Source organism: Edaphobacter flagellatus (assembly GCF_025264665.1).
In the GTDB taxonomy this organism is placed as follows: Bacteria; Acidobacteriota; Terriglobia; order Terriglobales; family Acidobacteriaceae; genus Edaphobacter; species Edaphobacter flagellatus.
In genome coordinates, this window is sequence record NZ_CP073697.1 from 3,382,844 (window position 1) to 3,612,897 (window position 230,054).

Sequence of the window (230,054 nt, forward strand, 5' to 3'; positions counted from 1 at the left end):
CTGCGGCATCGAGGTTGGATGGGTCTTTGTCGGTAAGTCCCTGAAACGCCCGGTGCGCGATGAAATATTCGTGCTTCATCACGGCGATCTCCGCGTCGGAGATCGACTCGTTATCTACGGTGCAGGTGTGGGATTGGGGAGAAGGAACACTCTGCGCGGCAGCAAATCCAGAGATCAGAAAGAGGAGGAAAGCAGTCTTCATGGTCATTATCAGTCTGCAATCGTAGCCTGCCAAAGCCAGGATGAGCTATAGATATTTCTCCAGGCGTCTCTTCATAAGCTTCACGGCTTCGCGGTTTTGGTCGATAAGCACGAAGGTGCGTTTGTGCCTGGCGGCGGCTACACCCGTGGTGCCGCTGCCTGCGAAGAAATCCAGTACGGTGTCGCCGGGATTGGAGTGCACCTTGACGATGCGTTCCAGGATGCCGAGGGGTTTCTGTGTGGCGTAGCCGGTCTTCTCCTTGCCGGTGGGGGAGACGATGGTGTGCCACCAGACGTCGGTGGGTGTTTTGCCGCGGGCGGCCTTCTCCTCGCCGACCAGAGTTGGGGCCATATAGGGGATGCGGTCACACTCGTCGAGATTGAAGGTGTAGCGCTTCGGGTCTTTCGTGTACCAGAGGATGTTGTCGTGCTTTGCTGGCCAGCGGCGTTTTGCGCGCGCGCCATAGTCGTAGGCCCAGATGATTTCGTTCTGAAAGCACTCGCGGCCAAAAATCTCGTCGAGCATCACCTTGCAGTAGTGCACCTCGCGATAGTCGATGTGGAAGAAGAGCGAGCCGGTCGCGGTAAGGATGCGGTGGGCTTCTTCCATGCGCGGGCGCAGGAAGCCGGTGAAGTCGTCGAAGCTGTCGCTGTAACCTGCTCCTGCCCGTTTACCGGCGACAAGCTCGGTACGGTAACGCCGCCCACCGAAGCCGACACGGTCGCCTGCCTCGTCGCGTACGGTCTTCATCTGGGGACGCATCTGCCGCTTGCCTGTGTTGAAGGGAGGGTCGACGTAGATCAGCTCAGCCGATTCGTCTGGCAGAGTTCGCAAAAGCTTCAGGTTGTCGGCGAGAAGAATCCGGTTGCTGTCCTGGTTCATTCCGGTACAGTCCATTCCTTTTTGTTTCCTTCTAACACGAACGCAGTGTTTGACGGGGACGACTATCCGTGTATTGTTTTCTGCGGATAGATTTTTTTCGAAGTGGCAGCCAATAAGCTTATCTACGCCATGCTCTCAGATAAAGGCCGCGTCCGTCGGGCCAACGAGGACGCCTGCGCGGCTTCGCCTGTGTCTGGCGCCTTTGTTGTATGCGATGGCATGGGCGGAGCGGCAGGAGGCGAGATCGCCAGCCACCTGGCAGTCGAGACTTTTCTTGCGCATCTTGCTCCCAACGGAACGCCGCATACGCGTGTGCAGTCGCGCCTGAATTCGGCGGTTCAGGCGGCAAACGACGCAATCTACCGGCAGGCTCGGCATTCGCCGCATCTTTCCGGCATGGGGACGACGCTGGTCGGTCTACTGCATGCTCCGATTGTCGGAAAGGAAGAGCCAGAGGGCACGAAGCGCACGCCTCGCAATCATACGAATGCTCGTGCTACAGACCCGCCGACGATGTGGCTGGTGCATGTGGGAGACAGCCGATGTTATCTACGGCGTCGCGGGCAGCTTAAGCTGCTGACACGCGATCACTCCCTGGTCGAGGAGCAGGTACGAGCCGGACAGATCACGCCGGAACAGGCGGCGGAGTCACCGATGCGCAACCTCATTACGCGCGCTGTGGGTTCGCAGGTCACGGTTGAACCGGAGATTCACGGCTATCGTCCCCATGCCGGCGATCTGTATCTGCTGACCTCTGACGGGCTGACGCGGGAGCTGGAAGACGCCAGTATTGCGGAAGTTCTTGCAGGCATTCCAGAGAACCCGAAGAAGACCGATCTGCATGCAGCATGCAAGGCCCTGGTTGAAATGGCCAATAAGCATGGCGGTGAGGACAACATCACGGTCATGCTGGTCGCGGTGCATCCGGAGTAGCGGCCAGCCCGGTCGCGGCTGACTGGGGATAGCTGCTACACTCGGCTGCGCATGGAAGATACCGCAAAGTCGACGATCAAGACGATCGCAGTGCTTGGCGCAGGAACGATGGGTAACGGCATTGCCCATGTTGGAGCGCGTTCGGGATTCAACGTGATGTTGTGCGACCTGCAACAGGATTTTCTCGATCGCGGTCTCGCGACGATTGAAAAGAATCTGGCTCGCGAGGTTGCCAAGGACAAGCTGACGAAAACGCAGGCGGAGGAAGCGCGAGGGCGTATTACGCCTACGCTCGACCGCGAGTCGCTGGCAGGCTGCGATTTTGCCATTGAGGCCGCGACGGAGAGGTTTGAGATCAAGTCAGCCCTTTTCCGCGATCTGGACCGTATTATGCGGCCGGAGGTGATTCTGGCCTCGAACACCAGCTCCATCTCGATTACGAAGCTGGCTGCGCAGACGAAACGGCCTGTGCAGGTGATCGGCATGCATTTCTTCAACCCCGTGCCGGTGATGCAGTTGGTTGAGGTGATTCGTGGCCTTGCGACATCGCAAGCGACCTTCGATACGGTGCAGGCGTTGGCGGTGGCATTCGGCAAGACTCCAGTTGAGGTGAATGACGCTGCGGGCTTTGTCTCGAACCGCGTGCTGATGCCGTTGATCAACGAAGCGGTCTTTGCCGTAATGGAAGGCGTCGCTACCCCGGAAGCGGTGGACAAGGTCTTCCAGCTCGGCATGGCGCATCCGATGGGGCCGCTGACGCTAGCCGACTTCATCGGACTGGATGTCTGCCTGGACATCATGCGCGTGCTGGAAGAGGGGATTGGAGACCCGAAGTATCGTCCCTGTCCACTGCTGGTCCGCATGGTCGATGCCGGATGGCTGGGGCGCAAATCCGGCCGCGGGTTCTACACCTACAACTGAATACAAGCGGGTTTGCCGTCCGGTTATTTCGGTAATCGCGGCGCAAGCTTCATGTAAACTGACCGTCAGTTCGATGGGGATCCTATTATGCTGACCACCATCAAAACGCTTCTGGAGCAGATGCGGATCACTGATGCGGAGATCAGACAGCGCAAGGATCTGCTTTTTTTTACCTCGCATGACGCTGAGGTTTTGACTAAGTTTGCACCGATCATTGCGGAGAATATCGACACACTAGTCGAAGAGTTCTATCGGATCCAACTCGGCATTCCAGAGATTGCCCTGTTGATTGGGGATGCAGATACATTGACCCGGCTGCAGCGCGCTCAGCATAAGTACATAGTTGATCTGTTCTCTGGTGTGTACGACCTGGAATATGTCAACAATCGTCTGCGCGTTGGCCTGGTCCACAAACGCATCGGCGTCGAGCCCAAGTTGTATCTGTCGGCGACGAAACTGCTAAAAGAGCTGTTGTTCGACCTCATCGGCAAACATAACTCTGTTCCTGAAACCACGCAATCGATCTGCTCAGCACTGGATAAGCTACTGTATTTTGATGTGACTCTGATCGTCGAAACCTACATTCGCAGCCTGCTCACGGAAATCGAGATCGCGAAGGGAAAATCGGAACAATACGCACGCAATTTGGAAGAGCGTACGCGCCAGTTTGAGGAATTGGCACGAGTCGATCCGTTAACCGGCCTACTCAATCGCCGGTCGCTACCCGACATTCTCTCCCGTGAGCTTGTTGCCGCGCAACGCCGGTTGGAGATGATTTCGCTGGTCTACATCGATATTGACTACTTCAAACAAATTAACGACGAGAGCGGTCACAAACGCGGTGACGAGGTGCTACAGGTCTTCGCCGAGGTTATCCGCGCCACCGCACGCGCTACCGATATCTGCTTCCGCATGGGTGGGGATGAGTTCTGTATTCTTATGCCGAATTGTAATGCGCGTAACGCAGAGACAATCTTCTGCACGCGCTTTCGAGAGCATCTGAACGAACGTCTGCCGAGCGTCGGAGCAAGTATCGGAGTGCACTCGACGGGTCCGGATAGCTATGTCACAGCAGCAACGCTAATCGAACATGCCGACGAGGCGATGCTTGCGGTGAAGCGAACCCGCAATGAGCCAAACGGCAAAGCGCAGCGTATGCAAGACAGCGCCGAGATCGCGTAAGAACCGCACGGAATAGAAACTCTGTAGAACCGGTAGGGCAACAACCGCTACACTTGAACGTCTGGCGCATCTCATAGTCGTATAGACCGCGACAGCAGGAGAATTCATGGCGAAAGAGCTTTACTTTGAGGATTTCTACGTAGGCCAGAAGATGAACTCGGTTGGCAGTGCGAAGGTGACAGCGGAGGAGATCAAAGAATTCGGCCAGAAGTATGATCCGCAGCCTTTCCATCTGGACGAGGCGGCGGGCGAGGGGTCGTTCTTCAAGGGACTCGCTGCGTCGGGCTGGCTGACGGCAGCGATTGTGATGCGTCTGCGTGTGCAGTCCGTCCCCGTGGCCGGCGGCATGATTGGCGCCGGTGTGGAAGAGATGCGCTGGACGCAGCCGGTCCGTCCGGGCGATACGATACGCACCGAGATCGAGGTCGTCGGCGTTCGCCACTCCAACACGAGACCCGATTATGGTGTCGTCCGTACGCGCACACTGGCCTACAACCAGCGGAATGAGATCGTCCTGCGTTCTACGGTCAACTTTCTTGCGCCTCTGCGGCATCCTGTTGCCAAGTGACTGCCCTGTGACCGCCAAATGACTCAGGGCGAACGGGAGTTCCTTAAGACGCAGATCGACGAAGTCGTGCTTCTGGAGACGACGAGCGGGCGGCGCATGCTCGCTCAGATCCTCATCGTCTTCGACGAGGGCGACACGCCGGACCTGTTCTGTCTTGAGGTGGAGGCGACGCAAAGCGGATACGTCCAGAAGGGAACGACGGGGCACTCGATCCTGCTGTCGGAGATCGCGAGCGTTCATCGGCCGCGCACGGTGGGAGAATCAAGCTAGTTACGTTGCCCGAAAACCCACAGGCTAAGAGCGTATCGTAGACCCATGCGGATGACAGTGCTCGCCTCGGGCTCCAAAGGCAATAGTGCGGTCATCTCTTCGGCGCGGACACGTGTGCTGGTGGATGCTGGTCTCTCGTGCCGTGAGCTATGTAAGCGCATGGCGGTTGCCGGTGAAGACCCTACAGCGCTCGATGCCATCCTCATCACCCACGAGCATCAGGACCATGTTGCCGGGTTAGGCGTGCTGGCCCGCAAGCTGGGCATCCCCGTCTACTTTACGGAGTCCACACATCGTGCATGGCTACGGATGGTGACGCCACGGAGGACGCTTTCGTATGCCGAATGGCTCGACCAGATGCAGCGAGAGAGAGAAGAGCGAGCGAACGCTGCTGCCACCGCGGCGGTTGCTACGCACACTGCTGAACCGGGCATCTGTGACAGCATGTCGGCAGCTGTCGAGGCAGCTTCAGAGACAGAGACTCTGGAAGACCCGGATGAGGCGGAGAGCCAGCAGCAGTCACGCGCGAAGCCCGATCCTGCCTTTCTGCCCTCCGTGGAATACTTCCACTCCGGTCGGCAGTTTTCGATAGGCGATATCGAGATCACACCGTTTACGATTCCGCACGATGCAGCCGATCCCTGCGGTTTTGTCTTTGCCGCCGAGGGTGTGCGCATGGCGCTGGCTACCGATCTTGGCTATATGCCGCCGAACGTCAAGGCAGCACTGCGGCGGATCGATGTGCTGCTGCTGGAGTCGAATCACGACCTGGAGATGCTGAAGGATGGGCCGTATCCGTGGTCGGTCAAGCAGCGCGTGCTCTCGCGCGTCGGCCATCTTTCCAATATGGCGACGGCGGAGTTTCTGGAGCAGGACTATGACGGCACCGCCAGCTTTATCGTGCTGGGGCACCTGTCGGAGTCGAACAACGCTCCGGAGTTGGCGCGCCTTGCGGCCGAGCAGGCACTTGCCGGGAGGCCAACACTGCTCGGTAATCGGATTCTGCTGGCCGAACAGGCAGCGCCGATGGAGCCGATCTGCCTGTAAAGCATTGATTTAGCTGTTGCACTGATTTTGTTGCGATTTCCAGGCAGTTACCGAGTCAGGTCCTTTTAAGCGAATCTTTTGATTCGTTTGGGGTATCCAACAAGGTAGAATGAAGTCTTACAGGACAATGAAAAAAGCAGCTTCAGGAAATAGCATCAGCCGCCGTGAGCGTTATGCCACCTGCACCGATCAGGTGGTGGGAGATATTCTCTCCGGCTGGCGCTATGACATCTCGGGCCTCTCGCCGGCAATGCGCACGGATTATGAGCAGCACTTCTCGGAGTGCGGCTACTGCCGCCGCCGTCAGCGGATCGCCCGCACGATCGATGTGCTGCTGATCTCGGTCAGTACGCTTTCTATTGCTGCTTTCATGCTGGCAGCCGTTATTATCCACAGGCTCGAAGCGATTACGCATATCGGCAAGGTGTACCTGCACGTCAGTCAGGCTCATGCAGTTGCCATCTCGCTGGAGGCGGTTGCCGTGGCTGGCATTATCCTTTCGACGCTTCTCTGGGTCCTGGTTGCGATTGCGACTCCGCTTCCGGGCTTCCTGGGACAGATTGTCCAGCAGCGTATTCCTGCCGACCTTCGTGAGCGTTTCTCGAAGGCTGCGTGATTCCTTCGGCCTTCTGATCTAAATTCAATTCTTGCAGTGATAACCACATAGGCGTTCGTGTGCGCGCCGCGAGTTTGATAGCGTAGAAGACGTCTATGTCATCCTCCCCACAACCTGAAGGCGAGATTCTGCCGCCGTCGATGGAGACGGATCGCAGGCAGGAGACATTTACGCCTCCGCCATCGCGCCAGACACGCAGTATTCTCTCTGCTCCGGGAACGTACGCACTTGTCGGCATCAACAGCGCCGTTTTCATCTGGATGGTGCTGCACGGCGTTTCCCCTGCGTCGCCGACTCCGGCGGAGTTGATTCACTTTGGCGGCAATGTGCCGGTGCTGGTGTTACATGGTCAGTGGTACCGGCTGCTGACGGCCACCTTCGTGCACGTCGGCCTGATCCATCTGCTGACGAATATGTGGTGCCTGTGGAATCTAGGCCTGTTGGGCGAGCCTCTGCTGGGGCCCTGGGGAATGGTTGCGGTCTACATGCTCACCGGCATCGCGGGCAACCTGCTCAGCCTGGGCGTCAACGTCGTGTTGCACGACTTCGTCTCCGTCGGCGCAGGAGCGTCCGGTGCCGTCTTTGGCATCGCAGGCATTCTCATCGTGCTGCTGTCGAACCATAAGCTGCCTATCCCGGTCTTCGAGCTGCAGCGGCTGCGTAAGTCGGTCATCCAGTTTGCAGGATTGAACCTCATCATCGGTTTGGCGACGATCGCTCTACCGCTGATTCGCATCGACAACTCGGCCCATGTGGGCGGCTTTCTCTTCGGCCTGGCTCTGGGAGTTCCTTTGGTGCCGCGCATGACGAGTGGGCGAGCACGCTATCTGCAACGGCAGAAGATCACCTTTGCCGGTGCGGCGTTCTTTCTTGCTTTGTTTGGCTACTGGATCGCTAATCTACGATAGGCGGAATCCATGAACGTAAAAACGCGGACCCGCATTGGGTCCGCGTTTTATTTGGAAATTTCCTTTAGCTCAACGTTGTCTGAGCAAACTTTCTGACCATGGCCAGCAGCAGGCGCCGGTCACTCTCGCCCAGATGAGAGGAGTAGCGCTGCACCTGCGTCAGGAAGCGGATCTCGTCCTCGCCCAGGTGCAGGGATGACATCTCCTTGCTGACGACCTCTTCAGCGAAGAACTCCGACAGCTGCAGGTCGAGCGCGCGGGCGATCTTCTGCAACGTTTCGAGCGAGGGAACGGTGTGGCCGTTCTCGACGCGCGAGAGATAGCAGCGCAGCAGCCCGGTGCGCTTCTCGATATCGCCCTGTGACATGCCTTTTTGAAGACGATAATCCCGGATCGTCGCGCCAATATTCATCGCAATAGAAAGAGCCTCGGGGGACTCGTGATCAAGTTCGGCAGTAAGTGTTTGCATGTCGGCCATTAGCCACAAAGTAAACAGCTACGGCGTACTGGTCAATCCCTAACATCGTAAATATCTGATACTTCCGTACCAGCCGAGGTTCACCCTGAGCAGGATGAACCTCAAAACCTGAAGCCTTACTTGAACCCCAGGGCAAAGAGGAACCAATTACTGCAACAAACAATGGATGCATTATCGGACGTTGACGATCCGAGCACAGGCTCGTTTAGTTCATGTACATGCCGCCATTGACGTCCAGCGTGTGGCCGGTGATGTAACTGGCCTCGTCGGAGGCGAGGAAGGCGACGGCGTGCGCAATGTCTGTGTCGTTGCCGACACGGCCCAGAGGAATGTGTTGTGTCATGGCGTTCTTCTGGTCGTCGGTGAGGACGGCGGTCATGGCCGTTTCGATGTAGCCCGGAGCGACTGCGTTGACGGTGATGGTGCGGCTGGCCAACTCGCGCGCCAGCGACTTGGTCAGCCCGATCAGCCCGGCTTTCGACGCGGCATAGTTGGCCTGTCCGGCCTGGCCCATCTCGCCGACGACGGAGGTGATGTTGATGATGCGCCCCCAGCGGTTTTTGACCATCTGCATCATCAGGGCCTGCGTCAGCAGGAAGGCTCCGGTGAGGTTGGTGGTGAGGACGTCGTCCCAGTCGGCGCGCTTCATGCGCATGGCGAGAATGTCGCGGGTGATGCCGGCGTTGTTGACGAGGATCTCGACCTTGCCGAAGTGGGCGAGGACGGCCTTGGCGCCCTCTTTGATCGACTCTTCGCTGGCAACGTCCAGTGCGAAGGCTTTCGCGGTTCCGCCTGCAGCGACGATCTCTGCCTCAACGGCAGCCAGTTTTTCCACATTCCGTGCTGCGAGTGCAACGTGCGCTCCGCGGCGGGCCAGCTCCAGCGCGACGGCGCGTCCGATACCCTGCGAAGCTCCTGTTACCAATGCGATACGACCGTTGAGAGTGCTCATGAACCTCCGATGAAACAACACTCCGCATTATACGAAGCGCGATGACGTATTCTGAGGTTCACCATGTCAGGCGAACCGAAGAATCTTCCTCCTCAAGGCACTCCAGTTGCCAGCGAAACCGATGTTTATGCCATCCACGGGGCCGATCCCGAGGTGCTTGCCTATGCAATGGCGAAGTATTCGCGGTCGGCGCTGAGCATGAAGGAGTCGCTAGCCGAGATCAGCTCGCAGCGTGCAGAGCAGTTTCTGAACACCTTCTACTTTCAGTATGGCCATCGCTCCATTGCCGACCTGGCGCATATTCCGTTTGCGATCGAGCGGCTGAGTCTGCTGGCTGCCATCGAGCTGGTTGACGAGCAGCGTTGGGACGGGCAGGAGCGCTCGACGCGCTATCAGGACTTTCGCCGCTCGGGCTGGTTTACTCCTGACCTGGGAGCGGTGACGCAGGAGTACACAAAAGCTGTTGAGGCGCTATTCGCTGCCTATCAGCGTTTGAGTGCGGAGATGCTCGAAGCACTCAAGCGGGCGATTCCGCGGCCAGAGGAGATGAAAGAGGATTCGTACACGCGCACGCTGAAGGCGCGTGCCTTCGATGTGGCGCGCTACCTGCTGCCGCTGGCGACGAATACCTCGCTTGGCCAGATCGTCAATGCACGCACGCTGGAGACGCAGGTCTCGCGTCTGCTGACGAGCGAGTTTGCCGAAGTTCGCGCGATTGCCGAAAAGCTGCGCAAGGCCGCGACGGAGCCTGCCTGGAGCGTCCACCAGATGGATGCGAAGGTGCTGTGCGAGGAGATTGGTTCCGTTGATGGAGGCTGTGCTGCGCGTGCTACCGAGCTTTTGCTGCGTCCCGTCCCCACGGCACCGACGCTGGTGAAATATGCCGCGCCGAACGCTTACCTTGCGGAGAGCCGCAAGGAACTGACAGCCGCGGCCGCCGAGCTGATGAAGGGGCAGGCGATTGATCCTGCTCCCGTGGTCGATCTGCTGGACGATACGGAACCACTCGAAGTGGAGCTGGTGACGTCTCTGCTCTATCCGCATTGCTATTATTCGTATCGCCAGCTTCGCAACAACGTGGCGTCGCTTACGGCCGCGCGACGTGATGCGCTGATCGCTCTGGGGACGAAGCATCGTGGACGGCATGATGAATTGCTCAGGAGCTTCTCGGCAGGTCAGGGCTTCCGCTTCGACATTCTGATGGATATCGGTGGCTTCCGCGACATGCACCGGCATCGCCGCTGCATTCAGCTGCTGCAGGGCTATACGGATTTGCACGGCTACGAAGAACCTGTTTGTCCGGGACAGCCGACTCTGGCCGAGGCCGGGTTGGAGGCGGAGTATAAGGCGGCGATGGACGCAGCGTATGCGGCATATCGCTCTTTGCGTGATTCAGGTGTGCCTGAGGCTGCACAGTCGGCGCAGTATGTGTTGCCGTTGGGGACGCGCTGCCGGTCGATGTTCAAGATGGACTTCGCGGAGGCGTTTTATATCGCGGAGCTGCGCTCGGGTGTTGCGGGGCACTTCAGCTATCGCCGCGTGGCGTGGGAGATGTACAAGGCAGTGGCTGAGCGGCATCCGGCGCTGGCGAAGCACTTCAGGATTGAGGATGTGAATGAGCCGATTGATCTGCTGCGTCGATAAACGATTGTAGAGACAAAGACAGGGCAGATTCGAATCTGCCCTGTCTTTTTTGCAATGCGTCGTTTTGCAGTTTTATCGGGACAGCATCTTCCGGCGCAGGCTTCCCGCCAGTCCGACAGCTCCTGTAGCGAAGAGCAGGAGTGTGCTGGGCTCGGGGGTTGCTCCGCCGATCTGGTTGAAGGTGATGGCTTCTTCGAGCGAGAAGTAGTCCGTACCGCCCGCGGCGATCGGATTCTTGAAGTTCACGGTTCCCGTGGAGAAGTCTGACGAGATACCGCTGAAGTAGGCATTGGGGCCGCCGTAGCCGGTGGTGTCGGGGTTGCCGGCATTTTCAACAGCGCCGAAAGCATCGATTCCGTCGCCATCGAATTCGAAGACAGGGTTGCCGGGCGAGCTGAGAGCGATGCTGCTGAGTGGCGCGCCGGAGTTGTTAATGATGCCGACCAGAACGTCATCCGACCCATCATAGGTCGAAGAGGAGCTGGCTCCGGCGGAGGAGGTAACAGAGCCTCCAGGACCGATGGTGAGGACGATGTTGCAGTCAGTGGCAACGCCGAGTGCAGGGCAAAGCGGAGCTGCCAGAGCAGCCGGAGCAGCGATTCCCAGCGCCAGGGCTGAGAGCATACCTAGTATTTTCATAAATGCAGTTCTCCCGGATTTCGCTTAAGTGAAATTGGGCCCAGTGTTATCGAGATAAGGCACTTGAATGGCCACTGCGAAGTTGAGGATTAGAAGAGGAACTACGGCTGCCGCCACAGACCCGGTGCATTTTTTTGCATGACATGGGGGAAAGCTGAGAGAAATATTTCCTCTTTCGTTACGGGGTGGACCGGAAGAGTTCATGGTGTATTCGCTTTTTCTTTGCCAAAACGATTTTCAATGCTAGAATCCGCTTTGACGTTACCCAGGAGAACTGACACGTGGCAGATGACCGCACTAAAGCAATAGAGACAGCGCTTTCGCAACTGGAGAAGCAGTTTGGCAAGGGCTCCATCATGAGGCTTGGAGCGAAGGAGGCGATTGTCCCGATCTCGGTCATCTCGACGGGTTCAATCTCGTTCGACGCGGCGCTTGGCGTTGGCGGCGTTCCTCGCGGACGTATTGTGGAGATTTTCGGGCCTGAGTCGTCGGGTAAGACGACGATCACGCTGCAGATCGTTGCTGAAGCGCAGAAGGCCGGAGGTTTGGCGGCGTTTGTGGACGCTGAGCATGCTCTCGATCCCGCGTATGCGAAGAAGCTGGGTGTCGATACGGACAATCTGTTGGTGTCGCAGCCGGATTACGGCGAGCAGGCGCTGGAAATCGTTGAGGCGCTGGTGCGGTCAGGCGCGATCGATGTGTTGGTGGTTGACTCGGTTGCTGCTCTGGTTCCCAAGGCAGAACTCGACGGCGAGATGGGCGATTCGCACATGGGTCTGCAGGCGAGGCTGATGAGCCAGGCGCTGCGCAAGCTGACGGGAACGGTTTCGAAGTCGCGCACCTGCCTGATCTTTATCAACCAGATTCGTGACAAGATCGGCGTGATGTTCGGCAATCCGGAGACGACGACCGGAGGCCGTGCGCTGAAGTTCTACTCCTCGGTTCGTATCGACATTCGCCGCATTGGCGCAGTGAAGGAAGGCGATGTTGTCACCGGTTCGCGGACTAAGGTGAAGGTGGTGAAGAACAAGGTTGCGGCTCCGTTCCGCGATGCCGAGTTCGACATTCTTTACGGCGAGGGTATTTCCCGCGAGGGCGATGTGCTGGATCTGGCGGTGCTGCATAACGTCGTCGAGAAGAGCGGTGCGTGGTACAGCTATGCAGGTGAGCGCATCGGTCAGGGACGCGAGAATGTTCGCACGTTCCTGAAAGAGAACAAGGATGTCTTCGCACGTGTAGATGCAGAGGTTCGTAAGAAGCTCGGCATCGGACCTGCGGATGGAACGCCTGAGGTTCCGGCAGTTCCGGCTAACGGAGCAGCGGCGGCGACGGAGGCCGTGAAGTCGCGGAGGTCAGCGCAGTAGCCCCTCCCCCCTCGGGTTTTTGATAATGCATTTATTTTCAACGGTTTATGCGATTTGCACAGCCTAAAATATTCATTTGATGTGGGTTAGCTATCAAAATATTGATTTATAAAGAGTTAGCCCCGGTCCTTTTGGGCCGGGGCTTTTTATTTGCTGATTTAAGTGTAGCGAAGTGAGGGAAACTAATCGGCAGATTTTTGTGGGTTTATTTGCTTTGGAATGAGGGAGTTGAGATTTTGGGGGCTTGACAGAGTTTTCGCTCCAGCTGGCTGGGGGTCGTTTCGCCTTCGGCTCCACTCCGGCCTTCGGCAGAGCGGTGGCCGCTTCGCGGCGGCTGGACTTAGAGGGCAAAGCCTGAAGGCTTGGCGTACCTAGAGGCGCTTCGTGGCGTGGATGCGAAGACGCCCTGGATTGAAGGCCTGGAAGCGGTTCGCGCGGTTGCGCGAATGGCGCATAGCATATATGTCGCGATGAAGCTGCGCCATGAGTGGGGCTCCGGTTTAGTGGCTGGGGACTCAGCGGCGGCGGGAGGGTTTGTGCGATCCCACCTTCGCTCGCTGCGCGAGCGAAGGTGGGGCACCCGCTTTAGTTTCGCTTCGGATGATGGAGGGTCGTTGCGTCTGCGGCTTTACTCCAGCCTCTCAACCCAATGAGCAAGTTCGTCAGGGGATCCCGAGGTTTCGGCGGAGCGGTGGCTGCTTCGGGGTGGTTTGTTTTCGGCAGGGCTAAAGCGGTGCAAGAACGGAGCTGTTTGTGGCTGGATTCGGTGACCCTTCGACTTTGCTCAGGGCGGCTCTGAAGCGGTGTGCTCTTGGTGTGCTCTTAACGAGGCGGTTCGTGGTTTTCGGCAGTCTTTGTTTGCCAGCGCATGTTGGCATGCGTTCGGCTTTGTTTCAGGAACGGCCCTCAGAAGTGAGGGGGAATGGGTGTTTGGGCGAAAAATATCCCCGGGCTCTTTGGGAGTCCCGGGGGCGTCCGAGAGATATTGCTATTTGGTCTGGTAAGACCTTGTTTTCAGGCTCTTGGCGGCCAATCTCGAAAAATGGTTTAGAAGACAGAGGCTGTCTGGTTGATGCCTCCGGTGGATGGGGTAAAGATTTCTGAGAGAGGGGCGTCGGAGTTCATGCTGACGGGCGCTCCGGGGCCGTGGTCTTTGAATCCGGCGGGTCCGCCTGGGCCTCCGGGACCGAATCCACCGGCTTCTCCGGGTGCCCAGCGGCGGCGAGCAGGGCGCTCGGCCTGAAGCTTGGCCCACTGATCGGCGGAAAGGACGCCGCGAATGCTGAGGAGCATGCGGGCGTGGGCCTTCTCAAGCTCGGCGCGAGCGGATGCAACCTGATCGATCTGGGCGAGGACCTTGTTGGTGTCGGGCGGATTGGCGGCGAGCATCGGCTCGAGAAGGCTCTCCTGCCGCTCGACGTTGGACTTCAGATCGATGAGCTGGGTGCGGGTCTGCTGGAAGATGTCGTCCATGCGCTTCTGCTGATCGGCAGTGATGGAGAGCTTCTGGACGAGGTCGGGATTCTTCCACCACATGCCTGGGGGGCCCATGGCAAAGTCGGGGCGATGACGAGGACCGCTGCTCGGGTCCTGGAACTGGGAGCCTCCGCGAACGAACTTCTGCGAGGGCGCCTGTTGTGCCAAGGCCGAGGAACCGCACAGGATGGCGATGGAGAGCGTGGCGAAGAGACGGATACGTGTCATGTCAATTCTTCCTTTGAACGTTGCTGGATTGGCTGGCAGTTGTGTTGGCCAGAGGCTGCATAGGCGTGGGGACGGAGGAGTCGAGGGTCTGGTTGATGTCCTCAAGCAGAGCTTCATCGGACTGCGCGGTTGATTGAGCCGCAGGGGTGACGACGGCTGTCCGCGGCGATGCGGTGGTGGTCAGGCGGTGCTGAAGGTGAAGCGGCAGAGCGATGGCGAGGACGGCAGCGGCAGCGACTGCTCCCCAGAGCGCGGGGCGGAATTGCTGGATAAGACGCGAGCCGTAGGACGCGGGGGCCGCGCTGCGATGGACGGCGATGGCCTGATTTTGCCAGGCGTGGTTGGCCCAGGCGTGCGCGGTGGAGCGGAAGAGCAGGAGCGACTGGCTGAGCGTGTTGAGCTCGCCGGCGCAGATGGCGCATTGTGCGACGTGCTCGCGGGAGCGCTCGATATCGGGTGAGGCCAGCAGATAGGCGTCGGACTCGCGGCTGGCGATGAGGAGGTCGCAGAGTTGTTCGTGGTTGAGATGGGTTGTCATATGGACTCCGAGGAAGAGGCAGCGTGACGCGCGCGAATGGTGGCGAGCGCGCGATAAAGATGGCTTTTTACGGTGCTGAGAGGAAGACCGGTCGCGGCGGCGATCTCAGGCAGCTCCATCTCCTCGACGAAGCGGAGGAGGAAGACGGAGCGTTGACGGGCGGAGAGATTGTCGACGGAGTCCCAGATGAGGGAGATCTGCTCGCTGGCGATGAGGCGCGAGTCGGGTGGTGAGTCGAGATTGGGCAGAAATGGAGCGATCTCGGAGGCCTCGACGGCGGTGGCGGAGACGCGTCGCCAGAAGCGGAAGCGTCCCGTACGAGTGTGGTCGCGGAGGAGGTTGAGGGCGATGCGGGTGAGCCAGGTGGAGACGGAACATTCGCCGCGGAAGGCGAAGCGTGTGGTCCAGGCGCGGAGGAAGGTCTCCTGGGTGAGGGTGTGGGCGATGTCAGCATCGCGGAGCGAGGAGAAGAGGAAGCGGAAGATGCGTTTCTGGTGAGTGGAGACGACCTGGTCGATATCGTCGAAGGGAGTCGCAGCGGGTGCCGGAGCTGCTTGCACGTCAGGGATGATGTTCGAGGCGATGGCGTCGATGGACATGCGGTTCCTTACGGCTGAGATCCTTGCCGGTATGTGCCGGCTATCAGGAAAGACGGGGTTAGCGTGCTTTAGGACTACGGACGGGCGATATTTTGCACGGAAAGGGTTATGCTGCTGGGGGATGCATACGGTCAAGGCAATATATCCGGGAACGTTTGATCCGCTGACGAATGGTCATCTGGACCTGATTGCACGCGGATCGAAGATTGTGGACGAGCTGGTGGTGGCGATTCTGCGCAACAGTGAGAAGGGAACTCCTTTGTTTACTGTGCCGGAGCGCGTGGAGATGATTACCGAGGCGACGCAGGGCTTCGGCAACGTGTCGGTGGCGACCTTCGATGGGCTTCTGGTGGATTTTGCGCGTCAGCTGGGAGCAAAGGCCGTGCTGCGAGGGATTCGCGCGATCTCGGACTATGAGTACGAGTTTCAGATGGCGATGATGAATCGCAAGCTGGACCCGGAGCTGGAGACGCTATTCATGATGCCGGCGGAGAAGTACTCGTATGTGAGCTCGCGGCTGATCAAGGGCGTGTTTCAGCTGGGTGGGGATGTTTCGACACTGGTGCCTCCGCTGGTGGTGGAGCGGCTGAAGGTGAAGGTGCCGAGCCGGGTTGCGCGATAAGGCTGGTGGAGTCGGGATGATGGGGTTCTCGTGCGGCGATCGGGTTTTGCGTGAAGGAAGATTGCTGCTGGGAGTCGTTCTTGCTGGCGCGTTGTGTGGACAGATGTTGGCACAGGTGGGTGCTTCTGTTGAGAGCGAGAGAGCGCGTGTGCAGCAGGACATGGAGAACTGCCGCGTGCATAAAGTGGCAGGTTTACCGGGCAGCGGCGGGTTTGCGAGCGACTTTATCGAGACGATTGCGAGCGATCCTGACCCGGCGGCGAATGATGCAGATGTGTACTGGGCGCTGACGGCAGATCTGAGCGAGGCGGTTCCGCCGTGGCAGCGGGCGCTGTACATCTCGAAGACAGCGGACGGCGGCGCGACGTGGAGTGCGGTGGCGCGGGTGGGGCCGCAGTACTTCAACGAGAAGATCGGCGAGGGGCTGAGGAATGGATTTATAGCGTCGCCGGGCGGTACGTATTTTGTGATTACGACGCAGCGAGGCGCGTTTCAGGTGAGTCCGCAGGCGGGGAATGTGAATGCTGCGGTGGTGCGGCCGATCAAGGGGCCGCTGGTTCCGGATACGCCGCCGAAGATTCCGATTCCGGCGAAGGCGGGCGAGCCGGTGCGGGCGAACGTGGTCGATATGACGGCGGATGGAAAGCGGTTGTTTATCGGGTATGGATATTTCGATCGGAATCCTCGGCTGTTCCGCTATCGCAGGGACACGGATGGCAGATGGGTGGAGGATGGGGAGGTCGAGAGGCTGCCGACGGAGATGGATTTGTTGTCGGTGGGGTTCGATGAGCCGAAGAATGTGCGTCCGGGATTTATGTATGTGGGGACGGGGGACCAGGCGTACACGCTGAACCTGCGCTCGATGGACTGGAGCCGTGTGGATGGAGTGGGGCCGGACTCGGCGATTCATGGAATGAGTGTTGTCGGTGGGCTGCACATTGCGGCGTGCTGGGGCGTGTATAACCCGGCGGGGCCGGGAATTGTGCGGCGGGTGACGAAGGCGACGTTTTTGCTGCATCCGACTTCGGATGAGGCGGGGCCGAATCTGCGGGCGTACAGCGTTGAGGTGGATGAGGAGCGTCCGACGCACGAGGTGGTGACGTCGATCACGGGCGTGTATACGAGCGAGGACAGCGGCCAGACGTGGAGGCGGTTGAATGAGCTTCCGCTGGGTGAGTATCGTACCGCGCACTTCAATGCGGATGGGACGGTGCTGGTCTCGGGGATGCCGGGAACGTTTCTGGTGAATCCGTTCTCGGAGGCTTGCAGGCCACGGTTGAAGCGGCGGAAGTAGCTTCGTGCGGTTGTGTATCAGGATTAAAAAACGCAGGTCCTTTGGCTCGCTGCGCTTGCTCAGGATGACACTTTTTAGAGAGTGGATTAGAGAAGCGAAAATGTACGACGTTCACGTGTATGGATGGCCAGGATGCAAAATGCTGGGGTTCCTCGACTCGCCTACGGCTCGCTCGGAATGACACATTACACTCGCTCGGAATGACGCATTCAAAATGACGCATTCCATCTGCTGATGACACATTTTTCTGTTACGGAAGCGCGAAGGCTACGTACAGGCCTCCGGTGGGGCCGCGTGGGTTCATGCTGGTGCCTCCGGCGGCGATGACGAGGTACTGGCGTCCGTTGACCATGTAGGTGGCGGGTGTGGCGTTGCCTGCGAAGGGGAGGATGGATTCCCAGAGCAGCTTGCCCGAGGTTTTGTCGAAGGCGCGAATCTTGTGGTCGAAGTTGGTGGCGGCGATGAAGAGGAGGCCACCGGCGGTGACGATGGGGCCCCCGTAGTTTTCGCTGCCGGTGTCGGGCATGCCCTGAGCGACGAGCTCGGGGTACTGGCCCAGAGGGAGACGCCAGAGATATTTGCCGGTGGCGAGGTCGAGTGCGTTGAGGGTTCCCCAGGGTGTGGCGGTGGCTGGATAGCCGTCGAGGTCGTTGAAGCGGCGGTAGCCGGTCATGACGTACTGCTGGGCAGTAGGGGTTGATGCGGAAGAGGCTGCCGCCTGTTCTTCGCGAGCAGGCTCCGGAGGATCGTTGGGTGTGGCGAGATAACTGAGCAGGTCGCTTAGCGATTTGCCGCGGATGGGCAGGGCAGGCATGCGGCCTTTGCCGGTGTGGATGGTCGTGGCGATCTGTTCGCTGGTGAGGCGTTGGGTGACGCCGAGGAGTGAGGGGAACTCCGGGGGCGCTCCCTGGCGGTGGTCGCCGTGGCAGACGGAGCACTGGGCGAGATAGGTGTTGCGGCCGGGAGTGGAGGAAGAGGCGCTGGAAACGGCCAGCGCTCCGATAGAGGCGTAGTTGTTGGCGTTGAGGTAGAGGATGCCGGTTGTGGGGTCGAAGGCCGAGCCTCCCCATTCGGCGCCGCCCTCGAAGCTGGGAGTGACGATGGTGTCTTTGCCGACGGAGAGAGGGATGTAGGGGCCTTCGCTGCGAATCTCGCGGAGGCGGTTGACGGCCCACTGGTGCGCGGCGGGGGTGCGGTTGGTGAGGTTGGCTTCGGTGACGGCCTGCGGTGCGAAGGGCTCGGGCGCGAGCGGGTAGGGCTGGGTGCGGGCGGCTGTTTCTCCGGGGACGTTGCTGGCGGGATAGGGGCGCTCTTCAATGGGGAAGAGCGGCTTGCCGGTGGTGCGGTCGAAGACGAAGAGGATGCCCTGCTTGGTGGTTTGCGCGATGGCGGGGATGGTTTTGCCGTCGCGGTGGATGTCGCCGAGGGTGGGCGCGGCAGGGAAATCGCGGTCCCAGATGTCGTGATGGATGCCCTGAAAGTGCCAGAGGAGCTTGCCGGTGGCGGCATCGAGGGCGAGGAGCGTGTTGGCGTAGAGGTCGTCGCCGAGGCGGGAGCTGCCGTAGAAGTCGGGCACGGCGGAGCCGGTGGGGACGTAGACGATGCCGCGTGCGGCGTCGACGGCCATGCCTGCCCAGTTGTTGGCGGAGCCTGCGGTCTGCCACGCGTCGGCGGGCCAGGTCTGGTAGCCGGGTTCGCCGGGGTGCGGGATGGTGTGGAAGGACCAGCGGAGGTTGCCGGTGCGGACGTCGTAGGCGCGGATGTCGCCGGGAGGTGCCGGGGGTGTTTCGGGGGTGCGGCTGCCGATGATGATGAGGTCTTTATAGACGACGCCGGGAGTGCTAAGGGAGATGGATAGGCCCGCAGGGTCGCGGCCTAACTGTTCGCGGAGGTTAATGCGGCCGGGGTTAGCCTTGTCGTTACCGAAGGCGGGGACGGGCTTGCCGGTGGCGGGATCGAGGGCGTAGAGGAAGTTGGCGATTCCAGCGAAGAGACGTTTTTGCTTCCCGTCGCTCCACCAGGTGAGACCGCGGCTGGGGCCGTTGCCGGGAATGCCGGCATCGAATTTCCAGAGGAGCTTTCCAGAGGCGGCGTCGAGAGCGAATATCTTTTGCGATGAGGTGACGCCGTAGAGGGTGCCGTCGACGATGACGGGCGTGGTCTCGAGGCCTTCGTTTTCGCCGGTGTCGAAGCGCCAGGCTTCTTTGAGACGAGAGACGTTGGTGCGGTCGATCTGCCTGAGCGGAGAGTAGTGGGTGTTGCCGGGTGTGGCTCCCATCGAGGGCCAGTTGGCCTGGGTGGTGTTTTGTGCGAGCAAGGGGAGGCAGAGGGAGAGTGTGGCAGCGCGCAGGATTTTTGTGGAATGGCTCACGCGCGGAATGATAACGGATAGAGCGGTGGGCTGAGGGAGGAGGTCTCTCCTGAGGAGAGGTGATTTCCCAACTCTTCCATTCCTTGACTAAGATGGGTGCTCGCAATTCCACAACAGAAATCAGGAGTGAAGCGTATCCCCATGGCTACGACGGAAATCGCTAAGGAAACGGGTGTGTCCAAGGCCCTTGCTAATCCCGGCCCGCTTGGATTGGCTGGCTTCGGCATTACGACGATCGTGCTGAGCTCGATCAATGCAGGTTTGCTGCCTCACGAAGCTGTCCCGGTCGTTGTGCCGCTTGCTTTTGCGTATGGCGGCGTGGCGCAGATTATTGCGGGGATTCTGGAGTTTCGGACGGGCAACACGTTTGGGATGGTGGCCTTTACTTCGTATGGCCTCTTCTGGTGGTGGTTTGCCTTTCTGCAGTGGACGATCGGTGCAGGCTGGCTGAAGGCTCCGCCGGCGTCGGCAGTTGCGGTTACGTTGCTGGCCTGGGGCGTCTTCACGTTTCTGCTGTGGGTGGTAACCTTCCGCTCGAACCGTGCGGTCTGGAGCATCTTCCTGCTGCTTTGGATTACGTTTTTCTTTCTGGGGTTTGGAGATTTTGGCTGCACGATCGGTGGTGTTCGTTGTGGCGCGATTGGCGGCTGGCTGGGATTGCTGACGGGGGTCGATGCGCTGCTGGTGGCTTTCGTCGAGGTGCTGAATGCGACGTGGGGCCGAACGGTGATTCCTCTGGGGAAGCCTATTCTTGGTTAGATTTTGATCAGGTTTAAAGACGAAAGCCACTCTTGCGGGAGTGGCTTTCGTCTTGGGTGCTGGTTCGCTTACTCGTGGCGATGCTGTTTGAGCAGAGTGTCGAACTCGCTGCGAGGCATTTTGAGCTTGTCGGGGTGGGCGTCGATCCATTTCGTGAAGGCGTCGTATTTGGTGGCGGTCCAGCCGCCTTCGAACTCGCCCTTGTTTTTTCCGGCGGCATTGAGCTCGAAGTTGAAGGCGTCCTGGAGATTGGTGAACTCGGCGGAGGCGATGGCCTGCTCGGCGAGGATGGCGGGGATGAAGAGGACGCCGTCGCGTTTGGCGAGGACGAGGTCGCCGGGCAAGACAATGGCGTGGCCGATGCGGATGGGCGTGTTGATGCCGGTGAGGGTCATCCCGATGAGGAAGGAGGGATCGTAGCCGCGGTAGACGCCGTTGAGGTTGGCGATTTCGCGATTTTCTTCGGCGTCGCGGATGCCGGCGTCGAAGACGAAGCCGGAGTGGGTGTGGGCGGCGATGCCTGAACCGAGGTTGGAGCCGATGAGAGTGCCTTCGAAGACTTTGCCGTTGCCGTCGGCGACGTAGACATCGCCCATCTGGAGATCGTTGATGGGCCAGCTGTTGTTTTCGCTCTGGCGGCCCTCGGCCTTCCCTTCGGCGGCGATGGCGTGAGTCATGTCGGGGCGCGAGGGCATGTACTGGGCGGTGAGGGCGCGTCCGGCGAAGGGCTTGTCGGGATGGAGGGATTGCCAGTTGCCTTCGAACTGGTTGTTGTATTTGTGCTCGCGGAGAAAGTCCCAGACGTCTTCGATGGAGACGTCGAGGGCGCGGGTGAGGAGGCTATCGGGGAGCTTGGGCCGACCGTCGGGGAAGCGCTCGCCGTGCCAATCGGAGGTATAGAAGAGGATCTGCTCGCGGGTGGTTTTGATCTGGGCGGGGGCAATGCCTGCACTGAGGAGGAGCAGGGCGAGGATGGCCAGGGAATGGATATGTCTTGTCATTGGAAATAAGGGAGTTGTGGCGCTCTAAGCAAAGTGCAGGTCCTTCGACTGACCCCTGCGGGGCTTCGCTAAGGATGCCAAATTATAGAAGGCTTGAAAGGTATGGCGACAGTGCTTTCGCTTGGTGGACAAATCTGCCACACTAGATACATGAGCACAGCAACGGCAACCAAGGTATTTGCGGACCGGATTGGCCGCATTGAAGTTTCGGCGACGATGGCGATTACGGCGGCGGCGCTGAAGCTGAAGTCCGAGGGCGTAAACCTGGCGGACTTTGGAGCGGGCGAACCCCACTTTTCGACCCCGCGGCACATTAAAGATGCTGCGATTGAGGCGATTGAGAAGAACTTTACGCGTTATACGAATGTTGCCGGTATTCCCGAGGTGCGGAAGGCGATTGTGGATCGTCATGCGGCGGACTTCGGTTCGCAGTATGCGCCGGATGAGTGCGTGTTTACGACGGGCGGCAAGCTGGCTCTGTTCAATGCGATCCAGGTGCTGGTGGACCATGGCGACGAGGTGATTCTGCCGGTGCCGTACTGGGTGTCGTTCAAGGACATCATTCAGTATGCGGGCGGGGTGCCGGTGTTCGTGGAGACGGACGAGGCGGAGAACTTCCGTGTGACGGCGAAGATGATTGAAGCCGCGATTACGCCGAAGACGAAGGCGATTGTTCTGAATACGCCATCGAATCCTTCAGGCGCGGTGGTTTCGCCAGAGGACCTGGAGGCGATCGTCCGCCTGGCACACAAGCGCGACATCTTTGTGCTGCTGGATGAGTGTTACGTGTACCTGAACTTCACGGGCAACATCGTGAGCGGCGGAAGCTTCCTGGATTGCAAGGAGCATGTTGTGGTGTTGGGTTCGCTGTCGAAGACGTATGCGATGACGGGCTGGCGCGCAGGTTATGCGTTGGGACCGAAGGCGATTATTGCGGCGATGAGCAAGCTGCAGTCGCAATCGACATCGAACACGGCGAGCATGGTACAGCGGGCTTCGATTGCTGCGGTAAGCGGATCGCAGCAGTGCGTTGCGGAGATGCGCGCGGATTACATCAAGCTGCGCGACCAGGTGCTGGAAGGCTTCAAGACGATTCCGGGGCTGACGTGCACGGTACCTGAGGGTGCGTTCTACGTGTATCCGAACGTGAAGAACTTTATCGGCAAAGGCGGCGTGAAGTCGGCAACGGACCTTGCAGCGAAGCTGCTGAGCGAAGCGCATGTGGTTGTGGTTCCGGGCGAGGCGTTTGGCACGACGGAGCACATACGGTTGTCGTATGCGGTCTCCCACGATGTGGTGGATGAGGGCGTGAAGAGGATGCGAGAGTACTTTGCATCGCTTGGCTAGAGAGTAAAAAGCGAGAGCCGCATCGGGGAGCCGATGCGGTTTTCCTTTGGGATGGAGTTTTCGATGAGTAATGCTGGCAACGCAGGTGGAGTGCCGCGTTTTGCGCCGGTGATTCTTGCCGGTGGAAGCGGGACGCGATTCTGGCCAAGAAGCAGACGATCTAAGGCGAAGCAGGTGCTGGCTCTCGACGGCGAGCGGACGATGATTCAGCAGACAGTGGACCGGCTGCTGGGTGTAGCGAATGCAGGCGACATCTGGGTGATTACAAATGAACTGCTTCACGATGAGATTGAACGGCAGTTGCCGGATCTGAAGCCGACAAAGATTCTGAGTGAGCCTGCTGCGCGGAATACGGCTCCGGCGTGTGCGCTGGCTGCGTTTCTACTGGAGAAGACGGACCCGGATGCGGTGATCGGCATCTTTCCTTCGGATCATGTGGTGGGGAGCACCGAGCGTTTTGCCGAGGTCGTGCGAGCCGGAGTGAAGCTGGCGGCGAGCGGCGAGAAGATTGTTGTGCTCGGGGTTCCTGCGACGAAGGCGGAGACGGGTTACGGATATATCGAGCGCGGTGTGGAGTCTGAGGAGGCGGCGGCCGTAGCGGGCATGGAGGTGCGGCGCGTGAAGAGGTTCACGGAGAAGCCGCACAAGGCGCTGGCCGAGGCGTTTGTGGCTTCGGGGAACTATGCATGGAACAGCGGTATGTTTCTGTGGAGTGCAAGGACGCTGGCGGGAGCGATCCGCGAGCATTCGCCTGCGATGGCTCCATTGATGGAGAAGATCGCGGCTGCGTATGGGACGCCGGAGTTTGAGAAGGTATTTGCGGAGGTGTATCCGCAGTGCGAGAACATCTCGATCGACTATGCGGTGCTGGAGCCCAGGTCGGCGAAGGGCGAGGAGGCTTCGGGAATTTATTGCCTGCCCGCGGACTTCTGCTGGAACGACCTGGGGTGCTGGTCGGCGCTGCATGAGCATGTGGGAAACTGCGCTCCTGAGGATCTGGCGAAAAAGAATGTCTTCGACAAGACGAACCAGCCCTGCGTGGACATCGACTCGAAGGGCAACTATGTGTATGCGCCGGGCAAGGCGGTGGCGCTGGTGGGCGTGAGCGATCTGGTGGTGGTGGAGACGGATGATGCGTTGCTGATTACGACGCGGGAACGCTCGCAGGATGTGGGCAAGGTGGTTGCGGAGTTGAAGCAGGCCGGGCACGAGAACCTGGTGTAGAAGTTGAAGGTTGTGGGCTGTTTCAGGTTGAAAGCAGATTCCTCCACTCCGCTTTGCTGCGGTCGGAATGACATTTATTGAGTTGGGGTAGTTATGGCAGAGACGAAGAGTGTGGTGAAGTTTGGCACGGATGGCTGGCGCGGTGTGATCGCCGACGATTTTACGTATGCGAATGTTCGCGTTGCGGTTTCGGCCATTGCGAATTATGTGCTGGCGCATGAGGATGCGAAGGCGGGTGTCTGCATTGGGTGGGATACGCGTTTTGGTTCGCACTCGTTTGCTCGTGTGACGGCGCAGGTGCTGTCGGAGGCGGGGATTTCTGTGCAGCTTGCCAGTGGTATTACGCCGACACCGGCGCTCTCGTATGCGGTGCGTACGAGGAAGGCTGCGGGCGGAGTGATGATTACGTCGAGCCATAATCCTGCCGAGTGGAATGGGGTGAAGTACAAGGCGAGCTATGGCGGGTCGGGCAAGCCTTCGATCATGAGCGCGATTGAGAGCTATCTTGAAAAGCCGCTGGCCAAGGCGGCGACGGCTGCTTCCATTGTCGAAGTGGATTTTATGCCAGAATACGTTGCTGCGATTGCGAAGTTCGTCGATCTGGATGCAGTCAAGGCTTCGGGATTCAAGTTTCTGCTGGATGTGATGTATGGCGCGGGCCGCGGTGTGGTGGCGGACATCTTCGCGCAGAAAGAGATTCCGTTTACGGAGATTCGCAACGAAGTGAATCCGGCGTTTCCGGGGATCAATCCGGAGCCGATTCTGCCGAATATTGCGGAGACGCAGGTAGCTGTTGTCGGCGAGCGCTGCGATGCGGGGCTGATTACGGACGGGGATGCGGATCGCATTGGCGCTGTGGATGAGTACGGCAATGTGGTGGACGCGCACAAGATTCTGAGTCTGCTGGCATGGTGGCTGCTGGAGAGGAAGAAGTGGCCGGGCGAGCTGACGCGCGCTTTCAATACGACGAAGATGATGGATCGTATTGCGGCGAAGTATGGCCGCAAGCTGAACGAGCACGGTATCGGCTTCAAGTATGTTGCGGACCTGATGCTGGAGAAGGAGATCCTAATCGGCGGCGAGGAGTCGGGTGGCATCGGGATTAGCAAGCATCTGCCGGAGCGCGATGGGATGCTGAACAGCCTGCTGATTGCGAATGTGATGGCGGATGAGGGCAAGACGCTGGGCGAGCTGGTGGCGGCGCTGCAGGAAGAATTTGGCGAACACGAGTATGGCCGCGTGGATATGCATATCTCGGAGGAGCTAAAGCAGTCGGCGATTGCGCGTGCGAAGGCAGGAGTCGAGGAGTTTGCAGGAATGAAGGTGCTGCGGGTGGAGACGATGGACGGTATCAAGTTCTTTCTCGATAACCCGGAAGCGAAGACGAAGAAGAATGCTGCTGAGACGTGGCTGCTGCTGCGGGCCTCGGGGACCGAGCCGCTGTTACGGGTGTACTGCGAGAGCTGCTCGAAGGAGTCGGTGGAGAAGGTACTGAAGGCGGCGACGGATTTTGTGAACAAGGGGAAGGCTTGAGCGAGAAGGTTCGGGTGGTGGAGACGCAGGGGCTGCTGTTCGATATGGACGGCGTGCTGATCAGCTCAATCGGTTCGGTACGGAGGAGCTGGCGGAAGTGGGCGAAGATGTATGGCGTTCCGGATGCGGAGAACTACGAGGTTCCGCATGGGATGCGCGCGATTGAGATTGTGAAGAGCCTGCGGCCGGATATTGACGCGGAGGAAGGGCTGCGTGTCATTGAGCAGATCGAGATCGATGACACGGAGGATCTGAAGGTGCTGCCCGGAGTGAAGGCACTGCTGGAGAGTCTTCCGATGGACAGATGGGCGATTGTGACTTCGGCGACGAAGAGGCTGACCATCGAGCGGCTGAAGGTGGCGGGGCTCCCGCTGCCGGAGAAATTGATTACGGCGGATATGGTGGAGCGGGGCAAGCCTGATCCTGAACCATACAGACGTGGGGCGGCGTTGCTGGGATTGAGCAATGCGGAGTGTGTCGTAGTGGAGGATGCTCCGTCGGGCGTTGGCGCGGGGAAGGCGGCGGGATCACGTGTGCTGGGGGTTGTAGGTACGCACTCGTTGGAGGAGTTGCATCAGGCTGACTGGGTGGTGGGGTCGCTTGATGGGGTGAGTGTGACAGCTGTGGATGGTGGGTTGGAGTTACGGTTTACTGCTCTGCGGTGAGTTAGCTTCCAGCCCGCGATCGTGGCGGGGATGAAAATGCGGAGGTTCCTAGGCTCCGCTGCGCTCGCTCGGAATGACATTTCTTTTGTGGAAAGTTGATTTGCTAGCGTGGCTGGTTGAGCAGGATGGATTCGACGAGCTTGAGGTCTTCTTCAGTATCGACGCCGATGGTGTCGTGGTCGGTGGGTTCGACGTAGACGGTGATGTTGTTTTCGAGGAAGCGGAGCTGTTCGAGGCGCTCGGTGTGTTCGAGCGTGCTGTGCGGAAGCGTAGGGAAGCGCTGGAGGGCAGCTTTTTTGTAGGCGTAGAGGCCGATGTGTTTCCAGTACTGTGCCGGGCCGCCGTCGCGGTTGTAGGGGATGGTGGAGCGGGAAAAGTAGAGGGCTCGGCCGTCTGCGGCGGTGACTACCTTTACGGCGTTAGGGTTGTGGATGTTCACCTGCGTGCAGGCAACTTTGAGGGTGGAGACTTCGACGGCGGTGTTTGCAAACGGACGAAGAAGCGCTGTGAGATGCTCGGGCTTTAGGAGAGGCTCATCGCCCTGGATGTTGACGTAGATGTCGGCGTCGATGAGCTGAGAGACGGCGTGGACGCGATCGGTTCCGCTGGCTAGGTCGGATGAGGTGAGCTGGACGGGCCAGTGGTTGGCCTGGCAGACCTCGGCGATTTCCTGGGAGTCGGTGGCGATGATGAGGGAGTCAAGCTGTGGGCAGGCTCGTGCGGCCTCGTAGACCCAGGCGAGCATGGGGCGTCCGGCGATGTTGCGGAGGACCTTGCGGGGCAGACGGGTGGAGGCGAGTCGTGCAGGGATGACGCCGAGGGTGGTTGGCCGTTGCGTTTGGATGGCTTGCTGCTCCTAAAGGAAGTTCGGAAGAAGTTGGTCTGCCGGGCTTTGCCGGGTACGTGGAATCAAGTATGATTAGAGATAGCCGTGCTTGAGTGGTTCTCTTTCCGATTGAGCCACAAGATCTTTCTGATCAGGCATGGTCCTCACACATCGGCGGTGTAGCTCAGATGGTTAGAGCGACGGACTCATAACCCGTAGGTCGGCAGTTCGATTCTGCCCGCCGCCACCAAAATGTTGTAGTTTCTGCCTGTATCGCAAGTCTTCCTACGAAGAGTATCATTTTGCCAGCGGTGTTCGTCTAACCGCTATTGGGCATGCCGTGGGGTGTGTCTGGGAGAGTTTTGTTTCTATGCCGAAGATTACCAAGATTCTGCTTCTCGCGGTTTCCGTTGTTCTGGTTCTGGCTGTGTTCCTTGGGGTGAACTCCAGCGGGGTAAGCGCTGCCAGTGAGCCTCAGGAGGGTGCGTACCGGCAGATCAATGTGTATAGCGAGGTGCTGCGGCATATTCAGACGGACTACGTGGAAGAGCCGAATATCAATCTGGTGACGAATGGCGCGTTGCGCGGTCTGCTGGAGTCGCTCGATGCCGATTCGAGCTACCTGACACCGGAAGACTATAAGGCTTATAAGGCCGATAAGGGTGGCAAGGCGCAGGTGGGGCTGAACGTTTCGAAGCGCTTTGGCTATGCGACGGTGGTTTCGGTGGTTCCGGGAAGCCCGGCAGATAAAGCGAATCTGAATGATGGCGACATCATTGAGGCGATCGGTACGCAGGATACGCGGGACATGTCGCTGGCAGTGATTCGGTTGATGCTCGAGGGCGATGCGGGCAGCGAGCTTTCGGTTTCGGTGGTGCGTCCGCGCAAGGCGGCTCCGGAGAAAGTGACGATGACGCGTGTGCTGCCGATGCCGCAGCCGGTTGGCGAGACGATGTACGAGAACTCGTCGATCCTGTATCTGAAGCCGGGTGTGCTGGATCATGACCACGTACAGCAGGTAGAGGCCAAGCTGAAGGCAATGCCGAAGGCGGGCAATAAAAAGATTCTGCTGGACCTTCGCGATGTTGCTGCAGGCGACATGCAGGAGGCGATGCGGCTGGCGAACATGCTGTTGAAGTCGGGAACAATTGCAACGCTGGAGGGCCAGAAGGTCGCCAAGCAGACGTTTGCTGCTGATCCTTCAAAGGCAATCAATACAACCTCGCCTGTGGTTGTACTGGTGAATCGCGGAACGGCAGGGCCGGGCGAAATTGTTGCTGCTGCACTGCTGGATAACAAGCGCGCGGACCTGGTGGGTGAGAAGACCTTTGGCGAAGGATCGCAGCAGAAGACCTTCGAGTTGGCCGATGGCGCGGCGCTGATCCTGTCGGTGGCAAAGTATGAGTCGCCCTCGGGCAAGAAGCTTGAGGATGAAGGTGTGACGCCGGGAGTTCTGGTGGCTTCGAATATCGATGACGGTAGCGCGGATGACGAAGCCGGGGACGACACGATGTCGACGAAAGAACATGAAGCGGCTGCAACTCCCAAGAAACCGGCTGTTGCTGTCGATGACCAGCTCACGAAGGCTCTCGACCTGTTGAAGAGCAAGGCCGCTTAGGTTTCCGGTTCAACCTGCTGTTTTGCACTGCCTTTTTCTCTGCCCGGTCATGCTAAGGTGAAGGGCAGTGCCGAGCCTTTTCAGACGCGAAGACGACTCCCCGATGGTTGAAGACGAGCCGAAATGGCAACGCCTAGTACGGCGTATCATCGAGGGCCCGGAGTATCCCAGCAGACGCATTGCGCGCAAGTTTACGTTCTACTCGCTGCTTGTATTGTCGGCGGTGTTTGGCGCGATGTGTGGGCTGATGCTGGTGTATTCGATCGACCTGCCACAGATCGATGACCTGACGCGCTACAGGCCGAATACGACGACCGAGCTGCTGGATGTGCATGGGAGGGTTTTCGGCTCATTTGCGCTGGAGCGCAGAGTGGTTGTGCCCTATTCGGATTTTCCTCCGGTGCTGAAGCAGGCGATTGTATCGATCGAAGACAAGAGCTTCGACAGCAACTGGGGCGTGAATCTGTTTCGCGCGATCGGAGCAGCGTATCGCGACCTGCATGACAAGGCGCGGACGCAGGGTTCGTCGACGATTACGATGCAGCTGGCGCGCAATCTTTTTCTTTCGAACGAAAAGACCTTTGGGCGCAAGTTTCAGGAGGTCATCCTCTCCATGCAGATTGAGAGGCGGTTTACAAAGGACCAGATCTTCGAGCTGTATGCAAATCAGATTTATCTGGGGCGTGGAACATATGGATTCGAGGCTGGGGCGGAGTACTACTTCAGCAAGCATGTGAAGGACCTGACGCTGCCCGAAGCTGCGCTGCTGGCGGGATTGCCGAAGGGGCCGGAGTATTATTCGCCGGTGCGTCATCCTGATCGTGCGTTAAAGCGCAGGAATCTTGTGCTGAATGAGATGATGCAGGACCGCAAGATTACGCGTGCGCAGGCAGACGCGGCGAAGGGCGCTCCTTTGGGGCTGCATATTGTGCCTCCGGCAAACAGTGAGGCACCGTACTTTGTTGAAGAGGTGCGACGGCAGCTTGAGAAGCAGTATGGCGTGGAGGAGGTCCACGGAGCGGGATTGAAGGTGTATACGACGCTCGACCTGGATCTGCAGCGTGTAGCGAACAAGGCGGTGCTGGACGGTGCGGCTGCATATGAGCGCCGTCATGGATGGAAGGCGCGTCTGCAGAATATTGTTCTTGCCGGGCAGGACGTCGATAGTTACACGCATCCGGATTGGGTGCAGCCGGTTGTGCCGGGCGCGTATGTTCATGGTGTTGTCACTGCTGTCGAAGCGAAGAAGGTTTCCGTGACGCTGGGCTCGCAGCAGGTGGTGCTGAGCCCCGATGACTGGAAGTGGACGCAGAATACGGATGGCGACAGCTTTCTTCGCAACGGCGATGTGGTGTATGTGAAGATTCGCGAGAAGGCCGTGGATGGAACGTGGAAGGCTTCGCTGGAGCAGGACTCCGGGGCGCAGGCTTCGCTGATGGCCGTCGATAATGCGAGTGGCGAGGTGTTGGCGATGGTCGGCGGGCGCGATTTTGCGCTGTCGCAGTTCAACCGCGCGACGCAGGCACAACGGCAGGTAGGCTCGTCGTTCAAGCCGTATGTGTACACGACGGCGGTTGAGGATGGAGCGAAGCCTTCAGACATCATCGTGGATGGGCCGACGACGTTTCCTACGCCGAATGGTCCGTACACGCCACATAACTACGAGGGCGATTACAGGGGTGCGATGACGTTGCTGTATGCCTTTGCCGATTCGAGGAATATTCCGGCATTGAAGCTAGCGGCGCATGAGGGGATTCGCAAGGTGATCGACACGGCGCACCGGTTTGGGATTACGAGCAACATTCCTCCGTTCCTGCCGGTGGCGATTGGTTCAGCCGACATCACGTTGTACGAGCAGGTGGGTGCATATAGTGTGTTTCCGAACGACGGCATACGGATTGAGCCTCACTATATTCGCAAGGTGGCACAGGCCGATGGGTTGCCCCTGGATGAAACGCCTCCTGATGTGCGCGAGGTGATTTCGGTGGATACGGCTCGCACGATGATGGAGCTGCTGCAGGCCGTTGTGCGGATGGGAACCGCGGCAAGAGCATCTGAGCTGAAGCATCCGCTGGGCGGCAAGACTGGCACGACGAACGATTATACGGATGCGTGGTTTATCGGCTTCTCGCCATCGGTGACCTGCGGGACGTGGATCGGTTATGACGATCGTGAGTCGCTGGGTGAGAAGGAGACGGGAGCGCGCGCGGCGCTGCCGATATGGATGGATTTTATGCGCGCGGCGATTGCGAATAAGCCGGATGAGACGTTCCCCACGGCGAATGCCCCGAAGAAACAGCTTGATGTGCCGGTGTCGAAGGCGGCAGCGCAGGTGGCTAAGCCAGAGTCGAAGGATGACGATGACGACGATTCGAATGCGCCGGACACTGCACCGAAGCCTGCGGTTCCGTCAACGACTCCAAAGGCTACAGCGCCTGTAACACCAGATGCGAAAAAGACTATTCCGCTTCCGGCTGCGACTAAGCCGGTGTCTCCTTCGAAGCCAGCAAGCGACACAAACTGAAGTAGCGCAGAGCGCGACGAACGTCCCGACCAATCTGTTCGCGGAGCGCCTCGGGTGAGGGCCAGCGGATTTCATCGCGGAGGCGGTGGAGAAAAGCGAGTGAGATCGGCGTGTCCTGGTGAAGGTCGATGGGATGGAAGTTGAGCAGGTAGGATTCGATGGTGAAGGAATCTTCGCCGAAGGTGGGGCGATTGCCGACGTTGGTGACGGCCTCGAAGGTTTCGCCGGCAACCGTTAGCGTCGTGATGTAGACGCCGATGGCGGGAATCAGCTCGGAGTATGGTGCGAGGTTGATGGTGGGTACGGTGTAGCGTGTGCCATAACCGCGGCCAGAGGCTGGTGTGCTGTCGATGGTGAACGGGCGTCCGAGCAGTGCGCGGGCGCGGCTGATGTTGCCTTGCGCGATGAGTTGGCGGATAGCACTGGATGAGACGGCGAGGCCATGCGTGGCGCGGGGTGTGTAGACCGAGACGCGGAAGCCGAGCTCGCGGCCGAGGGCTTCAAGTGAATCGATGCCGGCCTGGGCCTGATAGCCGAAGCGGAAGTTCTCACCCTCGTGCAGCTCGGTGATGTGAAGTTTGTCGTGGAGTACTTGAGCTGCGAAGTCATGCGCGGACATCTGCGAGAGCGTCGGAGTGAAGGGAAGGACGAGCGTGGCGTCGATTCCTGTTGCGGCCAGAAGAGAGAGCTTTTGCTCGAGCGGAGTGATGAGAGGACGCGTCGTTTGAGGGCGGAGGATGCGCGCTGGATGCGGATCAAACGTGATGGCGAGCGACTGCGCCTTCAGCGCCTGAGCGCGCTGGATGACTTCGCCGATGACCCATTGATGGCCACGATGCACTCCGTCGAAGTTGCCAATTGTGGCTACGGTGGGGGCGAAGTTGGAGGGAATCTCGGAGAGTGAGCGGTAGATCTTCATGCGTGTCTGGGGTGCGTTGGCGATTAGCTCCATCAGGCGATATCGAAGGTTAGCTGCAGGCCGTCGTAGGCGAGGCGCACATTGGGCGGAAGCTCGGCTTCGGTTGCTGCGTGGTCGAGGTCGTGGCTGATGTGGGTGAAGAAGGCGCGTTTAGGTTTTAGCTGTTCGACGTAGGCGAGCGAGCGTTCAAGGTGTGAATGGCTGGGATGCGGCTGGCGGCGCAGGGCATCGAGGATGAGGATATCCAGATCCTGAAGCAGTGAAATGCTTTCGGGCGGGATGTCGCTCATGTCGGTGAGGTAGGCAGCAGAGCCGAAGCGGTAGCCGGTAATGGTCTGCCGCCCGTGCGTAACAGGAATGCGCTGGATGCAGGCACCGAAGAGATCGAAGCCCGCTCCGGGAGCTGATTCGTCGATTGGATGGATTTCGACGCGCGCACTGGTGGGATAACGGTTGTCGGTGCGAAAGGTGTAGTCGAAGATCCGCTTGATGGTAGTGGCAGTCTCCTGATCGGCGTAGAGCGGCAGGCTGTTTTTCAGCTGAAAGCTGAGGGGACGAAGATCGTCGAAGCCTAGGATGTGGTCGGCGTGTCCGTGGGTGTAGAGCACGGCGTCGATATGGCGGATGTTCTCGCGGATGGCCTGCGCGTGGAAATCAGGGCCGGTGTCGACCAGGACGATGTGGTTGTTATAAGCAAGGCGCAGCGATGGACGCGTGCGGCGGTTGCGCGAGTCACCGTTGGCTGCCATGGAGGAGGCGCAGACCGCACAGTCGCAACTCAGCGTAGGCACTCCCATGGAGGTGCCGGTGCCGAGGAATGTGAGCGTTGCCTCCATTCGTTAGCGAATCACCCTTAGCGAACGATGCTGGGCTTACCCGGAACTCCGGGAGCGCCTGGGACGCCGGATTGCTTGGTTGCAGCCGAACGCGCGAGAGCCTGCGTGATCTCAAGGAAGCCCATGCGCAGCTCGAAGAGTGCGCTTTCGAGCAACTTCTGCTCAGATGCGGTGAGATTGCCCTTGGTCTTTTCAGCAAGGATGGCGAGCATGTCGATACTCTGGCGTGCTCCGATAATGTCAACCTGAGGCTGCTGGCCTTCAGGGGTGGCCCCGCCGAGCTGGACGATGCCTGTCATGTAAAACGACTGCACGATGGCCTCGAAGGTCATGGCCGGAGGATGGTCGGCACCGGGGTTGGCAGCGCGGATTGCGGTATCGAGGCGCTCTGCGGTGGCTTCATAGGCAGCGCGGACGTGCTCGATCTGTTCTTCGGTTGGGCCGGGATATGCTTCGGGTGCCTCGGGCTCTGCTTCCTGTAGCGGTGCAGGCGGAGGAACCTCAACGGGGCCCGTGGTGGCCTGTGGTGCAGGTGCAGCCTCGCGTTCGTCACGTTCCGGCGATGGATCGGCATCAGGGCGGGCTTCGCCATCGAGGGTGAACTTGCGGCGGTCGGTGATGACGAAGGGCTTGTTCTGTTCGGACATTGTTTGGACTCTTTCTCAGTAGTTCAGATGCTTAACGCGCAAGTTGGATCTCTGCCAGAGGAGGAATGGAGACAGGTTGAGCCGTACCGCCGGGATATTGCAGAGGCTCGTGGCGATCGAGTGCTTCGCGACGGGCGTAACCGAGGGCAAGATGAATTGGCTGGCCCTGGTTATCTTCGAGTGTGACGATGCTGGTGAGCTCACCGACGGGCTTGCCTGCGGATTCAAGTGTTGTACCGCGGGCAGGGACGGTGCCGGAGAGGCGAAAGGCCGTGAAGGTGCGATGCACGTTGCCTCGCGAGCGGATGCGCTCGACGATCTCCTGGCCGAGGTAGCAGCCTTTGGCAAAGTGTAGAGCGCGAGCCTGGTTGGTTTCCTGCGGTAGATCCCGGTCGCGTATATCGGCGCCGTAGAGAGGTGTGCCTTCGAGGATGCGCAGGGCTTCGAAGGCAGCAGGCTCGCATGGGAGTGAGCCTGCTGCTTTGAGTGCGGTAAAGAGAGCCTCGGCATCCGCTGGCGTCGAGGCCCAAAGTTCAAAGCGAGGGATTGCGGGGCTGTAGGCGTGAATGGCTGTCAGCTTTATCGAGTTCCAGAGCATCTCCGAGGATTCGAGCTGGTTGAGATGATCGACGGCAAGGCCAAGCTGCGCAAGTGTCGAGGCTGCCTGAGGGCCGACGATGGTGATTCCGTGCCAGTCCGAGGTGACGTCAGCAAGCTCGACGTCGTCCATGATGATGTAGTGGTCGAGATACGGGATAAGGGCGGGAATCTGCTGCTTTGCGGTCTCAAGAAAAAGAGCTTCAGAGGAAGCGAAGATGGGAGCGGCGAAGACGTAGCCGTCGCCCTGAATGCGCCCTTGCGCGTTGAGAAAGAAGTTATATCCGCCCTGTCCTAGAGCCAACCCCTGTATGGAGTTGGTTGCCATGCCGTTGAGCCAGCGGACGCGGTCGGAGCCGGTGATGCGTATCCAGCCAGTTTGATTCAGTGCGGCGATTCCGGCCCCTTCGAGGAGGGGCTTCATCTGAAGGTACGGAATCGGGAGCTGGGCTTCGGTAGCGGGAGTCGTATTGGAGGCAGCGGCGGTGGTCATAGGCGTCTTCGCACGCGACGGCGCAGAGAAACTCTGCGTACACTTGATTATAGCGGTGGATAGAGAGGTTAGGTTTGGCAGGTAGGGTTGAGGGTTGTGCAGGCGGAGTTTTGCGGTGGGAATGGCGTGGATTTTTGCTGACGGGTTGTCTGCTGGCAGGGACTGCGGTTTGCTCTGCGCAGGCAACTGCTCCGGAGAAAGATAAGGCGAAGCCGCAAGCTCCGATGACCAAGGAGCAGGCGAAGGAGCTGTTTCGCTCTGTCGATGAGATTCTGAACTTTGTCAGTTCAGATACGAAGCTGCCGATCGAGCATAGCGTAAAGCGCAAGCTGATCTCGCGCGATGAGGTGACGAAGTATCTGCGCCAGAAGTTCGATGAGGATGAGAGCGCGAAGAGGATGGAGCGCGCAGAGCTTGTCCTGAAAAAGTTTGGATTGCTGGACCGGGACTTTCATCTTCGCCCGTTCATGCTGTCGCTGCTGACAGAGCAGATTGCAGGTTTCTATGACAACAAGACAAAGACGGTGAATCTGCTGGACTGGATTGAGCCGGATGAGCAGAAATCTGTGCTGGCACATGAACTGACCCATGCGTTGCAGGATCAGAAGGTGAATCTGATGAAGTGGTCAGACGTGAGCCTGAACGACACCTCGCGTGATGTAAAGGACGACAACCGACATCTGCAGGTGGATGAGGCAGAGACGGCAAGAGAGGCCGTGGCCGAAGGCCAGGCGATGGCAGTGTTTGTCGACTACACGCTGAAGCCGACAGGGCGGACGCTGGCCGATACGCCGCCGGAGCTGATTGCGAAGCTGAAGGACAGCACGGCAGACACGAGCGGTTCGCCTGTCATGGCGCGAGCCCCTCTGCTGTTGCAGGAGTCGTTGCTGTTTCCATATAGCGACGGGCTGTCCTTTGAGCAGGCCGTTCTGGTGAAGGGAGGCAAGGAGGCTGCGTTTAGTGGGGTGCTGGCCAATCCGCCTTCGTCGAGCTTTGAGATTCTGCATCCGGATGCATACATGACTCACACGCCAGTGCCTGTGTTGCGCCTGCCGGACATTCATCCGCTGATCGATGCCGAGTATGAGCCGTACGATCTGGGCGTGATGGGCGAGTTGGACGTGCGTATTCTGGCAGAGTTGTTCGGTGGCCGCGAGATTGCTGATGGAGTCGCTCCAGACTGGAACGGCGGTATCTACTATGCCGCGAAGCGCAAGTCGGCGACAGCCACGGAGAAGGAGTCTACGGCATCGCTGGGGCTGCTGTATTACTCGCGCTGGAAGAATGCGGATTCAGCTAGTACGTTCAGGCGGATTTATGCAGCGCAGATTCCCCGGAAATATTCGAGGGTGAGTGAGCGAAAGCAGGATGAGGTGGGGGACGACGAGCAGGTCTTTTCGACAAGCGAAGGGGATGTGCTGATCTCGATCTCGGGGACCGGCGTGTTTGTCAGTGAAGGGTTCGATCTTTCGTTGGCTCGCAAGCTAAGAACCAGCATCGAGAGCGTTCAAGCTGAAGGGCCGTTACGGATGGCGGAGGCTGGACATGAGCCGTCCATGTCGCTCGCCAGGTTTATGCAGTCGTTTGGTATGACGAAGGCGGCCATGGCCGGACGGTATACTTCTGAAGGACGTTCCATCAGGTAGCTTCGGCGCGGAGCCGTAGCAGGAGACATATTTTGAAGGCAGAGATTGGAATTATCGGGGGCAGCGGCCTGTACGCGATGCCCGGGCTGACGAACGTCAGCGAAGAGAAGATTACAACACCATTTGGCGACCCTTCCGATGCTTTGGTGCTGGGCGAGTTGGAAGGACGCAAGGTCGCGTTTCTGGCGCGGCATGGTCGTGGTCATCGCCTGCTGCCGTCCGAGCTGAACTTTCGCGCGAACATCTATGCCATGAAGATGCTTGGCGTGGAGCGGATTCTCTCGGTCTCGGCTGTGGGATCTCTGAAGGAAGAGCACAAGCCGACGGACTTTGTAATGCCTGACCAGTTCATTGATCGCACCTTTGCGCGCAATGCGACTTTTTTCGGCGATGGTATTGTTGCTCACGTCGGTTTTGGCGACCCGGTATGCGCTACGGTTGCGGCAGCCTTCCAGAAGGCGTGCGATGCCGAAGGCGTGGTCGGTAAGAGCGGTGGAACCTACGTCTGCATGGAAGGGCCACAGTTTTCGACGCGTGCTGAATCGAACCTCTACAGAAGCTGGGGCGCCGATGTAATCGGCATGACCAATCTGCAGGAAGCGAAGCTGGCTCGCGAGGCGGAGATCTGCTATGCCACGATGGCGATGGTGACGGACTACGACTGCTGGCGCGAAGGACATGACGATGTGACGGTCGACCAGATCGTTGCCGTGATGCATCAGAACTCCGCGAATGCTGCGAAGGTGGTTCGCGCGGCGGTTGCGGCGATGCCGAAAGAGAGGACATGCGCCTGCGGTGATGCGCTGAAGTATGCGGTATTGACGGACCGCAAGGCGATTCCTGCAGCGACGCGACAGAAGCTCTCACTGTTGCTCGACAAATATCTTTCGTAAAAATACGCGTACGTTCACTTTGAGGAAGAGGTTTCATGGCGATTCTCGTTGTCGGTTCGGTGGCCTTTGACAGTATTCAAACGCCTAGTGGTTCAGTTGATCACTGCCTCGGAGGCGCGGCCACGCACTTTGCACTGGCGGCGAGTTACTTTACCGATGTGCGCGTGATTGCTGTAGTTGGTAAAGACTTTACCGCTGAGCATGAGAGTGTGTTCAAGAAGCGTTCGATCGATACGACCGGTATTGAGCATGCAGATGGGCTGAGCTTCCACTGGACAGGTTCGTATGTGAACAATCTGAATGAGGCGCAGACGCTGGGGACTGATCTGAACGTTTTTCAGACCTTTGAGCCGAAGATTCCTGAGTCGTACAAAGACAGCGAATATCTTTTTCTTGCCAATATCGATCCTGTGCTGCAGGCGCGTGTACGTAGCCAGATGCCGAAGGTTCGTATGGTGTGCGGCGATACGATGAATTACTGGATCGCCGATCATGCAGAAAACCTGGCGAAGGTGTTGCGCGATCTGGATGTGCTTCTGATTAACGATGGCGAGGTTCGCATGCTGGCCAAGGAGAAGAATCTGGTGCTGGCTGCTAATAAGGTTCTCGAGATGGGGCCAAAGACGCTGGTGGTGAAGCATGGCGAGTATGGCGCGACGGCCTTCTTCAGCAAGAGATCGTTCGGCGGAAGCGTACAAGCGACTCATCCCTTCCGTGCCCCAGCGCTGCCACTGGCTGAGGTTGTCGATCCCACAGGTGCGGGTGATTCTTTTGCTGGTGGATTTTATGGTTACTTAGCTTCACAGCCTGAGTTGACGCCAACGGTCTTTCGCAAGGCGATGTTCTACGGCGGTGTGATGGGATCGTTTGCCGTGGAGCGCTTCGGAACCGAGCGCCTGCAGGCTGTCACTCACGAAGAGATTGAAGAACGGTTCAAGCTGTTCCAGGAGATATCGCACCTTGAATACACGGGCGCGTAGACGGCAAGTCCGCGGCGCGGAGCCTGCGGGTGAATCGCCGCAGCTTGCACCACTGGATGTAGCTGTACGCCCGGCTCGCCGTGAAGAGGTGATGCCGATAGCGCTGGCTGCTGTGGCTTTATCGTTTGTTGCGCTGGTTGTATGCGTGTCTCGTGGCTATCTGCTGCTCTACGGAGATGCGGTAGCGCATCTTGGGATAGCGCGGCGCATTCTTGATACACGCAATCCGGGGCTGATTCAGTTGGGGGGAGTGTGGCTGCCGCTCCCTCACCTGCTAATGATGCCGTTTGTCCAGAGGATGGACTGGTGGCAGAACGGGCTGGCTGGAGCATGGCCTTCGCTGCTTTGCTATGTCCTGAGTGCCGTAGGCTTTTATAGATTGGCCCGGCGGATGGTTGCTCCGCCATGGGCTCTGGTGGCGACGGCGTTTTATGGCCTGAATCCGAATCTGTTGTATCTGTCGACGACAGCAATGACGGAGCCGCTGTTCCTGGCCATTCTGATATGGGCCACGTTGCTGACGATGGAGTGCCTGGCGGATATCCGCAACGAGCGAATCGCTCCTGCGCAGCGCAAGCTGATTGGGTTGGGTCTGCTGGTGCTGGCGGCAGTGCTTACGCGCTATGACGGATGGATCTTCGGCGGGGCGGTGTGGTGTGTGGTGGCGTGGCATGTGCTGCGGTCGTCATCTCGGCGCCATTGGACTAGAGTAAGTTTTGCAATTTTCACAGTGCTTGCGGTGGCGGGACCAGTGCTGTGGCTGGCCTATAACCAACATTTCTTTCACGACCCGCTTGATTTCATTCGTGGCCCGTATTCCGCCGCCGCGATTGAGAAGCGGACGACGCCTCCGGGATCGCATCACTATCCGGGGTGGCACAATCCGATATGGTCCGCAGTCTTGTACCTTCGCACGTCCCAGTTGGATGCATCGGCGTGGGAGACAGGATTTGCCATTACGGCGGCGGCATTGGCTGGCATGGTGCTTGTGATCAGGCGCAGGCTGGAGCTCGCATCGCTGCTGCTGTGGGTGCCTCTACCGTTCTACATCTATTCGATTGCGTTTGGCTCGGTTCCCATTTTCATTCCGCCACTGATTCCGCACTCGTATTACAACTCGCGGTACGGGATGGAGATGTTGCCGGCGTTTGCCGTTTTTTCTACCGTTGCGATAGCCGTGTTGCAGCGATGGCTGGTGGAGCGGCAACCTTTGGCAGCGCGACTGATGCAGCCCCTTATTCTGCTTTTGGTTGCGGTGAATGCGATTGTGATGATGTATCGCACTCCGCTGGTTTTGAAAGAGGCGATGGTGAATTCAACGACTCGGGTGGCCTTTGAAGAGGCAATAGCGCGTGAGCTGAAATCATTTCCTGCGGGCGCACCGATTCTGATGTACAACTCTGACCATGTTGGTGCGCTGCAACGGGCTGGAATCCCTCTGCGCCAGACGCTGAGCGAAAGCGATTACGACAGCTGGAAGGCCGCGCTGGCCGCTCCTGCCGAACACGCAGCCTATATCGTTGCTATTGCAGGAGACCCGGTTGAAGCTGCCGTCAGGGAGCATCCGCAGGGGCTTACCGAAATGGTAGTTCTCTGTACGACAGGCCAATCCTGCGCGCGGGTCTATAAGTCGGACCGATTTTGATTCCACCCGCGTAAATCTTACTCAGAACAGGGTTTGCGAGGTGTAGACTCGGGCCAGACTTATGTACGTCCCTCAATTTCATTTCAGTCAGATTGACCAGGAGTTGCTCTCAAGAGGGACAGTGACACGTCTGCTCACTGCCAGCCTGTTAGGCGGGGTGATTGGCGTAGAGCGGGAGTGGCGCCACAAACCATCAGGCCTGCGTACTAACATGCTGCTCTGTGTGGGGTGTGCATTTTTTACGATGCTCTCGGCAGTGCTGGCTGGCGATACGAATCCGGACAAGGGACGCGTTGCGTCGAATATTGTGCAGGGAATCGGTTTTCTCGGTGCGGGCATTATTTTGCACACCCGTGCCCGGGTGGTTGGGCTGACGAGCGCAGCGACTGTTTTTGTGGTTGCTTCCATCGGGATGGCCTGCGGGGCCGGACTCTATATCGAAGCAGTACTGGCAACAGTGATCACCCTGATTTCGCTTGCTGCCGTGGGGTATCTCGAGTCCGTTTCCAATTGGAAACACTATTCGATGTTGTATGAGGTCCGTGGCGAGAGTACGGAGAAAATGTATGTTGGCGTGCTAAGCGTCCTCGACCGGCTGGGGATTCATCTGAATATTCTCGAGCGCGACGATGTTGCTGGATTCGAGCGTATGACCTTTGCTGTGTCAACCAATGCAAGGCGTCATGCGGAGTTGTTGAAGCAGCTGCGCGAGAACGACGCGAACTATCAGGTTGTCGCTTTCCGCGATGTTGAGGAAGAATAAGAACGATGATTCCTTTTGTAAAAGCGCACGCCTGTGGGAACGATTTCCTGATTCTTGAAGAAGAGGTTGCCAAAAGACAACACGCCATGGTGGCGCGGCGTCTATGCAGCCGTAACACCAGCATTGGTGCAGACGGAATTGAATTTCTGGAGAGGAAGCCAAACGGCGAGCTTTTCCTGCGATTGTTTAACGCGGATGGAAGTGAAGCAGAGCTCTCTGGTAACGGGACGCGATGCGTTGCAGCGTGGCTGGCAAGCTCCGAAGGAAGAGATCGTGTCATCTTTGGAACCCACGGTGGGCCGCGTATCTGCCGCGTAATCGATAATGCAGACCCGGTTTACCTGATCGAGAGCGAGATGGGTGTTCCGCGTGTGATGCCACGGACGATCGAGCTGCCGGGAGTTGGTAGTGTTGTTGGAGCGATGGTGAATGTGGGGAATCCGCATTTCGTTCTCTTTACTGAGAGTGAAGACTTTGGCGCCCATGGTCTTACCTGGCAGGCGCTGGGCGCGCAGATCAGCACAAGTCCATTGTTTCCGCACGGAACGAATGTAGAGTTTGTCAAAATTCTTTCGAATGACGAGATCGCTTTTCGTATCTATGAACGAGGCTGCGGTCCGACGACATCTTCAGGAACCGGAACCTGTGCCTCTTCTGCTGCAGCTATGGCGTTGCGTGGTATAGGACGTGAACTGACGGCTGTAGCGGAAGGGGGACCACAGAAAACAGTATGGCCCTCCAACGAAGCGGCGATGCGGCTTACGGGGCCGGCAGAGATCATCTGTCGTGGTGAGGCACTGGGCCTGTGACTGCAACTGCGCGTCGCTTTGCAAAGCCGGCAGCGTTGTGTCCTGGCGCTACGCTGGCCGTGATCTCTCCGGCGAGTGCGCCTAAACCTGAATTGGTCGAGCGCGGTATGGCGGAGTTGGAAGCGCTGGGATATCGCATCAAGCTGGGAAGGCATGCGCTTGCCAGCGGTCCTTTGTATTACGCAGGGTCGGTGAAAAATCGGCTGGAAGATCTACACGCTGCTTTTGCAGATACAGAGGTCGACGGCATCATCTGCACGCGTGGTGGTTGGGGGTCGGCGGAACTTCTACCGCATCTTGATGCGGAGTTGATCCGCGCAAATCCTAAGGCATTTATTGGATATAGCGATCACACATCGCTGCATACGTGGTTTCAGAACGTCGCCGGACTCAGTAGTTTTTACGCGCCAATGGTGGCGGCGGACTTTGCTCGCGAAAATGGCGTTGATATGGTGAGCTGGAGTCATACCTTCTCGGGCGATAGCGAGTGGAGTGTGGGGGCTATGGACGGTCTGCGTGTGATCCAGCCAGGTGTGGCTGCTGGAGAGCTGCTGGGGGGATGCATTTCGATTCTGGCTGCGTCGCTGGGGACACCTTACGCGCCGCAACTTGATGGTAGCGTGCTGTTTCTCGAAGACATAGGAACCAAGCCGTATCAGTGGGATCGGTTGCTGTTGCATCTTCGATATGCCGGGAAGCTGGATGGTGTTCGCGGTATTGTCTTTGGAGATATGGAGCAATGCGTCGGTGAGGAAGAGCAGCTTCTGCTGGAGCGAGCCATCCGACATGGCCTGCGCGGTTTTGAGGGGCCTGTGGCTATTGGATTGCGTTGCGGCCATGTGCATGGGCCAAACCGGTCGCTCCCCCTGGGGGTTCCGGTGGCTCTCGACCTGAGCGATACGGAAAATCCGCAAATGCAATTTCTGGAGCCAGCTGTTTCAGGTAATCTTTCCTAGTCACCAATGCAAAAGCATATTTATTTAATAGGAATCTGCGGCACAGCAATGGCCTCGCTTGCAGGAATGCTGAAACAGCAAGGGCATGAGGTTACCGGCTCGGATGCAGCAGCGTATCCGCCGATGAGCGATCTTCTTCGCGAGATAGGGATTACAGTCCATGAGCCCTACGCAGAGCGGAACCTCGAACGACGGCCGGATCTTGTCGTTGTGGGCAATGCCATTTCGCGAGGCAATGTCGAGTTGGAGCGCGTGCTCGATGAGCGGATTCCCTTTTGCTCGATGGCAGATATCCTGCATCAGGAGTTCCTGAGCAACCGCGAACCACTTGTCGTTGCCGGTACGCATGGTAAGACGACGACGACGAGCATGCTTGCGTGGATCTACGAGACGGCCTCTGCGCGCGAATCGCGATTCGCACCCTCGTTTCTGATTGGTGGTGTGGCTGAAAATTTTGGAACTAGCTTCATGGTTCGCCCTACCGTGCCTTTTGTCCTTGAGGGCGATGAATACGACACGGCATTCTTCGATAAAGGGCCAAAGTTTCTGCACTACTTTCCTGTAGCTGCGATCCTCACTCATGTTGAGTTCGATCATGCTGATATTTATATCGATCTCCATGCAGTGAAGATAGCCTTCAAACGCTTCGTTAATCTCATTCCCAGGCGTGGCAGGCTTGTTGCTTTTGACGGCAGCGCGAACGTGGGGGAGTGTATTGCGAATGCATTTTGCGCTGTCGAGCGATATGGCTTTAAGGATGATTCTCATTGGAGAATGACCGACCTTCGACACGAAGGAACCTTGACGCACTGGACCTTATGGCGAGGTGGCGAGAAGTTTGCCGAAATCAGTCTACCGATGGCAGGCGAGCATAACGCGCTGAATGCAACTGCAGCTGCAGCACTTGCGTTCGGCCAGGGAGTTCCATCCGAAGCGATAGTTGAGGCATTACGAACCTTCCGGAGCGTAAAGCGGCGACTTGAGGTGAAGGCGGTTGCCGAGGGTGTAACGATCATTGACGATTTCGCGCATCATCCCACCGCGATTCGCGAGACGTTGCGAGCACTGCGCGAAAGTTATCCTGGGCAACGGCTGGTTGCTGTGCTAGAGCCGCGGTCGAATACGCTGCGCAGGAACGTGTTTGAGCGCGAGCTTGTAGAGAGCCTTGCGTTAGCTGATCAGGTCGTCATGGCCGGTGTCTTCAAATCCGAGAGTATTCCGGTTGCCGAGCGTCTTGTGCCCGAACATGTCGTCGATGCCTTGAATGAGCGTGGAATACCGGCGGCGCTCTGCCAGGATGCGGATGCAATTGTGTCCATGCTTGCGCCTGAGGTGAAAAGCGGAGATGTCGTTGCCATCCTCTCGAATGGCGGTTTCGGCAATATTTACCAGAAGCTGCCACAGGCCATAACGGAGTCGGCGATCGCGGCGCGTCTTTCTGCGCGGTTGTCCTGAGAGTTTTGCATGTTTGCCACGTTGAAATTGCTGCTGGTCTATCTGACGTTTGGTCCCGCTGCGGGGATCATCGGTATTCCTTACTCCATGTTGGTGGGGAATGTGAACCTGCTGTACAAGGTGGCGATGTGGATCGCGAATGCGGGCGTCCGCGCGGCAGGGATCAGGATCGACCTCTCTGGTTTGAGCAATGTGCCTCAGGGAAAATCCTGCATCTTCATGTGCAATCATGTCTCGAACCTTGATCCTCCGGTTCTGCTTCCATTGCTTCCGGGAAGATGTTCGGTGCTGTTGAAGAAAGATCTGATGAGCATTCCGATTCTGGGGCGTGCGATGAGGATGGGCCAGTTTGTTCCGGTGGAGCGTGGTGGCAAGCGTGATGCTGCTCAGGCAAGTGTGATCGCAGCGGGAGAGGCTCTGCGAAGCGGGCTCAATATTCTGGTTTTCCCCGAAGGGACACGGTCTCGTGATGGGCGGCTTTCGACCTTCAAGAAAGGTCCATTCTTTCTCGCGATGGAGACGCAGGCATCGGTTGTCCCAATTGCTCTCTCCGGAACAGAGATGATGATGAGCAAGGGAAGCTGGGCAATTACCGCAGGTGCTGCTCGCATTCAGATTCTGCCTGCGATTGAGCCATCACAATTCCAGACGCGCGAAGACCTGCTGCGCGCCGTGCGTGATGCGATTGCAGCGGCCTTGCCCGAAGAGATGAAGCCTTTGGAGTAGGAGTATCTATTTGACGATGGCGTTATAGCCGTCGGCGAGCAGGCGCTGGCGCATGGCATCGGCATCCTTACGAGTGGGCAGAGGTCCGATTTGCACGTGCAGCAGCTTGTCCTGAGGCTCATGCCGAACCGAGACGTTGTACCCGCGTCGCTTGAGAGCGTTTAGCAGAGTATCGGCGTCCTCCTGGTGAGAGACCGCAGCGATTTGGACAAGGGCCGGAGCTCCAGCTGGTCCACTTGCAGCACTGTGTGAAGCAGGTGCGGGCGCAGGAACTGGTGCAGCTGCCTTGCTGGGAGCCGGAGCCGGTGGAGGCGCTACAGGCTTTGTTGAGGCAGATTTTTTAGTGGGTGCTGGCGGCGGCGCAGAGACAACCGCAACTTGTTCTGGCTGGGACGTTGTCTGTGAGATCGTCGTATCCGGAACATCATCAGCGCTGGTTGTGGCCGTTTCTGCTGGAGCCACGCCAGGCGACGGTTTTGCGGCTCCCGTCGTTTTGATGGAGGATGCCTCAACCGCGTCTGTTGTCGTAGAACCAACCGCGACAGTCGATTTCTTGCCGATACTGTAGCCGAAGCCGAAGAAGACGGCGCAGACCAGTGCGAGAAGGAAAAAGATCCCAAGAATCGTCGTAGCTCCGAGAGATATCTCGCGGTCTCTCGGCTCCTGGTCAAGCTCTTCGTCGTCGATATAACGTGTCTTCACGGATTCGTTTTCGTCTCTGTCGCTGATTGCGTGCTAAGACTCTTGTTTAGCAAGTTCATCAGCTCCAAGGGAAGCGGAAAAACGATGGTCGTATTCTTCTCGACACCTATCTCGGTCAATGTTTGCAGGTATCGCAGTTGTAACGCCATGGGCTGAGTCGCGAGCAAAGCTGCCGCATCGACAAGCTTTTGCGCGGCATTGTATTCGCCTTCAGCATGGATAATCTTCGAGCGCCGCTCGCGCTCGGCTTCAGCTTGTTTAGCCATTGCGCGGAGCATGGTTTCGGGAAGGTCGACCTGTTTAACTTCAACGGAGACGACCTTGACGCCGAAGGGTGCAGTGTGCCCGTCGATGATGGTCTGGATGCGTTGGTTGAGGCGGTCGCGGTGTGCGAGAAGCTCGTCCAGGTCGACTTCTCCCAGGACCGAGCGAAGTGTGGTTTGTGAGAACTGCGAGGTCTGATAAATGTAGTTGGCGACCTCGATAACTGCTTTTGTTGGATCGATTACGCGGAGTGTGATGACAGCGTTGACTTTGAGGGTGACGTTATCGCGGGTGATGATGTCCTGCGGTGGAACTTCCATGGCTTCCTGCCGCAGCGAGACGCGGACCATTTGGTCGAGCGGGCGGAAGACGAGTGCGATGCCTGGACCTTTAGCTCGTTCGCGAACGCGACCGAGGCGGAAGATGACGCCACGTTCATATTCCTTGAGTATTTTGATGGAACTGATGATGTAGAGAAAAAGGATGACGACAAAGACCAAAACTGGATTGGCGACCACAGGAAGAACCTCTCGAGGGGAGTAGCGGCTCGATGCGATTGTACGCGCTTTCATGGCAACGTATGGCGTCGCGTGTTTGACGGCTCTGGTTGATCGCTCTACTGTCTGTAGGTACTGGGTTCTCGCTTCTTGTCTCCACTTCAATTGACTGTCAGAGAGGTGTATCGATGGCCGGAGTTGAACAGGTTCGTCTGCGGCAGGCCAAGCAGGGAAGCAAAGCGTGGAAGCATTGGGGGCCTTATCTCAGCGAGCGGCAGTGGGGAACCGTGCGCGAAGACTATTCTCCGAACGGTGACGCCTGGAACTACTTCACGCATGACCAGGCGCGCTCCAAAGCCTACAAATGGGGAGAGGATGGCATCGCCGGCATCTCGGACGATCATCAACACCTGTGCTTTGCTCTGGCGATGTGGAATGGCGTAGATCCGATCCTGAAGGAACGGTTGTTCGGCCTGACGAACTCTGAGGGCAATCACGGCGAGGACGTGAAAGAGTATTACTTCTACCTCGATTCCACTCCAACGCACTCCTACATGAAGTATCTCTACAAGTATCCGCAGGCCGCGTTTCCTTATGACGAGTTAGTGGAGGCAAATGCGAACCGGACCAAGTTCGAGCATGAATACGAGCTGATCGATACAGGCGTATTCGATAAAGACAAGTACTTCGACGTGTTTGTCGAGTATGCGAAGGCGGATGCTGACGACATGCTGGTTCGAATCACGGTTGCGAACCGTGGAGCAGAGGATGCTTCGATCCATCTGCTGCCTTCGCTTTGGTTCCGCAATACATGGTGGCAGAGCAAGAGCGAGAAGAAGCCAGAGGTTCGCGCCGGTGGTTCAAACTCAATCATTGCGACGCACGAGAGACTTGGCAGCTACTCTTTTTACGCGCCGGATGCGCAGGAAATTTTATTTACCAATAACGAGTCGAACGAGAAGCGGTTGAGTGGTACGGAAAATTCTGTGCCGTTCGTCAAGGATGCGTTTCATGAATATGTGATCCACGGTAACAAGAACGCTATAAATCCAGCGCAGACAGGGACGAAGGCTGCAGCGCACTACGTGTTGAAGGTAAAGGCGCAGGGTGAAGCGGTGATCCGGTTGCGGTTGACCAGCGATACGAAACTTGCGGGCATTGGCTCTGTTGCGGAGTTCGATCGGATCTTTGCGGAACGCATTCAGGAAGCGGATGAATTTTATAGAGCTGTTTGTCCGGCGCGATGCAAGCCGGAAGACCAGAACATTATCCGGCAGGCGCTTGCTGGCATGTTGTGGAGCAAGCAGTTCTACTATTTCGATCTCGACCTTTGGCTAAGAGAGCACGGTTACAATCCGACCGGCGCGGGCCGGAAGCAGACGATGCGGAATGCGCCGTGGTTCCACATGCTGAATGCAGACGTGATCTCGATGCCCGACAAGTGGGAGTATCCGTGGTATGCCGCGTGGGACCTGGCGTTTCATACGGTTGCGCTGGCGATGGTGGATATCGAGTGTGCCAAGCAACAGCTGGAGCTAATGATCAGCGAGACGTATCTGCATCCGAACGGGCAGCTTCCGGCGTATGAGTGGAATTTCGGCGATGTGAATCCTCCGGTTCACGCGTGGGCTGTGCTGTATGTCTACATGACGGAGAAGAGTCTGTATGGTGCTGGCGATCTCGACTTCCTCAGAAGCTGTTCTCGCAAGTTGTTGTTGAACTTTACGTGGTGGGTGAATCGTAAAGATCGTTCCGGCCGCAACATTTTTGAGGGCGGCTTTCTTGGACTGGACAACATTGGCGTCTTCGATCGCAGCGCTCCGCTGCCAGATGGTGGATATCTGGAGCAGGCGGACGGAACGGCGTGGATGGCGATGTTTGCGCAGAGCATGTTGAGCATCTCGCTGGAGCTCGCAATCCATGATGAGAGTTACGAAGATGTTGCGGTGAAGTTTCTCGAACACTTTCTGTGGATCGCTGGAGCGATGGATCCGCAGGGCGATAGCGATCACGAGTTGTGGGACGAGCAGGACGGGTTTTTCTACGACGTGTTGTACGCGCCGGATGGGAGCGGCCGCAGGCTGCGGTTGAAGTCGATGGTCGGGCTGCTGCCGTTGGCGGCTGTGTCGATTATTCCTCCGGAGCTGGCGAAGAAGTATCCGCGGCTTCGCGAGCGGGCACGAAACTTCTTCGAGCGCAGGCCGGAGCTGGCGGCGAACCTGCACGATCCGGATGTTCCCGGAGAGCAGGGACGTTATATGCTTTCGGTTCTCAACCGGGACAACCTGAAGCGTGTTCTGTCGCGGATGCTGGATGAGACGCAGTTCCTGAGCGAGTACGGAATCCGCTCGATCTCGCGCGAGCATTTAGGAAATCCGTATGTCTTCGATCTGGATGGAACGAAATACACGGTGCAATATGAGCCAGCGGAGTCGACGACCGGTTTGTTTGGCGGCAACTCGAACTGGCGCGGCCCGATATGGATGCCGGTGAATGCGTTGCTGGTAAAGTCGCTTCTGCAGCTTTATCAGTACTACGGAGACTCCTTCAAGATGGAGTGTCCGGTTGGTTCAGGCGTTGAGATGAACCTGTTTGAGATTGCACAGGAGATCGGCAATCGGCTGGCAAAGATCTTTCGCGTCGGCAAGGACGGGCAGAGGCCGGTGTATGGAGAGACGGAGAAGTTTCAGACCGATCCGCATTGGAAGGACCTAATTCTGTTTTATGAGTACTTCCACGGCGATAACGGCGCCGGAATCGGTGCGAGCCATCAGACGGGATGGACGGGAGTGATTGCCCGGTTTATCCATCTGTTCGACACGGTGAGTGCAGCCGACGTGCTGGACGAAGGCAACAGCTCGTTACTGGCATCGAGGCTGGAACCTGCACGCGAAGTAATTGAATGATCTGGATGCTGCCCCTACCCCCCGGGGGGTAGGATGTAAGCCATTTATTTTCAGGCCTATGCATGTTTTCAACAGCTCAAAATATTGAATTCAGGCGAGTTAACCCTAAAAATATTGATTCTAAAAGAGAAAGGCCCTGCTTCTTGCAGCAGGGCCTTTCTTGAAGTCTTTATTTAGTTTAACAAGCCGAGATCAACTAATCGGCACTTTTTATGAAGTTTATTTCCTTTGAAATGTGTGAGTTGTGATTTGGGTGGGCTTGACAGATTTTCTTGGGGCTCGCAGGCACAACCGCAGAGCTGATTTTCTATATGTCGATTCCAATGAAGCATCTGGTTCAGTGGGTTTAAAGACTTAGTTGGCGGGCCGGTCTTTCCGTGTGACGGTCATTGGAGCTCTTTCTTTCATAAGATCTGTTTCTTCAGGCTCCATGGTTCGTATAGGCAAACCCGCAGATTCTTCGACTGCATTGCGCAAACGTGCGTTAAACGCCGCACAGGATGATACTTCTGTCCAGAAGCGAACGCGTACTCAGAACCGGGGATCCGTGCCCGGTTTCCGGACGCCGATACCAAGGCGCAACTGAAATTCAAATACGCCTGTAGAATAGTGCGAAACGCAGCAATTTCAGGGTGGTCGAGACCGTATTTGTAACGGTAAGTGGTGAATTTCGCCTTTAGTATCGGGCCAACTTTTGGGGAGATTCGGGATGACGACGGGAAGTTTTGATGGTCTGAGGGTTTTGTCGCTTGAGTCGAGGCGCTCAAACGAAATGGCGAAGCTGATTCGCACGTATGGGGGTGAGCCTTTTGTTGTGCCTGCAATGCGTGAGGTGCCGCTGGAGTCGAACCGGCAGGCGATGGAGTTTGTGGATGCGCTGATTGCGGGGAAGTTTGACCTGGTGGTGTTTCTGACGGGGGTCGGTGTCCGGGCGCTGGTGGAGATTGCGGATAAGGCCGGACGGCGTGAGGAATCGGTAGGTGCGCTGAAGAAGGTAAAGGTTGCGGCGCGTGGGCCGAAGCCGGTGGCGGCGCTGAAGGAACTGAGTGTGCCGGTGGCTGTGGTGGCTCCCGAGCCGAATACGTGGCGCGAGATGGTGGATGCGCTGGATGCGGGGTTTGGCGATTCGCTGGCAGGTTTTCACGTGGCCGTGCAGGAGTATGGCGTACCGAATCCAGAACTGCTGGAGGCTTTGACGCGGCGATGTCTTGAGGTTGTGCGAGTCCCTGTCTATCGCTGGGCGATGCCAGAGGACGTGCAGCCGCTGCGCGAGGCGGTGCTGGGTGTGATGGGCGGCAACGTCGATGTGGTGTTGTTTACAGCGGCGGCGCAGGTGATTCATCTGTTTCAGGTGGCTGCGGAGATGGGGTCGGTCGATGAGTTGCGAGCGGGGCTACGGTCGCTGGTGGTGGTTTCGATTGGCCCGACGACGACGGAGGAGCTGACGCAGCACGGTGTGACGCCGGACTTCGAGCCGTCGCATCCGAAGATGGGTTTTCTGGTGAATGAGGCAGCGCAGAAGGCTCCTGCGCTGGTTGCCGAGAAGCGGAGTGGAGCAGCAAGAAGCATGAGTGCGAGGCAGGCGGGACTGAGAGAGATGGTGCAGCCCGCCAAGAAGGAGGCACCAGCGATGGCAAGTGCGAATACGGCAATTGCTCCAATCGATTTTTTGCACGAGATTACGAGCCGCATTGCGGCGGCGGACTCGTTTCATGCGGTGCTTGGGCGGATTGTGGACTTTGTTTCGACGGTGGTTCCGTGCGACTCGTGCTTTGTTTATGTGCTGGAGGGCGACAAGCTGGTATTGCGCGCATCGAAGAATCCGCACGCCGATGTGGTCGATCATCTGGGCATCAAGTTGGGGCAGGGCATTACGGGATGGGTGGCGGAACATCGTGAGCCGGTGGCGCTGGCATCGAATGCGTCGGACGATCCGCGATTCAAGCTGTTCAAGAACCTGCCGGAGGATCGCTTTGAGGCGTTGCTTTCGACGCCGATTATGTGTGCGGGCAGAGTGGTTGGAGTTATCAACCTGCAGCATCGTCACTCCTACCAGCACACGCTGCAGGAGGTACGGCTGCTTTCGACGGTGTGCTACCTGGTGGGCGCGGAGGTGGAGCGTGCGCGGCTGGAGAGCGAGAATGCTCAACTGGCTGGCAGGCTGGAGGCGCGAAAGGCTGTCGAGCGTGCGAAAGGCATTCTGCAACGCGATATGAAGGTGGGTGAAGAAGAGGCGTATCGCATGATGCAGCGGGAGAGCCGCCAGAGGCGGAAGTCGATGCTGGAGATTGCTGAGGCGATTCTGCTGGGCGAAGAGATTCGCAAAGGGCAGGTTGCTGCGGCGAGTGAGCAGAAGGCCGCGCCTGCTTCGGAGGCATGAGCGCGATCGAAAATGTTGTGGGATTGATCGCTACGGTCCGGTTGTTGTGTTTAATGGCTACGTGCTGAAAACTGTTTTCTCTTACTTTGCAAAGAATGGCTCCGGTGTTCGTGCAAGTGTGGCCTGGGCTTTATTGGTTGTCGCTTCGCTTGCCAGTGGTGCGCAGGAGCAACGGCCTGACCTTGTACTGCGTGGCGCGATCACAGAGGCGAATCGCGAGACATATGTTGAGGTGCCGTTTACGGTGCCCGACGGCGTGGTGCGCGTGAGTGTCGAGTTTTCATACACAGAGCATGAGCATCAGACGACGGTGGACCTGGGGCTCTTCGATGGTGAAAGGTTCAGAGGCTGGAGTGGAGGCAACAAGAACGCTTTCACGATATCGGAGACGGATGCGACACCTTCGTATCTGCCGGGGCCGGTAAGGCCGGGTGTGTGGAAGCTGATTCTGGGGGTTCCGAGTGTGGGGAAGGGTGTGCGCTCGGAGTATGTGTCGAAGGTTTTCTTTGGGCGGGCGGGGCAGGTGGCTGGGGTCTCGACGTTTGAGTCTGCTCCGGTGCGCGAGGGAGCGGGATGGTATCGCGGCGACCTGCACATGCATGATGCGCACAGCGATGGATCGTGTATGAGCCAGGCGGGGAAGAAGGTTCCTTGTCCGCTTTACAAGACGGTTGAGGCGGCGGTCGCGCGTGGGCTGGACTTTATTGCGATTACGGACCACAACACGATCTCGCACTTTGATGCGGAGCGTGAGCTGGCTCCTTACTTTGACAAGCTGCTGTTTATTTCGGGACGCGAGATCACGACGTTTCAGGGGCATGCGAATGTCTACGGCACGACGGAGTTTATTGATTTTCGGCTGACGAGCAAGTATGTGCCGACGTTTTCGAGTCTGCTCGATCAGGTGGAGAAAAAGAATGCATTGATTTCGATCAATCATCCGGGGCTGCCGACGGGCAGTGAGTGCATGGGGTGCGGATGGTCGGTGAAGGATACGGATTTCAGCCGTGTGCATGTGATTGAGGCCATCAATGGCGACAATGCCGATGGGCCATTGGCAGGAGTTTCATTCTGGCAGAAGCGCTTGAATGAAGGGCATCGCGTGACGGCGATTGGGGGAAGCGACAATCATAATGCGACGTATCCGCCGGATCATGAGGCAGCGATCGGTAGGCCGACGACGGTGGTCTATGCCGAGAATCTTTCAGAGAAGGCAATATTGGATGGGATTCGCGCAGGGCACGTGTTTGTGGATGCGCAGGGATCGCGTGATCGGGCCATTACGTTTACTGCGGAGACTGGTGGAAAGACAGCCATGATGGGGGATGCGTTAAACGCTCCGGCAGGGGCGCATATCCATCTTGTGTTGACTGCGGAGCATCTTGACGGCGCGCATGTGGAACTGGTGCGTGATGGCGAGCTGACGGCATTTGGCGGTAGGCCTGTGCTGGATGGAGAGCAGGCGATGCGGGAGGCGGAGGTCGTCTCGGATGGTAAACGTCACTGGCTGCGGGTGAATGTGCGAGCGCAGGATGGCGGTCTGCTGATCCTTGGGAATGCTGTCTATGTGAACTTCTAAGGAATGGATCTGCATCGTTTGAGGCAGCCGGATTCGAACCAGCCCCAGCAGGACGATTAGTTTAGCTCGCGTTTAGAAGGCATGGGACAAACTTTGCCCTTTGTTGGCCGGGCAGAGTTATTTTTACAAATTTATGTAACCTGTGTAACTTGTTTATTGCGGTTACATCAAATATCCAGAGCGTCATCAACGAGGCTTCTACCGTCCTACAAAGGAGTGTTTATGAACAGGAGAGTATTTGTTGCGTCTGGAATTGGCTCGATAGCTGCGATGACCCATCAGGCTCACGCAAAACCAGCAATCAAGGAGGCGCTACGGCCGATACCGGAGGTTTCGGTGCATAGAATTTCAGCAGACGGAGTAGACATCTTTTATCGAGAAGCAGGTCCAGTCGATGCACCCGTCCTGCTATTACTGCATGGCTTCCCAACCTCATCCTTTCAGTACCGTGAACTGATGCCGTTGCTGGCCGACCGCTATCGCGTCATTGCTCCCGATCTTCCGGGCTTTGGCTTCACGGAGATACCAGCCGAAAGAAATTACAAATACTCTTTCGAAGCAATCGCGCATACGATTCAAGCATTCACAGAAGCGCTCCATTTGGATCAATATGCTCTGTATATATTCGACTATGGCGCTCCAACCGGACTTCGCATGGCCCTGCAACATCCGGAACGAATCACGGCCATCGTGACTCAGAATGGAAACGCGTATGAGCAGGGCTTAGGGGCTGCGTGGGCTCCGATTCGTACATATTGGGCCGAACCGACGCAGGCAAACAGAGATGCGCTTCGGCCATTCTTATCTCCGGACAGTCTCAAGGCTCAGTATCTTGACGGGGTTCCGCATCCGGAGCAGGTCAAGCCGGAAGGTTACACGCTGGATGCAGCCTTGATTGCGCGCCCCGGAAATCTCGATATCCAGCTGGATTTGTTTCTCGATTATGCCAACAACGTGAAGCTCTATCCTGAGTTTCAGCGCTACTTTCGAACGACGAAACCTCCGATACTAGCCGTTTGGGGAAAGAATGACCCATTCTTTATCCCCGCAGGCGCAGAGGCTTACAAGATCGATACTCCCAACGCTTCAGTTCAGTTCGTCGATACAGGCCATTTTGCCCTTGAAACACACGTACGTGAAATCGCCGCTGCAACCAGGGCCTTTCTCGCTTCTCACAAGACGCGATAGCCAACACACTCAAGCCAGTACTTACAGCTCTCAAAAGTATGCCGGACAATCGGCACTTTTGAGAGCGCATCAGTGGCCGCGCTGTGTCGGAAGTTTTCCACTACACCAATCGAGCTTCGAGATCCCGTATCCCGTTACGAGCCTGTCGCCTTTCGCGCACGGTAGGCCTGAACCTTTTGCCGATTGCCGCATGTGGACATACTGCACCACCGTCGCCGGTGTGCTTTGGTGATATCCAGAAACCAGAGAATGCAACTCTCATCTTCGCACTGTCGCACCAGATCGAAGTCTGTATCAACCAGCAGATGAGCGGCCGACTCTGCAACCTGAGCCAGAAGCTCTATCTCATCTCTCGCGATGATGTTGGTGTGAAAAGCAAGTGGCTGCCCTCTCTGTTGCACCAGAGCTACATGATGGTGCAGTTGGCTGAGGAAGCGATTCAGCACTTCGATGCGAATCGGTTTTCGCTGTTTCCGATCTTTGATCGCGGTCCTGACTGCTTCCCGCAACTCCCGCGCTGCCGCGAGCAATCTCCCGGCCTTCAACGGACGCTCTGTTCGGGAGGCAAAGCCTGCCTGATGCAACCATGCCAGGACATCCTCATCGTTCTGGAAGCGATCTGTTTCAACCCCGTCCTCGATAACCACGGTATTCAGGAAGTCGAGTGCCGGATGATCGGCAATCATGAAATAACTCTGCATTGGGCCTTCTATAGGTAACCTCTAATAGAGTTTTATCAGGGTTACACGAAGGATATAGGGTTACCTTGTCTGATTTCGATGGGCTAAGTGATGAAGATGAAGATAATTGGTCGGGGCGATTGGATTCGAACCAACGACCCCCTGCTCCCGAAGCAGGTGCGCTACCAGGCTGCGCTACGCCCCGACTCTATGTGATTGATGCGGAAAGGGGAAGCGACCGTGTGGCTCAGGGTGCGCAGTATGAGATTCGGGTCTCACACGGGCTCTCCTGCTGGAGCGCTGTTTCCGACTGGTTTAGTTTAGCAGATAAAGTTGCTGGCCGGTGGGATGGGTTCTATACTTTTAGGAGTATGGTTTTTGCCGCTCAGCGCATGTGTTGTTGTTGCCGGATGCTCCCGTGTCCGTGTGTGCGCTGTTGCTGTTAGTTGAGCCGGCTGCCATCTCTTCCTTCTCCATTACTTTCAAATCCATATTTTGAAGTCTGCGTTGGATCGCAGGTCTTCGTGAGGTCGAACTCCATGACTCCCGCCGTTGCCGTCGAATCGGAGACTCTTCTACAGCCAGAGAGGCTGAACCATCTGCAGGCCCTTGAGGCCGAGAGCATTGCGATTTTGCGTGAGGCGGTTGCCGAGTTTGCGCGGCCGGTGATGCTGTATTCGATCGGCAAGGACTCGAGCGTGATGCTGCGGTTGGCGCAGAAGGCGTTCTATCCCGGCAAGATTCCGTTCCCTCTGCTGCATGTGGATACGAGCTATAAGTTTCCTGAGATGATCTCGTTTCGCGATGCGTATGCGAAGGAGATCGGCGCAGAGCTGATTGTGCATCGCAACGAGGAGGCGATTGCGGCAGGTGCAAATCCGTACACGCTAGGGACGCAGAACTGCTGCGGACTGCTGAAGACGCGCAGTCTGCTGGATGGGCTTGCCGAGGGTGGATTCGATGCAGCGTTTGGCGGAGCCCGGCGCGATGAGGAGAAGAGCCGCGCGAAGGAGCGCGTGTACAGCTTCCGCGATGGGGCTGGGCAATGGGACCCGAAGAACCAGCGTCCTGAGCTGTGGAGCATGTACAACTCGCGGTTGAGGAAGGGCGAGAGCATACGGGTGTTTCCGCTGTCGAACTGGACGGAGCTGGATATCTGGCTCTATCTGTATGCCGAAAAGATCCCGATTGTGCCGCTGTATTTTGCGAAGGAGCGTCCGCTTATTGTGCGTGGAGGACAGAGGACGCTGTACTACGACGGCATGAAGCTGCTGCCGGGCGAAGAGGTGCGGATGGAGAAAGTGCGGATGCGTTCGCTGGGCTGCCTGCCGTGTACGGGCGCGATTGAGAGCGAGGCAGACACGTTGCCGAAGATTATCGAGGAGCTTCTGACGTTTCGCAGGAGCGAGCGCGAGAACCGGGCCATCGATCATGACGAAGAAGGATCGATGGAAGTGAAGAAGCGGGAGGGCTACTTCTAAATGGCTACGGATGTTCTGACGCCTGATCGTGGATTTGAAGAGTTTCTGGATGCGCATCTGGGCCAGGAACTGCTGCGGTTTACTACGGCTGGAAGCGTGGACGACGGCAAGAGCACGCTGATTGGACGTTTGCTGCATGACACCAAGAGTGTGTACGAGGACCAGCTTGCTGCGGTGAAGAAGAGCCGCGTGAACCGCGCTGCGAATGGCCATGTCGATTTCTCGCTGCTTACCGATGGATTGAAGGCGGAGCGTGAGCAGGGAATCACGATCGATGTAGCGTATCGCTATTTTTCGACTTCGCGGCGCAAGTTCATCATTGCCGATACACCTGGCCACGAGCAGTACACGCGCAATATGGCGACGGGTGCTTCGACTGCCGATGTGGCCGTGGTGCTGATCGACGCGAAGGCCTATCTGCGCGAGGGCAAGCTTTTGCCACAGTCGCGCAGGCATACGTACATCGCGTCGTTGCTGGGGATTCCGCATGTTGTTGCTGCGGTCAACAAGATGGATCTTGTGGACTACTCGCAGGAGACGTTTGCGGCGATCCGCAGTGAGTTTGTCGCGTTTGCCGCGAAGCTGGGATTGAAGAGCGTGACTGCGATTCCGTTAAGCGCACTGGAGGGAGACAACGTTGTTGCGCCCAGCGCACGAATGACCTGGTACGACGGCCCGACGTTGCTTGAGTTTCTTGAGACGGTGCCGCTGCGCGTGGAGGAATCGTGTGGGCCGTTGCGTTTCCCCGTGCAGTTGGTGCTGCGTCCGGATGCAAGCTTTCGCGGGTTTGCGGGACAGGTTGCACGCGGAGTTTTGCGTGCCGGTGAGCGGGTGAAGGCGCTGCCCTCGGGCCGCGAGACAACGGTCAAGCGAATTGTTACGTGGGATGGCGATCTGCAATCGGCAGCGTATCCGCAAAGTGTAACGGTCGAGCTTGAGGACGAGATCGATCTGAGCCGTGGTGAGATGCTGATTGCTGCCGACAGCCGTGATGCAGATGCGCCCCATGCTTCACGACATCTGAAGGCAATGGTGGTGTGGATGCATGAGGAGCCGCTTGTCGTTGGGCGGACATACATCGCCAAGCAGACGACGCGTACGGTGCGCGCGACGGTAAAGTCGATTCGCTATCGCGTCGATGTCGGCACGCTGGACCACCATGCAGCGCAACAGCTTGCGATGAACGAGATCGCCGAGATGGAGCTGGATACGAATCTGCCGCTGTTTTTCGATGCGTATGCGGAGAGCAGGACGACGGGCTCGCTGATTCTGATCGACGGCGTTACAAATGCGACGGTTGGCGCAGCAATGATCGTCGATGCAGCGTCTGGCGCTGCTGACGGTGATTTGCGAACTGCCCTGATCGTCGTACCTGGACGCGCAGAGCTTGCTGAGCAGTTGCGTGAAGCATTGGAGATCCGACTGCAGCGGGTTGTGGTGATCGACGACGCACTGATCCCAGACGATGCGCTGGTGCCGGTCGTGCGCGCGCTTCAGTTGGCAGGGGTGACGGCGATCACGGCACGTACGCTTCCTGCGGAGGCGCTGGCGACTCTGGTCCGCTCGGTCGAAGGCTTTGCCGATGGAAATGTTGTGCTTGGCGAAGGGTTGAGCGAGGACGAGGTTCTCAGGCAGGTGGGGGTGAAGCAATGAGCGTGGTGGATACGACCATCGATTATGAAGCTTTGACGGCCGAGGAGCTTGTTGCCGATATCGTGCGTGAGGCTACGCCCGGGTCTGTGTGCGTGACTTCGAGTTTTCAGACAGAGGACATGGTCGTACTGCATATGCTCCGCCGCCATCTACCGGATGTGCCGGTCATCTTTCTGGAGACGGGATACCACTTTCCTGAGGTGATTGCGTATCGCGATCGCATGGCTGCCGCGTGGGGACTGAATCTGGTGAATGCTCTGCCGACGACGACAGTGAAAGAGTTTGAGGGACAGTTCGGCATTCTGCACATCGTGCAGCCGACGGCTTGCTGCCAGGCACGCAAGGTGGAGCCGCTGATGCGTTCGCTGGAGCCGTACGATTTGTGGTTTACAGGGCTGCGGCGCGAGCAGTCGCCGACACGCGCCGGCTTGAAGAAGGTTGAGGGGCACAAGACTCCCACGGGCAAGCAGATGAAGAAGATCAGTGTGCTGGCAGACTGGGACTGGGCGCGCGTGAAGGCATATGCCGAGCGTGAAGGCATTCCTGAGCTTGAGCTGTATGCGCGTGGTTACACGAGCGTCGGGTGCGAGCCGTGCACGTCGATTCCCGAGGCTGGAGCGGATGCGCGCAGTGGACGCTGGGGCGGCAAGAAGCTCGAGTGCGGCATTCATACCTTTTCAGAGAAAAATTAGTCTAAAAAGCAGAGCATTTGGCAGGCAATCTACGCAGGGACTAAGCTCATCACATGATGGAGCAACGCCGCATCGTCGAGCTATGGGAGCGTGGAGAAGCGCGCGTGCTGGTGACGGTGGTGCGCGTTGAGGGCTCCAGCTATCGCCGTCCTGGAGCCAGGCTGCTGTTGGGCGATGCAGGTGAATATGCCGGGACGATCAGCGGAGGTTGCCTTGAAGCTGAGGTGACGCGCAAGGCCGCATGGAAGGTTCGGGATGGCGCGGTTGTCGAACGCTACTCAACGATGTTCGACGACACGGCTGAAGTTCCTTATGGATTAGGGTGCGGCGGTGTTGTGGATTTACTGCTCGAGCCTGTACAAACGGCTGAGTGCGCAGCTCTGCTTCATGCGCAACAACGAGCGCTGCACGCTGATGAGCGTTCTACGGTAGTGACCTGGCTTCCGGGCGAGTCAAAGACGCTTCGCCGAGTCGTGTTGAACGCGGCAGGAGAGATTGTTTTTGCGAGCGCTGATCTGAATGAGAAGAAGCTTGCATGCGCACGGGGTCTTTTGCCAGGCAGTGAATATGAAGGCCGGTTCGTCGAGGAGATTCGCGGGCCACAACGGTTGTTTGTGTTCGGGGCAGGCGATGATGCAAAGCCACTCGTTTCGATGGCTGCGATGATGGGCTGGAGCGTGACAGCCGCCGATGGCCGTCAGCATCTCGCTCGCAGAGAGCGTTTTGTAGAGGCAGCGCGCGTCGTGCAGATCGATCCAAATGACATATCGGTATTGCAGATTTGCGCGGAAGATGCGGTGGTGGTGATGACGCATAGCTATGAACAGGATCGTGCTCTGCTGCGAGACCTGTTGCCGTTGGCTCCGCGCTACCTGGGTTTGCTTGGAGCAAGGCATCGCAGTTCGTTGCTGGTGAGTGAGGCTGCTGTGTTGGCTGGGCTTACGGTGCAGGACTGTTGCGAAAGGATATGGGCTCCTGTCGGGCTGGATCTTGGCGGCGATGGTCCTGAAGCCGTTGCACTGGCTGTAGTGGCTGAGGTGCAAGCCGTATGTATGGGCAAGCTTGGTGCATCGCAGCGCTTATCGGTTGAGGACGTGATGAGACATGTGCGCGAGGGCGGAGTCTCGCGCTATTTGCAGACGCATTGTCCGGCGGATCTGGTGCAGTGAGGATCGCGGCGGTTGTGTTAGCGGCGGGTGCATCGCGTCGATTAGGCGAACTGAAACAGCTTGTGCGGTTGAACGGAGAAACTCTGCTGGATCGCGTTGTGCGTATCTGCGGAGAGGCCGGGTGTGCTCCGATTGTGGTTGTGCTGGGAGCTTCTGCCGATGTCGTGCGGGAGCAATGTGCATTGCAGGGCGCAACCGCTGTTGTGAACTGCAACTGGACTGAAGGTATGGGCTCGTCAGTGCGCGCTGGTGTTGAAGCGTTGTCGAGCGATGTTGCTGGATGCGTGATTGTGACCTGCGATATGGCTCAGGTGACTGCTGCGCATTTGCAGGAGCTGTTGCGTACAGGTGAGTTATCCGCGTCGGAGTACGCGGGTCGCCGTGGAGTGCCTGCCTATTTTCCAGCAGCGATGTTTTCGGAGCTGATGCAGCTGCATGGCGATGCAGGAGCGCGAACCTTGCTGAAGGATGCCCGGGCCGTGCTTCTTCCAGATGGTGAGATCGATGTGGATACTCCCGATGATCTGCGTCGTGTCCGCGAGTTGTTTTCCTAGCGGCTTTGGTGCTTGCTGGAAGTCTTCTTGTGGGCAGTTTTCTTTCCTTTGTGCGCTGTCTTTTTCTTCTTGTGCGATGTAGTTGAGACAGGGCCAGGATTCATGACCGTGATGAGCTTCGTGCCGATCGGCGAGCCGAGGCCAGTGCAGGCGTCCCAGCCCGGGCCGGCGCTGAAGGCTCCGTTGTTGGTTGTAAGAATGTCGCGGAATGCAGATTTCGCCTTGGCTGAATAGATTGCTGGATTGATAAAGCCTGCTGAGACTGCATTCTGCTGATTCGCCAACGCGATCAAGCCAGCCCATAGCGGCGCGACGGCGCTGGTTCCTCCGATCACGAGGTTCTGGCCGTCGACGCGAACGTTGTAGCCGGTTGCGGGATCGGCATCGCCGGCAACGTCGGGAACACCGCGTCCGCCTGTGCTGGTGGTTGGCTTCGGAACGTTGGCGTTTGTCTGCCATGTGGGAAGAGGGAAGATGTCGGAGACACCGCCGCCGGTCGCTCCTCCCTGCGGTTGATCGTTCCATACCGTTTCGGAGGTGATAGTCGAACCGGAGCTTTGCAGGTTGGTGCCGCCGCAGGCCAGCACGTGCGGGCTGGAGGCTGGAAAATCGACGTGGTTTTTCCCATCGGTCACACCATCGGAAGAGCCATTATCGCCTGCTGCCACCGTGATCGTGATGCCAAGCGCTGCTGCAGACTGGCATGCAGAGTCGAACGCTGACATCGCCTGTGCGGTCCAGTTCGCCTCGGCAGATCCCCAGGAGATGGAGATGACACTGGGCTTATAGGTCGTGTCGTGGATGGCTTGTGCGAGAGCATCGATGAAGCCCTGATCGGTGTTGGGGGCGAAGTAGACGACTATGCGCGCTCGCACTGCGATAGCAGCGGCAACCTCAATGTCGAGCATGACCTCACCGTCGGCGCTGTTCGCGTTGGAGGGCGAGTTCTTCGCGCCGGAGACGGAGACGGCGATGACTTTTGGTGTCGTCTGTCCGAGCGATTTGAAGTAGGCAGTGAGGTCGGTCTGGCGGAATCCGCCGCCTAACTCGATGATGCCGATGGTCTGGTTGGCAGCGGTAGCTCCAGATGGAAAGTTATAGAGCTGCGCGATCTGAACAGGAGTGTAGGAGGGGCCTCCTGCTGCATGAGGCCGCGCAAAGCCCGAGCCTTGCGCGAGCCCGGCAATATCGGATGATTTCTGTCCGGCGATACGAAACTTTGGCGAGGCCTGCGGTCGGTTATCCAGGCCAAGAACGGCAACGACGTATCCTTCGAGTTGTTCGGGAAGATGAATGCATCCTTCGCGTACCCGATAGGTGATGCCTTCGAGATGCCTGTGCTCGAGGGAGACGCCGAAGGCGCGCTGCATCCTGGCGATGGTCCCACTCAGCTTAATGGTTCTTCTGCCAGGAGCGGGAGTGCCAGGCTGGATTTTGAGGCCAAACTCTTTCGCGAAGGTGCGGACAAGCTTGACGGCCACCGGATCTGCAGCGTGGTTGGCGCGGAACTGCGCTCGCGTCAGCCTGAGCTTGCCTGTCGTATGTGCGATGCTGAGAGGCTTTTTGCGGCGCACAATGACCGATACCGTAATGCGCGACGAAGACGGAGCAGGCTTTTCGTGGATTGCCAGAGCGAGAGGCGCCTTTTCGCTGCCGGGCAGAATGATGCGTGGCTGCTCCATCATGGGCTTCAGGATTGCGGAATTTTTTCTGGCCGGCATAAAGACCTCTTTCATCAGGGGAGTCTTTGAAAAAAGGCTGACCGGAACCCAAATTGGATTCGCGGAACACAATCATAAGCCACTACGATCACAGGAGCGAAAATATGGTTGGATTGCGCTGTCATGTCGTATGCCGGATGTCGTATCCTTTCACTTTCAGGATTGGAAATTATTTTTTGAATGGAAAATACCTCGGGACAAATCGTCAGGACCGTAGACGCTCATCATCATCTCTGGCGTTATACAGCAGCAGAGTACGGCTGGATCGACGACTCGATGCGTATTTTGCAGAGAGATTTTCTTGCTGACGATCTGGTTGCCGAGATGAAAGCCGCTGACATCGACGGCGCAGTGGCGGTCCAGGCGAGGCAGACGGTGGACGAGACGCGCTGGCTGCTCGAGCAGGCAGCGAACTGCGATGCGATCTGTGGTGTTGTGGGCTGGGCTCCGCTCGCGGAGAAGAATCTTGTTGCCGTGCTCGATGCGTTCGCGGACAAGCCGAAGTTGCGTGGGCTGCGCCATATCGTGCAGGGGGAGCCGGACGAGAACTTCATTCTGCGACCGGACTTCAATGATGGAGTAAAGCGGTTGCGCCAGTATGGGCTGGTCTATGATGTGCTGATCTATGAACGCCAGTTGCCGCAGGCGATCGAGTTTGTCGATCGTCATCCTGAGCAGGCATTTGTGTTGGATCACATTGCCAAGCCGCGGATACGTGAGGGCATTGTCGAGCCGTGGGCCGAGCGGATGCGGGAGATGGGCAGGCGCGAGCATGTCTGGTGCAAGGTTTCCGGGCTGGTGACGGAGGCGGATTGGTCGGCATGGACACTGCATTCGCTCAGGCCGTATCTCGATGTTGTGGTTGAGGCTTTTGGTCCGCAGAGACTAATGGCTGGCTCCGACTGGCCAGTATGCCTCGTGGCATCGGGGTATAAGAGATGGTTTGATGTTCTGAAAGAATATTTCGCGGAGTACAGCGTGGCAGAGCGGGAGGCGATCTTCGGAGGAACGGCGAAGAGCGTCTACGGTCTTCGATGAAGCGATGATGTAGCAGGGCATGTAAGATTTCGAGCAACGTCTTTCGAGACGCGCCGATGAGAACCCAGTCCGTACCCAGGAGAAACAATGCAGATCTCAACGCCAGTCAGTTCGAAGAGCACCGCCGAGGTGAAGGGCGGCAAACATCCTGTGTTCCCTGTAGGGCACATGGTGCCGTTTGTGCTGGTGACGGCGTTGTTCTTCCTGTGGGGCATGTCGAATAATCTGACGGACATTCTGGTGCAGCAGTTCCGCAAGTCGCTGGAGTTGTCGCAGTTTTCGGCGCAGCTGGTGCAGACGGCGAACTTTTTCGGCTACTTCTGTATGGCGATTCCTGCCGGTCTGCTGATGCGGCGCTGGGGTTACAAGGCCGGCATGGTGACGGGACTATTGCTCTTCGGATCGGGCATGCTGCTCTTTCTGCCGGCGGCGTTGCGCGATGCGTATGGAATTTTTCTGGTCGCACTATTCACGGTGGGCTGCGGCGCGTCGATTCTGGAGACGGCAGCGAATCCGTTTATTGCACAGTTTGGCGATCCGGTGACGTCGGAGCAGCGGCTGAACTTCTCGCAGGCTTTCAACCCTCCGGGAACGGTGACGGGTGTACTGATCGGGACGTACTTCATCTTTTCGGGTCACGAGCCGGGCGCTGCAGAGATCGAGCAGATGAAGCAGCTTGGGACGTACAAAGCGTATCTGCATAGCGAAGTGATGCGCGTCGTTCCGACGTATATGGTTTTCGGCGCGGTGGTGTTGTTCTTTGCGCTGCTGCTGATGCGGACAAAGTTTCCCGTGATCCAGGTGGAGCATGAGGGGGCGGGTGAGGATCATGGAAACTTCGGCGATCTGCTGCGCATGCCTTCGATCTGGATTGCGGTGGCGGCGAATTTCTGCAACGTGGGTGCGCAGATTTCGTCGTGGAGCAGTTTGATTCCTTACATGAAGCAGTACACGCCGGTGAGCGAGCGGACCGCGGCGCACTATCTGACGGCGGTGCTGGTGGTGATGCTGTTCGGACGGTTTATTTCGACTCCGCTGATGCGCTATATCCGGCCGAGTCTAATGCTGGGAGTGTATGGCGTTCTCAACACAATCATGATGCTGGTCGTGGTGACGAAGCCGGGCATGGTTGGAGCCTGGGCGATTGTGGTGAGCGGATTTTTTATCTCGATCATGTTTCCGACGATCTTTGCGCTTGGCCTGAAGGGGCTGGGGTGCAATACAAAGCTGGGTGGTTCGCTGCTGGTGATGGCGATTGTCGGCGGCGCGATCTTTCCTCCGATTCAGGGACTGATTGCGCGGCAGACGGGAAGCCTGGCGCTTGGATATGTCGTTCCGGCGATCGGTTTTGCCGGGGTTGCAATTTATGGGTTCTATCAGTCGACCCAGAGGACCCTGCTGTCTGGCCCGGCGTACTGAGTCTCTCCGCCTTTACGGGACGAAGCGGAGGTAGACGAGGTAACAGAGGACGGCTCCCACGGCGGCGAGGATGAGGCCGGAGGTTCTTCGTTTGTAGACGAAGAAGAGAAGCAGGAGTCCGGTGAGGGAGACGAGGGTGAGAAGGATGGCGGAGGCGTCAATAAGGCCGGACCAGACTTTGCCGGCGTCGCGTCCTTTGTGCAGATCGTTGATGACGGCGACGAAGCCGTTGCGGACTTCGATGATGTCGTAACGGTTGGTGTCGCGGTCGATGAGAGCGTCGGCGGAGTAGCCGGGGGCTTTGAAGGAGATGGAGATCTGGTTGTCGTCGACGCGGAAGTCGGAGACGGCGCCGTGGAGTTTGGCGGCGGAGCGGAGCTGTTCGACGATGGCGAGCTTGTCGGGGTCGGCGTTGTTGGGTTTGCGGAGCCAGTCGTGGGGCATCTGGCCGGTGGAGCGCGTGGTCTTTTCGGCGTTGCCGAACCACTCGGTGTGGTTGAGGGTGAGTCCGGTGAAGGCGAAGAAGAGGATGATGGCAAAGGAGACCATCGAGAGATAGATATGCAGCCAGCGGGCTACGACGGCCGTCTTGCGACGCAGATGGGCGCGGAAGGTGGGGACGGGCTTTTTCTCGACGGTCTGGGTTTGCGTTGGCATGGTTTAGAAATGCAGTCCTTCACTTCACTCGGGTTGACACTTTATGGATAGCTTCTGGAAATCTTCTCCGTTGGGTCAAGGGTTGCGGTTGTTCGAGCATCGCGAAATGCAGTGGCTCCTCGGCTTCGCTCGGAATGACACCTCAATGGCGGTTGACTCTGCTCGCGCTCCTTGTTGATTGCTAGTTGTGTCTACCGTAGTCGAGGGCGGCGCTGGAGACTTCGGTGTTGCCAGCGGGAGTGAATTTTGCGGCGGTCTTGCCGTCGAAGTTGATCTCCTGCTTGATGAGGCCGTAGGTTCCGTGTTCGCGGGCGGCTTCGATGAAGACGGTGTATTTGCCGGGTTTGACGGTCTTGCCGCTGTTGTCCTTGCCGTCCCAGCGTAGCGTGTATTTGCCCGGTGAGCGGGTGGCGGAGGAGATGGTGGTGGAGAGGTCGGTGCCTTCGGCGAGGTTGCGGACCTGGTCGGCACGGTACCAGGACTTGAGGTCGGGCAGCCAGCGCGGCTTGTGGAACCAGAGAGCGAGAGTGCGGATGGGGTAGTGGTCGGCGTCTTCGACCCAGACGGCGACGTAGGGGCGCCGGTAGCGAGGGTCGTCGATGCGCGCGAGCTCGAAGTCGATGAGCAGGTCCATCGGTGCGGCGGGGGGCTTGGCGTAGGCAGCGGATTGGATGCGGGGCAGCTCACGCGAGGACCAGTTGCGGCTGGCGATGGTGCGTCCGTCGCTGAGGACAAGCATGTAGTCGACATTGTGGAGCGAGGCGGCGAGGCGGCTGCTCTCTTCGGGAGTCATGACGGAGAAGGCTGTGGCGAGCGCGCCTGCGGTGGCGGGATCGGCGGCGATGACGGTAGAGGAGATGACGGATTCGGCAGGCTGCGCGGTGCGCGGGTCGATGATGTGCGAGTAGTGCGTGCCGTGGATGTCAAAGCCGCGGCGGTAGTCGCCGCTGGTGGCGATGGTGCGGTTGGAGAGGCGCAGGAGGTCGATGGGGGGATCGTTTTCGGCGGCGGCACGCGGGTTGGCGATGGCAACCCGCTCGGTGATGGCCCCGCGAAGGACGATGTCGCCGCCGATGTTGATGAGGACGCCAGTGGCTCCTGCGGCGAGTGCGGCGTTGGCAGCGCGGCCGGAGATGTAGCTTTTGACGAAGGAGTTGAGCGCGAGCGGCGCATCGTCGAGATGCGTTGCCGTGTGATGGACGGGGTCGAGGGACCAGTGCGGGTGCTGCATGGTGTCGACGGCGCGGTCGAGCTCGGCCTGGGTGGGCGTGCGATTTTCGACAGCGGCGAGCTTCCAGGCGCGGGTGGCGGCTTCGGCGGAGGCGTCGAGTGCGCCGGAGGTCTGCTGACGCCAGTGATCGAAGAGCGCGAGGACATCGTAGAGCTCGGAGGAGACATGGACGGGCGTGTTGTGGGTGCGGCTCCAGCGGGAGAACTCGCTGCTGGAGGACCAGCTGCTGAGGATGCGGTTGTCGCGGTCGATTTCGTGGAGGACGGCGGCCTCGGCTTTGGCGGCCTGTGCGGGAGTGGAGGTCTTGAGCTTAAGCTCCATTGAGGTGCCGAGGATGTTTTCGTGATGGAAGACGCGGACCTGCGAGGGCGACTGTGCGGAGGCAGAGAGTGCCAGCGAAAGAGCAAATGTGAGCGCTATCGAGGGCAAATGCGCGGCGGTGAGCTTCAGATTGTTCATTTAAGGGCGCGGTCCTTGTGGGGTTGTGTTGCCTTCGGGGCGGCGTGGCTGCTGCGGCGGCAGAGAAGCGAAGTAGACGGTGAGCTCGTCTTCGGTGAGGAAGCCGTCGTGGTTGGTGTCGATGGCGTCGAACTGCTGCTGCATGCGGTCAGGGGCCTCGGGTTTGGCGATCTTGGCGTCCTTGTTGGTGTCCCACTCGTCGAGCATGTGTTTGGCCCGGTCAGAGGGCGTCATCTGTCGTGGACGGATTTCTTCGGGCGAAAGTTCACCGTCGCCGTTTTTATCGAGAGCTTTTAATGCAGCTGGAGCGTTGGCGATCTCGTCGGAGGTGAGGATGCCGTCGTGGTTGGCGTCGATGGCGTTGAGGACAGGGTCGTTGCGGGTGGCGTCGCCGGTGTGCTGGACGCGTCCGCTGGGGCCGGTCTGCGAGGCAGCGGAAGCGCGGATTTCTTCGGGAGTGAGCTTGCCATCGTGGTTGGTGTCGATGCGTGCGAAGAGACCCTGGAGACGCTGAGGGAGCTCGTCCTGGGTGAGAACGCCGTCGCCGTTGCGGTCGAAGGCCATGAGACGCTGGACCGTCTCGTCGGGCTTGTTGGAGGTGGGATCGTTCTGGCTGGCGAGGTACTCGAGGGAGTCGAGCTGGCCGTCACCGTTTTTATCGAGAGTTTTTAGTGCGGCGGGGGCGTTGGCGATCTCGTCGGCGGAGAGTTTGCCGTCGTGGTTGGTGTCGATGGCGAGGACGACGGGACGCGGAGGAGGAGTGCCCTGCGCGAGGGCGTAGGGTGCGAGGAACAGAGAGAGGAGCAAGGGTTTGCGGTACATGGTCCTGGCCTGCACTGAAATAGGGACTGAATAAGTCCTCTTTCTTTATAGGACAGATTTGGTCGTATATCAAGTGGGCTCTGGTGGCTTGTACACGAAATGCGGAGGTTCCTCGGCTCTGTGCTTCGCACTTCGCTCGGAATGACACGATTGACCGAAGGACGGCTCTACTCTATTTGGTTGCTGTCAGGCGGAAGACTCTTGAGGCGTGCGAATCGAGGGTGAAGTTGATCTCGTCAGGCGATGTGGGGACGCCCTGGTTGGTGACGAGGTCGGTGAGCTTGGGTGGGTGGGTGGCGAAGTTGGTGTCGCGAAGGGCGTCCAGCTCGCGCCAGTCGAATTTGATGGCGGCAGATTCAGAGCCGAGGTTGAAGAGGGCGAGGGTGAAGGAGCCGTCGCGGTTTTTGGTGAACCAGGCCTGCTGCTGCTTGTTGCGGAGCTGCTGGATGTCGAGCGGAGAGGCGGGGACTCCGGCCTGGTTGATGGCGATGAGATTTTTGTTGGTGATGATGGCGAGGTCGGCTGGGTCCATGTGGGTGAGGTCGGTGCCGAGGTAGAGCGGAGCGCAGGAGATGGACCAGAGCGTGAACATGGTCTGGCGCTCGGCGGGAGTGATCCCGTCTTTGTCTCCGTTGCCGATCTCGAGGGAGTCGAGGTCATTCCAGCCGCCGGGTTTCGCGTAGGTGATCCAGGGGCGGAGGTCGGCGAAACGCTCGGAGACTTTGGACCAGATGGTGAGGTTGCCCTTGATGGCTGGATCGGTGGAGCGGCCGCAGGGGTAGCACTCGACGTCGTTTTCGATGCGCCAGCCGTTGGAGGTGGCCTGCCAGAGTGGGGCCTGGTCGATGGACATCCAGTTGGAGAGCTCAAGCCAGATGGGGCGGTGGGTGGCGAGGATGGCGGCGTGCCAGACGCGGAGCTCTTCACGGTTGTCGGCGGGAAGGTTGCCGCCGCCGGGGCCGACGAAGTCGAGCTTGATGAAGTCGACCTTCCAGCGGGCGAACTGGCGAAGCATGGAGAAGATGTAAGCGCGGGCGGCGGGTTTGGTGAAGTCGATCTTGTAGGCACCCTTGTGGGTGCTGCCGGGGAGCGTCGTGATGGTGATGTCTTTGATGTGTGCGGTGGTGCCTTCGATGACGGGGTTGGCGTCGTAGAGCTTGGGGTCGATGCCGGGGTTCATGTAGACGCCGAAGAGCAGACCTTTGCTGTGGAGGTACTGGCCGAAGCCGTCCATGCCCGAGGGGAACTTGGTGAGGTTGGTCTTGGGGACGCCGTGCTCATCCCAGCCGTCTGTCCATCCTGCGTCGAGGTTGATGTAGCGGTAGCCGTAGTCTGGGAGTTTAGCGGCGAAGAGTGCGTCGACCTGGGCCTTGACGGTTTCTTCGGAGACTTTACTGCGCAGGAAGGACCAGCTGCTCCAGCCCATGTAGGGGCGCTCGGCGAGCTTGGGCTGCGATTTGGTTTGCGCGGAAGCAGAGAGAGACGCAAGGAGGACGACGGCCAGGAGGGAACGCATGCGTGGAATGATAGCGGCTTTTGGATATGAAAGAGAAGATGGATGGGTAAAAATGTTTTGGGGTGATGGCTTCAGGGGGCTGAAGCCGTGCCTTTAAGTAAAGCGTTTCGCGCCTTTGTGCGAACGATTCCGCCCATGCGATGAAACTGCATGAATGGGGCACTGCAGCTTGCGACGATTTAACCGCAGGTCCTTCGACTTCTCTTCGAGGTGACATGATGTGGCTGGGATGCGAAATGCGGGGGTTCCTCGACTTCGCGACTGCGTCGCTCGGAATGACACGGTGGGGGATTAGCGATACGAGCTAGAAGTGGCGGAGCTGGGTGTCGTGCGTGGGCTGCGGCCTGTAGCCGGGTTCCTGCGGTATGCCGTCGGCGTCGGCGTTGCGCTCGAGGGATCGGCTGACGATCTCGCGTGAGCCCAGGCCTACGGCGAGTGCGAGCGTGAGGACGATGCCTCCGAAGAGGATGCCGAAGGCGAGGTCGACGACAGTGCCACCGATTTCGAGATGGTCGAGGACCATGGCTGTGGTGAGGACGAGGACGAGCCACTTGACGCCGAGCGAAAGGAAGCGCGCGTACTGGAGGCGTGCATTGACGGCTTCGATGAGCACTGTCCGCGCGAGGAAGCGGGCGATGAGCGTTCCGACGATGAAGAGAAGGATGGCGCCGACGGAGTGGGTGAGGTAGGGGACGAGGAAGAAGGAGACCTGCGAGTTGCCAGCGTAGGCGGCGTCGAAGGCGGAGATGCCGATGAGGCAGCCAAGAATGACGGAGCCCCAGAAGGTTGCGCGTGTAAGCAGCAGCGTGGGACTGTGTGAGGGAGCCCACTCCATTGGAATGATGGAGCCGCGGGTGAGGCGGTCGTCGAAGCGGAGCAGTGTGAGGACGCGGCGGAGCAGTGTGGCGAGGATGGCTCCGATGACGGTGAGGATGATAACGGCCAGCAGGAGCGCGAGGATGCCAGGGAGGAAGTTGGCCAGCGTGACAAGGGCCCTGTGGGCGGATTGGCTCAGAGCGAGTTCGACTTGTTGCCACATGGGCGAACCTCCTTATAGTTGGATGCCAGTTAGCGAGTCAGCAAGCTAGCGAGTTAGCGAATCTACAAATTCATGAATCCTATGGGTTGAAGCGGTCGGGCCAGCGCCAGCGGGAGACGAGATAGGGTTTGTCGGTCTCGAAGGCCATGGCTACGTCTTCGATGTGGCGTTCCGGCGGAGTGCCGCCGTGAACGAGGATGAGGTGCGAGGCGACCCAAGCGAGATAAAGCGGTGTGAGTGCGCCGAGCAGGTGATTGCGATTGATGGTGCGCAGACGGTAAGCAAGGATGAAGTCGTAGACGATGCGTGCCCAGAGGTTGTCGGGCATGCGGAAGGAGTCCTGCGGCATGAGCGAGAGGTGCTTGAGGCCGAGGAGAGAGTGCGGCGGCAGGACGAGTCCCCAAATCTCCTGCAGGTTGGAGTAGGCGAGATGGAAGGACTCGAGCATGGGGGTGACGTCGAGTGGCTCGGGCTGCTCGGACGTGGCCGTGATGGCGCGTGGGGGGATGGTGGCGCGTACGCGCTGCCAGAAGACGGCTTTGGAATCGATGTCGGAGAAGAGAGAGCCGGCAATCTGATTGACGAGGGAGTTGAGGTCTGTCGTGGCGGGTGCGGGCGTGCTACGAGTGGGGATGTCTGTTTCAGACATCGTGTAGCCGGCGACGGCGGCTTCGGAGGCGGGCCAGATGATGGCGTCTTCCTGACTGGCGGCTGTGTAACGCTGCGCTACGGTGGCGAGGCGCTCGAGCATGCGCAGTGAAAGTCCGAGGTCGAGAGCCAGAGGGAAGCGCGGGCGTGCACAGAAAAGTGCGCGGCTGACGGGATAAAAAAGTGCGGAGTTGAGCAGAGCTTCGCGTGCGCCGGGATGGTAGTGCGCGACGATGAGATCGTTGCCGGAGGCGAGTGTGGCGGAGGCCATGTTGCGGATCGCGTTTGCCGGCATAGTGTGCGATTCGGCGCCGAGCATGAGGCATGCGGTCGCATGGTGCTCCTCGGCAAGCTTGTAGGTGTTGAAGTAATCGGCTGCGGTGAGGAGCCAGCTGGTGGCCGACGGTGCGGGAGGAGTGTAGGGCAGCAGCTTGAGCTTGTCGAAGGAGAGACTGCCGGTGATGTTCGGCGCTATATCGGGAACAGCGACTGGAAGCGAGAGGCCGGGGAAGGCGAGAGCAAGGTTGGCGAGCGCAGGCTCGATGGCTTCGGGGGTGATGGCCGTGAGGTGAATGAGCAGTCCAAGGTCGGCCTGTGAGGGGAGATCGGCGACGGCTGCGGAGATGTTTGTGGGAGTGGTGGCCATGATGTTCGAAGGCTCTTATCGACTAGTGTAGGACGTCTGAAATGGTGATGTGTATGCCTGATGAGGTAAGAAAAGCAAGATTACCCCGCGGCGTTGCACCTGGGTCGGAGTGGCAAGATTTGACGGAGGCATTATGAGGCTGCTCCTGGTGTTGGCTGCAGCTCGAGCCAGAAGAAAGAATACGGAGCGAGGGTGAGGGGGTAGGGCTGATCGGTGATGACAGGGAAGGAGACGTAGCCGAGCATCTCGACGGGTGTCATGCCGGTGAATTCGCTGAGATCGAGTGAGACGGGTTGTGCGAAGCGCGAGAGATTCGCGACGCAGAGAACGGTTTCGGTACCGGGCGATGACATGTTGCGTTTCGGCGCGGCTTCGGTCTCCTGGCGCGAGCGGGTTGTGGGATCGTAATGCCGCAGATAGGCAAGGACCTTGCGGTTAGCGGGGTTGAGGAACTCGAGCGTGCCGCGACCGAAGACCTGGAAGAGCTTGCGCAGGGCGATCATGTTGCGCGTCCAGTGCAGGAGCGAAGATTGGTCGGCGAGCTCAGCTTCGACATTGACGGCCTGATAGCCGTAGACGGGGTCCATGATGACGGGGAAGCTGAGACGCGCTGGGTTAGCGGTGGAGAAGCCGGCGTTGCGGTCGGAGTTCCACTGCATGGGGGTGCGGACGGCGTTACGGTCGCCGAGGTAGATGTTGTCGCCCATGCCGATCTCGTCGCCGTAGTAGAGGATGGGCGTGCCGGGAAAGCTGAGCAGGATGGAGTTGAGCAACTGGATGCGTTGGCGATTGTTGTCGAGCAGCGGAGCAAGGCGACGGCGGATGCCGGAGTTGACGCGCATGCGCGGGTCGGCCGAGTAGGCGAAGTACATGTAGTCGCGCTCATCGGAGGTGACCATCTCGAGGGTGAGCTCGTCGTGATTACGGAGGAAGAGTCCCCACTGACAACCGTCGGGAATCGGTGGCGTCTGCGCCATGATGTCGGTGATAGGCAGACGGTCTTCCTGACGGAGCGCCATATAGATGCGCGGCATCAGGGGGAAGTGAAAGGCCATGTGGCATTCGTCGCCGTTGCCGAAGTAGGGGCGGACGTCCTGCGGCCATTGGTTGGCTTCGGCGAGCGTGAATCGATTGGTGTACTCGTCATCGATGGCAGAGCGGAGGCGGCGGATGATGGCGTGGGTTTCTGGGAGAGACTCGCACATGGTGCCGTCGCGCTCGACGAGATAGGGGATTGCGTCGAGACGGAGTCCGTCGACGCCGAGGTCGAGCCAGAAGCGCATGGCTTTGAGGACTTCGTCCATAACGGCGGGGTTGTCGAAGTTGAGGTCGGGCTGGCATGGCTTTGAGGACTTCGTCCATAACGGCGGGGTTGTCGAAGTTGAGGTCGGGCTGGTGCGAGAAGAAGCGATGCCAGTAGTAGGCCTTGGCAGTCTCGTCCCATGTCCAGTTGGACTTCTCGGTGTCGGAGAAGATGATGGGCACGCCTTTGTAGAGCTGATCGGTGTGGGACCAGACGTAGAAGTTGCGTTCGGGTGAGCCTTCGGGAGCGTGCCGTGCGGCTTTGAACCAGGGGTGCTGGTCGGAGGTGTGGTTAATGACGAGCTCGATGAGCACCTGCATGTTGCGCTTGTGTGCTTCGGAGAGAAAGCGCTTGAAGTCGTCGATGGCGCCGTAGCTGGGATTAACACTGGTGTAGTCGGCGATGTCGTAGCCGTCGTCGCGCAGTGGCGAAGGGAAGAAGGGGAGGAGCCAGAGACAGGTGACTCCGAGATCCTGCAGGTAATCGAGGCGCGAGATAAGGCCAGGGAAGTCGCCAATGCCGTCACCATTGGAGTCCTGGAAGGTGCGGACGTGCAGTTCGTAAAGGATTGCGTCTTTGTACCAGAGTGGATCGGTGGCGCTGCCGGCTTTCTTCACGGTGGTGTCGTCGCTTTCTTTCTTCGTCATCTATGGAGATGCATGCTGTGAGAGCACGGTTGTAGCGCGCTCATTTCTAAGGTGATAGATGCGAGGTACAACCTGTGGACACGGACGAGGACTCTAACAAAGAAAAGGTACTTCAAAGAACAAATAAACCAAGACATTTGCTGTGCGGCTACGCACCTTAACCTGCGCATTTTTTCAAACAGGGTTTCTCATGTTGCGTGTTCCGACTTCGACCTACAGACTTCAACTTCACAAAGAATTTACTTTTGACGATGCTGCGGCAGTGGCGGACTACCTGTGTGCGCTGGGCGTATCGCACATCTACTGCTCGCCGTATCTGCAGGCTGCACCGGGCAGTATGCATGGATACGACGTCGTGTCGCATCAACGGGTTAATCAGGAGCTGGGTGGGCAGGAGGGGCATGATCGTTTTTCAGCGAGACTGAAGGAACTCGGCATGGGCCAGGTACTGGATGTTGTGCCGAACCACATGTCCTTGGGGAAGGAGAACCGTTACTGGTGGGATGTGCTGGAGAACGGTACGTCAAGCCGGTATGCCTCGTTCTTCGATATCGACTGGCAGCCTGCAGAGGAGCGGCTTCGCGACAAGATTTTGGTGCCGGTGCTCGACGATCAGTATGGACGCGTGCTGCATCGCGGAGGGATTCGCGTTGTGCGTGCGGGCAATAAATTTCATGTCGAGGCTGCGGGGCAGGCATTGCCGGTTTCTCCGCAGACATTGCCGTCCATTTTGGGGCGCGCGGCGGAGATTGCACGATCGAAGACGCTGAGCTTTCTTGCGGGTTCATTCGGAAGGCTTCCCACCCCACAGTATGAGGACAGGCGCAAGGTGCTGGCGCTGCACAATGACAAAGTGGTGTTGTATACGCTGCTGGAGCGGTTGTGCTCGGAGGAGCAAGGTGTATGCGATGGGATTGAGCGTTCTGTTGAAGAGTTAAATGGAAATGAAGATGCGCTCGATGATTTTCTGAATCAGCAGAACTACAGGTTGGCATATTGGAAGACGGCGGGACAGCAGTTGGGGTATCGGCGGTTTTTCGATGTGAACTCGCTAGTCGGATTGCGTGTAGAGCGCGAGCATGTGTTTGAAGAGACACATGCGTTGGTGCTGGATTGGCTGAAGCGTGGCGTGTTGGATGGCGTGCGTGTCGATCATCCAGATGGCTTACGCGATCCGCTGGAGTATTTGACACGTTTGCGTGAGCGCGCGCCGGATGCATGGATCATTGGCGAGAAGATTCTTGAGCCGGGTGAGTATCTGCGCGAGAACTGGCCGATTCAGGGGACGACGGGTTATGACTTCATGCATGTTGCCGGTGGTGTGCTGGTTTCGTCGCAGGGGCTGCAAGAGTTGACGAGTGTGTACCTGAACTTCATCGGTAAGGATGCAGCGGCTGTGCTTGCGGATTACACGACGATGGCGCACGACAAGAAGATCAATGTGTCGCAGGAGGCGCTGGGCAGCGACGTCAATCGGCTGACGACGATGTTTGTGGAGATATGCGAATCGAATCGCGATCGCCGCGATTACACGCAGACTGAGATACGTCGTGCGATTCGCGAGCTGGCGGCATGTCTTGATATCTATCGCACGTATGTTGTTCCTGAGCGTGGCGAGATTACGGATGAAGATCGCGCGCATATTGCGCAGGCAACGGTGTGTGCGAAGGCGCGGCGCCCGGATATCGATGGAGATCTGTTCGACTTTCTGCGCGATGTGTTGACGACAATTGCGACGGGAAGGCGTGAGAGCGAATTTGTGCAGCGCTTCCAGCAGTTTACTGGGCCGGTGATGGCGAAGGGTGTCGAGGATACGGCGTACTACTGCTACAACCGGCTTTCAGGGATGAATGAGGTTGGCGGCAACCCCAGCGGTAATGGGGTGAGTGTCGCGGAGTTTCATGCTTATCACGAGAAGATGCAGGCGACGCATCCGCTGACGATGACTGCGCTTGCGACGCATGACACGAAGCGCAGTGGCGATGTGCGAGCGCGGCTTGCAGTGCTGTCGGAGGTGCCATCGCGATTTGCTTCGTCGATTCAGCGGTGGTCGCGGATGAATGCGCCGTTCCGACGACGTGCGGTGGGAGGGCCGATGCCGGATGCGAATACGGAGTATCTCTACTACCAGACGCTGATCGGAGCGTGGCCGATTACGGCGGAGCGCATGCAGGCGTATATGCTGAAGGCCGCTCGCGAGGCTAAGTTGCATACGACCTGGATTGCGAACAATAAAGAATTTGAAGATGCGTTACTTGAGTTTGTGGCGCACACGATGGAGCATGCTCCGTTTCTGAAGGATGTGGAGCAGTTTGTGGAGCGGGTGAAGTTTGCGGGCAGGGTGAACTCGCTGGCGCAGACGCTGATGAAGCATACAGCACCAGGGGTTCCTGATCTTTATCAGGGGACGGAGTTGTGGGACCTGAGCCTGGTCGATCCGGATAATCGCAGGCCAGTGGACTATGAGCGGCGTCGTGCGGTGTTCGACGAGATGCGGAACATGATGGGGGAGAACGTTGCCGCGCGCATCATGGAGCGTATGGATGATGGAATGCCGAAGATGTGGGTAATTCATCAGGGTCTGCAATTGCGGCGCGAGCGCAAGGAGTCGTTTGGTGCAGATGCTGCATATACACCACTGGTCGTGAATGGAGCGAAGTCGGATCACGTGATTGCGTACCTGCGTGGCGCATCGGTGGCAACGATCGTTCCGCGGCTGACCATGAAGGTGATGGATGCATGGCGCGATACGGCAGTTGTGCTTCCTGAAGGGACATGGACGAACCGGCTGACGGGAGCGGCAATGAATGGTGGCGCGGTGCCGATGCGGGTGCTTCTGCGCGATTTTCCGGTTGCTCTGCTGGTGCGCGAGGACGGCTTGAATGCATGAGTTTCGAGTGTGGGCTCCTGTGGCACAGAGGCCCAGGGTAAAGCTTGGCGAAGCGGATTACGAGATGGCGCGCACAGATGATCGCGGATGGTGGAGTGTGCGTGTTGAGCAAGCAGGCCCGGGTACGGACTACGCCTTTCTTGTGGACGATGATCCAAAGCCCTATCCCGATCCGCGCGCGATGTGGATGCCGCATGGCGTGCACGGGGCGTCGCGTGTTTACGACAATGCGGCCTTCGTGTGGAGCGATACGGGCTGGAGTGCGCCACCGCTGGCTAGCGGTGTGATCTATGAATTGCATGTCGGAACGTTTACTCCTGAAGGGACGTTCGATGCAGCGATCGCAAAGCTCGAGTATCTGGCGAAGCTGGGCATCACGCATGTTGAACTGATGCCGGTGGCGGAGTTTCCCGGTGATTTCGGTTGGGGATATGACGGCGTTGCGTTGTTTGCAGTGCGCGATGCCTATGGCGGCCCGGATGGATTAAAGCGTTTTGTGAATGCGTGTCATGCGCATGGCTTAGCGGTTCTGCTGGACGTTGTGTACAACCACTTCGGACCGGTGGGGAATTATACGGGGCGGTTTGGTCCGTATATGACGAACCGGCATACGACTCCCTGGGGTGAGGCGGTGAACCTGGAGTTTGAGGAGAGTGATGAAGTACGGAGGTTTTTCTGCGACAACGCGCTGATGTGGATGCGCGACTTTCACATCGATGGGCTGCGGTTGGATGCGGTGCATGAGTATGTGGATCGGTCGGCAATCCACTTCATGGAGCAACTTGCGACGGAGGTAGACGATCTGTCTGCGTTGCTAAGGAGGCGTCTGGAGCTGGTTGCAGAGAGCGATTTGAACGATCCGCGCGTGGTGAGGTCGCGTGAGGCGAACGGGTATGGCATGGATGCGCAGTGGAACGATGACTTCCACCATGCATTGTTTGCGCTGCTTCACACGGGCGATACAGGGAAGGGGTACTACGCTGACTTTGGCTCAATGCAGGACTTGGCTAAGGCGCTAACGCAGGTCTTTGTCTATGACGGTCGGTATTCGAAGTACAGACGCAAGGTTCACGGGCGGTCCGTCGAAGGGCTGTCGATGCACCGGTTTGTCGGGTTCATCCAGAACCATGACCAGGTGGGAAATCGTGCGACGGGCGACAGGCTGGAACATATTGTTGGGTTGGAGCGAGCGAAGGTTGCGCTTGGAGTGGTGATAATGGCGCCGTTCGTCCCCATGATCTTTCAAGGGGAGGAGTTTGCGGCGTCCTCCCCGTTTCAGTACTTCGCGCATCATGAGGACGAGGCGATGGCGCGCGCCGTTTCAGAGGGGAGGAAGCGGGAGTTTGCAGCTTTTGGATGGGCACCTGAGCTGATTCCTGATCCGGAGAGCAGGGAGACATTTTTGCGTTCGAAGCTGAACTGGGCAGAGACCGATAAAGGCAGCCATGCGGAGATGCTGGATTGGTGCCGTAAGTTGATCGCGTTCCGGCGCCAGTCAGCCGCGTTGAATGAGGGCGCTTCGGGGCAAATACAAGTGAGATTCGATGAGGCGCAGCAGTGGCTTGTGATGGAGCGCGGAGACGTCAGCGTGATGGTGAATCTAGGACAAATGCCTGTAGAGCTATCCTGCCGCCGAGAGGACCGAATGGTGCTTCATTCAGGAGACGGGGTTGCGATGCAGGATGAGATGGTTCTTCTGCCCCCATCGCGGCTGGCTATTCTTTCACGCCAGACGTTTTAGGTGAGAGGTATTTGCCGGGTAAACTGAAGAAACTCCGTTAAAGCAGGAAACTTTTGGAACGCCCAGCCGTCTGTTCTCGTATCGAACCTCAGCAGGCGAGCGGTAGACAGCATGCGTCCTGAGCTTCGAGCGGTTAGCTGATTCGAGCAAAAGGATTATCAGATGGTTTGGACGGGATCAACTTTACGCGTGGCCGCACTGGTTGTCGCGCTTTTTCCGACAGGGATTATCGGGATGGAACCTGTCGCTTTCGCACAGGCTTCTGCAGCGTCGCCTGCCACGCGACAGATCGGCACAGTAAAAGCACTATCGGGTAATACGCTGACCCTGGCTGCGGATGGTGGAGCGCAGGTGTCGGTAACGGTTGCCGATGGAGCGAAGATTCTGCAGCTGGCTCCGGGCAGCACGGATTTGAAAGCGGCGCAGCAGATCACGCTTGGTGATATCACCGTGGGTGATCGTGTACTGGTGACAGGCAAGGGCGCAGACGATGGCTCGTTTGCTGCGGCGCGCGTGATTCTAATGAAGTCGGCGGATATTGCGCAGAAGAACGAGCAGGAAAAAGCGGACTGGCAACGCCGCGGATCGGGCGGCCTGGTCAGTGCTGTCAGCGGATCGACGATCACAGTGACGTCAGGATCGAAAAAGATTTCAGTCGAGACGAGCGGGACGACAAAGTTTCGGCGTTATGCTGCTGACTCGGTGAAGTTCGAAGATGCGAAGCCGGGGACGTTGGCGCAGATTCAGGCAGGCGATCAGCTTCGGGTTCGTGGCGATAAATCCGATGATGGAACGACGATCCAGGCGGAGGAGATTGTCAGTGGATCGTTCAAGAATCTTTCTGGAACTCTGGCGACCGTCAATGCTGCGTCTGGAACACTGACGTTGAAGGATCTTGCAACGAAGAAGATGGTGACGGTGAACGTTACCTCAAACTCCGATCTTCGCAAGCTTCCTCCCGAGATGGCGGCCCGCTTTGCTGCGCGCGAGCGTGGAGGAGCGGCGGCGGGTGCAAATGCGGTGGGAGGAGCCAAGCCGCAGGGCGGTGGAGCTGCCGCACCAGGTGGCGCTGCGAGCGCGGGTTCTTCCGCTGGTCGTGGACCTGGAGGCCCTGCTGGACCCGGTGGGCCTGGAGGCGCAGGGCGTGGCGGCGATCTTTCGCAGATGTTGTCGCGTCTGCCAACGGAGACGATCGGCGATCTGAAGGTTGGGGAAGCGGTGATGGTTGTCGCTTCCGATTCGGGTGGTTCTGCGTTGACAGCGGTCACGATGCTGTCGGGAGTTGAACCGATTTTGGCTGCGGCGCCAAGCGGCGCTCCGGCAATGACGCTCTCGCCGTGGAATATGGGCGGCGGCGGTGGCGCGGATGCTGGTGGACCACAGTAAAGAGCGCGTAAGGAACGAACGCGTAAGAACGCAGAACAATCAGGTTTCCTCATTGAAGGAGAAGTAATGGCATTACGTGGAGTGATCAAGCTCTTTGTGTATCTTTTCGTCGCTTTGGCGCCGGTTGCCGCGATTGCGCAACAGCCGGCCGGTGGTTCGGTGCATGGCACTATTGTTGATCCAGACAGCGCGTTGATTCCCGGTGCGACGGTGACGCTGACTCCTGCGAAGGGTAAGCCGGTGATCGTGCAATCAAAGAGCGATGGAACCTATACCGCGCAGGGTTTGGCTGCAGGCACGTATTCGATGACGGTGACAATGAATGGCTTTGCTGCTTTTGTGCGCGAAGGCGTTCGCGTTGCAGCGGGCCAATCGGTGGCGGTCGATGTCAAGATGGCGCTCCAAACCGATACGCAACAGATCCAGGTCACGGCGCAGAGTGCGCAGGTCAGCGTGGATTCGGACAGCAACGCCAGCTCGACAGTGATTAAGGGTAAGGACCTGGACGCGTTGTCGGACGATCCAGATGAGTTGTCATCAGAACTTTCAGCGCTTGCGGGCCCTGCTGCAGGACCGAATGGCGGCCAGATTTATGTCGATGGATTCACCGGCGGCCAGCTTCCTCCGAAGTCGTCGATCCGCGAGATTCGTATCAATCAGAATCCCTTCTCTGCGCAGTACGACAAGCTGGGATTTGGCCGCGTTGAAGTATTCACCAAGCCGGGAACGGACAAGTACCACGGCTTTTACAGCATTCAAGGTGGAGACAAGTCGTTCAACACATCGAACCCGTTTCTTGGCGCTTCGAACAATCAGCCGGACTATCACACAATCTTTATGATTGGCAGCATCAGCGGGCCGATCAATCGCTTTTCATCGTTTACGGTGGGCGGATCGCATCGCACCATCCAAGACAACAGCATCGTGAATCCGGGCGGATTCTATGCAGACCCAGCAAATCCCACCGTACCATGCAATCCGGGTACTACAGGAACGCAGAATTGCCAATATTCCACGTCTGTCCCTGAGTCGATCCGTGCAGTAGCTCACCCGCAGACACGCAGCGATATCTCGCCGCGAATTGATCTTGCATTAGGAGAGAAGAACACGCTGACGGTTCGTTATCAGTATGAGGTCAATGGTCAGCAAAATGCTGGCATAGGAAATACAACACTGGCGACTGCGGGCTATAACGCGGAGTCAAATGAAAACACGATTCAGATCAGCGATACGCAGATCGTCAATCCGCACGTCATCAACGAGACGCGGTTCGAGTATCAGCGCTCTTATGCTACGCAGGATCCGCTCAGCACGGCTCCGACGCTCTCTGTGCAGGGTATCTTTACGGCTGGCGGATCGAGCCAGGGCACACAACGCAGTACCCAGAACCATATCGAGGTGCAGAACTACACTTCGGTAGCGCTGGAGAAGCACTTTATGCGACTCGGCGGACGCTTGCGTACGACGAGTGAGGATCTAACCTCGACGCAGGGACAGAACGGAACGTTTACTTATTCGTTCTTGCTCGATCCGTGCACCGATCCCAAGCAAACCAATAAGCCAAGCGCCTGTGCAGGTGTGACGACGAAGTGCACGGTGCTGAGCATCTCTTCGTATCAGTGCGGTACGCCGGGTCAGTACGCCGTTACGAAGATCAATCAGGAGACGGTGCATAGTCGTCTGACGGATGTGGGTTTGTACGCCGAAGATGACTGGAAGCCAAAGCCAAACCTGACGCTGAGCGCCGGAATTCGTTACGAGGCGCAGAACGTTATCAACAGTAATCACGACTTTGCGCCGCGTATCTCGTTCGCGTGGGGCATTCCGCGTAAGGGAGGCAAGTCTCCAGTTACGGTTGTTCGCGGTGGTTACGGAATTTTTTATGATCGGTTCAACCTCACCAACTATCTGAATACGTTGCAGCTGAATGGCACCACGTGGCAGAAGCAGACGTTTATCAATCCAGGGGTGGCATGCACACCGGATCATCCAGAAAAGTGCGGAACATCGGCAGCGAGCCGAGCAACTCTGTATACGTTGGGGAACGGAATACGCAGCTCGTATACGATGCAGGCTGCGGTTGGGCTTGATCAACAGCTTGGCCGTTATGCGACGATGTCGGTCAACTACCTGAATGCGCGCGGCGCTCATGAGTTTCTGACCAGGAACTTCTATGACCCGACGACTCCCACAGTTACTCCAACGACGCCATACCGCTATCAGTATCAATCTGCAGGTGTCTTTCGACAGAACCAGTTGATGTTCAATGGCAATGCTCGTCTGCCGAAGGTGACACTGTTTGGCTTCTATGCGATCAGCTTTGCCGATGCTAATACGTCTGGTGCCGGATTCATTCCGACGAGCAACACGAATACGAAGGTTGACTATGGCCGCGCGACGTTTGCCTTCCGCCAGTTTGGCGTCTTCGGCGGCAGCCTGAACTTCCCCTATAAGATCACGGCAAGTCCGTTTATGATCGCCCAGGCCGGTACGCCGTACAACGTTATTACGGGTACCGACCCACTGGGATCTTCGGTCTACAACACGCGGCCTTACTTTGTGAACGGCGACAGTGGCAATTGCAGGAATGTAAACGACTTCAGCCTGACCCAGACGGGTAACCTGACACCAGTTCCCATCAACTACTGCACAGGTCCGGCGAACGTTACGTTCAACCTGCGTCTTGCTAAAGCCTTTGGATTTGGTCCGAAGACTGGGGCGGCTGCTGCAAGTGGCGGGCAGGGCCAAGGGCAGAACCGTCGTGGCGGTGGTGGCGACCGTGGACGCGGTCCTGGCGGCCCCGGCGGCGGTCCGATGGGCATGGGCGGCACCAGCTCAGGACATAAGTACACCTTTACGCTGGGGGCGCAGGCCTTCAACCTGTTCAATATGGTTCCGTATGGCACACCGACCAGCAGCTTGAGCTCGCCAAGGTTTGGTCAGTTCACGACGCTTGCGACGGGGCCGTTCAGCTCGCAGACGGCAGTGCGGCGCATCATGCTGCAGGCTTCCTTCAACTTCTAATCCGAAAAAGAAGAAAGGGCGCAACGGAATCTTCCGTTGCGCCCTTTCTTTTGTTTGTCGTGTTATTCCGCAGGCTTTTTCTCTACGGGAATCTTCTCTGGAGTGGTCAGCGGCTTGGTGATCTCATCGAGATAAGCCGGAGCCCCCTCAATACGCTCAAGGACTGGGTAGCGTTCGCCGTCATGATAGTTGATGTCGGCAGTCGAGACGAAGGTGTCGGACTGCAGGATGAGGTGGATGGGCTCGGTATTGCCCTTGGATTCGCGGATCGCCGCTTTCAGGGCTTCGGCTGAGAAGATGTTCCCGTTGATGGCGAGAATCTTGGCCGTTGGAGCGATGTTTGCCTTGTCCGCTGGGCTTCCCCAGCGGACGTCGGAGATCACGCCATCGCTGCCGACCCGAAGGCCGATGGAGTACCAGGTGTTGATCGCTCCGCCGCGACGGCCTCCAGCCATCGCCATCGTGCGTTCGGATGCGTTGGGCTTGTCGGTGTAGACGAGCTTGTAACCGCCGCGCTCAATGCCGGCGAGATCGGCATGTGGGTTCGGGTTGTCGATGCGCTCGTGGATGAAAGTGGCCCAGTCGTACTGGAGGACCTGATTGAGGTCGGCGATCAATTCGTCGCGGTTATAGGTGACGATGAGCGGGCCGGTGTTTCCGCCCTTAGCAAGGAAAATGTGCTGAAAATCGGTGAGGGACTTTTTGTTGTCGGTTTTCTGACGGATGAGCGTGTCGGCGTCGAGCCAGAAGAGTTCACCCTCCTGGTAGTAGTCCTGCCCTCGGCGCCAGTTTGACCAGACCGCATTATTTGCCCGCAGGATGCTGGCGGCGATGGCGGTGTCTTCCGTGGAGCGCCACTCGCGGCCGGGCTTGTAGTCGAGGTTGGCGGCCGACATGGCGAGCATGTCGCGGTACTGCGCCTGCGATTTGAGGCCCGAGCGTGCGGCGAGCACGTTGCCCATGTACTGCGTCATGCCTTCGTAGACCCAGAGCAGCGAGCCCTGCTGCATCTTGGCGAAGTCGTCCTGATAGAGGTTGTAGGGGCGGCGATACTTGCCGTTCCAGGAGTGGGTGAACTCATGCGAGAGGAGATCTGCCTCGGCGAGTTGATGTGGCTCATCGGTGAACCCCTTTTCGCCGACACCGTTATCGGAGGACTGGCCGTGCTCCAAACCCTCGCCGCCTGCGACATCCGAAAGAGTGAGCAGGAAGTGGTAGACATTGTAGTGACGGGAGTTATAGGCGGCGCCGCTCTCGCGGACGAGGTTATTCAGTTCAGCGAGCAGAGCGGGGCGCAGCTTCGAATCTTCGGCTGAGTCGGAGACGACGTCGATGTAGTGTTTCGGCGTGACCTCGGGAGCGAGCGTGAACTCGTGGAAATACTGACCGGTGATGACGGGAGAGTCTTCAAGCTGCTCAACAGTGGTGGCGGCGTAGTGGGTGGTTCCACCGGCAGGATGTTGCGGATCGTATCCATCGGTGGGCGTAAGCGCAGTGCCGATACCCCAGCCTTTGGGAACGGTGACGGAGGGCTGGATGGCAATGTCTTTGACTGGTGTGTTGGCCGGATACAGAAGCAGCTTCTCCCACTCGAGCACGGCGAGCTTCTGGCTGACGCGGGCCGTTACGATGCAATCGAGATGCGCGTGAAGGGTTGTTACGCCTGCGGGAACGGTGACGTGGTACTGGTAGAGATCTTCATCGTCGCGACGCCATGGGAGCGGCTTGCCATTGACGGTAAAGACGACGCCTGTAATGTCGCTGACCGGGCCTGTGGGGCGGTGATTGCCGGGAATCCACTTCGGGGTGGTGAGAGAGACGGCGCCGGCCGTTACCGGGATATCGATTTCAGCATGGTAGATTTTTCGCGGCGCGTCAGAGAGGTCGGCCGTGATCTGGATAGGAGCTTTCTGGGCAAAGGCAGAAGCGGCGAGCAGGGGTAGCGCAAGGGCAGTTGTACGGATTCGCATAAGTGGGTTTGTTCCTCTGTCTTATAGCGGCAGACGCTTGTGAGATGGAAGAGATGAAGAAGAGAGAGGAGGGCTTGGCAACCCTCCTCAGGTAGGTTAGGACTTGAGAGCCGATTCGATGGCTGAGACGACGGCGGGGTCGTCGGGCGTTATCTCAGGGGAGAAGCGGCCAACAACGTTTCCATTGCGGTCGACGAGAAACTTCTCGAAGTTCCACAGGATGCCCGGTTCCGGATTGGTTGAACTGTTGTGCTTGCTGGCGAGGAAACCATTGAGCTTCTGACGGAAGCCCTCGCGGGAATCTCCTGTCGCCTGCGGCCTGGCGGCAATCAGTGCCTTGTACAGCGGGTGAGTCTCCGCACCGGTAACGGCGATCTTGGAGAACATAGGGAAATTGACCGAGTAATTGGTCGTACAGAAGGTGTGGATCTCTTTGTCGGTGCCAGGCTCCTGAGCTCCGAAGTCATTGGCAGGGAAGCCGCAAACGACCAGGCCGGCGTCCTTGAAGCGTGTATGGAGTGCCTCAAGGGCAGTGTATTGCGGGGTAAGGCCGCATTGTGAAGCTACGTTAACGAGCAGAAGAACCTTACCGTGATATTCGCCGAGTGTGGCGGGTTCTCCGGTAATCCGTTGGAGGGGAACATTGTGGATATCAGCCATAGGGCTCCAGTGTAGCTCCGTTTGAAGCGAAATTGATGCGGCCGGAGTTGACGGAGGCAGTAGTATCGAATACGGCCATGACTTTTTTTGATGTACTTTTTGGACGCCCCCTTGCGACCAGTGATGAACGTGCCGAGCAGATCGGCATAGCGGCAGGAATACCGATCTTCGGGCTGGATGCCCTGACCAGCGCAGCCTACGGGCCCGAGGCAGCGATGACGCTGCTGATCCCCATGGGTCTGGCTGGAGTGGATCATATTGTTCCTGTCATTTCGGCGATCCTGATTCTGCTGGTGATCGTCTACTTCAGCTACCGGCAGACAATTGAGGCGTATCCGAGCGGCGGTGGATCGTACACGGTGGCGACCGAGAATCTTGGCGAGTTCCCTGGTCTGCTGGCTGCTGCCGCGCTGATGATCGACTACATCCTGACGGCTGCGGTGGGTATTTCGGCTGGGGTTACGGCGCTGACTTCTGCGGTGCCGAGCCTACAGCGTCATACGCTGGCAATCTGTTTAGTCATCCTGGTGATTCTGGCCATCGTGAATCTGCGTGGTGTGAAAGATACAGGCGCGGCGTTTATTCTGCCGACATTTTTCTTTGTAGGCACGCTGCTTACTCTGGTCTTCGTCGGTGCATATAAAGCCTATGTATCGGGATGGCACCCTGTTCCAGTTGTAGCTCCGCCACCTCCAGCGGTAGCGACGATGAAATATCTGAGCCTGTGGCTGCTGCTGAAGACGTTCTCCAGTGGCTGTGCGGCGATGACCGGCGTTGAAGCGGTATCGAATGGCGTGATGGCCTTCAAGGAGCCGCGAGCCAAGAATGCTCAGCGGACGCTCACCGTGATCGTCGCAACACTGATTGTGCTGCTGTTTGGCATCGCGTGGCTCTCGAAGACGTATGGCGTTACGGCGATGGATCCTGAGGCGCATCAATATCAGAGCGTGCTGAGCATCCTTACGACGACCATCTTTGGCCGCGGCTGGTTCTATTACCTGACCATGGGCAGTGTTTTGATGGCGTTGTCACTGAGCGCGAACACAGCCTTTGCGGACTTTCCTCGACTGGCACGTGCGATCTCACTGCACGATTATCTGCCGCATGTCTTTACGCTGCGTGGCCGCAGATTGCTTTATACGCATGGCGTCTATGCGCTAACCGGATTCACAGCGGTGATCCTGATCCTGTTTGGTGGTGTGACGGACCGCCTGATTCCGCTGTATGCAATTGGCGCGTTCCTGGCCTTTACGCTGTCGCAGGCCGGCATGGTCGTACACTGGCTGAAGATGGAAGACCATCCTGGCCGGATGTGGCACATGTTCGTCAACGGCTTCGGTGCCGTAGCCACAGGCATCACGCTGCTGGTGGTTCTGGTCGCGAAGTTCATGGCAGGCGCCTGGGTGACTGCGCTGCTGGTGCCTGTGCTGATCGGCATCATGATGGGGATCAAACGGCACTACACGCGCGTGAAGCGTGAGATGAAGGACATGACTCCTCTGAGCCTCGCTAATTTGCAGGAGCCGCTGGTGGTTATCCCGATGGCACGTTGGGATCGCATTGGAGAGAAGGCCTTGCGATTTGGCCTGGTGCTGTCGAAGGAGCTGAAGGTCGTTCACGTGCACTCCGACGACGAACCCGTCGGGCTGGAAGAGGATTGGGAGGAGAAAGTTCTTGCCCCGATCCGGAAAGAGGGGATCCCGGAGCCGGAGCTGGTGACGATCCCCTCGAACTACCGGTTCATCATCAATCCGCTGATGGACTACATTCTGGAGCTGGAAGCTTCCAATCCCGGCAGAAAGGTTACTGTTCTGCTGCCGGAGCTCGTGGTTCGGCACTGGTGGGAGAATGCGCTGCATAACCAGCGCGTACAGCTGTTGAAGCTGTTGTTGCTGCTCAAGGGAAATCAGCGGATCGTTGTGGTCAATATTCCCTGGTATCTGTAGAGAAAGAAGGACGGTCTCTCAGACGGAGACCGTTGTCTTCTTGTATGTCGGCGAAAGTGCGCGCAGATGCGCGACCGCTGCTGGAAGAATTTTCAATACTTCGTCGATCTCCGCTGCTGTTGTGAGCTTCGATAGTGAGAAGCGGAGCGTCGCGCGCGCACGTGTTGCGCTGAGGCCCATGGCTGTGAGAACGTGTGAAGGCTCGGAGGCTCCTGATTGGCAGGCGCTTCCTCCGCTGACCGACAGGCCCTTCAGGTCCAGTGCGATCAACAGCGCTTCCGCTTCGACGTGATCGAAGTAGATGCTTGTCGTGTTGGCGACACGAGGCGCTCCTGCACTGTTGACGCCAGTCTCATCGATCTGCGAGAGAATGCCTTGTTCCAGACGGTCACGAAGCGCTGCAAGCTTTGCCGGGCCATCTGTCTTCAGCCATTCGGTGCATAGCTCAGCTGCCTTGCCGAGTCCGACGATGCCGGGAACGTTTTCTGTGCCAGCGCGACGCTGGCGCTCGTGCGATCCTCCGTGAAACATCGGTGAGAGCCGGACGTTGCGCCGCACGTAGAGAATGCCAGTTCCCTTTGGAGCGAAGATCTTGTGTCCGGAGAGGGTGAGCATATCGGCGTGCTTCAGGATGCCATGGGGGCTAACATCGAGTGGAAGCTTACCGCCTGCCTGTACGGCGTCGGTGTGGAAGAGGGCGTCCCCAGCGTGTGCTATGGCAGCGAGCGCGTCGATAGGCTGAATGGCGCCGGTCTCGTTGTTGGCATACATGATGCTTACGAGACGCGTGTTGGGTTTGAGCGCTGCCAACAGGGTCTCCGGCTCGACGATGCCTTGCGCGTTGACAGGGACGTAGGTGACCTCGACGCCGCGAGACTCGAGCGAATGGGCGGCATGCAGGATGGCGTGATGCTCGATCGTAGAGGTGATCATGTGATCGCCTGGAGCAAGTACGCCGAACAGGGCCAGATTGTCGCTCTCGGTGCCGCCCGAGGTGAAGACAACCTCTGCAGCGCGGCAGTGCAGCATACGGGCGATGGATTCGCGCGCGTGGTCGACTGCGGCGCGAGCCTGCTGACCCTGCTGATGGATGGAACTGGCATTGCCGTAGTGCTCAAGATAGAACGGCCGCATCGCCTCGAAGACCTCGGGAAGAAGAGGCGTCGTGGCGTTGTTATCGAGATAAATGCGCTGCATACAGCTATTTTACGTCGGAAGCCGAAGATAGCGGGATTTGGGACGAATAGCAGAGCAGCCGATAGCGGGAATCTGATAGCCTGAGCGCGGTTTCGCGGCTTGGCCGCATATTCGCGAACGGAGACAGACAATGATCAAGCAGATGGTAGTTGCAATGGCGCTCGCAACCTGTTGCTTTACGACAGCACATGGGCAGGGTGGAGCAACGGCTCCTAAGATTGCTCCCGGAACGGTGATTGAGCCGTCGAAGTCTTTCGATGCGGCCCTAACCGCCTTTGAAGGACAGTTCATCGGCCTCGCGAAGGCGATGCCTGCGGAGAAGTACGGCTTCGCTCCGAGTGCAGCCATCTTTGCATCAACGCAGAAGACGGACTATCTTTCGCCAAACAATCAGGGAGTACGCAGCTTCGGCCAGATGGTAGCTCATGTTGCGCAGGCGAACTATTTCTACGCCGGTACGTTGAGCGGTTTGAAGCCCGATGTTGATGTGAAAGCAATCGGAGACTTGAAGGAAAAGGACCAGATCATTGCGGCGCTGGAAAAGTCATTCGCATTCGCGCATCAGGCTGTCGGAACCTTGACGGCGCAAAATGCCTTTGAGAGCGTGCGCGGTGTTCAAACGCGAGCCAGCCTGTCAGGAGGCATGATTGCGCATGGCTTCGATCACTACGGCCAGCTTGCCGAGTACCTGCGTATGAACGGCGTGATTCCTCCGGCAAGCGAGAAAAAGTAGTCGAAGGTAGAAGAAGTTTGTGCAGAGGGCAGCCGTAAATGGCTGCCCTCCTGCTTACCGGATGAGATCGTCGAACGAGAGGTCCTCGTCCGTCTTAGCCGTAAATGGCTGCCCTCCTGCTTACCGGATGAGATCGTCGAACGAGAGGTCCTCGTCCGTCTTTTCCTTCGAAGCGCCGCGAAGGACGAAGGTGATAGACATGCCCACATTGTCGTTGGAACGGCGCAAGCTGCGACTGTAATAACTAGACAGCGTGATATGGCGGTTCAGGGGAATATCGAGCGAGTTGATGAAACCATTGTCCTCCGTGACGTTGTAGCCGATGACAACGGTTGGACGCCCTTTGCGGTACGCGCTGTAGATCTTCTGGTCGCCGATGGGGAGTTGTTCGTAGGCATCTGCTTCAAAGACCGCGCGATGGAAGAGATTGGCTGCGATTCCAAACTGAAAATGCGCCAGCGGACCGAGCGAGGTGTAGGACTTCCTGATCTGCGTATTGACCAGGGTCGCTGAGTCTCCGCCGCCAATCTCGAGAATAGGAGTGAAGTAACGAAAGCTGTGCGAGAACTGGTTGCTGATATCGAAGGTGACACGCCCAGTCGTGAGTCCATAGGCCTCATCACCGGTAGGAGCGGTAAAAGCAATCGTATTCTCATAAGAGAACAGCCTGGGCTCAAGCTGCGTATGGAGCGCAAAGATAGCGTCGCCAAGCTCGCCGCGCTGGTTCACAAGCTTCGCATTAGGACGCGGCTTGGTCGCGCGGCTGTCTGCCAGTCGGTACATGTAGATTGGGATGCTGGCGTCGATCGAGAAGGTGTCGTTGAAGGTATAGCTGGCGGCAGGAATCGCCAGGGTTGACCATCCGGTCAAAGAATCGTGAAAACTGGAAAAGCTAATGCCCGCATTCCATCCTCGCTGCGGCGCATCCAGGTCAGGAGATTCCGTCGTCTGAGCAGGAACAAGTAGCGCTGAGGAAGAAGCCGTGGCGGTTTCGGCCGCAATAGAAGGGCTGTCCGCAGCCTGAGCCAGCGCGGCGGAGGAAGCGAGCAGAAGGATGGATATCCCGCAGTACAGACTGCGGGGAAAAGAAGTTGCCAAGAAAACATTCCTGATAAAGCGCTTTAGCTGAGGATTGCATCTTTCTGCATGGTTTGCCAAGAGTGTCTCTGGACAAACCTGCTGGTTGAAATCCTCAAAATACTGTCTGCTTAGCGGTTATCGATAGGAACGTAGGCAGAAGGATAGGCGGGGCCAACATAGTCTGCACGAGGACGGATAAGGCGATTGTCGTCGTGCTGCTCGATCACATGGGCGGCCCAGCCTGCAATGCGGCTGACAGCAAAGATCGGAGTGAAGAGGTCGATATCGATGCCGAGCAGGGTATATGTCGAAGCAGAATAGAAGTCGACGTTAGCATTCAGTTTCTTCTCCTGCTTCACAAAGAGCTCGATCTTACGCGACATGTCGAACCACTTCATGTTGCCTGCGGCCTTGCTCAGTTCCTCCGACATACGGCGCAGATGTGTCGCGCGGGGGTCTTCGGTGTGATAGACGCGGTGGCCGAAGCCAGAGATCTTCTTCTTCTCCGCGAACATCTGGCGCACATACTCTGTGGGGTCGGCGCCGGCTTTGTCGATGGCATAGAGCAGGCGCATGGTCGCCTCGTTCGCACCACCATGCAGAGGTCCCTTCAGGGCGCCGATTGCACCTGTGATTGCCGAGTGAATATCGGCCAGGGTTGCGGCGATGACGCGGGCGGCGAAGGTGCTGGCGTTCAGCTCGTGGTCGGCATGCAGAATCAACGCGATATCGAAGGTGCGAACGGCGGTCGCCGAGGGCTTTTCGCCATTGAGCATCCACAGGAAGTTGGCGGCATGGGAGAGCGATGGGTCGGCATCGACCACCGGCTTGCCTTTACGAATGCGGTCAAAGATGGCCACGATCATGGCGATCTGCGCGGTCAGACGATAGGATTTGCGAACATTCGCATCGTGCGAGTTGTCCTTCTCATCGGCGTCGTAGAGGCTCAGCATCGAGACTGCAGTGCGCAGAATCTCCATAGGAGAGCCGCTTGTAGGTACGCTGTGGAGAAGTTCGATGATCTTGGGATCAAGCTTGCGGGCGTCGGCCAGCTTCTTCGTGAAGTCTGCAAGCTCAGCCTTGTTGGGCAGTTTGCCGAACCACAGCAGATAGGTGGTCTCTTCGAAGGTGGAGTGCTGGGCCAGCTCGTGAATGTCGATGCCGCGGTAGGAGAGGACTCCTGCATCGCCGTCGATCCAGCAGATCGATGAGGTCGTGGCTACAATGCCTTCCAATCCTTTTGATGCGACAGCGGTTGCCATAATTGAGCTTCTCCAGACTGAACTTAAAGTACATTCGGTTATAGCGCAGCGGAGAAAGGATTGTCACGGTTTTACGGGCGAATATCGGTTTGTGCGTGCGAAGGTTGCAGTCACGTAAAACGCGGTGAACGCAGAGGTGAAAAGGGAGTCAGATCGATCTCCGTGCGCTCACCCGCCAGCAACTGGCCCATCGCATGTGCCGTTGCCGGGGCCAGCAGAATCCCATTGCGGTAGTGCCCTGTAGCAACAAACTGATTCTCCGCAATCTGGCCCAGCAAAGGGAGGGAGTCGGCAGTTGCTGGACGCAGCCCGGCCCAGGTCTCCAGTGCAGGCGCATCGGCTAGTGCGGGCAGCAGCTCCACTGCCTGCGAACGAAGCCTGGCAATGTCAACGGGATGTACCGTCTTATCGAAGCCGGCATTTTCTACGGTTGCTCCGATAATGGCGCGAGTTTCCTCTGCTTCGGCCGTCCGCGGAACTATATAGATATCCGGCGTCCGTATGACGAGATGAAGCGGGAGAGAGGGCGGCAGTGCAACAGCCAGCATCTGGCCCTTCCGCGGTGTGACACGTAGATGAGCAGGAATCGTTGGCGTAAAGCTCCACGCCCCGGTGCAGTCGACGAAACGGGCAGGGGTGAGCACCTCGCCCTTGGCGTGGACCTCGACGCTCTTTGGCCCAGACCGTGCAAGCCGGATCGGCGTACTGCTGCGCAGGTCGATCGAGGTGGCACGTACGGCTGCAAGCAATGCTGCGGCAAGCTCGCGAGGAGCCAGGCTGTTTTCATGAAGAAGCAGGAAGTGGCGTCCGGACGTGCGAAGCCCCGGCATCAGCAGCGCGAGCGTGTCGGTGCCAAGCAGCGCCTCTTTAGGAATACGGTGATGCTGCGGGTTGATGGCCTGCAGCGTGGTGCAGGTATGAAACGGTACCGGGATACCGCCCAGCTCAAAGATACGATCGAGAAATGCCGGATAGAGCGACACGCTGAGCCGCGATAGTTTAAGCAGCGTCTGTGGATTCTCCGGGTCATTTGACGCCAGCATACCGGCGGCGGCGGTCGATGCTTCGGCGAGTGGCTCTGCCTGATCGAAGACCGCAACGCGAGCTCCGCGCCGGTGAAGCTCAAGAGCCAAGGACAGGCCGATGAGTCCGGCTCCCGCGATGCAGACATCAGGTTGAGGCATATATTCCAGTCTAGCCGCTCGAGAAGATATAGTCTGAGAGGCAGCATTTTGCACCCGATGGATTTGAGGCTGAATCGAATAGCCGTTCGTCCAAACTGAGCATCCCCTGAGGAGAAAGCGATGAGTGAAGAAGGATACGTAGAAGAGCGGTCAATCTCCGGAGCGCTGCTGGCGGCGATAGCTGTTTCTCTGCTGGCCGCACTGGGCGGATTGGTATGGTGCTACTCCCTGCAGAAGGACCTGGGCGTCGCACAGAAGAACCTGGCGGCGGAGACAGAGAAGAATGCTGAACTGTCTCAGAAGCTGGATGCGACCAACGCGCGCCTGCGGGCTACCAGCGAGACCCTGGGCCAGAGCGTTGGTATGACGCAGAAGCAGATTGAGCTGAAGACGCAGAGCATCATTGCACAGCAGAAGATAGCCGATGCCCGGCTTGCTGAAGCGCAGGCTGCGACACAGAAGCAGCTGGGCGCAGTCTCCAGCGAGGTATCGACCGTCAAGACGGATGTCGGCGGCGTGAAGACCGATGTTGCGGCGACGAAGACAGACCTGGAGGCGACGAAGACCCAGTTGACCCGCGTTATGGGCGATGCTGGAGTGATGAGCGGCCTGATCGCCAAGAATCACGACGAGCTGGAGATCCTGAAGCATAAGGGTGACAGGAACTATTACGAGTTCAGCCTGCAGAAGGGAGCTCAGCCGACGCTGCTTTCCACGATCAAGCTGCAGTTGAAGAAGGCCGACCAGAAGCACTCCCGATACACGCTTAACGTAAGCGCAGACGACAAGACGATCGAGAAGAAGGACAAGGGACTCGACGAGCCAGTGCAGTTCTACACCGGCAAAGACCCCGTGTTGTATGAGCTGGTAGTGAACTCGATTGAGAAGAACAAGGTGTCGGGCTATCTTTCGACGCCGAAGAACAAGCCTGTTGCCCAATAGCTGAAAGTTGCACCAACGCAGAACGGGGGACGCTTTGGCGTCCCCCGTTCTTGCTTTGCCTGTGGTTGTTTACTTCTTCTTGGCTGCCTTCTTAGCTGCTTTCTTCGCGGGCTTTTTTGCTGCCTTCTTGGTTGCCATTTGCCTATTCTCCCTAGTGATTAGACATCGACTACACAACAACGCTGCATTGCAGCTAACGAAGGTATAGATTTACGAAAATTTACTGTCAAGAAAAATCGGATGCTTTGCGAAATTTTTTTTGAGCGGATGAAGCTGGGAACAGGAAGCGTTACTCACACTTTTGCGTCATACGAAGTGCGCGCTCCTCTGCAACACGTATGCGATGCAACTTATACTGGCGCGTCTGGTCTTTGATGCACGAAGGAGAATTTCAATGAACGATGTCGTGATTGTGTCGGCGGTGCGAACACCAGTAGGCAAATTTCAAGGTGCTCTCTCTGATCTTTCCGCGATAGAGCTGGGAGCAATCGCAGTGCGCGAGTCAGTGCGAAAAGCCTCTGCCGATGCGGGTTTTAGCGCTTCTGTCGATGAGTGCATCATGGGCTGCGTTCTTCCTGCGGGTCTCGGTCAGAACCCTGCGCGACAGGCTGCGCTGCGTGGCGGACTCAGCGATACCGTCTCTGCGCTGACGATCAACATGGTGTGCGGAAGCGGTCTGCGTGCTATCGCTCTTGCGGCGCAAAACATTATGACGGGTGATGCCGAGGTTGTCGTCGCCGGCGGTATGGAGTCGATGTCGAACGCTCCGTACCTTCTGCCGGCAGCGCGCAAGGGAATGCGCATGGGCGACTCCGCCGCGGTCGATTCAATGGTCCGCGACGGTCTGTGGTGCGCCTGCGAGAACTATCACATGGGCATCACCGGCGAGAACGTCGCGGAGAAGCACAGCATCACGCGCGAAGAACAGGATCGCTACGCGCTCGAATCACACCGCCGTGCTGCGGCCGCCTGGCGCGAAGGCCGCTTCGACGCCGAGGTCATTCCGGTTGAAGTTGCAGGCAAGAAGGGCGCTGTCACCGTGGTGAAGCGTGATGAAAGCGTGCGCGAGGATGCAACACTTGAAGCATTAGCTGCTTTGAAGCCCGCTTTCAAAAAGGATGGGACGGTCACCGCCGGCAATGCTCCTGGAGTGAACGATGCAGCCGCAGCAGTGGTTGTGATGTCGGCAACGAAGGCTAAAGCACTGGGGCTGAAGCCATTGGTGACGATCAAGGCACACGCCACCAGCGGTGTCGCGCCGAAGTGGGTGATGCTGGCTCCCGTAACCGGAGTCCAGAACGTGCTGAGGAAGGCGGGATGGGACCGCGACGAAGTCGATCTGTATGAACTGAATGAGGCCTTCAGCGTGCAGGCTCTGGGGGTAACGAAAGAGCTTGGCTTGTCGCTCGACAACGTGAATGTGAACGGCGGAGCTGTGGCGATCGGACATCCGATCGGAGCCAGCGGAGCCCGTGTGCTGGTGACGCTGGTTCACGAGATGATCCGGCGGGATGTGAAGAAGGGCGTCGCAGCGCTTTGCTTGGGAGGCGGAAATTCGGTTGCTTTAGCGGTAGAACGGTGAATGTATGCGCCAAAAAATACTTCTGCGTTTTGGACTCACTGTGTCGATGTTATTCCTCGCTGAGAAGCGAGGACAAGGGCAAGTGTTGCCACCAAACACCGGAGACACGTGCAGCAACGTAACAATGCTTGATTCGAGGCCTTTCTCAGTGCTTTCGACAAGTGTTAAGTCGGAGATACGTAAAGCCCTGGCACCCGATATTCTGGCTTTTGCCAAAGCTACCGGCATCTCTAGGGAAGACGGGTTCGATCTAGACAAGGTCAGACTGGATGCACTTCAGATACCGGTAAACAACAAGAAGAACAAGCTCTACATTGTTCACTGGGGCGATATGCTGTTTGGAGTCAACGGTGCAATCTGGATCGTTGAGGTGAATTCCCATAAGGGCCGAAACCTAATAGCGCCGGATGAAGGTAGGAACCGTGGAAGATCCTTCTCCGGCTGGGGCATGCAGACTCTCTCCAGCGAAAATGGGTCTTACCCCGAGCTTATGTTCGCATCAAAGGGATACTACGCGGGCGGTGGGGCGAAGGCCGATGCGCAATGTGTGCGGAAGGTAGGGGCGTTCTACAAAATTAATACATGCCCAGCAGGTTGCGACGACAATCTGAATAGCAGGTAATCGACTTGCAAATTAGTTAGCACTCAATGATGTTCAGCGCGAGTCCGGCGAGCGACGTCTCCTTGTAGCGGGACTGCATATCGAGTCCAGTCTGGTACATCGTTGCGATTACCTGGTCGAGCGACAGCTTGTGGCCTAGCGTCTCGTGCATGGCCATGCGGGTAGCGTTGATGGCTTTTACGGCTCCCATGCCATTGCGTTCGATGCAGGGTATCTGGACAAGCCCGCCGATGGGGTCGCAGGTCATGCCGAGGTTGTGTTCCATGGCGATCTCGGCGGCGTGTTCAACCTGATCGTTTGTTCCTCCCAAGGCTGCGACCAGTCCACCTGCGGCCATCGAACAGGCGACGCCGACCTCGCCCTGGCAGCCGACCTCAGCGCCGGAGATCGAGGCGTTCTCCTTATAGAGGATGCCGATGGCGGCTGCAGTGAGGAAGTAGCGGACGATGCCTTCTTCGTTGGCTCCGTCGATAAAGCGCATGTAGTAGTGGCCGATGGCGGGGATGACGCCTGCGGCTCCGTTTGTTGGCGCGGTGACGACGCGGCCTCCGGCGGCATTTTCTTCGTTGACGGCCATTGCATAGACGGTGACCCAATCCATCGGCGCAAGTGGATCTTTGGAGCCTTCCGTCTCGAGCCGTCGAGCCAGTCGCGGAGCACGGCGACGGACGTTAAGACCTCCGGGAAGAATGCCTTCGGTGGCGAGACCGCGTTCGGTGCACTGCTGCATCGTTCGCCAGATGGTAAGGATGCTGGCTTTGACCTTGGCTTCCGAGGTTGTCACCAATATGCTGTTTGCCGGTTGCGGCCGGTTGATGGTGATGTCGGAAAGTAGTGCGACTTCATTGGCTAGCAGCAGTTCGGCAATCGAGAGGTTGTGCTGCTTTGCAGTTGCCAGCAGGTTAACAGCGCTGCGGAACGGATACGGGACTTGCCGGGTTGTGGATGCGGCCGAGTTTTGCTGTGCTTCGAATTCGGCGGCGGAGAGGATGAAACCTCCTCCGATGGAGTAGAAGACATCCTGTGCGAGCAATGCTCCGGCGCTGTCGAAGGCCGAGAAGCGCATTCCGTTCGGATGTGTCGGCTTATCCGCATCGGGATACATCTGGTCGCGGTGGAAGATCAGGTGCTCAGCTTCGGTAAAGGGAATCGCCTCAAGGTCGAGGAGGTAGAGCGTTCCAGTGTCGCGAATGGCGGCGAGCTCAGCCTCGATGATGGCTGGATCGACCGTGTCGGGCGCTTCGCCATTGAGGCCGAGAAGGATGGCGCGGTCGGTTCCGTGTCCGTGTCCTGTAAGGGCGAGCGAGCCGTAGAGATCGACGGTGACGCGGGCGACGTCGGTGAGTTGGCTCTTGGCGTCGAGTGACTGGACAAAGCGGAGTGCCGCGCGCATCGGGCCGACGGTGTGAGAACTTGAGGGGCCGATGCCGATCTTGAAGAGCTCGAAGAGACTGGTATTCACGGTGACTATTGTAGGCGTGAAGGATGAAGAGCGGCGTGCTGCTGTCCAGCCTTTGGGAGAGTTCTGCGACCTTTGTGCAGGCTGAGGATGCGGAGCCGGATGCTATACTCGGCGAACATTCATCGCTTGAATATTTACTGCCTCAAGGACACATCAGGCTTACGATGCTTTTCAAGGCCCGCAGTGCAGCTGTCTATGGAATCGATGCTCACCTGATCGATGTTGAGATCGACTTCTCCCAGATCAAACTCGACAAAGAGATTTTCAGCACGGTCGGCCTGCCGGATGCAGCGGTGCGTGAGAGCCGCGACCGTGTGCGGTCGGCAATCAAGAACTCCGGCTTCGAGATTCCTCCGACGCGGATCACGATCAATCTGGCACCTGCTGATCTGAAGAAGGAGGGTTCGGGCTTCGACCTTCCGATTGCCATCGGAATCCTGGGAGCTTATGGCGCGCTGGCGATCAGCGATCTAAGCGACTTCCTGCTGGTAGGCGAACTTGGGCTCGATGGAACGGTTCGCGCCGTTCCGGGAATGTTGCCGATTGCGGTGGCGGCGCGCGCAAACGGGATCAGAAACCTGATCGTTCCAGCCAGCAACGCGCGTGAGGCTGCCGTGGTTGAAGGCGTGAATGTCTATGCGGTGAAGACGCTGCTCGAGGTGCGTGAGCTGCTGAACGCCTCGGCGAACGGAGCAGCTGGCGTGTCTCCGCTGCAGATGCAGGCGAGCGCGCTGCTGGAAGAGACACAGCATTTTCCTTTCGACTTCAAGGACGTTCGCGGACAGCATGTTGCCAAGCGCGCGCTTGAGGTGGCGGCTGCAGGCGGACATAACATCCTGATGATCGGGCCTCCAGGCTCGGGTAAGACGATGCTGGCGAAGCGACTGCCTTCGATTCTGGCTCCTCTGAAGTTTGAGGAGGCGCTGGAGACGACGAAGATTCATTCGGTCGCAGGCGTTCTGGACGGCGAGCAGGGGTTGGTTGCGCATCGGCCGTTTCGGTCACCGCACCATACGATCTCGGATGCGGGGTTGATTGGCGGAGGAATGGTTCCGCGGCCGGGCGAGGTTTCGCTGGCGCATAACGGGTTGCTCTTCCTGGATGAGTTGCCGGAGTTTCCTCGCAATGTACTCGAGGTGCTGCGGCAGCCGCTCGAAGATGGTACGGTGACGATCTCGCGGGCGGCGATGAGTTTGAGCTTTCCGGCTCGGTTTATGCTCGCGGCGGCGATGAATCCGTGTCCCTGCGGTTATTTCAACGACAGGCGTCGAGAGTGCATGTGTACGCCGCCGATGATCCAGCGGTATGTTTCGAAGGTTTCGGGGCCTCTGCTGGACAGGATCGACATCCATATAGAGGTTCCGGCGGTCGAGTACAAGGAGCTTCGCGGTGGTGCAGCGGCTGAGGGCTCGACGGAGATTCGCGAGCGGGTTCTGGCGGCTCGGCAGCGGCAGCATGATCGGTTTGGCGAAGTCGAGTTGAAGAACGGCGCAGGCAAGTCGAAGGTGCGGCGCGTCTTTTCGAACGCGCAGATGACGACGCAGCAGATCCGTACGTTCTGTGTGCTGGAGCCGGAGGCCGAGCGGATGCTGGAGCGGGCGATGCAGCAGCAGGGGCTCAGCGCTCGTGCGCATGACCGGATCTTGAAGGTGGCGCGGACGGTTGCCGATCTGGATGGCGCCGGGAATGTGGGGACGAAACATATCGCCGAGGCGATCCAATATCGCACACTGGACAGGGGCTACTGGTCGTAAACGAACACGTACCCCCTCCCCCCGGGGATATTTTATAAACCACCTGTTTTCAGTTATTTATTCGATTTGCACAAGATAAAATATTGAAAACAGATGGCTTAATACCAAAAATATTGATTCTAAAAGGGAAGGCCCTGCTGTAGAGGCAGGGCCTTTCTGGCTTGACTATGGTTTAAGTATAGCGAATGCGTGGGGAGGAATCGGCACTTTTTTTGAGCTCTATTTCCTTTCTATTCTGTGAGTTGAGAAAACAGGGGGCTTGACAGAAAAAGAGCCGCCGACGGTGCCTGAGGGTGCGAAAGAGATTCTGTTTCTGGAAGATTTGTTTATCTACACTTTCAAAAATAAATATTGACCTGAAGGCTAGAACGATTTACTTTTTTTGAGGTCGAGGATGCTGGCGCGGCTCTGAGAGGAGCCAGCCGAATCCAGGAGGCATCCGACACCGCTTGCTCGAAGATTCAGGCTCGAGTGTAGTTTCTCTGCTTGCTTTGCTCCTACCTTCGACGCTGTTGGATGGCGATTACAGGGCAGACAGGGGTTGGTGTAACGCGTTGCTCATGAAGGGGCTGACGCGGGTAGCTGGTCTACGCTTATAAAACGGCGGATCGTTTTTGGATTGATAGAGTTAGCAGTTTTTAGCAGAAGAAAAGCTGAACCCTTTTTGTGGTGTTCAGCGTCTAAAAAGATGTGGTGGGAGCCGAGATGGACTTGTGGCCCTGCCAAGGTAGCAGGTAGTTGAAACAGATTGCGAGCATGGGTCCTAAGAAGCAGGATCGGCTTGCGACAAAGATTGAAGACAAGGAGAAGATGATGCGCTCAGACCTTATTTTTGGAGCCCTCACTCACGTAAAGAACCGCTACGAGCTCTGTCAGCTGGCGTCGAAGGCGACCCGCAAGCTGCACCGGCCGAACACCCGCCTGCAGGACACGACCAACGAGGTGCTGGACCGCTTCAAGGATGCGGTTCCTGTTGCTTCGGCGTTCGAGGCGCCGGTAGAGAAGGTTCACGTTCAGGAACGCCGCGCGGCTTAACGCGCGGCAGTTCTTCCCCCACTGACCCCAACCCCTAATCCGCACGACCCCAAATCCCCCGAAAACTGAATACTCCCGCAGGACACTCCGCAAGACCCCTCCGTCAGGCAGATCCCGCCGAAGGTTTCAAAACATCCCCCCTATTGATCGCAAGGTAAACCATGACAATTTCAGAGTTGAAGGAACACAATATCGCCGAGCTGGGCAAGCTGGCCCGCGGGCTGGACATTCAAGGCACGAGCGGCCTTCGTAAACAGGACCTGATCTTCAAGATTCTGCAGGCGCAGAGCGAGAAGGAAGGCCACATCTTCGCCGAGGGCGTGCTGGAGATTCTGCCTGACGGCTATGGCTTCCTCCGTTCTCCGGACTACAACTACCTGCCTGGTCCCGATGACATTTATGTTTCGCCGTCGCAGATCCGCAAGTTCGACCTGAAGACGGGCGACACGATCTCGGGCAACGTCCGTCCTCCGCATGAGGGCGAGAAGTACTTTGCACTGGTGAAGATTGAGGCGATCAACTTTGAGTCGCCGGAAGAGACGCGCAACAAGATTCTGTTCGACAATCTCACCCCGCTTTATCCGCAGGAGCGGCTGAAGATGGAGACGGTGCGGGACAACATCTCGGGCCGCGTGATGGACCTGCTGACGCCGATGGGCAAGGGACAGCGTGGTCTGATCGTCGCTCCTCCGCGCACCGGTAAGACGATGCTGCTGCAGTCGATTGCGAACTCGATTACAGCGAACCACCCGGAGGTGGCGCTGATCGTTCTGCTGATCGACGAGCGTCCGGAAGAAGTGACGGATATGCAGCGTTCGGTTAAGGGCGAAGTGATTTCGTCGACATTCGATGAGCCGGCGGCGCGTCACGTCCAGGTGGCCGAGATGGTGATCGAGAAGGCGAAGCGCCTGGTGGAGCACAAGCGCGACGTGGTGATCCTGCTGGATTCGATTACGCGTCTGGCGCGTGCCTATAACACGATCGTTCCTCCGAGCGGCAAGGTTCTGTCGGGCGGTGTGGATTCGAATGCGCTGCAGAGACCGAAGCGGTTCTTTGGCGCGGCCCGCAATATCGAAGAGGGCGGTTCGCTGACGATCATCGCTACGGCGCTGGTCGACACGGGTTCGAGGATGGACGAAGTGATCTTCGAAGAGTTCAAGGGCACGGGTAATTCGGAAGTGATCCTTGACCGCAAGCTGGTCGACAAGCGTGTGTTCCCGGCGATCGACATTCAGCGCTCGGGTACGCGTAAGGAAGAGCTGCTGATTCCGAAGGAAGATTTGCAGAGGATCTGGGTGCTGCGTAAGGTGCTGAACCCGCTGAGCCCGGTCGAAGCGATGGAGCTTCTGACGGACAAGCTGGCGAAGACGCGGAACAATTCTGAGTTCCTGCACAATATGAGCTCGATCTAAGCGAGCCTGACGGTTAATCACCGGGTCCGGGTGGTGCTGGTCCGGTGATGCGAGGGCGCAATCCTGAGGGATTGCGCCCTTTGTTTTCAAGGTGGTTCGGGCGGACGGTCCCGTTTTGGGAAGAAAATTGAGCAAGGAAGCGGGGATGGCCTATATGGGGTATCGCTCTCTGCTGTCGCGGCGATGTTCAATGAGATACTCTCCCGAAAACGGCGGGAGTGTGCATTGGATCTATTTTCGCGGAGCTTGTCCTGATGCATGGTTCATACAACTACTATCTGGTAGGACTGTCCCTGCTGGTTGCCATGTTCGCGTCGTACACGGCGCTGGATCTGGCAGGGCGGATTCGATCGATCCACGGTGCGGCGTCACGGAAGCGATTGATGTGGCTTCTGGGGGGCGCGGTCTCGATGGGTCTGGGCATCTGGTCGATGCACTTTATCGGGATGCTTGCGTTCCGGATGCCGATCACGCTGGGCTACGACCCGTGGATCACCTTCTATTCACTGCTGATCGCGATTGCGATCTCGGGCTTTGCTCTGTACGTCGTCACGCGCGACGATTTGAGCCGTGAACGGTTGGTTGCAGGCGGCGTGCTGATGGGCCTGGGTGTTGCGGCGATGCACTATACGGGCATGGCGGCGCTGAAGATGCAACCGGAGATTGTCTATACGCCGGGGTTGTTCTGGACGTCGATTGCGATTGCGGTGGTAGCGTCGTGGGTGGCGCTGTGGATCTCGTTTACGCTGCGTGACGGCAAACAGCACAATGTGCTGCTGAAGCGGTCTGGAGCAGGCCTGGTGATGGGGCTGGCAATCGCCGGGATGCATTACACGGGCATGAGCGCGGCGATGTTTCAGCATGGGGCGATGTGCGGAGCCGCGATGCAGGGCGTCAATACGACGTGGCTGGTGGTTACGGTGACGGGGGCGACGCTGGGTGTGCTGTCGGTCACGTTGATCTATTCGATGCTGGATGCGCGGTACGATCTGCAGACGTTTCGTCTGGAGGCTTCGCTGGAGGAGGCGAGGCTGCATGCTTCGCTGGCGGATGCGAACGAGAGGCTGCTGGTGATGGCGACGGAGGACATGCTGACGGGGCTACCGAACAGGAGCTCGTTGCTGGAGCGACTTGCAGGTGCGATTGTCGATGCGCAGCGCAGCGGGAGACGGTTTGCGCTGATGTTCATGGATCTGGATGGATTCAAGACGGTGAACGATTCGCTGGGACATACGGCCGGAGATCGATTGTTGAAGGCGTTCTCGCGGCAGCTGGTGAGCGCGGTGCGGTATGAAGATACGGTGGCTCGGCTGAGCGGCGATGAGTTTGTGGTGCTGCTGGAACGGTTTCACATACAGCAGGATGTGACGGCGGTTGCTGAAGGGATTCTGGACAGGATGCAGCAGGAGTTTGTGATCGAGGGGACTCCGCTGCGTGTGACGGCTTCGATTGGGATTGCGATCTATCCGCAGGACGGCGAGACGGTCGAAGAGCTGCTGAAGAATGCCGATACGGCGATGTATGAGGCGAAGCATCATGGAAGGAATACGTACCGCTTCTTCCATGCAGGCATGAGCGAGGCGGCGGCGAGGACGCTGGCGATCCATCGTGGGCTGGCGGAAGCGCTGGAGAAGAACTATCTTGAGCTGCACTTCCAGCCGAAGTTCCGTGGGCCGAACAGAGAGATGGTCGGCGCGGAGGCGCTGCTGCGCTGGCAGCATCCGGAGCTGGGAGATATTCCTCCGCTGGAGTTCATTCCGGTGGCGGAGCGGACCGGGCAGATTGTGCCGATGGGGAACTGGGTGGTCCGCGAAGTGTGCCGGCACATCAAAGGATGGAAGCAGGCGCGGCTGCCGCTGGTGAAGATTGCGATCAATCTATCGCAGGAGCAACTGCGCAGGCCGGACTATGTCGAGCGTGTGCTGGAGATGACGCGTTCGGAGGGCGTGGAGCCGGAGTGGATCATGTTCGAGATTACGGAGACGGTGGCTATGCGCAATCCGGAGCTGACGACGAACATGATTGCGAGGTTCCAGCAGTCGGGGTTCGATATTGCTGTGGACGATTTTGGGACGGGGTACTCCAGCCTGGCTTACCTGCAGCAGTTTCGCGTGAAGCAGCTGAAGATCGACCGCTTCTTTACGGAAGGTCTGGATAAGCATGGCCAGGAGGGCGTGGCGATGGTGTCCGCTATTATTGCGCTCGCTCATGCTCTGGATATGGTGGTGGTGGCCGAAGGCGTGGAGACGCAGACACAGCTATCGCACCTGAAGCATTTGAAGTGCGATGAGGTGCAGGGCTTTCTGCTTGCTCCGCCGTTGAGAGCGGAGGAGTTTGAAGCCGTGATGCGGAGTCAGTCGGAAGATGGTGAGAGACGGAATGATGCTACGGCATGGAAGAGCGCAGGCATGCGCCACTCGACAGCGCTGTGGCGTCTCTCAACGGGAGAGCGGACCTAAGACATAAAAAACTGCGCGACTCAGTCGTCGAGTCGCGCAGTTTGAGGGATATGGGAAGACTTAGCGGTAGCCGCCGGACGCCACGAGTGTTTCTCCCGTGAGCCAGCCCGAATCATCGGAAGCCAGGAAGACTGCGAGAGGTGTGATATCGCTGACCTGGCCGATGCGGCCGAGTGGCGTCTGCGCCACAATGTTCTTCTCAAAATCAGTGCCAAGGATTCCCATGGCCTGAACACCTTCGGTTTCAACCGCACCCGGGTTGATGGCATTGACCCGAATCTTCTGTGGGCCAAGTTCCTTGGAGAGAACCCGTGTGATGGAATCGACCGCTGCCTTGGTGCCGGTGTAGATGGCACTTGTCGGCAGGTTGATGGAGGTTACGGCCGAACTGATGTTGATGATGTTTCCGCCTTCCGGTCCGAAGTATTTGACCGATTCGCGTATGGCGGAGAGAAGGCCGAGAACGTTTGTATTGAACTGACGATGGAACTGCTCGTCGGTGAACTGGCCGATGGGAGCAAATTCATAGACACCAGCATTGTTGACGAGGATGTCGAGCTTCCCAAAGGCTTTCTTCGTTTCTGCGAAGATGCGCTGGATGTCGGAAGCCTGGGCGACATCTCCCTGCACGGCGATGGCCTTGCCGCCAATTTGGGTGATCTCGGCGACGACCTTGTCGGCACCCTCTTTGCTGGAGGCGTAATTGACGACGACAGAGGCGCCTTCCTTCGCCAAACCCTTCGCGATATCCGCTCCTATGCCCTTGGAGGCTCCCGTGACGATAGCGACTTTTCCTGCAAGCTTGCTCATGTTTCTTCCCTCATTTCTCATTGCCATAATTCGACAAACGTCTAATTGATGAGGGCATGGAGAAAAAGGATTCAACAGATGTCGGAATTATGCAGCTTCTTTTTAGGGGGCGATCTGGAAAGACGGAATCCGTGAATCCTGCACGTGGACGGGATAATCTGATGTGTACAACATCCGAGTGAGTGGAGTTTTCTCGCTCGTTCCTTTTTGTTCGCCAACCTGACGCTACAAAACCGAAAGCTAAATTTATGAAATCTCCCCACCGCAGCCGTGCGTGGATTATCTTTCTGCTCGGTCTGCTGAGTGTCGTCACTCCATTTGCGATCGATATGTATCTTCCGGCGTTCTCGCGGGTTGCGAGCGAGCTGGGGACGACGACCTCGGTCATCGCACTGTCTTTGTCGAGCTACTTTATCGGATTTGCTTTGGGGCAGATTCTGTATGGGCCGTTGCTGGATCGGTTTGGCAGGAAACGGCCGCTCTATGTGGGCCTGGCGCTTTATATCGTTGCTTCGGCCGGATGTGCGATGGCGGGGAGTGTGCATGCGCTGATCGTGCTGCGCTTTGTGCAGGCGATTGGAGGATGCGCGGCGCAGGTGGCGGCGCTGGCGATGGTGCGCGACTTCTTTCATGCGAAGGAGAGCGCGCGGATTTTCTCGCTGCTGTTTCTCATTATCGGAGTTTCTCCGCTGCTGGCACCGACGATCGGAAGCGCATTGGTTTCTGCCGTTGGATGGAGATGGATATTCGCAATTCTTGGCGCGTATGCGCTGGTGACGCTTGCGCTGATCTTTGCGTTGCTGCCTGAAGGACATACGCCGGATGCTTCGATCTCACTGAAGCCGAAGCCGATTCTTGAGGTGTTCTGGTTCATCCTGAAGGAGCCGCAGTTCTGCACGTATGCGCTTGCGGGGGCATTTTCGTTTGCGGGGCTGTTTGCCTTTGTTTCCGGCTCGCCGATTTTGTTTATGGATGGCTACCACCTGAGCACGAAGGCCTTTGGGCTGGTGTTTGCCGTGCTGGTGATGGGGTTTATAGGCGGCAACCAGGTAAATGTGTTTCTGCTCAAAAGCTTCAGCAGCCAGCAGATCTTTTTCTACGCGTTGCTGTTTCAGGTAGCTGTGGGAGCTGTCCTGTTTGCGGGAACGTATGCGCATCTGTTCGGTCTGCCGGGCATGATGGTGCTGTTCTTCTTCTTCCTGCTGTCGATCGGGCTGACGTATCCGAATGCGGCTGCGCTTGGGATGGCGCCGTTCTCGCGCGATGCGGGCAGTGCTTCGGCCCTGCTTGGATTTCTACAGGCGGGGACGGGGTCGCTGATCTCGACGGGGATAGGCGTGTTGGGGGCTTCGTGGATTGTGACGCTGCTCTCGTCAAGTGCGCTGGCGGCGTTGCTGATTCTTCTGGTGGGAAGGACCAGAATCGTGGAGATTGCAGAGGCGGAGAGCGTGACGGTGGCGCATTGAGCCTGCTCAGCAGGCTTCGATGCGTTTGAGTGCGCGGTAGACCTCTTCGATCTGCGCGGCCTGATGTTCGCTGGCTTCGCGCATGGAGACGACCATGCTGGCGACTTCGTTGATGGAGCCTGCGAGCTCGCTCATGGTGTTGCCAGCAGTACGGGCAAGCACAGAGCCGTTTTGGATCTCCTGCCCTGCGTTGTCGATCAGGCCCTTGATATCGCTGGCAGAATTGGCGCTGCGCTGCGCGAGTGTGCGTACTTCGTCGGCGACCACGGCGAAGCCGCGTCCATGAACGCCGACGCGTGCGGCTTCGATGGCTGCGTTCAGTGCGAGGAGATTGGTGCGTGAGGCGATGTCGTCGATGACGAGTACGATGTCGGCGATCTGACGCGACATGCTGGAGATGGTATCCATCGTGGTGACGACATCGGTGACGGCGGTCGCACTCCGTGTGGCGGCCTGCGATGCCGTGGTGGAGCGCGCGTTGGCCTGACGGGCACGCTCGGCGTGTTCGAGGACACTCTCGGAGAGCTGGCGGGCGGCAGCCTGCAGGCTTTGCGTGGCTTCGACGCGTTCGGTGATATCCATTGCGTATTTGATGATGCGGAAGGGCCGCCCGGAAGAGTCAAGGATGGGGTTATAGGTGGCTTGAATCCAGACGGAGCGGCCGTTTTTGCCGAGGCGCTTGTACTGACCGAAGTCGTATTCTCCGCTGCGAAGCTTCTCCCAGAAGTGACGGTATTCAGCACTGGAGCGATGCGCGGGATCGACGAAGATACTGTGGTGCTGGCCTTTGATTTCGGCGAGAGAGTAGCCGAGGGCGTGGAGAAAGTTTTCGTTGGCATCGATGATGTGGCCATCCAGGTCGAACTCGATGACGGCCTGTGCTTTATGGAGCGCGCTGATCTGCGAGTGAATGTAGGCGACGTGCTGGCGTTCGTCTGTGACGTCGACAGCGAACTTGATGACTTTTTGCGGGCGCCCCATTGTGTCGAGGACGGGAGTGTAGGTGGCCTGAATCCAGGCGGTTCGTCCGTTTTTGCCGATGCGCTTGTACTGGCCGGCGTTATGTTCGCCGCGGCGGAGTTTTTCCCAGAAGCGACGGTATTCGTCGCTTGCGCGCTGGGCAGGGTCGATGAAGATGTTGTGATGCTGGCCTTTGATTTCGGCGAGCGAATAGCCAAGCGTGTTCAGGAAGTTCTGATTGGCGTGGAGGATCGTTCCATCGAGAGAAAACTCGGCTATGGCCTGCGTCTTGTCGAGAGCCGAGTAGATGCTGTTGAGCTCGGACAGTTGCTGGTCGAGGACGCTGGTTTGTGTTGTGGGACGTTGACGGAGTGCGAAGGCCATAATCTCTCCCTGCGAAATGTGACAGGAAGGTTATCGGCGTTTGTTCCGGAGCGATGAAGGGATGGAATGGATTCTTCGCAGAATGAGAAAGCTTTAATCCCAGGTCGGGAAGGCCGGAGTACCTCCGAGTGGTCGTTCGCGTAAACCTATCGCGCGAGGTAAGTCTCGATGACCTTGAGGAACTGCGCAAGCCACGCGGGATGTGCCGGCCACGCCGGGCCGGTGACGAGGTTGCCATCGGTGATGGCCTCGGTGACGGCGAGTGGGACGAAGGTGGCTCCAGCTAATTCGACCTCGGGTGCGCAGGCGGGGTAGGCGTTGACGCGCTTGCCTGCGATGACGCGAGCAGCGGCGAGCAGTTGCGGTCCGTGGCAGAGCGCGGCGATCGGTTTGTTCGAGCTGTCGAAGAAGCGGATGATCTCGAGCACACGCGGATTGAGACGGAGATATTCGGGAGCGCGGCCACCGGGAATGACAAGAGCATCGTAGTCCTCGGGCCTGATGTCATCGAAGGCAGCGTTGAGGGTGAAGTTGTGCCCGGGCTTTTCGGAGTAGGTCTGATCGCCTTCGAAGTCGTGAATGGCGGTGCGCACATGGTCGCCTGACTTCTTGTTGGGGCATACGGCATGGACGATATGGCCCACCATCTGGAGCGCCTGAAAAGGGACCATGATCTCGTAGTCTTCGACGTAGTCTCCGGCGAGGAGAAGAATCTTTGCGGGCTTCATGGATGCGCCTTTCGTTTTGGGCTTAGTAGCCGTTGGCGATGAGGTACCGCTCGGTAAGCTCGAAGGTATCGGACTTTCCGTTTTGCCGTTCGGCGTATTTGCTGAGGACGTCGACCTCGATGTTGAGTGCATCGCCAGGCGAGAGTGTGCGCAGGCTGGTCGCTGCGTAGGTGTGCGGAATGATGGCGATCTCGACCTCGTTGCCGCGAATGGCTGCAACGGTAAGCGAGATGCCTTCGACGGTGATGGAGCCCTTTTCGACGACGTAGCGGGTGAGCGCGTCGGGGATGAGGAAGCGCAGGCGGTAGTCGGTGGTCTCGGTATCGGCGGTAAGCGGTGTCAGCGAGACGAGCGTTGCCGTGGCGTCGACGTGGCCCTGGACGACGTGGCCACCGAGCGGAGACCCGGCGGGCGTGGGTAGCTCGAGGTTGACGACGGTGTCGGCCTTGAGGCGCGCGAGCGTGGTGCGGGAGATGGTCTCGACGGCGAGGTCGGCGGAGAAGCGTGGCGGGAAGGCGTGCGGCTCGATGTCGAGTGCGGTGAGACAGACTCCGCTGACGGCGACGGAGTCGCCTGTATTGAGGCGGCTGACGAGTCCGCCCGGAGCTCCGATAGTAATGCGAGTGACGCCAGCATGCGGCGTGACGCAGAGGACGGTGCCGGTGGTTTCAATCAGGCCGGTGAACATAGATACAGGGTACTAGGGAATGGGGAGGCGATGGAACGGCTATTCCGCGGGCCAGGGGTTGTGGATGTAGCCGGTGATGCAGGTATCGGGCCCGTATGTTGTTGTTGAGGAACGCAGGAGCGACTGCTCGAAGATGGATACGGCTTCGATGCCGTTGGCGAAGGGAAGTGCCTGCTCGCCGAGAGTTTCGGTGGAGTGGAAGAGGATGGCTTTGTCGACAAGGTTCTGATCGAGAAAGGCTCCGTTGAGGTCGGAGCCTGCTTCGAGAAGAACACTGAGGATTTTGCGCTTGGTGAGCAGAGCCAGTGCCGCGGGTAAAGAGAGGCGGCCTGCGTGTTCCGGAATCACGGCGACTTCGACGCCTTCAGCCGTTAGGGCCTCGCGATGATAGGCGGGCGCGTCGGAGCTGGTGAGGACGAGCAGATCCTTGTTGGCTGATCGGACGAGCTGCGAGTTGCGCGGAATGCGCAGGTGCGTGTCGAGCACGACGCGAAGCAGCGGGCGGCGGCGCGGATGTCCGCTGCGATCGGTGAGCAGGGGATTGTCGGCGAGCACGGTGCCGATGCCGGTGAGGATTGCGTCGGAGGCATGACGGAGGCGCTGTACCTCGGCTCGCGCGGCGGGGCCGGTGATCCAGTGAGGCTGATCGGGGAGTCGCGATGCGGAAGGCGGCGCGAGCTTGTTGTCGGCGGAGAGCGCGGCTTTGAGGGTCACGAAGGGCGTGTGCGTACGGATGAAGTGGGCGAAGGCTTCGTTGATGTCACGCGCCTGCTGCTGGAGAACGCCGATGGCGACGTCGATGTTGGCATCGCGCAGTTTTTGAATGCCGCGTCCGGAGACGAGAGGATTGGGGTCGGTCGTGGCTACGACGCAGCGTGCGATGCCTGCGGCAATAAGCGCGTCGGCGCAAGGGCCGGTACGTCCGTGGTGGCTGCAGGGCTCAAGCGTGACGTAGGCCGTTGCTCCTGCCGAAGAGAGATTTTTCGCTGCGATCTGCTTGAGGGCGACGATTTCGGCATGATCGTAGTTGTCGTAGAGATGCGCGCCTTCGCCGAGCAGTTCTCCATGCCTGACGATGACGCAGCCTACCTGAGGATTGGGGCTGGCGAGGGCAGTCGTCTTTGCGGCGAACTCAAGGGCCCGCCGCATGAAGAACTCGTCCTGCGCGATACCAGTGCTTAAAGAGATAGCGGCCATGCTCTGTTTGAGGATAGCGCGTGGCCGCAGGGAAATGCTTGTTTAGCGATTCACCAAAGGGATTTAGTGATTCGCAGGATTCGTCTTCTGCGCGAGCTTCAGATGCTCCTGCAGGCTCTGCGCTTCGGGAATGAAGGAGACGGCCTTGGAGATCTGCGGATCCCATTCAGCGCGCACCTTCAAGCCTTCCAGCTGGCCGAACTGCGAGGTATACAGCTCGCTCTTGATGCTGGTCTTGATCCAGTCCTGCACGCCTGCGATGTCCTGGTCGGTGTAGTCGATGTTCTGCGATTTCAGGAACGCCTTGAATTCCTGCAATACCGCGTCATCCACCGTGAAGTCCTTGCTGACGGAGCCATGCTGCGCCAGGTAATGCTTGCTGAAGTTGAAGAACGCATACTTGATCACCAGAGAATCCTGGAAGCGGTTCGACTTGAGGTTGTCGATCTTCTCGTCGGGCGTAATACCGCCGCCGCCGTACACCGTGCGTCCGGAGTCTGTCAGCTTTACTTCGAGGTTCGCCTTGTCCTTGGGCTGCGTTGCTGAATCGCGCACGTAGTAGTAGTCGTACAGCGATACGTTGTTGTAGTTGCGCTGGATGAGGCGGCCCGAAGGCGTGTAGTAGTGATACGTGGTCAGGGCGAGACCGGTGTTCTCGGTGATCTGGAAGACGGTCTGCACCAGTCCCTTGCCGAAGGTTGTTTCGCCGACGATCAGTGCGCGATCGTGGTCCTGCAAGGCGCCGGAGACGATCTCGGCGGCGGATGCCGTGTTGCGATTGACCAGCACGACGATCGGATACTTTGTATCGGAGCCATGCGCTGCACGATAGACCTGATCGGGGAAGGCGCGTCCGCGCTGCGAGACGACGATCTGGCCCTTCTGCAGGAACTTGTCGGACATATTGACGGCTTCGTTCAGCAGGCCGCCCGGATTGCCGCGCAGATCGATCACCAGGCCATTGATGTCGCCGAACTTGTCCAGCGCATCGCCTACCTCGCGACTGGTCGTCTCCATGAAGTTGGTGACATGCATGTAGCCGATACCGGGGCGAATCATGAAAGCGAGATCGACGGAGGGACGCGAAACTTCGTCGCGCACGAGGTCGAACTGAAGCGGCTTGTCGGAGCCTTCGCGGCTCATCGTTACCAGCACATGCGTGTTGCGCGGGCCCTTCAGCATGGTGGCTACGGCTGCGGAGTCCATGCCCTCGGTGCTCTTGCCGTCGACCGAGAGAATTACGTCGCCGGGCCGTACGCCAGCCTTGTATGCGGGCGTGCCTTCGAAGGGATAGAGAACAACGATCTTGGTGCCACCTTTGGCCGTCGGGTCCGGCTGCGGCTGGATGGTCATACCGACGCCGTAATAGCGGCCGTGCTGGTCCTCACGCATCTGCGCGTAGGCCTTGGGATCGTAGAAGCTGGAGTGCGGATCGAGGACATGCAGCATGCCGGGAATGGCACCGTCGTAGATGGCCTTGTCGGTCTTGTCGGTCGTCATCTTGTCGGCGTAGTTCTGCTCCACCAGCGAGTAGACGTTGGTGAAATTCCGCAGACTGTCGCGCAGGGTGGACTCATCGGTAGCAGACTGAGCGGCGACGCGCTGATTGATGAACGATCCAGCCACCGCGCAGGTGGCCAGAAATACAGTGACGGAGTACAGTGCACGGCGGGTGCGGGGTGCCATCGATTCGCTTACCTCAAATGAGAGCGGCTGTGCGTAAACCTCACGCCGGACGCTCTTCTAATAACTATAGACGCGTCCCAGATTGGACGGAGTATAGCACTGGCGGGTGAGCCGCCAAGGGTGTCCCGGCCGCCGATTCGCTTACCGGCCTCAGGACGTTTAGAATGTTGGGACGGATACCGTCTGCGTGATGGACGAGTCCAACCAGCAGGCGGATGCGGGTTTAAGCGCCCGTGGCCCCTCTCCAGTTGATACAGGTGACGATGATCTTTCGAATTTCGCAGTTCAGGGCAGTGCGCGGGCTTAGCCTGCTGGCGCTGCCGGTAGCGGTGCTGGCGCAGGCTCCGCGGTACCAGAGCCCGCTGGCGGTTCCCAATGCTCCGCAGCAGCAGGTGACTCTGCCCACCCCGCCAGCCATTACTCCGAATGGGGTTGTGGTGGAAGACGTGATCGTCAGGGTGAATGACCAGATCATCAATCGCAGCGACCTGGAGCGCAGCGAGCAGCAGCTTACGACGGAAAATCAGCAGAATCAGGCTTCTCCGCAGGAAGTTGCCGACCGCCAGAAGAACCTGCTGCGCGACATGATTGACCAGCAGCTGCTGCTGTCGCGCGCCAAGGAGCTCGGCCTGAACGCCGATGCTGAGGTCATCCGCCGCCTCGACGACATCCGCAAGCAGAATCACCTGGATTCGATGGAAGACCTCGAGAAGGCAGCGCGTCAGCAAGGCGTTTCCTTTGAGGACTTTAAGGCGAATATTCGGAATAACATCCTCACCCAGCAGGTCGTGCGCGACGAGGTCGGACGGCACATTCAGCCGACGCAGGGGCAGGAGCAGGCTTACTACAACGCTCATAAGAATGAGTTTGCGCAGCCGGAGCAGGTTCGCCTGAGCGAAATTCTGGTTCCAACGCCCGCCGATGCAACGGATGCCGTAGTCGCTCAGGCTCAGGCCAAGGCAGAGGGCATTGCTGCCAAGATCAAATCGGGCGACGATTTCGCTGCGCTGGCCAAGGCCAACTCGGGCGGTCCCACCGCTTCGCAGGGAGGCGATCTCGGTCTCTTCAAGCGTGGCGCTCTGGCGAAGGTGCTCGAAGATCAGACATTCTCGCTTCCTGCGGGAGGTGTGACTGCTCCCATTCGCACGCGTCAGGGTTTTGTCATTCTGAAGGTGACCGAGCATCAGGAAGCCGGCGTGCCCGCTCTCAAGGACATCGAGCCTCAGATTCAGGAGGCGATCTACATGCAGGCGATGCAGCCTGCCCTGCGTGAGTATCTGACGAAGCTGCGCGAGGATGCGTATATCGATATCAAGCCCGGCTTTGTCGATTCCGGCGCCAGCCCACGGCAGACCAAGCCGGTCTTTAGCGCGTACGCTCCGCCCGTCCCGAAGAAGAAGCAGGCACAGGAGAAGCAGCGCTTCGATCGCGGTGGCCGCTTCTCGACGGTAGCGAAGAACACGCCGGCTGCTCCCGCGCCGAAGGCTGCTTTGCCCGCTGCTTCTGCACCGGCGGCTGGCACAGCGGATGCGGCTACAGCAGGCGCTGCGACCCCAGATGTTGCTGCAGCGGATGTTCCGTCCACTCCACCGGCGGCGACGAAGGTCAGCTCGAAACCATCGAAGCCGAAGAAGATTAAGCGTGAAAAGATTCGTTTCGGCCAGGCGCCGCGGAATGCGTTGCCTCCCGGACCGCAGGAGACGGCTGTAGGCGCAGGTGCGGGTACGGCCTCCTCGACGCAGGCTGCTGTGGGCGATGCTGGTTCTGCGATCGCTCCCGGTACGGCGATTGCGCCGACGGAGTCGACCACACAGGTGCTGACCTCTTCGGCTGACGCCGATCCGCTGGCTCCAAAGCCAACGAATACGGGCAAGACGCGTTACAGCTATCGCGCCAAGACCGAGGCCATCGACAAGGCTGCGCGGAAAGACGCTGTCGTGAAGCAGAAGGCAGCGTTCACGCCGTCTCCGGAGACAACGCAGGAGAAGGCCGATAAGTCTGCTCAGGCGACTCCGCTTGGCCTGAATGGCGATACTGCGACCAAGAAGAAAAAGAAGCGCGCAAAGGGAGAGCCGAAGGAGAGGCTGCAGAACAAGCCGACAGCCCCGACGACGGATGCACCAGCGCCTGATCCGACGGTGAATCCGAATTTGGGCGCAACGCCTGCCGGCATCACTCCAAAGCCGGTTCCTGCTCCTCAGACCACGACACCGCAGCAGAATCCGCCTGCACCGGCGCCGCAGCCAAATAACTAACCCCATTTCACGGTACGAACAAGGAACGCGAGAGCATCGTCTCTCGCGTTCCTGTTTTCGGGAGTTATTCTTGTCCTAATGAAAGACTTCTTCATCGCCGATGCAGCGCGCTTCGACAACTGCATCGTGACCTCCTATTTTGTCCTCTCGTCGTTTCAGATTCGCGAAAAACGTCAGGGCGGTGGCCAGTTTCTGACGGCTACGCTCACGGACAAGACCGGCTCGATGCCCGCCGTGATGTGGGAAGACTTTGCCGACTCCATCGCGCCGTGCACGGAAGGCTGCTACGTCAAGGCACAGGGCCAGATCTCGCGCTATCAAAACAAATTTCAGATGGCATTGCAGCGTATTCGCTTTGCCGCGGAGAGCGAGATCGATCCGGCCGACTATCTGCCGGTCACGCACTTCGATATCGATGCGATGTGGAGCGAGCTGCGCGGCTATGTATCGCGCTTTACGAATCCCGACCTCAAACGTCTCGTCTTCTCTTTTCTCGACGACCCGGAGATCGCTACTGCCTATCGCACGGCGCCCGCGGCCAAGATGCTGCACCATGCCTGGATCGGCGGTTTGCTGGAGCATGTGCTGACGCTTGTACGTGTCTGTTTGGCCAACGCGCCGTTCTATCCCGAGGTCGATCCCGACCTGCTGGTTACGGGAGCGATTCTGCATGACATCGGCAAGATTCGCGAGCTGCACTGGAAGTCCAGCTTCGGCTATACGCTTGAGGGCCAGTTGATCGGCCACATCAGCATCGCGCAAGGCATGCTGCTGGAGAAGGTTCGCCAGCTTGAGCCATTCCCTGAGAAGATTCGTATCCTTGTCGAGCACATGATCCTTTCGCACCACGGCAAATATGAGTTCGGCTCGCCGAAATTGCCGATGACGCCCGAGGCATTGCTGCTGAACACGCTCGACGATCTCGAGGCCAAGATGCAGACATTGCGCAACGCCTTCGCCAACGCGGAGTCGCAGGGCAAAGGCCCCGGTGAGGTCACTGACTGGGTCCGTTCGATGGAGCGAGCGCTCTTCAACTCGCAGGCATGGGTTAAAGAGGAGGCTGGCTCCGCGCCGCCTGCTTCGCAGGCTGAGACCGGTTCTGCCTCGCAGGAGATGCTGCCCATTACCGGCGCGGACTCCATCCCAATCCGCTAAGTTCGATTGCTATACTCCTCGTGCAGTTTTCGAGCTGCGTTCGCGATCTGCTAAATAGAGGAGCCATTGATGCGTATTCGAGCGATTCTGGCGACAACGTTCCTGTTGAGCGCAGCCTTTGCAGAGGCGCAGATTCCATCCTGGATGCCCGACCCCACGCAGCAGCAGACCTATACGCTCCATCGGTCATCGAGCCGTGAGGCTACGGGAGCCAACGCAGACTATCGCACGCTTACTCCCGGGCAGACGCTGTCGATCCTCGATGTCGATGGTCCCGGTTTGATCTCACACATGTGGTTCACGATCAACGCACCGGAGCCGTATCACCTGAAGCGCATCGTAATGCGCATTTACTGGGACGGTGAGGAGTCGCCCAGCGTGGAAGCGCCGATCGGCGACTTCTTCGGCCTGGGCAACGGGATGTACTACGGTTGGCAGTCGGCTGTGCTCAGCGCGGGGTCAGACAGATCGCTCAACTGCTGGTTCCCCATGCCGTACGCGAAACACGCGCGGGTCACCATCACCAACGAAGGCAAGATGTCGGTCAACAGCCTGTACTGGAACATCGATTACCGGCAGGATGCAAAGCCGCTCCCTCCCGGTACGCTGTACTTTCACGCCGACTATCGTCAGGCCTATCCCAACCATGGCTGGGCGAAGGACTGGTACTCCAACGGCGACCCGCAGGTGAACTACCGCCGCAACCTCGATGGCAAAGATAACTACGTCTGGTTTGAGGCTCAAGGTCACGGCCAGTTCGTCGGCGTCACTATGTCCGTCTTTCAGAACCAGGATGGATGGTGGGGCGAAGGCAACGACATGTTCTTCATCGACGATGCCACGACACCAGCCATGGTCGGCACCGGTTCGGAGGACTACTTCCTCGGCGCATGGGATTTCGGTGGCCCGGCACAGTTTCCCCTGCACGGATCGCCCATGGTCGGTGCGGAGGTAGCAGGTTCGCGCTCCAGCGTCTACCGCTTCCATCTCGATTCGCCTATACCCTTCAAGAAATCCATGCGGGCGACGATCGAGCACGGCCACGCTAACTCACGCTCCGACAACTACTCCTCCGTCGCTTACTGGTACCAGGCCGAACCGCATCAGCCCTTTCCGGCGCTGCCGGAGATGAGCGAGCGCATCCCGACGCTGCAGTTCGTCGGCGGCCCCGGGAACTCCAAAGAACCGTATGTGCAGGGAGCGCCCCAGCCCCGCTGAAGCGGCCGCAAGTGCCTTTCGCTCGAAGGCATTAGAATCGTAGTAGACATGTTACGTTTTTCAACTGCAGGTGAGAGCCACGGCGAGAGCCTCGTCGCCCTGGTCAGCGGACTTCCGGCCGGTGTTCCGGTCGATCAGGAGTTCATCAGCCGCGAGCTTTGGCGGCGTCAGAAGGGCTACGGTCGCGGCGGACGCATGCGGATCGAACGCGATGCGGCTCACATCCTCTCCGGTGTGCGCCACGGCAAGACCATCGGCTCTCCCGTCGCGATGACCATCGCCAACAACGACTGGAAAAACTGGACCGAGATTCTGCCGGTTGAAGAAGGCGACCCGGCCAAGCACAAGGCCGTCGCTTCGCCGCGTCCCGGCCATGCCGATCTTGCAGGTGCACTGAAGTTCAACTTCCCCGACGCCCGTTACGTGCTCGAACGCGCCAGCGCGCGCGAATCAACTGCGCGTGTCGCTTCCGGCGCGCTTGCGAAGCTGTTGCTGCGCGCCCTTGGCATCGAAGTGCTCTCGCACGTCATCCGCGTCGGCAAAGCAGAACTCCGGCGCACGGCGAAGTGGGAGGAGATCGTCGCGCTCTCGCAGAAAGACGAAGTTCTGCTGAACTGCGTGGACCCCGAGGATGAGGCGCGTATGAAGGCAGAGGTTGATGCCGTCCTCCGCACCGGTGATACCGTTGGTGGCGTCTTTGAAGTCGTTGTTCACGGCCTGCCTCCCGGCGTTGGCACGCATGTCAACTGGGACGAGCGCCTCGACGGCATTCTTGCTCAAGCCGTGATGAGCTTGCAGGCAGTCAAGGCCGTTGAAATCGGACGCGGCGTTACGGCTGCTGAGTCCGTCGGTTCCGAGGTGCATGATGCCATCGGCTACGAGGGCGCTCAAGAGAACTTCACGAAGTTCTCGCGCGAGCACAACAATGCGGGTGGACTCGAAGGCGGCATCTCCAACGGGGAGGACGTCATCGTGCGTGGTTATCTGAAGCCTATCTCCACACTGCGCCGTCCGCTGGGTTCGGTCAGCTTTGAGACGCGCGAACCGGTCAAGGCGGCCTATGAGCGCTCTGACGTTTGTGTCGTGCCGGCTGCTGGCGTTGCCGCCGAGGCCATGGTGGCGCTTGCTGTGGCGCGTGTGGTGCTCGAAAAATTCGGCGGCGATTCGCTTACTGAGCTGGAGCGCAACTACAAAGGTTATTTAGAGCAGATAAAGGCATTCTGAACGTGGCAAAGACTGAAAACACACCCGAACACAAGGGAACGATCTACGAGATTGTGAAGTATCCTGACCCCGTTCTCGCTAAAAAAGGCGAGCCGGTTACGGTCTTCGACAAAAAGCTGAAGACACTGGTCGACGACATGTTTGCCTCGATGTACGAGGCACAGGGAATCGGCCTGGCCGCGCCGCAGATTGGACTTTCGCAGCGGCTGACCGTCATTGATGTCAGCTTCAAGAAGAACCCGGAAGAAAAGATCGTTCTGATCAATCCTGAAATTATCGAACGCGAGGGCCAGCAGTGCGAAGAAGAGGGTTGCCTCTCTCTTCCCGAGATTCGCGACAAGGTGAAGCGCGCGGCAAAGGTCAAGGTGCGTGCACAGGACGTCAACGGCGAGTGGTTCGAGATCGAGGGCGAGGAGCTGCTAGCCCGCGCTTTCCAGCACGAGATCGACCACCTCGACGGCATCCTCTTCATCGACCGCCTCAGCCGCCTGAAGAAAGACCTCACCGTCCGCAAGATCAAAAAGCTGATCAAGAACGGCGAATGGTAGCCGTTTCATGCAGCAAACCCGCGAACGTTGGACACGATGAAACTCGTCTTCTGCGGCACACCGCAATTCGCTGTCCCCACGCTTGAGGCTGTCATCGCCGCAGGCCATCAGGTTGCGCTCGTCATCACGCAGCCCGATCGCCCTGTAGGGCGCGACCAGCAGGTGCAGGCACCGCCGGTCAAGCAGACTGCGTTGGCTCATCGTATTCCTGTTCTCCAGCCCGAGAAGATCAAGAACAACGCCGAGCTTCGCGCCGAACTGGAGTCCATTGCGCCCGACGCTATCCTCGTTGTTGCTTACGGACGTATCATTCCGCAGTGGATGCTCGATCTGCCGCGCTTCGGCAACATCAATCTGCATGGCTCGCTGCTGCCCAAATATCGCGGAGCCGCTCCTATCCAGTGGGCCGTCGCCAATGGCGAAACCGTCACCGGAGTGACGACCATGCATCTCGACGCCGGGCTCGACACCGGCCCCATGCTGTTGGCGCAGGCTGTCCCTATAGGCGAAGAAGAGACCGCCGTTGAGGTGTATGAGAATCTCGCAGCCGTGGGGGCGCCACTGATGGTGGAAACGCTCCAGCGTCTGGATGCAGGTGAGCTCTTTCCCGAGCCCCAAAACCACGCTCTCGCCACGCACGCGCCGATCCTCACGCGAGACGATGGCCGTATCAATTTCACCCGCACGGCTCACCAGATTTACAACCGCTGGCGCGGCTTCCAACCGTGGCCCGGCGCGCATACGCTTCTACGCGGCAAGAAACTTATCGTGCACCGGCTGCATACCGTACAACATACAGCGCCACTCGAGCCCGGGATGATCCATCTTCACGATGGCCACCTTCTCGTCGGCTGCGGACAGTCGAGCGCGATCGAGCTCGACGAGGTGCAACTGGAAGGGAAGCGGCGCATGTTGGCAGCGGACCTGCTTCGCGGCTTCCAGATCAACTCCGGCGAGCGGCTCGGCGAATAGCGTTACAGCCTTCCCAACAGGAAGATAAACATTGCAACGGCAACAAGTACGCTGGCGATGAGCGTCGTCGTGATGTAGATGGCAGCGCGCCGCTCCTGGCCCGGACGCGGCCGTGTGATTCCCACGCCCCATATAAAGCCTTCACTTACCAGATCGGTCAGCCTCTTCATGGCATCCCTCCGCTATAAAGGATGCCCCCTGCCCCAGCCCGCGATATGCAATTCTTGCGATAAAGCTGTTTGCCTCATCTGCCCGCCGAGAGCATCCTTAAGAGGTGAGGGACGACGGCAGAAACCGAATCTCCGTGCTGCGGGACAGTCATCTGGTTCCACTGCTGCCGTCTGCCCCGCTTATCGGCAAGGAACAACCGTGGCGGGGAGTTCTGCTGGAGCGCCACACGGTCTCCGTCAGCGAGATACCCCAGCATGAGCACCGCGAGTTCTGTCTGCACCTGCAGATCAGCGGTGAGGAGCCTGTGGAGTGGTGGTCGGAGGGCAGACATGGCGTGGAGAGAACAGCGCCTGGCTCCATGATTCTGCTGCCGCCAGGGACCCGCGACCGCATCGTCTGGCATGGAGCCTCAGAGCGCCTCATCCTTTCCTTTCGCTCCAGTGTGCTCGATGAGATGACGGATGCGTCGGAGCTCTTGCCGGCGGAGTTCACCAGCCACTGGTCGCTGCACGATCCTGCATTACAGCGGCTTGTTGCTGAGATGGGACGCGAAGCCGCCGCTGGCTGGCCGCTCGGCGGTCTCTATGCCGACCTGGTGACGATCAGCTTCGCGAGCCATCTGCTGCGCCGCCATGCGGCCGATGCCGTCGATTTAGGAGAAGTCAAAGGCGGCATGCCCGTGCCTCGGCTTCGCCGTGTGATGGAGTACATCACGGAAAATATCGGAGATGACCTGCGCCTGGAAGCGATGGCGCACGAGATAGGCTTGAGTCCTTTTCATTTTGCGCGTGAGTTCCGCGCCGCTACGGGACAGACTCCATATCAGTACCTGCTCGACCAGCGCATCGAGCGCGCCAAAGGCCTGCTGCGTACCGGCACGCTGCCGGTGCAGGAGATCGCCCTGATGACGGGCTTCCGCTCCCCGGTCAACTTCGTCCGCAGCTTCCGCCAGCGCGTCGGGCAACCTCCCGGAGACTGGCGCAAGAGTGCGTAGTCCGCTTAGGCTTGGGCAGAGATATTCTTAAGGTTGAAAGAAATCTATCTTGCCTAAACCTGCCGCCAAAAACTCCGTTCCATCGAAGCCTGTCTCGCCCGCACGCGTCGCCGCATTCGAAATACTGACGCTTGTCGCCGCTGGCAAAGGGAACAGCGACGACCTGCTTCACTCTGCGCATACAGCGAAGCTCTCTCCCGAGGACCGCAACCTTGCGACGACGCTCGTTATGGGTACGCTGCGCTGGCAGATCGCGCTCGACGCCCGCATTCAATCGTTACTGCAGCGGCCCGATCAGCGTCTTGCCGAGCCTGTCGCCATCGCGCTTCGCCTCGGAGCCTTCCAACTGCTTCAACTCGATCGCATCCCGGCGCACGCTGCGCTTAATGAGAGCGTCGAACTGACGCGGCAGAACGGCAACCCGCACGCAGCCGGCATGGTGAACGCCATCCTGCGCAGACTTACGCGCGAAAAGTTCCCAGGCAAGCCACTGCATGAATCGACCGCGACGTTTGCGCAGAGGCTCGCGCATCCGCTGTGGCTTGTTGAGCGTTGGGTTAAAAGCTACGGTCGCGCTGCAGCGATCAAAATCTGCGAGGCCGATCAGGCTGAGCCTGCCGCGCCTGTTCTTTTCGCTGCTGATCCAGATCTGCCGCACACCGACGACGGCTCACGTCTGGTAGCCGAACTGGCTGCTGCTTCGGCTCCACAGGCTACGCGACTTTGGGATGCATGCGCCGCTCCTGGTGGCAAGACTCTCATTCTCGCCCATCGCCTGCCGCATGCAGAGATTTTCGCCACCGATGTCAGCCCACGTCGCCTGACCGCGATGCGAACACGCCTCAACCAAGACCCTTATGCGTCCAAAGTCCGTGTCGAGCAGGCCGATGCTACGGAGCCTCCGCCATCAATCGACAACTTCGATCTCGTCCTCTGCGATGTTCCCTGCAGCGGAACCGGTACACTCGCACGCAATCCCGAGATACGCTTTCGCCTCACGCCCGCCGACCTCTCGCGCCAGCGTACACGCCAGCAGAAGATTCTCCGCGCTGCACTGTCGCGTCTCGCACCTGCAGGCCGCTTGCTCTATTCCACCTGCTCGCTTGAGCCTGAAGAATGTGAACAGGTTGCCGAAGAGGTGATAGCCATCCGCGGTGTACAGGGAAATTTTCGCATCCTGCCGCTTGAGCCTCTACTCATACGACTTCAGAACGACGGCTTATTGCAGCAGGTGCTTCCTATGGCAACACGCGGCAGCTATCTGCGCACCCTGCCGGGCACACACCCTGGAGATGGCTTCTTCGCGGCGCTCTTCGAGCGTGTTTCGTGATGCAACCTAGTGCACCAGAGACAGCCTGACCTGATCTCCACGCGAGACTTTATGTCCCGCCAGTGGACTTTGCGATGCAACGATGCCCGGTCCAAGGGCGACCATCGGCGCAGGAGCAGCCGGTGCAGGCGTTCCGGTTGCTGGAGCGGCCGAAGCTGTCGATGGCGTGACATCTTCGGCGCTCACGATGCGCAACCCTGCTGCTCCTGCACGCGCATAGGCGCCTGAGATGGAAAGGCCGACGAGCGATGGCATCACGAATGAGTCCGATGTGGCGTCCTCAGGCTCGCTCAACAGTACGCTCACGCGCGGCCTGTCGATCCCCTGCGCATTCGGCGGAGGTGTCTGCGCCACGACAATACCCGCAGGGCCGGGAGCAGCGATGTGGCCCACCGTGCCCAGCTCCAGTCCCAATCTGCGCAGATTGATGGCCATCGATCGCTCGCCCTGTCCCGAGAGATCCGGAACCGAGACCTGCTGCGTTCCCAGGCTCTCCGTTACGCGCACCGGCCACTGGCGCCGCACAACTGTGCCCGGCGACGGATACTGCGCCAGCACCTGCCCCGGAGGTGTCGTCGGCGAATAGAATTTATTCTCAAGCTGCAGGCGCAACCCCATCGAGCTGGCCTTGCGGCTTGCCTCCGAGATCGTCATGTGCGACAGGTCCGGCACCTTCACCTCGCGCCCGTGAATTGCCAGACGCATCGCAAGAAACGCCGATATCATCGCCACAACGATCATCGACAGGCCGCCAAGCACCAGGTTGAAGAAGCGCCGGATGGCCCGCCACTTCACAATGCGTATGCGTACCTTCATCGCTCGTTATCCGTCTCCGGCTCCGGGTGAATCAACAAGCGGTCCACCTCTGGCGCCTGCATCTTGAATGCATTTTCCAGCGCCGTAATCACCTCATGTACCTTCGCCATCGGCATGCCATCGGGCATCGTGCAATGACAGCTCACCTTCAGATGCGCACCGATGCGAGTGACAACAACATCGTGAATATCCAGTATCTCAGGAAAGCCCTCGGCCACATCGCGAAGCCGAATCTCAAGCTGGCGGTCCTGCTCCTGCGACTCGAGCTGTTCAATCGTCTCCAGCTCGCTCTCGATGTGCGTTAGAATCGACGCAACCTCCGGGACTTCGCGCCGTATCTCGCTTTCGAGTAGCGTCGCCAGTTCGTGCGCCTGTTTTAGCGGCATCGTCTCTTTCACTTCAAGATGCTGCTCCAGGTGCAGCTCGCCGCCGAACTTCTGCACCGTAACGTCGTGAATCGTGAGATTCATCCGCGAAGCGACAGCGCGGATTCTATCGTGCACGCTCTCCGCTACCGGCGCCATGGGCACGGCGTGAATCACCACATCGGCACCGGGGAGATGTCGGCCGACAATTGCCGTTGCTTCGGAAGAGATCTGCTCCGTGCGCTGAAACGTCAGGTTGCGCGCAAGCCCCAGCGTCAGGTCGGCGAAGTAGCTTGAACCCGACCGCCGCGTGCGCAGGCGATTCACCACCAGCACGCCGTCGATGGACGTCAGATCGCGGATCAACTCACGCCGCGTCGCCTCGCGTGTCTCAGCGGGCGTTGCATCCAGCAGAGCATCGATCGTCTTTCGCCCCAGTCCCCATGTCACCTTCAAAATAATCGCCGCGACGATCAGTGCAGCGATGGGATCGGCAAGCTCCAGCCCCTGTATGTTCCACCGCTTGCCTGCATACGATGCGAACAGGCCGATCAGTACAGCAAGCGACGACCAGATGTCCGTGCTGAAGTGAATTGCATCGGCCTCGAGCGCAAGGCTGGCATGCTCCTGCGCAATCTGGTGCAGCCTGCGCGAGCGCGTAAAATCAACGGCGATCGAAAGCAGCAGCACAACGAAGGGCCATATCGAAAACGAAAGCGCCAGCCGTTCGTGATAGGCGATGCGCTTGATCGCTTCCATGACGATCCACACGCACGAGCCCAGCATCAAGCCGGCTTCTACAAAGGCCGACAGGCTTTCCACCTTGCCATGCCCGTAATTGTGGGTATCGTCCGCAGGCAGGTCAGAGACGTGAATGGAGAACAGCGTAATTCCCGCCGCTACCAGGTCTACCGTCGAGTGCGCTGCCTCCGACAGCATACCTAGCGATCCGGTCAGCACGCCCGTCAGAAACTTCAACAGCGTAATTCCCAGTGCGGCGAGCACAGAAAACCACGCCGCGGAGCGCTTTTCCGTCTGCGTCTCGCGGGTCTTCTCGGGAATCGCCGTATAGCTCATCGAGCCTCAATCCTAAATGCTGGCGAGACTCGGCGCACCATGTTCTGTTTAGGGTTTTGTGGCGCGGTAAAGCCCTGCAGTACCGAAGGTATAGCCCGTCCACGAAGCGTTCCTGAAGCCAGCCGAACGGATCATCTCCAGCATGCGCGGCGGGCGAGGGAAACGCTCCACCGACGCTGGCAGGTATTTGTACGCGGCCGCATCACCGGAGATCATTCCACCAACCACTGGAAGAATCCGCTTGAAGTACAGATTGTAGAGCGCGCCCGTCACGCCCTCCGGCTGGTTGCATTCCAGGATCCCGATCTGCCCGCCCGGCCTAAGCACACGAAACAACTCGGCTAGCCCGTCATCGTAGTTGGCGAGATTACGGAACCCAAACGCCGAGGTCACCAGATCCAACGACGCATCGGCCATTGGCAGATGCATCGCGTCCGCCTCGATAGCCACAATATTGTGCGAAACGAACTTCTGTCTGCCGCGCGCCAGCATCTCAGGTGAAAAATCCACCGCCAGCAGAGGAGCTTCGCCCACGCCCGCTGGACGGTACTTCATCAACGCCAGCGCCATGTCTCCTGTCCCGCAGCACAGGTCCAGCACACTGGCTTCAGGCCGCGCCAGTACATTGCGAAAACTTGCCGCTGCACGCGCCCACCACCTACGATCCAGTCCGACCGACAATAGATGATTCAGCAGATCGTAACGCGGTGCGATGGAGTCAAACATCTGCTGCACATTCGCCGCAGCGCTGGCCTCGCTTGTCGCGCCGGCAGGCCGTGCTCCGGTCGAGACCTCGTGTTCTCTCTGGGCCGTCACTGTCATCACGCTCTCTTCTTCGCCAGTGGCTTCGTGACTGCCGTCTCGTATCGCATCAGCTCCAGCATCCACTCCGCAGCCGCCAGCATCTCCTCGCGTGTCACGTCGCGAACGATGGCAACTTCACCGATCTTTCGTGGCAGAACAAAGCTCAGCGAGCCGCTGCGATTTTTCTTGTCATTCGCTGTCAAGGCGACCAGCTTTTCTGCCGTTGCGCGAAACTCGCTCAGCGGACCATAGCTCAGGATCAACGCAATGATGCGTTCGGCTTCGCGCTCCGTGATCATTCCACGCATCCAGCCGAGCCGCGTCGCGGCAATGCTTCCCCAGCCTACTGCTTCGCCATGCAGCAATTGCTTGTAGCCTGTTGCTGCTTCGATCGCATGCCCAAGCGTGTGGCCGTAGTTCAAGATCATCCGCAGGCCGGACTCTTTCTCATCGTTCGCCACGACATCGGCCTTTACGCGGACGCTCGCCGCTACGACATGCGTCAGCGCCTTCGCATCACCCCGCAGCACGGCATCGGCATTGCGCTCAAGATATGCAAACAGCTTCGCATCGCGAATCACGCCTGCCTTGATTGACTCCTGCAAGCCGGCACGAAGCTCTGCCGCAGGCAGCGTCGCCAGCACGTCCGTGTCGGCAAGCACGGCCAGCGGATGATGAAAGCTGCCGACCAGGTTCTTGCCTGCTGCAAGATTCGTTCCCGTCTTGCCGCCGATTGCGGAATCCACCTGCGCCAGCAGCGTCGTCGGCACCTGCACGTACGGTACGCCGCGCATATAGATCGCTGCCAGGAACCCCGTCATGTCGCCCACCACGCCGCCGCCAAAGGCCACCAGCAGCGCATCGCGGTCCGCGCCTGCTTCGGCAAGCTGCTCAGCGAGCGACTCAATCGTCCGCATGCGCTTGTATCGTTCCCCCGCAGGGATAAACAACACCGTCGGCTGCTCGTTCTTCGCAAACGAAGCGAGCATCCGCTTGCCCCACAGCCCCCAGATCTCCGGCGAGGTCACAATGAAGACCCGGTATGGCTTGCCGCCCTTGATCTTCTTCAACCGTGCTCGAAGCGTCTTCAACAAACCGGACGCAATCATAATCTCGTAGCTGGCGCTGGGTGTCTTGAGAGGAATCACTGGCACAATATCTTCATCCTATCGTTAAGGACCTCGTCGGCTCTTGCGAACGAGTATCCTTAAGGGAGAGGAACGTCCGTGTCGATAGACCCCGCCAGCGATCACCACGTCAGTGATCTTCATGCCCAGCAGGTAGATTTTCTCGTCATCGGTGCCGGAATCGCCGGCCTTAGTGCTGCCATCCGTCTCGCCCGCACCGGCTCCGTGCTCGTCGTCACCAAAGAAAACCTGGCTGAATCCAACACCGCCTACGCCCAGGGAGGCATCGCCGTCGCCATGGGTGGCGACGAAGACGTAAGCCTCCACTACGAAGACACGCTGGCCGCAGGCGATGGCCTGGTCAATCCCGAAGCCGCCCGCGTTCTCGTCGAACAAGGCCCGCAGCGCGTGCAGGAGCTCCTCGACTGGGGCACAGCCTTTGACCGCGAGGATGGCCAGCTTATGCGCACCCGCGAAGGCGCGCATTCGCGCTCACGCATTCTTCACGCCAACGGCGACGCCACCGGACGCGAGATCGCCGTCTCCCTCCTGCGCCACGTCCGCGAGATTCCATCCATCCGCCTGATGGAGTGGACCACCGGCATCGACCTCATCGTCGAAGCAGGCCGCGTCACCGGAGCAACATTACTCGACGGCGAAGGCGGCATCCTCGCTGTGCGCGCCCGCGCCACCCTGCTTGCCAGCGGAGGCGCAGGCCAGGTCTACTCCGACACCACCAATCCGGCCGTCGCCACCGGAGACGGCATCGCCATGGCCTACCGAGCCGGTGCTGCCATCTCCGATATGGAGTTCTACCAGTTCCACCCCACCGCCTTCTCGCAGCCCCAGGCACCCCGCTTTCTGATGAGCGAAGCCCTTCGCGGCGAAGGAGCGTACCTGGTCAACGCACACGGCGAGCGCTTCATGCAGCGCTACCACCCTCTCCTCGAGCTCGCACCGCGCGACGTCGTCGCCCGCGCGATCACGCACGAAAGCATGGACGGCCCCGTCTACCTCGACATGCGCCACGTCAAGAAGGACCTTCACGCGCGCTTCCCTGGCATCTCGCAGTTCCTCGCCAAATATCGGCTCGAGCTCAACCGCGACCTCATCCCCGTCCGCCCCGCCGCGCACTACCTCATGGGAGGCATCCTCACCGACGTCCACGGACGCACCACGCTCCCCGGCCTCTACGCCGCAGGCGAGGCCGCCTGCACCGGCGTCCACGGAGCCAATCGCCTCGCCTCCAACTCGCTGCTCGAAGGCCTCGTCTTCGGGGCGCTCGCAGCCGATGCGATGATCGCCGACTCCTCTCGTCTCCCCTCCATCGAGCGCACGGCCACGACGTCCATACCCGTATCCGAAGGCGCGACCTCCGACGCCAACACCGAGCGCTGGATCGAAGATCTCCGCTCCAACATGTGGAAATATGCGGGCCTGCTCCGCGACGCCAACGGGCTCGAAACCATGCAACGCACTCTCCATGCGCTCGCCGCCACAATGCCCCAGGGACTCACTCGTCGCGCCATCGAAGCCCGCAACCTGCACACCATCGCGTCCATCATCACTGCCAGCGCACTCGCGCGGCACGAGAGCCGCGGCGCGCACTACCGCAACGACTACCCGCAGCACGACACCGTCGCGCGTCACTCCATCATGCGCAACGGCCAGCTCATCTTCACGGAGTCACTCGAACCCAGCTTTGCCTAGATCAGCACCAGCACCAGCGGAAGGATGGCCCCAAGCACCAGCAGCGCAGTGATGAGACTTCTATTGCGGGCGTACTTGTAGGCCATGTAGATTCCTGTTCCAGTCGAGAGCGCCAATCCAATCGACACGATCAGGAAGAAAATCTTCAATGGAAGTGGATGGTGTTGACGCCCTGCAGGACGCGGTGCCTCTCGCTCGTGCTGTTGCTCGCCGCCCTGCGCAGCCGGGCCCTCGGACTTCTTCACATCGGCCTTTGGAGCAGACGGCTTCTTGACCACTACGGGTGTCTGCTTCTTGTGAATCTGCGCCAAAACCATAGCCCATTCCGGCGGTTGATACGAGCTGCCGCGTGTCGTCTCATGCAAGCTGAACGTCTGCAGAGCTCCCGTGAAGGCAAAGAAAAGCAGTGCCGGCGCAGTGAATACACCGATGTAAAGATGCAGCAATCGCAGCGCTTTCAGTGTTGCGTGAGAAGAAGATCGTGTCATGTGTGCTTGTAATTTTCTATAAAGCGCGCCTGAGTCCTTCCTTAAGACAGGCACAATTCAACACATATTCACAACTTGGTCAGAACTAGCCTTTCGTCGCAGGCTGCCGCAGTAAAGACAAGGCCACAGTAATGCCCAACATCGTCACAATCACCGCCAATGAAGTCATCGGAGCAATCGTGTAAAAGTGCGCTGCCAGCATCTTCACCGCCGCGAATCCCAATACCGCTGCCAATCCATAATGCAGGTACTTCAACCGCGTCAGCAGATGCGCCAGCAGGAAATACAGCGACCGTAGCCCCATTACCGCCATGATGTTCGACGTATACGCCAGGAATGGCTGTCGCGTGATCGACAGCACCGCCGGAATCGAATCGATCGCAAAGACCAGGTCCGTTACCTCAATCGCGATCAGCGCCAGCAGCAGCACCGTCATCATCCGTCTGCCGTTCTCTCGCACCACAAAGCGGTCCTGCCGCAGACTCACCGGATGCAGCTCTGAAATCCACTTCAGCCAACGCGGCAGCTCGTCCTTCTTGGCCTCGTCTTCAGGAAGCACCAGCTTGACGGCTGCGATCAACAGCACCACGGCAAAGACGTAGCTCACCCATTCAAACCGCGTCATCAGCTCGATGCCCGCGGCGATAAAGGCGCCTCGCATCACAATCGCACCTACGACACCCCAGAACAGTACCTTCGGCTGGTGCGGCGCATCGATGCGGAACAACTTAAAGAGCAGCAGGAAGACGAAGAGGTTATCGACCGACAGTGCTTCTTCAATAGCATACCCAGCCAGGTACTGCGTCGCGGCGTCTCCGCCCATCGCTCGCAGCACAAACAGGGCAAACACCAGCGCAGCACCCACCCATAGCGCAGTCGCAGCAATTGAGGTGGTTTGAAGGGTCTCCTCAGCCGGACGCCGCGAGCGCTGCCAGCGGACGTAGATGAGTTCCGCCGCCATCAACGTGAAGACGAAGATATGGAACCCAATCCAATAGCTTTGCGGCGTCGATGGCTGCACTATGCGATGTTAACGCACCGCACACAAGGCTGCCATGTATCGGCGGGGCGTCCAATCTTTGGATGGGGGTGCTCTTTGGAAGTCTTATTGAATGGAAGCGGTCATTCCGAGCGAAGGGAGGAACTAGCATTTGCTCGCCGAGCCACAAACCATGACTCGGATGTGACCTCTCGACTCGCGAAATCCATTGCAGCTGGAAACCTGTTACCGCGCACCCAGAACCATCGAGTACACCGCATACACGCCGACCGCCAGCAGACCCCACAGTACCGACGAGAACACCAAACCCCGGACGATCTCTCCTACGGGGTGCTTATCAAAGAAACTCACGGTGCGCGGCGTCCAGGAGTACTCCGGTTTGCTTTCCCGGCTCCGGCTGCGCCAGCTCACCAACATGGATGTCTGCATAACGTCCTTTGCCTCCAGTTATCCACAGCCTAGGCATGGAACTTCCACAGGGCTATCCCCCGAAAGGGGAACGCTGCCGGGCTTTCCCGCCGGGCTGTAGGGTGCTTTATCGGTCACCTCCGGGTATGACTTTAGGTGGGCATCGCATTGTTTTTCCGATGACAGAGGGCAGGGTTAGGCGTACCATCATGGCCGCTACGCTGGTCGTAGCAGGCAATACATTTATGCGTCTATTCGCGAAGATTGAAAGGATGACTCAATGAAACTAGCTCTCCGACTTCTGGCAGTTGCCGCCTCCCTGTCGTTGGCCCACGCCGCTCTGGCACAGGCTCCGGCAGGCTCCACCGGACAATGTAAAGACGGGACCTACACCTCTTCCGCCAGCAAGAGCGGCGCATGCCGTGGCCATCAGGGCGTCAAAGAGTGGTACGCTGCCTCCACGTCATCCAAGTCAGCTGCTCCCGCGGCTGCGCCTGCTGCAGCTCCCGCCGCAGCCAAGACGGCGGCTCCCGCCGCTGCTGCTCCGGCAGCCCCTGCTGCGGCACCCGCTGCTGCTCCTGCCGCAGCAGCAAAAACCGCCAAGGCCTCCACAGCGAACATGGCGCAGGCTCCCGGCGGTGGCCCCGGTATGGTCTGGGTCAACACCTCCTCCAAGGTCTATCACTGCCCCGATTCCAAGTACTACGGCAAGACCAAGGAAGGGAAGTACATGTCCGAGGCTGATGCCAAGGCCATGGGTGCCCACGCCGACCACGGTCACGCTTGCAGCAAATAGCTGTCAAGTCTCGATTCGGTCGAAGTAGTTGATATTACGGGATATATCAACTGCCGATCAGTTATCTGCCTTTTGTTAAACTAGAACAAGAGAAAAGAAAGCCCCCCGAAGCAATTCGGGGGCTTTTCTTTTGCACGCGAACGTGCGGCGCAGGGGGTGTCTCAATAAGTCAAATATTTTGAATACTTTGCGCGAAAACGATGGGGAGGGGTCACCCTGCCAGCGCCTGATCCAGGTCGGCGATGATGTCCTCAACGTCCTCGATGCCGACGGAGATTCGCATCAGCCCGTCCGTGATTCCAAGCTTCGCCCGCCCCTCAGGCCCCACGGCTGCATGGGTCATCGTCGCGGGATGACAGATCAGCGTCTCCACGCCGCCCAGCGACTCGGCCAGGAAACCGAGCTTCAGCCGCTTCGCAAACGCATTGGCCCGCTCGAACGAGCCCAGCTCGATCGAGATCATCGATCCAAAGCCGCTCTGCTGCCGTTTCGCCAGCTCGTGTTGCGGATGATACTTCAGCCCCGGATAGAAGACCTTCTCCACCGCCTTGTGCCCGGCCAGAAATTCCGCCACCGCCTGCCCGTTCGCATCGTGCTGCTTCATCCGGACCGCCAGCGTCTTGACCCCGCGCAGCAGCAGGTAGCTCTCGAACGGCGACAGAATACCGCCCGTGCACTTCTGCACAAACCGGAACCGCTCGGCCTGCTCCGGCTTCGTGCACACCAGCACGCCGCCCAGCCCGTCCGAGTGGCCGTTCAGGAACTTCGTCGTCGAGTGCATCACGATGTCCGCGCCCAGCGGAATCGGCTGCTGCAGATATGGCGACAGAAACGTGTTGTCGACGCTTAGCTCCACGCCTTTTGCATGGCAGATGTCCGCGACCGCGCGAATGTCCGTGATTGCCATCATCGGATTCGTCGGCGTCTCGATGTGGACGAGCTTCGTCTCCGGACGAATCGCCCGCGCGACGTTCTCTGCCACGCTGGAGTCGACATACGTGAAGGTCAGCCCATAATTTGACAGCACCTTGTCGAAGACACGCTGCGTGCCACCGTAGACGTTGTCGGAGCAGATGATGTGGTCGCCCGTCTTCATCATCGTCAGCATCGCCGTAATCGCCGCCATGCCCGAGGCAAAGACGTGCGCGCTGGTTCCGCCTTCGAGCGAGCACAGGCTTTCTTCCAGCGCATCGCGCGTCGGGTTCGTCAGCCGCGCATACTCGTGGCCCTTGTTCTTCCCGATCTCCTCCTGCTGATAGGTCGAGGTCAGAAAGATCGGCACATTCACCGCACCGGTCAGCTCCTCGGGAGCCTGGCCATCATGAATCGCCCGCGTCGCAAATCCTCTTTTTCTTGCTGAATCTTTCATCCCAACAATCCCTTCGATAAATAACGCTCCGCCGAATCCGGAATCACCGTCACAACCCGCTTTCCCGGACCCAGATCAGCCGCGACCTCGACCGCAGCACAGACCATTGCGCCCGCGCTCGATCCGGCAAAAACTCCCGCCTCAGCCGCCAGCCGCTTCACCATCTCGAACGCGGGCGGATCCATCACGCGGATTACCCTGTCGCAGACGCTGGCATCGAACGTCGCCGGAATAAATGAGACGCCGATGCCTTCCACTTTATGCGGCCCTGGATCGCCGCCCTGCAGGATGCTGCCCTGCGGCTCGACGGCGATGCACTGAATCTCCGCACGTCGCTTCTTCAGAAAACGCGCCACGCCAGTGAACGTCCCAGCCGAGCCGACTCCCGAGATCCACGCATCGAGGCGGCCATCCATCTGGTCCCAAATCTCGGCTGCGGTCGTCTCCTCGTGGAAGTCCGGATTTGCAGGATTCTCAAATTGAAGTGCTGCGAAAGAGCCATCGTTCTCGCGCTCGAACTCAAGCGCTCTGCGGATTGCGCCCGACATGCCTTCGGCTTCCGGTGTCCGGATTACGGTTGCGCCAAGGCCGCGCATCAGTTTGCACTTCTCCTCGGCAAACTGCTCCGGCACGTAGAGCACAACTTTGTAGCCGCGATTGACGCCGATCAGCGCCAGCCCGACGCCGGTGTTCCCCGCCGTCGCTTCAACGATCGTCGAGCCAGGCCGCAGCACGCCGCGCCGCTCGGCATCCAGCACGATGCCAAGTGCAGCGCGGTCCTTCACGCTTCCGCCGGGGTTGAGATATTCGAGCTTTGCCCATATCTCGCCGCCGCCCGCTGGCTCAAGAGCCTTCAAACGCAGCATGGGCGTCTGTCCGACCAGATCAAGAACTGTCTCTGCTGTTCGCATTCCTCAGGGCCGCGTTGTCGCGGGGCTTGCTCCTTGCGTAGTCATGGCCGCATCGTTGCTCTTCGCGGCGTTGGCGATCCTGGGATAATAGCCCGTTCGTGTTCGGACCGAGAGCTTGCCCATATTTTTTGCTTTCGCATCGACGTGAATCTGACGATACCCGCCGAGCGTGGGCGACTTGGTTGAGTGATATGCGATGGTGTACTGCGTGCGAATGTCCTGCGCGACCTCGGCGGCGATAGGGTCGACTTCCTTCAGTGAGCGCGGGAAGTAAGCTGCGCCGCCAGTCTGTTCGCTCAAGGTCTCCAGCACGCGGCGGGCATGACGTGCCTCGCGCTTGTCCGTATCCTGCCCGAAGAGCAAACCGATGCAGTAGATCACGGGGCCATCGAGGTCCTGAATCCTGCGGATCGCCTGCTCCAGCGTGGCGGTTGAAGCGTTGTCCTCGCCGTCTGTCACAATCAGGAGTACTTGTTTGGGATGCCTGGCGTTCTTGGATAGGTAATCGGCGGAAGCTACAAGCGTGTCATAGATCGCCGTGCCGCCGCTGGACTTTACGTAGCTCAATCCCTGCCGCAGCTTTTCAACGTCGTTGGTGAAGTCCTGATCGATGTAAGGCTCCCAGGAGAAATCGACGAGGAATGCCTCGTCCTCCTTGTTGGAGAGCTTCACGAGATTCAAAGCCGTTTGCTCGACTGCGGCGCGCTTGTCGTACATCGAGCCGGAACTGTCGATCAGGATGCCGAGCGAGACCGGAAGATCCTCGTGCCGGAACGAGGCGATGGTCTGTGGAACGCCGTCCTCGTAGACGTGAAAGTCGTCTTTATTCAGTGTCAGGATGGACTTGCCGTTCTGGTCGAGTACCGTTGCATTCAGCCGTACCTCGTAGGCGTCTGTGCGCAGCGTGTACTTGCCATGATCGCGCTCGATCACACCGGGGCCTGCTGGAGCCTGCTGGTCCTTATCCCCGCGAGGAGCAGGAGTATCGGGATCGGGTGAGGCTATCGGGTCGCGATCTATCGTCAGCGAAGGCTGCGTCGCCGGGACAGACTGCGGCTGCTGTTGCAGTGTCTGCGGATCGATTGTGCCTGCGTCCAAACGCAGCGCCAGCAATAAGATTGCCGCGGCTGCCAGCGACAGAACTCTACTCCGAAGGTGCATAGTACCCCTGGCGATTGTGCACCGTCAGCGGAGGCAGTCCGGGCGGCGGCACAAGCCGTATCTTCAATTTACGCCAGTTGCCGTCCTTCTTCACTTCCGAGGGCCTGTAACCCAATACGTACTCGTTGCGCAGTTCGGCACTGATGCGCGTGGCTATATCGCCCAGGTCGGCGATGTCGTTTACGCGGAACAGGCGTCCTCCGGTCATCTCGCAGATATCGGTCAGCAGTACAGGGCCCATCTGTTCTTCCTGTGTCGGCGCGTATTGATCGAAGATGCCGATGGAGTAGATCTGCACATCGCTCTCACGCACGGCGCGGCGTAACTCGCCTTCGGTATACCGGCTGCGGTTGTCGCCGCCGTCAGAGATGATGAGCAGCGCCTTTCGCTCGTACTTGGCGTCGCGCAACTTGTTCATTGCCAGGTAGACAGCATCGATCAAGGCGGTGCGATTCTCCGGCTTCAGCATCACCATGCGGGCTTCGATATCGTCCACTTCGGAGGTGTAATCGACGATCACCGCAGGTTTGTCGTTAAAGCCGACAACGAAGAACTCATCGGCCGGATTCGAGGTCCGCAGAAACTCGCTGAGCGCCTTGCGTGCCCGCATGAACTTCGAGCTCATGCTTCCGCTGAGATCGAAGACAATGCCGATCGTCACAGGGGCGTCTTCGGTGGAGAAGCTCTTGATCACCTGGCCGATATTGTTGTCATAGACCTCGAAGTTCTCCTTTTCGAGCCCAGTGACCAGGCGGTTCATCGGGTCGGTGACGGTTGCCGGCACCAACACCAGATTGACGTCAACGCGGATGCGCGAATCGCGCCGGTGCGCGGTTGCCTCTCTGGCAACGTTCGCTGCCCCTTCGATGACAGGCTTGGACTCTTCTGGAGTCTTCGGCGGTGGCGGGGGAGTCGAGGTATGCACCTCGCCCAGAGGATTCTCCTGTGCTGTCGCAGTGGCAGCTGCTCCACCCAGCACAAATGCAATCGCCACCCATACGACGGCCAGCCTGACGGACAGGGCTAATTGTGTTGCCCACCTGCACTTGCTTACGATCTTCGTCTTCTGCATGGCCTGGTCATCTCCGCGACCTGAACTGCATTTGGCCGGTATCTGTGAATCCTTCGGATCACTTACCGGTAGAGCAGACGTGTTGCGAATTCCATCTCCGTCCGCAGACTATACACCCAAATCGGTGTGCCAGCCCCTTCAGCCGTAAGATAGACGGATTTTCCGTGGTCATTGTCATCTTTTTGCAAACATCTTTGTCAAAAAGAGAGGCCATTCGATCCATCGAAGCCGATGCAGCCTGCTCTATAAGACGCCTCTTCGGCTGGATTCGTGGCCTGTAACCGGTTGTACGTCTGCGAACCCTTACAATCGAGTGCATACCCCTTTTTCGTCTGGAGACCTGAGAGAACAGCATGGCCCGTATTTATCCCTTCCGCGCCCTTCGCTACGACCCTGCCCGCGTCCACATGGAAGACGTCGTTACCCAGCCCTACGACAAGATCACCCCGACCATGCAGGACCGGTACTACGCGGCCAGCCCTTACAACCTCGTGCGGGTCATCCTCGGTAAGCACCTGGCCGGCGATACCGAGGAGAACAATGTCTACACGCGCGCCGCCGAGACGCTGAAAGACTGGCGCAAGGAACACATCCTCGTCGAGGAAGCCGAGCCTGCTCTCTACGGCTACTCGCAGACCTACACCGTGCCGCATTCGGACGAAGTGCGTGAGCGCCGGGGCTTTATCGCGCTGGGTCACCTTTACGACTATGCCGACAAGGTCGTCTATCGTCACGAGCAGACGTTCCCCAAGCACAAAAGCGATCGCATGAGCCTGTTCAAAGCGACACGTGCCTACTGCGAGCAGATTTACATGCTCTACTCCGACCCGGCCTTTACCGCCGAGAAGCTCATCTTCGGCACCAAGGGACCGAATGGCTTTGACGACAATCCGGCCGATCTCGCTATCACTGACGAGTATGGTGTTGTTCACAAGGTCTGGAAGCTGACCGATCCGACGTTGATCAACCTGATCGTAACGGCCATGGCCGACAAGAAGCTCATCATCGCCGACGGTCATCATCGTTATGAGACTTCGGTGGCCTATGCGAAGGAACGTTCCGCTCAACTGAAGCTGCCTCTCAACCAGCCTGCCGACGAGGACGAGAAGTTACCCTCGAACCATCTTCCTTCGCCTCCGTTCGCTGAGGCGGCGATGATGATGACCTTCGTCAACATGGATGCGCCTGGCATTACGATTCTGCCGACGCATCGCGTCGTTCATGGCATCGAAAACTTCTCTTCGCCCGACTTCATCACGAAGGCCAGCTACTACTTCGATATCAAGGAGCTGGATTCGCCTGACACTTCGATCCTTGCCGGGATCGACAAAACAGCCTTTATCGCAGTCACCATCGACGGCAGCTATCTGCTTACGGCCAAGCAGGATGTGATTGATGCGGCGCTTCAGGACATCCCAGCACGTCAGCGCAATCTTGAGGTCGTCCAGCTCCATCGCATTGTGTTGGATAAGCTGCTCGGGCTCGATCAGGAGACGATCACCCGGCTGGGTAGCGTCAGCTATATCCGCGAGGCTGCGGAGGCGATTTCGATGGTTACGGAGGGTGACTCGAACATCGCCTTCCTCATCAAGCCTATTACGCTGGAGCAATTGAAGGAGGTTTCCTTCGCCGGTGACGTGATGCCGCAGAAGTCGACCGACTTTTATCCCAAGTTGCTGAGCGGTTTGGCGATCTACGCTCTCGACTAACCGTATCATCGCACCCGGCCATAACGCTTTGGAACGCTGCCTTATGCCGGGTGCGACCCATTTGAGATGCCATTTCGACAATAACCTCTCCAAAATTCCAGCGCCGTCGTTACAATCGAACTCGCACTCCCCAAGAGCCGTGACTGAAACTCACCTTGCCATCCTCAAAGCTGCAACCGTGCTGATTCTGAGCGCAACGGCAGGTATTTCTCAAACGCCAGCTCCCGCAGCAACACCGGTGCAACCCACGCAGCCTGCCCTCCCAAAACCGCTGCCGGGCTTCTATCGCAACCTTATTGTCGTCGATCCCGCTCACGGTGGTCCGGATGCTGGTGCGCGCTTAGCCGACAATGCAGTCGAGAAGAGCGTAACGCTTACCTTCGCGCAACGCCTTCGTCCTGCGCTTCAGGGTCAGGGTTTTACCGTTACCAGTACGCGCGATTCGGACCCGTCCGATCTGCTCTCCACCGATCAACGCGCCGGAGTGGCCAATCATGATCGTCCACTTGTCTGTCTGGTCCTTCATGCGACGTCGACAGGCTCAGGTGTTCATATCGTCTCTTCTGCGCTTGAGCCCGCTGCGGAGTCATCACGCGCCTTGCGCTGGAATGAGGCGCAGAGCGCAACGATTCCTCTCAGTCTCAAACTTGCGAATGAGGTTGGCCTGGCGCTGACGAATGCACACCTGAGCGTCAACCTGCTCCGCGCCTCGGTGCCTCCCATCGACAATCTGATTTGTCCTGCAGTCCTGATCGAGATCGCCCCACTCGCTCCGCAGGGAGGAAGCCGCACGCCCGTGACGGACGCGGCCTATCAGCAGCGTGTCGCAGAGGCTATTGCGCTTGGCCTGGCCAGCTTCCGCACGCACAATGCACCTGCTCCGTCGTCGGTGCCCCCGGCAGCACCACCGCCTCTGCCTCGTGCTGTTCCGCCCGCACCTGCGGCAAAGCCAGCGACGAATCCTGCGGCTGCCAAGCCCTCAGTCCAACCGGCGAAACCTGCTGCTTCGGGAGCGTCGCGATGATCCCGCGTTACCAACGTATTCTGTTCTGGAGCCTCGCGAGCGCGTGCCTGTTGATGTTTGCTTTTCTCCTGCGAGGGTGCCAGCAGGCCCACAAGCGACTGACTGCGCTGAACAACGAGACGCCGATCGCCGCCCCAACTTCAACTTCAACCGAAGACGTCACGCTCTATATAGCGAACGACGATGATGCGACCATTGTGGCCACAAGCGCAAAGACTGCATTGCCGCAGGAGCCGTCGCAACGCGCTCGCGTTCTGCTGGAATATCTGCTGGCGCAGTATGCGATGCCGAAGTCTCCTCATCCCATCCCGAGCGGTTCTTCGATCGACGATGTCTTTTTGTTTGCGGCCCCCGCATCAAAAGGGAAGGGACAGGTTGCAGTCATTAACCTGCACGGCTCGTTCGTGGCCAACCATCCCTCTGGCGTGCTGGTCGAGGAGCTAACCATCGAGTCCATCATTGGCACGCTTCATGCGGCCCTCCCTCAGGTCGCAGAGGTTCGCTTCCTGGTGGACGGCCAGCAGGTGGATACGCTTGCCGGCCATGCTGATCTGGAGCGCTCTTATCCAGCCGTCGATACAACGATGCGTCCTACGGCGCCAAGCGAGGCTGCAACTGAATGAACCGCAACATTCCAACCATAGGCGTCTTTGACTCTGGCTTCGGTGGCTTGACTGTCCTTCGCTCGCTGCTTTCGCTGGTGCCGTCGGCCAACTATGTTTATGTGGGCGATACGGCGCGCCTTCCGTACGGCTCCAAGTCGCGCGAGACCATTGCGCGATACGCGCTTTCGAGCGCGCACTTTCTCGCAGAGAAGGGAGCAGACCTGCTGGTGATTGCCTGCAATACCGCTTCGGCTCTCGCGCTCGACGATATCAAAGCCGATATGCCGATCCCCGTCGTTGGTGTCATCGAGCCAGGCGCTGAAGCAGCGCTCCATACCTCGCAGGGATCAAAGCCCCATGTCCTTGTTCTTGCAACTGCGGCTACCACGCAGTCGGGGGCTTACACGCGTGCCCTCCACGCACTGGGGCTGAGGGCGACGGAGAAGGCATGCCCGCTTCTTGTCCCGTTGGTTGAAGAGGGCTGGTTAGCAGAGCCTGCACAGGCTGCAGTCACACTCGAGGTCTTGCATATCTACCTTCTCGAAGCGCTCGCACAGGCTCCGGACGCTTCGATCCTGCTGCTGGGCTGCACGCACTATCCGCTTTTGAAGCCGCTGATTGAGGCGACACTCCGCAATCTTCACCATCCCATGCGCATCATCGACTCAGCCGAGGCTACTGCCGGGGCCGTAGCCGCATTGCTGCCAAGAGCGACTGCAGCTCCAGACGTGTCGCCAGAATGCCAGTTCTATGCCACCGATTCGGTGGATAAGTTTCAGCGACTTGGCTCGGTCTTTCTGGGACGCCCACTCCATCAGGTTCATCTGCTCGATCTCGGGGGCTAGCCGTTTAGGATCGCTGGCTGACAACAGCAACCTGCAGCTTGTACTCTGTCCCCATGCCTTTCCTGCTCAAGACAGAACCGAACAAGTACTCTTACGACGATTTGCTGCGCGATGGCGAGACCGTGTGGGACGGGATCTCGAACCCGCAGGCATTGATGAGCCTTCGCAACATGAAGAAGGGCGAGAAGCTCGTCATCTATCACTCGAACATCGGCAAGGCTGCTATCGGTACGGCGAAGGTTGTCTCCGTCGATCCCACTGATCCGAAGAACCCCATTGTGCGGATTGCGCCGGTCAAGAAATTGAAACGCGAAAAGCCTCTGGCTGAGATCCGCGATGCCGCGGTCTTCAAGGGCTCCATCATGTTTCGCCAGTTCCGGCTCTCGGTTGTGCCGCTCACAGAGGAGCAGTACGACTGGCTGATTGCGCCCTAGCGATTAGTTCGGGCGATCACGTTGCGGTTTGCTGAAGCGTGCGTCAATCGGCTTGCGTCCAGCAAAGCCCTCTTCGATGCTGTGCCAGAAGGCGATCTCTTTCTCGCCTTGTTTCCAGCAGAGCAACACCGTTTTACCATCGATGATGCAGGGGAAATCCAGAAGACCCTGTTCGAGGTCCTTGACCTGAACGCCGATAGCTTCGATCTCGGCCAGTGCATCTTTCGTATCCTGGAGTGCCTTATCTCGCTCGGCCCGACGGCGAGCAACTCTGGCAACATCCAGGTGCATGCCGCCTGCGAGCGCGATCTGCTGACGCACCTGCTCGAGCTCGACTTCGATCTCGGCACAGATGCGCCCCTGCTTCTGCGCTCGCAGCAGCAAACTTTCCAGCACCGGTAACAGAGACTGGGCCTCGTCGAGAGTGAAGGTCCTGCTCACGCCCCTGTCTCCTTCAAGCTTTGACCTCAAGCATGCGGTCGAGAGCGACCTTGGCCCAGTGCTTTACGTCATCGTCTACCTTTATGCGATTGACGACGTTGCCCTGTACCAGATTCTCCAGCGACCAGGCTAGATGCTGCGGTGAGATACGGTACATCGTCGTGCACAGGCAACCGGAGTCATCGAGTGTGATGATTTTCTTACCCAGCGGAGCGAATCGCTTCGCCATGCGATTGACGAGGTGGATCTCCGTGCCGACGGCAAAGCTCGCGCCTTCGGGAGCCTTCTCAATCACATCGATGATGCGTTCCGTTGATCCGATAGCGTCGGCTTTCTGGCAAACCTCCCAGCGGCATTCGGGATGCACGATGACCTGCATGTCGGGGTAAGTCGCACGAATACGATCGACATGCTCCGGCAGAAAGCGTTGATGCACCGAGCAGTGTCCCTTCCACAGGATGACCTTCGCGGCTTTGAGCCGATCAGGCATTACGCCGCCGTTGATCTGGTAGGGGTCCCATACGACCATCTCGCTCAGGGGAATGCCCATCGCGAAGGCCGTGTTGCGGCCAAGGTGCTGGTCAGGCAGGAAGAGGATCTTCGACTTCCGCGCAAAGGCCCACTCAAACGCGCCACGTGCGTTCGACGAGGTGCAGACCAGGCCGCCGCGCTCGCCACAGAAAGCCTTGATGGCTGCAGCAGAGTTCATGTAAGTCAGCGGCAGGATATCTTCGGTGAGCCCGGCACGCTCCAGCGAGTCCCAGCAGTCCTCGACCTGGCCGATCTCGGCCATGTCAGCCATCGAACAACCGGCGTTGAGATCGGGCAGGATCACCTGCTGGAATGGCTTCGCCAGCACGTCGGCTGTTTCCGCCATGAAGTGCACACCGCAGAAGATCATGTACTTCGCATCTGTCTGCGAGGCGACTTTCGACAATTTGTAGCTGTCGCCGGTGTAGTCGGCAAACCGGATCACCTCGTCGCGCTGGTAGTGGTGCCCCAGCAGGACGACGTCGGTTCCCAGTGTGGCGCGCGCTGCCGCAATGCGGGCGTCCATCGTGTGGTCCGGCTGCGAGAGATAGTGATCGAGGGAACAGGACTCTGTAGCTGCCAATGCCGCGGGCTGTGCCGCGACCTCTTCCAGTAAAACGCTCAAGTTACTCCGCCTTCAGTCTCACCGAAGCGTCGGGGGCCGATCGACTGGCTCCGTCATTTGCCTCTGAGACGGGGATGTTGAAAGCATGCACTGCATGGTTGCAGTGGACTCGCTGTACCGGCTTTGCAGCCATTACCCAGCCCACGGGGATGTTGCAACCTGTTTCTTACCGCTTACTGCACCTGCCAGCGGCCGTCGCCGCTTTACATCATTGGACGCATAGGCAAGGGAAAAGAAGCATCTTTTCCCGCTACGCCGTACACCATTCATCTTACAACAGTGTAAAGGCGGGGGGGTGGACGTTGTTTGCACCTCGCCCGAGGCCGTATCATGGAATCCAAGTATGCCGAGCCTCGGCGATAGCGCCTTTCTATTTATCCTCGCCCTCATCCTCTTCGGTCCGAAGAAGTTGCCCGAACTTGCGCGCCAGTTGGGCAAATTGATGGGTGAGTTCCGCCGTGCTTCCAACGAGTTCCGTATGCAGATGGAAGAAGAACTGCGCGTCTCCGAGCAACAGGAGCAGCAAAAGAAGATCGCCGCGATGGAAGCCGCCGCGCCTGCTGCGCCGGCGCTGGAGTCCAACTCCGAAAATACTATCGCTGCTCCGGCCGAGAACGTTTCAACGGAGACACCGGCAGAAGGTACTTCTCAAGAACCTCTCCCCATAGCCACTTCGGGCGAACTGAATCTGATGCCGCCGTCCACCGGGCTTCCTGTAGCCAGCTCGACATCGGTGTCGCATGCCTTTGACTCGGTTCCTCATGTTGAGGACCCTGAGCTATCCCAGAACCACATCGTGACCGACCGCTCTGAAGGCCACACGCCGGATGCTCCCGATCACACCGCAGACCACACTGTAAGCGAGGCCCAAGTTCATGGCTGATCTGGTCGACCGCGCTCGCGCCGCTGTTACGGACCGCGCCGAGCTGCCAGGCATGAGCCTGATGGAGCATCTTACGGAGCTGCGCACGCGGCTCATCCACTCCGTTGTCTATCTGCTGATAGGCTTTGTCGTTGCCTACATCTTTCATGAACGGCTCTATGGCTTTGTACAAGCTCCGCTTGACCAGCTTCATATTGATCTGAACTTCACACATCCTACAGATGGCCTCAACCTGTATCTCAAAACATCGCTAGTGGCGGGTGCGATTCTTGCGTCACCGTTCATTCTGTACCAGATATGGCTTTTCATTTCGCCCGGAATGTATGCCAACGAAAAGCGCTATGTAGTCCCTTTCATGGGGGCGACGATAGGCCTCTTTTTTGCCGGCGCGTGGTTTGGATACCGCTGGGTGCTTCCTGGCGCGATCAAGGTGCTTGTCCTCGAGTTCGGCAAACGATTTCATCCTATCCTCACCATTGAGGATTACACCGGCTTTTTCATGGCAGTCATCCTCGGCCTCGGTATCTGCTTTGAGCTGCCGATTCTCATCTTTTTTCTTTCACTCTTTGGCCTGGTTGATGCAAAGTTTCTTCTCAAGCATTTCCGCTATGCCGTGCTGATCATCTTCGTTATCGCCGCAGTCATCTGCCCTTCACCTGAGCCTACGGCGATGTGCCTTTTCGCATTGCCTATGCTTGCGTTGTATTTCCTCGGTGTTGGGGTTGCCTTCTTCGTCCATCCAAACCGTCGTAAGCCGAAAGAAGCCAACGTCGCATGAAGCGCCTCCTCCTCCTCTTCATATACATTCTTGCGGTTTCACTCACGGTTACCGCGCAAAAAACCGTATTGCGCGGGGCAGGGAAGTTCAGCGGTCAGGCTGCCTATGATCTGACGAAAGAGTTCCTCGCCGCTGCACCTCATCGCTGGATTGGCTCGCCCGACCACGTTAAGGCAGAGGCTTTTATCAAGTCACACTTTGCCGCCGAAGCCGCAAAAGGCAACTTCGAGACGGACACCTTCACTGCCTCTACTCCTGCTGGACAACTGGCGATGAAAAACTTCATCGTGCGCTATCCAGGCAAGAAGGATGGCGTAATCGTTCTCGCCAGTCACTACGAGACGAACTATCCGCTGCGCGATACTGGTTTTGTCGGAGCCAACGACGGTGCATGCACTTCAGCCTTCCTTGTCGAGCTGGGCAACTATCTGCGCGCGCATCCGCCTGAAGGCTATAGCGTATGGCTCGTGTTCGATGACGGCGAAGAGGCCATCCAGTCCTGGAGCGACCGCGATTCGCTCTACGGTACGCGCCACCTGGCCGCGAAATGGTCGCAGGACAATACTCTCAAGAAGATCAAAGCCTTCATCGTCCTCGACATGATCGGCGACAAGGACCTGAACATCGATCGCGACGCCAACTCCACTGGTTGGCTGCTCGATCTGCTGGCGACCGCGGCGAAGAATACCGGCCACTCCAGCTACGTCTTCAAGAACCAGAACGCGTTGCAGGACGACCATCTTCCGTTCCGGCAGCGCGGAGTTCCAGTGCTCGACATCATCGACATTGAGTACGGCACACCGTCGAGCCAGTATCCCGAGGGCTACCACCATACTCCGCTCGACACACTCGACAAGATCAGCGCGCACTCGCTGCAAGTCGTGGGTGACATGGTCATCGAACTGCTTCACCTGATTGACCAGCACGGCTAAGCAACTCTAAAAACGAGGATATGACGGCGCTCCCAAGCGAAGCGAAGGGGCAGTGTTTCTATTTCGTCCTTCGGCTGCCTTTTCTGCGAATTCGCACTATGCCAGAGTATGCGTAAATGTGATAGCGTTATAAGTCTCATTTATGGTAGGTGCAGAAGGAGACGCTGATGTTTGGGTTGACCGCAGAGCAGGAGCAGCTGCAAAAAGAGGTTCGTGCCTTCGCTGAGCGTGAAGTGGCACCGCATGTTTCAGAGTGGGACGAGAAGAGCGAGTTCCCGCATGCAGTCGTCAAAAAGCTGGGCGAGATGGGCTTGCTTGGCGTGATATTTCCTGAAGAGCTCGGTGGCGCCGGTATGGGCTACGTCGAATATGTGCTTGCTATCGAAGAGCTGTCGCGTGTGGACGGAAGTGTGGGTATTATCGTCGCGGCACACAACTCTCTCTGCACAAACCACATCATGCTTGCAGGCAATGACGAGCAGCGCAGTCGGTGGATTCCTAAGCTTGCCAGTGGCCAGTGGCTTGGCGCGTGGGGACTCACCGAACCCGGCTCAGGCTCTGATGCCGGAGGCGCAAGAACCACTGCGGTCAAGCGTGGTGACAAGTGGGTGATCAATGGCTCGAAAACGTTTATCACCAATGGAAGCTACGCCAACTGCGCTGTTGTTCTTGCTGTGACCGACAAGGAGAAGGGAACCCGCGGCGGGATCTCGGCTTTCGTCGTCGAACGCGGTACGCCGGGTTTTCGTTCCGGTAAGAAAGAGAACAAGCTCGGCCTGCGTGCCAGCGATACAGCAGAATTGATCTTCGAAAACTGCGAAGTGCCGGAAGAGAACCAGATCGGCAAGCCGGGAGATGGGTTTAAAGATGCCATGCGCGTGCTTGATGGTGGGCGCATCTCGATTGCTGCGTTGAGCCTCGGCATGGGCCGCGGTGCGCTGGACTCTGCCATGAAGTATGCGCAGGAGCGTAAACAGTTCGGCAAGGCCATCAGCGAGTTTCAGGCTATCCAGTTCAAGCTGGCCGACATGGCAACCGAACTCGACGCAGCGTGGTTGCTGACCATGCGTGCGGCGCATATGAAGGACAAAGGCCAGAAAGTGACTCTGGAGTCGGCAATGGCCAAGCTCTACGCGAGCGAAGCTGCATGCCGCATCTGCGATGAAGGTGTGCAGATTCACGGTGGCTATGGCTTTATTAAGGACTACCCGGCTGAGAAGTTTTATCGTGACGTCCGTCTCTGTCCCATCGGCGAGGGAACCAGCGAAATTCAGCGTATGGTCATCGCTCGCGAGCTGCTTGGGAAAGCTCCTAGCCGCGGCTGAAAGAAAGGACTACTTCGACACGACTAAACTTCGAAGTTCTCCCACTGCTCACGAACGCGATCGATAAGGTCGTCAAATCCGGCGGACTTGCGGATGGACGCCAGCAGAGGGTCCCAGCGGCTAATCATCGGGTAGTTGATAAAACCCTTCAGGCGAGCTTTTTCAAGCCATTCGACAGCGTGTTGCTCGTCGCCAAGGATGGCATAGCACTGAGCAATATTCCAGGAGTAGTGTGGGTCGCATTCCGCGATCTGGCTTAGCTCCTGCGTCAAAGAGCGATCAAGGCTATCCCGGTCTCCAGTGAGCGCAGCCTGCATGACAATGCCCAACTGCGAGAAGAAGTGGCCGGGGTGCATCTCGTCGATGGCGCGGAATTGTGCGATTGCATCCTCATCACGCCGCAGCAGAGCGAGGATCTGTCCGCGGCACCAGAGAAGCATGGCGTTGGAGGAATCCAGCCGGATAGCGTCGTCAAAGGATGGAAGAGCGTCCGCAAACTCTCCCCCCATGAGCGAGAGCAGGCCGGGGATAAAGCGATAGACTGGCGTGAGCGGGTCTATCTCAAGGATACGTCTTGCCAGAGGCATGGCAGCATGAGCCTTACCGCTGAGTCCGCAGACAGCGGAGTACCAGCTCAATGTGTCGGAGTCATTCGGGTTGGCTGCGATAGCCCGCTTCAGCAAACGCACTGCAAGCTGGCTGTCGCCTTCCTGAACGCTGATCAGGCCAAGAAGACGGTAGGCATGTGCCGATTCAGGATCAAGCTCAAGGGCTTCATTGGCGCATTCTCGTGCTTTGGCAAGATAGGATACATCCGATGAGATGCCCGCGTTGATGTATTGCCAGTAGACTTGCCCCTTGGCTGCAAGAAGAAGCGCATTCTTGCCGACAATCGCTTCGCCGGTTTCGAGATACTCAAGAGCGCGGGTCAACGCGTCGGCGGAGTAGTTGAGGATCTCGTGCTTCGCCATCAGGTAATAACGGTATGCTTCGACGTCTGGGAGCGGTCTTGCAAGCATATGTTTGTCCTCGGCGGGAGTGAGCTTGATCTTGAGCGAAGAGACGATCTGGCGAGAGATATTTTCCTGGATCGTAAAGACATCGTCCATCGTGCCGGTGAACTTTTCAGCCCAAAGAAGAGATTGATTCAGCGGATCGACCAGTTGGGCCGTCACACGTATCTTCGTATCGCCATTGCCAGAATTCTGTCCTAATCGCACCGAGCCTTCGAGCACGTAACGAACATTCAGGTCATTGGCAATCTTCTGCAGAGGTTCTCGCGTTCCTTTGAGCTGCATGGCAGACGCACGGCAGATGATCCTCAGTGAGTGAACACTGGAGAGATCTGTGATGATCTCGTCTGTAAGGCCATCGCAAAAATAATCGGCGTCTTTTTCGTCACCCATGATGGTGAAGGGAAGCACGACGACAGAAGGTGTATCAGCACTTCCGCTGTAGTCCACCATCAGCGTAGGTAGCGTCACGGTATAGTGCGATCCCGATGAGGTGAGTGTGCCGAGTGCTGCAATAAACTCAGCGGCGTCCTGGAAGCGATCCTCAGGAGACTTCATGAGTGCCCTGTCGACTGCTTGCCGCAGACTACCCGGAAGATCGGAGCGGAAGTTACTTATAGGATGGGGTGTCGTCCGAAGGATGCCTTCAAAGACGGTGTATGGATTATCGCCGGGGAAGGGAAGCTTCCCGGTAAGCATCTCGTAGAGGCAGACCCCGGTTGCCCACAGATCGGTGCGTTGATCGATCGTCTTCGAAAGCACCTGCTCTGGAGCCATGTAGTTGATTGTTCCGACAATGATGCCGGTCTCTGTAAGAGAGCGCTGAATATTCGGGCGTCTGGCCAAGCCAAAATCGACGATCTTTACCTCGCCGCTGGGGGAGATGATCAGATTCGATGGCTTGATATCACGATGAATAATGCCCTTGCTGTGCGCATGCTGCAATCCAGAAAGAATCTGCGTTGCGATAATAGACGCAGAGACTGCTTCCAGTGGACCGCGGCGGATTTGATTCGCGAGCGTCTCCCCTTCGTAGTACCCCATGACGAGAATGATCTGGCCGTCCGGCAGTTCCTCAATGTGATGGATACGGCAGATGTTTGGATGATCGAGAACTGAGGCGGCGCGGGCCTCTTCGAGCAGGCTATGCTTCTGCGTGTCGTCGGCAAGAACAGAGGAAGAGAGGCTCTTGAGAGCGACGGTGCGATGCAGCAACATATCTTCTGCTTTGCATACAACACCCATCGCCCCGACACCAAGCTGTTCGAGGACTCTGTAGTGCGAGATGATCTGGCCTTCAACCATAAACCGGAGAGAGTGCTTCGAGTGTACTCTTCGAAGCCGTGTGCGCTTCCATCAACTCTTCGAAGACGGATGCGACTGCATCGATCGTGTGGAATGCGCTTAATGCAACATACTCCTGATGTTCGGCCGTGAGGAGCATCTTGTCGAGCGTTTCGTTGAGTTCCGCAATATGATGCGGATCATTATCGGCGTGCTCCATCAGGCATCGAAATGCGGTTGCCGGAAGGCCGGTGCGTCGTTGGATAGCTTTAAGCTGCGAGGCGATGGGCGGCTTGCCCTCCAGCACAATCAGGTAGCCGAAAACAGCGACAGGATGCATATTCAATGCCCAGAAATACTGGGCTCCCAGCAGAGAGACGACGGAATCAAGGGGCATCGCGATGGCAACGTCTCGCGGTGATATTCCGAGCGTTCCAATGTCATCCAGCAACCATGCGTCATGGTCTTGTTCTTCGATGATGTGTTCTTCGAGGTAGGGAACCAGGACCGCTGCAACGGCATCGTCATCAAGAGAGGCTGCGCGATCACGCGCTACGCGCATCAGCGTAATTCCACCCTGCATCACTCGATGGAGTTGCACCAGAAAAGGAGGCACAAGCTCCGCCAGGTCTGGATGTGTCCAGAACCTATTGCTCGCAGCGTTGAGTCTGGGCTCTGCCAGACGGATTTTGCTCCAGAGAAGTTCGCTGTTTGAGGTGGGCATCATGTACGCAACACGTAGGGGGAGGGCATCCTGCCGGCTCAACGTTTAGAGCCGGCGGAGGGGATTGTCGCAATCGGTACTAGACCGGGAAGTTTGGAGCCTGATCGTCGCCGCCAGCGGCGGGAGATGCAGCCGCAGTAAGCGGTCCCAGCTTAGAGCGCAGCTTGATCAGAGTCTTGACCTCGGTAGGACTCAGTTTGTTGATGGCCTTGTGATTGTGTTTGTCGACGTTATGCGGCAGGATAACGCCGCCTGCGACAAGGCGCTCGATATTTGATTTCTTTGGAGCCGCCTTCTTAGCGGAAGCTTTCTTCGCGACAGTCTTCTTGGCAGGTGACTTTTTTGCGGGCACTTTCTTTGCAGGCACGAGTCGTTCTCCTTGATCGGAACAAGTACCGAACGGCGATTAGGCCGTCGGGAACAGCAATAAAGCCAATGAAAAGCTTGCGCCAATTGTATACGTCAGTTGGTAAAGGATGGTGACCGTGTCCAATAAGTCACAAAGATTGCCACGAAGGGAGATTGTTATCTCTGCCCGGCAAAGATTACTTTGCCGTTTCCAGAATAGTGGAGGAGCGATTCAGCGCATCGGTGAGCGCTCCCAGTTGTGCCTGGGCTCGTAATGCGTCTGGAGCGCTGATCGCTTCATTGACTCCTGGAATGACGACGGCAGCATAACCGGTATACTCGCCCGGGGCATAGATTAGGTGCTTATACCACGGCCGATGCGGCAGCCCTGCTTCACTTAGAAGAGCTGTCTCCGCATCGCGCAACGCCTTATTCATACCGGCTGCATTAGTCGAGGGCGTCGCCTGGCGTGTTCGGACGGTTGTCCCCGCCGCTTCGAATCGCCTTGCAGCGGTAAGTGCTGGTCCGAAGTCCAACGTGAGCTTGGCGGAGTTGGCCTGCTTCTGCGCAGCTTCAAGATAGCCAACGATCTCCTTGCCGTAGACCTGATAGTCATACGGCAGTACATCGGCATCCGCCATATGCAGAATCTCCAGGCCGAAGACACGTGCCTGCTGTTGCTCATACACAAATGTCGGATCGGCAAACTTCACGAACCAGTTGTAGTTATCGAACACCGAGTGATAGACCCCATAGGGTCCTTCCGAACCGATATCAGTCGACGGCACGCCAAGGTGCTGAATAAACGGTGTGTAGTCCGAGCCGGAGCCAAGATTTCCGACACGAACTTCGTTCTCTGTGTCGGCGTTCGCGTGCCCAGCCGCTGCTGCACGGCGATCCACCTCGGCCAGCTGCGTGCTCTTCCATTGATCGTAGACCGTGCCGCCTTTGGGAGAAGGAACCTGCTTTGCGACCTCACGGACGAACTGCTTAAGCGACGGGACGGCAGCAGCTTTAAATTCAGAGCCAGAAACGCCCACATCCGTATTGAAGTAGGCTACTGCGTGCGCAAGTCGCGCTGCATTGTCTTCCGCCCATTCGGTAGAGCCGATCAGCCCTTCTTCTTCCGCGTCCCATGAGCCGATTACAATCGTGCGCTTTGGACGCCAGCCCTGTTTCAGCAGCTCGCCCAGGCCATGCACTGTCTCCAGCATCGCAGCTGTGCCGGAGTTAGGGTCAACGGCTCCGTAGACCCATGCATCGCGATGATTTCCTGCAATCACCCAATCATCCTTCTGCGCCTTGTCGGTTCCGGGTATGACGCCAATAACGTCCCAGATGGTTCGATCGGCGATGTCCTGTTCAAGGTGCATGTGGACCGTCACCTTGCCCGTGTTGCTGCCACCGAGGTGATAGGTGAAGGGGAGCGCTCCTTGCCAGGCGCGGGGAGATTCCGGACCGCCCAGTGCCTTGAGAATCGGCATCGCATCCTTATAGGAGAGCGGGTTCGCCGGGATGTTGGCTTCATTCCCCTTCGGGTCCACACGCTTCGACTGAGCAAGATCTTCGGTCGAGGCGAAGCCTGGCGTCTCGGAATCGCCTGGATAGATGGGGAGAAACTGCACCGAGCCACGCTGCACGGCCGTCTCTGGACGGAAGGGGCCTTTCGGATAAACGTCGCCGCGGAAGTAGCCGTCATCGGCGGGATCCGAGTAGATCAGAACTCCCTTGGCTCCGAACTGCTGCGCGATGTAAACCTTCACGCCGCGAAAGTTCCCGCCATAGCGGACGAGAACAATCTTGTCCTTGACGCTGACACCCAGATCGGCGAGCTTCTTGAAGTCCGCGAGCGTGCCGTAGTTAGCGTAGACCACTTCGGCGGTTACGTCGCCTGAAGGCGAGGACCCGTTGAAGGCAGGCAAGACACGGGGGTCGTCCTGAAAAGGATCGCCGCCGTATTTTTTCGGATCAACGTGCTCTGGTGTCGGCCCCGACATCAGCTTCTTGCCGTTCTCGTCGAAGGCCTCGATCTCAATCTTGATCGGCTTATTGAGCCTTACTTTATACGGGACGATCTTCGTATCGAGACCGGCGGCCTTGAACTTATCGGCGACGTAGACGGCGGTTGCATAATCTTCCGGCGAGCTGGCCCAGTGGGGGGCTGCCGTGAGTGTTTTCAGGTGCTCGCCTGCCAGCTTTGCGTCGGGAACTGCCAGAAAAGCAGCATCCCACTTTGCCTGCTGCGAGAAATCGCGATAGCCGAAGACGTGAGATGTTTGGGCCGAAGCAGAGAGAGTCGCAACGATAAGAGAGCAGGACAGAAAACGGACAGCGCGCAAGAGCAGACCTCTTCAAGGAATGTGGCTAGAGTACAGCATTCTGCGCGCTGGGCACAGAATGCCGTACTCCCTTGAGATGGCCTAAGCGACAGGCTGGCCGCAGAATTTGCAGCGGTGAGCTCCGACGGGAATATCGGAGAGGCACTCCGGGCATGCCTTGGTGGCTGCTGCTTCAGGGCCTTTAAGGCGGGTCAGAAGCTTCTGCACCGGCAGGACGAGGAAGAAGTACACCACGAAGGCGATAAGCAGGAAGTTGATGCAGGCCGTCAGAAAGCTGCCGTATTTGATGGGCGTTGTTCCGACAGTAAAGACAAGAGCAGAGAAGTCGGGTTTGCCTACGACTGCTGCGATGAGCGGCATGATGACGTCATCTACTAACGATTTGGTAATCGCAGAAAAAGCTCCGCCGATAATTACGGCGACTGCCAGATCGATAACGTTTCCCCGAAGTATAAAGTCGCGAAAGCCTTTGAGCATCTGTTGTTATCCCTCCGAGAGGATTTGGAATTGAACGGAGTCTATCATTGGCAGGCAGGTACTTAGGGACAACATTTCGTAACGATGTCTAACTAGTGCGCTGTCAACCACAGCGCGTAAGGGTACAGCAGGAAAAACAGGATCATGCTGATGGCCATCAGATCCATATAAACCAGCAGGACGACGCCGCCGTGATACCAGCTCCAGCGGGTCTTCATGCAGCGAAGATGGTCGATAGTTCCGGCGATGGTCGCCAGCACAGGCAGAACCAGATAGGGATTTGCCCGGTTGTTGGGAAAGTCGGAGAGTCGCATGGCGACTCCCAGACTGAAAAGTACCAACAGGGCTCCCCGCAGAAGAGACCGGTTGCGCGGGTTGAGGATGCGGGGAACCACAATGGACTCCCTAAGCCGTTGTCAGCTCCGGCTTCGCCGTCTCGAACATCTCGCGGATCGACTGCTCATAGGGAGCGCGCAGCACGCCGTGCTCCGTGATGATGGCGGTGATGTATTTGGCTGGCGTGACGTCGAAGGCCGGGTTTTGGATGGCGGCTCCGTTGGGTGTCATCTGCTTGCCGTTCGAGTGCGTGACCTCGGTGGCCGAGCGCTGCTCGATTGGGATCTCATCGCCATGCACCGTGGCGACATCGATGGTGGAGAGAGGAGCGGCAACGTAGAACGGAATGCTATGCTCCTTGGCAAGAACGGCGACGGAGTAGGTGCCGATCTTGTTGGCGGTGTCGCCGTTGGCGGCGATACGGTCGGCGCCGACGATGACGGCCTGGATCTTGCCCTGGCGCATCAGCGAACCGGCCATGTTGTCGCACAGAACGGTGGTGGGAATGTTGTCATGCAGCAGCTCCCATGCAGTAAGACGTGCTCCCTGCAGGTAGGGTCGCGTCTCGTCGGCGTAGACGTCGATCTTGTGGCCACGCTCGACAGCAGCGCGGATGACGCCGAGCGCCGTACCGTAACCGCAGGTGGCGAGAGCGCCGGCGTTGCAGTGGGTGAGGACGGTCCCTTCCTGCGGAAGAAGGGCTGCTCCATGTGCTCCCATTTGCTTGCAGGCGGCGATGTCCTCGTCGTACATCTGCTGCGCTTCCTTAATGAGGGCTGCTTTGATCTCCGGGATGGAAGCTCCTGCCGTGGCGAGCGCGCTGTACTTGTTGCGCATGCGCTCGATGGCCCAGAAGAGGTTGACGGCGGTGGGCCGCGTCTCGGCGAGGGTCTTCGAGATGAGCGCAACCTCTTCGTTGAGGTTGGAGATATCGGTGGCCTTCGACTGGCTGACGCCGAGGGCAACGCCCATCGCTGCCGAGACGCCGATGGCAGGCGCGCCGCGAACGATCATGTCGCGGATGACGGTTGCAACCTGCTGGTAGTCGGTGGCGAGGACGTAGGTTTCCTCTAAGGGAAGCTTGGTTTGATCGAGGAAGTTAACGCCGTTCGGGAGCCATTCTAGGGTGGGAATCATGTCTCTACTAGTTTACCTTTTAGCCGCGTCGAACGCCTCTATAGGCCACGAAAGAGGAATACACGTCTCATGGCTGTTTCAAGGCAATATGCGCGGCGCGGACGTCGTTCGCGGTGAAGAGGGCGTGGAACGGCGCGTGTGGGACTGCGGCTTCGATGTTGGCTCGGCCACCTTGTTCGCGATCGACGAGGCAGAGGACGCCGATGACGTTCATGCCGGATTCCTGCGTGGACTCAATGGCGGTGATTGTTGAGCCGCCTGTGGTGCAGACATCGTCGACGATGACGACGTGCGCGCCGATCTTGTGGAAGCCTTCGAGGCGGCGTCCGGTTCCGTGCATTTTTTCGGCTTTGCGGACGAGGAAGCCGTGAACCAGCTCGTTGTCGTGCGGCGGGCGGTTGTGGTGGTGCTGGTGGAAGTGCCATGCGCTAGCCGAGGCCGTGTTCGAGACGAGCGGGTCGGCTCCCATGGTGAGTCCGCCGACGGCTTCGGCCTGAGGGAAGTGCTCGCGGATGAGATCGTAGAGAAGCAGGCCGGAGAGGCGGCCGCCTTCGGCGTGCAGCGTGGTGGTGCGGCAGTCGATGTAGTAGTCGGACTTCTGGCCGCTGGCGAGAGTGAAGTCGCCGAGGCGGAAGGAGTGGGTCGCGATCAGATTCAACAGGGCGGTACGGTTGTCGGTGGACATGGTCTCGGTCGATTGTAGATGAGGGTACCCCCTCCCCCCTCCTTCTTTGTAAGATACTTAGTTTCAACCGTTTACACGATTTGCACAGGGTAAAATATTCGATTGAAAGGGTTTATGGGTCAAAATATTGATTCTAAAGGGGAAGGCCTCCGGCTTTGGGCAGGAGGCCTTTTTTCTTTGATCTGTTTCTATTGTAGCGAATGACCGATAACTGATCGGCAACTTTGGGCGGGTTTGTTTGATGTCCGTAAGCTATTGATGTGTCGATTGTTATCTCGGTTTTGGTGGCTGGAGTGGGATGGCGTGGGGCTTGACAGGTATTTCACTCAGGGCCGGTCGTGAAGTTCCTGGCCCTGGCTCCGTTTTAGAGATGAAAGACTCGATCCGCACCCCAGACGAGACCAAGCGTGATGACGGCGATGGCGATTTCGCCGATGGCTCCTACGATGAAGGGACGGAGGCCTTGTTTGCTGAGATCGCGGAAGCTGGTACGCAGGCCTACTCCGGCGAAGGTGAGCAGAAAGGCCCAGCGGGAGAGATTGCCGAGTGCGAGAAGGCCAGGCTTTGAGAAGAATCCAACTGTGGCGAGTAAAGAGATCAGCAGAAAGCCGAGGACGAATTTGGGGAACTTGCTCCACAGGAACGCCGCTTTGTTCTGGACTCCTGCAGCCTGTCCTTTGGATGCCCAATAAAGGGCGTAGCCGAGAACGACAAAACCGATGAGGGCGTTGCGGCAGGTTTTGGTGAGGACCGCGACCTTGCCTGCGGCGTCGGAATAGAGTGCGCCTGCGGCGGCGGTTTCTGCCGTGTTATCGACGGCGAGCCCGGTCCAGACACCATACGCATGATCGCTGAGGTGAAGTGCGTGGCCGACGATGGGGAAGATGAAGAGCGAGATGGCACCGAGAGCGAGGATGGCGGCGATGGCGTAAGACGAGTCTTCTTCGTCGGCTTCGATGGCTCCCTGGGTGGCAATGATGGCGGAGACGCCGCAGACGGATGCACCGACCGAGAGTAGTGAGACAAGCTTTGGGGCGAGGTTGAAGCGTTTGCCGAGCCAGGTCATGAAGGTGAGAGCCAGGGCGATCTCGACGAAGACGAGAAGAAGAGAGATGCCGCCGAGTTTGGCGATATCGCCAAGGATGAAGCGGGCACCAAGGAGGACGATTCCGGTTTTGAGCCAGAACTCGTAGGTGGCTACACCGCGGCGAAAGATCTCAGGAACGCCGATGGTATTGGCGATGACGAGGCCGATCAGAATGGCCCATAAAACGTACTCGATATTGGGCAGAATAAGATGATGGGCCTTGCCATAACGGGCGATGAACTGCTCGATAAACTTGCCGCCATATCCGACGACGGCGAGGAGAAGAATCCCGGGAAGCAGGCCAAGGAAGCCAGTCAGACCGGCGGGTGCCGTGGAGAGGTCTTTGGCGAGAGGTGCTGGAGGGACAACGGCGTTGTTGGCTGACATGGTTTCTCCGGTCCCTTTACCAGGGCACAACTTTGAGGATTCCGAAACGAACGAGAAGAGCCAGCGCGAGGGAGAGCAGCACGGCCCAGGTATCTGGGGAAAGTCGGCGAGAGGCTGACATAGGAGTGTGTCCTGTAGATAGAAGCGCACGGAAGATATCCGTGGCGCTGGGTTTAGGTTGGGAACGGGAATTGAGGAGGGGTCAGTAGCGACAACAACAATGGAGAGGTACGGCAAGGAGGGAAGATTGGAGATGGGTGCGCATACCTGCTTAGCTTGTATCACTGGTCTGCGAGCTGGGCAAGGGGTTTGCTGTGACGAAAAATCGCGAGTGGACCCGAAGTTTCCTCGACTCCACTCGACGCGCCTTGCGTGCTCCGTGGCCCTCGGAATGGCACTACATGCAGTTGGGCTTTAGTGCAGGCCGAGGTGAGCCTGCATGCCCTCGAGCGTCTGTCCCTTGGTTTCGGGGTAAAAGATGAGGACGGTGAAGAACTGCACGACCATCATGGCGGCGAAGAAGGCGAAGGGCATCGCCTTGGAGTAGGCGGCTACGTAGGGGAAGATGTTGGCGATGATGCCGTTGGCGATCCAGTGTGAGGAGGAGCCGAGGGACTGTCCTTTGGAGCGGACGTTGGTGGGGAAGACTTCGGAGAGATAGACCCAGATGACGGCTCCCTGCGAGAGGGCGAAGGAGGCGATGAAGAAGACGAGGAAGGGCAGCAGGAGATGGAGGTGCGAGTTGGTGTGGAAGACCCAGGCAACGCCGGAGAGGGCGAGGCAGGTGCCGACGGCTCCGATGAGGAGGAGAGGCTTGCGGCCAATCTTGTCGATGATGGCGATGCCGATGAGGGTGAAGACGAGGTTGGCGAGTCCGACGAAGACGGCCTGCACGTTGCCGGAGACGGAGCTGAAGCCGGCGAAGCCGAAGATGTCGTTGAGGTAGTAAAGGATGGCGTTGATGCCGGAGAGCTGGTTGAAGAGGCCGATGGAGACGGCGAGGAAGATCAGTTTGGCGTAGCGCGACTGGAAGAGCGAATGCTGGGCGGTTCCGCCTTCGGCGCGGATGGAGGCGGCGATGGCGTCGACTTCGGCCTGCGAGTCGGGTGAGCCGAATTCGGCGAGGATGCGGTAGGCCTCGTCGAGGCGGTTTTGCGAGATGAGCCAGCGCGAGGAGTGCGGCACGGTGTAGAGCAGCGCCATGAAGAGCATGGCGGGCAGGACGCCGACGCCGAGCTGGACGCGCCACTCGATCGCGCCGAGCGCGAAGTGCGCGACGACGGCGTTCGACAGGTAGGCGAGCAGGATGCCGATGACGATGTTGATCTGGAAGAGGCCGACAAGGCGTCCGCGCCACTTGGCCGGGGCGAGTTCGGCGATGTAGACGGGGCCGAGGACGGATGAGCCTCCGATGCCGAGTCCGCCGAGGAAGCGGAAGAAGAGGAAGGTCCACCAGGGACCGGCGAAGGCGCAGCCGAGAGAGGAGATGACGTAGAGCACAGCCATGATGCGCAGCGCGGCGCGGCTGCCGATCTTCTGGCCGAGAGGCCCGGCGAAGATGGCCCCGAGGACGGTGCCGTAGAGCGCGATGGCGACGGTGAATCCTTTTTCGCCTTCTGTGAGCGCGTAGTGAAGCTGGAGCGAGTGCGTGACGCCGGAGATGACGGCGGTATCGAAGCCGAAGAGCAGGCCTCCGAGGGCTCCGGTAAGAGCGCTTTTGGCGAGGAGGTAGAAGGAGCGGTTCTGTGAGCTCATGCGTTTGATGGCGAGGGTACATGGTTGTGGGGCGGTTGTCGATTGCCGTGGCGCGGCGGGAACGCCGAGTTTCTTGCGCCACACAGGATCTCAATGTAGTGTCGATGCGAGGGTCGGCTGGATGGCAATCTTTCTATTCTTCGTGATGCTTTGTGTGCTGGTTGCAGGCCTGGTTTTGCTGGTGCGTGGCACGGTCAAGAAAAGTAAATGGGGAATCAATATACAAGCTGTTGCGTGTCCTCGGTGCCATGCTGCGTTGCCGCAGATTCGTAAGCCTACTTCGTTCAAGCAAGCGATGTGGGGAGGCAGCTCATGCCAGAGCTGTGGGGCGGAGCTGGATAAGTGGGGCCGGGAGATCGGCAGAGGGTAACAGGCGGGAAATCCTGCTCGCAGATGCTGCGACTACACTTCCGTGGTCGCTTCAGGCTTTAGTTGAAACGCAGGCTTTGGCGCGGTCGAGGAGCAGGGCTTGTTCACGTGCGTTGCGGGTGAGGGAGGCGGCGCGCTCGAACTCGGCGCGAGCTTCGTCGAATCGGTTGAGCTTGAAGAGGAGGTCGCCGCGGACACTGGGCAGCAGGTGGTAGCCCTTGAGTGAGGGTATTCCTGTCAGGGTGTCGACGATGGCGAGTCCGGCGGCGGGCCCTTCGGCCATCGAGATGGCGACAGCGCGGTTGAGCTCGATGATGGGCGACGGTGCTGTGAAGTTGAGCTGCAGGTAGATCTGGGAGATGCGCGTCCAGTCGGTGTCTTCGGCAGTGGCGGCGCGTGCGTGGCAGGCGGCGATTGCGGCCTGCAGGACGTAGGGACCGGGCTGGGTGTTGGATGATGCGAGGAGATTTTCCGCAGCGGTGAGTGCGGCGAGGCCGCGGCCGATGAGGAGCTGGTCCCAGCGTGTGCGGTCCTGGTTGAGGAGGAGGATGGGCTCGCCGGTGGGGCTGATGCGCGCGTGAAGGCGCGAGGCCTGAATCTCCATGAGAGAGACGAGACCGTGGACTTCGGGTTCGTCGGGGGTGAGCTCGGCAAGGATGCGGCCGAGGCGGAGTGCGTCTTCGCAGAGTGCGGGGCGTGTCCAGTCGTCGCCTGCGGTGGCGGCGTAGCCTTCGTTGAAGACGAGGTAGATGACCTGGAGGACGGAGGCGAGGCGCGCGGTGAACTCGTCGCCGCGAGGGACTTCGAAGGGAATCTTTGCGTCGCTCAAGGTGCGTTTGGCGCGGACGATGCGCTGGGCGACGGTGGGTTCGGAGAGGAGAAAAGCGCGGGCGATCTCGTCGGTAGTGAGGCCGCCGAGAAGGCGCAGCGTGAGGGCGACGCGCGATTCGGCCGAGAGGATGGGGTGGCAGGAGATGAAGATGAGGCGGAGAAGATCGTCGGCGACGGGGGAGTCGATGGCGTCGTTGATGTCGTCGGGGGTGAGCTGTCGGGTTCCGGTGAGCTCGTAGCCGAGCTGCTCGTGTTTACGGTCGAGGAGCTTGTTGCGGCGCAGGTTGTCGATGGCGCGGTGCTTGGCAGTGGCCATGAGCCAGGCGCCGGGGTTGTCGGGAATGCCGGCCTGGGGCCAGCGCTCGAGTGCGACGACGAGGGCGTCCTGGGCGAGATCTTCGGCTAGGCCGACGTCGCGGACGATGCGGGTGAGCGCGGCGATGAGACGCGGGGATTCGATGCGCCAGATGGCGTCGATAGAGCGATGAATCTCCTGCGTCGGTTGGCTGTCGGCGGCTTGCGGCATCACGAATGATGAGAGCATCTTCGGTGGCTGAGGTGCAAGGCGGGCTGTGAATCGGATGCGAATGATTTTTACGAGATTTACAACGGAAGTGTCGATTTCGGGTGTTCTCAAACGACATACTGGTAGGCGCTGGATGCGCCAGAGAGAGAGGATCAAGGATGAAGCTAATGACCTATGTCAATTACTCCGGCAACTGCGCGGAGGCGTTTCGTTATTACGAGAAGCATTTGGGCGGGAAGCTGGTCTTCATGATGACGCATGGCGAGTCGCCGGTTCCGCAGCCGGATCTTGGAACGGACTGGAAGGATGCGGTGCTTCATGCGCGGATCGATATTGGGGGGACTCCGCTGCTGGGTGCGGATATCCCAAAGGCCGAGCCGATGCGGAGTGCTTATCTGACACTGAATGTCGACAGCAATGAGGAGGCGGAGCGTATCTACGCGGCGCTCTCAGAAGGCGGCGAGATTTTTATGCCAATCCAGGAGACGTTCTTTGCCTTCCGGTTTGCGATGGTGCGGGATAAGTTTGGAGCTTCGTGGATGATCCTGCGCGAGCGTCCGCCACAGTAGGTTTTATAGAGTTGATTAAAAAACAAAGGCACGGCTTATACCGTGCCTTTGTTTTTTAGCTGGCCGCGATTATTTGCGGATAGGAAGCAGTGCGCGGACGCGGAGGTTGCGCAACCAGAGGCCAGCCCAGAGGACGATGCCGATGTAGACGGTAACGAGGCTGGTGGAGACGGGTTGGCCTCCACGCAGGCAGATAGCGGTCGCTCCACCGAGATAGCCGGTGAGAAGAACATTGCCGAGGAACGAGGTGGAAGGGAAGAGATAAATCAGGACGCAGAAAATCTCAAGGATGCCGAGAGCGTGTACGTGCTCGGGTGGGAAAAGGGGCGGAGGTGAGCCTGCGGGCGGAACGTAGATGAACTTCATGAGGGCGGTGAAGAGCATGAGGAGTGCGGAGAGCGCGGTGAGAACGTAGCCGGTGTAGAGCGCTCCCTTTGCCGCCGGTGGCTGCGATGGCCCCTTAACGATGGGAAAGAGGCTGCGGAGGTTGGCGTCGCGGAGCCAGATGCCTCCCCAGATGAAGAGAGCGACATAGATGGGAAAAAGGATGTGGGAGAAGAGCGGGTTGCCGACGCGCCAATGAATCGCGATCGCTCCGCCGAGATAGCCGGTGAGGAGCACGGCTCCGAGGACGGTTGTGGCAGGGATAGCATAGAGCGCGATGCAGACGAGAGCGATCACACCGAGTGCGGGTGTGAGCTGCATGGGAAATTGAAGCTGCTTCTGTGCCTCAACGACCTGCGGATTGGTGGTGAACTTGAATCCGGCGTCCATCAGGAAGAAGAGGATGGAGAGCGTGGTGAGGGCGTAGCCGGTGTAGAGGCGGGCTTTCGATGGAGAGCCTGTCTGGATGTCGACCGTCATGTTGTTTTCTCCGTTTTGGAGGATGTGTGATGCAGGGTTTGTGGCGAGGCAGCGAAATGCGGTGGTGTCCTCGACTTCGCTGCGCTCACCCGGAATGACACTTTTGAAGCGGTACAGATGTAGATGAGTGGCTTAGTTTGGCTTGCGTGCGGCGAGTTCGGCGCGGAGGCGCTCTTCACTCTCACGTAACTTGTGTGTGACCTCGTCACCGAAGTCTTCGAGCTCGAAGACCTGGCGGATCTCGATCTCGCTCTCTTCGTTGAACGGGTTAGGGCAGCGCTTAACCCAGGCGATAGCTTCGTCGAGCGACTTGCACTGCCAGATCCAGAAACCGGCGACGAGTTCTTTTGTCTCGGCGAATGGGCCGTCGTGAACGGTGCGCTTGTCGCCGCTGAAGGTGACGCGCGCGCCCTTGGAGCTGGACTGGAGGCCTTCGCCGGAGAGCATGATGCCGGCGGCGGCGAGCTCTTCGTTGAACTTGCCCATGGCTTCGAGGATCTTGGCGTCGGGCGTGCCTCCGGCTTCGGAGGTGGGGGTGGCTTTGATGAGGATGGCGAAACGCATCTTTTGTTGCTCCTTATTTTCTCGGTTGCGGTGAAATGGTATTCGGTTGCAGCGCTCTCAGGAAGCGCGTGAGCCGGGATGGTGAGGCTGCATCTCGGGGAACCTGCCGAGCTCTTTCTGGACGTCGTCGGGAAAATCGGCGAACTCCTGTACCTGACGAACCTCGATGGTGTCGTTGCCGAGGACGGGGCAGCGCTTTGCCCACTCGATGGCTTCTTCGCGCGAGCGTACCTGGATCATCCAGTAGCCGCCAAGAACTTCTTTGGCTTCGATAAAGGGGCCATCGATGACGTGAGGCTTGCCTCCGTCGAAGGTGACGCGCGCGCCCATCGAAGGAGGGTGCAAGCCGTCGAGCGAGAGCAGCACACCGGCCTTCCTGAGGGATTCGTTGTACTTCATCATGGCGGCGACGGCCTCAGCAGAGGGCATCGCGCCGGGTTCGGCGCTCTCGTAGCCTTTGGGGATCATGAGCATCATGAATCGCATGGTGTTTCTCCGTGTGGATAGTGATTAAAGCGTGGCGGTGTCGCAGGCCGGTTGGTCGTAGAGGGTGAGGATCTTGACATCGCCGCCGCCGACGATCTCGAGGAACTCGTGAGCTTCGGCGATGGCCTCGCGCATGGAGTTCAGCTTGAAGATGGCGAAGCCGCCGACGATCTCCCTGGCTTCGGAGAAGGGACCGTCGGTGATGGAGAGCTTGCCGCCTGTGAGATTGACGAGCGCACCCTTGGAGCTGGGCAGACAGCCTTCGGTGGAGATCAGCTTGCCTTCGGCAAACTTTCTCTGGATGAGCTCGCCCATCTTCTGCATCATCTCGGGGGTGGGCGGTGCGCCGGCTTCAGAGGCTGCGGTGTCGGCGGGGCGGGAAATCATGAGGAAGCGCATTGTTTCTCCTTTGGGTGTAAATCGTTGTTCGGGACGATCGTGGCACGAAGACCGGGTTCGTCCGCTCTTACCTATACGTCGAACGGAGTCGGTCGATATCGACACGCCCGTGAAGTTTTTCTGGAAAATTATTTCGAGCGGTGCGATCGCGGTTTGTGAGCCAGCCAGAAGCGCAAGGCCATAGATGACGACAAATGTAGTGAAAGCGGACCAGTTGCTTGAGCGCATGGTGTCCCTCCCGTTGGAGCTTCACTACTATGTCGAACGGGAAGGTGCCGGATCGACACGCTCGGAAGATTTTTATTGCTGAGTGGCTAGACGGTCTGAAGCTTGAGGAGTCTTTCGGCGTCGGCGGCCATGGTCTTCGAGGCGTGCAGGGTGAGGGGCTCGGCGCAGTCGGCGGGGAAGTCGGAGGCTTCGACAACCTGACGGATTTCGGCCTGGGCGTCGACGACGCCGGTGAGGGTGGGGCAGCGGCGAGCCCAGCGAATGGCTTCTTCGAGGGAGGGGACTTCGATGACGATGAAGCCGGCGATCACTTCCTTGAGTTCGGTGAAGGGACCGTCGACGACGGTTTGTTTGCCCTGCGAGGCAACGATGCGTGCGGATTTGGCGGTGGGGCGGAGCCATTCGCCAGCGACGAGGACTCCGGCGTCGCGCATGTCCTGGTAGTAACGGCCGATGGCGGCGAGGAGGTTCTTGTCGGGGAGAGCGCCGGTCTCCATGTTGGCGTCGGATTTGCGGATGATCATGAAGCGCATGGGAACTCCTGGTGGTCGATTGTACTAGCGCGACTCACGAGCATCGAGTCTCTTCCTAAGAAAGTGAGCCATGCTAGCCTTCCAAAGAATGACGACCGAGCAGAAGAAATTTCTTGAAGGTAGATATAGGGAGGCAGTAGCTGAACAACCAGAGTTGAAGCCGCTGAAAGCACTTCTTCTTCGATTTGGTGGAATTTTCCTTGTCGCTCCTCCAAAACCAGATCCTGACATAACCCTATTGCTTGAGTCAGGCTTTCTTATGCATGGGCGGGTAGTAACAAAACCCATGAGATCAAGTATGTGTCACCAAAATGTTGCTGCTGTTTGGAAACGACGTAAGCCACGAATTGTTGGCATTGCGACAGGTTATGCATTGACCGAGGATGGCCTTTGGCGCCAACATTCTTGGGGCATCCTACGCGATGGAATGCTCGAAACGACTTGTGAACGGGAGAAATATTTCGGCGTTCTATTACGTGGTGCCGAAGCAGATCATTTTGCCGAATCTAACCCTTATTGAACTAACGCGCCAGACGCTCTAGATGGCGATAGCCTCCGGTCGCGATGAAGAGTGTCAGGAAGACGGATGCGTTGTAGCTGGCGTGGACGAGGGTTGAGCAGGCTACGGAGCGGGTCTTGATGCGCACGATGGAGAGGACCAGCGAGACGCAGAAGAGGACGAAGAGGGCGACCCAGGCGTGGGCGAGCTGTTCGGCGTGCAGCAGGGCGAACAGGATGCTCGACAGGATGGTCGAGAAGACGATGGCTGCCGTGGTGAGGCCGGTGGTGTTGTGCCAGCGTTCTCGGGCGGCGGGGGTTTTGGGCAGCGAGAGCCAGTCGTAGGCGATGGCGAAGGCGGGGAAGAGGAAGCCGCGGAAGGCGATCTCCTCGAACAGCGGAGCGACCAGGGTGCCGAATGCCGTGACCAGCCAGACGTCGGAGGTATGGCGGAAGAAGTCGTCCATGGGGATCGACTTGGGCACGGGGATGAGCGAGGAGATGGCCTGCACGGCGAAGCCGGTGATGAGGCCTATGGGGATCAACTTCCAGGCGTTGCGGCGGGCGGTGGCGAAGTCCCACTGGATGCCGTCGGCGAAGCTGCGCTGCCAGAGCAGCGGAAAGAAGAAGAAGGAGATGCCGAGCGTAACGAGGTAGGTGATCGCTTGTGAGGCGATGATCAGCTTGGGGTGGAGCGCTGCGTTGGCTGTACGGTGCGGATCGGCTACCGGATGCGACAGGCCAAGCAGCGTAATCTGCGTGAAGACCAGAACAAGAGCCGCCAGGGAGACGAAGAGCACGGCGTGGCCAAGGTGCGGGACGCGCGCGGGGACTCCGGGGCCGGGGGCGACAGAGGGCGGCGGAGCCTCGATGATGATGGCTTCGACTTCCTTGGGCAGAGGCGCAATGGGCCGGACGGCCGGTGCCTGCGGCTGGGAGAAGTCCCGCTTGAGGTCTTCAGGAAGCGGAGGTGTGGAAGGGTGGCTCATGCCTTCTTCTTTGATTTGGCGGTCTTTCCGGCGGTGGATTTTTTCTTCTTTGATGCTGAGTCCGTTGCCTCAGCAAGTTTAACTGTCCGCGGAGTAGGTACGCCGGTTTTCTTCTCAGGAGGAACGAACTTGCCTTTGGCTTTTTTGTCGGGGTCGGTGGCGGCGCTGATGCTGGCTGACTGCGGTCCGACGTGACTGCTTCCGTTGCGGCTGGCGGCGAGCTGCGCCGGGGTGTAGTGGCGGGCGAGGAACTCGGCGGTGTAGGAGCCTTTGACCGTGGCGACCTGTTCCGGCGTGCCGTGGGCGATGATCTGGCCACCGCCTTCGCCGCCTTCGGGGCCGAGGTCGAGGATGTAGTCGGCGTTGCGGATGATGTCGAGGTTGTGCTCGATGATGACGACCGTGTTGCCGAGGTCGGTGAGGCGGTGGAGGACCTCGAGGAGCTTGCGGACGTCGTCGAAGTGGAGGCCGGTGGTGGGCTCGTCGAGGAGGTAGAGGGTGCGGCCGGTCTGGCGCTTGGAGAGCTCGCGGGCGAGCTTCATGCGCTGGGCCTCGCCGCCGGAGAGGGTGGTGGCGGACTGGCCGAGGTGGATGTAGCCGAGGCCGACATCGACGAGGGTCTGGAGCTTCTGGTGGACTGCCGGGATGTCCTTGAGGACAGGCAGCGCGTCTTCGATGGCGAGGTCAAGCAGGTCGGCGATGGAGTAGCCGTTGAACTTTACGGCGAGCGTCTCGTGGTTGTAGCGGCGGCCATTGCAGACCTCGCACAGGACGTAGACGTCGGGCAGGAAGTTCATCTCGATGCGGCGCTGGCCTTCGCCCTGGCAGGCCTCGCAGCGTCCGCCCTGCACGTTGAAGGAGAAGCGGCCGGGTTTGTAGCCGCGCTCGCGCGACTCGGGCAGCATGGCGAAGAGGTCGCGGATGGCGGAGAAGACACCGGTGTACGTCGCGGGGTTCGAGCGAGGGGTACGGCCGATGGGCGACTGGTCGATCTCGATGACCTTGTCGATCTGCGAGATGCCGCGGACTTTGCCGTGCTGGCCGGGCTCTTCGCGCGAGCCGTAGAGCTCTTTAGCGAGGGCACGGTAGAGGATGTCGTTGACGAGGGTGCTCTTTCCACTGCCGCTGACGCCGGTGATGACGGTCATGACGCCGAGGGGGAAGTGGGCGGTGACGTTCTTAAGATTGTGGGCGGTGGCGTTCTCGACGGTGATCCAGTTGCCGGTGAGCGGGCGTGGAGCCTGGCCGGGTGTGGGGCGGGTGACGATGTCGATCTTTCCGGCGAGGTACTGCCCGGTCACGGAGGCCGGGTTGTCCATGATCTGTTGCGGGGTGCCATCGGCGATAAGGTGGCCGCCGTTTTTGCCGGCTCCGGGGCCGAGGTCGAGCACGTAGTCGGCCTTGCGGATGGTGTCTTCATCGTGCTCGACGACGAGGACGGTGTTGCCGAGGTCGCGCAGGTTTTCGAGCGCGGAGATCAGCCGCTGGTTATCGCGCTGGTGCAGGCCAATGCTCGGTTCATCGAGGACGTAGAGAACGCCGCGGAGGCGCGAGCCGATCTGCGTAGCGAGGCGGATGCGCTGGCCTTCGCCTCCGGAGAGCGTGGCGGCGGAGCGATCGAGAGACAGATAGCCGAGGCCGACGGCGTTGAGGAATTCGAGACGCTCGATGACCTCGCGCTGGAGGCGGTCGGCGATCAGGCGCTCACGGCCGGTGAAGTTCATGGTCTTCGCGCTGGTGAGGGCTCTTTCGAGGGACAGCCCGGTGAAGTCGGCGATGCTTTGTCCGTTGACGGTGACGGCGAGGGATTCGGGCCGCAGGCGTTTGCCGTGGCAGCGCGGGCAGGTGGTCGCGGACATGTACTGCATCATGTACTCGCGATAGCCCTCGGACTTGGAGTCTTCGAGGTTGGCACGGAGGTAGGCGAAGATGCCGTGGAAGCCGGTGCGTCCTGCCTCGCCCTTGGGTGGCCCGTAGAGGAAGAGATTTTGCTGCTCGTGCGTGAGTTTTTCGAACGGCTGATTGATGTTGATCTTGTATTTTTCGGCGGCGAGCTTGATGAGGCGCAGGAGGTATTGGGAGGCGGAGCCGGGACCCATCGCGCCATCGAGGAGCGGTTTGGACCAGTCGGTGATGGTTTTCGCGGGGTCGAAGTCGTAGATGGAGCCGAGGCCGTGGCACTCGGGGCAGGCACCGTAGGCGGAGTTGAAGGAGAAGCTACGCGGCTCGAGCTTGGGGACGTTGATGCCGCAGTCGGGGCAGGCCATCGACGAGGAATAGAGGGTCTCTTCCTGGTGGCGGGTGACGGGGTCCTGGATGCCGATGAGGACGAGGCCGTTGGCCATCTGGAGGGCCTTGGCCACGGAGGCCTCGAGGCGGCGGGTATCGTATTTGGGCGCGGCGCCCGCGAGCGCGGCAGAGGTGTTATCCGGCGGCAGCGGCTTGAGGATGATGCGGTCGACGATAGCCTCGATGGTGTGGTTCTTACGCTTTTCGAGGCGCATGCCGTCGGTGATCTCGATCATTTCGCCGTCGACGCGGGCGCGGAAGCCCTGCTGGTCGAGCGCTTCGAGCTCTTCGCGGAACTCGCCTTTGCGGCCGCGGACGATAGGAGCGAAGACGGTGATGCGCTCGCCGGGGGCGAGGGCGACGATGCGTTCGACGATCTGATCTGCCGACTGGCGTGAGATGGGGCGGTGGCAGTTGGGGCAGTGCGGCTGGCCGACGGAGGCATAGAGCAGGCGCAGGTAGTCGTAGATCTCAGTGATGGTGCCGACGGTGGAGCGCGGCGAGCGGGAGGTGGTCTTCTGCTCGATGGAGATGGCGGGGGAGAGGCCGTCGATGGAGTCGACGTCGGGGCGCTCCATCTGGTCGAGGAACTGGCGGGCGTAGGCGGAGAGGGTTTCGACGTAGCGGCGCTGGCCTTCGGCGTAGATGGTGTCGAAGGCGAGGGAGGATTTCCCCGATCCCGAAAGCCCGGTGACGACGGTGAGTGTATTGCGTGGGATGGAGACGGAGACGTTGCGCAGGTTGTGCTGACGTGCTCCCCGCACGGTGATGTGGGTGATGCCTGGCCGGGGGGACCGGGTCTTCGTTTCCGGCGCGGTAACGGGTGAGGTGCTCATAGAGATGTCTGGGCTCCAGATAGCGCCGCGGACGGCTCAGGGGCCAAGTTATTAGGATACGGCATTCGGCGCCGGGACGGAGGAAGGGTGGCGGCGGGCCTGTTCGAGGGGGCGGATACAACCAGAGTGGGACGCTATGTATCTGAAGGTGCAATAGCGAAAACTGCACGGTGCATTGTAATTGGGAGTGAGTTTGTCACAATGGTGTACGGAATAGACGTCCGGAGGGTGGCTGAAATACCTTCGACAGGGCTTCAGGAGCAGTTGTGAACTCGATCGTGTTGGTCTCTGCGGTACTTTCATCGTTGGCTGTTGGCGTACTTGGCGCATACGGGATATGCGTTTCGATGTTCCGGATCTTTCGGATTCATGCGAAGCAGGTTGCTGCGGAGAGACAGGCGAGAGCTGCGATGGCGGCTACGCAGGTGGTCGAAGGCTAATCCGCATAAACCATGCGCTATCAGACGGCTGGTGCCGTATCGATTCTTATTCCAATTAGAAACTGAGTAACGCTGAGCAGCTTTAGTGCTGTTGTTGCTGTTGCTGGCGCAGCTTCATCAGCTCGTCGAAGATCTGCTGTGGCGTTTTTACGCCGTTGGGTGACTGCTGGTTGGAGTCACTACTTGTCGTCGTAGCTGAGGCTGGTGCGCTGTTATCAACCGTCGGAGGCGGGATGGGCGTAGCAACGGCAGGCGGTGCAGGCTGCGACTGCGAGCCAGAAGGCGGTGGTGGCGGCTCCGGCGGGTTGTTGACGATCTGGCGGACAGGCGCATCGTCATCCGAATCGGAGTTTTGGATGGCATTCGGGTTAGGTGGCGTTGGCCCCCCGGTCCTGGTTGTCAGCACCAGCTCTGAGGGACGGCCATCGATGCCCTGCACCAGCAGCATGTTGCTTCCCGTGCCATCGAGCAATGTAGAGAGAACCTGCGACGGCGAGGCCGGTCCATAGTCGCCGAAGACGCGCTCGTCCTGAACACCGCCGGTGATCTTGATTCCGGTTTGTCGGGAGATATCGCGCAGAATCTGGTTCAGGCTGGAGTTGGAGGCCGAAACCGAAATCTGCCCATCGTGATAGGAGATAGTAGCCCGGTGCGCCGGCCCTTGTACGGGTGCGGGAGCCGCAGCCGGAGCAGGTGCTGTATTGTCTGTATCCGAAGTTGGCGCTGTGGGGGGAAGCGTCGCTGGGGTTGCCTGCGGTGGCGGGCTGGCAGGAGAGTTTGCCGGATTTGCCTGCACAGCCGCCGGGGGCAGGCCGGGATAGTTGGTGCGGTTTTGCGCGCAGAGGGGCACCGTTGCCGGGAGCAGCGCAAGCGTGAACAGACGAATTAGCTTTCCAGCAGTCATGCTGTTCGAATTTCGGTAAAGCCCCTGTAGAGATACGACGCCGTGCTGCGGCAAACGTTATCGTCGCTGATAGTGTATTCCTCCCACGTCTGGAATCGCAGCGATGCGGGATGGGTGTACTAGACTTGATTCGATATTTGGCATCTGACAGAGTAGGTCTGTTTTGCCGGGAGAAGGATTCGATGAAACACAGGACGGCGTGTCGCGTGTTGGCAGGAATGCTCTTAGTGGCAGGAGCGACCTTTGCGAGGGTCAACGCAGAGACATGCACGACGCAGTCGGCGATGAGCGCGTCGGACCGGGACGCTCTGGCGACGGCTGCACGCGGCCTGGCGCAGAAGGTGGAGACGAACGACAGCGCGGGATTGCGTGCCGTAACGATTGCTACCTATGCGCGTGACTTTGGAGCGATCCAGAATCTGGTTGCCAGTACATCCGCGAAGGTGAAGGGCGCTACGCCGATGGTGGAGCAGGTCTATCTTCTGGATGCCAGCGACCTGAAGTCAGCCGCGGATGGTTCACCGGGCAACGCGCAGTTTGCCTGCATGCTGAATAACTCGATCGCCGAGGCCGACTTTTCGATTCCCGGCCTGCCTGCGGGTAAGTATGCCTTTGCCATCGTGGAGATGCGCGGCGGCGTTGCTCCGTGGAGGTTGTCTTTCCTCCTGCAGCAGGTGCAGGGACAGTGGCAGATGGCGGGCTTCTATCCGCGTCCGATGACAGCCGCGGGTAAGGATGGATTGTGGTACTGGACGCAGGCGCGCACGATGGTGAAGAACAAGGAGCCGTGGACGGCGTGGCTCTACTATCAGCAGGCCGAGGTGCTGCTGAACCCGGCAAACATGATCCAGAGTACGCATCTGGACAAGCTGCGCAATGAGCAGACAACGGCTGCTCCGCCTACGATTTCGAGTGGTGTGAGTGCCGATACGCCGCTGGTGGTGAAGGGAGTCGATGGCGCGGAGTATCACTTCACCGGTCTTGGCGTGGATGATTCGCTTGCGAAGGAGAAGGTGGATGTTACGGCGAAGCTGAAGGTCGATCAGCTTGGCGACGCAGTTACAGCTCGCAAGCGCAATGCCGATGCTGCGAGCGCGCTGGTGGCCGCATATCCAGAGCTCAGGAAAAATTTTCACGGCGTTTGGATCTTCGCCGAGGTTCCTGGCCAAAACCCCTATGCCACGGAGATGGCTATGAACGAGATTCACTAAGAGGAACGGAATCGTAAACAGGGTTTTCACGTTGCCGGGATTTCGGCAGTGCTATCTTCTTGAAGACGCCTTCATCCGTATGCAGCGGACTGCTCCCGAGCCATGGAGCGAAGAAGGACGACGCAAGTAGAACCGGAAGACAGGGGAACGATGGCAAAGATCAGGAAGACATTGAGTCAGGCAATTGAGGAGAGACGCGCGACACCGAGCTTCGACAGCGCGCCTCTTCCGCCAGAGGACCTGAAGCAGATTCTTGAGGCTGGACTACGTGCGCCCAGTGGGTACAACATGCAGCCGTGGCGTTTTGTGGTGGTGCAGTCGCCGGAGCAGAAGCGGCGTCTGCGTGCAGCAAGCTACAACCAGGCCAAGGTAGAGGAGGCCTCTGCCGTCATTGTTGCCTGTGGCGATGCCGATGGCTGGCGCAAAGATGTTGACCTGATGCTGGAACAGGGACGGAGCGGCGGCATGCCGGAGAGTTACGCAGCACAGGCACGCACCAGCATCTCGAACTTCCTGAGCGGCTTTACGACGGAACAGATGCATGCCTGGCTCAACAAGCACGTTATGATCGCCTTCACCCACATGATGCTGATGGCCGAGGTGATGGGATACGATACGGCTCCAATGGAAGGCTTCGAGCAGGATAAAGTGCACGAGGCATTGCGGTTGCCGATGAGCTACTGGGTGGTGGCGCTGCTGGGGATCGGACATCTGAAGGGGCCGGACAAGTACAACGGCGGACGTTTCGAGATGTCGCACACGGTCTTCGGCGAAGAGTACGGTAAGCCGCTGAAGTGAGCCCGAACCTTGTCTACGGACAGCGATGAGATCAGGCCGCGGCGCGAGTATCCTCGCGCACCAATCGTTGGCGTAGCCGGTGTTGTGCTGTGTGGGGACAGGGTTCTACTGATCCGCCGTGGGCGCGAACCGCTAATCGGGGCATGGTCGTTGCCGGGCGGTGCGCTTGAGCTTGGCGAGACGACAGCCGAGGGAATTTCACGCGAGATATTCGAAGAGACCGGGGTGCAGGTGCGTCCGATAGCCATCATCACAACGCTGGATCGCATCCTGCGCGATGCGGATGGCGCCGTGCAGTTCCACTATGTGCTTGTGGAGTGGTTCTGCGTTGCCGATGATTGCTGCGATCCGATCTGCGGCGATGACGCGGCCGATGCACGTTGGGTTTTGTGCGAGGAGGTTTTTTCTGCGACCTATAAGCTCGACGAGACTACACTGGGCGTGATCGAAGGTGCGCTGAAGATCGCGGAGACGATGCAGAGATGATGAAGATCGCGCTGCGCTTATTTGCGGTAATAGCCGTGCTGCTTCTGGTTGCCGGGTTGATCTTCTACTTCAACCCGCTATGGGTGGTCGATCAGCAGGTGCGTCTGCACTTGTGGCGCGAAGGCGTCAAGAGCGACTATGTCGACGCCGGCGGATATCGGCTGCACTACTTTGAAGCTGGCAAGCCGGATGGAACTCCGCTGCTGCTGGTTCATGGGCTGGGCGCACGCGGCGAAGACTGGCGCGAGATGATTCCTGCGCTGGCTGCACGTGGATTTCACATCTATGCGCCGGATCTTCCCGGCTATGGTCGCTCCTCGAAACCGGCGAATGCGGATTACTCCATTGCGATGGAGGAGGCAGCGGTCGTTTCGTTTATGCAGGCTGTTCATCTTGCCCACGCCGATATCGGCGGATGGTCGATGGGCGGATGGATTGCGATGAAGCTGACATTCGATCATCCGGAGCTGGTCGATCGGCTCGTCGTTTATGACAGCGCTGGCGTCTATTTCCCGGCAACGTTCGGCGCCGATCTCTTTGTGCCGACTGATGCCGATGGCGTCACGAAGCTGATGGCGATCCTCTCTCCGCATCCGCAGCCTATACCAGCCTTCGTGATGCGCGACGTGTTGCGCAAGATCGCCCATAATGGCTGGGTGACCGAGCGCAGCATGGCGTCTATGGTGAGCGGACGCGACCTGATGGACTTTCGTCTGCACGATATCCAGAAGCCGACGCTGATTGTTTGGGGATCTGAGGACGAGTTGATTCCGCTTGAGTCCGGCCGCAAGATTCATGAAGGCATTCCGAATTCGGTGCTGAATATCGTTAAAGGTTGCGGGCATCTTGCGCCGCTCGAGTGTTCGCAGCCAGTCGCCGAAGCAACTGATGTGTTTCTGAAGGCGCAGCCTCCGATGCAGGGCGGTGAGAAGGTCTTTCTTACTATTGGGATTCCGCGCTAGTCGGTATCAGGCTGCCACTGGTACGCGCCGGGTTGCGGCATGCCGATATGCGCAAGCACGCGGTGGACGAACTGCTGTGCCATCTCCGTTGTGCTCTGCGGAAGATTGTAGAGCGTGGGAATAGTCGGGAAAATAGTTGCGCCAGCTTCAGCCGCAAGCTGCATGTTACGCAGATGAATGCGATTGAACGGGGTCTCCCGCACGCACAGAATCAGCGGACGCCGCTCTTTGAGAGTGACATCGGCTGCGCGATGAATCAGGTTCGATGCAAGGCCGTTGGCGATAGCTGCGAGCGTCCCCATGGAGCAGGGAAGCACGATCATCGCGCCTGTGGGATAACTGCCGCTGGCGATACTGGCTCCAATGTCGGAATCGGCGTGCTGACGAAGCTTGGTGCATGGGGCGCCGAGTAGCTTCTCTACCAGTCCGTTGCGTCCACTCAGTTGCAGCTCTTCTGCAAAGACGCGCAGCGAGTTTTCTGACGCAATAAAGTTGATGTGTGCGACGCGTGCATCGGCGGCAAGCGCGCGCAGCATCTCGGCGGCATAGATGCTGCCGCTGGCTCCGGTGACGGCGAGGGTGATGTTGCAGGCTTCAGTCACAGGCATGATTATCGCCGATGCGGCTGGTGTCAGGCATTCCGCAGTGCAAAGGCGACAATCGTTTCGCCGTGCAGATGGTGCGCGACATCGAAGGCGGCATTGCTTGCCGTCTCTTGCGCGGGGAGGGTGGGGTCGAGTTCGGCAGCGGCGATCTCCTCGGTTGTCGCCGTGATGAAGCAGAGCTCGCAGGTCGCAAGATCGCCTTCAGCCGTGCGCATCGGCGGTCCGAAGGTACGACAGACAATAGGGCGCGCTGCGTACAGATCACAGGTCCCGGTGACTGGATCGAGAACAGGACAGGGCTCGTTATCGCCGATGCTTTCTTCGTCGGCGAAGAGGGCCGCCTCTTCATAAGCATCATTGAGAATGCCAGTGACGAGATCGCCTGGGAAGAGTGGTGCGATGCGAGCGAGCGAATCGACCACACGAGCGCGAATACGCTGCGCTGCAGAAGTATCACCGTGTTCAAGTGCGCTGAGCGCATTGCGGAGGCGTGATGCGTCTTGTTGCGAGATGGGAAAGACGCCGTGACAACACTGCGTGCATCCAGGCCGACAGGCAAGATGCGTGCCGCCCCGCTCTACAGCGGAGACCAGAGCGGCATCTACGATATGGACAAGCCTGTCGTCGGTAGACATAACGCAAACAAATTATTTTCCAAGCACACGCTTGAAGATGGCATCCACATTCGCCAGCTGGCGGTTGTAATCGAACGCATGTGCCAGCTTCTCGGGTGAGAGCCGTGCGGTGATCTCCGGCACCTTGGCGATCTCTTCGCGGAAGACGAGATCGTTCTTCCATGAGTTCATCGCATGGCCCTGCACGAGGCGGTAAGCGTCTTCGCGGCTCATGCCGGACTCGGCGAGATCGAGCAGAAGCTGGCCGGAGAAGATGAGGCCGCCGGTGGATTCGAGATTCTTCAGCATGCGCGCCGGGTAGACCAGCAGCTTGTCGATCAGGTTCGTTGTCTTCGCCAGCAGGTAGTCGGCGAGGATCGTCGAGTCGGGGAAGATGACGCGCTCGGCAGAAGAGTGCGAGATATCGCGCTCATGCCAGAGGGCAACATTTTCGAGAGCCGTCTGCGCATTGGAGCGCATGACGCGCGCAAGCCCGGAGATCTGCTCGCTGGTGATGGGGTTGCGCTTGTGCGGCATAGCGCTTGAACCCTTCTGCTTCTCGGAGAAGAACTCCTCGGCTTCGCGAACCTCGGTGCGCTGCAGATGGCGAATCTCGGTGGCGATCTTATCGAGCGTGCTGGCCAATACTGCGAGTGTCGAGATGTAAGCCGCATGGCGATCGCGTTGCAGTACCTGCGTGGCGATGTCGGCAGGCTTCAAGCCCAGCTCGGCGCAGATGGCCTCTTCATGCTCGGGCTTCAGGTGGCCGAAGGTGCCGACCGCGCCGGAGAGCTTGCCCACGCGCAGATCTTCTGCGGCGGCATCGAAGCGTGCGAGGTTACGTTGCATCTCCGAGTACCAGAGCAGGAGTTTCAGCCCAAAGGTAGAAGGCTCGGCATGGATGCCGTGCGTGCGGCCGATGATCGGCGTCATCTTGAACTCGAGCGCGCGGCGCTTCAAAACATCAGAGAGCGCGACGATGCCTTCGCGAATGATTACCGACGCTTCGCGAATCTGCAGCGCCTGCGCCGTGTCCACAACGTCGGTGGACGTGAGGCCGTAGTGAAGCCAGCGCGAGTATTCAGGATTGTTGATGTGTTCGGCAACCGTGGTGGTGAAGGCAATCACGTCGTGCCGCACCTCGGCTTCAATCTCGTTGATGCGCTCAACGGTGAAGTTCCCCTTATCGCGGATGGCGTCGGCGGCTTCCTGTGGCACCAGGCCAAAGCGCGCGAGCGCTTGCGATGCGGCGGCCTCCACCTTCAGCCAGCTGCGGTACTTGTTCTCGTCGGACCAGATGCGGCCCATCGCGGGGCGTGTATAGCGAGCGATCAAAGCGTGTGTTCTCCAGAATTTGCGGGAGTTTTCGTAACTCTTCCATTCTACCGCCTTGATGCGATGAGGATGGTTGGGTCCATAAATATCGTATTGCGATATAATCGCAATACGATATAACGATGACCCACCGAAAAAGTAAGGCCGCATCTCTGGATTGGGCGAAGCTGGCCGATCTGGCCGAGTTCCGCTATCAGCTGCGACGCTTTGTCAGCTTCAGTGAAGCAGCCTGCGAACGAGCCGGGATCTCAGCACAGCAGTATCAACTGCTTCAGGTGGTGGCGACCGTGCCTGCAGGGCAAGAGTCGTCCATCTCCTACATCGCCGAGCGCATGGTGGTGCGTCACAACACCGCGGTCGAGCTTGTGGACCGTGCCGAAAAATCGGGGCTGGTGCAGCGCGTTGCCGACCCAGCCGATCATCGCCGGTCACTGGTCGAGGCGACATCGCGTGGAAACGATCTTCTGGCACAGCTCGTGCCTGTTCACCTGGCCGAAGTCCGGACGGAAAATGGCGATCTTCTCCACAGCCTGGAGCAGCTGATTGGGCGTAAAACATCTTCTTCAAAACGAGGAGCAGAACGATGAATCAGGAAGAATCAGCCTCCAGTTTGCGGGACTACTCGGCAACGAACAGGATGCTGTTCATCAGCGGGCTGGCAGCGATCCTCGGCGTGGCTGGAGCCATCCTGGCGTGGGTGCTGTTAGGCCTGATTCGTTTTGCGACGAACATTTTCTACTACCATCGCCTCAGCTTTGCCGATGTCAGCCCGGCGAACAACACTCTTGGCTGGATGGCAGCCTTTGCCCCGATCCTCGGTGGACTTTTGATTGGTGTGATCGCGCGTTACGGGTCGGAGAAGATTCGCGGCCACGGCATGCCTGAAGCCATCGAGGCCATCATCTTCAAGGGTGGCAAGGTTCCTCCACGCATTGCTGTGCTGAAGCCGATTGCTACGGCGATTGCCATCGGCTCGGGCGGTCCGTTCGGTGCGGAAGGCCCCATCATCATGACCGGCGGCGCAACCGGTTCTCTGATCGGCCAGCTGCTGCGCATGACCGATTCGGAACGCACGACGCTACTGGTTGCTGGTGCTGCTGCGGGTATGTCGGCGACCTTCTCGTGCCCGTTGTCGGCAGTGTTGCTTGCGGTCGAGCTTCTGCTCTTTGAGTGGAGACCGCGCAGCCTGGTGCCGGTCGCGGTTGCATCCGTCACCGCGGGGGCGATTCGCAGGCTGCTGCTGGGACCGGGGCCGATCTTTCCCATGCTGCCGACCACGGTGCCCATCCATCACGCAGCCATGCTGGGAGCGCTTTTCATTGGACTTTTGGCCGCGCTGCTGTCGACAGGGCTGAGTCGCATACTGTATGCGATCGAGGACGTGTTCGAGCGGCTGCCCATTCACTGGATGTGGTGGCCTGCCATCGGCGGCGTTGTCGTCGGGCTTGGCGGTCTGATCTTTCCGCAGGCACTCGGTGTTGGTTATGAAGTTATCCAGAAGCTTGTTACCGACGATGTGACATGGAAGCTGATTCTCGGCGTGCTGGTGATCAAGAGTCTTATCTGGACCTTCTCGCTGGGTTCGAATACATCCGGCGGTATTCTCGCTCCGCTGCTCATGATCGGCGGAGCTATGGGGGCAGCAGCAGGTCATCTGCTAACGCCCGTGTCGCAGGGAGCGTGGGCGCTGGTCGGCATGTCGTCCATCCTTGCCGCGGCCATCGGCGCACCTCTGACGGCCGCCATGCTCGCCGTCGAGTTGACACACAACGGCGGCCTGATGCTGCCTGTCCTGCTGGGCTGCGTGGTCAGCTACGCCGTAAGTGTTCTGCTGCAGCCGCGCTCCATTCTGACTGAGCGGCTAAGCCGCCGCGGCTTCCATCTCAGCCGCGAATACGGCGTCGATCCGTTAGAGACCGTGATGGTACGTGACGTAATGCACACCAGCGTCTTTGCCTTGCCGATGGATGCAACGCGTCAGGATGCAGCCGACTGGCTGAAGAAGATGAATGAGCGTGGCAGCGAGGCATGGTCGCACTGGCAGCGACTCTTTCCTCTGGTGGATGCGGATGGCCGTCTGGGCGGCATTCTGACGCGCGGTCAGATGATCACCGCAGGACGCGACAACAACCTGAAGGGATCGCTACTTGAAGCCGGTAGCGCGAAGCCCGCCGTCGTGGCGCCGAACGACACGCTGCGTTCTGCTGCCGAGAAGATGGCAGAGTTGCATCTGACGTCGTTTCCTGTGGTCAACGCTCAGGGAGCACTCTCCGGCATCCTCACGATCGAAGATCTGCTTTCGGCAAGGAGCAAGGCACGGATGCGCGACAGCGATCGCCAGCGTGTCCTGACGCTGCGCTGGCCGTTTGGAAAGCCGCTTCGCGCCGAGCATCCAATCGATGATCTCGTGGATCGGGCGTACGACAGTGCGGTTCGCGACCAGGAGAGATTGTTGGCGGCCGAGGAAAAGATCGAGAGTGGACTCGACTAAGGTGCTCTACGACGAGACGCCGAACAGCTCTTCCATCTCGTCGTAGAGAAATCCCTCGCCGGGCCGGTAGGGCTGCACCCATTTGCCATCGATAACAAATTGGGGAATCGCACGCTTGCCGACATTGGCCAGCACCAGATCGGCCGCGCCCGGCGTTCTCTCGATGTCCACCTCTTTGTAGGGGATGTTGTGGGTATCGAGAAAGCGCTTGGCCTCACGGCAGTCGCGGCACCAGGCTGCGGTGTAAACGGTCAGGTCCATAGCTTCAGTGTACAAACAGTTTTTCCGCTGCGTGTGTTAGTCAGGAACCTGCCAGCCTGCCAGCGTTTGTGCCAGTGTGATCTCGCCTGTGCCTCCGCTGTTGATTGCGGTTGCCATCTGCGGATAGGCGTTCTGCACATCCACCGTTTTTGCCCATACAGGAACATCTTCGAGCGTGTAGTGGTACGTGACCTTGGTCTCAGGAAATCCGGTGGCACCCTTCGCAGGCGGAGTCGAGCTCTCGATCGAGCTCACCGTGCGATGTCCATAGCAGAAGCGCGGCGCATACCGCTGCCCGGCAGTTGCCACCGTAAATCGCGTCGTCTTCACGGCCGACTCGTAGCTGGCTTCCAGCAGTTGCGACTTCACCAGGGTGTTGAGCTGCTTCGTCATGGCTGGGTCCGATGTCGCATAGGGGAACCGGATATTCGCGAGCAGGCAGTCAGGATGCTCTGTATAGAAGGCATTGATGGTCTGCGTATAGTTCGCTGCCGTCGGCTTGGTCTTGGAATCGCAGCCTGCTGCCAGCAGGATCATCGTCACCGGCAGTAAGGCAGTAAGAAAACGCGTACAGATGGGAGAGGGCTTCATGGGGAACTCCTTCATCGATCATGATGGGAAAAGCGCACTTTGCAGCAGATGGGTGAGATGCAATCCCTGCCGAGTCAGTTTGTTGTCACCGGATTTCTATCGAAAAGGAGATGCAGAGGGGGTAGCAGTAGCCGGTGATCGAACAGCCCTCTTTTCCACGCCTTCCACCGCCCTCCACAGCCTCTGCACCACTCCTGCGCCTTGCCTTGGAAGTCCTGAAACCCTACTCTCACAAAGTGCAACGAAAGTTGTAATGGGCACCCCGAAAAGCAGCGTCAAAACGGTGCGGGAAACTTCGCCTCCAAAGCGGCGATTTGCGGTCTTCCACAGCAAAATCACGGATTTCCACCGCCTTCTTCCCGTTACAGTCAGATAAATAGGGGTATTCCCACTGCCAACACAACATGTTGTGCTTTATACTTGACACACCCCATAGGGGGCGGTACTTTCACCACTGCAAGGGACTCGCGTGAGTTTCGGTAAGACTCACCCCCTCCCTCAAAAATCCGGTTTCCTGTACGACCTTCAGCCGCTCGATTGCCTCCGACACCTGCTCGGCCAGGCCGGATTAGTCAGCGCCCTGAAGTCAAGTTTTAGCCCTCGCCTTGCCCGTAATTTGTGCGAGTTCCGGGGCCAGTACCAATCACGAAACGATCTGCCGCCAAGGCATCAAATATTCATAGAGAAGAAGGAGCAAACTCCCCGATGGCAACGATTCCCAACCAGACCACCAGCGCCGCCTATCAGACATCCTCGCAGGCCTCCGGTTCCACTGGCCGCACCCCGGGACTCACCTTCTCGCGCCACTTCACGCGCCCTGGCGTCTCGCCCTTCGACGAGATCGTCTGGGAGCTTCGCGATGCTGTTATTCAGGACTTCAAGGGCAAGACCATCTTCGAGCAGAAGAACGTCGAGGTTCCCGCCGACTGGTCGATGACGGCGACCAACATCGTCGCGTCGAAGTATCTCCACGGCCAGCTTGGCACCCCCGAGCGCGAGACCGGCGTCCGCCAGCTTGTTACCCGCGTCGCCGAATCCATCCGCGACTGGGGCATCGAAGGCGGCTACTTCGCCTCTGCCCAGGATGCCGAGACCTTCTTCGCCGAGCTCTGCCACCTTCTCCTCAACCAGAAGGTCGCCTTCAACTCGCCCGTCTGGTTCAACGTCGGTTGCGACCGCCTGGAGCCGAACTCCGACGCACAGAACTGGCACTGGAACCCGCACACCTGCGCCGTTGAGTTTTCCGTCACCGGCTACAAGAAGCCGCAGTGCTCGGCCTGCTTCATCAACTCCGTGCAGGACTCGCTCGACTCCATTCTCAACCTCGCCAAGACCGAGGGCATGCTCTTCAAGTGGGGATCGGGCACCGGCTCGAACCTCTCCAGTATCCGTGGCTCGAACGAGACACTGAGCGGCGGCGGCACCGCCTCTGGCCCGCTCTCGTTTATGCGTGGCTTCGACGCCTTCGCCGGCGTTATCAAGTCCGGCGGCAAGACGCGTCGCGCTGCGAAGATGGTCATCCTCAACGTCGACCATCCCGACATCATCGACTTCATCGAGTGCAAGCAGAAGGAAGAGGCCAAGGCCTGGACCCTCGTGCAGGCTGGCTACGATGGCTCCGGCCCTGACTCCGAGGCCTATAGCTCCATCTTCTTCCAGAACGCCAACAACTCCGTCCGCGTGACCGACGAGTTCATGGCCGCTGTCGAAGCCGACGCTACCTTCGTGACTCGCACGGTCAAGAACCGTCTGCCCGTGAAGGAGTACCGCGCCCGCGACATCATGAACAAGATTGCCGAAGCCACCTGGCAGTGCGGCGATCCCGGCATGCAGTACGACACCACCATCAACCGCTGGCACACCAGCAAGAACTCGGGCCGCATCAACGCCTCCAATCCCTGCTCCGAGTACATGTTCCTCGACGACTCGGCCTGCAACCTTGCTTCCTTCAATCTCCTGAAGTTCCTCACACCGGGAGGTCAGTTCGATATCGCCAGCTACCGTCACGGCATTGCCGTCGTCACCACCGCGATGGAGATCATCGTCGATGCTGCTGGCTATCCCACGGAGTCGATCGCGAAGAACTCGCACGACTACCGGCCGCTTGGCCTCGGCTATGCCAACCTCGGCGCGCTGCTGATGGCCTTCGGCCTCCCGTACGACTCCGACGCTGGCCGCGACTTCGCCGCCACCGTCACCAGCATCCTCTGCGGCGATGCCTACTGGCAGTCCTCGCGCATCGCCGAGCTCTGCCCGCCGCTTGGAGCAGCCACACCGCTCACGCAGCAGGCGCACATCGCCGGCGGAGCCTGCCCCGGCTTCTACGTCAATCGCGAGCCCTTCCTCGACGTCATCCGCATGCACCGCGCGGAAGTCAACCGCATCGGTGCGTCGTTCGATTCGCCCGAGCCCTTCGTCGCTCCGCAGCTCGACGAGATGATCGAAGCCTCGCGCCACTCCTGGGACGGTGCTCTCGCTCACGGCGAGCGCTTCGGCTATCGCAACTCGCAGGTCACCGTGCTTGCGCCTACCGGCACCATCGGCTTCATGATGGACTGCGACACCACCGGCATCGAGCCCGACCTCGCCCTCGTCAAGTACAAGAAGCTCGTTGGCGGCGGCATGATCAAGATCGTCAACAACACCGTCCCCTCGGCGCTCTTCAAGCTCGGCTACACCAACGCCGAGGTCGACGCCATCGTCAGCTACATCGACGCCACCGGCACCATCGAGGGCGCGCCCCACGTTCGCCCCGAGCACCTCGCCGTCTTCGACTGCTCCTTCAAGGCCGCCAAGGGCACCCGCTCCATTCATTACATGGGCCACATCAAGATGATGTCCGCCACGCAGCCCTTCCTCTCCGGAGCCATCTCCAAGACCGTCAACCTGCCGCACGACGCCACCGTCGACGACATCGCCGAGGCCTACATCGAGTCCTGGCGCCAGGGCCTCAAGGCCGTAGCCATCTACCGCGACGGCTCCAAGGGCTCGCAGCCGCTCAACGTCTCCGCTGAAGACAAGAAGACGACCAAAACCGAGGCTGTAGCCACCGTCGACAACTCTGCCGTCCTCGCCGCTGCCGAGTCTCGCCTCAACGCGCAGGCTCTGCAGATCGCCGACCTCGAGCAGCAGATTCGCCACGTCACCGAGGCCGCCACGCAGAACGCCGACGCCCCCGACGCTCAGGCTCCGCCGCGCGCCGTCCGTCATCGCCTGCCCGCCGAGCGTGCATCCGTCACGCACAAGTTCGGCCTCTCCGGCCACGAGGGCTACATCACCGTCGGCCTCTACCCCAACGGCCAGCCCGGCGAGATCTTCATCCGCATGGCCAAGGAAGGCTCCACCGTCTCCGGACTGATGGACTCCTTCGCCACCGCCGTCTCGCTCGCCTTGCAGCACGGCGTCCCGCTGCGCGTCCTCTGCGAGAAGTTCGCCCACACCCGCTTCGAGCCCTCCGGCTGGACCGGCAACGAGCAGATCGGCTACGCCAAGTCCATCATGGACTACATCTTCCGCTGGCTGCAGATCCGCTTCCTCTCCGGCCAGCAGCTCTCCCTCTTCGCAGGACTCGCCCCGCAGCAGGCCGTCCCGGTCGAGGGCAGCGTCAACGCTCCCGGCAACCACGTCATCTCCTCGCTCAACGCCGCAGCCGACTCGCACAAGGAAGGCTACTCCGCCGTCGAGCAGAGACCCGCGTCTCTCCCCGGCATGTACACGGAGACCTACACCACCACACCGCCGCAGCAGGGAATCGCCCCCGACTACGCCGCACCGCCATCCCGCGGAGCCGAAGGATCGACTTCACCCCTCTCCATGGAAGACCGCGGAATCTACCACGCGGCCACAGCCATGAAGTCCATGGTCGACATGGGAGACGCCCCAAGCTGCTCTACCTGCGGAGCCATCATGACCCGCAACGGAAGCTGCTACCGCTGCATGGAGTGCGGAAGCACCAGCGGCTGCAGCTAGAAAACTAGATAGAAGGAAGCATAGACGGCGGCTGGCTGGTGTCAGCCGCCTGCGCTTTAAGCCAAGTAATGCTGATCAATTTATCAACGTGGCAATGGGCAAAAGATGTGCAGCGTCATCCGGACGATAAATTTCTGGATGCGATCAAAGCACGTCTTCTATCAGATTTCGATCAGACATTTGAAGTAATCAAAACTCAAAAGCTCTTATCTCGTTCGCGTGATACTTGTTTGACAGAAGAAGTGTGTAATCAACTAGAAGCCTGGGCACTCAAAGCTCCGCTGTCGGGGGCAAGGCGATCAAAAATTCGCAGACACTGCCGACTTACAGTTGCATTTCAACAAATGGCATCAAGTTTACGTGATACTACAGCCAAACTGAATATTTGGGCTTTGAATTACGACGATCTCTGCACAGTCGTATTAACCTCGCTCGAACTTCTCGCTTTATCACTACGACAGAAAATGAAATCAAGCGCGGACTCAATCGGAGATGACCTTGAAAAGCGGATGCAGCGCACCAGGGACAAACAATTTGTTCTGCGAGATATCATAGATAAGGGGCTAGTCATTATCAATGAAGGGAAAAGACGTTGCGCTGCGCAATCAGATAGTGAGGTAGGTTCTTCAGAAGCGTTTCTGGAATCTATCGATGTGGCAACGAACACCGAATCTTTATTCAATGTTTGGGACGCGTATTCCTTTTCACGAGCTCAGGTAAGCCTCCTTGGTAAAACCATCCGAGTGCATAAGCCCACAAAAGAATGGCTTACTAGAACGGAACGCTTCATAAGTCGTTCACATACTCAAGACGTCATGGCGCAATCTAAACACGCGACAAGGTTTCTCAAGATCCATGACAAATCTGTTCAGGAAATTGATGTTTCAATGTACCCTACATTCGGCCAATTGTTAGCTTCAAATGACGGCAAGAATTTGGCGGGTCTTTTGCGGGCTCCCACTCTAGAATTTGCCCAAATATTGGAATCCCAAGTTTCCTCATTGGTAGATATTGGCCAGCGCGTTCGGATTGGAACCGAAAAATTTATATATAAAGAGCTTATTTCAGCTTGGGCATCTGTTTATGCTCTGGCTTTTCTAGCGAGAATTTGGGTTAGCGCTTGGCATGAGGTACAGCCAGAAGTAAAGTCGGCTTTTCTAGGGATCAAGGAAATTGAAAAAACAACAAGTGAGATAGCTGGATTTCCGTTAAGACCTGAGCTTTTTTATTTGTTTGTTTCTCGTTTTGAGGATAGAAATTTTCAAGACCTTTTCTATAAACCTCTTGTAGTAACTAGCGAAGATAAAATACAAATCCCTATTTCTATAATCGAAATATCGCGTTTTGATAGAAATCTTTTACACATGATCGCCAAAGAAGTAAATGAGTCGTTGGCGGTAAAGGGCAGGAAGCCGATTTCGAAGCTACGGCAAAAATTTATATCTGCGGGGTTCAAAGTAATTCTGAACTATCCGCTAATCGACTCAAATGGCAATCTGTTGACAGACATCGATATTATTGCCATGAAAGACCGCCACATCTTTCTTTTCCAGTGTAAAGTCCTAGAGATCTCAGATAGCTTATATGAGCTATGGAAAAATGAACAATCTCTTCGGCGAGCAGCTGCGCAGATGCGGCTGTCGTTAGACAATCTTGACATTTGTAAAGATTTGCTGCGTAAATCACATGGAATTAGCGGAGATGAGACGATAACTCCATTCATCCTGACGAATGTCTTATCTCACGCTGGAGAGAACATAGAGGGTTTTAGGGTGGTTGATTTTAGTCATCTAGAAAACATCTTAGATGGTGCATTTACAAAAGCCATGAATTTGCAGAGCGATGAGATTGTTAATCTGTACTCGCCACTTAAAGGAAAATTTCCCTCAGCGAAAGAGTTAATCGATCTCATTTATAAATTCGATTTGGCTTCTAGCCCGTCTCCCAGGCCATTCCTTGAAAACACTCTTCAGATAGGAGGCTGGGAGATAATCATTCCCGCAAGAAAAGCTGACTTAGGACTCGGAAAAAATGTGTAGTGCCGTACGGGTGGTTAATACAGTGGCAGTTATCATCGGAGGGGTTCGATCATTAGAGTGAAGTCTGAACCCTGGGCGGGTGCCTCATTCATGCGGTCTCATCGCATGGGTGGGATCATTCGAGCGAAGCTCGAACGCCTCGCTTAAGGGCACGGCTTCAGCCGTGCTGCAACAGTCACTAAATAAGAGCGGCTTCAGCCGCTGAGGTACGTTTTACCATTCGAGTGAGACTCGAACCGCTACTTCCCCAACTCGCTCCACTGTCCGACGCATCTAAGGAAGAAGAGGGGGCAGTCCTATGCGCTATGAATTCCCTACACGATACCTCGCGATCCTCACCTTAGCCTTTGCCGTCTGCAGCCAGAGCGTCTCGGCCCAGAACGCCCAGACCGCTCCTGCGGCATCCCAGACCCCGGCCCAAGCCCAGACCCCATCGCAACCCCAACCCCGCAGCCCCGGCGGCGATGTTGGCAGCGGAGCCGGTGACATCGGCAAGGGCGCCGCCAAGGGAACCGGAGCCGCAGCCGAAGGAGTCGGCAAAGGCGCTGGCGATCTCGTCACCCTCCATCCCGTCGACGCGGCCGGGAACGTGGGCAAGGGTGCAGTTGGCGCCGGAAAGGACGTCGGCGTCGGCGCCGCCAAGGGCACCGCCAAAGTCACTAAGGGCACAGGTCGCGGCATCGGCAAAATCGTCCATCGCGGCCATCACGATGAGCCAACCCCGCCCCCATCCAACCCACAAAACTAAATCCACAATTGGCCGCGGCTAGACGAGTACCTCAGCGGCTGAAGCCGCCCCATATCCCACATTGGGAACGGCACGGCTGAAGCCGCGCCCTTAAGCAAAACTCCCGGCCGGTTACTGTGATCAACGGCACTTGCCGCGCTCTCCCGCGCAGATTAACCTAGCTCCGGTCCCCTTGCTTTCATTTTGCAGTACTGGAGAACGGATTTATGCGTCGCTCTGTTCTGGCAGTCCTCAGCCTTGCTCTTCTCGCTGCGCCGTGCGCCTTCGCGCAGCAGCTTGTGAGCGTCTACGTCACCAGCGACAACAACGGCTTCAGCGCGCCGGGCGCGAACGACTCCGCGATCGACCTGCAGAAGTCTCTGGCCAACAAGAAGTCCCTGCGCGTCGTCAACTCCGCGCAGGAGGCCGATGTTATCGTTCGCATCGACTCCCGCGACTCGCACAAAGAGGTCGACGGCTACACCAGCAACCGCACCACCAGCGACGACGGACGTTCCTCCACCCGAACCACCACCCAGAACGATAAGACCGTCCGCAACCTCCACGCCACACTGATGGCGGGCAGCTACACACAAGCCCTCGAAGCCCAGAGCGAGATGAGCTGGCGCTTCGCCGCTGACAACATCGCCGGTCAGATCGATCGCTGGACTCGAGAAAATTACGCCAGGCTGATGTCGCAACACGCCGCAGGCGGAAATGCCACTCCACCCCCGTCCGCGCAAAACTCTGCGCCGCCTCCCGTACAGACCGATGAAGCCACGATCCATCCCGGCATGACTCCCGACCAGGTCACCAGGGCCCTCGGCGAGCCGCAGAAGAGGGTGAACTTCGGAACCAAATCCCTCTGGACGTACAAAGGCATGCAGGTCGTCTTCGACAGCGGAAAGGTCACGGACGTAAAGTTCTAGGGCGCACGGCTCGAACGCTGCGGTCTCCAAAGCTGTCAACCCCCAATTCGTTGCAACTTGATGAAAGCAAAAGAGAACCGAGTTGCCGATAAGTTACTCTCCATCCGCTACACTTAAAAAAGAGCCGAAAAATGCAAAGCTCCAGCCACGTAGCCTGACCGCTGGCCGCAAAAAGGTAACCGTCGCTGTAACCCTCAATCTTTGAATACTTTGCAGGAAAAGGTACAGGGGAGGGGGCATACAGGCCCCGGCGAGTCCGTAGGAACCACAACTTCTCCACACGCCGATGCGTCCTATCGCGTAGGAGGAAGACACCAATTCCATGCGCCGATTCCTGATCTGCTGTGCTCTGGCTCTCACGATTACAACAGCCCACGCTCAACCCCCGCCTCCCGGGCCGATGATGGCTCCCCCTCCTCCTCCAAATGAAGTGATCGGCCCCATTCCAGCGCAGCACCCAAACTGGGTCTGGCGCGGCGGCTATTATCGCTGGTATCGCGGCCAATATGTCTGGGTTCCAGGATCGTACATGCGCCCGCCGCGCCCCGGTTATCGCTGGTATCCCGGCCGTTGGCGCCAAACCCCGCGAGGCTGGGTATGGGTGCCAGGCCACTGGCGCTAAAGCAGAACAGAGCGATTCGGCGGCGAGCATGCTCTGCCGAATCGCTCCGCAGCCGTCACGTATCATCGAGAGATGACTGCTGAAGAACGCGCAAAGAAAATCAAAGTTCTCATCTTCGACGTCGACGGCGTCCTCACCGACGGCCAGATCTTTGTCATTCCCGGCCCGGATGGCAAGGGAATCGAATCGAAAGGCTTCGCCGCTCACGACGGCCTCGGCATCTCGCTCGGGCGCCTCGGCGGCCTCCGCATTGGCATCATCACCAAGCGTAACTCGCAGACCGTTGCCATCCGCGCCCGTGACCTGAAGCTCGAATTCGTCTACCAGGGCCAGGCCCACAAGATGGAGGCAGCCAAAGACATTCTCGCCAAGACGGGTTATTCGCTCGATGAGATGGCTTATGTGGGCGACGACATTATCGACCTTCCGGTCATGCGTGCCTGCGGGCTTTCCATCGCCACGGCTAACGCAAGGCAACAGGTCAAAGATGCAGCCCATTACATCACTCCCAATGCAGGAGGGCAGGGAGCAGGGCGCGACGCCATCGACTTTATCCTCTCGGCACAGGGCTCGCTGGAACGCGTCATCGAAGCGTATCTCGACTACGAGAATCCAGCAGCAGGAGTTGCTGACGTAGGTGTTGGGAATATGTAAATTGTTGGCAGCATTGCCACTGGCGCTAAGCGAATAAAAAACGAACAAATCGAGCTACAATAGCGCATGGCTTCCCCTGCCGTAGTCGCTGAAGCGCTCGAGATTCCTGCCGCATTGGCGTGGGCGCATCCGGTAACGGCGGAGTGGTTTGTGCGCCGCTTCGGATCGCCCACAGAGCCGCAGGAAGAGGGCTGGCCTGCGATTCTTGCGGGTGAGGCGACATTAATCTCTGCGCCTACCGGAAGCGGCAAGACACTCGCTGCGTTCCTTGTTTGTATCGATCAGCTGTTGCGTCATGCGATTGCCGGAACGCTAGCGGCAACGACGCAAGTGGTCTACGTCAGTCCACTCAAGGCGCTTTCGAACGATGTTAAAAAGAACCTCGAGCAGCCATTGCGCGAGATTCAGCAGCTTGCCTTTGAGCGCGGTTATCTCTCAACAGAGATTCGCGCTGCCGTCCGCACTGGCGACACGCTGGCCAAAGAGCGTGCGGCCATGCTGCGTAATCCGCCGCACATTCTGGTGACGACGCCGGAGTCGCTCTACATCATGCTGACTGCCGGCAAGCCGCGCGAAAATCTGCGCCGTGTCCGCACCGTTATCGTCGATGAGATTCATGCTGTCGCCGATGACAAGCGTGGTGCGCATCTTGCACTCTCGCTGGAGCGCCTGGACGCTCTCGTCTGCGGTGAGAACAGACTCTCACCCGGCCAGTGGCTGACTGGGCTGGCTACGCCTCCGCAGCGAATCGGTTTGTCGGCAACGCAGAACCCGATTGAGCTGGTCGCCGATTTCCTCACGGGTGTTCATCCTGAGCGGCGGCCTGCGAAGATCGTTCAGGTGGGGCAGCGCCGCCAGCTTGATCTTGCGATTGAGGTGCCAAGCGACGAACTTAGTTCCGTCCTTACTACAAAAATGTGGGAAGAGGTCTTCGACAAGCTTGCAGCTTACACGCAGACGCATCGTTCCACGTTGGTCTTTGTTAATACACGCCGGCTTGTGGAGCGCATTGCCTTTGCACTGGCCGAGCGGGTTGGTGCAGAAAACGTCGCGGCGCATCACGGTTCGCTTTCGCGCACGTTACGTCTCGATGCTGAACAGCGGCTGAAGAGCGGCGAGATCAAGATTCTTGTTGCGACTGCATCGCTGGAACTCGGTATCGACATCGGCGATGTTGACCTCGTCTGTCAGGTTGCGACCACGCGCTCTGTCGCTGTCGCGATGCAGCGCATTGGACGCGCTGGGCATTGGCGTGGCGCTGTTCCGAAAGGGCGCTTCTTCGCGACGACGCGCGATGACCTGGTCGAGCAGGCTGCGCTTATTCGCAAGATGCGCGCTGGCGAGTTGGACAGACTTGAGGTTCCGCCTGAGCCGATCGACGTGTTGATGCAGCAGATTGTTGCTGCCTGTGGAGCTGAGTCATGGAAGGAAGATGCGCTTTTCAGCATATTCACGCGCGCTCTGCCGTATCGTCATCTCACACGTGCGCGTTTCGATGAGATCATCGGACTGCTGACAAACGGTATCGAATCCAGCCGCGGCCGTTATGGAGCCTATCTGCTACGTGACGGCATCCACGGCGAGCTTCATCCGCGTCGCGGTGCACGTATGACGGCGATCTCCAATGGTGGAGCGATTCCGGAGACGAACGTCTACTCGGTTGTGTTGCAGCCCGAGGGAGTGCCGATTGCTACGCTTGACGAACATTTCGCTGTCGATTCTTCGCCAGGGGATGTTGTTCTGCTTGGCAATGCGAGCTGGCGAATTCAGCGTATTGAGGCTGCGGGGCGTGTGCTGGTCGAGGACGCACATGGCGCGCCGCCAACGCTTCCGTTCTGGTTTGGCGAGGCTCCGCAGAGGACGGCTGTGCTCTCTGATGGCGTCAGTGAGCTACGTGAAAAGGTTTCAGAGCTGACTCGCAACATCACACCCGGTTACATATCGCCCGCCGATTCCGAAGTTGATACAGCGATTGCATGGCTGATGGAGAACTGCGGACTTTGCGCGGGCGGCGCGATGCAGTTGATCTCGTACATCGTTACCGGACGCGCTGTACTGGGCAATGTGCCGACTAAATCCAGCATCATCGCAGAGCGTTTCTTTGATGAAGGTGGGGGCATGCAGCTTATTCTGCATACGCCCTTTGGGGCACGCATTAATAAAGCCTGGGGACTTGCGCTGCGCAAGCGCTTTTGCCGTGGATTCAACTTTGAACTGCAAGCTGCTGCAACCGACAACGGCATCAATATCTCACTGGCCGAGCAGCATAGTTTTCCATTAGCCGATGTTTTTCAGTTTCTTACCGAGCATACAGCCAAGGAGCTGTTGGAGCAGGCGTCGCTCGCGTCGCCCATCTTCAAGACGCGCTGGCGCTGGGCAGCAAACCGCAGCTTGCAGCTTCTTAGAAATTCCAAGGGCAAGCGCATTCCTCCACAGATTCAGCGCACACGTTCGGAGGATCTGCTGGCCAGTGTCTTCCCGCAGGCTGCGGCGTGCTTTGAAAACATTGAAGGCGACATTCAGATTCCCAGCCATCCTCTGGTCGATGAGGTCATGAAGGATGTGCTGCAGGAAGCGATGGATCTGGAGGGACTGATCGACGTACTGCGCGGTATCAAGAACGGCAGTGTGCGTTGCCTCGCTGTCGATACGCCGGTGCCGTCGCAGTTCGCGCACGAACTGCTGAACGCGAACCCGTATGCCTATCTTGATGAAGCAGGTCTCGAAGAACGCCGCGCCCGTGCCGTTTCGCTTTCACGTGCGTTGCCGGCAAGTGTGCTTGAGGAAGCTGGGCGGCTCGATCAGAACGCGATCGACGAGGTGCGGCGTGAGTGCTGGCCGGATATTCGGGATGAACACGAACTGCACGATCTGCTGCAGGCGCTTGTCCTTCTTCCGTTAGAGTTTTTTGCCGGCAGGGCAGAGGCGCAGCATTGGCCAACGCTTTACGAGCGTCTTGTGCGTAATGGACGTGCGCATACCGTCGAACACGATGGGATTGTGTGCTGGACCTCATCTGAGCGCGAGGCTTATGCCGCCGCCTTATTTGATTCAGGTGCGGATGCCATAACAAGAGAGCATGCGCTGAAACAATGCGTGCAAGGCTGGGTGCAGATTTTGGGACCCACAACGGCGAACAGTTTTGCGGCAAATCTTGGCATCGATCCGTCCAGTATCTTCCAGGCTTTTCTAGCGATGGAGATGCAGGGACTTCTGATGCGCGGCATCTTTGAACACACGAAGCCTGAGCACGACTACGACATTGAGTGGTGCGAACGCCGCATTCTGCAGCGCATCCATCGCCGCACCCTGCATACGCTGCGCAAACAGATTGAGCCTGTCGCCCCTGCGGTATACATGCGCTGGCTATTGGAATGGCAGCATCTGGCTCCGCAGACGCAGCTATCCGGTGAAGAGGGAGTACTTCAGGCGCTGCATCAGCTTGAAGGGTTCGAGGCACCGGCTATTGAGTGGGAGCGTTCTCTGCTGACATCGCGTGTAGCCAACTATGATCCGAAATGGTTGGACGCACTGTGCCTCTCAGGGGCTATTGGCTGGGGGCGCATCTCACCGCATCCTGCGTGGTCGAATGCAGATGGAACAGGGCCGCGCCGCGTTGTGCCGACGAATGCCGCGCCGATTACTTTTTACATTCGCGAGACAGCAGAATGGCTGCCGCATGCACTCGCTCGCGAACGGGTTGAGGAGGCACGCCTTAGCGAGTCTCTCAGCAAAGAAGCGCTTGACGTACGTTCGCTGCTGCGCGAGCGTGGTGCCTGCTTTGCAAGCGATATTCAACGCATTTTAGGTTTCTCGAAGTTCCAGACGCATCAGGCGTTGTGGGAGCTTGCGACGGCAGGTCTCGCTGCTGCCGATGGATTCGATCAGCTGCGTGTCATCATGGATCCTCGCCGCAAGCAGGCCAGTCATGCAGCGGCAGGCCGCAGGCCAGTTCGATCGAGTGCAGGCCGGTGGTCGCTGCTCACTGAGGATGCACACACAGCCCCCACGGCTATTGAGCAGGCTCGTCGCACTGAGGCCGCACTTGAGTCTTATGCGAGGATGTTGCTTGCACGTTATGGCATCCTCTTTCGCGATCTGTTGACGCGAGAGTCGAATGCTCCGCGCTGGCGCGATCTTGTGGGCGTATTGCGGCGTCTTGAGGCCCGTGGAGAGTTGCGGGGAGGTCGCTTTGTTACCGGTTTTGGAGGAGAACAGTTTGCCCTGCCTGAAGCTGCCGATTCACTGCGTGCTTCGCGCTCGCGGGAGTCATCAGCAGTTGTAACGGTCGCAGCTGCTGACCCAGCCAATCTTGCAGGCATCGTGCTGCCGGGGGAGCGTGTCGCTTCCATTCCTGGTAGACAGGTTTGTTACCGCAATGGCCTGTTGCACCTTGAAGGACAGGGCGCTGAGGCGGCCGATACAGTCCAAACAGTTGCAGAGGCTGCGGCTATCCATTTACCGATCTTTTAATGATGTTGAAAATAGCGATGTCAAAAAGTGACGAAGATACCCCCAAGCAAATGGATAAGCCACCTCCTTTTGAGGAACTGCCACAAGCTCTTGCGCCTGAAGACTTTTATTACGAAGGCCCTTATCTTGTCTTTACAGAGGCATATCATCGGAAACGGGGCTATTGCTGTAACAGCGGCTGCCGCCATTGTCCGTATCGATAACCTCTCCTCTTATCTTGTGGCCTGCTTTTGCACTCGGATATAGTGAGTCTAGCCACCCTAACGGATGACCGAGATCACACACCAGCAACAGGACACTCGTCTTGCGAAGTTCTACCGGCGAGCCACGCTGGTTTACATGGCTGTTGTCGCCTTCGTAACGCTGATCTATGCGTTTATCAACATTAAGATAAAGGCCAACTGGGCGATCGGTGATTGGCTGATTAATTACAGGGGCGGTTTTGTGCGCCGCGGGCTAACCGGAGAGATTGCGCTCCGTTTGTCTCACCTATTGTCCGTCTCCCCGCTTATCATCGTTGCTTTGCTTCAACTCTTCTTCTATGCAGTGATCCTTTATGCAGTATGGAAGCTGCTGGCGAAAACGAACTGGAGCCTGTGGCTTGTCCTCCTGATCTTTTCACCGGCAACGCTGGCATTCCACGTCCTCGATCCAACGGCCGGGTCGCGTAAAGAGATCATCCTCTTTGCCGGCCTTGGTGTCCTTTTACTGTGGTTGCTGCATGGAGCTAAACATTATGTCGCAATCGTTGTGTATCTGACAGCGTTGTGCACTAGCTGTGTCTTAAGTCACGAAGCGCTCATTGTCTTTCTTCCTTACACCCTTGCAGCACTTTTAATCTGCATGAAGGATGTTGCCCAAGTTCTGAAATTTACATGTATTCCCGTGATCGTCACCCTGCTTGCGACGTATTCGGTGGTTCATCATCCGGGGAATCAAGCGTCGGCAGACACGATCTGCGCATCACTCTCGCAACCCGTGACTATGCCGCTTAGTGGACTTTGTGGCGGAGCAATCCAGGGGCTTGCCTACAGCACCGCAATGGCTCGGCAGGATGTGATTGATTATGAACGAGGCTTTCACTACAGCACGCTCTACTCGATCACGGGACTGCTTGCTTTGCTTCCGGTACTTCTGGCATTTGCGACGTTGTGGCGATATCCTGCGTTGCGCCGAAACCTGACCGTTCTAGCTGGAGCGGCGTTGATCTCCGGGCTGGCTTCGTCCATCCTTTTCGTCTACGCAACGGACTGGGGACGATGGATTTATATTCACGTATTCTGCATCTTCCTGATCTTGCTGGTGATGGATTATAAACGCCAATCTGATCCGACGACAGTGGGGCCTGAGCCGGTATTGACTACAAGTCGTGCGAAAAATATGGTGATTGGCACACTGATACTAATCTATGTCTTTTGCTGGGATCTTCCGCACGTTGGCCTGTATAGTGGGCGCTTCGGATACTTCGGGCTAATTCAATACTTCGTACACTATCGCCAGCTTCACCCTCATCTGTAGCTAGTGCTTCGTTCCTGCATCAGGTGGCAGCGGAGGAGGTGCCGTGCCAGCGGCGGCGATTGGAATGCCTTTAGTCCTCATCTCCTGCGCATTCTTGACCAGTAAAAGTACGCGAGGATCTTTACGGTAGCGGCCGAGAGCGCTGTCATAGGTCATGTGATCCAACACGTCGAAACCTGCTTCGCTGGACATCGTGAGGAAGTGAAACATCATCTCTTCATCACCGCGCTCTGCATAGAGGCGTGCCAGTTCGAAGCAGAATCGGGCATGGTCCTCTGGAGACAACATGCGTGCTGTGACACCGACCGTGCTGTGATGCTCCATCAGGTTGGGATCGAGCTTCAGAGCGATCTCATATTGCTTTCGCGCGTTATCAAAATCCTTCTTTTCGAAGTAGGCCGTGCCGAGATTCGAATGATATGTGGATGAATCCCTATCCAGCTTGATGGCCTTTTTATAGTTACTGATGGCGTTATCGAAACGCCCAGTCAGATATTCGATTGCGCCGAGATTATTCCAGCCCTCTGGGTTTTTCTTCTGCAGCTTTACTACGCGGTTGAAGTAGTTTTTTGCAGCTGCCGGGTCACGCAGCTCAATCTCTGACACGCCGAGTTTGTTCAGCAGACGTACTTCGTTGCCTCCGCGGCGCAGAGCAAACTCGTAGTAATCCATTGCGTCAGCGAGGAAGCGGCGGGCACGCAGAATGTCGGCTGCGCTCTCCAACTGCGCGGCTGTGGCCGATGTAGGATCAGGCAAATGCGACCGCACGGAATCCCATACCGGGTTCTGGTGATCCAGAGTGCGCACTTCGTCGCGTGTCAGTTGATGAATTTGTTGCGCGACAACCGGCGAAGCGGCAATTAAAAGGACTACTGCGGCGATGAAGAGAAGCGAGAGACGAAGCGTTCGGATGAACATGACATACCTCCGAAAAGGTACGCACACATGATCTGCCTCCGCTCAGATGCTGTCAATGACGCTTTGTCACTAAAGAACCGTCATCTGTAACGGGTTTCCAAGTCATTTTCTCAATTTATTGACCAGTCGCCGTGGATACAGTCTGGGGTGCGGCAGCAGGGGCTTGAATTCGCAGGGCTAGCCTAGGGAAACTGAAGCTTCCGCCTGCGTCGTCAATCACATTGACCTGGCAGATGTAGACGCCGGGCTTCAGCTGGGACAGAGGCACGTCGAACTGAAAGGCGACAGCTTCCCGGTCGGGTATATTCACGGCATCTGCCTCGACCAGTGGGGTCTCGTAGACCTTCACCCCTCCACTCAGAAACTCGATATTTGTCAGTACTTTGACGGCGCCTGCCGGCCGGCGGTTAAGGCCGGGCGAAGGTGCAGGCGCCGTACTATCGGCCTTCTGACGCGTCGGGTCGTAGACCTCATAGAGCAGATACAGGTGCTGATCCTGTCTGAAGACGTGGGGCACGTTGGGAATCCATTCCACGCCATCGCGAATGAGTGGATTTGTCGCCTTTTTCGCTGTATTCGGAGTCTGCTGGCTAGCCAGAACGATAGAGCTTAGCTTCAGAGGAATCTTCTTGAGATCCGGTACCTGCAAATCGGTCTCAAAGCTACCCATTCTTCCTGTCTCGTTCTCGCGCACCACAAACTTCAGGTGATAGCGACCCGGCGCCAGTGTGAAGCCTGTGGAGTATTGGATGTTCTTTCGCTGTACCTGCTGTGTCTGATCGAGTGCCAGCTTGATCGTGTCGCGCGCATTGCCCACGATAATGCCCTGCGCATTCTTTATCTGGCCGATGACGTCGATCGTTGCCTTATCGCGATCACCATTTTTAACGAAGGGAATCTGGGAGCCGGGAACGATCAGGGAAACAGGGATGAAGAAACGATTATCTGCCAATCGGAAGTACAGGGCCTGAAGATATAAAGCGACATCTGTGGCTGGAAGATCGCTACGCATCTGCTCGGTGAGAGCCAGTTCACGGTCTTCAGTCTTCTGGTGCTGGAAGTCTGCTGGGGCATAGTAGCCCGGGCGATACTCCAGCTTAGCGTCGTTGCGATTCAACTTGACGGTCAGGCGGCGATACGAACCGTCGCGTGCCGTGTTGCTCGAGCGATAGCCAAGGATGTAGTAGGCCTCCGTGTCGCGCTGAATCTGCTGAAAGACTGGACCGAAGTCGTTGGAGTCAAAGAAGGCTTTGCCGCCAGTGTCGCTGGATAGTGTAGCCAGAACTTCCTGCGAGCCGAAATTGGTATCCAGCTGGCTCTGCATGGCGCCGCCGCTGTAGGCTGCCGTACCGCGCAGGCTCCCTTTAGAGGCATCACCTACGGGCGGAAGTGCCTGTAGCCCCCGCGAGTCCACGCTATAGATCGCCATATTGGCACGAACAGCAGCGTTGGTGGCGGCACGCATGCTGGCCTGATTTTCAATGCCTTGTCGTGTCAACCCACCAGAGAAATAGAGTAGGCTTTTGCGCTGGTCAACCCGCTCGAGACTTTTCGCAATGGTGCGGATTGCGTAGAGCTCGCGATCCGTATTCAGCGCGTTGTATTCAGAGTCATCAGCCGTAAAGCTGGATGAGTCGTCCGATGTGCCTCCGGAGTTGCCGCCTTCATTGCCGTTTGCGAATCCTGTACCTTCAGTCCCGTTATAACGTCCGACCCCGCGCAGCAGAGCCGCTTTATCTGCGGTAAAGTCCTGATCCATGCTCAATGCTGTCGACATGCTGACCAGAGCGACCAGATCTGCGGGCTGCATCTTTTTATTGATATAGTCCGTTGCCGATTCGACGGCCCGGTCTATGTCTTCTGGCTGCATGCTGCTCAGATCGAAGAACATGACGATAAGTCGATGATCTTTCAGCTGTTTTGGATCGGCAGCGAAGTTCCCGTTCACCAGATCAGCGATAGAGGCTGACTTGCCGCTCACCGTCGCATTTTCATTCAATGCAACGGCTTCATCGACAGTCTGAAAGTCGAAGCTCGAAATTGCCTGAGGTTTGCCGTTTTCGAGAATGGTGAAATCGCTGGCTTTGAGCCCTTTTACGATGGCTCCAGTTTTCTTGTCCCGCACGACGACATTCGTTAATACGATATCGCTCTGTATCTTCAGGGTATACGTGCCGTCGCCGGCGGCCTGCTGCCCATACGCCTCGCAGGATGTGGTGACTGGAACTCCTGCCAGTATGCCTGCCAGTGCTGCTGCTGTTGCTCGCCGTGTGATCGTTGCCTGTCGCATGAAAGTCGCCATGGTGGTTAGAACCTGTATCGCGCTAGGAAGGTGATGCGGCGCATGGAGGCGGCCGATGTTACTTGCCCGAATGTGCGGGAGTTCAGTGTCGTGTCGATGCCTGCGTACTGCACGGTATTGAAGACATTGGTTGCCGTCATCCGAGCTTCAAAGGACCGCGTATCTCCTAGGGACACGGTTTTTGCCAGCGATGCATCCGCCGCAACCGTTCCAGGGCCTTCAATCGAGCCGCGTGATGCGGTGCCGAATACATTGGCCGGAGTCTTGAAGGCAGCCGCATTGAACCAATCGAGGATCGTTCTTCCGCCTGGAATCGGTTGCGAAAAGACGCGATCAGGTCGTAACGAATTGTTCGTGCCTGTAGCTGTTTCTGCCACGGTCGCCGTGTAGTGCGGAGTGTAGTACGTTCCGGTAGCGAAGGTGAAGTCTCCCGAGAGTGAGAAACCGTCAAGGGCCTTCGACCAGAAACCACCTTTCGACAGCAGGGCGCGATTGGGTCCAAAGGGAAGCTCCAGAACCCAGTTGCCGGTCAGTTTCTGACGAATGTCAAAGGAACTGTTTCCTTCCTCTGCCGCAAGATCCTTGTCGTTTTGGGCTGGTACAGCAGTTGAGCCTCCGATAGAAGATGCGTTATCGATTGAGTGGCCGTACTGGTACGTTGCCTGCAACGAGACCCCCTTTTGCATACGCTTGCGGGCATTGATGCTCAATGCATGGAAACGGGAGAAGCCAAGCGAGTCTTCGTAGTTGAATGGTTGTACCGTGGGATTCAATACGCTGCTCGCCGTACGGTTCGGTGCGCGCACGATGTCGAGATTGCCGCCTTGCGCACCGTTATAGCCAACATTGAGGACGATACCCATTCCCAGTGTGCGCTGAATGTCGAGGTTCCAGACCTGAACATTTCCCAGTCTGTAGTTCAGGTTCACGCTGTAGTTGTTCTGCACTGCCGCCGTTGAGCAGTTGAATGCATTGACCAGCTGCAACTGACCACAACCCTGCTTATTGGCAATGTTGGTTTGTGTAACAGCAAAGGGCGGTTGGAACGCAAGTTGCCGTGCGAAGCTAGCGGGTTGTTGCGTGTTGTAGTTGATGCCATAACCGCCACGAACCACCATCTGTGTGAACAGCTTGCCCTTTGGCCTGTATGCGAACCCAATGCGTGGTGAAAACATGGATCTATCGGGGGCGACCAGCGATTTTGGGAAGGCGGTTCCACTGTATGGCCCAGTCTGTCCCGGTTGTACGGCTGCGATCTGTGTGAAGTCAGCATTGTGATCGAGATTCACCAGGTGATTGTTCTTCTCGATGTATGGCGAGAAGTATTCATAGCGGAGGCCATAGTTCAAGGTCAGGTTTGGTAGAAGGCGCCAATCGTCCGTTGTATATAGATCAAACACATTTCCACGTAGATAGGCTTTGTTGAGGCCTGCCTGTACAGCTGCTTGCTGCGGAAGGCCAAGCAAAAAGTCGGCAAAACCGAATCCTCCCGTAGAAGAAGCGCCTGTTGTCTGCTGCGTGGCATATCCGGTAAATGTAAATGCGCCCAACGGACTGGCACCGCTTTGCAGATTGCCGGGAGCCGTGAGGCTGTCGACATGCACCCGGCGAATGTCACCGCCAAAACGCAGGTTGTGCTTCTTGTGGCTCCAGCTTATGAAGTCAGAGAACGAGATGGCTTGGTTGATGAGGTCGCTGGGGGGTGTTGAGTTTACAGACGTAAGCCCTGGGAACGTTAAGGAGGGCACACCATAGTAGAATCGGTTTCCCGAAATCGCCGAGTTGCCGACTAGAATTCCTGCATCGGTTGCAGGGTTATCGCTGCCATTCGTGAAATAGTTTAACGTCGTTGCGTGTGATCGATTCCATGTGACGGTGGCATTGTTCGTTAACCGGCCGTACCCGATGGTGTAACCAGCCGAAATGTTGTAGCCGTCTGAGGAGGTCGACCCTCCCAGTGGAAGGAAGATATTGCGATTATCCGATGCGGAGTGACTATAGCTTCCGCCGAAGTTGATGTTCTGACGCAAGGTCTTTGGAGCGTTTGCCTGCTGACGTCCACCGCCGCCTCTTCCTCCAAATCCACCGAATCCAGAGTTCTGCCCGAAGTTCCTTACATATCGTAGTGATGCGCTTCCAGAGTTCTGACCAGCAGTTGTAATTGTCTGGTAGTTGTACCCTTGAGTCCCGGTTGTAGGAATATTCGGCGCTGGATAAAACTTGAGTAAAGAAAGAGCCTGTGGACTGATGCGATTCTGGCAGATGACGTTGAGCGCTCCGTTGCACTGAAATTGCTGTTGGGTCGTTGGATCGTAGATGGTCTGTCCAAGCTGCGAGAAATCGCCACTGCGTTCCGCTACTGTTGGCACGGTGCCATACAGATTTTGCGGATTCGAGTTACGCTGTTCTGTCACATTGAAGAAGATGAATTGCTTTGTGCTCGCTTTGAATAAGCCAGGGATAGAAGGAGAGCCTGCGAAGCTGACGCCGAAGCGATTGGAACTATAGGACGGCTTGACGACCGGTGCTCCCGTCAGCGAGAAGTTCGTTGCATCCAGCGCACCGTTTCCGCCCTGATAGAAGATGGCTCCATGCGGCTGGGTGGGATTGAAGCCACGGCCACCTCTGCCGCCGCCTCCACCGCGAATCATAAATCCTCCTCCGCCCGGGCCACTTGGACCTCCTCCGCCCGGACCTATCGCTATCATGCCACCCAGCATCCCAGCTACCGCGTTTGCCACATCTGCCTGAGATCCACCCTGCTGCCGTGCACGAGCCAAAGCGTCTTCCACTCGCTGACGAATCTCGTCTTCATTGAAATTCGCAAGACCGTTCGTCTGCCCCATCTGACCGCTTACCGCAACAGAGTCCGTCGCGGTGGAGTCATTCCCGAGTCCAGCGAGGGAGGGCATCTGTGCTCCCGCATTGCCTGTGCCCGCGCTTGCATCCGCCAGGTCTGAAGCGCCACCGGTTACGTTCAGCGACTGCATGCCACGGCTTACCGCGCCTGCCAGTGTCGTCGACGTAGTGCGCTGCTGTTGCTGCTCTACCCGCGAAGCAAGCTGCATGGTGAAATCGGCAACCTGTTCACGTTTGCCGTTATTTTCCCCGGCCGCATTGATTAAAACTTCCTGCGTCTCGCTGGCAAAAGCGGCAAGTTCTGTCTTCACAACATAGCGCCCATTGCGAGGGATGGCCATTGCGTATGTTCCGGCGGCGTCCGTTGTTGTTGCGTACTTTTTGCCAGTGAGCGTATTGGTCGCAGTAATAGAAACTCCAGGCAGGGGCACCATGCCTGCCTTTACCGTGCCGCGAATTGTTCCACCAGTAGCGGCCTGGGCTGGAGTCGGCTGAGAGGGGGTATCGGAAGCCGGTACAGGCTGTGACTGTTGAGGCAGCGGTGTAGAGGGAATGTCTGCCGTAGCGCTCTGCGCAATAGCTACTGCGCAGCCAAGCAGCACACTCACCACCGTTGCTCCCATTTGAAAGACTCTGACCACAGATCACTCCGTCCTAATGCATATTGGGAAGATGAATCGCCCACAGGTTGCAACTATTGCTTCGGAGCAGGAGATGCCGTTCCAGACGCCCCTTCGCCATTGCGGTGCATCCGTTGTGTCATCGCAGTGGGTGGTATGACGGCCAGAGTCGTTGGCACGAAAACACCATGCTTGACTGAGCCCTGTCCCGTAACCATATCGCCCACTTTGATCTCGGCTAACGTAATGCTCTCCCCGCCGGTGTTGACTTGCCCTGCTCCTGCAGATTGTCCTGGCATGGAGCTGAAGCTATTTCCATTTGCCGACTGATAGTTCCGTCGTCCGCCGCCTCTGCGGAACGAGGTTGTTTCGTCCACTTCGATCACCTGAGTTACATTATCGGGACGCAGTATCGTCAGCTTCACCTCGTCGATGGCCGTTACTTTGCCAGCTATGTATTCCTTGCCTAGTCCTTCTCGCAGCTTCTTCACCTGCTCGGCATCCATCACGGCGACGAAGAGCGCATGCACGGTCTTCTTTGGAGCGTCCAGCTCGCCCATGGCGCCGACGCCATCGCCCACCTTGACATCTGTAGGTTTAAGCGGCTCCCGGTTCTTCATCATGCGGGTGTTAGGACTCAAGGCGACCTGATAGGTCTCGCCTGCATCGGTCTTGATCGTCAGATGATCGGATGCAGTAGCGGTTACTGTCCCACGTACCATCTGCCCGTTCCCAAGCGCCATCTCGCCGCGTCCGGGAATCTCCTGCGCTGCTGCAGCGCCTGCCAATCCTGTCGCAATCAGTATTGCCAATATTCGTCGTCCAAAAACCGGTTTCATTGCCATCCTCTTCAATCGAGAGACCTTTGCTCATACAGACGAGCCGGACTCCGGAAAGACGCTGGTTTACGAAAACTTATCGCCATCCCGGGGTACATTTCTCTGGATCGTTACACTATCGCTATGAGCAACCCAACCGGAGTTCAGCCGCAACCTGCCGATCGCGCCCACGTAGAAACCCATTTCGAGTCAGGTGAGATGGTTCGGGATATCGTCATCGGTCTTTCCGACGGTTTGACCGTGCCTTTTGCTTTGGCTGCGGGGCTTTCTGGTGCCATTGCATCATCGCGTATCGTTGTGCTGGCGGGGTTGGCGGAGATTGCTGCGGGGTCGATTGCCATGGGGTTAGGTGGCTTTCTTGCCGCACGCGGCGATGCCGAGCACTATGTCTCCGAACGTCTTCGTGAAGAGCGTGAGGTGGTCGAGCGTGTACGTGACGAAGAGGAGGAGATCTATGAGATCTTCGAGCAGTACGATGTTCCCCGCGCCAGTGCCGCGCCAGTGCTCGAGGCTCTGAAAAAGAATCCCACCAAATGGGTCGACTTCATGATGCGTTTCGAGCTTGGACTGGAGGAGCCCAAGGCCAACCGGGCACTCAGTTCCGCGCTTACCATCGCCGGGTCGTATATCGCCGGTGGACTGATCCCCTTGCTGCCTTACATGCTTGTCAGTGAGAACCTTCTGGCGCTGAAGCTCTCAGCTGTTATTACATTGCTGGCTCTCGGCATCTTCGGCGCTCTTAAGGGTAGACTCATCGGAACTGGCTGGCTGCGCAGTGCGGTCCAGACAGTTCTTATTGGCGGGGCTGCTGCCTCAGTTGCCTATCTTTTAGCGCGTATTCTCAATGGCCACGCTGGATAGCGCTGCACTAGTTGATAGAAAACGAAAAGACGACGAAACCCCTCGTCCATCCATCCCATCTTTAAGGAATATGCAAAGAGAGGACGTCGAGATGACCCCAGTTTCTGTAGAAAAACATAAGAGTTCGGTTTCCTCCATCCTGGCTCGTTACAAGGCGGCGCGTCGAGAGACCCTTATGTGGGCCAGTCGGCTCACTCCCGAGGACATGATGGTGCAGTCCTGTCCAGAGGCAAGTCCCGTCAAATGGCATCTTGCGCACACCAGCTGGTTCTTCGAAACATTCGTCCTGACGGAGTTTCTCGCCGGTTATATCGCCTTTCATCCCGATTTCCGTTGGCTCTTCAACAGTTATTACAACGCACTCGGAGAGATGCCCGAGAAGAAGCTCCGTTCTTCCTTCTCACGCCCCCCGCTCGACCTCATCCTCGCCTACCGCTCCCATGTGGATGCAGCAATCGAGCGGCTGCTGCAGCACCCTGCCGAGGATGAAGCTGCGCGCCGCATACTGCTTGGTATTGAGCACGAACAGCAGCACCAGGAGTTGATTGCAACTGACATTAAGCATGCGCTCTTCACCAATCCGCTCCACCCCGCCTACATAGAGCGAGCGCCTGAAAGCGTTCCTGATAGTACCATCGCACCGCCACTCGGTTGGATTGAGCATGCTCCTGGTCTCACCGAAGTGGGTGTAACGCCAGATCCAATTTCCATTGATGCATTTGCGTTCGATAACGAAACCCCGCGCCATCCTGTTTACATCGCTCCATTCCAACTTGCTACGCGGCTCGTTACCTGTGCCGAATATCTCGCGTTCATGGAGCAGAACGGCTATAGCCGCCCGGAGCTCTGGCTCTCTGAAGGCTGGACGACGATGCGCGTCGAAGGCTGGCAGGCGCCGCTATATTGGCAGCGTGATCCTGCAGCGAAGGCTGGTTGGAGCATATACACGCTCCACGGGTTTATGCCTCTTGAAGATTTGAGTGAGACACCGGTTTGTCATATCAGCTTCTTCGAAGCAGATGCCTATGCACGCTGGGCAGGGTATCGCCTTCCCACAGAGTTTGAGTGGGAGCACGCTGTCTCGCAACTCGGTATTTTGCGCAAGGAATCAGCATTGCAGCCCTCGCTGTTGACCTATGTTGAGCCTGCAAAGCAGCCCAACGACGTTGCGGCTACTGAAGCGAACCTGGCCGAGTCGGGCGTTCTTCATCCTACAACGGCAAGCGCGCTGCCTGGGTTGCAGCAGGCCTTCGGTGATGTGTGGGAGTGGACCGCCAGCCCTTATACCGGTTATCCCGGCTATGCGCCTCTGCCTGGTGCGCTTGGCGAGTACAACGGCAAATTTATGAGCTCTCAGATGGTGTTGCGCGGTGGTTCCTGCGTTACGCCGGCTACGCATATTCGCGCGACCTACCGCAACTTCTTTGCTCCGGCCACACGCTGGCAGTTTTCCGGCCTGCGCTTGGCAAAGGATGCTCCGCGGTAACGGAATTGATGAAAATTCAGAGATATCGTCACTAGCCTGCTGACAGCGTCCTGTCAGCAGGCTAGTATCTTCGGATACTTCTTTCTTTCTGCCAGCATCCAACTGCAGAGCGGTAAAAAGTGCCGCAGGTTCCGGGAAGGGAAATCGCTATCGTGTCAACGACCATCTCCGCTGTCACGCCATCAACTTGTCTTGAAACATTGCCTCCTTCTCCCCTCCAGGCCGTTGCACAGGAGGCACGCGCAGGCCTCACAGCATCGCCCAAGACGCTTTCTCCGTGGCTTTTTTATGATGTGGCGGGTTCACAGCTCTTTGAGCAGATCACCGAACTGCCGGAGTACTATCTAACGCGCACTGAGCGCAGTCTATTTACAGCACATGCCGATGAGATTATTGAAAGGGCATCGGAGCCTTGCGGCAATGATCCTGCACCTGTGCTGACACTCATTGAACTCGGTGCCGGTACTGCTACAAAAACAGGCATTCTTCTTGCTGCAGCAGTGCGTCGTCAGCGCAACGTCGTTTATCAGCCTGTCGATGTCTCTGAGTCCGCGCTGGCTGCTGCAACTGAAAACATTCGCGCCAATATCCCGGGAGTTACGATTCGATGTCAGGTCGCCGACTATACGACCCAGGGTTTACCGCTTAATCGCCTTCCCAATACCCGCACACTTGCGCTCTATATCGGTTCCAGCATTGGCAACTTTTCTCCTGAGGATGCACGCGATGTTTTGCGCAATCTTCGCGCACAGCTTCTGCCGGGCGACCAACTCCTCTTGGGCACAGATCTTGCTCCTGGCACCTTTAAAACTGTCGAAATGCTTAAGGCCGCTTACGACGACGATGCGGGTGTAACCGCGGACTTCAATAAAAATGTACTCATCCGCCTCAATCGTGAACTGGGCGCCACCTTCCGTCCAGAGTGCTTTGACCACAAAACCGTCTGGAACACGGTGGAGTCGCGCATCGAGATGCACCTCGTTGCGCGCCATGCACAGCAGGTGCATGTCCCCGCGAACGCAGCAGGCCCGGCATTAACGATCTCCTTCTTTGAAGGTGAAAGCATTCATACGGAGAACAGTTACAAATTCACTGAAGCACGGGTTGAAGAGCTGCTTCGCTCTGCAGGATTCAGGCTTACGCATGCCTGGCACGATTCCCAACGTCTCTTTTCCGTCAATCTCGCGATGGCCGTCTAATCACCGCCATGTTAGGGCGTTATCTTCGCCATTCGCCACTCTTTCCGCCGCTTTTGAAAACCAGCTCAATCTCGCGGATGCGAATACCCTTATCGAGGGCTTTGGTCATGTCATAAACTGTCAGTGCCGCAGTAGAGGCGGCGACCATCGCCTCCATCTCAACTCCCGTTCCAGCCACTGTCATCGCGGTAGCTTCGATCGCCACGCCGCTTTCCACTACTCGCACATCGACGTCTACAAAGCTCAAGGCTAAAGCGTGGCACATGGGAATCAACGTCGATGTCTGCTTTGCCGCTTGTATTCCCGCGAACCGCGCTACTTCAAGAGGATTACCTTTGGGATTGTCGGGTAGTGCAGCAAGAGCTTCCGGCGAAAGCTCGACAAACGCGCGCGCGCGCGCTTCTCGCTTCGTCGCAGTCTTTGCGCTGACATCTACCATGTGCGCCTGGCCCTTATCGTCATAATGTGACAGCTTTGCCAATGTTCGCTCCTCCTGAGCCTGCGACTGCATTTATTCCCTATTTGAGCAGAACAGAGATCACATCCCCGTTCTGAAATTTTTCCACGTCCTCCGGCAGCACTGCATAACAGTTGGCTCGTGCATTAGCGGCCATATCTCCGGAGCCATGCCATACCACTAGTCGCACCTCGGGCAGTACCCGATTAAATACAAGACGAGCGGGAAGTATGCGTGTCAGGCCGGCTTTCCCGTCAATGCAATCGCCGAGAGTCGCCTGAACAAAACGTGGACTGTCGACCGAGGCTCCGCGCATCGCTCGCAACAGAGGCTCTACAAAACATGCGAATGTGACCTGCGTCGAAACGGGATTCCCAGGCAGCCCGAAGAAGGGAATGGCGGGCATGCCGTGTCTTGCCGGCAGCCAGCCGAAAACCAGGGGCTTTCCTGGCTGCATCTTCACGCCAGTAAACAAGAACTCCGCCCCCATCGAGAGCAGGACCTCTTCGACCAGGTCATACTCTCCCATAGAAACACCGCCAGAGAGCAGCAGCAGCTCCGCGTTGCGTGCCGCGAAGATCATCCTCTCCAGATCATCGCGGCGATCCGGAGCAATAGGGTGCCGCATAGATATTCCACCCGCCTGCGTTACAAGTGCAGCCAGCGCATAGCTGTTTGAGTTACGAATCTGAGCTGACCCAGGTTCCTCATGGACGTCGACCAACTCGTCGCCCGTAGCCAGTATCGACACTCGTGGTTGCGCAAAAACTTTCAACCGTGCAGCACCACATCCCGCTGCCAAGGCAATCGCAGCCGGCCCTAATTCGGTGCCAGCGGCGAGCACTATGCCTCCAGCTTGCGCCTCGCTTCCGCGAGGCACAATATTTTCTCCTGCCATGATTCGTCGGGCCGGTGCCAACTTGATCACTTTGTGACCGCCGCTGATCTGCTGTTCTACATGCTCGATCATCACTACGGCATCGGCTCCTTCCGGCACTGGAGCTCCGGTCATGATCTCGATCCCCTCATCGTCTGTCAGGCGACCATTCCAGGATTCACCTGCCTTTACCTGCCCGGCGACTCGAAGCCAGCTTCCCGCATCGGCCTCTGCGGCTCGCACCGCGAAGCCATCGCGCGTCGAGCGGGGGAAGGGAGGCTGGTCTCTATCGGCAACTACAGCCTCTGCCAGTACACGGCCAAGCGAATCCTCCAGGCGTATCTGCTCCTTGTGGCCTGGTTCCAGCTTTGCTGCTTGTTCAAGGACGATTTCCAGGGCCGCATCGAAGCTCACTATGCGCCCCTCGACAGGTCCGCTGCCACGCGCCTCAGCCGATCTCATGCCTTCCTTCCTCTCCGTTGACTGGCACAAGCAGAAGGCCCCGGCATGTCGCCGAGGCCTTCCAATTTGTTTCCTATACAAACCAGCGCAAGCTACTTCTTGCCCTTCGTAGCCTTGAAGCTAGACTTCACCTCGGCGCCGATTCCGGTCAGGATACCCTTTACTTCTTCGACGCGCGCCTGCTCGTTCTCAGGAGCAAGCTCGATGAATTGCTGGTAAGCCTCGACGCATCCTGGCGGTGCAACAATCTTCTGTGTCTTCGGATCGACAGTGGCCTTCGGAATCAGGGACTGACCCTTGATGTAGTATGCGTCAGCGCGCTTCGGATCGGCAGCGATTGCCTTATCCGCAGCCGCAGCCGCGTCGTCCAGCTTACCTGCGTTATACAGGGTAGCCGCCTCGTTGTAGTAGTACATGCCTGCGTTTGCCGGCAATGTCTTTGCGGCCTGCTCGTAAGCGTCCGAAGCTCCCTTACCGTCGCCGCTCTTTGCCAGCGCCTGACCCATCTGGTTATAGGCTGCGGCAGCTGTTTCAGCGCTCGGCTTCTTCGAGGCAGCATTCGCATCGACAGCTTTCTTGTACGAGGCAGCGGCGTCGGTATACTTGGCCTGAACGGTTGGATCTGACGTAGCCGTCTTGCCCGCGGCCTTAGCAGCCTTAGCAGCGGCGTCAGCAGAGCCCAGCTGCGCATCACCTAGGGCGACCCACAGGATGCCTTCATCTGGCTTCTGCGTGGTAGCCTGCTGCATCGCAGTAATGGCCGAGTCAAAATTGCCAGCCTTCGTATCAGCGCGAGCCTGCGTCAGCAATGCGTTCAGATTGGCGATCTTTGCATTTGCTGCGGTTACATCGGCGTTCTTCTTTTTGTACTCCTCCAGCTGCTTCCTCTCCTCGGGAGTCATCTTGTCGATGTACTCCTTGCGGGTCATATCGAAATTCAGCAGGTGATCTTCGCCAGCAGCAAAGGTGATGTTGTCGAGGTAGTCGATGCTCTTGTTGTCATCCGAGAACACGACTGCCAGGTAAGATCCCGGAGCAATGCCGGTTCCCTTAAAGTCGCCCGTAGCGCTGATCGGGAAGGTGTAAAGGTATTTCCGGCTTTTCTCATCTGAGCTACGGTCCTGTGTCAGCTTAATGTCGCCTTTGGTAATGGGGGCGCCAATAGCCATTGTTGACATGACCATGAACGCTGGCCGGAGCCGGCTGTGCCCATGCTGCCTGCGAGGACAGGGCAGCCACAACAGCCAGAGCCACTCCCAGACCTGCGCTCCTGATTCTTCCGATACGATTGATCACTTCCGTTCTCCTGGTTTCAGAATCTTGTCTTCCGGCCTGCAACTGCTCCGGTTCACTCTCAAATTTCTCGGCAACCGCTACCTTTTTGATGCAGAAGGCAAACTCGCGTAAGGTATCGGATCCGTACCGCCGGCCTCACGAAATGCCCGCAGGCGCAGCACACAGCTTTCGCAAACGCCGCATGCCTCGCTTTCGCCGGAATAGCATGACCAACTTACATGGAATGGCGCGCCCAATTCAACTCCAAGCCGCACGATCTCGCTCTTCCGCATATGGATAAGTGGCGTCTCGATACGAATATCGCCCTCTTTGGTGCCCCTGCGGATCAGTTCGTTGAAGGCGTCATAGTACGCGGGCCTGCAGTCCGGATAGCCGGAGCTATCCTGCTCTACGGCCCCGATAAACACGCGCTTGGCCCCCAAAACCTCGGCCCAGCTCACTGCTGCAGAAAGAAAATGAGCATTGCGGAATGGCACATAGGTCACTGGTACTTCTGCCCCGATCGCTGCCTCCTCGACCGGAGCATCCGGGACCGCAATTGTTGAGTCGGTCAGGGCCGAGCCTCCAATTTGTCGGAAGAGATCGATTTTCAACGGCAGAAATTCCTTCGCGCCCGTCAGCCGTGCAATCTCCTTTGCTGAAGCCAGCTCCTTGGCCTCGGTCCGCTGCCCATAGCTAAAGTGAAGGGCATAGACGTCATAGTCTCTCGCTGCCAGGGCTGCGCATACGGTTGAATCCATGCCTCCCGAGAGGCACAGGACCGCCCTCGGCTTGTTCGTTCCATCAGTCGTCATGCTCTTCGTCCGTCGTCTCTGGCAGGGTTGTACCCTCGCTCGTCGTATCCAGCAGCTTCCGTGCCGCGTCCTCGTCCTTCTTGTGCACCATTAGTCGAGCTTTGAAAGCCGGGGCCAATAGATTGTTAGCGTTCTCGCCGTGCAGAAAGCACTCCAGGCTCGCCGACTCTAGTACTCCCTTCGCCATCTGCGCTTCCATTGGCACCAGATAGCGGGCAATCATCACATACCGCTCGGGGTCAAACGCGATTGGAGTTTCCGTATCCTTCTGTTCCTTGTCTTGTTCGTTGTCTGCCATATTTCCCTCACTTCGTCTCATAAGACTGCAGCCGGGCCGTAATGGTTCCCCAGAACAAACTCGCTTTTACCTGTACCGGGATGTGTCGTGCATCGTCGGTGTACCAAATCCAGATCTTGCCGCGATTCTTCACAATTCCTTCGTCCGCCGTCGGCTGTACGCGCACTGTCTGGAAGACTCCCGCCGGTGTCTTGACCTCTTCCTTGGCCTCGACCTTCATCGTCACAGTGACCGTGCGCATCGAGTCAGCCAGAGGAAACCGGAAGTTCTGCCCCACCACGAGTGGCTGCGATCCCACATAAAAGATCGCCGACAACGAATCGCTCACGCACGCCGGAATGGAAGCCGTAAGCTGCTTCGTCGTTCCCTTTACCAGGTTGCGCTCTGTCAGGGTCTGCTTACCTTCTTTGTAATCGAAGCTCAGGTCACTGGAGATCTTTCGTCGCCCCTCTTGCGTCTGCTTCGAGAAGCCCGCGGAACAACCCGTTTTTGTATCGAAGCCTGCCTGAAAGCGGTCGATTACCGGAAACAGCATGGTTACCGCGCCTACCGTATCGGCAGTGGCTGTAATCTTCTGGGTCGTGCCCTGCTGCTCGATTTGGAACGAAGCAATCGCGGCGGAAAATACGCGCCAGTCCACCGTATAGGTTAGCGTCTGTTTCGTTGGAAACGCGTAGGTTGCAGGTGGAGGTTCCAGAGTAGGAATGACTACTGGTGGAGGGGGAGGAAACAGCCTGTCTTTGAGCGATTGCGCCCGCGAAGATGCACATACCATCCACAGAAGGCAGGGAAGCAGCAGGGCCGTGAGACGTTTTGACAGAGGCAGCTCGCTCCATTTGGAAGATGAATGGTCGCTCCCCCTCGGAATCAACGCGGGAAGAACACCAGACGTGCCGCCAACGCCCCGTAGATGGCGATGGCACCCATAAGAGCATTGTACTCGCGGTGGTGCATGTAACGCTCCTGCGAGAATCTCCCCGGCGGCAGGTCACTTTTCGCTGCAGTTAACCGCGGCAGCAGGCGCGGCACTGCGGCGGCATACGCGTCAAATCCCGCAAAGTGTTCCCGTAGATAGGCTTCTTCAGACCGGATTGTCGGCAGATAGATGGCCAGGAACAATACGGCGAGAGCCACAAAAATCACCCAACTCCCCGATGCCCATGCAAAACCGAACGCGATCATCATCGAGCCCAGGTACAGCGGGTTCCTGGTATACGCATAAGGCCCTGTCCGTGTCAGCTCGGCATTCTTCTTCACATACCCGGCCGCATAGCCGCGCAACCATAGCCCCGGCGCAACTAGCAGAAGACTCAGCGCCATTGTTCGCCATGTAGGCTGCGCAAGCCACAGAAACACAACCGCAAACAAAAAGCCCAGGGGGACGCGGATGCGCCGGGCGATTCGCTGCCAACTCGTTCGTTCAGTCACTTCACTACCTTACCTGCATCGACGCCCGTTCGTCCCTGCAGCAGATCGAAGGCGGCACCAACAACCTCATCCACAGTAATCTCCAGCAGCCCGGTTTCTGGCTCATGCAACCGCCTGTGATCGCGTCGCTCCGCGCCATGCCGTAATACACGCGCTTCTGTGCCATAAGGTCCATTACGCTTGGGATCGGTTGGGCCAAACAGCGCCACCACAGGGCGCTCCAGTGCAGCCGCGAGATGCAGAGGCCCCGTATCCCCAGCAATCACCAACGCCATCCGTCGAGTCGCAGCAATCAGCTCCGCCATATCACACGGAAACACAACAGCCCGCCCGCCGCTTGCGAGCACAACCTCATTGGCAAGCGTATCTTCCTGCGAATAAGCGTTGATCAGTACGCGGTACCCAGCACGATCCAACTCTGCTGCCACTGCACCAAAGCGCTCCGCTGGCCATTGCTTCGCTCCCCAGCCAGCCCCGGCAGCTATCAGCACAAAACCTGCTTCTTTATCTAGTTGGCGCAGTCGGGACGCGCAGAGTTCTTCTGCATGCATATCGACCGGCAGGGTTACCTTAGCCGGGTGCAATGCTTCGCCAATAGCTGCACCCAACAACTCACACCCTTGCTCGACAACATGCGCCGACGACACCGATACTTTATTCGCATACAACCATCGCGCCGGAGCTTCCCATGGATGGGCAGGCCCGGCAAACGTTCTGGCACCGGTCATCCTGCCAATCACAGCCGACCGTATCGAACCCTGCATATCCACGCACACATCAAACCCACCACCACGCAGTTCATGCCGCAGCGAAGCAATATCCCTCAAGGCCTTCGCGGAAAGCGGACTCTTCTTCCACTCCCGCGTAGCGGCAAGATGAACCTTATCCACCAGAGGCATCGCCGCGCTGCGATTAGTAGCATCCGCGGCCTTCAACAGAGGAGACCATCTCGGCTCCACCACCCACTCGATCGACCAATCAGGATGGGCTGCTCTCATGGCCGCGACCGCAGGCATCGCATGCAGCACATCGCCCATGGCGCCGATCCGTACGATCAGCATCCGCCGGATCTCTGCACTGCTCCACTGTTGGTCCCGAGTCGCCAAGCGCCCCATTCTCTCACGCGCGGTTCTTGCGCCGGTCCAATCCGCCCACCATCGTCACCAGCTGTGTTAGGGCCTCCTTCTCCCCAACTAGCTCTACCCTCAACTGCGCAACGACAAGCCGCCCAATGTACTCCAGTTGCCTGCGCATCTCAGGCGAGATCTTTACGGCGTCTTTTTCCGTTGTTACAAATCCATTTGCGCCAATCCGCTTCGCATCTTCGATCAGTTGCGCCACATCACTCTCGGTATAGGGATGGTGATCGGCGAAGGCTACCGTTTTGGCTGGTTCGTATCGTGACGAGGTCAACATCTTCGTAAAATTATCCGGCCTGGCAATACCGCAGAAAGCCAGCGGCATGGTCGGCAGCGGGCTCTCCACGTCTTCATGCAGATTTAGCGTTCGCCGTATCGTCCATGTAGCAAAACGGTGTCCCTTCTCGCGCAGTGAGTCCAGAACATCCTTAAGCGCAGCAGCTTCCTCGTCGCGCACAACAACCACATCCGCTTCGGCCACTGTGCGGATCGGTTCTCGCAGATTGCCGGCAGGCAGCAGCATATCCTTCGTGTCCTCCAGCGTCAGCAGCACAATATCCACGTTGCGTGCCAGCCGAAGATGCTGAAAGCCATCGTCCAGCAGATGAACGGCCGTCCGGCCTTCGCCAGGCTCTACCTTCTCTGCCAGCAGTCCTGCCTCATACCGGTCGGCTCCCGCAAATACAGGAGCGGTCGAACGCTGCGCCAGCAGCACAGGCTCATCGCCATGCCACTCCGGGTCGTCGTACGGCTCCACGCGCTCTGTCAGCTCCGATGTCCTCCCATACCCGCGGGTCAGAATGCTGACGGAGTAACCCTTTCGATGCAACACCTCGGCCAGCATGGCAACAAACGGCGTCTTACCCGCACCTCCGGCTGAAACACTGCCGATGCTTACCACCGGTGCAGGCAGACGATTCTGCTTCAGCCAGCCCCATCGATACAGCTTTCGCTTCGTCGTAACCACCGCCCCATATAACGGGGCCAGCGGAACCAACCATGGACGTCTCGCGCTCATGCTGCGTGCTGCTCCATCAGTTCCAGCAGAGCTTCCACCGTTCGCTTTGTGGCTCCAGCCTGTGCGTCAAATACCTCGCGTCCACGTTCGCCCATCGCCTGCGCTGCTGCAGTCTCGGTCAACAAAGCTATCAACGCGTTCGCCAGATCTCCTGCATCGACAATCCGTATGGCATTGGCAGCACGCATCGACTCCACGATTTCGCGGAAGTTCTCGCTTGATGATCCCATCACCACGGGGACGCCAAATCGTGCGGGCTCCAGCGGATTGTGCCCCCCCGCGGGCACAAGACTTCCTCCTACAAAGGCCGCTACTCCCAACGAGTACACCGAGGCGAGGTCGCCAATCGTATCCAGCAGGATGACGCTCCCCGGCTCAATCGGATTCACGTTTTCTTTCAGCACACTTGCGCGAACAACCGTCTCGCTCGCTCCCACCAGAGCTGCGACCGCAGCAAATCGTTCAGGGCGCCGAGGGGCCAGCACCATCACAGCATCCGGCACGACCTTGACCACCTGCCGCCACGCTTCCAACAAGACAGTCTCTTCGCCATCCAGAGTACTTCCTACGACCAGTACTTTCTCTCCTTCAAGGAGACGTTTGCGAATCAGCGATGTCATGGCCGTCTCGCTCACCGCTTTGACGTCATACTTCAGATTTCCACTGACGCGGACTCTATCTGCTGGCGCACCAATCTGTTTCAGCCTGACGGCGTTCTCTTCGCTTTGTGCTAGAAACAGGGAGACGTTTTCCAGCAGCGGACGCCACAGCCAACGCAGTCGCAGATAGCGCGGCAGTGACCGGTCCGACACCCGCGCATTCACTACCGCCACCGGCACACCGCCTCGCACGCACTCATTCATCAAGTTCGGCCAAAGCTCACTTTCCATCAGGATGAGTAGCCCAGGATTGAGGAGGTGAAGATATCTTCGCACGACAAACGCAAAATCCAGAGGAAGATAAAAAACCGGTGAAACCTCGCCACCTCCAGCAGTCTTTCCGAACCGCTCACGCGCCAGCTTCTGGCCCGTCTCAGTTGTAGTGGAGACAGCTATCACCCAACCCGGCAGCGCTGCCCGAAGTTCTCGTATGAGTTCACTTGCGGCCATAGCCTCGCCAACAGAGACGGCGTGTAGCCAGATCACTTTCCGTCCCCGCACCGACTCTGCCAACCCGGCTGGCAATATTCCCAGCCTCCCGGCAAGCCCCGCACGATATCTTCCGCTGGTTGCCATCCGTGCCAGCCACCAAGGAGCGCCAACAATCAGCACTGCCGCCAAAACTATGCTGTAAACCGCCAGAATCAAACGAAGCCAGCCCTCGCTTTACCAGGTGCACCAGCGAAGATGATAATCAACTTGCCCATGAACTCCCACACAACCCTCTTTCAGCGGACCTTCCTGTTCGCTGCTCTTGCCGCTGTTTTCTGTGCCCCGCTCGCTCAGGCCCGTGAAAAGAAGGCGCCTTCCGCTAAGGCTGCTAACCAATATCCAGCCTTCGACACCCATCCCAATGAGCAGGTCACCATCGCCATCGACCCCTGTGACGACCAGCGCAACTGTGACTTCTTTCGTCTGCCTTACGTGCGCCACTCTCTCATTCCCGTCCGCGTCATCATTACAAATGACTCCGACACGGCGCTCAACCTCGACCAGGCGCGCATGCAGTTCATCTCCGCCAACAGCGACAAGATTCCCGCCGCTACTCTTGACGACATTAACCGTCGCCTCTTCAGCACCAATCAGGCCAAGGGGACGAAGATTCCACTTACGCCGATTACGATCCACCATACGCCGGTCGATAAAAAAATCACTGACGACGATGCCGACTTCGGCTTTCAAAGCACGACCGTCAACCCGCATTCCACGGTTGCAGGCTATCTCTTCTACGACGTCAAGGGACTCGATGACCCGCCACTCAAAGACGCCGAAATTTACATCAAAATGATCCACACCCTGGATGGTAAAAAAGAGCTCTTCGCCTTCTCCATTCCCTTTAACAAGTGGCATGCGGCAAGTACTACCCCAGCGAAATAGCCCGGCATTCCGCATCGTATGTGGGGCCTCGGGAGAAATCTGCCTTCTACCAAACCGCTATCCTGTCATAGACCATGCCCGAAACGAATATCACTCCGCTGACCATCCGCGAAGCCTCACCTGAGGACGTGCCTGAGATGCTGGCCTTCATCCGTGAGCTAGCCGAGTACGAACGCGAGCCCGAGGCTGCTGTCGCAACTGCTGAAGATCTTCTACGAGACGGCTTTGGGCCGCAGCCCGTCTTCCAATGCCTCATTGCCGAGTGGACTGAAGACAACGTAACCAAACCTGCCGGCATGGCCCTCTACTTTCACTTCTACTCCACGTGGCGGGGCAATGCCGGTATCCACCTCGAAGATCTCTTCGTCCGTCCGCAGTTTCGCCGCAAAGGGATCGCCCGAGCCCTCTTCGCCCGCCTGGCACAGATCTCCCTCTCTCGCGGAGACCGTTTCCAGTGGCATGTTCTCGACTGGAACCAGATGGCCATCGACTTCTACCAGCAGATGGGGGCGCACATGCTCGACGAGTGGCGCATCATGCGCATCGACGGTGAAGCTCTCAAAGCCCTCGCCGCCTCTCGCACTTAAGGCGTGGCTACCAACACCGGCGGTAGCCGTAGCCATCCCAGTAGTATCGTGACCGCCAGTACGGGTCATATGGTGAGTGCGCACCATACGGGTAGGGGTAAGGTCTGTAGTAGTGGGGATAGTAGTAAGAACCGCACCAGCAGCGTCGGCTCAGGAAGAGGACCAATAGAATCAGGCAAAACATGGTGACCCTCGTGTCAGGCGCATAACCCGCAGCGCCTTATGGAAAAGAGTACGGCAGTCACCCCGCGGCGGTTCCACAAATCCGTCGAATAGGGTTTGTTGCTCCAGTACTGCAACAATAGAGCTAATGAAGAAGATTAAAGTTATCGGCGGAGGACTCGCTGGTCCCGAAGCCGCCCTCCATGTTGCCTCCTTCGGTTGCGATGTTACCCTCTACGAGATGCGCCCCGCGCGCTCCACCGAGGCGCACGAGACGTCCAACTTCGCCGAGCTCGTCTGCTCCAACTCCCTTAAATCTGAGTCCGAAAACTCTGCCCCCTGGCTTCTCAAGCAGGAGATGCGCCGCGCCAACTCCTTCCTCCTCGCTGCAGCCGATGCCTCCGCCGTTCCCGCTGGCCATGCTCTTGCCGTCGACCGCATCGAATTCTCCGCCCGCGTCCACCAACTCATCGACGACCATCCGCGCATCACCGTCGTTCGCGAAGAAGTCACGCAGCTGGACGAGTCCGATCCGGACACCATCACCGTCCTCGCGAGCGGTCCGCTCACCTCGCCTCCGCTCGTCGCCGAGCTACAGCGACTCACCGGTTCTGCTCAGCTTGCCTTCTACGACTCCATTGCCCCGATCGTTGACGCCAGCTCCATTGATATGGACAAGGTCTACTTCGCCGCCCGCTGGGACAAAGGTACCGCCGACTACATCAACTGTCCCTTCACCAAAGAAGAGTACGAGGCCTTTCTGGAAGCCCTCACTAAGGCCGAGACCGTCCCTGCCAAAGAATGGGAGCAAATTCCTACGGACATACCGCAACCTGCGGCCAACCAGGTACCCAAATACTTCGAAGGCTGCCTCCCTATTGAAGAAACCGCACGCCGAGGCCGCGATACCCTTCGCTTCGGTCCCATGAAGCCCGCCGGCCTCACCAACCCAAAAACAGGGAAGTGGCCCTATGCCGTTGTCCAACTGCGGCAGGAAAATCTTCGTGCCGACTCCTATAACCTGGTCGGTTTCCAGAACCATCTCAAGTATGGCGAACAGGCTCGCGTCCTCCGCATGATTCCTGGCCTTGAGAATGCAAAGTTTCTCCGCTACGGCCAGATCCACCGCAACACCTACGTCAATGCACCTGTGGTGCTCACCGAAACTCTGCAACTCAAGCAGCACCCCAATATACTCATCGCTGGCCAACTCTCCGGAGTCGAGGGCTACACGGAATCCATCGCCTCGGGCCTGCTCGCTGGGCGCTACGCCGCCGCTCTTGCCCAGGGCCGCACACCCGCACCAGCACCACGTATTACGGCGAATGGAAGCCTTTCCCACTACATCACCCACAGCGAGGCTAAAAACTTTCAGCCTGCCAACATCACGTTTGACTTGTTGCTCCCACTCGAAGAAGAGTTACGCAAAAAAATCCGCGACAAAAAAGAACGTCACCGTATTCAATGCGAACACGCGCTTGATGCCTGGAATGAGTGGTTGGCGCTTGGATAAGTCGGTGGAGTGGATCAGGTCGTTTAACAGGGAGCTAATTCCTAGCCTTGAGCGTTTTCGTTGCTTGTTGAACGATCCCCTTGAAGTGCTAGCTCGCTACCTAACAACCGGTTGACGCTTTTAGAATGTTGCGTTTGCGGCCTCAGCGGAGGCGAAGATGCAATGCCGGTGAAATTCGCGCAATCCAAAAATCATGATTTAGTGACAGCGATTGAAAATGCTAGCCTTATCGCCATGATCTTTGCGAAAACCCGTTTTCTCGTTCCGTCGTCCATACTGGCCATTTTTCTCCTGGGTTCCAATGCCCAGAGCCAGGGGACAAAAGATCCCCGCATTGGGGAGATGTTGGAGCTACTGGGCAAGACAAGGACGCCGGTTTCAGCAGCCATCGCTCCAAATGGAAAGATGGTGGCCTGGTCGGTCCGCAGCGGGCGGAGCGAGCAGATTCACCTGACGGAGCTGGAAACCGGTAACGACAAGTTGCTGGAAACGGGTCCAGCGGACGGGTGTAGCAGCTCTACTCCGACGTGGTCACCAGATGGAGAGTCACTGGCCTATATCTCGGACTGCGGCGCGGAGCCAAAGGGACAAGGGCAGATCTTTTTGTGGTCGAAGAAGACGGGGATGTCAAAACAACTGACGCACTTGACGGGTGCGATCACTTCTCCAGCGTGGTCGCCGGATGGGAAGTCGATTGCGTTTCTGTTTGTGGAAAACGCGACGCGTGCGGCAGGCGCTCTGGCAGCGATGAAGCCGTGGGCCGGAGTGGTTGGTGAGGATGGAGTTGAGGTGCAACGGGTCAACTCGGTCGATCTGGCTACAGGTGCTGTGAATTGGCTTACACCGCAGAACCTGCACGTGTACGAGTTTGCCTGGGCGCCTTCATCCGCTGGAATTACTTTTGTCGCAGCGAATCCCCCGGGAGAAAACAACTGGTGGGTGGCGAAGCTTTATACCGCAGACATCCGCCGAAGCATTGCCCAAAGCCATAGCAACCTGCAGGATCACGTGACGGAAGAAATCCACATGATTCTTGCTCCGTCTGAGGTTTCTGGTCTGCTGCACGGCTTACAGATCGCGCTTCCACGCTGGTCCCCCGATGGAAGGCAGATCGCGTTTATTGGCGGATTGATGAGCGATCAGGGATCGACGGGCGGAGACATATGGGTTGTTCCATCTACTGGGGGCGAGCCGAAGAACCTGACGCCTGAACGCAAGGCCACACCTGCTTACTTTGTGTGGATCGACGACAATACGCTCGGCATCTCGGAGCACATTGGCGGATCGAGCCGCCTGACCGATTTCGACCTGAGAACCGGCAAAGATAGCGGGGATGGCGTGACCTTTCCTGAGTCGATTGGTTCGGGCACGGCAGTGATGAGTGTCTCGACAGCGAAGAATGGCGATATTGCCATCATTCGAAGCTCGTTTGAGCATGCGCCAGAGGTTTGGGCGGGGCCGGATGCACATCTGAAGCAAATTACTCATCTGAACGATGGGTTGAAGCCGTTATGGGGTAAGACGGAGAACGTGGAGTGGACGAACGAAGACTTCCACGTGCAGGGCTGGCTGTTGTACCCGGCTAACTATGATCCGGATAAAAAATATCCTCTGATTGTGAATGTGCATGGAGGACCTTCGTCGGCTGTGTCACCGAGGTGGCCAGGCGTTGGGTATGGCGGGGTTCCGTTCTCGGGGCTCGGTTACTTTGTGTTTATGCCGAATCCGCGGGGCAGCTATGGACAGGGAGAAAGGTTTACGCAGGCCAATATCAAGGACTTCGGCCATGGCGACCTGCGTGACATTACGAGCGGGATGGACACGATCGAGGCTCGGCTGCCAATCGACAAAGCTCGCGAGGGCCTGACTGGATGGAGCTATGGCGGGTTTATGACCATGTTTGCCGTAACGCAGACGACTCGTTTTCGGGCAGCGGTGGCCGGGGCTGGTATCAGCAACTGGAAAAGTTACTACGGAGAAAACTCGATTGACCAGTGGATGATTCCATTCTTCGGAGCAAGCGTGTATGACGATCCGGAGGTGTATGCAAAGAGTTCGGCGATTCAGTTCATCAAGAAGGTGAAAACGCCAACGTTGGTAGTGGTAGGGGACCGCGACGGCGAGTGTCCGGCGCCACAGAGCTTCGAATTCTGGCATGCGTTGCGGGCTGAGGGTGTGAAGACGCAGCTGGTGGTATATCCGAATGAGGGGCACGCGTTTCGGTCGCCCGAACACCGGAGGGACGTGCTGGAGAGGGCGCTGAACTGGTTTGAGACGCAGATGCCCGCCAGATAACTGGCCCCGATGACGACACATCCGGGGTTTCTGCGTCAAAACATCAGCTCCACTATTTGCCTCGGGAGACTTCGGCTTTATACACTGAAGCCTCGGGAATTCAGCGTATGCGGTGAAACCGTTCAGCTTGCGTTCCGGTTGAACGGGGAGGTTCAATGCGTCGGTTTGTCAGTCTAGCGGTACTTCTGTTTTTTACGATTCCATTTGGTATTTCGATATCCGGCTGCTCGAAGGGAGCCAAGGCGGTTTCATGCAGCGCGGACGGAAGCGGCCCCCTGGTTGGCCAGGTGACGACGATTACGCTGCTGCCGAAGATTTATGGAATCTCGCTGAACCAGGGCCAGATTGGCCAGGTAGCTACGCCGACAGCGACGGACTGCAACGGCAACACAGTGAATGTTTCCTCATATACCTATGGCGTGTTTGATGCTACGGGCCATGCGATTGCAGCTCCCTATATTGCTGATGTCGTTCCCTCGGGCGCAAATGCTGGAAAGCTGTGCGCTGGTCAGTGGAACCGCAACACTGGTGGCGGCATTCCTGATTACACGACCTGCAATGTGACGGGGCTTGCGGGTGAGGTTTATGTTGTGGCTTCGGGCGGCGGCGCGAACAGCAATCCATTGCCAATCTTTATCCATCCGAAGGTGACGAGCATTGTGCTGGGGTCGCCTACAACTGACTGCACGAACGACCCAACGTCGAACTGCTGCCCGCTTGCGGCGCAAGCTACGGTAACGGCTCCCGCGTATACCGGGACAGCCTGCATCTCACAGGGAAAGACGGCGCAGCTGGTGGCGCGCGCGTTCGATTCAAATGGCAACAACATCACCTGCCAGGTAGGCCACCTCTCATTCGCTGCCCAGACAACCTCGGTTGCAACGATCGATGAGAACGGCGTGGTCACGGCGCAGCAGCCAGGTTCGACGGTCATCAGCGCCAATCTGACGCAGGCTGGTTCGTCCGCCGGCTTCTTCTCCACGTGCCCGCCAGTCAAAATCGCGATGACCGTGCCAAACACAGGTGGCAAGACCAATATTGTGGTGAACCAGAATAATACGCAGCCGCTTTCGGCCGTCGCGACGGACATCAACAACACGATTTTGACAGGACTGGCGTTAACCTTTATTTCGACAACGCCGATCACAATTCCTGCTGCTTCAACCGGTACGGTTACACCTGCTTTTCCGGGGGCAGCTTCGATTACGGCAATCTGCCAGCCACCTACATGCAATCCTTCGCCAATCAATCAGATTGGCCTGTTTGGCAATGGCACGCCTGTAGCTTCGAATCCGGTGACAGTAACAACTCCGGGAACGAATAGCACGCTGCTTTGGATTGGCAGCACGCAGTCACGCTATATCCTGCCGATTGACTTTACGAATCTGACGACTGGTGCTCCGGTACGTCTTCCTCTTGCACCGAATTCGATGGTCCTGTCGAACGACGGCGCATCGATCTACATGGGAACGACGACCGAGATCATGGTCTTCAATGCCACGACGAACAGCTTGACCAAAGAAGACGCGAGCGTGGCAGGCCAGGTTCTTGCAATCTCGCCAGACGGAACCACACTGGTAGTTTCAGATCCGCGCAAGCAGCTGACATATCTTTACACCACATCAAGCGGAACGATCTCGTCGACATATGGCGGAGTAGCAATGCGTGCGCAGTTCACACCGGATAGCGCAACAGCATATATCACGCTGGGTTCGGTCGATGTGAACGGAAATGTAGTACCGGGCAATCAGCTTTTGGTTCACTCCAGCTTCACCGGTTGGAACCTGGTTGGGCTCGGAGCAAATGCGACCGATGTTGCCGTGACGGTGCCGAGCGTAGGTGCTTACTTGGCTGGAGCCTCGACAACAGGTCGCAGCTACTGCCCAAGCACGACGATCACAGGGACACCGCCGAATACAACTTCGATTACGAATGCCTACTATCCGTTGGCCGACACAGCTACAGTTCCAACAGACCGGGTCGCGGCGACGAACGATGGGTTGCATATTCTCGGTGCAACGGTGACTGGAGGAGCCTCGATTGTTGATCTCGCCTTCCAGGCAGGAACGTCTTCCACACCGGGGGGGCTCCCGATTGGACAGTGCCCTGCACCTGTTCCAGCTACATACTTCACGGCCAATCGCATATCGCAGAACAGCATTCCGATGGGTGTGACGGCTACTGCGATTACAGGAGTTATCCCGACGTCTGATTCAAGCGTTGCCATGGTTACGTACACCGGATCGGGATCGCTACCGGTTTACACCCCCGCAACCGGGGCGCTGACACAGGTCGCGCTGACGGGCGGAGCAACGGCTCCGGTTGCCGGTGCAATCAGCTCGGACAATACAACGTTCTATGTCGGAACATCAGGCGATAATCAGGTCCACCTGATCAGCCGCTCGACTCTCAAGGACGATCCAACGCAGACGATCAATCCGAAGTTGCCACAGTACGTTTGCCCCAACAGCACCGGTTCGACTTGCTCCAATGGCACGGATGCACCTTCGACTTATGTGACGCCTAACCTGGTTGTTCAGCATCCGCGTAAGGCTACTTCGTAAACAAGGAATCAATACAACAGAAAGCCCGCTTCGGATAGAAGCGGGCTTTCTGCTGTAGTTTGTTTCGATTGTTGTTTATGTGCTTTATGCGAGACGCTGTTTTAGCAGATCTCGGGCAATGGCATCGAGTACGCCGTTAAGAAAGTGTATGGACTCAGGCGCTGCATAGCGACGGGCAACCTCAAGTGACTCATTGATGATGATGGCTGCTGGCGTGTTCGGGCTGCCAAGCATTTCGGCTACTGCTGCGCGGATGAGGTTGCGGTCGACGACCGCCATGCGCTCGAGACGCCAATTCTGCGCGTGTGCCTCGATGAGCTTGTCGATCTCCGGCTGTCGTGTGGTGGCGACACGATAGATATCCTCGGCGAAGGCGCGCGTATCGTCATCGACGTCGTCGCGGGAGGCCCAGAACAGCTTATCTACCTGCTCAGGAGTTTGTTTGCCCAGGTCGCCCTGAAAGAGCATCTGCATCGCCAGCTCGCGGGATTTGCGTCGCGTGCCCATTTACTTGCTGTCCTCCGCTTTGATCTTTCTCTGGATGGAAACCATTTCGATGGCGGCGATGGCAGCCTCAAAACCTTTGTTGCCGGCCTTGATGCCGGCGCGATCGAGTGCCTGCTCAAGCGTCTCGCAGGTAAGCACACCGAAGGCATGCGGGATGCCGGTATCCTGTTGTGACTGACCAATGCCGCGGGCGACTTCGTTGTAGATGGCTTCATAGTGGGCTGTTTCACCACGAATCAGGCAGCCGAGCGTGATGATGGCGTCGAAGCGCTTCGTCTCAGCGAGCGTGCGGGCTGCGGAGGGGACTTCCCATGCGCCAGGAACGCGGACGATCTCAATGTCGGCCTTTGCTGCTCCGCTACGATGAAGAGCGTCGAGGGAGCCCTGCAGCAGCCGATCGGTAATGACAGCATTCCAGCGGGCGGTAACGATGGCAAAGCGCATGCCAGCGGCAGAAAGATCGCCTTCGATCGCTGCAGGCTTGCCATGCAGGGGGTTCTCGGACTGCCAGAAGCCGAGCACAAGACCGTCGGTGTTGCCGTCGGTAAGTTTTACCGTGAAGAGACGGCTGTTCCAGTGGGTCAACTCGGGTGAGCCCAGGAGCGAGGCCACGTCCTCGCTGCGATAGTTGGCCAGCATCCACTGGTGCACGGCCGAGTGGATGGCATCAAGGTTGAAGACCTCAATCAGAATGGAAGGAACGGCCGGCGGACGGCCCGTGATCAACTCCAGGTTGCCGAGCGGGGCCAGCAGGGCGACACCCCGGCCTGTACCATCGTCCCAGCCCTTGCCCTGCTCAAAGCCCAGTGAGAGCAGGAGCTGGCTCAGCTTATCGTGTGCATCCGCGGAGGCCACCTCACGGACCAGAGTTATTCCTTTGATCATAAGTACGATTGTATCGTCATCATGATACTTTCCCGGGCGAGGTAGTATCGTGGGCGAAGGGCGATTACAAACAGACACTATTGTGCGATCAGGAGAGTTCTATGGAAGCGACAAAGAGCACGGAATCGGTAGTCTGCGAGGTAAGCGATCATATTGCCACTGTCCGAATCAATCGTCCGCACGTGCTGAATGCGCTCAATGCGCAGGTTTTCGATCATCTCCGCGATCTTTTTATGGTTCTGGCGAAGGACCCTTCGGTCCGTGTCATCCTGCTAACCGGCGAAGGAGCTAAGGCCTTTGCTGCTGGAGCCGATATTAAGGAGCTGACAACGACAAACCGGGTCACTGGGCGTGCTCTGTCCCGCAAGGGGACGAATATTTTTCGTCAGATCGAGACGTGTGGGAAACCAGTGATCGCCCTGATCAATGGATTTGCCCTGGGCGGGGGCTGCGAGCTGGCGATGGCGTGCACGATGCGTATTGCTTCGGAGAACGCGACGCTGGGACAGCCGGAGGTGAAGTTGGGACTAATCCCCGGCTATGGCGGCACACAGCGGCTGCCTCGGCTTGTGGGCTCATCGGCAGCATTGAAACTGCTGCTTACGGGCGAGATTATTTCTGCGCAGGAGGCATTGAGGATTGGCCTCGTCGATGAGGTCGTCGCGGTAGACCAGTTGCTGGAACGAGGCCAGGAGCTGGCGCGGGCGATTCTGTCAATGGCCCCGCTGGCGGTTACAGGCTGTCTGGAGGCCGTATACCGGGGAGCCGAGCGTGATCTTGAGAATGCGCTGCGGATCGAGACGGGAATCTTTGGCCGTCTCTGTGGGACGGCAGACAAAGCGGAGGGGACAAAGGCCTTTCTTGAGAAGCGTCACCCGGTTTGGAGCGGTCGCTGAACTACACACGATTTGAAACTGCTTGAAAGACGTAAAAACAGTCGAAATACCGGGAAAAAGCTTGGTATGCTGATATCCGATATGCACACCTCAGCCGAGCGATTCTCGCTCGCAACTCTCCTCTCCTGCGCTTTAGCTCTGCCCCTTACCTTCATCGGCTGCAGTCGCTCTTCAGCTACGGCGGCCCAGCCATCGGCTACCCTTGCCGCGCAGCAACAGCAGGCAATGGAGTCGGCGCGGCAGCAGTTGGAGCTGATTCCTCCTCCTTCGAAGACGCGTTACATGGCCGTGCGGTCGTTGACCTCGTGGGAGAACCCCTATCTGACGGTTCAGGGAGGTATGGTTACCCTGCATGTGCTGATAGCGGATGCCAATCCAAGCCCGATGGGGCAGGGTGGTCTGCTGCGTCCGGTTGGTGCGCGGCGTCGCAATCTGGATGTGCGCGTCAGCGACCTGCCGACGGCGTTGAATGCAATTCCTGAGAGTGCGTGGCCCTATGGACGCGTGGTCGCGGTAGAAGAAGCACACGAGGTTCCAGTAAGCGCGCGAGCTGAGGTCCGGCGCAATGTGGAGACGGTGCTCAAGATGCTCGGCGATCTTGGCGTCGTGACCTACGAGTGGAATGACTCCAGCCGTGGGCTGTAGGTCTTCGCTTGCGTTAGGATGGGTTCAATCGACATAGGAGTTTGTGATTGCATACCACTGCGCTGGCCGTCTTCTGCCTCTTCTTTGTTCTGGTCACACTGGCAGGCTTCTGGGCAGCTCGATGGCGCAGGCCTGAGGCGGGCATAGCTTCTCTGGAAGAGTGGGGGCTGGCAGGTCGCAGCTTTGGCACGTGGATTACGTGGTTTCTCGTCGGCGGGGATCTTTACACGGCTTATACCGTCATTGCTGTTCCTGCTGCTCTCTACGGAGCTGGCGCGATGGGTTTCTTCGCGCTTCCATACGCGATCATTACGTATCCCTACATGATGGTGGTGCTGCCGCGCCTGTGGCGTGTGTGTCATCGGCATGGTTATGTCACTTTCGCAGACTTCATTCGCGGGCGCTTCGGCAACCGCTGGCTTACGCTGGCGATTGCTCTGACGGGCATCCTGGCGCTGATGCCATATATTGCATTGCAGCTGGTGGGCATGCGCGTCGTGATCTCATCCATGGGGCTGCATGGCGAGTGGCCGCTGGCGGCTGCATTCATCATCCTCGCTGCGTACACCTATTCGAGCGGACTGCGTGCGCCTGCCGTAATCGCCATCGTCAAGGACGTGATGCTCTACATCATGGTGATTGCCGCACTGATCGTCATACCGATCAAGCTGGGCGGTTATGCTCACGTCTTCGCAATGGCCAATCAGGCGCTGGCGAAGCATACGCCTCCGGGCACGATTAACCTCAAGCCGACGCAGTTTCTTGGCTATTCGACGCTGGCCATCGGCTCGGCGCTGGCTCTGATGCTCTACCCACATACGGCTACTGCCGTGCTCTCGGCAAAGAGCCCTAATGTGGTTCGCCGTAATGCAGCGATGATGCCGGCGTATAGCTTCCTGCTTGGTCTAGTAGCTCTGCTGGGATATCTGGCCTTGGCAGCCGGCATCGATGCAACGAAGGATACAAGCTCCGCTGTTCCGCAGCTGTTCTTGAAATCGTTCCCGGAGTGGTTCGCGGGCTTTTGCCTGGCTGCGGTCGCCATCGGCGCGCTGGTACCCGCGGCGATTATGTCGATTGCTGCGTCGAACCTGTTCACACGCAATATCTATGGCGAATTGACTGGCCGCAAGATGCTCCCGCACCAGGAGTCGAACATGGCGAAGGTCGTCTCGCTGGTGGTGAAGTTTGGCGCGCTGGTCTTTGTGTTGTGGCTGCCTACACCGTATGCAATTGAGATGCAGTTGCTGGGAGGCATCTGGATCTGCCAGATGGTTCCGTCGATTGTGATCGGCGTGTTCACTCGCTGGTTCAATCCGTGGGCTCTGGTTATTGGGTGGGCGGCAGGCATGGCTTCTGGAACAGCGATGGCTGCCGCGCTTGGGCTCAAAAGCTCGGTCTACCCGCTTCATCTTCCAGCTTGGCTGGGAGGAACCTGGGCGATGTACGCGGCTGTGCCAGCTCTGCTACTGAATCTTGGGCTTGCCGTTGTGTTCACACTGCTGTTCCGCGCAGTGGGAGTTCGCGGCGGCGAAGATACAACGGACGCTTCGGCTTATATTGGGTAAGCTGTTGTCGCAGTCTGCGATCTGAATGTTTGAGGTGAACCTGCGTGACGAAAACACGAACGAGATCCCTGGTAAAGGGCGCGCTTGCCGGATTGATCGGCGGTATTGCCGGTGCTGCGGCTAAGAAGGCTGCAGAAAAATTTTATCCACCAAGCAGCAGGCATGAGAGTACCTCGTCTTTGATGGCACGCAGGATGACGAATCGAAAGCTTTCGGAAAAGCAGAAGCGCGTCGCAGAAAGCTCGCTTCACCTTGGGATGGGAGCAGCAGCAGGTGCAGCTTACGGAGCAGCAGCTGAAGTCTATCCCGCAGCTACGGCAAAGCAGGGAGCGAGCTTTGGCATGGCCCTGGTGGCATTGAGTCATGACAGCCCGCTCTCGGCGCTGGGGCTTACCGCTGGAGCTGCGGAGCAGACCAGTCGTGAGCGAACCAGCGAGGTCGCTTCCTATGTCGTCTACGGGGTCGTCACAGAGTTAGTCCGGCGAATCGTGCGTCGTGCCATCGACTAAGACCGCTAACTCTACTCATGTGAGGGGATCGAGTCCCTCGTCTTATTCCAGTTGGTGACGAGGTTGTCCACGACAACATGTCCGACGCGATAGGCTGCGTCTAACGAAGGCATGTAAGCGCTGTACTGCCGAATCTTCGTTTCGGCAAGGCTTTCAGCCGCGGTCTTGCCTGGCCGCTGCTGATCATAGTTCGATGCCGTGCGCAGAACCAGCACTCGGTTAATATCGACTTTTCCTGCTCGCGCAAGCCAGGTAAGCGATTGCAGAGTGCCAGTGTCCTCCATGCCACATACAGCGTAGGTGCCCTTGCCGTCTGTCTGATAGCTGACCCAGTCGTGCGCCCACTGGTTCATCAGCTTGCCGTGCCAGAAGGTTGAGGCCGAGAGATTCGCTCCACGCAGTACAAACGGAGGCCGCTTTGCCGCCGCGCCCTCAAACTGCTGTCGCCGCTCCGCCATGGCAGGCGTGTCCTCAAGCTTGATGTCTTTTGTGAGCTGGAACGCCCAATCGACGAGCGAGGGATTGAGGTGGTAGACGTTGCCGTCATCACCAAAGCGTGCTGTGCGTGGCTGCTCGTAGGGTGTCGACTTGCCAAGCGGAACGTATCCCGTCTTCCAGTCCTTGGGAATCTCGCGGGCATCGATTTCGTGCGCTAGGTCGCCATCGACGATGTAGTCGGACCATACGGCTGAGCCAATCGAGCCCATTGCTGGATCGATGCCCGCAATACCGGCGACGACGAAATATGCATGCGACAGGTCGAAGCGAGGGTCCTGTCCAAGAGCCATGATGGTTGCTGCAGCGCGCGCCGTGCCGACTCCAGTAAGCACGCCAAGGACGCCGTCATGATTCATGCGCAGATCGTGATAGCCCTGAGGAAACGGCAGCACCGTGTCGAGATGCTCGCGCTCCACCCAGTACTGATATTCGCCGGGAGCGTCGCCTGTGTCGGCGCCAACCTCAAACATGTTGACGACGACCACTTTGATCTCAATCGGTTTTGCAGTAGTAGAGGTTTGAGCGAAAAAACACGTAGTCGCAAACAGAAGAGAGGAGGCAGCAAAGAGGCGCATATTCGCATGGTAGCGCAGCCTCGGCGAATGTCAGACGCCCTTCTTTTGCGGCTCCCAGATGAACTTGTGAATCTGCAATGAAAGCCGTGCGGGAAGTCCATCTTCGAGCATCCAGTCCACCAGCTTGCGCGGGTCGAGCGCCATGTTGTCGGCGGTGCGCAGCGGGCTCGGGGTCTTCTGAAATGCGGGCGAGAGTAGTATCTGTCCGGCTTTTTTCTCCAGTGCATGCTCGCGGATAAAGTCGCGCGCAAATTCATAATCGGCGTGATCGCTGATCACGAACTTGACCTCATCCCGGCTCGTCAGCGCGTCGAGGTTCTCCCTGCGAAACGAGTTCGCGGCAGCCCCAGCACCAGGACACTTTACATCGACGATCTTGTGCACAGCCTTGGGAACATCGGCCAGCGGGCGCTCGCCGGAGGTTTCCATCATGAGCGTGTAACCTGAGGCGAGAAGACGCTCCATGAGGGGCAGCAGTTCGCGTGCCTGCAGCATCGGCTCGCCGCCAGTGAACTCCACCAGTTTGCATGGCGCCAGGGCTTCAATCTGAGCGACGACTTCGTCCTCAGTAAACGGCTTGCCGCCGGAGAAGGTGTACTCCGAGTCGCACCACGAGCAGCGCAGGTTGCATCCGGCAAGTCGCACAAAGATGCACGGCAGGCCGGCGAAGGACGATTCGCCCTGTACGGATTTGTACAGCTCAATCAGATGCATGTTGGCTTACTCGTAATACCGGGCGAAGCTTGTATCGGTCTCGTACAGCGTGCAGTCCTTGATCCTGACGCGCCCTGCTGTCATATCGCGAAGCTGCTTCGCGGTTTCCGTGAAGAAGTATTTGGCGAGATTTTCCGCAGAAGGATTGACCGTCGTGAAGGGTTCGAGGTCGTTGATCATCTGATGGTCCAGGTAGTCAACCACAGGACGCATCACCTGTTTGAGCAGCTTGAAATCGAGCAGAAGGCCAGCCTCGTCAAGCTCCTCGCCGATCAGCGTGACGTAGACCTTGTAATTGTGGCCGTGCGGGTTCTCGCACTTGCCGCGATAGTTGCGAAGGTAGTGGCCGGAAGAGAACCCGGCTTCTACGGTGACTTCAAACATGGTGTTTCCAATACCTTTCAACAGGCCCGCACGGAGTGAGATTTTCGCAGTAAGAAGCGCGGACTCGCCCTCATCTATTGTACCGTTTCGAGACCGGAATTAGGACTTGCGGCGCTGGCGGCGGTCTTCTTCCGCGCGGCGTTCGGCCTGCTCGAAGAGCGCGGAAAGGATTCCAGCCAGCGCTACAACCAATGCGACGACAAAGAGCCCCAGACCTGTAGTGCGCCACAGAGAGACATCTCCCGGAGAACCAGGCTGTTGCGCAATGTTGGTATAGGCCAGTCCGCAGGAGACTAGCGAGAGCACCAGCAGAGTAGCTGCGAGGATGTAAAGATTGCGCCCCATGACTACAGCTATTTTATGGCGTCCGGGCGGAAGAAAGCTTCCACATCGGTGATCTCTTCAGTCAGGCGATATGGCGGAAGACTGTCGAGGAAGATGCGTCCATATCGCTGACGGCGCACACGAGGATCGAGCAGCATCAACACGCCGCGATCTCCAAGCGAGCGAATGAGGCGTCCAAAGCCCTGTTTCAGCGTGATTACAGCATTCGGTACCTGATAGTCGAAGAAAGGCTTGCCGCCATTCTCTTCGATGGCTCGCATACGTGCTTCGACGATGGGATCAGTGGGGACGGCGAAAGGGAGGCGGTCGATGATGACGCAGCTTAGCTGCTCGCCTTGCACGTCGACTCCCTGCCAAAAGCTGGATGTGCCGAAGAGCACAGCATTCGGCGTCTCGCGGAACTGTTGAACGAGAACGTGGCGCGGAGCTGTGCCGTGCAGCAGCAATGGATACGGCAGCTCCTGGCACATGCGCTCGTAGATGGTGCGCATCTGTGTGTAGCTGGTGAAGAGGCAGAAAGCACGTCCCTGCGATATCTCAAGTACGCGGCGGATGCGTTCGGCGGCGCGATCGGTGAAGTCAGGCTCGCGTGGATCGGGCATCGTGGGCGGCAGATAGAGCAGCGCCTGTCGTTCGTACTGGAAGTGCGATGGAACAATTAACTCTCGCGCTGGGTTCAGCCCCAGCCGCTTGCGAATGTGCTCGAAGCCCCCGGAGACGGTGAGCGTCGCCGAGGTGAGGATGACGCTGGAGTAGTTCGCGAAGAGCGTCGTTGCAAGTAGCTCCGAGACATCAATCGGAGTTGCCTGCAGGTGCGTGTTGAGGGCATGACCGTGGCTACGCGCCAGGTTGCGTACTCCGCCGAGAGCGCGGCGTTCGATCCAGAAGACGGTGTTGTGATCGGTGGATTCGAGCAGGAAGTTGAGGTGCGAGCGAATGTCTGCTGTGCGCTTACGCAGACCCTGCGACTCCTCGACATTTTTCACGCGCTCCAGTTCACCTTCAAGCCGTGTGAGGGCGTTGAGCGTGGCCGTGTAGTAGTCGCCGCTCTCTTCGAGGAAGTCGGCACGGTTGAGGAACGGCATACGACCTGCACCGCTGGTTTCACCTGGCAGCGCGCCGAAGAACATGCGCGAGCGATTCTGCAGCGTAGAGCAGGCGCTTTCGATGGCCGAGGTCGAAGCCTGCCTGGCGCGCAGCATCATCTCGGTGTCGCGAACAAGTTCATCGATGCGCGAGGTGCTGAGGCCGATGCCGAAGTAGTTTGAGGCCACCTCTTCGAGCTCGTGTGCCTCATCGAAGATCACCGCTGCGGCTTCGGGCAGGATGCCTGCGTCTGGCGCGTTTCCCGCCTGCTGCTTGATGCTGAGATCGGCAAAGAAGAGGTGGTGATTGACGATGACGATCTCGCTCTCGAGCGCCTTGCGCCGCATGGCAGTAATGAAGCAGCGCTCCCAGTCAGGGCAGCTCTGGCCGAGGCAGGCCTCGGTGCGGGCGTCGAGCTTGGGCCACAGCGCGGAGGTTTCGGGCAGAGCGTCGATCTCTGCTCGGTCGCCTGTCTCGGTCGTCTTCTCCCAAGCAGCGATGTGATGGAACTGCTCGATTTCCTCGAGGCCGTTGAGCAGCGGATTGTCGCGCAGAGCGTAGAGTTTATGGCGGCAGAGATAGTTGCCGCGGCCTTTCATGTAGCAGACCTTCAGCGGTCCGAGCAATGATTCGAGGAACGGAATGTCCTTGAAGTAGAGCTGTTCCTGAAGATTTTTCGTGCCGGTCGAGACGATGATGCGCTGCTGCTGGTCGCGCGCTTTTCTGAGTGCGGGCAGAAGATAGGCGAGCGTCTTGCCGGTTCCTGTACCTGCTTCGACGATAAGGTGGCGCTTGTCTTTGAAGGCCTGTTCGACGGCGCGCGCCATCTCGTACTGGCCTTTGCGGTGCTCGAAGTTGAGTGAGGAGCGAGAGAGAATGCCGCCTGGCGCGAAGAAGTCGTGTAGCGACGGCAGGCGCTCTCCGGGCTCGAGCGGCGGGGGCTGCATCGTGATGGGCGTGGTTGCAGACACAGGGGCGAAGAAGCGGCAAAGACTCTCTAGTTTCTATAATAGACAGATTGTTGGCTGCCACGTCCTAAGTGGCGATTTTGGAATGGCCTCGCCTGCGAACGGGTGAGGGGAAAGCTGGACTGCGGTGGCGAAAGAGAATCAGAAGCGGCTAGGAAAGAAGCACCGGCAGGCCAGCACGCGGCCAAAGAAGGGGCGTGCCCAGAAGTCCACAGCGACAACCGGCGCAGTTGCTCCGAAGACGCGCAAGCAGCTGTCGGCGAAGAAGATTGCGGCGGAGAAGCTGAAGCGGCTGCCGAAGCGTTCGCCTGAGCGCGAGGCTCGCGTAATTCTACGCGGCGATGAACGGCGTCCGGTTTCGCGGGCAAAGGCAGCGACACCAGAGGTGGCAGATGAGCAGCGCGACTGGCGCGAGGCGGAGCTTGAGGCGACGCG

The 230,054-nt window shown here is 58.3% G+C and carries 201 protein-coding genes, 2 tRNA genes and 1 pseudogene (2 of these 204 running past the window's edge); 105 read left to right on the plus strand and 99 right to left on the minus strand.

The annotated features are described in order from the left end of the window. On the minus strand, positions 1-202 hold the 5' portion of the coding sequence (locus KFE13_RS14075) for a hypothetical protein (protein ID WP_260703740.1). Its footprint begins 1,352 nt before the window's first position; only the first 202 of its 1,554 coding nucleotides appear in the window; it begins with the start codon at positions 200-202; its stop codon lies off the left edge, out of view. 45 nt (positions 203-247) lie between these two features. Beyond that, positions 248-1,099, minus strand: coding sequence for a DNA-methyltransferase (locus tag KFE13_RS14080; RefSeq protein ID WP_260703741.1), 852 nt, complete (start codon positions 1,097-1,099; stop codon positions 248-250). Between the two features lie 87 nt (positions 1,100-1,186). On the opposite strand from KFE13_RS14080, the gene KFE13_RS14085 reads away from it, so the two are divergent. The 8 genes from KFE13_RS14085 (at position 1,187) to KFE13_RS14120 (ending at position 7,529) form a co-directional block, all read left to right on the plus strand. Continuing rightward, complete coding sequence (locus tag KFE13_RS14085; RefSeq protein WP_260703742.1) at positions 1,187-2,017, plus strand: PP2C family protein-serine/threonine phosphatase; 831 nt, start codon at positions 1,187-1,189, stop codon at positions 2,015-2,017. 51 nt (positions 2,018-2,068) lie between these two features. Beyond that, positions 2,069-2,938, plus strand: coding sequence for a 3-hydroxybutyryl-CoA dehydrogenase (locus KFE13_RS14090; RefSeq protein ID WP_260703743.1), 870 nt, complete (start codon positions 2,069-2,071; stop codon positions 2,936-2,938). An 87-nt stretch (positions 2,939-3,025) separates the two neighbouring features. Then, complete coding sequence (locus KFE13_RS14095; protein WP_260703744.1) at positions 3,026-4,120, plus strand: GGDEF domain-containing protein; 1,095 nt, start codon at positions 3,026-3,028, stop codon at positions 4,118-4,120. Between the two features lie 106 nt (positions 4,121-4,226). Next, the gene (locus KFE13_RS14100) at positions 4,227-4,688 is read left to right on the plus strand and encodes a MaoC family dehydratase (RefSeq protein WP_260703745.1); all 462 of its coding nucleotides are present in this window, start codon (positions 4,227-4,229) and stop codon (positions 4,686-4,688) included. A gap of 18 nt (positions 4,689-4,706) precedes the next feature. Next, positions 4,707-4,958 (plus strand): hypothetical protein, encoded by a 252-nt coding sequence (locus KFE13_RS14105; protein WP_260703746.1) that lies wholly within the window; start codon positions 4,707-4,709, stop codon positions 4,956-4,958. 45 nt (positions 4,959-5,003) lie between these two features. Then, positions 5,004-6,005 (plus strand): MBL fold metallo-hydrolase, encoded by a 1,002-nt coding sequence (locus tag KFE13_RS14110; protein WP_260703747.1) that lies wholly within the window; start codon positions 5,004-5,006, stop codon positions 6,003-6,005. Positions 6,006-6,132: 127 nt separating this feature from the next. After that, positions 6,133-6,621 (plus strand): hypothetical protein, encoded by a 489-nt coding sequence (locus KFE13_RS14115; protein ID WP_260703748.1) that lies wholly within the window; start codon positions 6,133-6,135, stop codon positions 6,619-6,621. Positions 6,622-6,716: 95 nt separating this feature from the next. Further along, a complete protein-coding gene (locus KFE13_RS14120; RefSeq protein ID WP_260703749.1) occupies positions 6,717-7,529 on the plus strand; it encodes a rhomboid family intramembrane serine protease in 813 nt (270 codons plus the stop codon). A 64-nt stretch (positions 7,530-7,593) separates the two neighbouring features. On the opposite strand, the gene KFE13_RS14125 is transcribed toward KFE13_RS14120, so the two are convergent. Beyond that, positions 7,594-7,998, minus strand: coding sequence for a helix-turn-helix domain-containing protein (locus KFE13_RS14125; protein WP_390891621.1), 405 nt, complete (start codon positions 7,996-7,998; stop codon positions 7,594-7,596). 214 nt (positions 7,999-8,212) lie between these two features. After that, positions 8,213-8,959 carry a 3-oxoacyl-[acyl-carrier-protein] reductase gene (gene fabG, locus KFE13_RS14130; protein ID WP_260703750.1) on the minus strand — a complete coding sequence of 249 codons (747 nt, stop codon included), beginning with the start codon at positions 8,957-8,959 and terminating at the stop codon, positions 8,213-8,215. A gap of 63 nt (positions 8,960-9,022) precedes the next feature. On the opposite strand from fabG, the gene KFE13_RS14135 reads away from it, so the two are divergent. After that, positions 9,023-10,603, plus strand: a complete 1,581-nt coding sequence (locus KFE13_RS14135; protein WP_260703751.1) for an FAD-dependent thymidylate synthase — start codon at positions 9,023-9,025, stop codon at positions 10,601-10,603. Positions 10,604-10,675: 72 nt separating this feature from the next. Here KFE13_RS14135 and KFE13_RS14140 read toward each other — a convergent pair whose 3' ends face one another. Continuing rightward, positions 10,676-11,242 (minus strand): PEP-CTERM sorting domain-containing protein, encoded by a 567-nt coding sequence (locus KFE13_RS14140; protein ID WP_260703752.1) that lies wholly within the window; start codon positions 11,240-11,242, stop codon positions 10,676-10,678. Between the two features lie 281 nt (positions 11,243-11,523). Between KFE13_RS14140 and recA the strand changes: the two genes are divergently transcribed. Continuing rightward, positions 11,524-12,606: a recombinase RecA gene (recA, locus tag KFE13_RS14145; protein WP_260703753.1), complete on the plus strand. Its 1,083-nt coding sequence runs from the start codon at positions 11,524-11,526 to the stop codon at positions 12,604-12,606. A gap of 1,047 nt (positions 12,607-13,653) precedes the next feature. On the opposite strand, the gene KFE13_RS14150 is transcribed toward recA, so the two are convergent. The 3 genes from KFE13_RS14150 to KFE13_RS14160 are packed head-to-tail and all read right to left on the minus strand — an operon-like array spanning position 13,654 to position 15,447. After that, a complete protein-coding gene (locus KFE13_RS14150) occupies positions 13,654-14,310 on the minus strand; it encodes a Spy/CpxP family protein refolding chaperone (protein ID WP_260703754.1) in 657 nt (218 codons plus the stop codon). A 1-nt stretch (position 14,311) separates the two neighbouring features. Then, positions 14,312-14,848, minus strand: a complete 537-nt coding sequence (locus tag KFE13_RS14155; RefSeq protein ID WP_260703755.1) for a hypothetical protein — start codon at positions 14,846-14,848, stop codon at positions 14,312-14,314. After that, positions 14,845-15,447 (minus strand): RNA polymerase sigma factor, encoded by a 603-nt coding sequence (locus tag KFE13_RS14160; RefSeq protein WP_260703756.1) that lies wholly within the window; start codon positions 15,445-15,447, stop codon positions 14,845-14,847. Before KFE13_RS14160 ends, KFE13_RS14155 begins: the two co-directional genes overlap by 4 nt. 121 nt (positions 15,448-15,568) lie before the next feature. On the opposite strand from KFE13_RS14160, the gene coaD reads away from it, so the two are divergent. Further along, positions 15,569-16,069 carry a pantetheine-phosphate adenylyltransferase gene (gene coaD, locus KFE13_RS14165; RefSeq protein WP_260703757.1) on the plus strand — a complete coding sequence of 167 codons (501 nt, stop codon included), beginning with the start codon at positions 15,569-15,571 and terminating at the stop codon, positions 16,067-16,069. Between the two features lie 16 nt (positions 16,070-16,085). Beyond that, positions 16,086-17,363 carry a beta propeller repeat protein gene (locus KFE13_RS14170; protein WP_260703758.1) on the plus strand — a complete coding sequence of 426 codons (1,278 nt, stop codon included), beginning with the start codon at positions 16,086-16,088 and terminating at the stop codon, positions 17,361-17,363. A 250-nt stretch (positions 17,364-17,613) separates the two neighbouring features. On the opposite strand, the gene KFE13_RS14175 is transcribed toward KFE13_RS14170, so the two are convergent. After that, positions 17,614-19,734 (minus strand): pyrroloquinoline quinone-dependent dehydrogenase, encoded by a 2,121-nt coding sequence (locus KFE13_RS14175; RefSeq protein WP_260703759.1) that lies wholly within the window; start codon positions 19,732-19,734, stop codon positions 17,614-17,616. A 141-nt stretch (positions 19,735-19,875) separates the two neighbouring features. Here KFE13_RS14175 and KFE13_RS14180 point away from each other — a divergent pair, with 141 nt between their 5' ends. Beyond that, positions 19,876-20,493 carry an acetate uptake transporter gene (locus tag KFE13_RS14180; protein WP_260703760.1) on the plus strand — a complete coding sequence of 206 codons (618 nt, stop codon included), beginning with the start codon at positions 19,876-19,878 and terminating at the stop codon, positions 20,491-20,493. 68 nt (positions 20,494-20,561) lie between these two features. On the opposite strand, the gene KFE13_RS14185 is transcribed toward KFE13_RS14180, so the two are convergent. Continuing rightward, the gene (locus tag KFE13_RS14185; RefSeq protein WP_313900648.1) at positions 20,562-21,494 is read right to left on the minus strand and encodes an RraA family protein; all 933 of its coding nucleotides are present in this window, start codon (positions 21,492-21,494) and stop codon (positions 20,562-20,564) included. 150 nt (positions 21,495-21,644) lie between these two features. On the opposite strand from KFE13_RS14185, the gene KFE13_RS14190 reads away from it, so the two are divergent. The 4 genes from KFE13_RS14190 (at position 21,645) to KFE13_RS14205 (ending at position 26,263) form a co-directional block, all read left to right on the plus strand. Next, on the plus strand, positions 21,645-22,841 hold the full coding sequence (locus tag KFE13_RS14190; RefSeq protein WP_260703761.1) for a pyridoxal phosphate-dependent aminotransferase: 1,197 nt from the start codon (positions 21,645-21,647) through the stop codon (positions 22,839-22,841). A gap of 63 nt (positions 22,842-22,904) precedes the next feature. Next, positions 22,905-24,065: a mannose-1-phosphate guanylyltransferase gene (locus KFE13_RS14195; protein ID WP_260703762.1), complete on the plus strand. Its 1,161-nt coding sequence runs from the start codon at positions 22,905-22,907 to the stop codon at positions 24,063-24,065. Positions 24,066-24,158: 93 nt separating this feature from the next. Further along, positions 24,159-25,598, plus strand: coding sequence for a phosphoglucomutase/phosphomannomutase family protein (locus tag KFE13_RS14200; protein ID WP_260703763.1), 1,440 nt, complete (start codon positions 24,159-24,161; stop codon positions 25,596-25,598). Next, positions 25,595-26,263, plus strand: coding sequence for an HAD-IA family hydrolase (locus KFE13_RS14205; protein WP_260703764.1), 669 nt, complete (start codon positions 25,595-25,597; stop codon positions 26,261-26,263). The genes KFE13_RS14200 and KFE13_RS14205 overlap by 4 nt, the downstream gene beginning before the upstream one ends. A gap of 103 nt (positions 26,264-26,366) precedes the next feature. On the opposite strand, the gene kdsB is transcribed toward KFE13_RS14205, so the two are convergent. After that, positions 26,367-27,107 (minus strand): 3-deoxy-manno-octulosonate cytidylyltransferase, encoded by a 741-nt coding sequence (gene kdsB, locus KFE13_RS14210; protein ID WP_260706963.1) that lies wholly within the window; start codon positions 27,105-27,107, stop codon positions 26,367-26,369. Positions 27,108-27,262: 155 nt separating this feature from the next. Here kdsB and KFE13_RS14215 point away from each other — a divergent pair. The 3 genes from KFE13_RS14215 (at position 27,263) to KFE13_RS14225 (ending at position 31,231) form a co-directional block, all read left to right on the plus strand. After that, positions 27,263-27,339 (plus strand) — tRNA-Met (locus KFE13_RS14215). Positions 27,340-27,459: 120 nt separating this feature from the next. Next, positions 27,460-28,707, plus strand: coding sequence for a S41 family peptidase (locus tag KFE13_RS14220; RefSeq protein ID WP_260703765.1), 1,248 nt, complete (start codon positions 27,460-27,462; stop codon positions 28,705-28,707). 103 nt (positions 28,708-28,810) lie between these two features. Next, on the plus strand, positions 28,811-31,231 hold the full coding sequence (locus KFE13_RS14225; RefSeq protein ID WP_260706964.1) for a penicillin-binding protein 1A: 2,421 nt from the start codon (positions 28,811-28,813) through the stop codon (positions 31,229-31,231). On the opposite strand, the gene KFE13_RS14230 is transcribed toward KFE13_RS14225, so the two are convergent. The 4 genes from KFE13_RS14230 to ygfZ are packed head-to-tail and all read right to left on the minus strand — an operon-like array spanning position 31,188 to position 34,723. Further along, complete coding sequence (locus KFE13_RS14230; RefSeq protein WP_313900649.1) at positions 31,188-32,183, minus strand: bifunctional riboflavin kinase/FAD synthetase; 996 nt, start codon at positions 32,181-32,183, stop codon at positions 31,188-31,190. The two genes, KFE13_RS14225 and KFE13_RS14230, sit on opposite strands and share 44 nt — an antisense overlap. After that, a complete protein-coding gene (locus KFE13_RS14235) occupies positions 32,183-32,986 on the minus strand; it encodes an MBL fold metallo-hydrolase (protein ID WP_260703766.1) in 804 nt (267 codons plus the stop codon). Before KFE13_RS14235 ends, KFE13_RS14230 begins: the two co-directional genes overlap by 1 nt. 17 nt (positions 32,987-33,003) lie before the next feature. Next, positions 33,004-33,633 carry a DUF1844 domain-containing protein gene (locus tag KFE13_RS14240; protein ID WP_260703767.1) on the minus strand — a complete coding sequence of 210 codons (630 nt, stop codon included), beginning with the start codon at positions 33,631-33,633 and terminating at the stop codon, positions 33,004-33,006. 31 nt (positions 33,634-33,664) lie between these two features. Next, the gene (gene ygfZ, locus KFE13_RS14245) at positions 33,665-34,723 is read right to left on the minus strand and encodes a CAF17-like 4Fe-4S cluster assembly/insertion protein YgfZ (RefSeq protein WP_260703768.1); all 1,059 of its coding nucleotides are present in this window, start codon (positions 34,721-34,723) and stop codon (positions 33,665-33,667) included. A gap of 74 nt (positions 34,724-34,797) precedes the next feature. Between ygfZ and KFE13_RS14250 the strand changes: the two genes are divergently transcribed. The 9 genes from KFE13_RS14250 to KFE13_RS14290 all read left to right on the plus strand — a co-directional run bounded on the left by KFE13_RS14250 (position 34,798) and on the right by KFE13_RS14290 (position 44,596). Continuing rightward, positions 34,798-36,369: a hypothetical protein gene (locus KFE13_RS14250; RefSeq protein ID WP_260703769.1), complete on the plus strand. Its 1,572-nt coding sequence runs from the start codon at positions 34,798-34,800 to the stop codon at positions 36,367-36,369. Between the two features lie 29 nt (positions 36,370-36,398). Next, positions 36,399-37,262 (plus strand): S-methyl-5'-thioadenosine phosphorylase, encoded by an 864-nt coding sequence (gene mtnP / locus KFE13_RS14255; protein WP_260706966.1) that lies wholly within the window; start codon positions 36,399-36,401, stop codon positions 37,260-37,262. Positions 37,263-37,297: 35 nt separating this feature from the next. Next, complete coding sequence (locus tag KFE13_RS14260; protein WP_260703770.1) at positions 37,298-38,242, plus strand: PfkB family carbohydrate kinase; 945 nt, start codon at positions 37,298-37,300, stop codon at positions 38,240-38,242. After that, positions 38,223-39,887: a glycosyltransferase family 39 protein gene (locus KFE13_RS14265; protein ID WP_260703771.1), complete on the plus strand. Its 1,665-nt coding sequence runs from the start codon at positions 38,223-38,225 to the stop codon at positions 39,885-39,887. Before KFE13_RS14260 ends, KFE13_RS14265 begins: the two co-directional genes overlap by 20 nt. Before the next feature lie 121 nt (positions 39,888-40,008). Continuing rightward, a complete protein-coding gene (locus tag KFE13_RS14270; protein ID WP_260703772.1) occupies positions 40,009-40,650 on the plus strand; it encodes an MgtC/SapB family protein in 642 nt (213 codons plus the stop codon). A 5-nt stretch (positions 40,651-40,655) separates the two neighbouring features. Continuing rightward, positions 40,656-41,459, plus strand: coding sequence for a diaminopimelate epimerase (gene dapF, locus KFE13_RS14275; protein ID WP_260703773.1), 804 nt, complete (start codon positions 40,656-40,658; stop codon positions 41,457-41,459). After that, positions 41,456-42,415, plus strand: coding sequence for a S66 peptidase family protein (locus tag KFE13_RS14280; protein ID WP_260703774.1), 960 nt, complete (start codon positions 41,456-41,458; stop codon positions 42,413-42,415). The genes dapF and KFE13_RS14280 overlap by 4 nt, the downstream gene beginning before the upstream one ends. A 48-nt stretch (positions 42,416-42,463) precedes the next feature. Further along, positions 42,464-43,870: a UDP-N-acetylmuramate:L-alanyl-gamma-D-glutamyl-meso-diaminopimelate ligase gene (mpl, locus tag KFE13_RS14285; RefSeq protein WP_390891578.1), complete on the plus strand. Its 1,407-nt coding sequence runs from the start codon at positions 42,464-42,466 to the stop codon at positions 43,868-43,870. Positions 43,871-43,879: 9 nt separating this feature from the next. Next, positions 43,880-44,596: a lysophospholipid acyltransferase family protein gene (locus KFE13_RS14290; protein ID WP_260703776.1), complete on the plus strand. Its 717-nt coding sequence runs from the start codon at positions 43,880-43,882 to the stop codon at positions 44,594-44,596. A gap of 6 nt (positions 44,597-44,602) precedes the next feature. Here the strand turns inward: KFE13_RS14290 and KFE13_RS14295 are convergent, their stop codons facing one another. Continuing rightward, on the minus strand, positions 44,603-45,298 hold the full coding sequence (locus KFE13_RS14295; RefSeq protein ID WP_260703777.1) for an SPOR domain-containing protein: 696 nt from the start codon (positions 45,296-45,298) through the stop codon (positions 44,603-44,605). Continuing rightward, on the minus strand, positions 45,295-46,134 hold the full coding sequence (locus KFE13_RS14300; RefSeq protein WP_260703778.1) for a slipin family protein: 840 nt from the start codon (positions 46,132-46,134) through the stop codon (positions 45,295-45,297). Before KFE13_RS14300 ends, KFE13_RS14295 begins: the two co-directional genes overlap by 4 nt. Before the next feature lie 113 nt (positions 46,135-46,247). On the opposite strand from KFE13_RS14300, the gene KFE13_RS14305 reads away from it, so the two are divergent. The 4 genes from KFE13_RS14305 to KFE13_RS14320 all read left to right on the plus strand — a co-directional run bounded on the left by KFE13_RS14305 (position 46,248) and on the right by KFE13_RS14320 (position 54,112). After that, entirely contained in the window at positions 46,248-48,965 is a 2,718-nt protein-coding gene (locus KFE13_RS14305; RefSeq protein ID WP_260703779.1) for an MGH1-like glycoside hydrolase domain-containing protein, read from the plus strand. A 772-nt stretch (positions 48,966-49,737) separates the two neighbouring features. Then, complete coding sequence (locus tag KFE13_RS14310; protein ID WP_260703780.1) at positions 49,738-51,345, plus strand: uroporphyrinogen-III synthase; 1,608 nt, start codon at positions 49,738-49,740, stop codon at positions 51,343-51,345. Positions 51,346-51,406: 61 nt separating this feature from the next. Further along, positions 51,407-52,924 (plus strand): CehA/McbA family metallohydrolase, encoded by a 1,518-nt coding sequence (locus KFE13_RS14315; RefSeq protein WP_260703781.1) that lies wholly within the window; start codon positions 51,407-51,409, stop codon positions 52,922-52,924. Between the two features lie 81 nt (positions 52,925-53,005). Next, complete coding sequence (locus KFE13_RS14320) at positions 53,006-54,112, plus strand: alpha/beta fold hydrolase (RefSeq protein ID WP_260703782.1); 1,107 nt, start codon at positions 53,006-53,008, stop codon at positions 54,110-54,112. A gap of 134 nt (positions 54,113-54,246) precedes the next feature. On the opposite strand, the gene KFE13_RS14325 is transcribed toward KFE13_RS14320, so the two are convergent. Both KFE13_RS14325 and KFE13_RS14330 read right to left on the minus strand, forming a co-directional pair. Next, positions 54,247-54,813, minus strand: a complete 567-nt coding sequence (locus KFE13_RS14325) for a CGNR zinc finger domain-containing protein (protein WP_313900650.1) — start codon at positions 54,811-54,813, stop codon at positions 54,247-54,249. A 107-nt stretch (positions 54,814-54,920) separates the two neighbouring features. Further along, positions 54,921-54,997: transfer RNA gene (locus KFE13_RS14330), tRNA-Pro, on the minus strand. Between the two features lie 334 nt (positions 54,998-55,331). Here KFE13_RS14330 and cysD point away from each other — a divergent pair. Genes cysD through KFE13_RS14355 form a run of 5 tightly spaced genes read left to right on the plus strand, consistent with a single transcriptional unit; the run spans position 55,332 to position 60,341 of the window. Continuing rightward, positions 55,332-56,273: a sulfate adenylyltransferase subunit CysD gene (gene cysD / locus KFE13_RS14335; protein WP_260706968.1), complete on the plus strand. Its 942-nt coding sequence runs from the start codon at positions 55,332-55,334 to the stop codon at positions 56,271-56,273. Continuing rightward, complete coding sequence (gene cysN / locus KFE13_RS14340; protein WP_260703783.1) at positions 56,274-57,926, plus strand: sulfate adenylyltransferase subunit CysN; 1,653 nt, start codon at positions 56,274-56,276, stop codon at positions 57,924-57,926. Beyond that, entirely contained in the window at positions 57,923-58,618 is a 696-nt protein-coding gene (locus KFE13_RS14345; RefSeq protein ID WP_260703784.1) for a phosphoadenylyl-sulfate reductase, read from the plus strand. The genes cysN and KFE13_RS14345 overlap by 4 nt, the downstream gene beginning before the upstream one ends. A gap of 53 nt (positions 58,619-58,671) precedes the next feature. Then, positions 58,672-59,787 carry an XdhC family protein gene (locus KFE13_RS14350; RefSeq protein WP_260703785.1) on the plus strand — a complete coding sequence of 372 codons (1,116 nt, stop codon included), beginning with the start codon at positions 58,672-58,674 and terminating at the stop codon, positions 59,785-59,787. After that, entirely contained in the window at positions 59,784-60,341 is a 558-nt protein-coding gene (locus KFE13_RS14355; protein WP_260703786.1) for a nucleotidyltransferase family protein, read from the plus strand. Before KFE13_RS14350 ends, KFE13_RS14355 begins: the two co-directional genes overlap by 4 nt. Here the strand turns inward: KFE13_RS14355 and KFE13_RS14360 are convergent. Next, positions 60,338-62,062, minus strand: coding sequence for a S53 family peptidase (locus KFE13_RS14360; protein WP_260703787.1), 1,725 nt, complete (start codon positions 62,060-62,062; stop codon positions 60,338-60,340). The genes KFE13_RS14355 and KFE13_RS14360 overlap by 4 nt on opposite strands. A gap of 180 nt (positions 62,063-62,242) precedes the next feature. On the opposite strand from KFE13_RS14360, the gene KFE13_RS14365 reads away from it, so the two are divergent. Together KFE13_RS14365 and fucP are read left to right on the plus strand one after the other, a co-directional pair. Then, the gene (locus KFE13_RS14365; protein ID WP_260703788.1) at positions 62,243-63,100 is read left to right on the plus strand and encodes an amidohydrolase family protein; all 858 of its coding nucleotides are present in this window, start codon (positions 62,243-62,245) and stop codon (positions 63,098-63,100) included. An 87-nt stretch (positions 63,101-63,187) separates the two neighbouring features. Next, a complete protein-coding gene (gene fucP, locus KFE13_RS14370; RefSeq protein ID WP_260703789.1) occupies positions 63,188-64,519 on the plus strand; it encodes an L-fucose:H+ symporter permease in 1,332 nt (443 codons plus the stop codon). Positions 64,520-64,531: 12 nt separating this feature from the next. Here the strand turns inward: fucP and KFE13_RS14375 are convergent, their stop codons facing one another. The 7 genes and pseudogenes from KFE13_RS14375 to KFE13_RS14405 form a co-directional block, all read right to left on the minus strand. Next, the gene (locus KFE13_RS14375) at positions 64,532-65,176 is read right to left on the minus strand and encodes a PepSY-associated TM helix domain-containing protein (protein WP_260703790.1); all 645 of its coding nucleotides are present in this window, start codon (positions 65,174-65,176) and stop codon (positions 64,532-64,534) included. A 181-nt stretch (positions 65,177-65,357) separates the two neighbouring features. Beyond that, a complete protein-coding gene (locus KFE13_RS14380; RefSeq protein ID WP_260703791.1) occupies positions 65,358-66,866 on the minus strand; it encodes a DUF2271 domain-containing protein in 1,509 nt (502 codons plus the stop codon). Beyond that, positions 66,867-67,688: a CREC-EF hand family protein gene (locus tag KFE13_RS14385; RefSeq protein WP_260703792.1), complete on the minus strand. Its 822-nt coding sequence runs from the start codon at positions 67,686-67,688 to the stop codon at positions 66,867-66,869. 172 nt (positions 67,689-67,860) lie between these two features. After that, positions 67,861-69,204: a glycoside hydrolase family 27 protein gene (locus KFE13_RS14390; protein WP_260703793.1), complete on the minus strand. Its 1,344-nt coding sequence runs from the start codon at positions 69,202-69,204 to the stop codon at positions 67,861-67,863. Between the two features lie 304 nt (positions 69,205-69,508). Then, positions 69,509-70,243: a hypothetical protein gene (locus KFE13_RS14395; protein ID WP_260703794.1), complete on the minus strand. Its 735-nt coding sequence runs from the start codon at positions 70,241-70,243 to the stop codon at positions 69,509-69,511. A 79-nt stretch (positions 70,244-70,322) separates the two neighbouring features. Continuing rightward, the gene (locus KFE13_RS14400) at positions 70,323-71,537 is read right to left on the minus strand and encodes a hypothetical protein (protein ID WP_260703795.1); all 1,215 of its coding nucleotides are present in this window, start codon (positions 71,535-71,537) and stop codon (positions 70,323-70,325) included. Positions 71,538-71,683: 146 nt separating this feature from the next. Continuing rightward, positions 71,684-73,487: pseudogene (locus KFE13_RS14405) on the minus strand (alpha-amylase family glycosyl hydrolase); the annotation flags it as partial. Positions 73,488-73,677: 190 nt separating this feature from the next. On the opposite strand from KFE13_RS14405, the gene treY reads away from it, so the two are divergent. The 4 genes from treY (at position 73,678) to KFE13_RS14425 (ending at position 82,528) form a co-directional block, all read left to right on the plus strand. Then, on the plus strand, positions 73,678-76,377 hold the full coding sequence (gene treY / locus KFE13_RS14410) for a malto-oligosyltrehalose synthase (protein WP_260703796.1): 2,700 nt from the start codon (positions 73,678-73,680) through the stop codon (positions 76,375-76,377). Beyond that, the gene (treZ, locus tag KFE13_RS14415) at positions 76,370-78,118 is read left to right on the plus strand and encodes a malto-oligosyltrehalose trehalohydrolase (RefSeq protein ID WP_260703797.1); all 1,749 of its coding nucleotides are present in this window, start codon (positions 76,370-76,372) and stop codon (positions 78,116-78,118) included. Before treY ends, treZ begins: the two co-directional genes overlap by 8 nt. A 234-nt stretch (positions 78,119-78,352) precedes the next feature. After that, a complete protein-coding gene (locus KFE13_RS14420) occupies positions 78,353-79,504 on the plus strand; it encodes a DUF5666 domain-containing protein (protein ID WP_260703798.1) in 1,152 nt (383 codons plus the stop codon). A gap of 66 nt (positions 79,505-79,570) precedes the next feature. Next, positions 79,571-82,528 (plus strand): TonB-dependent receptor, encoded by a 2,958-nt coding sequence (locus KFE13_RS14425; protein WP_260703799.1) that lies wholly within the window; start codon positions 79,571-79,573, stop codon positions 82,526-82,528. A gap of 62 nt (positions 82,529-82,590) precedes the next feature. Here KFE13_RS14425 and KFE13_RS14430 read toward each other — a convergent pair whose 3' ends face one another. Both KFE13_RS14430 and KFE13_RS14435 read right to left on the minus strand, forming a co-directional pair. Next, positions 82,591-84,498: a M61 family metallopeptidase gene (locus tag KFE13_RS14430; protein ID WP_260703800.1), complete on the minus strand. Its 1,908-nt coding sequence runs from the start codon at positions 84,496-84,498 to the stop codon at positions 82,591-82,593. Positions 84,499-84,594: 96 nt separating this feature from the next. After that, positions 84,595-85,158, minus strand: coding sequence for a glutathione peroxidase (locus KFE13_RS14435; RefSeq protein ID WP_260703801.1), 564 nt, complete (start codon positions 85,156-85,158; stop codon positions 84,595-84,597). 77 nt (positions 85,159-85,235) lie between these two features. Here KFE13_RS14435 and KFE13_RS14440 point away from each other — a divergent pair, with 77 nt between their 5' ends. Then, a complete protein-coding gene (locus KFE13_RS14440; protein ID WP_260703802.1) occupies positions 85,236-87,104 on the plus strand; it encodes an APC family permease in 1,869 nt (622 codons plus the stop codon). 18 nt (positions 87,105-87,122) lie between these two features. Here the strand turns inward: KFE13_RS14440 and KFE13_RS14445 are convergent, their stop codons facing one another. After that, entirely contained in the window at positions 87,123-88,301 is a 1,179-nt protein-coding gene (locus KFE13_RS14445; protein ID WP_260703803.1) for a cysteine desulfurase family protein, read from the minus strand. Positions 88,302-88,431: 130 nt separating this feature from the next. On the opposite strand from KFE13_RS14445, the gene KFE13_RS14450 reads away from it, so the two are divergent. Beyond that, the gene (locus KFE13_RS14450) at positions 88,432-89,034 is read left to right on the plus strand and encodes a DinB family protein (protein WP_260703804.1); all 603 of its coding nucleotides are present in this window, start codon (positions 88,432-88,434) and stop codon (positions 89,032-89,034) included. A gap of 120 nt (positions 89,035-89,154) precedes the next feature. Here KFE13_RS14450 and KFE13_RS14455 read toward each other — a convergent pair whose 3' ends face one another. The 3 genes from KFE13_RS14455 to KFE13_RS14465 all read right to left on the minus strand — a co-directional run bounded on the left by KFE13_RS14455 (position 89,155) and on the right by KFE13_RS14465 (position 92,560). Continuing rightward, entirely contained in the window at positions 89,155-90,132 is a 978-nt protein-coding gene (locus KFE13_RS14455) for a hypothetical protein (protein WP_260703805.1), read from the minus strand. A 110-nt stretch (positions 90,133-90,242) separates the two neighbouring features. Then, positions 90,243-91,376: a citrate synthase gene (locus tag KFE13_RS14460; RefSeq protein WP_260703806.1), complete on the minus strand. Its 1,134-nt coding sequence runs from the start codon at positions 91,374-91,376 to the stop codon at positions 90,243-90,245. Between the two features lie 110 nt (positions 91,377-91,486). Then, positions 91,487-92,560 (minus strand): NAD(P)/FAD-dependent oxidoreductase, encoded by a 1,074-nt coding sequence (locus KFE13_RS14465; protein WP_260703807.1) that lies wholly within the window; start codon positions 92,558-92,560, stop codon positions 91,487-91,489. Between the two features lie 120 nt (positions 92,561-92,680). Between KFE13_RS14465 and KFE13_RS14470 the strand changes: the two genes are divergently transcribed. The 3 genes from KFE13_RS14470 to KFE13_RS14480 all read left to right on the plus strand — a co-directional run bounded on the left by KFE13_RS14470 (position 92,681) and on the right by KFE13_RS14480 (position 95,706). Continuing rightward, positions 92,681-93,502 (plus strand): hypothetical protein, encoded by an 822-nt coding sequence (locus tag KFE13_RS14470; protein WP_260703808.1) that lies wholly within the window; start codon positions 92,681-92,683, stop codon positions 93,500-93,502. Between the two features lie 394 nt (positions 93,503-93,896). Then, positions 93,897-95,084: an acetyl-CoA C-acetyltransferase gene (locus tag KFE13_RS14475; RefSeq protein ID WP_260703809.1), complete on the plus strand. Its 1,188-nt coding sequence runs from the start codon at positions 93,897-93,899 to the stop codon at positions 95,082-95,084. Between the two features lie 46 nt (positions 95,085-95,130). Next, positions 95,131-95,706 carry a hypothetical protein gene (locus tag KFE13_RS14480; protein ID WP_260703810.1) on the plus strand — a complete coding sequence of 192 codons (576 nt, stop codon included), beginning with the start codon at positions 95,131-95,133 and terminating at the stop codon, positions 95,704-95,706. A gap of 16 nt (positions 95,707-95,722) precedes the next feature. On the opposite strand, the gene KFE13_RS14485 is transcribed toward KFE13_RS14480, so the two are convergent. Then, positions 95,723-97,168: an L-serine ammonia-lyase gene (locus KFE13_RS14485; protein ID WP_260703811.1), complete on the minus strand. Its 1,446-nt coding sequence runs from the start codon at positions 97,166-97,168 to the stop codon at positions 95,723-95,725. A gap of 164 nt (positions 97,169-97,332) precedes the next feature. On the opposite strand from KFE13_RS14485, the gene KFE13_RS14490 reads away from it, so the two are divergent. From KFE13_RS14490 to KFE13_RS14505, 4 genes are all read left to right on the plus strand, one after another. Further along, entirely contained in the window at positions 97,333-98,922 is a 1,590-nt protein-coding gene (locus tag KFE13_RS14490) for a YifB family Mg chelatase-like AAA ATPase (RefSeq protein WP_260706969.1), read from the plus strand. 813 nt (positions 98,923-99,735) lie between these two features. Beyond that, a complete protein-coding gene (locus KFE13_RS14495) occupies positions 99,736-99,957 on the plus strand; it encodes a DNA-directed RNA polymerase subunit omega (protein WP_260706970.1) in 222 nt (73 codons plus the stop codon). Between the two features lie 161 nt (positions 99,958-100,118). After that, entirely contained in the window at positions 100,119-101,369 is a 1,251-nt protein-coding gene (gene rho / locus KFE13_RS14500) for a transcription termination factor Rho (protein WP_260703812.1), read from the plus strand. A 254-nt stretch (positions 101,370-101,623) separates the two neighbouring features. After that, positions 101,624-103,828, plus strand: coding sequence for a putative bifunctional diguanylate cyclase/phosphodiesterase (locus tag KFE13_RS14505; RefSeq protein WP_260703813.1), 2,205 nt, complete (start codon positions 101,624-101,626; stop codon positions 103,826-103,828). A gap of 60 nt (positions 103,829-103,888) precedes the next feature. Here KFE13_RS14505 and KFE13_RS14510 read toward each other — a convergent pair whose 3' ends face one another. Next, on the minus strand, positions 103,889-104,638 hold the full coding sequence (locus KFE13_RS14510) for a glucose 1-dehydrogenase (RefSeq protein ID WP_260703814.1): 750 nt from the start codon (positions 104,636-104,638) through the stop codon (positions 103,889-103,891). A gap of 248 nt (positions 104,639-104,886) precedes the next feature. Between KFE13_RS14510 and KFE13_RS14515 the strand changes: the two genes are divergently transcribed. Further along, positions 104,887-106,104, plus strand: a complete 1,218-nt coding sequence (locus KFE13_RS14515; protein ID WP_260703815.1) for a multidrug effflux MFS transporter — start codon at positions 104,887-104,889, stop codon at positions 106,102-106,104. A gap of 6 nt (positions 106,105-106,110) precedes the next feature. Here KFE13_RS14515 and KFE13_RS18620 read toward each other — a convergent pair whose 3' ends face one another. The 5 genes from KFE13_RS18620 to KFE13_RS14545 form a co-directional block, all read right to left on the minus strand. After that, positions 106,111-107,448: a methyl-accepting chemotaxis protein gene (locus KFE13_RS18620; protein WP_313900651.1), complete on the minus strand. Its 1,338-nt coding sequence runs from the start codon at positions 107,446-107,448 to the stop codon at positions 106,111-106,113. 146 nt (positions 107,449-107,594) lie between these two features. Next, entirely contained in the window at positions 107,595-108,176 is a 582-nt protein-coding gene (locus tag KFE13_RS14530) for a DJ-1/PfpI family protein (protein ID WP_260703816.1), read from the minus strand. A gap of 22 nt (positions 108,177-108,198) precedes the next feature. Continuing rightward, the gene (locus KFE13_RS14535) at positions 108,199-108,864 is read right to left on the minus strand and encodes a riboflavin synthase (RefSeq protein WP_260703817.1); all 666 of its coding nucleotides are present in this window, start codon (positions 108,862-108,864) and stop codon (positions 108,199-108,201) included. A gap of 39 nt (positions 108,865-108,903) precedes the next feature. Then, positions 108,904-110,061 carry a bifunctional diaminohydroxyphosphoribosylaminopyrimidine deaminase/5-amino-6-(5-phosphoribosylamino)uracil reductase RibD gene (gene ribD, locus KFE13_RS14540; protein ID WP_260703818.1) on the minus strand — a complete coding sequence of 386 codons (1,158 nt, stop codon included), beginning with the start codon at positions 110,059-110,061 and terminating at the stop codon, positions 108,904-108,906. A gap of 63 nt (positions 110,062-110,124) precedes the next feature. Further along, on the minus strand, positions 110,125-111,747 hold the full coding sequence (locus KFE13_RS14545) for a S41 family peptidase (RefSeq protein ID WP_260703819.1): 1,623 nt from the start codon (positions 111,745-111,747) through the stop codon (positions 110,125-110,127). Between the two features lie 263 nt (positions 111,748-112,010). Here KFE13_RS14545 and KFE13_RS14550 point away from each other — a divergent pair, with 263 nt between their 5' ends. The 6 genes from KFE13_RS14550 to fmt all read left to right on the plus strand — a co-directional run bounded on the left by KFE13_RS14550 (position 112,011) and on the right by fmt (position 119,119). Next, the gene (locus tag KFE13_RS14550; protein ID WP_260703820.1) at positions 112,011-114,002 is read left to right on the plus strand and encodes a peptidylprolyl isomerase; all 1,992 of its coding nucleotides are present in this window, start codon (positions 112,011-112,013) and stop codon (positions 114,000-114,002) included. 78 nt (positions 114,003-114,080) lie between these two features. Continuing rightward, positions 114,081-115,157 (plus strand): 3'-5' exoribonuclease YhaM family protein, encoded by a 1,077-nt coding sequence (locus KFE13_RS14555; RefSeq protein ID WP_260703821.1) that lies wholly within the window; start codon positions 114,081-114,083, stop codon positions 115,155-115,157. 69 nt (positions 115,158-115,226) lie between these two features. Beyond that, positions 115,227-116,375, plus strand: coding sequence for a glycoside hydrolase family 172 protein (locus KFE13_RS14560; protein WP_260703822.1), 1,149 nt, complete (start codon positions 115,227-115,229; stop codon positions 116,373-116,375). A 48-nt stretch (positions 116,376-116,423) separates the two neighbouring features. Then, complete coding sequence (aroC, locus tag KFE13_RS14565; RefSeq protein ID WP_260703823.1) at positions 116,424-117,599, plus strand: chorismate synthase; 1,176 nt, start codon at positions 116,424-116,426, stop codon at positions 117,597-117,599. A gap of 2 nt (positions 117,600-117,601) precedes the next feature. Then, positions 117,602-118,147, plus strand: a complete 546-nt coding sequence (gene def / locus KFE13_RS14570; protein ID WP_260703824.1) for a peptide deformylase — start codon at positions 117,602-117,604, stop codon at positions 118,145-118,147. A 36-nt stretch (positions 118,148-118,183) separates the two neighbouring features. After that, on the plus strand, positions 118,184-119,119 hold the full coding sequence (gene fmt / locus KFE13_RS14575; protein ID WP_260706972.1) for a methionyl-tRNA formyltransferase: 936 nt from the start codon (positions 118,184-118,186) through the stop codon (positions 119,117-119,119). 2 nt (positions 119,120-119,121) lie between these two features. Here the strand turns inward: fmt and KFE13_RS14580 are convergent, their stop codons facing one another. Next, positions 119,122-119,289 carry a hypothetical protein gene (locus tag KFE13_RS14580; RefSeq protein ID WP_260703825.1) on the minus strand — a complete coding sequence of 56 codons (168 nt, stop codon included), beginning with the start codon at positions 119,287-119,289 and terminating at the stop codon, positions 119,122-119,124. 134 nt (positions 119,290-119,423) lie between these two features. Between KFE13_RS14580 and KFE13_RS14585 the strand changes: the two genes are divergently transcribed. Continuing rightward, complete coding sequence (locus KFE13_RS14585) at positions 119,424-120,284, plus strand: AraC family transcriptional regulator (protein WP_260703826.1); 861 nt, start codon at positions 119,424-119,426, stop codon at positions 120,282-120,284. A 49-nt stretch (positions 120,285-120,333) separates the two neighbouring features. Continuing rightward, on the plus strand, positions 120,334-121,614 hold the full coding sequence (locus KFE13_RS14590) for a transcription antitermination factor NusB (RefSeq protein ID WP_260703827.1): 1,281 nt from the start codon (positions 120,334-120,336) through the stop codon (positions 121,612-121,614). Between the two features lie 6 nt (positions 121,615-121,620). Here KFE13_RS14590 and KFE13_RS14595 read toward each other — a convergent pair whose 3' ends face one another. The 4 genes from KFE13_RS14595 to aroB are packed head-to-tail and all read right to left on the minus strand — an operon-like array spanning position 121,621 to position 125,830. After that, complete coding sequence (locus KFE13_RS14595) at positions 121,621-122,430, minus strand: PASTA domain-containing protein (RefSeq protein ID WP_260703828.1); 810 nt, start codon at positions 122,428-122,430, stop codon at positions 121,621-121,623. Beyond that, on the minus strand, positions 122,427-123,872 hold the full coding sequence (locus tag KFE13_RS14600) for a cation-efflux pump (RefSeq protein ID WP_260703829.1): 1,446 nt from the start codon (positions 123,870-123,872) through the stop codon (positions 122,427-122,429). The genes KFE13_RS14595 and KFE13_RS14600 overlap by 4 nt, the downstream gene beginning before the upstream one ends. Positions 123,873-123,920: 48 nt before the next feature. Next, positions 123,921-124,694: a bifunctional demethylmenaquinone methyltransferase/2-methoxy-6-polyprenyl-1,4-benzoquinol methylase UbiE gene (ubiE, locus tag KFE13_RS14605; protein WP_260703830.1), complete on the minus strand. Its 774-nt coding sequence runs from the start codon at positions 124,692-124,694 to the stop codon at positions 123,921-123,923. After that, positions 124,694-125,830: a 3-dehydroquinate synthase gene (aroB, locus tag KFE13_RS14610; protein WP_260703831.1), complete on the minus strand. Its 1,137-nt coding sequence runs from the start codon at positions 125,828-125,830 to the stop codon at positions 124,694-124,696. The genes ubiE and aroB overlap by 1 nt, the downstream gene beginning before the upstream one ends. A gap of 72 nt (positions 125,831-125,902) precedes the next feature. Between aroB and nadB the strand changes: the two genes are divergently transcribed. After that, positions 125,903-127,513 (plus strand): L-aspartate oxidase, encoded by a 1,611-nt coding sequence (gene nadB / locus KFE13_RS14615; protein WP_260703832.1) that lies wholly within the window; start codon positions 125,903-125,905, stop codon positions 127,511-127,513. Here the strand turns inward: nadB and KFE13_RS14620 are convergent. The 3 genes from KFE13_RS14620 to KFE13_RS14630 form a co-directional block, all read right to left on the minus strand. Then, positions 127,510-128,001: a PepSY domain-containing protein gene (locus KFE13_RS14620; RefSeq protein WP_260703833.1), complete on the minus strand. Its 492-nt coding sequence runs from the start codon at positions 127,999-128,001 to the stop codon at positions 127,510-127,512. The genes nadB and KFE13_RS14620 overlap by 4 nt on opposite strands. Before the next feature lie 85 nt (positions 128,002-128,086). Then, positions 128,087-129,022, minus strand: a complete 936-nt coding sequence (locus KFE13_RS14625; protein WP_260703834.1) for a TerC/Alx family metal homeostasis membrane protein — start codon at positions 129,020-129,022, stop codon at positions 128,087-128,089. Positions 129,023-129,226: 204 nt separating this feature from the next. Continuing rightward, the gene (locus tag KFE13_RS14630) at positions 129,227-129,430 is read right to left on the minus strand and encodes a hypothetical protein (protein ID WP_260703835.1); all 204 of its coding nucleotides are present in this window, start codon (positions 129,428-129,430) and stop codon (positions 129,227-129,229) included. 259 nt (positions 129,431-129,689) lie between these two features. On the opposite strand from KFE13_RS14630, the gene KFE13_RS14635 reads away from it, so the two are divergent. Further along, positions 129,690-130,205, plus strand: a complete 516-nt coding sequence (locus KFE13_RS14635) for a DUF3761 domain-containing protein (protein WP_260703836.1) — start codon at positions 129,690-129,692, stop codon at positions 130,203-130,205. Between the two features lie 211 nt (positions 130,206-130,416). Here the strand turns inward: KFE13_RS14635 and KFE13_RS14640 are convergent, their stop codons facing one another. From KFE13_RS14640 to KFE13_RS14655, 4 genes are read right to left on the minus strand one after another with little or no spacing between them, the layout of a single operon-like run. Further along, positions 130,417-131,574 carry a trans-sulfuration enzyme family protein gene (locus tag KFE13_RS14640; RefSeq protein WP_260703837.1) on the minus strand — a complete coding sequence of 386 codons (1,158 nt, stop codon included), beginning with the start codon at positions 131,572-131,574 and terminating at the stop codon, positions 130,417-130,419. Beyond that, positions 131,571-132,485 carry a cysteine synthase A gene (gene cysK / locus KFE13_RS14645; RefSeq protein WP_260703838.1) on the minus strand — a complete coding sequence of 305 codons (915 nt, stop codon included), beginning with the start codon at positions 132,483-132,485 and terminating at the stop codon, positions 131,571-131,573. Before cysK ends, KFE13_RS14640 begins: the two co-directional genes overlap by 4 nt. Positions 132,486-132,488: 3 nt before the next feature. After that, a complete protein-coding gene (locus KFE13_RS14650; protein ID WP_260703839.1) occupies positions 132,489-133,583 on the minus strand; it encodes a VWA domain-containing protein in 1,095 nt (364 codons plus the stop codon). Positions 133,584-133,629: 46 nt separating this feature from the next. After that, positions 133,630-134,718 (minus strand): VWA domain-containing protein, encoded by a 1,089-nt coding sequence (locus tag KFE13_RS14655; RefSeq protein WP_260703840.1) that lies wholly within the window; start codon positions 134,716-134,718, stop codon positions 133,630-133,632. Between the two features lie 353 nt (positions 134,719-135,071). Here KFE13_RS14655 and KFE13_RS14660 point away from each other — a divergent pair, with 353 nt between their 5' ends. From KFE13_RS14660 to KFE13_RS14680, 5 genes are all read left to right on the plus strand, one after another. Continuing rightward, positions 135,072-136,427 (plus strand): DUF1015 domain-containing protein, encoded by a 1,356-nt coding sequence (locus KFE13_RS14660; protein ID WP_260703841.1) that lies wholly within the window; start codon positions 135,072-135,074, stop codon positions 136,425-136,427. A 139-nt stretch (positions 136,428-136,566) separates the two neighbouring features. Further along, on the plus strand, positions 136,567-137,451 hold the full coding sequence (locus KFE13_RS14665) for an N-acetylmuramoyl-L-alanine amidase family protein (RefSeq protein WP_260703842.1): 885 nt from the start codon (positions 136,567-136,569) through the stop codon (positions 137,449-137,451). Continuing rightward, the gene (locus tag KFE13_RS14670; protein ID WP_260703843.1) at positions 137,448-138,074 is read left to right on the plus strand and encodes a GerMN domain-containing protein; all 627 of its coding nucleotides are present in this window, start codon (positions 137,448-137,450) and stop codon (positions 138,072-138,074) included. Before KFE13_RS14665 ends, KFE13_RS14670 begins: the two co-directional genes overlap by 4 nt. Continuing rightward, complete coding sequence (murI, locus tag KFE13_RS14675) at positions 138,071-138,901, plus strand: glutamate racemase (RefSeq protein WP_260703844.1); 831 nt, start codon at positions 138,071-138,073, stop codon at positions 138,899-138,901. The genes KFE13_RS14670 and murI overlap by 4 nt, the downstream gene beginning before the upstream one ends. A 53-nt stretch (positions 138,902-138,954) precedes the next feature. Next, positions 138,955-139,335 (plus strand): EVE domain-containing protein, encoded by a 381-nt coding sequence (locus KFE13_RS14680; protein WP_260706973.1) that lies wholly within the window; start codon positions 138,955-138,957, stop codon positions 139,333-139,335. Between the two features lie 3 nt (positions 139,336-139,338). Here KFE13_RS14680 and KFE13_RS14685 read toward each other — a convergent pair whose 3' ends face one another. Next, on the minus strand, positions 139,339-139,776 hold the full coding sequence (locus KFE13_RS14685; RefSeq protein ID WP_260703845.1) for a DUF2203 domain-containing protein: 438 nt from the start codon (positions 139,774-139,776) through the stop codon (positions 139,339-139,341). Between the two features lie 13 nt (positions 139,777-139,789). After that, positions 139,790-140,932 carry a quinolinate synthase NadA gene (gene nadA / locus KFE13_RS14690; protein ID WP_260703846.1) on the minus strand — a complete coding sequence of 381 codons (1,143 nt, stop codon included), beginning with the start codon at positions 140,930-140,932 and terminating at the stop codon, positions 139,790-139,792. Positions 140,933-141,275: 343 nt separating this feature from the next. On the opposite strand from nadA, the gene KFE13_RS14695 reads away from it, so the two are divergent. The 4 genes from KFE13_RS14695 (at position 141,276) to KFE13_RS14710 (ending at position 144,850) form a co-directional block, all read left to right on the plus strand. Then, on the plus strand, positions 141,276-141,815 hold the full coding sequence (locus KFE13_RS14695; RefSeq protein ID WP_260703847.1) for a Sec-independent protein translocase subunit TatA/TatB: 540 nt from the start codon (positions 141,276-141,278) through the stop codon (positions 141,813-141,815). Further along, complete coding sequence (tatC, locus tag KFE13_RS14700) at positions 141,808-142,593, plus strand: twin-arginine translocase subunit TatC (RefSeq protein ID WP_260703848.1); 786 nt, start codon at positions 141,808-141,810, stop codon at positions 142,591-142,593. The genes KFE13_RS14695 and tatC overlap by 8 nt, the downstream gene beginning before the upstream one ends. Then, a complete protein-coding gene (locus KFE13_RS14705; RefSeq protein WP_260703849.1) occupies positions 142,590-143,525 on the plus strand; it encodes a M28 family peptidase in 936 nt (311 codons plus the stop codon). Before tatC ends, KFE13_RS14705 begins: the two co-directional genes overlap by 4 nt. A gap of 167 nt (positions 143,526-143,692) precedes the next feature. Continuing rightward, positions 143,693-144,850 carry an acyl-CoA dehydrogenase gene (locus KFE13_RS14710; RefSeq protein WP_313900652.1) on the plus strand — a complete coding sequence of 386 codons (1,158 nt, stop codon included), beginning with the start codon at positions 143,693-143,695 and terminating at the stop codon, positions 144,848-144,850. 23 nt (positions 144,851-144,873) lie between these two features. Here the strand turns inward: KFE13_RS14710 and KFE13_RS14715 are convergent, their stop codons facing one another. The 10 genes from KFE13_RS14715 to KFE13_RS14760 form a co-directional block, all read right to left on the minus strand. Beyond that, complete coding sequence (locus KFE13_RS14715) at positions 144,874-147,168, minus strand: serine/threonine-protein kinase (protein ID WP_260703850.1); 2,295 nt, start codon at positions 147,166-147,168, stop codon at positions 144,874-144,876. Continuing rightward, positions 147,161-147,874 carry an iron-containing redox enzyme family protein gene (locus KFE13_RS14720; RefSeq protein WP_260703851.1) on the minus strand — a complete coding sequence of 238 codons (714 nt, stop codon included), beginning with the start codon at positions 147,872-147,874 and terminating at the stop codon, positions 147,161-147,163. Before KFE13_RS14720 ends, KFE13_RS14715 begins: the two co-directional genes overlap by 8 nt. A gap of 76 nt (positions 147,875-147,950) precedes the next feature. Beyond that, complete coding sequence (locus tag KFE13_RS14725; protein ID WP_260703852.1) at positions 147,951-148,238, minus strand: hypothetical protein; 288 nt, start codon at positions 148,236-148,238, stop codon at positions 147,951-147,953. 178 nt (positions 148,239-148,416) lie between these two features. Then, positions 148,417-150,558 (minus strand): M28 family metallopeptidase, encoded by a 2,142-nt coding sequence (locus KFE13_RS14730; RefSeq protein WP_260703853.1) that lies wholly within the window; start codon positions 150,556-150,558, stop codon positions 148,417-148,419. Positions 150,559-150,639: 81 nt separating this feature from the next. Next, complete coding sequence (gene mscL, locus KFE13_RS14735; RefSeq protein WP_260703854.1) at positions 150,640-151,035, minus strand: large conductance mechanosensitive channel protein MscL; 396 nt, start codon at positions 151,033-151,035, stop codon at positions 150,640-150,642. A 92-nt stretch (positions 151,036-151,127) separates the two neighbouring features. Next, positions 151,128-151,430 carry a permease gene (locus KFE13_RS14740; protein ID WP_260703855.1) on the minus strand — a complete coding sequence of 101 codons (303 nt, stop codon included), beginning with the start codon at positions 151,428-151,430 and terminating at the stop codon, positions 151,128-151,130. A 10-nt stretch (positions 151,431-151,440) separates the two neighbouring features. Continuing rightward, positions 151,441-152,508: an S-methyl-5-thioribose-1-phosphate isomerase gene (mtnA, locus tag KFE13_RS14745; RefSeq protein ID WP_260703856.1), complete on the minus strand. Its 1,068-nt coding sequence runs from the start codon at positions 152,506-152,508 to the stop codon at positions 151,441-151,443. 67 nt (positions 152,509-152,575) lie between these two features. Further along, entirely contained in the window at positions 152,576-153,193 is a 618-nt protein-coding gene (gene pyrE, locus KFE13_RS14750) for an orotate phosphoribosyltransferase (RefSeq protein WP_260703857.1), read from the minus strand. A 364-nt stretch (positions 153,194-153,557) separates the two neighbouring features. Then, entirely contained in the window at positions 153,558-154,667 is a 1,110-nt protein-coding gene (locus tag KFE13_RS14755) for a YeiH family protein (protein WP_260703858.1), read from the minus strand. A 414-nt stretch (positions 154,668-155,081) separates the two neighbouring features. Beyond that, positions 155,082-156,422, minus strand: a complete 1,341-nt coding sequence (locus KFE13_RS14760; protein WP_260706975.1) for a sugar porter family MFS transporter — start codon at positions 156,420-156,422, stop codon at positions 155,082-155,084. A 121-nt stretch (positions 156,423-156,543) separates the two neighbouring features. Between KFE13_RS14760 and KFE13_RS14765 the strand changes: the two genes are divergently transcribed. Beyond that, complete coding sequence (locus tag KFE13_RS14765) at positions 156,544-156,792, plus strand: hypothetical protein (protein ID WP_260703859.1); 249 nt, start codon at positions 156,544-156,546, stop codon at positions 156,790-156,792. A 51-nt stretch (positions 156,793-156,843) separates the two neighbouring features. Here the strand turns inward: KFE13_RS14765 and KFE13_RS14770 are convergent, their stop codons facing one another. Beyond that, positions 156,844-158,166, minus strand: a complete 1,323-nt coding sequence (locus KFE13_RS14770) for an RNA polymerase sigma factor (protein ID WP_260703860.1) — start codon at positions 158,164-158,166, stop codon at positions 156,844-156,846. Between the two features lie 149 nt (positions 158,167-158,315). Here KFE13_RS14770 and KFE13_RS14775 point away from each other — a divergent pair, with 149 nt between their 5' ends. Next, the gene (locus KFE13_RS14775; RefSeq protein ID WP_260703861.1) at positions 158,316-158,717 is read left to right on the plus strand and encodes a VOC family protein; all 402 of its coding nucleotides are present in this window, start codon (positions 158,316-158,318) and stop codon (positions 158,715-158,717) included. A gap of 69 nt (positions 158,718-158,786) precedes the next feature. Here KFE13_RS14775 and KFE13_RS14780 read toward each other — a convergent pair whose 3' ends face one another. The 5 genes from KFE13_RS14780 to KFE13_RS14800 all read right to left on the minus strand — a co-directional run bounded on the left by KFE13_RS14780 (position 158,787) and on the right by KFE13_RS14800 (position 161,791). Beyond that, positions 158,787-159,581 carry a DoxX family protein gene (locus KFE13_RS14780; protein ID WP_260703862.1) on the minus strand — a complete coding sequence of 265 codons (795 nt, stop codon included), beginning with the start codon at positions 159,579-159,581 and terminating at the stop codon, positions 158,787-158,789. A gap of 132 nt (positions 159,582-159,713) precedes the next feature. After that, on the minus strand, positions 159,714-160,145 hold the full coding sequence (locus tag KFE13_RS14785; RefSeq protein ID WP_260703863.1) for a YciI family protein: 432 nt from the start codon (positions 160,143-160,145) through the stop codon (positions 159,714-159,716). A 57-nt stretch (positions 160,146-160,202) separates the two neighbouring features. Further along, positions 160,203-160,631, minus strand: a complete 429-nt coding sequence (locus tag KFE13_RS14790; RefSeq protein ID WP_260703864.1) for a YciI family protein — start codon at positions 160,629-160,631, stop codon at positions 160,203-160,205. A gap of 24 nt (positions 160,632-160,655) precedes the next feature. Continuing rightward, positions 160,656-161,258: a YciI family protein gene (locus KFE13_RS14795; RefSeq protein WP_260703865.1), complete on the minus strand. Its 603-nt coding sequence runs from the start codon at positions 161,256-161,258 to the stop codon at positions 160,656-160,658. 86 nt (positions 161,259-161,344) lie between these two features. Next, the gene (locus KFE13_RS14800; RefSeq protein ID WP_260703866.1) at positions 161,345-161,791 is read right to left on the minus strand and encodes a YciI family protein; all 447 of its coding nucleotides are present in this window, start codon (positions 161,789-161,791) and stop codon (positions 161,345-161,347) included. A 70-nt stretch (positions 161,792-161,861) separates the two neighbouring features. Here KFE13_RS14800 and KFE13_RS14805 point away from each other — a divergent pair, with 70 nt between their 5' ends. Then, positions 161,862-162,311, plus strand: a complete 450-nt coding sequence (locus tag KFE13_RS14805) for a hypothetical protein (RefSeq protein ID WP_260703867.1) — start codon at positions 161,862-161,864, stop codon at positions 162,309-162,311. Position 162,312: 1 nt separating this feature from the next. Here the strand turns inward: KFE13_RS14805 and KFE13_RS14810 are convergent, their stop codons facing one another. After that, entirely contained in the window at positions 162,313-163,278 is a 966-nt protein-coding gene (locus KFE13_RS14810) for a CPBP family intramembrane glutamic endopeptidase (protein ID WP_260703868.1), read from the minus strand. Continuing rightward, positions 163,275-166,403: an excinuclease ABC subunit UvrA gene (uvrA, locus tag KFE13_RS14815; RefSeq protein WP_260703869.1), complete on the minus strand. Its 3,129-nt coding sequence runs from the start codon at positions 166,401-166,403 to the stop codon at positions 163,275-163,277. The genes KFE13_RS14810 and uvrA overlap by 4 nt, the downstream gene beginning before the upstream one ends. Before the next feature lie 266 nt (positions 166,404-166,669). Between uvrA and KFE13_RS14820 the strand changes: the two genes are divergently transcribed. Then, positions 166,670-166,843: a hypothetical protein gene (locus KFE13_RS14820; protein WP_260703870.1), complete on the plus strand. Its 174-nt coding sequence runs from the start codon at positions 166,670-166,672 to the stop codon at positions 166,841-166,843. Between the two features lie 82 nt (positions 166,844-166,925). On the opposite strand, the gene KFE13_RS14825 is transcribed toward KFE13_RS14820, so the two are convergent. Further along, a complete protein-coding gene (locus KFE13_RS14825) occupies positions 166,926-167,747 on the minus strand; it encodes a hypothetical protein (RefSeq protein WP_260703871.1) in 822 nt (273 codons plus the stop codon). Between the two features lie 182 nt (positions 167,748-167,929). Here KFE13_RS14825 and KFE13_RS14830 point away from each other — a divergent pair, with 182 nt between their 5' ends. The 4 genes from KFE13_RS14830 to KFE13_RS14845 all read left to right on the plus strand — a co-directional run bounded on the left by KFE13_RS14830 (position 167,930) and on the right by KFE13_RS14845 (position 171,204). Beyond that, positions 167,930-168,958, plus strand: coding sequence for a hypothetical protein (locus KFE13_RS14830; protein WP_260703872.1), 1,029 nt, complete (start codon positions 167,930-167,932; stop codon positions 168,956-168,958). 150 nt (positions 168,959-169,108) lie between these two features. After that, complete coding sequence (locus KFE13_RS14835) at positions 169,109-169,756, plus strand: nitroreductase family protein (RefSeq protein ID WP_260703873.1); 648 nt, start codon at positions 169,109-169,111, stop codon at positions 169,754-169,756. Between the two features lie 9 nt (positions 169,757-169,765). After that, on the plus strand, positions 169,766-170,242 hold the full coding sequence (locus KFE13_RS14840; protein ID WP_260703874.1) for an NUDIX hydrolase: 477 nt from the start codon (positions 169,766-169,768) through the stop codon (positions 170,240-170,242). Further along, the gene (locus KFE13_RS14845) at positions 170,239-171,204 is read left to right on the plus strand and encodes an alpha/beta fold hydrolase (protein ID WP_260703875.1); all 966 of its coding nucleotides are present in this window, start codon (positions 170,239-170,241) and stop codon (positions 171,202-171,204) included. The genes KFE13_RS14840 and KFE13_RS14845 overlap by 4 nt, the downstream gene beginning before the upstream one ends. On the opposite strand, the gene KFE13_RS14850 is transcribed toward KFE13_RS14845, so the two are convergent. From KFE13_RS14850 to purB, 3 genes are read right to left on the minus strand one after another with little or no spacing between them, the layout of a single operon-like run. Further along, entirely contained in the window at positions 171,201-171,812 is a 612-nt protein-coding gene (locus KFE13_RS14850; RefSeq protein WP_260703876.1) for a UbiX family flavin prenyltransferase, read from the minus strand. The two genes, KFE13_RS14845 and KFE13_RS14850, sit on opposite strands and share 4 nt — an antisense overlap. 23 nt (positions 171,813-171,835) lie before the next feature. Then, a complete protein-coding gene (locus KFE13_RS14855) occupies positions 171,836-172,444 on the minus strand; it encodes a YkgJ family cysteine cluster protein (protein ID WP_260703877.1) in 609 nt (202 codons plus the stop codon). 12 nt (positions 172,445-172,456) lie between these two features. After that, positions 172,457-173,758 (minus strand): adenylosuccinate lyase, encoded by a 1,302-nt coding sequence (gene purB, locus KFE13_RS14860; protein ID WP_260703878.1) that lies wholly within the window; start codon positions 173,756-173,758, stop codon positions 172,457-172,459. 122 nt (positions 173,759-173,880) lie between these two features. On the opposite strand from purB, the gene KFE13_RS14865 reads away from it, so the two are divergent. Continuing rightward, complete coding sequence (locus KFE13_RS14865; RefSeq protein ID WP_260703879.1) at positions 173,881-174,345, plus strand: MarR family winged helix-turn-helix transcriptional regulator; 465 nt, start codon at positions 173,881-173,883, stop codon at positions 174,343-174,345. Beyond that, on the plus strand, positions 174,342-176,249 hold the full coding sequence (locus KFE13_RS14870; protein WP_260703880.1) for a chloride channel protein: 1,908 nt from the start codon (positions 174,342-174,344) through the stop codon (positions 176,247-176,249). Before KFE13_RS14865 ends, KFE13_RS14870 begins: the two co-directional genes overlap by 4 nt. Before the next feature lie 6 nt (positions 176,250-176,255). Here the strand turns inward: KFE13_RS14870 and KFE13_RS14875 are convergent, their stop codons facing one another. Both KFE13_RS14875 and KFE13_RS14880 read right to left on the minus strand, forming a co-directional pair. Further along, positions 176,256-176,510, minus strand: a complete 255-nt coding sequence (locus tag KFE13_RS14875; RefSeq protein WP_260706976.1) for a glutaredoxin family protein — start codon at positions 176,508-176,510, stop codon at positions 176,256-176,258. 36 nt (positions 176,511-176,546) lie between these two features. Continuing rightward, on the minus strand, positions 176,547-177,101 hold the full coding sequence (locus KFE13_RS14880) for a hypothetical protein (protein ID WP_260703881.1): 555 nt from the start codon (positions 177,099-177,101) through the stop codon (positions 176,547-176,549). A 705-nt stretch (positions 177,102-177,806) separates the two neighbouring features. On the opposite strand from KFE13_RS14880, the gene KFE13_RS14885 reads away from it, so the two are divergent. The 9 genes from KFE13_RS14885 to KFE13_RS14925 all read left to right on the plus strand — a co-directional run bounded on the left by KFE13_RS14885 (position 177,807) and on the right by KFE13_RS14925 (position 192,032). After that, entirely contained in the window at positions 177,807-181,070 is a 3,264-nt protein-coding gene (locus tag KFE13_RS14885) for a vitamin B12-dependent ribonucleotide reductase (RefSeq protein WP_260703882.1), read from the plus strand. Positions 181,071-181,138: 68 nt separating this feature from the next. Continuing rightward, positions 181,139-183,109, plus strand: coding sequence for a hypothetical protein (locus KFE13_RS14890; RefSeq protein ID WP_260703883.1), 1,971 nt, complete (start codon positions 181,139-181,141; stop codon positions 183,107-183,109). Positions 183,110-183,407: 298 nt separating this feature from the next. Beyond that, positions 183,408-183,857: a hypothetical protein gene (locus KFE13_RS14895; RefSeq protein WP_260703884.1), complete on the plus strand. Its 450-nt coding sequence runs from the start codon at positions 183,408-183,410 to the stop codon at positions 183,855-183,857. Between the two features lie 206 nt (positions 183,858-184,063). Beyond that, entirely contained in the window at positions 184,064-184,765 is a 702-nt protein-coding gene (locus KFE13_RS14900) for a hypothetical protein (RefSeq protein WP_260703885.1), read from the plus strand. Positions 184,766-185,087: 322 nt separating this feature from the next. Continuing rightward, on the plus strand, positions 185,088-185,387 hold the full coding sequence (locus KFE13_RS14905) for a hypothetical protein (RefSeq protein WP_260703886.1): 300 nt from the start codon (positions 185,088-185,090) through the stop codon (positions 185,385-185,387). Positions 185,388-185,459: 72 nt separating this feature from the next. Continuing rightward, complete coding sequence (locus KFE13_RS14910) at positions 185,460-186,041, plus strand: KdsC family phosphatase (protein ID WP_260703887.1); 582 nt, start codon at positions 185,460-185,462, stop codon at positions 186,039-186,041. A 66-nt stretch (positions 186,042-186,107) separates the two neighbouring features. Further along, entirely contained in the window at positions 186,108-190,514 is a 4,407-nt protein-coding gene (locus KFE13_RS14915; protein WP_260703888.1) for a DEAD/DEAH box helicase, read from the plus strand. Positions 190,515-190,564: 50 nt separating this feature from the next. Then, positions 190,565-190,717 carry a DUF5522 domain-containing protein gene (locus KFE13_RS14920; protein WP_260706977.1) on the plus strand — a complete coding sequence of 51 codons (153 nt, stop codon included), beginning with the start codon at positions 190,565-190,567 and terminating at the stop codon, positions 190,715-190,717. Positions 190,718-190,853: 136 nt separating this feature from the next. Continuing rightward, positions 190,854-192,032 carry a hypothetical protein gene (locus KFE13_RS14925; protein ID WP_260703889.1) on the plus strand — a complete coding sequence of 393 codons (1,179 nt, stop codon included), beginning with the start codon at positions 190,854-190,856 and terminating at the stop codon, positions 192,030-192,032. Here the strand turns inward: KFE13_RS14925 and KFE13_RS14930 are convergent, their stop codons facing one another. From KFE13_RS14930 to KFE13_RS14945, 4 genes are all read right to left on the minus strand, one after another. Further along, complete coding sequence (locus KFE13_RS14930) at positions 192,033-192,950, minus strand: tetratricopeptide repeat protein (RefSeq protein WP_260703890.1); 918 nt, start codon at positions 192,948-192,950, stop codon at positions 192,033-192,035. A gap of 115 nt (positions 192,951-193,065) precedes the next feature. Next, positions 193,066-195,240 carry a VWA domain-containing protein gene (locus tag KFE13_RS14935; protein ID WP_260703891.1) on the minus strand — a complete coding sequence of 725 codons (2,175 nt, stop codon included), beginning with the start codon at positions 195,238-195,240 and terminating at the stop codon, positions 193,066-193,068. Positions 195,241-195,257: 17 nt separating this feature from the next. Next, on the minus strand, positions 195,258-198,752 hold the full coding sequence (locus tag KFE13_RS14940) for a TonB-dependent receptor (protein ID WP_260703892.1): 3,495 nt from the start codon (positions 198,750-198,752) through the stop codon (positions 195,258-195,260). Positions 198,753-198,805: 53 nt separating this feature from the next. Beyond that, the gene (locus KFE13_RS14945; protein WP_260703893.1) at positions 198,806-199,570 is read right to left on the minus strand and encodes a DUF5666 domain-containing protein; all 765 of its coding nucleotides are present in this window, start codon (positions 199,568-199,570) and stop codon (positions 198,806-198,808) included. Positions 199,571-199,693: 123 nt separating this feature from the next. On the opposite strand from KFE13_RS14945, the gene KFE13_RS14950 reads away from it, so the two are divergent. From KFE13_RS14950 to egtD, 3 genes are all read left to right on the plus strand, one after another. After that, on the plus strand, positions 199,694-200,431 hold the full coding sequence (locus KFE13_RS14950) for a VIT1/CCC1 transporter family protein (protein WP_260703894.1): 738 nt from the start codon (positions 199,694-199,696) through the stop codon (positions 200,429-200,431). Positions 200,432-200,522: 91 nt separating this feature from the next. Continuing rightward, the gene (gene egtB / locus KFE13_RS14955) at positions 200,523-201,917 is read left to right on the plus strand and encodes an ergothioneine biosynthesis protein EgtB (protein ID WP_260703895.1); all 1,395 of its coding nucleotides are present in this window, start codon (positions 200,523-200,525) and stop codon (positions 201,915-201,917) included. 152 nt (positions 201,918-202,069) lie between these two features. Continuing rightward, a complete protein-coding gene (gene egtD / locus KFE13_RS14960) occupies positions 202,070-203,116 on the plus strand; it encodes an L-histidine N(alpha)-methyltransferase (RefSeq protein WP_260703896.1) in 1,047 nt (348 codons plus the stop codon). Between the two features lie 19 nt (positions 203,117-203,135). On the opposite strand, the gene moaC is transcribed toward egtD, so the two are convergent. From moaC to KFE13_RS15010, 10 genes are all read right to left on the minus strand, one after another. After that, entirely contained in the window at positions 203,136-203,627 is a 492-nt protein-coding gene (gene moaC, locus KFE13_RS14965; RefSeq protein ID WP_390891581.1) for a cyclic pyranopterin monophosphate synthase MoaC, read from the minus strand. A gap of 7 nt (positions 203,628-203,634) precedes the next feature. Next, a complete protein-coding gene (locus KFE13_RS14970) occupies positions 203,635-204,912 on the minus strand; it encodes a molybdopterin molybdotransferase MoeA (RefSeq protein ID WP_260703898.1) in 1,278 nt (425 codons plus the stop codon). Positions 204,913-205,004: 92 nt separating this feature from the next. Beyond that, positions 205,005-206,081, minus strand: a complete 1,077-nt coding sequence (locus KFE13_RS14975) for a tetratricopeptide repeat protein (protein WP_260703899.1) — start codon at positions 206,079-206,081, stop codon at positions 205,005-205,007. A 204-nt stretch (positions 206,082-206,285) separates the two neighbouring features. Then, positions 206,286-206,948 (minus strand): 7-cyano-7-deazaguanine synthase QueC, encoded by a 663-nt coding sequence (gene queC / locus KFE13_RS14980; RefSeq protein ID WP_260703900.1) that lies wholly within the window; start codon positions 206,946-206,948, stop codon positions 206,286-206,288. Between the two features lie 43 nt (positions 206,949-206,991). After that, on the minus strand, positions 206,992-207,300 hold the full coding sequence (locus tag KFE13_RS14985; protein ID WP_260703901.1) for a putative signal transducing protein: 309 nt from the start codon (positions 207,298-207,300) through the stop codon (positions 206,992-206,994). A 7-nt stretch (positions 207,301-207,307) separates the two neighbouring features. Continuing rightward, positions 207,308-207,940: a DUF3108 domain-containing protein gene (locus tag KFE13_RS14990; RefSeq protein ID WP_313900653.1), complete on the minus strand. Its 633-nt coding sequence runs from the start codon at positions 207,938-207,940 to the stop codon at positions 207,308-207,310. Between the two features lie 227 nt (positions 207,941-208,167). Beyond that, the gene (locus KFE13_RS14995; RefSeq protein WP_260703903.1) at positions 208,168-208,728 is read right to left on the minus strand and encodes a methyltransferase family protein; all 561 of its coding nucleotides are present in this window, start codon (positions 208,726-208,728) and stop codon (positions 208,168-208,170) included. Further along, positions 208,725-209,834 (minus strand): lipopolysaccharide heptosyltransferase I, encoded by a 1,110-nt coding sequence (waaC, locus tag KFE13_RS15000; RefSeq protein ID WP_260703904.1) that lies wholly within the window; start codon positions 209,832-209,834, stop codon positions 208,725-208,727. Before waaC ends, KFE13_RS14995 begins: the two co-directional genes overlap by 4 nt. A 13-nt stretch (positions 209,835-209,847) precedes the next feature. Beyond that, positions 209,848-210,885 (minus strand): tetraacyldisaccharide 4'-kinase, encoded by a 1,038-nt coding sequence (gene lpxK / locus KFE13_RS15005; RefSeq protein WP_260703905.1) that lies wholly within the window; start codon positions 210,883-210,885, stop codon positions 209,848-209,850. After that, on the minus strand, positions 210,882-212,156 hold the full coding sequence (locus KFE13_RS15010) for a 3-deoxy-D-manno-octulosonic acid transferase (protein WP_313900697.1): 1,275 nt from the start codon (positions 212,154-212,156) through the stop codon (positions 210,882-210,884). Before KFE13_RS15010 ends, lpxK begins: the two co-directional genes overlap by 4 nt. A 93-nt stretch (positions 212,157-212,249) precedes the next feature. On the opposite strand from KFE13_RS15010, the gene KFE13_RS15015 reads away from it, so the two are divergent. The 5 genes from KFE13_RS15015 (at position 212,250) to KFE13_RS15035 (ending at position 220,042) form a co-directional block, all read left to right on the plus strand. Next, positions 212,250-212,921, plus strand: a complete 672-nt coding sequence (locus tag KFE13_RS15015) for a hypothetical protein (RefSeq protein WP_260703906.1) — start codon at positions 212,250-212,252, stop codon at positions 212,919-212,921. Between the two features lie 74 nt (positions 212,922-212,995). Beyond that, positions 212,996-213,508, plus strand: a complete 513-nt coding sequence (locus tag KFE13_RS15020) for a GNAT family N-acetyltransferase (protein ID WP_260703907.1) — start codon at positions 212,996-212,998, stop codon at positions 213,506-213,508. Positions 213,509-213,818: 310 nt separating this feature from the next. Further along, positions 213,819-215,183: a methylenetetrahydrofolate--tRNA-(uracil(54)-C(5))-methyltransferase (FADH(2)-oxidizing) TrmFO gene (trmFO, locus tag KFE13_RS15025; RefSeq protein ID WP_260703908.1), complete on the plus strand. Its 1,365-nt coding sequence runs from the start codon at positions 213,819-213,821 to the stop codon at positions 215,181-215,183. Positions 215,184-215,525: 342 nt separating this feature from the next. Next, complete coding sequence (locus KFE13_RS15030; RefSeq protein WP_260703909.1) at positions 215,526-217,478, plus strand: alpha/beta hydrolase family protein; 1,953 nt, start codon at positions 215,526-215,528, stop codon at positions 217,476-217,478. A gap of 155 nt (positions 217,479-217,633) precedes the next feature. After that, positions 217,634-220,042: a hypothetical protein gene (locus KFE13_RS15035; protein ID WP_260703910.1), complete on the plus strand. Its 2,409-nt coding sequence runs from the start codon at positions 217,634-217,636 to the stop codon at positions 220,040-220,042. An 84-nt stretch (positions 220,043-220,126) separates the two neighbouring features. Here KFE13_RS15035 and nusB read toward each other — a convergent pair whose 3' ends face one another. Beyond that, entirely contained in the window at positions 220,127-220,549 is a 423-nt protein-coding gene (nusB, locus tag KFE13_RS15040) for a transcription antitermination factor NusB (protein ID WP_260703911.1), read from the minus strand. Next, the gene (gene ribH / locus KFE13_RS15045) at positions 220,550-221,434 is read right to left on the minus strand and encodes a 6,7-dimethyl-8-ribityllumazine synthase (protein ID WP_260703912.1); all 885 of its coding nucleotides are present in this window, start codon (positions 221,432-221,434) and stop codon (positions 220,550-220,552) included. 101 nt (positions 221,435-221,535) lie between these two features. Between ribH and KFE13_RS15050 the strand changes: the two genes are divergently transcribed. The 4 genes from KFE13_RS15050 (at position 221,536) to KFE13_RS15065 (ending at position 225,049) form a co-directional block, all read left to right on the plus strand. After that, entirely contained in the window at positions 221,536-222,330 is a 795-nt protein-coding gene (locus KFE13_RS15050) for an enoyl-CoA hydratase/isomerase family protein (RefSeq protein ID WP_260703913.1), read from the plus strand. A 66-nt stretch (positions 222,331-222,396) separates the two neighbouring features. Then, the gene (locus KFE13_RS15055; protein WP_260703914.1) at positions 222,397-222,975 is read left to right on the plus strand and encodes a hypothetical protein; all 579 of its coding nucleotides are present in this window, start codon (positions 222,397-222,399) and stop codon (positions 222,973-222,975) included. Between the two features lie 47 nt (positions 222,976-223,022). Next, positions 223,023-224,540 carry a monocarboxylate uptake permease MctP gene (mctP, locus tag KFE13_RS15060; RefSeq protein ID WP_260703915.1) on the plus strand — a complete coding sequence of 506 codons (1,518 nt, stop codon included), beginning with the start codon at positions 223,023-223,025 and terminating at the stop codon, positions 224,538-224,540. Positions 224,541-224,584: 44 nt separating this feature from the next. Then, positions 224,585-225,049, plus strand: a complete 465-nt coding sequence (locus tag KFE13_RS15065; RefSeq protein WP_260703916.1) for a DUF1440 domain-containing protein — start codon at positions 224,585-224,587, stop codon at positions 225,047-225,049. An 11-nt stretch (positions 225,050-225,060) separates the two neighbouring features. On the opposite strand, the gene KFE13_RS15070 is transcribed toward KFE13_RS15065, so the two are convergent. The 5 genes from KFE13_RS15070 to KFE13_RS15090 form a co-directional block, all read right to left on the minus strand. Further along, a complete protein-coding gene (locus KFE13_RS15070; protein WP_260703917.1) occupies positions 225,061-226,122 on the minus strand; it encodes a purine nucleoside permease in 1,062 nt (353 codons plus the stop codon). A gap of 30 nt (positions 226,123-226,152) precedes the next feature. Next, the gene (locus KFE13_RS15075) at positions 226,153-226,836 is read right to left on the minus strand and encodes a 7-carboxy-7-deazaguanine synthase QueE (protein ID WP_260703918.1); all 684 of its coding nucleotides are present in this window, start codon (positions 226,834-226,836) and stop codon (positions 226,153-226,155) included. A gap of 6 nt (positions 226,837-226,842) precedes the next feature. After that, positions 226,843-227,220, minus strand: a complete 378-nt coding sequence (gene queD, locus KFE13_RS15080) for a 6-carboxytetrahydropterin synthase QueD (protein ID WP_260703919.1) — start codon at positions 227,218-227,220, stop codon at positions 226,843-226,845. A 99-nt stretch (positions 227,221-227,319) separates the two neighbouring features. Beyond that, entirely contained in the window at positions 227,320-227,565 is a 246-nt protein-coding gene (locus KFE13_RS15085; RefSeq protein WP_260703920.1) for a hypothetical protein, read from the minus strand. Between the two features lie 8 nt (positions 227,566-227,573). Further along, positions 227,574-229,598, minus strand: coding sequence for an ATP-dependent DNA helicase (locus KFE13_RS15090; RefSeq protein ID WP_260706979.1), 2,025 nt, complete (start codon positions 229,596-229,598; stop codon positions 227,574-227,576). Positions 229,599-229,746: 148 nt separating this feature from the next. Between KFE13_RS15090 and der the strand changes: the two genes are divergently transcribed. Next, positions 229,747-230,054 carry the beginning of a ribosome biogenesis GTPase Der gene (der, locus tag KFE13_RS15095; RefSeq protein WP_260703921.1) on the plus strand. 1,468 nt of this gene lie beyond the right edge of the window, so 308 of the gene's 1,776 nt are visible here — the first part of the coding sequence; it begins with the start codon at positions 229,747-229,749; its stop codon lies off the right edge, out of view.

Excerpts from the sequence above, each read along its gene's own strand:
- KFE13_RS14080 (WP_260703741.1), bottom strand. The coding sequence starts at position 1,099 with ATGGACTGTACCGGAATGAACCAGGACAGCAACCGGATTCTTCTCGCC.
- KFE13_RS14090 (WP_260703743.1), top strand. The coding sequence starts at position 2,069 with ATGGAAGATACCGCAAAGTCGACGATCAAGACGATCGCAGTGCTTGGC.
- KFE13_RS14095 (WP_260703744.1), top strand. The coding sequence starts at position 3,026 with ATGCTGACCACCATCAAAACGCTTCTGGAGCAGATGCGGATCACTGAT.
- KFE13_RS14100 (WP_260703745.1), top strand. The coding sequence starts at position 4,227 with ATGGCGAAAGAGCTTTACTTTGAGGATTTCTACGTAGGCCAGAAGATG.
- KFE13_RS14105 (WP_260703746.1), top strand. The coding sequence starts at position 4,707 with ATGACTCAGGGCGAACGGGAGTTCCTTAAGACGCAGATCGACGAAGTC.
- KFE13_RS14110 (WP_260703747.1), top strand. The coding sequence starts at position 5,004 with ATGCGGATGACAGTGCTCGCCTCGGGCTCCAAAGGCAATAGTGCGGTC.
- KFE13_RS14115 (WP_260703748.1), top strand. The coding sequence starts at position 6,133 with ATGAAAAAAGCAGCTTCAGGAAATAGCATCAGCCGCCGTGAGCGTTAT.
- KFE13_RS14120 (WP_260703749.1), top strand. The coding sequence starts at position 6,717 with ATGTCATCCTCCCCACAACCTGAAGGCGAGATTCTGCCGCCGTCGATG.
- KFE13_RS14125 (WP_390891621.1), bottom strand. The coding sequence starts at position 7,998 with ATGCAAACACTTACTGCCGAACTTGATCACGAGTCCCCCGAGGCTCTT.
- fabG (WP_260703750.1), bottom strand. The coding sequence starts at position 8,959 with ATGAGCACTCTCAACGGTCGTATCGCATTGGTAACAGGAGCTTCGCAG.
- KFE13_RS14135 (WP_260703751.1), top strand. The coding sequence starts at position 9,023 with ATGTCAGGCGAACCGAAGAATCTTCCTCCTCAAGGCACTCCAGTTGCC.
- KFE13_RS14140 (WP_260703752.1), bottom strand. The coding sequence starts at position 11,242 with ATGAAAATACTAGGTATGCTCTCAGCCCTGGCGCTGGGAATCGCTGCT.
- KFE13_RS14150 (WP_260703754.1), bottom strand. The coding sequence starts at position 14,310 with ATGACACGTATCCGTCTCTTCGCCACGCTCTCCATCGCCATCCTGTGC.
- KFE13_RS14155 (WP_260703755.1), bottom strand. The coding sequence starts at position 14,848 with ATGACAACCCATCTCAACCACGAACAACTCTGCGACCTCCTCATCGCC.
- KFE13_RS14160 (WP_260703756.1), bottom strand. The coding sequence starts at position 15,447 with ATGTCCATCGACGCCATCGCCTCGAACATCATCCCTGACGTGCAAGCA.
- coaD (WP_260703757.1), top strand. The coding sequence starts at position 15,569 with ATGCATACGGTCAAGGCAATATATCCGGGAACGTTTGATCCGCTGACG.
- KFE13_RS14170 (WP_260703758.1), top strand. The coding sequence starts at position 16,086 with ATGATGGGGTTCTCGTGCGGCGATCGGGTTTTGCGTGAAGGAAGATTG.
- KFE13_RS14180 (WP_260703760.1), top strand. The coding sequence starts at position 19,876 with ATGGCTACGACGGAAATCGCTAAGGAAACGGGTGTGTCCAAGGCCCTT.
- KFE13_RS14185 (WP_313900648.1), bottom strand. The coding sequence starts at position 21,494 with ATGACAAGACATATCCATTCCCTGGCCATCCTCGCCCTGCTCCTCCTC.
- KFE13_RS14190 (WP_260703761.1), top strand. The coding sequence starts at position 21,645 with ATGAGCACAGCAACGGCAACCAAGGTATTTGCGGACCGGATTGGCCGC.
- KFE13_RS14195 (WP_260703762.1), top strand. The coding sequence starts at position 22,905 with ATGAGTAATGCTGGCAACGCAGGTGGAGTGCCGCGTTTTGCGCCGGTG.
- KFE13_RS14200 (WP_260703763.1), top strand. The coding sequence starts at position 24,159 with ATGGCAGAGACGAAGAGTGTGGTGAAGTTTGGCACGGATGGCTGGCGC.
- KFE13_RS14220 (WP_260703765.1), top strand. The coding sequence starts at position 27,460 with ATGCCGAAGATTACCAAGATTCTGCTTCTCGCGGTTTCCGTTGTTCTG.
- KFE13_RS14225 (WP_260706964.1), top strand. The coding sequence starts at position 28,811 with ATGGTTGAAGACGAGCCGAAATGGCAACGCCTAGTACGGCGTATCATC.
- KFE13_RS14230 (WP_313900649.1), bottom strand. The coding sequence starts at position 32,183 with ATGGAGCTAATCGCCAACGCACCCCAGACACGCATGAAGATCTACCGC.
- KFE13_RS14235 (WP_260703766.1), bottom strand. The coding sequence starts at position 32,986 with ATGGAGGCAACGCTCACATTCCTCGGCACCGGCACCTCCATGGGAGTG.
- KFE13_RS14240 (WP_260703767.1), bottom strand. The coding sequence starts at position 33,633 with ATGTCCGAACAGAACAAGCCCTTCGTCATCACCGACCGCCGCAAGTTC.
- ygfZ (WP_260703768.1), bottom strand. The coding sequence starts at position 34,723 with ATGACCACCGCCGCTGCCTCCAATACGACTCCCGCTACCGAAGCCCAG.
- KFE13_RS14260 (WP_260703770.1), top strand. The coding sequence starts at position 37,298 with ATGGCGATTCTCGTTGTCGGTTCGGTGGCCTTTGACAGTATTCAAACG.
- dapF (WP_260703773.1), top strand. The coding sequence starts at position 40,656 with ATGATTCCTTTTGTAAAAGCGCACGCCTGTGGGAACGATTTCCTGATT.
- mpl (WP_390891578.1), top strand. The coding sequence starts at position 42,464 with ATGGCCTCGCTTGCAGGAATGCTGAAACAGCAAGGGCATGAGGTTACC.
- KFE13_RS14290 (WP_260703776.1), top strand. The coding sequence starts at position 43,880 with ATGTTTGCCACGTTGAAATTGCTGCTGGTCTATCTGACGTTTGGTCCC.
- KFE13_RS14300 (WP_260703778.1), bottom strand. The coding sequence starts at position 46,134 with ATGAAAGCGCGTACAATCGCATCGAGCCGCTACTCCCCTCGAGAGGTT.
- KFE13_RS14305 (WP_260703779.1), top strand. The coding sequence starts at position 46,248 with ATGGCCGGAGTTGAACAGGTTCGTCTGCGGCAGGCCAAGCAGGGAAGC.
- KFE13_RS14310 (WP_260703780.1), top strand. The coding sequence starts at position 49,738 with ATGGCGAAGCTGATTCGCACGTATGGGGGTGAGCCTTTTGTTGTGCCT.
- KFE13_RS14320 (WP_260703782.1), top strand. The coding sequence starts at position 53,006 with ATGGGACAAACTTTGCCCTTTGTTGGCCGGGCAGAGTTATTTTTACAA.
- KFE13_RS14325 (WP_313900650.1), bottom strand. The coding sequence starts at position 54,813 with ATGCAGAGTTATTTCATGATTGCCGATCATCCGGCACTCGACTTCCTG.
- cysD (WP_260706968.1), top strand. The coding sequence starts at position 55,332 with ATGACTCCCGCCGTTGCCGTCGAATCGGAGACTCTTCTACAGCCAGAG.
- cysN (WP_260703783.1), top strand. The coding sequence starts at position 56,274 with ATGGCTACGGATGTTCTGACGCCTGATCGTGGATTTGAAGAGTTTCTG.
- KFE13_RS14345 (WP_260703784.1), top strand. The coding sequence starts at position 57,923 with ATGAGCGTGGTGGATACGACCATCGATTATGAAGCTTTGACGGCCGAG.
- KFE13_RS14350 (WP_260703785.1), top strand. The coding sequence starts at position 58,672 with ATGATGGAGCAACGCCGCATCGTCGAGCTATGGGAGCGTGGAGAAGCG.
- KFE13_RS14360 (WP_260703787.1), bottom strand. The coding sequence starts at position 62,062 with ATGCCGGCCAGAAAAAATTCCGCAATCCTGAAGCCCATGATGGAGCAG.
- KFE13_RS14365 (WP_260703788.1), top strand. The coding sequence starts at position 62,243 with ATGGAAAATACCTCGGGACAAATCGTCAGGACCGTAGACGCTCATCAT.
- fucP (WP_260703789.1), top strand. The coding sequence starts at position 63,188 with ATGCAGATCTCAACGCCAGTCAGTTCGAAGAGCACCGCCGAGGTGAAG.
- KFE13_RS14375 (WP_260703790.1), bottom strand. The coding sequence starts at position 65,176 with ATGCCAACGCAAACCCAGACCGTCGAGAAAAAGCCCGTCCCCACCTTC.
- KFE13_RS14380 (WP_260703791.1), bottom strand. The coding sequence starts at position 66,866 with ATGAACAATCTGAAGCTCACCGCCGCGCATTTGCCCTCGATAGCGCTC.
- KFE13_RS14385 (WP_260703792.1), bottom strand. The coding sequence starts at position 67,688 with ATGTACCGCAAACCCTTGCTCCTCTCTCTGTTCCTCGCACCCTACGCC.
- KFE13_RS14390 (WP_260703793.1), bottom strand. The coding sequence starts at position 69,204 with ATGCGTTCCCTCCTGGCCGTCGTCCTCCTTGCGTCTCTCTCTGCTTCC.
- KFE13_RS14395 (WP_260703794.1), bottom strand. The coding sequence starts at position 70,243 with ATGTGGCAACAAGTCGAACTCGCTCTGAGCCAATCCGCCCACAGGGCC.
- KFE13_RS14400 (WP_260703795.1), bottom strand. The coding sequence starts at position 71,537 with ATGGCCACCACTCCCACAAACATCTCCGCAGCCGTCGCCGATCTCCCC.
- treY (WP_260703796.1), top strand. The coding sequence starts at position 73,678 with ATGTTGCGTGTTCCGACTTCGACCTACAGACTTCAACTTCACAAAGAA.
- treZ (WP_260703797.1), top strand. The coding sequence starts at position 76,370 with ATGCATGAGTTTCGAGTGTGGGCTCCTGTGGCACAGAGGCCCAGGGTA.
- KFE13_RS14420 (WP_260703798.1), top strand. The coding sequence starts at position 78,353 with ATGGAACCTGTCGCTTTCGCACAGGCTTCTGCAGCGTCGCCTGCCACG.
- KFE13_RS14425 (WP_260703799.1), top strand. The coding sequence starts at position 79,571 with ATGGCATTACGTGGAGTGATCAAGCTCTTTGTGTATCTTTTCGTCGCT.
- KFE13_RS14430 (WP_260703800.1), bottom strand. The coding sequence starts at position 84,498 with ATGCGAATCCGTACAACTGCCCTTGCGCTACCCCTGCTCGCCGCTTCT.
- KFE13_RS14435 (WP_260703801.1), bottom strand. The coding sequence starts at position 85,158 with ATGGCTGATATCCACAATGTTCCCCTCCAACGGATTACCGGAGAACCC.
- KFE13_RS14440 (WP_260703802.1), top strand. The coding sequence starts at position 85,236 with ATGACTTTTTTTGATGTACTTTTTGGACGCCCCCTTGCGACCAGTGAT.
- KFE13_RS14445 (WP_260703803.1), bottom strand. The coding sequence starts at position 88,301 with ATGCAGCGCATTTATCTCGATAACAACGCCACGACGCCTCTTCTTCCC.
- KFE13_RS14450 (WP_260703804.1), top strand. The coding sequence starts at position 88,432 with ATGATCAAGCAGATGGTAGTTGCAATGGCGCTCGCAACCTGTTGCTTT.
- KFE13_RS14460 (WP_260703806.1), bottom strand. The coding sequence starts at position 91,376 with ATGGCAACCGCTGTCGCATCAAAAGGATTGGAAGGCATTGTAGCCACG.
- KFE13_RS14465 (WP_260703807.1), bottom strand. The coding sequence starts at position 92,560 with ATGCCTCAACCTGATGTCTGCATCGCGGGAGCCGGACTCATCGGCCTG.
- KFE13_RS14470 (WP_260703808.1), top strand. The coding sequence starts at position 92,681 with ATGAGTGAAGAAGGATACGTAGAAGAGCGGTCAATCTCCGGAGCGCTG.
- KFE13_RS14475 (WP_260703809.1), top strand. The coding sequence starts at position 93,897 with ATGAACGATGTCGTGATTGTGTCGGCGGTGCGAACACCAGTAGGCAAA.
- KFE13_RS14480 (WP_260703810.1), top strand. The coding sequence starts at position 95,131 with ATGTTATTCCTCGCTGAGAAGCGAGGACAAGGGCAAGTGTTGCCACCA.
- KFE13_RS14490 (WP_260706969.1), top strand. The coding sequence starts at position 97,333 with ATGCTTTTCAAGGCCCGCAGTGCAGCTGTCTATGGAATCGATGCTCAC.
- KFE13_RS14495 (WP_260706970.1), top strand. The coding sequence starts at position 99,736 with ATGCGCTCAGACCTTATTTTTGGAGCCCTCACTCACGTAAAGAACCGC.
- rho (WP_260703812.1), top strand. The coding sequence starts at position 100,119 with ATGACAATTTCAGAGTTGAAGGAACACAATATCGCCGAGCTGGGCAAG.
- KFE13_RS14505 (WP_260703813.1), top strand. The coding sequence starts at position 101,624 with ATGCATGGTTCATACAACTACTATCTGGTAGGACTGTCCCTGCTGGTT.
- KFE13_RS14510 (WP_260703814.1), bottom strand. The coding sequence starts at position 104,638 with ATGAGCAAGCTTGCAGGAAAAGTCGCTATCGTCACGGGAGCCTCCAAG.
- KFE13_RS14515 (WP_260703815.1), top strand. The coding sequence starts at position 104,887 with ATGAAATCTCCCCACCGCAGCCGTGCGTGGATTATCTTTCTGCTCGGT.
- KFE13_RS18620 (WP_313900651.1), bottom strand. The coding sequence starts at position 107,448 with ATGGCCTTCGCACTCCGTCAACGTCCCACAACACAAACCAGCGTCCTC.
- KFE13_RS14530 (WP_260703816.1), bottom strand. The coding sequence starts at position 108,176 with ATGAAGCCCGCAAAGATTCTTCTCCTCGCCGGAGACTACGTCGAAGAC.
- KFE13_RS14535 (WP_260703817.1), bottom strand. The coding sequence starts at position 108,864 with ATGTTCACCGGCCTGATTGAAACCACCGGCACCGTCCTCTGCGTCACG.
- ribD (WP_260703818.1), bottom strand. The coding sequence starts at position 110,061 with ATGGCCGCTATCTCTTTAAGCACTGGTATCGCGCAGGACGAGTTCTTC.
- KFE13_RS14545 (WP_260703819.1), bottom strand. The coding sequence starts at position 111,747 with ATGGCACCCCGCACCCGCCGTGCACTGTACTCCGTCACTGTATTTCTG.
- KFE13_RS14550 (WP_260703820.1), top strand. The coding sequence starts at position 112,011 with ATGATCTTTCGAATTTCGCAGTTCAGGGCAGTGCGCGGGCTTAGCCTG.
- KFE13_RS14555 (WP_260703821.1), top strand. The coding sequence starts at position 114,081 with ATGAAAGACTTCTTCATCGCCGATGCAGCGCGCTTCGACAACTGCATC.
- KFE13_RS14560 (WP_260703822.1), top strand. The coding sequence starts at position 115,227 with ATGCGTATTCGAGCGATTCTGGCGACAACGTTCCTGTTGAGCGCAGCC.
- aroC (WP_260703823.1), top strand. The coding sequence starts at position 116,424 with ATGTTACGTTTTTCAACTGCAGGTGAGAGCCACGGCGAGAGCCTCGTC.
- fmt (WP_260706972.1), top strand. The coding sequence starts at position 118,184 with ATGAAACTCGTCTTCTGCGGCACACCGCAATTCGCTGTCCCCACGCTT.
- KFE13_RS14580 (WP_260703825.1), bottom strand. The coding sequence starts at position 119,289 with ATGAAGAGGCTGACCGATCTGGTAAGTGAAGGCTTTATATGGGGCGTG.
- KFE13_RS14595 (WP_260703828.1), bottom strand. The coding sequence starts at position 122,430 with ATGAAGGTACGCATACGCATTGTGAAGTGGCGGGCCATCCGGCGCTTC.
- KFE13_RS14600 (WP_260703829.1), bottom strand. The coding sequence starts at position 123,872 with ATGAGCTATACGGCGATTCCCGAGAAGACCCGCGAGACGCAGACGGAA.
- ubiE (WP_260703830.1), bottom strand. The coding sequence starts at position 124,694 with ATGACAGTGACGGCCCAGAGAGAACACGAGGTCTCGACCGGAGCACGG.
- KFE13_RS14620 (WP_260703833.1), bottom strand. The coding sequence starts at position 128,001 with ATGACACGATCTTCTTCTCACGCAACACTGAAAGCGCTGCGATTGCTG.
- KFE13_RS14630 (WP_260703835.1), bottom strand. The coding sequence starts at position 129,430 with ATGCAGACATCCATGTTGGTGAGCTGGCGCAGCCGGAGCCGGGAAAGC.
- KFE13_RS14635 (WP_260703836.1), top strand. The coding sequence starts at position 129,690 with ATGAAACTAGCTCTCCGACTTCTGGCAGTTGCCGCCTCCCTGTCGTTG.
- KFE13_RS14640 (WP_260703837.1), bottom strand. The coding sequence starts at position 131,574 with ATGAAAGATTCAGCAAGAAAAAGAGGATTTGCGACGCGGGCGATTCAT.
- cysK (WP_260703838.1), bottom strand. The coding sequence starts at position 132,485 with ATGCGAACAGCAGAGACAGTTCTTGATCTGGTCGGACAGACGCCCATG.
- KFE13_RS14655 (WP_260703840.1), bottom strand. The coding sequence starts at position 134,718 with ATGCAGAAGACGAAGATCGTAAGCAAGTGCAGGTGGGCAACACAATTA.
- KFE13_RS14660 (WP_260703841.1), top strand. The coding sequence starts at position 135,072 with ATGGCCCGTATTTATCCCTTCCGCGCCCTTCGCTACGACCCTGCCCGC.
- KFE13_RS14670 (WP_260703843.1), top strand. The coding sequence starts at position 137,448 with ATGATCCCGCGTTACCAACGTATTCTGTTCTGGAGCCTCGCGAGCGCG.
- murI (WP_260703844.1), top strand. The coding sequence starts at position 138,071 with ATGAACCGCAACATTCCAACCATAGGCGTCTTTGACTCTGGCTTCGGT.
- KFE13_RS14680 (WP_260706973.1), top strand. The coding sequence starts at position 138,955 with ATGCCTTTCCTGCTCAAGACAGAACCGAACAAGTACTCTTACGACGAT.
- KFE13_RS14695 (WP_260703847.1), top strand. The coding sequence starts at position 141,276 with ATGCCGAGCCTCGGCGATAGCGCCTTTCTATTTATCCTCGCCCTCATC.
- tatC (WP_260703848.1), top strand. The coding sequence starts at position 141,808 with ATGGCTGATCTGGTCGACCGCGCTCGCGCCGCTGTTACGGACCGCGCC.
- KFE13_RS14705 (WP_260703849.1), top strand. The coding sequence starts at position 142,590 with ATGAAGCGCCTCCTCCTCCTCTTCATATACATTCTTGCGGTTTCACTC.
- KFE13_RS14710 (WP_313900652.1), top strand. The coding sequence starts at position 143,693 with ATGTTTGGGTTGACCGCAGAGCAGGAGCAGCTGCAAAAAGAGGTTCGT.
- KFE13_RS14715 (WP_260703850.1), bottom strand. The coding sequence starts at position 147,168 with ATGGTTGAAGGCCAGATCATCTCGCACTACAGAGTCCTCGAACAGCTT.
- KFE13_RS14720 (WP_260703851.1), bottom strand. The coding sequence starts at position 147,874 with ATGATGCCCACCTCAAACAGCGAACTTCTCTGGAGCAAAATCCGTCTG.
- mscL (WP_260703854.1), bottom strand. The coding sequence starts at position 151,035 with ATGCTCAAAGGCTTTCGCGACTTTATACTTCGGGGAAACGTTATCGAT.
- mtnA (WP_260703856.1), bottom strand. The coding sequence starts at position 152,508 with ATGATTCCCACCCTAGAATGGCTCCCGAACGGCGTTAACTTCCTCGAT.
- pyrE (WP_260703857.1), bottom strand. The coding sequence starts at position 153,193 with ATGTCCACCGACAACCGTACCGCCCTGTTGAATCTGATCGCGACCCAC.
- KFE13_RS14755 (WP_260703858.1), bottom strand. The coding sequence starts at position 154,667 with ATGTCAGCCAACAACGCCGTTGTCCCTCCAGCACCTCTCGCCAAAGAC.
- KFE13_RS14760 (WP_260706975.1), bottom strand. The coding sequence starts at position 156,422 with ATGAGCTCACAGAACCGCTCCTTCTACCTCCTCGCCAAAAGCGCTCTT.
- KFE13_RS14765 (WP_260703859.1), top strand. The coding sequence starts at position 156,544 with ATGGCAATCTTTCTATTCTTCGTGATGCTTTGTGTGCTGGTTGCAGGC.
- KFE13_RS14770 (WP_260703860.1), bottom strand. The coding sequence starts at position 158,166 with ATGCTCTCATCATTCGTGATGCCGCAAGCCGCCGACAGCCAACCGACG.
- KFE13_RS14775 (WP_260703861.1), top strand. The coding sequence starts at position 158,316 with ATGACCTATGTCAATTACTCCGGCAACTGCGCGGAGGCGTTTCGTTAT.
- KFE13_RS14780 (WP_260703862.1), bottom strand. The coding sequence starts at position 159,581 with ATGACGGTCGACATCCAGACAGGCTCTCCATCGAAAGCCCGCCTCTAC.
- KFE13_RS14785 (WP_260703863.1), bottom strand. The coding sequence starts at position 160,145 with ATGCGTTTCGCCATCCTCATCAAAGCCACCCCCACCTCCGAAGCCGGA.
- KFE13_RS14790 (WP_260703864.1), bottom strand. The coding sequence starts at position 160,631 with ATGCGATTCATGATGCTCATGATCCCCAAAGGCTACGAGAGCGCCGAA.
- KFE13_RS14795 (WP_260703865.1), bottom strand. The coding sequence starts at position 161,258 with ATGCGCTCAAGCAACTGGTCCGCTTTCACTACATTTGTCGTCATCTAT.
- KFE13_RS14800 (WP_260703866.1), bottom strand. The coding sequence starts at position 161,791 with ATGCGCTTCATGATCATCCGCAAATCCGACGCCAACATGGAGACCGGC.
- KFE13_RS14805 (WP_260703867.1), top strand. The coding sequence starts at position 161,862 with ATGCTAGCCTTCCAAAGAATGACGACCGAGCAGAAGAAATTTCTTGAA.
- KFE13_RS14810 (WP_260703868.1), bottom strand. The coding sequence starts at position 163,278 with ATGAGCCACCCTTCCACACCTCCGCTTCCTGAAGACCTCAAGCGGGAC.
- uvrA (WP_260703869.1), bottom strand. The coding sequence starts at position 166,403 with ATGAGCACCTCACCCGTTACCGCGCCGGAAACGAAGACCCGGTCCCCC.
- KFE13_RS14825 (WP_260703871.1), bottom strand. The coding sequence starts at position 167,747 with ATGACTGCTGGAAAGCTAATTCGTCTGTTCACGCTTGCGCTGCTCCCG.
- KFE13_RS14830 (WP_260703872.1), top strand. The coding sequence starts at position 167,930 with ATGAAACACAGGACGGCGTGTCGCGTGTTGGCAGGAATGCTCTTAGTG.
- KFE13_RS14835 (WP_260703873.1), top strand. The coding sequence starts at position 169,109 with ATGGCAAAGATCAGGAAGACATTGAGTCAGGCAATTGAGGAGAGACGC.
- KFE13_RS14845 (WP_260703875.1), top strand. The coding sequence starts at position 170,239 with ATGATGAAGATCGCGCTGCGCTTATTTGCGGTAATAGCCGTGCTGCTT.
- KFE13_RS14850 (WP_260703876.1), bottom strand. The coding sequence starts at position 171,812 with ATGCCTGTGACTGAAGCCTGCAACATCACCCTCGCCGTCACCGGAGCC.
- KFE13_RS14855 (WP_260703877.1), bottom strand. The coding sequence starts at position 172,444 with ATGTCTACCGACGACAGGCTTGTCCATATCGTAGATGCCGCTCTGGTC.
- KFE13_RS14865 (WP_260703879.1), top strand. The coding sequence starts at position 173,881 with ATGACCCACCGAAAAAGTAAGGCCGCATCTCTGGATTGGGCGAAGCTG.
- KFE13_RS14870 (WP_260703880.1), top strand. The coding sequence starts at position 174,342 with ATGAATCAGGAAGAATCAGCCTCCAGTTTGCGGGACTACTCGGCAACG.
- KFE13_RS14875 (WP_260706976.1), bottom strand. The coding sequence starts at position 176,510 with ATGGACCTGACCGTTTACACCGCAGCCTGGTGCCGCGACTGCCGTGAG.
- KFE13_RS14880 (WP_260703881.1), bottom strand. The coding sequence starts at position 177,101 with ATGAAGCCCTCTCCCATCTGTACGCGTTTTCTTACTGCCTTACTGCCG.
- KFE13_RS14885 (WP_260703882.1), top strand. The coding sequence starts at position 177,807 with ATGGCAACGATTCCCAACCAGACCACCAGCGCCGCCTATCAGACATCC.
- KFE13_RS14890 (WP_260703883.1), top strand. The coding sequence starts at position 181,139 with ATGCTGATCAATTTATCAACGTGGCAATGGGCAAAAGATGTGCAGCGT.
- KFE13_RS14895 (WP_260703884.1), top strand. The coding sequence starts at position 183,408 with ATGCGCTATGAATTCCCTACACGATACCTCGCGATCCTCACCTTAGCC.
- KFE13_RS14900 (WP_260703885.1), top strand. The coding sequence starts at position 184,064 with ATGCGTCGCTCTGTTCTGGCAGTCCTCAGCCTTGCTCTTCTCGCTGCG.
- KFE13_RS14905 (WP_260703886.1), top strand. The coding sequence starts at position 185,088 with ATGCGCCGATTCCTGATCTGCTGTGCTCTGGCTCTCACGATTACAACA.
- KFE13_RS14910 (WP_260703887.1), top strand. The coding sequence starts at position 185,460 with ATGACTGCTGAAGAACGCGCAAAGAAAATCAAAGTTCTCATCTTCGAC.
- KFE13_RS14915 (WP_260703888.1), top strand. The coding sequence starts at position 186,108 with ATGGCTTCCCCTGCCGTAGTCGCTGAAGCGCTCGAGATTCCTGCCGCA.
- KFE13_RS14920 (WP_260706977.1), top strand. The coding sequence starts at position 190,565 with ATGGATAAGCCACCTCCTTTTGAGGAACTGCCACAAGCTCTTGCGCCT.
- KFE13_RS14925 (WP_260703889.1), top strand. The coding sequence starts at position 190,854 with ATGGCTGTTGTCGCCTTCGTAACGCTGATCTATGCGTTTATCAACATT.
- KFE13_RS14930 (WP_260703890.1), bottom strand. The coding sequence starts at position 192,950 with ATGTTCATCCGAACGCTTCGTCTCTCGCTTCTCTTCATCGCCGCAGTA.
- KFE13_RS14935 (WP_260703891.1), bottom strand. The coding sequence starts at position 195,240 with ATGCGACAGGCAACGATCACACGGCGAGCAACAGCAGCAGCACTGGCA.
- KFE13_RS14945 (WP_260703893.1), bottom strand. The coding sequence starts at position 199,570 with ATGAAACCGGTTTTTGGACGACGAATATTGGCAATACTGATTGCGACA.
- KFE13_RS14950 (WP_260703894.1), top strand. The coding sequence starts at position 199,694 with ATGAGCAACCCAACCGGAGTTCAGCCGCAACCTGCCGATCGCGCCCAC.
- egtB (WP_260703895.1), top strand. The coding sequence starts at position 200,523 with ATGACCCCAGTTTCTGTAGAAAAACATAAGAGTTCGGTTTCCTCCATC.
- moaC (WP_390891581.1), bottom strand. The coding sequence starts at position 203,627 with ATGCAGTCGCAGGCTCAGGAGGAGCGAACATTGGCAAAGCTGTCACAT.
- KFE13_RS14970 (WP_260703898.1), bottom strand. The coding sequence starts at position 204,912 with ATGAGATCGGCTGAGGCGCGTGGCAGCGGACCTGTCGAGGGGCGCATA.
- KFE13_RS14975 (WP_260703899.1), bottom strand. The coding sequence starts at position 206,081 with ATGGCTATTGGCGCCCCCATTACCAAAGGCGACATTAAGCTGACACAG.
- queC (WP_260703900.1), bottom strand. The coding sequence starts at position 206,948 with ATGGATTCAACCGTATGCGCAGCCCTGGCAGCGAGAGACTATGACGTC.
- KFE13_RS14985 (WP_260703901.1), bottom strand. The coding sequence starts at position 207,300 with ATGGCAGACAACGAACAAGACAAGGAACAGAAGGATACGGAAACTCCA.
- lpxK (WP_260703905.1), bottom strand. The coding sequence starts at position 210,885 with ATGAGCGCGAGACGTCCATGGTTGGTTCCGCTGGCCCCGTTATATGGG.
- KFE13_RS15015 (WP_260703906.1), top strand. The coding sequence starts at position 212,250 with ATGAACTCCCACACAACCCTCTTTCAGCGGACCTTCCTGTTCGCTGCT.
- KFE13_RS15020 (WP_260703907.1), top strand. The coding sequence starts at position 212,996 with ATGCCCGAAACGAATATCACTCCGCTGACCATCCGCGAAGCCTCACCT.
- trmFO (WP_260703908.1), top strand. The coding sequence starts at position 213,819 with ATGAAGAAGATTAAAGTTATCGGCGGAGGACTCGCTGGTCCCGAAGCC.
- KFE13_RS15030 (WP_260703909.1), top strand. The coding sequence starts at position 215,526 with ATGTTGGAGCTACTGGGCAAGACAAGGACGCCGGTTTCAGCAGCCATC.
- KFE13_RS15035 (WP_260703910.1), top strand. The coding sequence starts at position 217,634 with ATGCGTCGGTTTGTCAGTCTAGCGGTACTTCTGTTTTTTACGATTCCA.
- nusB (WP_260703911.1), bottom strand. The coding sequence starts at position 220,549 with ATGGGCACGCGACGCAAATCCCGCGAGCTGGCGATGCAGATGCTCTTT.
- ribH (WP_260703912.1), bottom strand. The coding sequence starts at position 221,434 with ATGATCAAAGGAATAACTCTGGTCCGTGAGGTGGCCTCCGCGGATGCA.
- KFE13_RS15050 (WP_260703913.1), top strand. The coding sequence starts at position 221,536 with ATGGAAGCGACAAAGAGCACGGAATCGGTAGTCTGCGAGGTAAGCGAT.
- KFE13_RS15055 (WP_260703914.1), top strand. The coding sequence starts at position 222,397 with ATGCTGATATCCGATATGCACACCTCAGCCGAGCGATTCTCGCTCGCA.
- KFE13_RS15070 (WP_260703917.1), bottom strand. The coding sequence starts at position 226,122 with ATGCGCCTCTTTGCTGCCTCCTCTCTTCTGTTTGCGACTACGTGTTTT.
- KFE13_RS15075 (WP_260703918.1), bottom strand. The coding sequence starts at position 226,836 with ATGCATCTGATTGAGCTGTACAAATCCGTACAGGGCGAATCGTCCTTC.
- queD (WP_260703919.1), bottom strand. The coding sequence starts at position 227,220 with ATGTTTGAAGTCACCGTAGAAGCCGGGTTCTCTTCCGGCCACTACCTT.
- KFE13_RS15085 (WP_260703920.1), bottom strand. The coding sequence starts at position 227,565 with ATGGGGCGCAATCTTTACATCCTCGCAGCTACTCTGCTGGTGCTCTCG.
- KFE13_RS15090 (WP_260706979.1), bottom strand. The coding sequence starts at position 229,598 with ATGCAGCCCCCGCCGCTCGAGCCCGGAGAGCGCCTGCCGTCGCTACAC.